We start from the raw sequence: 227,270 nt of genomic DNA, 5'->3' as shown, positions 1-227,270 counted from the left end.
GGCGAGCATGACTTCCTCGTCGTGGTCCAGCGAGCGCCGGTTGAAGTTGGTCGAGCCCACCAGCGAGGCGATCCCGTCGACGGTGATGGTCTTGGCGTGCAGCATCGTCGGCTGGTACTGGTAGATCTTCACACCGCAGGCCGTCAGGTCCTCGTAGTAGCGCTGCCCGGCGAGCTGGCAGACCCGCTTGTCGGTGTGCGGGCCGGGCAGCAGGATCTCCACGGCGACGCCGCGCCGGGCGGCGTCGCAGAGGAGTCCGGTGAAGTAGCTGTCGGGGGCGAAGTAGGCGGTGGTGAGGCGGACTCGCTCCTCAGCGGACTCCAGGACGACGCGGATCAGGGTCTGCATGTCCTGCCAGCCGAAGGAGGCGGAGCCGCGGACGACCTGGACGACGGAGTCGCCGCGGTGCTCGCCGTCGACGAACCTGTCGCGGTCGTCGAAGAGTTCGTCGTGGCACTCGGCCCAGTTCTGGGCGAAGGCGGCGGCCAGGCCGTCCACCGCCGGTCCGGTGACCTGGACGTGGGTGTCGCGCCACTCGTTCTCGTTGCGAGCGTCGCCGCACCATTCCTCGGCTATGCCGACGCCGCCGGTGAACGCGGTGCGCTCGTCGATGACCAGGACCTTGCGGTGGCACCGGTGGTTCTGCTTGAGCGGCGAGAGGAGGAGCGGCTTGCGGAACCAGGACACGTCCACCCCGGCCTCGCTCATCAGGTCCAGCTCCTTCTTCTCGATGAGCCGGCAGCCGAAGCCGTCCAGCATGAGCCGCACCCGTACGCCGGCGCGGGCACGCTCGGCGAGTGCCTCGGCGAACTCGTGCGCGATGTCGCCACGCCAGTAGACGAACGTCATCATGTCGACGGTGTGCTCCGCGCCCCGGATCGCGGCGAGCATCGCGTGGAAGATCTCGTCGCCGTTGCGCAGCGCGGTGAGCGAGTTCCCCTCGGTGGCCGCGATGCCGATGAGCCGCTCCAGCCTGCGTCTCAGCCGCAGGGAACGGGCCTCGTAGAGTTCCGCGGCCGGGCCCTCGGGGCCGTCCGTGACCGTGTGCTCAATTGTCTGGGACATTCTCCACCTGTACGTGTCCGGGGGGGCGACGACTGCCGTCGATCCGGTACGGCGATCGAGCGGCAGGGTCGTTCTGCTGCGCGCGATCGGTTCGCGCGCGCAGCCACGCCTACCCCCGAGTCGGCCGTCCAGACCTGCCTTCGACGTGCAGTGCCTCCACACGGCGACGGCGGGCCGGTGATCCGGCCCGCCGTCGTACGGATCCACGGGATCCGCCGTCGCTCTGATCCTCCGGGCCCGCAGTCCCCCGATCGCTCCGGGCCCGCCGTCGCTCAGGTCCTCCGGGCCCGGCGGAGCGAGGTCAGGGCGTAGCAGGCGAGCAGGACGACGGTGAAGGCGAGGCCGATGCCGGCCGCCTGGCGCATGTCCGGGACCTCGACCGCGGTGGCGGCGACGGCCAGCACGCCCACCCCGGCCACGACGGCGAGCTTGCTGCCCCCGGGGACGCTGAACCCCGTGAACTCCTCGGGATGCGTGTCCCGGTGCCGCCGGAAGGCGATGTACGAGGCGAGGATCAGCAGCCAGACGAGCAGCACGGCGAAGAGGGCGATCGACATCAGGATGCCGAAGATGCCGCCGATGTCGTAGAAGGCGAGCAGGGCGGCGGCCGCGATGCCCAGGGTGGAGGCGGCCAGGGCGTTGGCGGGGACGCCGCGCGAGGTGAGGCGGGCCAGGGGCGCCGGGGCGAGGCCGTCGTCGCCGAGGGAGTGCAGGAGCCGGGAGGCGCCGTACAGATGGGCGTTCGCCGCGGAGACGGCCGCGATGAGCACGACCATGTTGGTGAGGGTCGCGGCGGCAGGGACGCCGATGTCGGAGAAGACCCGCACGAACGGGCTCGCCTCGACACTGCCGTCGCCGGCGGCCAGGCGCCGCCATGGGATCAGGGCCACGACCAGGGTGATCGCCAGGACGTAGAAGACGCTGAGCCGCCAGGCGAGCTGGCGCATCGCGGTGCGGATGGACCGCTGCGGGTCGGTGGCCTCGGCCGCGGCGATGGCGACGACCTCGAACCCGGCGTACGCGAACATGACCACGGACATGGCGATCCAGACGGACTTGGCGCCCTGCGGCATGAAGCCGCCGTCGTCGGTGAGGTGGGCGAAGCCGGTGGCCGGGGTGTCCGGCAGGCCGAAGAAGACGAGGAACGCCGCGCACAGGATGAACGCGCAGAGCGCGGTCACCTTGATGGTGGACAGCCAGAACTCGGTGGTGCCGAAGGACTTCACGTTGATGACGTTGACCGCGAGCACCACCGCGGCGACGGCGAGGATGGCCGCCGACATCGGCACGCCCGGCCACCACCAGCGGATGTAGAGCGCGGAGGCGACGACCTCCGTGCCGATCACGACGACCGCGCTGAACCAGTACGTCCAGCGGGTGACGAAGCCGGCCCACGGGCCGAGGTAGGTGTGGGCGATGGCGCCGAAGGAGCCCTGGACGGGATGCGCGGCGGACATCTCGCCCAGCAGGACCGCGATGACGGCGACCAGGACGGCGCCGATGGCGTACGAGAGGATCACCGCGGGGCCCGCGGCGGATATCGCCGATCCCGAGCCGAGGAACAGGCCGGTGCCGAGCGCGGAGCCCAGGCCGATCATGGTCGTCTGGCGGGGCGTGAGGGAGCGGACGAGGCCCGTGGCCTTCGCCGACTCACCCGTCTCGCCGTGCACAGACGTCGGGGTGGGAGCGGTCGCCGGGTCCTGGGCGGGTCTTTCCGGAGCGGTCATGGCAGGAGTCCTTCGGTACGGGGGTGCGGAGCGGGAGGGTCCCGTGGGGGTGGGAGGGGCCGAGGGGGCCGGCACGGCCGGCCCCGACGGCGAGCCGCGAGTCAGAACTCGCTGGTGCGGAAGGGCTTCTCGGGCCGGTTCAGGTCGGGCCTGCCCAGGACCTTCGGCGAGGAGAGCGCGTAGATGCCGTGGTTGGTCAGCACCCAGGCGATGTTGCGGTCCCACTCCACGTACACCCCGTGGGTCTGGTTGCCGTACGCGTAGTCCGGGGTGCCGCCGCCGTACGCCTTGGGGACGAAGTAGGCGTCGATCTTCGGTGCGGCCGGGTCGGAGACGTCGAAGAACTGCACACCCGCGTTGTAGAAGCCGTAGCCGAGCACGCCCGGGGTGTGCCGGCCCGGGTTGGTGTAGGAGCCGGTGCGCTTGGGGCCGAAGCTGCCGCGGCGCTGGCAGAAGTCGGTGAAGCCGGCCGACGCGGGCGGGGTCGGGCGCGGCAGCACGCCCACGACACGGGGGTTCTTCGGGTCCTTCGCGTCGATCTGGTAGACGTCCTTGTAGGGCTCGTAACAGTCCTCGGTGAGGGGGTAGCCGGAGTAGTAGACGATCCCGGTCCTCTCGTACTGCGAGACGTCGATGTTGTCGCCCTCGGTGCCCGCGACGGACGGCGGCAGGTCCAGGTGGCTGACGGTCCTCAGGTCGGCCGGGTTCGAGATGTCGAGGACGGTCAGGCCGTAGCCGCCCATGGCCGCGAACGCGTAACGGCCGCCCTGCTCGACGGGCTTGGGGATGAAGAGCGGCATGCGCGCGCCCATCCAGCTGGTGCGGTTGCCGCAGCGCGGGTTCTTGCGGTACGCCGCGTCCTCACCGGTGCGCTGGCCCGGCAGGTGCCAGGTGTCGAGCAGTTTCGGGTGGGCCGGGTCGGCCATGTCCCAGGACTGGTAGCCGGCCGAGTGCAGGTTGGTGGGGTACTCGGTGCGGGAGTACGTGTCGTCGGGGGCCGTCGCGATGAACATGTACCGCTGACCGGTCCAGTACGGCGTGTCGAGGGAACCGGAGCCCTGCTGCGCCGTGCTCGGGTCGCTCTTGAGCGGGTCCTTCTGGGTGGCGTCGGTGGAGACGGTGGCGAGGAGTTTCCAGTCCTTCTTGCGGGGGCCGTCCAGCCGGAAGACCTTGAAGCCCTTGAGTCCGGGCTTCTCGCGCAGTTTCCTGACGCCCTCCGGGTTGTTGTACTTGTCGTGCGCGGGGTCGTCCGTGAGCTCCTGGATCTGCCGCTTGTCCTCGAAGCTCTGCACCATGACGTAGGCGTCGAGCTTCTTGTTCCACTGGATGGTGGAGGCGCCCCAGTAGTCGCCGGCCGCCCAGGTGCCGTTGGCCCGCGTCTCGTCGCCGTCCACGTCCTGGCGGCTCATGCGCTCGACGACCTTCACCTTCCTCACGTCGGTGATGTCGTAGACGCGGCCCTCGGAGCGGTCGTACTGGAACATGTAGCGGCGGCCGTCGAAGTCGACGATGTTCTGCCAGGTGTGGAAGTAGTCGGGGGTGAAGTCGGCTCCCTCGTAGGCGGCTTCGACCTTCATGTTCTTGATGTACGAGCGGGTGTCGTAGTCCTTGTTGCGACCCGGGAACGAGTGCTCGTGCTCCTCGTCGACCGGTGTGAGGGCGGGGTGGCGGAAGGTGTCGTCCAGCTGCATGCCGTACGCGCCGGGGTCCGCCGGTTCGGGGCGCCGGTCGGCGCAGACCTCCGGGATGTTCGGGTCGGAGGCGGTCTTCGCGGCGGTGACCGCGGTGGTGGCGCCGGAGCTGCCCGGCACGAGGAGGCTCGCGGCGGTGGCGGCGGCGACGGCCGTGGCCAGGGTCGCTCTGGTGCGGAGTGATCGCATGGTTGTCCTAGGGTCTCGGCGGCGGAGAACGGACGTACGAGGGGTGTCGGCCGTGTCGGTGCACGACGCGGTACGCCGGCACGGCGGGGTGACCGAGCGGCGTGGGCCCGGTCGCGCGGTGGTCGGCTGCGTGCGGTGACCTCGGGGATCGCGCGAGCCGGGTGGGGGGTGCGGAGGGGTCAGGTGACCGTCGGGCGCTGCTGGTACGCGGCGGCCCTGTGCGTGCCCGTGAGCACGATGTCCCGCAGCTCGCGCACGGCGTGCAGCACGTCCGCGTGGCTGAGGTAGAGGGCGTTGAAGCCGAACCGCAGCAGGTCGGGGGCGCGCATGTCGCCGATCACCCCGCGCGCGGTGAGCGCGGCGACCAGCGGGTACGCCTCCGGGTGCCGCAGGGCGACCTGGCTGCCGCGGCGTCCGGGCTCGCGCGGGGTGGCCATGGTGAAGCCGAGGCCGTCGAGGAGGGAGTCGGCGCACTCCTGGAAGAACCCGGTGAGGGAGAGGCTCTTGGCTCGTACGGACGCCATGTCCACGCCGTCGTAGGCCGTCAGCGCGGCTTCCAGGGCGACCAGCGAGAGCAGGGCCGGGGTGCCGATACGGGCCCGGGTGATGCCCTCGGCGGGGGCGTACGCACCGGACATGGCGAACGGCTCGGCGTGCCCGTGCCAGCCGGTGAGGGGATGGTCGAAGGCCCGCTGGTGGCGGGCGGCGACGTAGGCGAAGGCCGGCGCGCCGGGGCCGCCCGAGAGGTACTTGTACCCGCAGCCGACCGCGAAGTCCGCTTCGACCGCGTCGAGTGCGATCGGCAGGGCGCCCGCCGCGTGGCACAGGTCCCAGTGCGCCAGGGCGCCTGCGGCATGCGCAGCCGCGGTGAGTGCGGCCATGTCGTACAGCTCGCCGGTGCGGTAGTCCACCGGGGCGTAGGCGGCGACCGCGACGTCCGCGCCTTCGGCTGCGAGCACCGCGGCGGCCTCGCGCGCGGGTACCCGGCGGACCTCCAGGTCCAGGAGGCGGCCGACCGAGTCGGCGATGTACTGGTCGGTGGGGAAGTGGTCGGGGTCGGTCAGGATCAGGCGTCGGCCCGGGCGCATCCTGGCCGCGGCGAGCAGGGTGTTGAACAGCTGGACGCTGGTGGAGTCCCCGGCCACGACCTGGCCCGGCGCCGCGCCGATCAGCCGGCCGACGGCGTCGCCGGTCCGCACCGGCGCCTCCCACCAGCCGTTGGCGTTCCAGGAGCGGATCAGGTCGGTGCCCCACTGCCGGTGCACGGCGTCCTCGACGGCCGGGGGCACGGCCGCGGGCAGCGCGCCGAGGGAGTTGCCGTCGAGGTAGACGACCCCTTCGGGGAGGAGGAAGCGGTCCCGGACGTGGGCGAGGGGGTCGGTGGCGTCCAGTGCGGCGGCGCGTTCGGTCCGCGCGGCGGTGAGCTTCTCGGTGGTTGCGGCGTCGAGGGTCTCGACGGGCGTCGCGGTGGGGTTCCCGTTCGGTGTTCCGTTCGGTGTTCCGTCAGGCATGAGGTCACTCCGTCGGTACGAGAGGGGTGGCGGGCGGGGCGGCGAGCGCGGGAGCGGGGGCGTCCCGCTCGTGGACGAGGTCCAGCGCGATGTCGGCGAGCAGGTCCTCCTGTCCGCCGACGAGCCGACGCCGGCCGGCCGCCACGAGCAGGTCCCGGGTGTCGAGACCGTGTCGCAGCGCGGTGGCCTCGGCGTGCCGCAGGAAGCTGGAGTACACCCCGGCGTAGCCCAGGGTCAGCGTCTCCCGGTCGACCCGGACGGGCCGGTCCTGCGTCGGCCGTACGAGCTCTTCCGCGGCGTCCATCAGCGGGAACAGGTCGCAGCCGTGCTCCCAGCCCATCAGGTCGAAGACCGCCACCGTCGGCTCCAGCGGCGCGTTCCCGGCTCCGGCGCCCTGGCCGGCGAGCGAGGCGTCCACCCGATGGGCGCCCGCCTCCACCGCGGTGATGCTGTTGGCCACGCCCAGGCCGAGGTTGTGGTGGGCGTGGATGCCGATCTCGGTGGCGGGGTCGAGGACGTCGCGGTAGGCGCGGACCCGGTCCCGTACGCCGTCCATGGTGAGCCGGCCGCCGGAGTCCGTGACGTAGACGCAGTGGGCGCCGAACGACTCCATGAGGCGGGCCTGGGCGGCCAGTTCGGCCGGGGATGCCATGTGGGACATCATGAGGAAGCCCGCCACGTCCATCCCCAGTTCGCGGGCCAGCCCGATGTGCTGGGCGGAGATGTCCGCCTCGGTGCAGTGGGTGGCGACGCGCACGGAGGTGACGCCGAGGGTGTGGGCGCGGCGCAGGTCGTCGGCGGTGCCGACACCGGGCAGCAGCAGGGTGGTGAGCCTGGCCCGGTCGAGGACCTCGGCCGCGGCCTCCAGCCATTCCCAGTCGGTGTGCGCGCCGGGGCCGTAGGTGACGGAGGAGCCGGAGAGGCCGTCGCCGTGGGCGACCTCGACGGCGTCGACGCCTGCGGCCTCCAGGGCTGCCGCGATGCTCCGGACCTGGTCGAGGGTGTAGCGGTGCGACACGGCGTGCATGCCGTCGCGAAGGGTGACGTCCTGGACGTAGACCGAGGTCATCGGGCCGGACTCCGTTCGGCCAGGCGCTCGGCGGTGCGCAGCGCTGCGGAGGTCATGATGTCGAGGTTTCCGGCGTAGGCGGGGAGGTAGTGGGCGGCGCCCTCGACCTCCAGGTAGACGGAGACGAGCAGGCGTCCGCCGCCGGCCAGGCGGGTGAGCGGGTCGTCGGCGGCCAGCCGGCGGAACTGGGGTTCCTGCTTGAGCCGGTAGCCGGGCACGTACGCGGCGACGGAGGCGGCCATCGCGTGGACGGAGGCGGCGACGAGCGCGGTGTCGCAGTCGTCGACGACGCAGTGCACGGTGTCGCGCATCAGGAGGGCCGGCTCGGCCGGGTTGAGGACGATGATGGCCTTGCCCCGGGCCGCGCCGCCCACCTGTTCCAGGGCGCGGGCGGTGGTCACCGTGAACTCGTCGATGTTGGCCCGGGTGCCCGGGCCCGCCGACCGCGAGGCGATCGAGGCGACGATCTCGGCGTAGTGGACCGGTGTCGTGGCCGCGACGGCGGCGACGACGGGGACGGTGGCCTGGCCTCCGCAGGTGACCATGTTGAGGTCGGGGGCGTCGAGGTGTTCGTCGAGGTTCACGGGCGGGACGACGTAGGGTCCGAGGGCCGCAGGGGTGAGGTCGACGATCTTCTTTCCGTACGGGGCGAGGGCGGCCGCGTTGCGGTGGTGGGCGGCTGCCGAGGTGGCGTCGAAGACGAGGTCGATGTCGTCGAAGTCGTCGAGCGCCAGCAGTCCCGCGACACCGTCGGCGCTGGTCCGCACGCCGAGCCTTCGGGCGCGGGCGAGTCCCTCGGACTCCGGGTCGATCCCGATCATCGCCGCGGCGGTGACGTGTCCCGCCCCACGGACAATCTTGATGAGGAGGTCGGTGCCGATGTTGCCCGACCCGATCACGGCTGCCTTCATCGGGCGGTCTCCTTCAGCAGCGGGGTGAGCCCGAAGAAGCGGACGGCGTTGCCGCCGAGGACGGCCTCCGTCTCCTCGGGGGTGAGCGTGCTCTCCCGGACCAGGCGGCCGATGTCCTCCTCACCGAGCGGGAACGGATGGTCGGAGCCGAGCAGCACCCGTTCCGCGCCCATCACGTCCACGAGCAGGCGCAGCGCCCCGGGGTCGAAGACCGCGGAGTCGACGGAGAAGCGCCGGGTGTAGTGCGAGGGCGGGTGGGGGCTGTCGGCGCGGACCAGGTCGCGACGGTGCCAGGCGTTGTCGGCCCGGCCCAGGAGGTACGGGAAGCTGCCGCCGCCGTGGGCGAAGAGCAGGCGCAGCGAGGCCGGCAGTCGCTCGAAGGCGCCGGAGAGGATGAGCGAGAGGATGGTCAGATGCGTCTCGGAGGCCATGCCCGCGAGCCAGGCCAGCATGTACCGGGAGTAGCGCGGGCCGGCCGGCAGGTCCCAGGGGTGGACGAGGACGGCGGCGTCCTCCTCCGCGCAGTGCGTGAGGAACTCCAGGAGCGCGCCGTGGTCGAGGTCACGGTCGCCGAGGTGGTTGCCGATGTGGACGCCGTGGAAACCCTGCCGCATGGCCTCGCTGAGCAGGGCGCAGGCGGCCTCGGTGTCCTGGAGCGGCACCTGGCAGAGCGGGGCCAGCCGGTGCGGGGCGTACGAGCCGTACGCGAGGAGGCCGGAGTTGACCGTGCGGCACCAGTCGGCGGCGCGCTCGGGGTCAAGGCCGTAGCCGAAGAGCAGTGGGGTGCTGGACAGCACCTGGATGTCCACGCCGAGCCGGTCGAGGTCGGCGACGCGCTCGGCCGGGTCCCACAGGGTGCGGCGCACCGGCCGGTACTCGGCGGACCCGGTCATCATCATCCCGGCGCCGGGGCCGTCCGTGGTCCGCAGCCAGGGGCCGTCGTCGGAGCCGGTGAGCCGCCGCGACTCGGCGCGGCCGATCTCCGGGAAGACGTGGGCGTGGATGTCGACGACGGTCATGCGCCGCCCGCCTCGTCGCGGCGCGTGCGCGGACGCAGCTCCTCCGGCCAGTCCTTGCCCGGGTGCGCCGCGCCGCAGTGTCCGCAGGTGCGCGCCGCCTCGTCCCCGTAGAAGGAGTCGAACACGGGCGGGAGGTCGTCGACGATCGAGGTGAGCTGGACCTCGCTGCGGTGCACCAGGTGGTGGCACTCCATGCAGTACCACTCGAAGGCGTCCCGGCTGCCCTGCGGGCGGGCGAACTCGACGACCAGGCCGACGCTGTCCTCCTCGGGCCGCTGGGGCGAGTGCCGTACGTGCGGCGGGAGGAGGAAGACGTCTCCCTCGCGGATGTGGATGTCGCGCGGCGGGCTTCCCTCCTCGTCCATGACGCGGAGCACCATGTCGCCCTTGAGCTGGTAGAAGAACTCCTCGATCGGGTCGTCGTGGAAGTCGGTGCGGCGGTTGGGGCCGCCGACGACCGTGACCATCAGATCGGCGTCCTGCCAGATCTGGACGTTGCCGACCGGCGGCTTGAGGAGGTGGCGGTGTTCCTCGATCCAGGCGTGGAGGTTGAACGGTTTCATGGTCACGACTGCGGTTCCTTGTTCGGGGAGAGGGGAGCTTCGGCGGCGCGCGGGATGTGGGCGACGGCGCTGATCTCGATCAGGAGGTGCGGGTGGGGAAGCTGGTGGACGGCGACGGTGGTGCGGGTGGGACCGGTCTCGTCGAAGTACTCGGCGTAGACCTCGTTGTAGCCGCCGAAGTCGTTCATGCTGACCAGGTACGCGGTGACGGACACCAGGTCGGCCGGGCCGCCGCCGGCCGCGCCCAGCAGTCGTGCGATGTTGTCGAGCACGGCCCGGGTCTGGGCGCGGATGTCGAGGTCCGTCACGCCCATCGCGTCGGCGCTCGCGCCGACGAACGTGCCGTCGGGGCGGCGCGCGCTCGTACCGGAGACGAAGACCAGGTCGCCCGCGCGCCGGAGGTGGGGGAACCGGCCGCGCGGCGGGGCGGCACCGGGCACGATCACGCGTCCTCCCCGGTGGTGAGGTGGACGGTGCCCAGGCCCGCGACCGTGGCCCGCACGTGGCTTCCGGGCGGCAGCGGCACGGCGGCGGTCGCCGCGCCGGCGAGGACCACCGTGCCGGGTTCCAGCGCGCCGGCGAGCCGGGCCGCGGCGGCGAGGGCCCGCAGCGGACTCCCCAGGATCGCCGCGGTGGAACCGGTCTCCGCCAGGCGCCCGTCGACCTCAAGGAGGACACCGAGGTTGTCCAGGTCGCCCGGAGCGCTCCAGGGTCCCACCGCGTACCCGGCGGCGGAGGTGTTGTCGGCGATCACCTCGGGGAGGGAGAACCGGAAGCCGTGGTAGCGCGAGTCGATGACCTCCAGCGCCGGGGCCACCGCGGCGACCGCGGCCAGGGGGTCGCCACCGGGGCGCAGCGTGTCTCCGAGCAGGAAGGCGACCTCGGGCTCGACCCGGGGGTGGATCAGGGCGGTGGTGTCGACGCGCCCGCCGTCGGGAATCGCCATCCGGTCCGTCAACCGCCCGTGGATCAGGTCGGACACGCCCATCTGCCGCATCTTGGCCCGGCTGGTGAAGCCGAGCTTGAAGCCGGTGAGCCGCTCGCCGCGGGCCAGCCGCCGGGCGACCAGCGCCTCCTGGACGGCGTACGCCTCGTCGGTGTCCTTCGGTCCGCTTCCGCCGCCGGCCAGCGGGCGGCCCTCGCGCGCCGCCGTGTCGAGCGCCTCGGCCAGTGCCGTGATGTTCATCGGGTGTCCCCCTCCGGTCCGGTACGGCCGAACGCCGCGCGGACCGAGCCGAGTCCGTCGATGCGGGCTTCGAGCACGTCTCCGGGGTCGACGGTCGTCATGGGGCCGAGCGCGCCGGTGAGCACGGTGTCCCCCGCCCTCAGCGGGTGGCCGAGGCGTACGAGCGTGTCGGCCAGCCACACGGCGGCGTGCAGCGGGTTCCCCAGGCAGGCGGCGCCTGCGCCGGTGGACACGGGCTCGCCGCGCCGTTCGAGGACCATGCCGGCGGTCCGCAGGTCGAGTTCCCGCAGCGGTACGGGGCGGGTGCCCAGGACGTACGCGCCGCTGGAGGCGTTGTCGGCGATGGTGTCGACGGCCGAGATGTCCCAGTCGCGGATCCGGCTGCCCACGATCTCGACGGCCGGGAGCGCGAACGCCGTCGCTCTGATCACGTCGGCCACGGTGTGCCGCTCGTGGGTCAGGTCGTGATCGAGGACCAGGGCGACCTCGGCCTCTGCCCGGGCCTGGAGCACCGCTCCCCAGGGGATCTCCGCGCCGTCGGGCACCGCCATGTCGTCGGTGAGACGGCCGAAGTCGGGGGTGTCGACGCCGAGCTGGGTCTGGACGGCCGCGGACGTCAGCCCGATCTTCCACCCCGTGACCCGGCGCCCCTCGGCGCTGCGGCGCTCGCCGAGGACGGTCTGGACGGCGTAGGCGGCCGCCAGGTCCCCGGGGGGCAGCAGATCGCGGACGGGGGCGCAGGGAACGCCCGTCAGGCGCGCCGTGTCGAGGCGTTCGGCGGCGCTCGCCACCGCTTCGTCCACCGTGCTCACAGTTTCACGCACACATTCATCGGTTCGGAGAAGAAGTCGAGGGAGTGGTCGCCGCCCTCACGGCCGATGCCGGAGGCCTTCACGCCGCCGAAGGGGGTACGGAGGTCGCGCAGGTTCCAGGTGTTGACCCAGGCGATCCCGACGTCGAGGGCGGGTGCGACCCGGTGCGCCCGGCTCACGTCGCCCGTCCAGACCGTGGCGGCCAGCCCGTACGGCCCGGCGTTCGCGCGTGCCAGCGCCTCCTCCTCGGTGTCGAACGGCGCCAGGTGGACGACGGGTCCGAAGATCTCCTCCCGTACCGCCGGGTGGTCCTCCGGAAGCCCGGCCAGCACGGTCGGCTCCACCCAGAAGCCGCCGTCCCGCTCGTCGGAGAAGCGCGGGATCCCGCCTCCCGCGAGCACGTCGCCGTCGGCCGCGGCCTTGTCGAGGTAGCCCAGGACCTTGTCGCGGTGGGCCGCGGAGACCATCGGGCCGTAGCCGCTCAGCGACCGGGCGCCGGCGGCCAGCGCCTCGGCGAACGCGTCGAACACGGGGCGCTCCACGTACACCCGCTCGGTGCACAGGCACACCTGGCCGCTGTGGGTGAACGACGAGCGGAGGGTGCCGGCCACGGCCTGCTCCAGGTCCGCGTCGGCGAAGACGATCCCGGCGTTCTTGCCGCCCAGTTCGAACGAGACCGGGGCCAGTCGCGCGGCGGCGGCCCGCATGATCGTCGATCCGGTGCGCGACTCGCCGGTGAAGGCGATCGCGTCCACCCCCGGGTGCTCGGTGAGCCACTGCCCGGCGGCGTCCGCGCCGCCTCCGTGGACGAGGTTGAAGACGCCGGCGGGCACGTCCGCGTCCGCCATCACCTCGGCCAGCAGGCAGGCCGTGCCCGGTGTCAGCTCGGAGGGCTTGGCGACCACCGTGTTGCCCGCGGCGAGCGCCGGGGCCACCTTCCAGGTGAGCAGCAGCAGCGGCAGGTTCCACGGCGAGATCACCGCGACGACGCCGAGCGGCTTGTGCACGGTGTAGTTCAGCGCGCCGCAGCCGTCCGGGGTGGTCGTGTGCCAGGACCGCTCGCCGCGCCCGGCCAGGAGATCGGCGTACGAGCGGAAGTTGGCGATCGCACGCGGGATGTCGACCGTCGAGGCGAGTTCGCGGGGCTTCCCCGTGTCGGCGCACTCGGCGGAGACGAACTCCTCGACACGCCCCTCGATGCCGTCGGCGATCCGGTGCAACAGCCGCGACCTGTCCGCCGGGTTCCAGGACGCCCACGGGCCGCGCAGTGCGTCCCGGGCCGCGCCCACCGCGCGGTCGACCAGCCCCCGCGGAGCCGAGGGCGCTTCGCCGTCGACGGTCCCGTCGGCCGGGTCGACGAGCGGGAACGGGACACCCGAAGCGTCGAACTCGCCCCCTACGTAATGCCGCACAGGTGAGCGCACCTTGCAGACCTCCGATGCCGGGCCGGGGATTCGGTTCTGGTCCCCGGCGTGTGCCGGTATCGTGCACCCACCGAGCTATACCGAACCAATGCCAAAAGGCACTCCGACCATACCGATTCAGGTATGCGTGACTCCGGCTCGGCCGACCGCTCCCGGAAGGAGCCCCGGCGATGGACCTCCTGGACGGCCGGCTGAAGTTCCGGCACCTCACCCTGCTCGTCGCCATCCACGACCACGGCAGCGTGGGGCGCGCGGCCGAGACCCTCCACCTCACCCAGCCCGCCGCCACCCGCACGCTCCGCGAGCTCGAGGGCATCGCCGACCTGCCGCTGTTCGTCCGCATGCCGCGCGGCATGCGCGCGACGCTCTACGGGGAGGCACTCGCGGAGCACGCCCGCGCCGTGATCGCCGAGATGCGCCGGGCCGGAGAACACCTCACCGCGCTGCGCCAGGGCCAGGAAGGCACCGTGACCGTCGGCGCGCTCCTCGCCGGCACCAACGTGCTGCTCCCCCGGGCCATCGCACAGCTGAAGCGCGAACGCCCCCGGGTCACCGTCGTCGTACGGGAGGGCACACCGGACGCCCTTCACCCCGCACTGCTCGCGGGCGAACTGGACGTCATCGTCGGCCGGGTGGGCCCGGCCCCCAAGGAGGGGGACGGGCTGCGCCAGCGGCGGCTCTACCGGGAGCGCATCCGGCTCGCGGTCCGGTCCGGCCACCCGCTCCTGGAGGCCACCGCCGTCTCACTCACGGACAGCCTCGCCTTCCCGTGGATCCTCCCGGTCGAACAGACCGCCCTTCGGCAGGAGTTGGGCGCTCTCTTCTCCGACCGGGGCCTCGCACTGCCCGCCGACCGGGTCGAGTGCACGTCCATCCTCACGATGCGCGCACTGCTCCTGCAGACGGACATGGTCGCGCTGCTGCCCGAACTGGTGCTGCGCGCCGACGAGCAACTCGCCGCCCTCCCGGTCGAACTCCCCTCGGTGGGGCGCACGGTGGGGACCACCGAGGCCGCACATCGCACCCGCACGCCGGCCCTCCAGGCCCTGCTCCACCACCTCGACCACGAGGCGGCCCTGCTGCGCGAGACGCTCTGACCTCCGGGTCGACGCGGCCGGCGGCGGCCGCCCGCGCCCCTCTCAGGGGGGGGCGGGCGACGGCCGAGCGGCGGAGGCTCGTCACGCCATGGAGGCGAGAAGCCCGATCTCGGGGGCCAGGACCCCCGGCTGCGCGAGCGAGCGGAAGTCGGCCTCGACATCGGCGAAGTCGAGGACGCCCGCGCGGACCGCCCGGTAGCGCACGGCGGACCACACGAACACGTCGAGGTTGTCGAAGTCCGTTCCCTCTTCGAGGACTTCCTCCTCGTGGAACCAGACCGCGACCCGGCCGTCGGTGCGCAGCACGTACAGGTTTCCTCCGCCGTCGGCGCCGAGCGACCACACGTCGTCGTCGCCGAGCTCCGTGGCGTAGTCGCTCTCCAGGACGGCGCAGCCGTTGGCCGCGAAGTCGAAGGCGTACGACCAGTCATGGACGTCGAGGCACTGCCGCATCGCCCCCGAGCGGACCCTGCGGTCGAACGCGGCCAGGGCCGTCGCGGCGTGCCGCGGGAGCCGGGTGAGGAACGGCTCGACCGGGCGGATCGGCTCAGGCATCACGACCGGCGGCGCATCGGGGAACCAGCGCGCCAGGTCCGCGTCCAGACCCCGCTCCACGTACCCGGTCAACTGTTCTACGAGAAGAGGCATGCGGTCAGGTTAGACAGGAGCACCGACATCGCGACGTCCGGCCGGGGCGCCCCGGCCGCAGGTGCTCCCGAGGCGCCCCGGGAACACCTGCGGACGCCTGCCGCTTCCGTGTCGGACCTTGGCCCTCGTCGGACCTGGCCCCTCGTCGGACCTTGCCCCTGGTCAGACCTTGACCCTGCGCACGAGCACCCCCAGCGCGGCCGCCCCGAGCAGCGCGAGCAGGGCGGCGGCCCGCAGCACCGATTCGATGGCGGAGCCGTCCGCCGCCGCGCCCTCCACGGAACCGCTGAGCAGTTCCAGCACGGTGGAGGCGACGGCGACGGCCACGGCTCCGAGCAGCACCAGTGAGGTCAGGACGAGCCCGGAGGCAGCGGCGAGCCGGTTCGCGGGCACGTACGACTGCGTCGCCACGTTGGTCAGGGCCCAGCCGAGCCCGACACCGAGCCCGACCACGGCGAAGATCGCGGTGTAGACGGGGATCGAGTCGGCCCAGGTGAGGCCCAGCAGGCTCACCCCGCAGAGCAGCATCCCGGCAGCCATCAGCGCCTCGGGGCGGGCGTGTTGGGCGAGGTGTCCCGACCAGTAGCTGGCGGCACCCGCGCCGACGGACAAGGACAGGAAGACCAGTCCGGATTCCAACGGGGACAGCCCTCGGGCCTGTTGGAGGTAGAGCGCGGACAGGACGGCGACCAGGCAGTAGACGATGTTGGACAGGGAGCCGGCCAGTGTGACGACGACGAACGGGCGGTTGCGCAGCAACGTCAGGTCGAGCAGCGGTTCGGCGGTCCGCCGCTCCAGGCGGCCGAACACGGCCAGGAGCGCCGCCCCGCCCAGTAGACAGGCCAGGGTGCCGGCCGAACCCCAGCCCCAGTGCTCGCCCTGGTCCACCCCGATCATGACCGCGCTCAGCCCCGCGGCGAGCAGCACCACCCCCGGAATGTCCAGCCCGCGGCCGGCGTCCTCGTCCCGGGTCTCGGCGACGCAGCGCAGCGCGAGGACGGCGGCGGCGACGCAGAAGGGGACGTTGAGCAGAAACACCGCGCGCCAGCTGACGTGTTCGGCGAACGCCCCTCCGATGAAGGGGCCCAGGGCGGTGCCGATGGCGCTGAACGCCAGGACGGTGGCGACGGCCCGGCCTTGGCGATCGTCGCGGAAGTAGGCGGTGACCACCGCGACGGCGACGGGGAAGATCAGGGCGGCCGTGCATCCCTGGACGACGCGGCCCGCAGTGAGCCAGGCGGTGTTCTGAGCGGCGGCGCACACGACGGACACGACGGCGAAGCCGACGAGCCCCGTGACGAGGACGCGCCGCCGACCGAACAGGTCGGCGGCGCGCCCCCCAGTGATCATGAGGGCGCCGAGAGCGAGCATGTAGCCGCTGACCAGCCACTGGAGGTCCGTGGTGGGCGTGCCGAAGTCGTCGGCGATGACGGGGAGCATGAGGTTCAGCGCGAACCAGTCCATCTGGACCAGGAGCATGGAGATGGCGGCGGCCGCGATCACGGCTCGGTCACGGGAGGAGAAGAGCTTCCGGTCCGGATGCGCCTGCGCGGACGCCGTCATGCGACCACCCGCCTTCGGGTCTCACAGCCCATCGTCTCACCGCCGGGTCCACGGCGCCTGATGCCCGACGGCTGATGCCCGTTGCCGGGCGCCTGACGCCCGTCACCCGGTGGCGTCGCCCCCTGGTGTGTAGCTGCCGAAGCTCCACTCGCGGCCCTCGGGGTCGAGCACCCGGGCGCGGCGGCTGCCCCAGGCGGTGTCCTCGGGAGCGATGACCGATGTTCCGCCGGACCGCACGGCGCGGTCGTGGAGTTCGTCCACCGACGGAGTCACGACATAGAGCCCGCTTCCCGTGGAGACGCCCTTCAGAGGCGGAACGGCGTACGACGCGTCGGCACTGGCCAGCATGATGACGGCCTGTCCGAGGCGGAGTTCGGCGTGGACGACACGTCCGGCCTCGTCGTCCTGCCGTACCGCGGTCACGAAGCCGACCGACTCGAGCCAGTCGATCGCCGCCGCGGCATCCGTGTAGCTGAGGTAGGCGTGAAGGCCGATTGCGTCGGATCGCACAGCGTCTCCTAGTGTCGTCCGGAGTGAGCCCCTTGGTGGGCACGCCCGCGGAGCGAACCCCGTGGGGGGACGCGTCCTGCGGGCGTGCCGGGTTGCGGTGCGGAGTTCTCCCTCACGTCGCGGAGTCCTCCCTCACTTCGGCATGAGTACCGTGTCGATGATGTGCACGGTCGCGTTGGAGGTGTGCACGTCGCCGCAGACGATGGCCGCGGTGTCGTTCACCTTGTACGCGTCACCGGATCCCGTGGTGGTCAGCGTGCCGCCCTCCAGGGTCTTGAAGGACCCGTCCGCCAGGTCGGCCTTCTCCACCGGCTGTCCCACCACGTGATAGGTGAGGATCTTGGTGAGGGTCGCCTTGTCGGCGAGCACCTTGTCGAGGTCGGCCTTCGGAATCTTGGCGAAGGCATCGTTGGTCGGTGCGAAGACCGTGATGTCCTTCGCGTTGTTCAGGGTGTCGACAAGGCCTGCCTTCTTCACCGCGGTGACCAGCGTGGACAGGGCGGGGTTGTTCGCCGCCGCCGTCGCGACCGGGTCTTGTGCCATGCCGTCGAACGAGCCGGGGCCTTCCTTCGGGACCGAGGCACAGGCTGGGCCGAACTGGCCGTCGCCGTCGTCGGCGAAGGCCTGGGGCGTCATCGCCCCGAACGAGACGGCGAGGGCCGCTGCGGCAAGGGCGGCGAAGGTTCGGTGCCGGATGAGCAGGGCGTTCATGGAACTCTCCTCCCACTGGGCGGCCGCAGAGCGGACCACACCGTGGATCGGTTGTTCTCTCACCCAGGTATTCGCCTCTGAGTACACCGGCGGATGGGGCGGAAGCGAGAATTTTTCAGGAAGAGCACTCGCGGGCGCGCCGCCGCACCGTGCACCGGCCTCCGTGCATCCCTGCATCCCTGCATCCGACTGTGCCGCGTTTCCGGAAGCATCGATGGAGTGACGCCAGCCAGCCCCACTCCTCGCTGCTGTTCTGAATCGAGACGGTGAAGGCCATGTCCGGTACGACCCACGGGATCACCACGGGTGCCGTCGCGCGTCTGCTGGGGGTATCGCCGGCCACCGTGCGTTCCTGGGAGCAGCGCTACGGAATCGGGCCCGCCGAGCGCGCCGAGGGACGTCACCGGCGGTGGAGCGCGGCCGACGTGTCCATGCTGGAGGAGATGTGCCGCCTGACGGCCACGGGGGTTCCGCCGTCCGAGGCGGCGCACGCCGCCCTGCGGGTGCGCTCCGACGGGCAGACGGCGGACGCGAAGACACCCGGGGGACGGAGTGTGGAGCCCGCCGCTCGCCCCGGGCGGGCGGCGAGCGGGATGCGGCGGGGCGACGTCGGGCAGGAGGTTCGCGCCCTGTCCCGGGCGGCGATGCGCCTGGAGGGTCCGGCCATGGAGGTGCTGCTGCAGCGGGTCCTGACGGAATACGGGCTGGTCGTCGCCTGGGAAGAGGTCATCGCCCCGACGCTGCGCGCGGTGGGGAGCAAGTGGGCTGCCTCCGACGACCGCTTCGTGGAGGTGGAGCACTTGATGTCCTGGCAGGTGTCCGCCGCGCTGCGACGAGCGACCGTACGCAGATCCGAGGTGAGTGGTGCTGCTTCCCCCGTCGTCCTGGCCTGTGTCCCCGGGGAGCGTCACACGCTGTCCCTCGAGGCCCTCGCCGCCGGTCTGACGGAGAGAGGGCAGCTTGTGCGGATGTTCGGAGCGGACGTCCCCGCGGAGACCCTCGACGCGGCGGTGAGGCGGATCGGACCGGCGGCCGTCCTCCTCTGGGCCCAGACCGCCGCTACCGCGGATGCGTCGCTCGCCGGTCGCATCGCCGACACGGCGTTCGGCGTACGGGGGGCGCGGACGGCTCCTCATGTCCTTCTGGCGGGTCCCGGCTGGCTCGGGCAGCCGATCGCGCCGGGCGCTTCGACGGGGCCGCCGGGCCTGAGGGAGGCCCTGGACGTGGTGTGCCGGCTCGGCCAGGGGCACTCCCCCGCCGCCTCGGGCTAGCGGCGGGGACGGGCTGCGGCTAGCGACGGGGCGGGCTGGGCTAGAGACGGGGCGGACTGACAACCGCGCTCCCCCGCTTCCGTCGGGTCACGGCCGTGTAGTGATGCGCCAGAGCCTGCGCCATGGCCGTCGACGAGTAGGTGGAGCGGACGAGGTGCTGGGCGTGGCCGGACATCCTTCCGGCGTCGCTGTCGTCGATCCGGATCAGGCGTCGAAGTCCGTCACCGAGGGTGCTCGCGCTGCTGGTGTCCATGAGGATGCCGTTGTGCCCGTCGACGAGGTAGCCGGGAACACCGCCTCGGATGGGCGCGGCCGCGAGGAGTCCCGCCTCCATCGCTTCGAGGACCGCGAGACCGAACTCCTCCTTGGCGCTCGGGCACACGTACCGGGCGCGGAACCGGTGGGACGTACCGGCGAGAGACCGTTCGAGCGTGCGCACGTCGGCATTGGACAGGGCCGGCAGGAGCAGGAGCCGTCCGCGGGCTTCGTCGCAGGAGGCCACGGCCTGCTCGATGCGTCCGCGCATCGCCCGTTCCAGCGGGTCCGTGGTCGTCGGGCTTCCTCCGACGATCACGAGGATCGACTCCTGATGGCATCCGGATGCGATCCAGGCGCGGACCAGGAGGTCCTGCTGCTTGACGGGGTGCAGCCTGCCGACACTGAGCAGCACGGCCGGCCTGTCCACGGGGTGCGCCGCCGCAAGGGCGCCGATCGTGCCGAGGAGCGGTTCGCTCCGACGGGACCGCGACGCGGGTGGCCGGTAGGGGGCGATGCCTTCCGGGGGTGCGCCGAGAACGCCGGCGCGGCCACGCGCAGCCAGTTGCGGGAAGTGGCGGAGCAGTTCCGCCGCGCCCTGGCCTCGCCCGGCGATTCCGACCACACGGTCGGCCCTTTCGACCAGTCGGTCCGCGATGAACACACGGTGGAGGTCCTGCCTGAGCGCGTCCGTGTCCGGGTGGGCGACGTCGTGACGCTCGGACACCTGGCGGTGCGGATCGGGCGTGGCGGTGAAGACGAGGCCCGGCCCCGCCCTCCGTGCGGCCTGGGCGAGAGCGAGGGAACCGTCGTCGGCGTATCGGACGTGCAGGACGTCGATCGGTCTGCCGATCGACGTGAAGAGTCGCGTCGCCCACCAGGCCATCGCCTCACGGTGGCGTCCCATCTCCTCGGTGCGCACCGGATGGGGGCTGTCGACGGGAATCCTGAGGACCCAGTGGCCGTGGTCGCGCCGGCGCAGGAGCACGGGGTCCGCCTCCAGCTCCGGGACGCAGGCCGTCACCACGGTGAGGACGCCCGCCACGTGGTCGGTGCGCGCGAGGGCGTCCCCGAGGGATCCCAGCAGAACGCTGAGCCCGCCGCTCAGGCCCTCGCCCGGGCGGTCGAGGTGTCCCATCAGCATGGACTGCGCGATGAGCATTCCCGGGCGGAGACCGACGGCATCCGCCCCGGGATGCGGGGAGGCGCTGCGCGAGGCCTCGGCGAGGAGGCGTTCGTACGCGTCCTCGGCATCGTCCGCCGCGACACACGCCGGAAGGGTGGTGCCGTACGTGGAAAGCAGCCGCCAGGCGGCGTGGCGTATCTCTCGCTCCCCCGCCGCGCAGAGGACCAGGAGTTCGTGCGGGTGAAGGGGACGGAGGCCGGTGGCTGCGGCGAGGTCGAGCGCCAGCGTCGTCGTTCGAGGGCTGCACGGCTCTCGGAGGCCATCGCGCAGGGCGCTCGTGGAAGGGCGCGGTCCGTGTCGGCGGACGACATCCGGCCATACGTCGAAGACGGCGGCGGCGGTGTGGTCGCAGCCGGTGAGGAGCCGGACGCATTCCTGCGGTGGCGGAATCCTGCCCGCCCTGAGGCGACGCCTCAGCCGTGCCAGGGCCAGGTCGCCGGGTGTCGCGACCGTGGGACGGCCGCGTCGTGCACTGTCGGCGCCGTACTCGTCGCCGTACTCGGCGCCGTACTCGGCGCGGACGAGATCGGCGAGGAGCTGGGGCTCGGAGGCGCGCCACGCGGCCGGCCCGTCCGCGACCTGCTTCCAGTAGCCGGCCCTGGCTGCCAGGAAAGGGTCGGTCGGCTGCGCCGGGGCACCGGCCGGGAAGCGCTCGGCACCGGCCGGAGCGTAGGGGGATCGTGACATGGGAACTCCTCGACGACGGCGGTCCACCTGGAGTGATTCGTCGAGGCTTCGGTGTACGGATGCACGAGCGGCTCTCCGCACACCCTCTCCGGGGTGCGGGGCGAGCGGTACAGCGCGGTACGCCGCACAGCACCCGGCAGGTGCATCCGCAGCGGCGCGGCGAGCCGAATGGTCCGGCATGAAGCCCTCTCAGGACGGACCCGCGGGCCGCGCGCCGCGGGTCGCGGTGGTGAGCCCCCCGTTCCTCTCGCACGCGCAGCCGCTGTCGGTCCTGGCGCACGCGCTCGCGGGCGCGGGGGCCGAGGTCCTGTTCGTGTCCGCTCCCGCGTTCGCTCCGCTCGCGGAGGCCGCGGGTGCGCGGTTCGAGCCGCTGACCGTGACACGCAACGCGAACACCGGAATCGCGCGGAGCACCCGGCAAGGGGCTCGGGAGGCGGAGCGTCTGGAGGAGTTCCTGAGCTCCACGCGCCAGGGAGCCGTGGCGGCGCTGCTGACGCAGTCGCGGCATCGTGGCGAGGACATGCTGGCGGACCCCGCGCAGGTGGTGTCGGGGATCGGGTCGCTGCAGGAACGCTGTGCGCCGGACTGGTACGTGGTGGATCAGCTGAGCTACCCGGTGACGCTGGCCCTGCACTGTCTCGGCCTGCCGTTCGCCACGTTCTGCCCGGGGCATCCGACGTATCTGCCCCACTCGCCGGAGGCGCTGTTCGGTGTGCCGTACGCCTGGCCGCGCGCGATCCGTCCCACGGAGGACAGCCTTGCCGAACTGCGGCGGGCCGCCCGCGCCAACGACGTGGCGTTCACACGACGGTTCGCGGAGATCGCCCGTACCCATGCCCCGGCCCGGGCGCCCGGGCGCGCCTTCGCTCTCGCGTCACGGCACGCGGTGGTGTTCAACTACCCGAGGTTTCCGTGGCTTCCGGAGCGGCAGGCGGGCGACACCCGCTACCTCTACGGGGGGCACTGCTCACCCGACCGGGAGCCGGGTCCCGGGGCGGAGTGGGAAGGGGTGGTCCGTCGGCTCAGGGCGTCGCACGAGCGATTGCTTCTGATCGCTCTCGGCACCTTCCTCTCGGCGCGCGCCGACGTCCTGTCCCTGCTCGTCAGGGCCGTACGCGCCCACGTCCCGGGATGCGCGGTGGTGCTCGCGGCCGGCGACGGCGCGGCCTCGTTGTCGCATCTGTCGGGACCGGACGTGCATGTCGCGGACGTCGTGCCGCAACGGTGGCTGCTGCGGCAGGTCGACGCGATGGTTCACCACGGTGGGAACAACTCCTTCACCGAGTGCCTCGCCTCGGCGACCCCGGCCCTCGTCCTGCCCTTCTCCAGCGACCAGTTCTCGATCGCGCACGACGCCGAACGGGCCGGGCTCGCGCTCAGCCTCGATCCGTCGCGTCTGGAGCAGCACGCGGTGGGTGCCGCCTTGCGGCAGCTGCTCGCCGAGCCTCCCGGCGGCCTGCCGCGGTGGACGCGGGCAGTGCGGCGCCGAGGACCTGACTGGATGGCCCGGAGGCTCCTGCGGACGATGCACGGCGTCACGGCCCCGGCTCACTCAGGCCCGCTGATCACCTGAGAGAGGGCCTTGAGCGCGCGCCGTGTGTGGCTCTTGACGGTTCCGAGGGGAAGGCCCAGCCTCCGGGCGATCTCGGGCTGGGTGAGATCGAGGTAGTAGGCGAGGAACAGGATCTCGCGCCGCCCGTACGGAAGGCCCGCGGCGGCAGTGGTGACACCGAGCCGCTCGACCACTCCGGCGGACTGGTCCATGGGTGCGGCGAGGTGGCTCCGGGCGAGGCGGCGGTACACGTCGTGCCGCCGCAGGACCGCGGTCGACGCGTCGGACGCCTTGTGGGCGGTGATGCCGTAGATCCAGGAACCGATCTCCCCACGGCGGGGGCAGAATCTGGCCGAGTGCAGCCAGACCTCTGCGAAGACCTGCTGGACGACGTCCTCGGCCTCGTGAGCATCGAGGCAGCGGCGGCCGGCCCAGCGAAGAACCTGGGGGTACCAGTGGGCGTAGATGTCGTCGAAGGCGTCCCGCACGGTGTCGCCGTGCAGGTCGTCCCGGGCATGTTCTCGGCAGTACCCGCAGTCGGGCGCGGGCGGGCGTTCGGACACGAGCCGTCTCCGGAGTGAACCGGGGGAAGGGGACGGGATCGCGATGCCGCCGGCCGTAGTGGGTCCCTCAGGACGAAGCCGCGGCGAAGAGGTGCCCGCCGGCCCAGCGGATCACGGCCGCCCCGCGGGCGCCACACGGGCCGGGCCGTTCGTGGCTCGGTGGCGCCCGCTGTGCCGCAGCCGCAGCCGCTTGGGGCGGGCAGGGTTCGCTCAGTCGCCGTGGCCGGTTCCACCACTGCCGAATCCGCCGCTGGAGATCCCGCGCCACTTGCGCTTCTCCTCGCTCGGCGGGTCGGTGTCGGCCTCGCCCGAGCTCTTCAGGTTGTACGGCATGAGGCGGTGCTCACCGTCGGTCTGCGGCATCTCCGCGGGCTTGCGGTACTCGGAGACCTCGCCCGGCAGCCGGTCCGTGTCAGGACGGTGCGGCTGCGACTCGGGGTCCGGGGGCGGCAGCTCCTTGTTCTTGACCCTGATGCCGAACATGAAGGCGCCGATGAGAACGGCGACCACGATCAGACCTCCGAGAACCTGGGCGAGTCCGGACTGCCAGACACCAGCCGCCAACACCGAGGTGTCGAGGATGTTCGTGTGCATGAAGCTGTCCCATCTCCGTGTGGGCCTGTCCCGGACCCCGTGGGAGGTCCGGGGCGGCGCCGTGCTCGGCACCGACATTCCTTGTTCCGATTTCGGGCCATGGCCGGATGCGGACGGCGATGGCCGGCTGCCGAACCGCCGTCAGTAGGCCTGGTCGAAGCCGTCCGGAGACTCGGCATCGCTCCGCTCGTAGTTGGCCAGGGCGAGCCCGAGGGCGAAGAACGTGGGTGCCCACTCGCCGACGAAGATCCCCCACCGGTCGGCGCGTTCGATGTCCTCGCGCTTGCTCGACGTCAGCCAGGACGCGAGCGAGAGCCCGATCGAGCCCAGGGCCGCCGCGTAGGCGTGCTCGCTGCGCAAGCCTGCTTCGTGAAGCTTCTTGACGATCATCGGTCGTTCCTTCCTACGGTTCGAGCCCTCGTCCCGGGCGGAACACGGGGGCCTGGAGCGGGGGCCTGGGAGCGGGGAGCGGGGAGCGGGCATACACCGAACCCTGCTCGTACCGGACGACCGCTGACGCAGTCGTCGTCGCCCGCCGGTGAACGCGAGGCGCGCAGCGCGTCCTTGACCGCGCTTCTCTCTCTGTTCGGATGGGTCGGCGCGGCCGGATGCACATGCGGCCGCGCCGGACCACATCGGGCCGCGGCGGCCCTGGCGCGAGCGCCCGAGCCCGGGGCGGACCCCGGGGCCGTGTGCATCCAGATCCCTCCGCGACCAGAAGAACTCATGAGGTGGGCAGCGAGCCGCCGGCGACGACTCTGGGAGGAAGGCCGTGAAACTCCAGGACGAACTTCCGGTAGATCACCACCTGGCCACGGTGTACAGGGCGGGCGCCGCCCTGTGCGGTGGCATCCTGCTCGTCTTCGGCGGGCTGGGCTTCGCGAGCGCCCTGAGCGCGTTCGACACGTCGGGCGACCGCATCGCGGGCATGACGAGCAACACGTCGCTCAGCGTGATCTCGGTGGTGGTGGGTCTCGGCCTGCTGGCGGGTGCGGCGGTGGGGGGAAACTTCGCCTCCTCCTTGAACATCCTGGTGGGCGGGCTCTTCCTGCTCAGCGGCTTCTACCACCTGTTCGTCCTCGACCGTCCGGCCAACTTCCTCGGTTTCGGCATGACCAACGTGGTCTTCAGCTTCGTGATGGGACTGCTCATCATCACGTTCGGCATGTACGGACGGGTGTCCAGCAAGCTGTCCCACGACAACCCGTACTGGCGCAGGCGCCATCCGCAGGAGGCGGCCGAGGTTCACGGTCGGCGACCGGAGCTCCCCTCATCACCGAAGTAGGGCGACTTCACGCCCGTACGCAAGGGAGGTAGTCATGACGGGCTCGGGCTCATGGAAACTGGACGAACGGGTCGCCGTGGTGACGGGTGCGGCTCGCGGTCTCGGCGCCGGCCTGGCTCGGCGGCTCTCCGATCGCGGGATGTCCGTCGTCCTTCTCGGCAGAGAGGCGTCGACCCTGGAATCGGTGGCGGAGACGCTCCACACGCCGACCCATGTGGTCGAGGTCGATGTGACCGACGATGTCGCGATGGGTTTCGCCGCGGAGAACGTACAGCGGCGTCTGGGCGCTCCGTCGGTCGTCATCGCCAATGCCGGGGTCGCCGAGGGAGGGCCCTTCGAGACGTCCGATCCCCGGACCTGGCGCCGCGTCGTCGAGGTGAACCTGGTCGGAAGCGCGGTCACCGCGCGTTCCTTCCTGCCCGGCCTGCGCACCACCCGTGGCTACTTCCTCCAGGTGGCCTCGACGGCGGCCTTCGGCTCGGCCCCGATGATGAGCGCCTACTGCGCGTCCAAGGCCGGCGCGGAAGCCTTCGCGCGCTCGCTCCGCGCCGAAGTGGCGCACCTGGGCGTCGGCGTCGGTGTCGCCTACCTGCACTGGACCGATACCGACATGATCCGCGACGTCGACCACCACGCGGTGCTTCGGGAACTGCGCGGTCACATGCCCGCGCCCGCCCGCCGGGTCTATCCGGTCTCCCAGGTGTCCGCCTGGCTCGCCCGCGGGATCGACCGGCGTTCCGCCGCCGTCTACGCCCCGCCCTGGCTGCGACTCGCCCAGCTGGGACGACCGTTCTTCCCGCTGGCCGTCGACCTGCTCTCCCGACGCGAGCTACCGCGCCTCATGGCGGAACACAGCTTCGATCAGACGGGTCTGCTCGGCACGGGCGGCCGACTGGAGGAAGCGTCACTCGCCCACCCCGCCACCGACGACCAGAGCGAACTGCGCAAGCAGCCGGGCACCGCACCGTAGCGCCGGTGCCACCCGTGCACGAGTGGCCGGGGCGGCCGATCAAGGTCGCGTTCCATCGGGCAGAATGCCCTGAGTGGATGCCTCGATGACCATGGCGGAAGCCCTGAACTACAAGAGCCCCTGGACGCCCGCTCACCAAGCGGTGGAGCTGAGCGAGCACGCCACGCTCACGCGCCTCCTCGACGAGGGAGCCGACGCTGACGAGGTCTGCTGCCGGATGACTCTGCTGATGCACGCCATCGACACGGAGGTCGATGTTGCGGACCAGTCGGGGGAGCCGATCGACAGCGCACTGACCGCGGTCCTCCTGGCATACGGTGCTGATCCACATCTCGCGGTCAACGGCCAGGCTGCCTACGACTGGGCCCGTGAGCTCCGCCACGACATGGCGATCAGGCTGATGGATCGGTTCAGCACCCGCACCACCAAGCTGGCAGCCCGATTCAGAAGGGTCCGCCGACGGTAGCTGAACCGATGATCAGCCGGACAGGTCCTAGTCCCGGATCCGCCTCGCGTACTCCCTAAGGAGCAGAAGGGCGGCCGCCGGTGCGGAGGGGCCCGAGGGGCGGGTCGCCAGGGAGGGGCCGGCGCGGCGTACCGCGTCGAGGCGGAGGCGCTGGACTCCGACGAGCGCGCGGACGAAGGGGCGGTACGCGGGGGTCACGAAGGTCGGGAGAGGGGTCGCGGCCGTGAGGTCGGCGGCGGCACGGTCGGCCTGTTCCTCGACGAGCCGGCCGAGTGCGGGATCGGGCCGGGTGAGGTCCGCGCCGTGACGGGCCACGGCGTCGGCGCAGACGCCGTGGCGGCCCGCACGGACGTCCTCGGACAGGTCCTCCAGAAAGTCGATGCGCTGCATGGCGCGGATGAGCAGGTGGCAGCCTTCGGCGAACGCCGTCCGCTGCGAGGCGTCCTCGGGCGACAGGAGGCAGGCCGTGAGCATCAACGCGGGGAGCGAGTACTCCCTGACGTACTGCCGCAGTTCCTCTTCGTCGACGATCGTCCGCCACGCGACCTCCCGCTCGCAGCCCCGCAGGAACTCGTCCACGTGACCGCGCACATCGGGGTGGCACGCGGCGGTCCGCGCCAGGCAGCGCAGGACCGGAAGGTCCGAGTCGCCGTCGGCGAGGGCCTTGCGTACGAGGCCGTCCCACTCGGCGAGCGCGACCGCCCGATCCTCCGGTGTGCCACGGTCGACCCGGTCGTCGGTGTCGTGCATGAACGCGACGGCGGCGACGACGTGCGGGAGCAGCTCGGCGGGGAGCAGGATCCGCGCCGCCGCGTACTCGGCCGCGGCGAACCTGCGTACCGCCGTCCGCTGCTCGGTGTAGTCCCGCCGCAGCCGCGGTTCGCGCACCCCGGCCCGGTCGAGAGCCCTCTTCCACATGCCGTTCCCCCTGTCGTCGCCGGCTGCGAGCCTACGGCTCCCGGGACGCGAACCCGGCAGGTGCCCCCGGCCACCCGCCTCGCCCGTCGGTCGCCCGGGACGGCGCGCGGGGGCTCGGTGAGCGCTGCTTCGACGGGCCGCGGAGGCGGGCCGGGTAGCCGACGGATACCAGCAGGGCGATCGCCAGGTCGTCACGGTCGCCGATGCCGATCACCTTCTTCACCTCCGCCTCGTCCCAGCCGTTCATGGGCGAGGTGGCCAAGCCCATCTCCGTCGCCGCGAGCATCACGAAGGAGGCGGCGATCACGGCGTCCTTGACCGCGTACTCCCGGAGCAGGACCCGTCGGTCGAGGTCCTCCTGGAACGTCCTCGACGCGGCGGAGACAACGAGATCGAGCGGGCCCCAGCCCGTGCCGCGTCAGCGGCCGGCGACGCCTCCTGACCGTCCCCCGGCGGGCACAGCGCGGGCGCCCGTCCGGGCCCCTTTCCGCATCCTTTCCGCTGATGCGACTAGTCTGATGGCGCTCTCCGCACGTCGACGAAGGACGCATATGGCTCGCCCCTACAAGCCCGGCCCGAAGCAGTTCGTCTTCGCCGTCGGTGACGGCAACGACCAGCGGGTCTCCGTGGGCGACGCTCAGGAGGCGTACGTGGCGTTCTCCGCGTTCTTCCGCGAGCGGGAGTCCGACGCCTACACCATCAGCGACGAACCGGCGGGGCAGAGTCTGGTCCTGATGCCCGGACAAGGTGTGATCACCCGGATCAAGGACACGGCCCCACGCCGGTCGGAGCACCTCCAGGTCGACAGGGGCAATCGCTACCTCCCGAGCGCGATGCTGTTCTTCGAGAACGGCTTCTCCGGCCTCGACCGCTTCGGCCAGTGGTTCTCCGACCCCGCCGCTCTCGACGCGTCACCGGAGACGCGTGGTGCGGCCCGCGCCGCCACCTTCACGACGGAAGCGGCGGCGGTCGAGGAAGTCGCCCGCATCTGGGCGGATTCGGGCTGCGTGGACCCCACCGACCAGTACTACGTCTTCTTCGACTCGCACGGTCCCGACGACGACCGGGCCGAGCGGGCCGAACTGCTCGCGCTGATCGAGTTCCTCGGTGTCGAACGCGTCGACGCCCCGGCCGAGGCCGCCGGAGGCGAAGTCTGGGTGCGCGTCGACGCGCGCCTCGACGCCGAGTTCGCACGGTGGTCGTGAACAGAACGCCGCCCGGCGGCGCCGCCACGTCACCGCGCAGCCGGCCGGTGCCGCCCCGGGAAGGACTGGGTCCATGCAGGACATCGTTTTCACGCGCATGAGCGGCTGGATCCCGAACGTGATCCGCGAGGACGGCGAGCTGAAGCTGATGCTCGGCGCCGGGGCCGACGCCAACCACGAGCCGCGCACCTTCACCTTCCCGATCACCGAAGCCCATCTCGCGGTGATCCAGGAGGACCTGGCCAGGCACCTGCTGCTGTGGAGTGCGGTCCTTCCCCTGTGCGACGCCGCCGGCACCCAGGGCCTGCTCGACGAGGACGCCGCCGTCGCGCTCCTGGACCCGATCCTCCTTGCCGAGCCCTGGGACGTCGACGCTCTGTTCCAGCGCGTCGACTGGGACCGGAGCCGGCTCGTCGCCCACGGGGCCGACATCCGTCTGCTGGAGCGCGGTCAGCTGTACGCGGCGATGCGCACGGCCACGGAGACGTCGAACACGAAGCGCGCCCAGGAGTACCTCGCGAACCGCCGTCGCGCCCGGCGCGGAACGGTGCTCGGTCCTCTCGACGCCGCGCTGCTGAGGTACACCGGCCGGTACGTGCACGGCGCGACGGTTCCGAAGCGGCTGCCCGATGCCGTCGACTCCGCGCTGCTGCCCGAGGTCATGCGGGTGATCGCCACGGCGGAGCAGGCGTGCGCCGGGATGCGGATCGGCCGCGACCCGCGACGGGGAAAGCGCGCCACGGACAAGGGCGACTGGAAGCGCATGGAGGCGACGGTCGAAGCGGCCGTCCGCCGTGCACACCCCTCACTCGTCGACGACGCGGTGCGGACGGTGAGCTTCCTGCTCTGCTCGGAGGCCGCGGACCGCTCCAGGGGAATGCCGCTGGAGGACGACGAGGAGGCCGCCGACCGCGGTGCCGACTCCGGCGGGAGTGCGAGCAAGACGGCACTGACCTTCACCGACGACAAGGAAGCCGAGAAGAAGTGGCTGCGGGACGGTCCCCGCACCGCGGCCGCGGAGTTCTGGGAGTTCGTCGCCGACCGCTCCGCCGGGGACAACGAGGTGTTCACCATCGAGGACGAGGCGATGGGCGAAGGCGTCCAGCTCCACTTCTACGCGGACTCCATCGCCCGGATCACGACGCTGCGTGCGGGCCGTGGCGGGTCCGATCCGGAGTACCTGGTCGAGTACGCCCTGGTCGACGGGATCCGCGGGTACCGGACCCTGGTGAGCGCGTTCGTCCGCGGCGGCTGCGCCGCACTCGACCCGCACGGTCCCTGGATGACGGATGTCGCCGAGTTCGAACGCGCACGTCGGCGGCGCAAGACCCGGCAGACCCGGTAGTCCCGGTAGTCCCGGTAGACCTGGTAGACCCGCCGGGAGCACACACTCTGAGCGCTGCCCACCTCAAGGCGGCGCGAGGACCACGGTTCACGGGCGAGGGGCACGGGGCACGGGGCACGAACGAGGCGCCAGGGCTCAGGGAGCGTGCGGCGGTCCGTACACGCCGGCCAGCTCGACCGCCAGACGGGCGAGCCGCTCCCTCGCCTCCGGCGGGTCCAGCACCTCGACGCGGTCCCCCAGCCCGGCGAGCTGGGTCGCGACGACCTCGGGCGTCGGCCCGTCGACCCGTATCTCCGTCCATCCGTCGGGAAGCGTCGGACCGACGTGCAGGCGCCCGTCGAACAGCCGCTCAAGGATCTCCATGGCACCCGGCTCGGCCCGGGCCCGCACCGTCGCCGCGTACAGCCGCTCCTCCAGGCGCGCGGCGAACGAACGCCAGACCGTGGGAAGGTCGAAGCCGTGCGGCCGTACGACGGGCTCGCCGGTCGCCTCGACCGAGGTGACCCGGCTGAGCCGGAAGGTCCGCAAGCCCTGTGCGGTCTCGGCGACGAGATAGTCGCGCCCGGCCTTGGCCACGAGCCCGAGCGGATGGACAGTACGCACGCCGGGGGGCTTGCCGGGGCCCGCGTAGCCGAGCCGGACCTGGATTCCGTCCACCACGGCCCGCCGGAGTGCGTCGAGGTGCGGGCCGGTGGCCGTGACGTCGGCGCGCGACCAGTCCGTGCCGTCGGTGAGGCCGGCCCGCGACGCGGCCTCGGCGCCGGAACGCTGGGGCGCGGGCAGCGCGCGTACCAGCTTGCGCAGGGCCGTGCGCAGTTCGGGGGTGGTGGACGAAGGGCCCGCGAGCAGGAACAGTGCGCGGATCTCCTCGGCGGTCAGCCCGGTGAGGTCCGTACGGGTGCCGCCGACCAGGGACCAGCCGCCGCCGCGGCCCCGCTGCGAGTAGACGGGGATGCCCGCGGTGGACAGGGCCTCCAGGTCGCGGCGTGCGGTCCGCGGCGACACTTCGAGCTCGGCGGCGACCTCGGCCACGGTCACGCGCGTGCGCGTTTGGAGGAACAGCAGGGTGGCCACCAGGCGATCGGCTCTCATGCCGAGGATTCTCTTCCGGAAAGAGGTCAGGAGATGACCTGTTCGGCTTCCAGGATGAAGGCATGACACACACCGAGAACACCCCGCGGTCCACCACCACCCCCGACGCCACCGGCGACCCTCGTCAGCACCTCCTGAAGGCCGTCGAGCTGGCCGGACGTACCGTCGCCGCGGTCCGGCCCGAGCAGCTCGACGGGCCCACGCCCTGCACCGAGTTCACCGTCCGGCGGCTGGCCGGGCACCTCGTCGCCGTGCTGCGCCGGATCGCCCTCGCCGGGCGCGGCGGCGACGTGACGACTCTTCCCACGGTCGCCGACGACCTCGCCGACTTCGCGTGGCAGGGGGCGTGGGACGCCGCGGTGCGTGAGGTCGAGGAGGCGTGGGCGGATCCCGCGATCCTGGGCCGGACGCTGACGCTGCCGTTCGGCAGCCTTCCGGGCGCGGCGGCCGCGGCCGTCTGGACCTCGGAGTTCACCGTGCACACCTGGGACGTGGCCACCTCGACGGGCCAGTTCCCGGAGTGGGACCCCGAGCTCGTGGCGGTCTCGTACGCCGCGATGAGGCGCGGACTGCCGGAGGGACCGCGTGACGGGGCGCCGTTCGGGGCGGCGGTGGACGTCGCCGAGGACGCCCCGGCCATCGACCGCCTCGTGGCGTGGTGCGGTCGCACGCCGTAGCCGGCACGCGAAGCGTCGCACGCCGTAGCCGGCACGCGAAGCGCGGCGAGCCGCCGCGAAGAACCGGCTCCTCCACCTGATCGGCAAGGCCACGCCGACGTCCAGCATCCGGGTCTCCTTGTACGAGATGGAGGACGCGGAGATCGTCGACGCGCTCATCGCCGCTCGCGCCAGGGGCACCGACGTACGGGTCCTCAGCGAGCGCTGTCCCTGGGGTGAGGAGAACCGCTGCGGAACGTCCCTCCCCCAGGCCAGCCGCCTGGCGCAGTCCCTCGGCAAGCTCCCGGACGGTACGCCGCGCGTGGTCCTGTGCGAGATGGGCTGCATGCAGACCAAGGACATCAACCACGATAAGTTCTGGCTGTTCAGCCAGTTGAGCGACGGCGTGACGGAGGTGGCGAACGTCGCCGTCCAGTCCTCGCACAACCTGGGTGCCACCACCGCCGGGCTCGCGGACAACATGGTCGTCAGCGCGCGCGACGCGCAGATATACCAGGGTTACGAGCACACGTGGAACGCCATGCGGGCGAAGGAGCTCGCGGGCGAGACCGCCGGTCTCTGGCCCGAGGTCGACGCCGCCGGGACGGGCGACTTCAGCGGGCACGCGGGGACGGTCGCGGGTTGGCGCTACCCGCGGGCGGCCAAGAGCGGCACCGTGGTCAACGACCCGGTGGCCAGGAGCATCGCCGCTCTCGACTGCGCCACCGGCCCGGAGGTCCACATCGCGATGGCCTCGTGGGGCGGTCGTACCGAGGTCGACAAGGCCCTCCTCGGCAAGGTCGACGAGGTCGGTGCCAACGGGAAGCGCTGCGCGTTCAGGATCCTGACGGCCGGCACTCCCAAGCTCGCGGCGGACCTCGAGCCGAACGCCGCTCACCCGGACCGGGACGTGCAGCTGTGGACGGTCACCCAGAACCAGCTCAACGGGGCATCGGGCGGGCTGCACTCCAAGTACGTGCTCCTGTCCTGGGACGACGCCGCGGGTGCGCACCGCGTGGTGCACACCGGCTCCGACAACTTCAGCAACCCGGCCGTCACGGCAGCCGACGAGTCGTCACTGCGTCTCACCGACGCGCGGATCTACAGCGACTTCCGGGCCAACTGGGACCTGCTGCGTGCGCAGAACGACCTGACCGCGAACAACCTGACGGACATTCCGTTCCTGTACGAGTACGGCAGCAAGGGGACGGCTCAGCCGTTCACGTTCGGGACGACCGAGTTCGGCACGTTCCGCAACCCCAAGCACCCCCCGGTCGAGAGCACGGCCACGGCGCTCGGTCGCAAGTCGGTCAAGGGTGACTTCAACGGTGACGGGGTGCTCGACATCGTCACCCTCGACGACGAGGGCACCTCTGCCTCCACCGGAAAGAAGACGTTCTCCTTCGAGACGTTCCGCGGGAAGCCCGACGGCCGCTACGCCACGGGGGTCACGTCCTGGACCGCGAACTCCGACTGGGGCTGGTACAGCAGCATGCGCCTCACCAGCGGCGACTACAACGGTGACGGGCGCGACGACGTCGCCGCGCTCTACACCCGCGCGGGCGCGGGCGACGTGTGGTCGTTCTACACGTTCCTCGCACAGCCGGACGGCACGTTCACGGGACCGAAGCGAGCCTTCGACAGCGTGGCCGGATGGGGCAAGACCAGCCAGATGAAGATCGTGAGCGGGAAGTTCGACTCCGACCAGCGCGACGACATCGCCGCCCTGTACACCTACGCCGACGGCGGTCTCGGCCTGCACACCTTCACCGCGAAGGACGACGGCACCTTCAACGCCTCCTTCCGCTCCTGGTACGTGACCAACAAGGACGGTCAGTTCTGGGGGTCGGGAGACCGGACGACGATCGTGAGCGGCGACTTCGACGGCAACGGCCGCGACGACATCGGGGCCCTGTACGACTACGAGAGCGGCGCTGTCGGCCTGCACAGCTTCACCTCGAAGGTGGACGGCTCGTTCAACGCTCCCGTCGGCTCGTGGAAGGAGGAGGGCTGGGGTTCCGCGACGAGCATGAAGCTCACCACCGGTGACTTCGACGGCGACGGGCGCGACGACATCGCTTCCCTCTACAGGTACAGCGTCACCGCGCCGAACCCGGTCCCGATGGCCGTGCACATCTTCGGCACGAAGGCGGACGGAACGTTCACCGCGCCGTTCCGCGGCTGGTACGGCACGTCGTTCCCGCCGGACTCGATCCAGCTCCCCTAGGTCCGGCGGGCCGCCCAGGCTGACGACGGAGCCCATCGGGTGCTGAACGCGCCGGGGCGTGCCGGCGCCCGGGCCGTCGCGCCACCGCGCTGTGCCGGTGGTGCGACGGTCTGCCCGCGTGAACTCCGGGAGTCAGGGCCGGGTGGGTGCGTGGGAAGCGGCGGGCTCCCAGGCGAACCCGTCCAGGTCGGTGAAGGCGGCGTCGGCTGTGCCGCCCAGGACGATGCCGTGCGCGCCGGTGCCGTCATCGGTGACGCCGAGGTCCTTGGCGAGGGCACGGCGCTTGTACAGCGCCAGCTTGATCGGGCTGGAGTGGCCGGGGGTGAACTCGGCGTACTTGCCGCCGAAGCTCTTCGCCACGCTCAGCCCTCGGCCGACGTAGAACTCCTTGGTGGCCTTGACGTTCTCGACGCCGATCAGCAGGACGAACTCGTCGATCTCGCGGGTGGCGGGGCCGGTGTCCTTCTTCTCCGAGGTCGCGATCTTCCAGATCGTCCCGTCCGGGGCCCGCACGACACCGCCGTAGCCCCACAGGGACTTCGTCGCGGGCTTCAGCACCGTGGCACCGGCGTCCAGGGCCGCGCCGACGAAGCCGTCGACGGTGGCAGGTCCGGACACCGTCAGTGCCAGGGTGAAGCCGCGGAACCCGGTGGTGGGCGCGTCGGACTCCCGCAGGTGAAGGAAGGTCTCCACGCCGAAGGCTCGGTAGAAGCGGCGAGCGGCCTCGACGTCGGTCACCTCGAGGGTGACGGACCCGAGGGACGCGAGGGACGTGTGGGCTGCGGTGGAAGCGTTGGTTGCCATGCACATCACGCTACGAGCCGGGCGGTGGCCGGGGCTTCTCGATTCCTGACCGTTCAGCTCGCCGTTCAGCTGACCGGTCAGCTGAACGGCGGCAGGGGCGGGAGCCGGTCGGCCAGGAACTTCGGAGCCATCCCGCGATAACTGTCGGTGATCAGTTCGGCGAGCTCGGTCCAGTCGGTGTGGTCACCGAGGACGGCGACGACGACGTTGTGGCCCCAGTCGGCACGGAAGAACGGGAACCCGGCGGCCGTCAGGCCGAGCAGGTCGTCCGCGGCCACCCGAAAGGTCATCACCACCGGTTCCTGGTCCGCGCCGACGTACGTGGCATAGACCGGGGAGCGATCCACGTCCGGCGTGTAGACATGGGCGAACGTGCGCGTACGGATCCGCCAGCGCACACCGATCCAGGCCGGTTCCTCGTACGACTCGGGCAGTTGGCCACAGATCGACCGCAGCCTGTCGAGGATCTCCGGCGGTACGTCTCCAGGGCTGGACATGGGCCGACCCTATCGCCCATGACTCCGACGGCCACGAATGCCAACTGACCAGGGACTGTACAAACGCTGTTGCCCCGTCAATCATCTTGTCATGTACCTGCGACTCGTCAGCGAGCCGCAGCCTCATGGAGGTGTGAGATGCACCAGAGACTTGCCATCGGACTGTCCGCCTCGGCCCTTGCCCTGCTCACCACCGTCGCCACCGCCACCGTGGCCACCGCCGCCCCCGCCGACAAACCCCAGGTGCTCTCCAACTGGACGCAGACCAGCGCGTCGAGCTACAACCAGTGGGCCGCCGCCCGAGCCAACCAAGGCGCCTGGTCGGCGTACGGCTTCAACTGGTCGACCGACTACTGCTCCACCTCGCCGGACAACCCCTTCGGCTTCCCCTTCTCCATGTCGTGCGCCCGACACGACTTCGGCTACCGCAACTACAAGGCCGCCGGTACCTTCAGCGCCAACAAGTCCCGCCTGGACAGCGCCCTGTACGAGGACCTCAAGCGCGTCTGCCTCAACTACGGCGGTGCCACGAAGACGGCGTGCAACAGCACGGCGTGGACCTACTACCAGGCGGTCAAGGCCTTCGGCTGATCGGCCCGCAGGTGGATCAGCGGGCGCGACCCGAGCTGTGGCGGGCGGCGGCAGCCGGGCACTCGGCCGCCCGCCGACCGCCGAACGCCTACCACCGCCCGCCAGGGAAGTGCGTGCTGGACCCCAACAGAACTGACGGGCCGTACGGACCTGACGGACTACACGGATCTCATGGATCTGCGGCTCGACCGGGCGGCCACCGGCCCCAGGTCGCCCGCGACGGGCTCGCCCCCGACGCCCCCGATTCGGAGGCTCTCCCATGTGATCAGATAAGGATCATGAGCACTAGGATCCTGTACCTGTTCAGCAGCGCGGCCACCCCCGTCTTCGATGTCGCCCGGGTCATCGAGGAGGCACAGGCGGACGGCTGGGACGTGTGCCTCGGCCTCACACCGACGGCAGCGCGCTGGCTCAGTGGATCCTTGGACGGCCTGGCCGTGCTCACCGGCCACCCGGTCAGATGGGACTACCGCATGCCGGGTGAACCCGACATCTGGCCCCGGCCCGACGCCATCCTGGTCGCACCGGCGACCTTCGGCACGGTGAACGCCTGGGCCCTCGGGATCACCGAGAAATGGCTCGTCGGCGTCGTCGCCGAGGGCATCGGGAAGGGGATCCCGATCGCCGTCATGCCCTGCGTGAACCGGGCCCACGCGGCGCATCCCCAGTGGGATCGATCGCTCGAGACGCTGAGCGGCGCCGGTGTCCGGGTGGTCTATGGAGAGGGTGGGTTCGTGCCGAACGAACCGGGCCAGGGTGACCCGGCGACGTACCCCTGGCGGGCAGCGCTGCAGGCGGTCGCCGACGTAGTGGACCACGCGTAGTCCCGCGTGCCCACCGAGAGCGCCGGCCCCCGCTCGGGGAAACAAGGGACCGGCGGCCACCGATGCGACGCCCGTCCTGTGCGTCGCCCTCATGACGTTACGGCCCCGGCCTCGCCGACGCAGCTTCTGATACGGCACCAGTGGCGATCCATGCGTCCCCCGTTGCGGCCCCAAGCCCTTCCGGCGTCTCCCCGGCCTCCGCACCGTGGCCCTCCGGAGCGCCGAACCACGCCACCGCGACCGCGCCCACGACCGCGAGGACGAAGCCGAGGACGGCCAGCCAGGCGAACCCCGCGCGTGAGGCATCACCCAGCCACCACACGCCGGTCATGCCGGGGAGCACCGTCTCGCCCACCACCAGCGCCGCCGTCGCCCCGTTCACCGAACCGATCTGGAGTGCGACGGTGTGCAGGTACATGCCGCCGATCCCGGCGACGAGGATCGCGTACAGCGCCGGGTCGGTCAGCAGCGCGCCGAGGTCGAGGGGATCGACGCCGTTCAGGATCCGCACCCCGACTCCCAGCGCACCGAAGCCGAGCCCTGAGAGCAGACCGGCCAGGATCGCCGCCCGCGCGCCCAGGAGGCGTACGACGCAGGTGCCGCCCGCCATCAGGAACAGCGCGATCGCGAGCAGCCACCAGTGCGTGGCGAGCTGCGTGTGTCCGCTGCCCTCCGGGCCCGCGGCGCTCGCCAGGAGGACCAGCGCGGAGCAGACCACGCCGATCGACGTCCACTCCGCGCGGGTGAGCCGGATCCCGAGCAGCCGGACGCTCAGGACGGCCGTGACGACCAGGTTCGCGCTGATCACCGTCTGAGAGAGGAACAGCGGCAGCAGTCGGGCCGCGAGTGCTCCGAGGCCGAAACCGATGAAGTCCAGGATCGTGCCGACGACGAACTCCCAGGTCGTCGCCGCCTTCGCCGTGGAGGACAGACTCGGCCCCCCGTGTTGCGTGAGCCGACCCGCGGCCGCCTCGCGCCGGGCGGACTTGCGCGATCCGACGGCCTGCAGGACGGATCCGGTGCCGTAGCAGATCGAGGCGGCGATGGCGGTCAGCAGTCCTATGAGCACCGGGTGGCTCCGTTCCGGAAGGGTTTGGTACGGACTGCCAGACGTGGGATCGGGTGTCGAAGTTGCCTCCCACGACCACCCGGTGATCCGCTGCCTGCGGGAATCCCTCGGGCAAGCGCTCAGACGCGCGACGAGGGCGCGGGCGATCCGGCATCCCGCCGCTTCATGCACCGGTGCACGGACCGCTTGATGCGCCGGTTCACGCACCGGTCTATGCGCCGGCTCCAGCGGTGTCGTCGGCGTCCCCGGCGTCCGCGGCGTCCGCGGCGTCCGCGGCGTCCGCGGCGTCCGCGGCGTCCGCGGCGTCCGCGGCGTCCAGTCGGACCTGAGTGCCGCCGCTCGGGCCCGCGCCGATCCGCAGCTCGGCGCCGATGAGCAGGGCTCGTTCCCGCATGCCCCGGAAGCCCGCCCCTTCGGGTGCGTCCCTCAGCCCTCGGCCGTCGTCCCGCACCAGCAGTCCGACTCCGCCGTGCGGCAGCCGTCGGAGGTGGACGTCCACATGGGTGGCGCCGGAGTGGCGGGCCGCGTTGGTCAGGCTCTCCTGTGCGACGCGGTAGAGGACGAGCTCGGTGGCCCTGTCGAGGTGGGGCACTCCGGGGGTGATGTGGGTGGTGACACTCAGGTGCGAGGTGGCGAACTCTGCGGCCAGCGAGCGCAGTGCGCTGTGCAGGCCGAGTTCCTCCAGCACACCGGGACGCAGACGCCGTGCGATGCGGCGGATCTCGTCCAGGCTCGCGCGGGTGATCTCCTGGGCTCCCAGCAGGTCGTCCCGCACGGGTTCGGGGGCCCGGTCGGCCGCGTGCTTGATCTGGAGGAGTACCGCGGTGAGGGTCTGGCCGATCTCGTCGTGGAGTTCCTGGGCGATGCGCCGGCGTTCGGCCTCCAGAGCGGTGAGCACCCGGCCGCTGCTGGTCGCCCGTTCGGCTTCGAGGCGGTCGAGCATCGTGTTGAAGGTCCTGGTGAGTTCGGCGATCTCGCCGTATCCGGTGACCGGTGTCCGGGCGCCGGGCTTGAGCAGGTCCGCGGCGGCCATCGCCCGGTTCAGTCTGCCGAGCGGGGCGAGCCCGACCCGCAACAGGACGGCGTTCACGACCAGCATCGCGGCCAGTCCGGCGAGCAGGACGAGCACCTCGCCGACGAGAACGGGGGTGGAGACGGTGACAGGGCCGAGCAGCAGTGCCACCGCGACCGTCAGAACCGCGGCGTTCAGGAGGAAGATCCGCCAGTACAACGACATGTCTCCACGCCCTTCCCGCCTGTCATCCACGGCTGCCCTGACCTGCGGCAAAGCCTACGCACCCCGCCTCCCGCCCCCGGGGTCGTCAGGGCCGTGTCGCCGGCGTCGACGGAGACGGCGCCGTCGGGTGTCCAGCTGGTGCACCGCCCCCGCGGCCGCGACCAGACCGCTCGCAAGCAGCAGTCCGTGGGGCACGAGCACGCCGGCGACGATGGCGGCCAGTGAGAGGACCATGGCCGGCCACGCCCAGCCGCGACGGTACTCGCGGGGCCGTCGCGGGCGGCCCTTGCCCAGGCCACGGGCGAAGCGGGGATCGTCGTGCCACAGTCGGGCCTCGATGTCGGCGATGCTCTCGTCGTCGGCTTCCCTCATGGCGGTCAGCTCCCTTCGGTGGTCAGGCGAGCGCGAAGTAGCGGAGCCAGACGTACAGGCCCGCGACGGTGATCGTGACGGCGGTGACGGGGATGCCGTAGCGGCTGAACTGCCAGAACGAGATGTGGTGTCCGCTGCGGTCGGCGATTCCCACCACGACGACGTTGGCCGAGGACGCGATGATCGTCGCGTTGCCGCCGAGGTCCGCTCCCAGGGCGAACGACCACCAGAGCACGCTCGCCTCCTCCGTTCCGCCGGAGGAGGCGACGATCTCCGAGACGATGGGGCTCACCGAGGCGACGAACGGAATGTTGTCGATGACGGCGGAGGGGACGACGGATCCGAACAGGAGCGCCATCGACGTGCCGAAGAACTGGCCCTCGGTGGCCCGGGCGGCGGCCTCACCGATGTCGGTGATGACCCCGGTCCTGACCATCGCCCCGACCATGACGAACAGGCCGGTGAAGAACGCCAGCGTCTCCCACGCGACGTCGGCCACGACCTCCTTGGTGTTCAGCCGGGAGGCGGCGAGCAGCGCCAGGCCCCCGGAGATCGCCACGACCGAGGGCTCCAGGTGCAGGGCCGTGTGCAGTACGAAGCCCGTCATCACGATCGCGACCACGACTCCGCTCACCACCAGCGTCCTGACGTCGGTGATGGCGTCCCGCTCGCGCATCGCCATGATCGTGGCCGCGCGCTCGGGGTCGTAGGAGAAGGAGGAGCGGAACATCCATCGGCACATGACGGCGAGCACGACGATCAGCAGTGCGGAGACGGGAGCCATGTGGAGCAGGAAGTCGTTGAAGGACAGACCCGCCCGGGCGCCGATCATGATGTTCGGCGGGTCGCCGATCAGGGTGGCCGCGCCGCCGATGTTGCAGGCCATCACCTCGGCGATCAGATAGGGCACCACCGGCAACCTCAGGTCGCGGCAGACCGCGATGGTGACCGGGACGATCAGGAGGACGGTCGTGACGTTGTCGAACCAGGCGGAGAGGAACGCCGTCGCGAGGATCAGCAGCACCATCAGCCGGTAGGGGCGGCCGCGGGCCCGCTTGGCCGCCCAGATCGCGACGAACTCGAACAGTCCTGTCCGCTTGAGGACGGAGACGATCAGCATCATTCCCAGCAGCAGGAAGATGACGTTCCAGTCGATGCCCGTCTCGTCGGAGAAGAACGCGTGCTCGGGGCTCGTCGCCCCGAGCACCAGCATCACCACCGCGCCCCCGAGCGCCGCGGTGACCCGATGCACCCGCTCGGTCGCGATCAGGACGTAGACGGTGGCGAACACCGCCACCGTCAGCCACGACGTGACGCTCACGGCGGAAGCACCCCGCTCGGGTCATCGCTCGGGTCATCCGGTGAGACGGAGGATGTGCTTCGCGTGGAAGGCGGCGGAGTAGTCATCGGCGCGGACTCCGTTCGTGCCGTGGCCATGATCACGAAGCACCGGCCCGACGCGACACTCCTCGCTGCGGCGACCGGAGAAGCCGTGGGGGTGTTCCGTAACTCCACCATCACGCGCACCATCGGTCTCCGGCTATCAGGTCTGACACCCATCTTTCGCACCGGTCGCTACCCGGAGGCGGGCCGGCCAAGCACAGGTCCGCGCCGGACGACCACAGGTCAGGGCCGGCCCCCTCGCCAGATCGCTCAAGCGAGCGAATTACAGCAGAATAGGATAAAGGGCCTCACGCATCGGCGGGGCCCGTCGGGGAGTGACTGGCGTGCTCGAGGTGCCGCTCTGGCTGTGGCTGGCGTTCGCCGCGACGGTGGTCGTGTCGCTCGCGGTGGACCTGCTGGCCCATCGCACCGCGCACGTCATCGGTTTCAAGGAAGCGGCCGCCTGGAGCGGTCTGTGGGTGGGCCTCGCGCTGCTCTTCGGCGGGGTCGTCTTCCTCGTCCTCGGGTCGACCGCCGGCACGGAGTACACCACCGCGTGGCTGCTCGAGAAGAGCCTGTCGGTGGACAACCTGTTCGTCTTCGCCGTGATCTTCGCCTACTTCAAGGTGCCCCGCGAGTACCAGCATCGCGTGCTGTTCTTCGGCGTCATGGGCGCCCTGGTCTTCCGCGGGATCTTCCTCTCGCTCGGCGTCGCCGTGGTCACCCGCTTCACCGCCGTCCTCTTCGGCTTCGCCGCAGTGCTCTTCTACAGCGCCTACAAGCTGCTCAAGGGCGAGGAGGAGAACTTCGACCCGGGCAAGAGCTTCGCCGTGCGGATGCTGCGGAAGATCGTCCCCGTCCGCGACGAGTACGCCGGCATGAAGTTCTTCGTCAAGGAGGCGGGTAAGCGGGTGGCCACGCCGCTGCTGGCGGTGGTGGCGGCGATCGAGGCGGCCGACCTGATCTTCGCCGTGGACAGCGTCCCCGCCGTGCTCGCCGTCAGCGACGACGCCTTCATCGTCTACACGAGCAACGCGTTCGCCATCCTCGGCCTGCGGGCGCTGTACTTCATGCTCGCCGGGCTCCTGGACCGGTTCCACTACCTCAACAAGGGCCTCGCGATCATCCTCGCCTTCATCGGCGTCAAGCTCGCCCTTCAGGCGTGCCACAAGATGATCAGCACCGACATCCCCGAGATCCCCTCACCGGTCAGCCTCGCGGTGATCGTCGTGATCCTGGCCGGCTCCGTGGCCCTGAGCCTCCTCAAACCACCCCCGCCACCGACCGAGGACCGGGACGGGACGGAGGAACAGGACGGGACGGCGACGACGACGCCCGGAGAGGCGGCCCCCGTCAATCCGGGCTCCGACAGAGGTGTCCGTACGGAGCCGGAGGAGGACGGAAAGGACCCGCCCCGCCCCGGAGCCTGACCGACCCCGGAGGCCGCGCGCCCGCTCCCTGTCCCGTTCGGCCGCGACAGCCCGTATTGTTAAAGAATGAGTAAAGCCGAGCACGAGACCGGTCCCCAGGGAGCCCTTGTCTGCCCGGTCTGCAAGCAGCCCGTGACCACGACCGTCAAGAAGCGGCACAAGACACTCGGAGTCTTCGTCCCCGTGTGGCACCCCGGCCCCTGCCACAACTCCGAGTGCCCCGAATACCTGGAAGACCCCGAACACCGGGTCGACTGACCTCGGGGTCGCACACCAGGGGTCCAGACCGCCCCTGGCCCCGGAGCCGCCGGCCGGCCGGCTCTATCCTTCCGTTGTGGCGAACTGGTGGCGATCTGTGGGCAACGTGTTCTGGGCTGTGGATCGGGCCCTCGGTGGGGAGCGGCGGCCGACCTCGGGTCAGAAGTGGGCGGCCCGGCGCCCGGTCGCTGCCGGACTCCTTCTGGCCGTCCCCTTCACGCTCCTCTTTCTGGCGTTGTCATCCGAGGGCGGAGCCGTCGGTGCCGCCCTCGCCGTTCTCGGCGGGCTCGTCATGGGGGTTCTCTTCGCTCTCGCCGCGACCGCGGAGCGACTTCGGCAGCGTCGGCTCAAGCGGCGGGGGCTGTGGGACGGATCCTGAGGGAGCCGGGGGGCGGTTGCAGGGGCGGGGCGAGGCCGACGGCGGCGCGGGCCTGCGGCGCGCCCGGCCGGGTTCCGGCCGGGCGCGCCTCTTCGCCGGATCAGAGTGGCGGTCCGGTCAGGGAAGGGTCCATTTCTGGTTGGGGCCGGTGTGGCAGGTCCACAGGTGGACGGCCGTGCCGTCGTTCCACACCCCGCCGGACGCGTCGAGGCACTTGCCCGACTGCGGATTGCGCAACGTCCCGTTCGGCTGAGGTTCCCACTTCTGGGCGGCGGTGCCGTTGCACGTCCACAACTGCACCTTCGTCCCGTCGGCGCTGCCACCGTTGGACACGTCCAGGCATTTCCCCAGTACCTTCGCGGTCCCGTCGCCGGATACGGTCCACCGCTGGGCGGCCGTGCCATTGCAGGTCCAGAGTTGGATCTTCGTACCGTCCGCGGTCTGTGAGTCGTCGACGTCGAGGCACTTACCGCCCACGCCCTTGACCTCGCCCGTCCGAGCACTGGTGCCGGGCAGCTGGTTGAGCGTGTACCACGCCTCCGTGCTCCACAGCGGCTCGCCGCCGGCCGAGCTGAAGGGGCGCGGCGAGCGGACGTGGACGACCCGGTCGGCCTTCAGACCCGGGATGGCGAGGGTGACGGTGCGGCCGTCGGCCGAGAGGGTGGCCGACTGGGCGGCGAGGGTCTCCTCGTCGACCTTCGGGCCGCCGTAGTCGGCGGTGGGAACGTACCGCCACTGCTTGATCTTGTAGCGCTTGGCCAGGTCGGAGGCGGTCTCCGTGGAGAGCGGCTGCGTGTAGTCGAGTGCGAAGCCGCCGGGCACGGCCCGCATGGCGCGGATGTCGAAGGCGTCGGTGCCGTTCGGTGTGAGCTTCTGGAGGCCGTGGGCGAGCTTGCCCTCCTGGCCCCAGTTGCCGCCCGCGCCGAGCCCGCCGGCGTAGAGCGCACCGTCCGGGCCGATGCTGATCCGCGTGACGCCGGCCTCCAGGCCCTGGGTGAGGCGGAAGACCGCGCCCTGGTACTCGCCGCCGATCTTCTCCAGGTAGGCGCGTTGCACACCGCCGTAGGTGACATCGCCGAAGAGCATCTGGCCTGCGAAGGGGCCCTCGGTCAACTGCAGTGGCGTGCTGGGCGAGTTGGCGATCTCGTTCTGCGGCAGCCAGAGCACCGGCTTGGTGACGGGCTGGTCGTCGAAGGGGCCGTCGGGGTTGGTGAAGTGGTTGAAGAAGCGGCCCTGCTTGATGTGCAGGAGCTTCGACGAGGGCAGCCAGCCGCCCTGGTTGTCGGTGACGAAGATGCCGCCCTCGGGGCCCCATCCGATGCCGTTGGGGGTGCGCAGCCCGCCCGCGACGTAGGAGACCGCGCCGCTCTGGCGGTCGACCTTGATGGTGGTGCCCCGGTTCGGTGCGGGCTGGGGGTCGGTGGTCGCCCCGCCGTAGTTGATGGAGACCGACAGGTTGAGGTAGAAGAACCCGTCCTTGTAGAGGAGTCCGAAGCCGAACTCGTGGAAGTTGCCGCCGAAGGGCCAGGTCGCGACCCTGCGGTACTGATCGGTGACCTCGTCTCCGTCGGTGTCGTTCAGCTCGGTCAGTTCGTGCTTCTGCGACACGTAGAGCTTGCCGTCGACGTGCTTGATCCCCATGGGTTCCTTGAGTCCCGAGGCGATCTTCTTGTACGTCACCCTGCCGGGCCCGGTGCTGCCCGTGACGTTCGACAGCAGGTAGACCTCGCCGGCCGTGTTGTTGCTGCCGCCCCAGGTGGTCACGGCCAGCCGCCCGTCCGGGAGCCAGTCCATGGCGGACACCTGCGGTTCGAAGCCCGGGGGCCTGAGGTCGGTGAGGGTGTAGTTCGGGTGGACGCCGGCGAGCGGGAGGCCGTCGCCGGGCGAGTCCGTGCCGGCCTCGCACTCCTTGCGCCCGGGGGCGGTCACGCGGACGACGTCGGCGTCGGTGCTGAGGGCGGAGTTGGGTACGAGGGTGACGGCGGAGGCGCCGGGCGGCTTCCAGGCCAGCGTCAGCTGTTCTCCGCCGCCGCGCTCGAAGTGCTCGATGCGCAGGGCGTGAGGGCCTGCCGTCAGGTCGACGGTGGCCTCCTTGGGTTCGGGGCCGTGCAGTCCCCCGTGGTCGATCACCAGCTGGTCGTCGATCCAGAGACGGGAGCCGTCGTCGCTGGTGAGGCGGAGGGTGTGGGCGCCGGTGGCCGGGGCGTGCAGCTGGCCGACGACATGGGTGACGAAGTTGGCGTCGAGGCCGAAGTCGGCGGCGGAGGTCCAGTCGACGACGGGCTTGAGCGTGTCGATGTTGGGTGTCTGGCCGGGCTTGAGGTCGCAGAGGTCGTTGAGGGGGACCTGGATGTCGAACACCCGGAGGGTGACGCCCGGTTGCTGGGGTGGCAGGGCGGCGCGGTCGGCCTCGTCGGCGGGGGCCGGGGCGGCCGCCAGGCCGGACAGCCCGAGGGTGAGGAGGGTGACGAGGAGCGTTGCGGCCAGGCTGCGGCCCGGCCGGCGGGGATGCGGCTGTGGATGCACGTGACCTCCTGACGACCCCTCGGAGGAGGGGTTCGATCGGGTGAGTGGGGGGTCCATCGCAGCCGGGGCGCGCCGTCGTCCCGGTCAAGTAGAGCCGGAGGATGGGGAGTTGTGAGTTCCCCAGACTGCCGCGCCGGACAGAGTAGGGACTTCCGCCGACACCGTCCATGCTTTGTCCCGGACCGGGGAAAAGTGGCGGGAAGTTGCGCGGCCCGGGTTACGGACTCCGACAAAGCGCGCTAGCTTCCTTGAATCGAGCCGGTCGTGCCACGGCAGGCCGGTCGCTACGGCGTGACGGCGCGCGCCAGTAGGCACACTCCGGCGGTCCGGTGAGGCCGCCGGCATCCCCCCTCACTTCGGGAGAGCTTCTGTGCGCACGACGACGCCCGGACGCCAGCGCGTCCGTTTCCTGACCGCTCTCGCCTGCACCGCCGGATTCCTGCTCCCGGTCTTTCCGGCCGCCGCCTCACCACCGCTCCACGAGCCGTCCCCGGCCGCGGCGGCACCCGAGTTCCAGCAGGTCACGCTCGCCAAGGGCGTGGCGGAGACGGGTGAACCGATGACGCTGGCCGTGCTGCCGGACCGCTCCGTGCTGCACACGTCCCGCGACGGAACCCTCCGCCTGACGAACGCGGCGGGCACGACGTCGGTGGCGGGCAGGGTCGAGGTCTACAGCCATGACGAGGAGGGCCTCCAGGGCATCGCCGTGGACCCCGGCTTCTCCTCCAACCGGCACGTCTACCTCTACTACGCCCCCAAGCTCGCGACGCCGGGCGGCGACGCCCCCGGCGACGGCACGGCCGCCGACTTCGCCCCGTACGACGGGGTCAACCGGCTCTCCCGCTTCGTCCTCAGGACCGACGGGACCCTGGACAACGCGAGCGAGAAGAAGATCCTCGACGTCCCCGCGTCGCGCGGCATCTGCTGCCACGTGGGCGGCGACATCGACTTCGACGCGGCCGGCAACCTGTACCTGTCGACGGGCGACGACACCAATCCGTTCGCCTCGGACAGCTTCACGCCCATCGACGAGCGTCCCTCCCGCAACCCCGCGTACGACGCCCAGCGCTCCGCGGGCAACACCAATGATCTGCGGGGCAAGGTCCTGCGCATCAAGGTCGCCGCGGACGGGTCGTACACGATTCCCGCCGGGAACCTCTTCGCCCCGGGTACCGCGAAGACGCGCCCGGAGATCTACGCGATGGGCTTCCGGAACCCCTTCCGCATGAGCGTCGACAAGGCCACCGGCATCGTCCACCTCGGGGACTACGGCCCTGATGCGGGAAGTGCCAGCCCGACCCGGGGGCCGGCAGGCCAGGTGGAGTTCAACCGGATCACCAGGGCGGGCAACTACGGCTGGCCGTACTGCACCGGCGCCAACAGCGCATACGTGGACTACGACTTCGCCACCGGCACCTCGGGCTCCTCGTTCGACTGCGCGGCCCCGAAGAACACCTCGCCGCACAACACCGGTCTGACCGACCTGCCTCCCGCACAGCCCGCCTGGATCCCCTACGACGGCGACTCGGTACCGGAGTTCGGAAACGGGTCGGAGTCCCCGATGGGCGGCCCGGTCTACCGCTACGACGCCGCCTCCACGTCGCAGGTGAAGTTCCCGCAGGAGTACGACGGGAACTTCTTCGCCGGGGAGTTCGGCCGCCGTTGGATCAAGCGGATCGCCTCGGACGGCTCCGGCACCGTGCAGTCCATCAACGCCTTCCCCTGGACCGGCACCCAGGTCATGGACATGGCCTTCGGCCCCGACGGCGCCCTGTACGTCCTCGACTACGGCACCGGCTACTTCAGCGGGGACCAGAACTCCGCCCTGTACCGGATCGAGCACGTCACCGACGGCCTCGCCCCGACCGCGCAGGCCACCGCCGACAGGACCTCCGGCACCACTCCCCTGACCGTGGCCTTCTCCTCCGCCGGCAGCACCGACCCCGACGGCGGGACGCTCACCCACGCCTGGGCCTTCGGCGACGGGGGTACGTCCACCGCCGCCTCGCCGTCCCACACGTACACGACCGCCGGACAGTACACCGCGACGCTGAAGGTCACGGACGTCACCGGAAAGTCCGCCACCGCCTCGGTGCGGATCACCGTCGGCAACACGGCCCCCACGGTCCGGCTCGAACTGCCCTCCGACGGCAGCGTCTACGACTTCGGCGCCGCGATCCCGTTCAAGGTGACCGTCACCGACCCGGAGGACGGCACCGTCGACTGCTCCAGGGTCAAGGTCACCTTCGTCGTCGGGCACGACAGCCACGGCCATCCGCAGACGTCCACCACCGGCTGCAGCGGCACCCTGCAGACCCTCGCCGACGGCGAGCACGACCCCAACGCCAACATCTTCGGCGTCGTCGACGCCGAGTACACCGACAAGGGCGCGAACGGCCAGCCCGCGCTGACGACCCACGACCAGCACGTCACCCAGCCCAGCCACCGGCAGGCCGAGCACCACGGTGCCTCCGCCGGCGTCCAGGTGGTCACCCACGCCCCCGCCCACGGCGGCAGGACCGTCGGCTACATCGACAACGGCGACTGGATCTCCTTCACGCCGTACGCCCTCGGCAACGTCACCCGGTTCACCGCACGCGTCTCCTCCGCGGGGGCGGGCGGCACGATCGAGGTCCGCGCCGGCTCCCCCACCGGGACCCTCCTCGGCACCGCGACCGTCCCGGTCACCGGCGACTGGGAGACCTTCCAGGACGTGACCACCCCCCTCACGCGCGGCCCGGCCGCCTCCACCGCCCTGTACCTGGTCTTCAAGGGCGGCAGCGGCTCCCTCTTCGACATCGACGAGTTCTCCTTCGGCACCGCCCTCGCCGGTTCGGGCACGGGCGAGGTCAAGGGAGTCGGCGGCAGGTGCCTCGACGTCGACAACGCCCAGTCCGCCGACGGTACGAAGATCCAGCTCTGGACCTGCAACGGCAGCGCCGCGCAGCGCTGGACCGCCGCGGCCGACGGCACCGTGCGGGCTCTGGGCAAGTGCCTGGACGTGTCCGGCGGGGGCACCGCCGACGGCACGAGGATCCAGCTGTGGACCTGCAACGGGACGGCCGCCCAGACCTGGGCCCCGCAGGCCGACGGTACGGTCCGCAACCCGCAGTCGGGCAAGTGCCTGGACGCCTCGGGCGGTGTGTGGAACGACGGCACCGCGGTCCACCTGTGGACCTGCCACACCGGCCCGAACCAGAAGTGGATCCTTCCGTGACCCGCACCCGCAGAAGAGAGGGCAACCTCATGCGTACCTGTACGCGCACCCCCCTGCGCACGCTCGTCGGTCTCGTCGCCGGCGCCACCCTGGCCCTGGCCCTGGCCCCTCAGGCGGCGGCCTTGCCCGCCGCCCCGCACCCGGCCCCGTACACCGGGAAGACTCCGGCCTCGTACACCGCGGAGACCCCGGCCCCGGCCGCCGCGGCGGCCGACCCCGCCTACAAGATCCTCGTCTTCTCCCGGACCGCCGGCTTCCGGCACTCCTCCATCGACGACGGCATCACCGCCCTGCGCGACCTCGGAGCGGCGAACAACTTCACCGTCGACGCGACCGAGGACGCCCAGAGGTTCACCGTTGACAACCTGGCCCCGTACAAGGCCGTCGTCTTCCTCTCCACGACGGGCGACGTCCTCGACGGCGCACAGCAGACCGCCTTCGAGCACTACATCCGGAGCGGTGGCGGATACGTCGGCATCCACGCCGCCGCCGACACCGAGTACGACTGGGCGTTCTACGGCGGTCTGGCCGGCGCGCTCTTCCACTCGCACCCGGCGGTCCAGTCCGCCAAGGTGAAGGTGGAGGACCGGGCCCACGACGCCACCGCGCACCTGGGCACCGACTGGCAGCGCACGGACGAGTGGTACAACTACCGCACCAACCCCCGTACCAGCGCCCGCGTCCTCGCCTCGCTCGACGAGTCCAGCTACTCCGGCGGGAACATGGCGGGCGACCACCCGATCGCCTGGTGCAAGGACTACCAGGGCGGACGCGCCTTCTACACCGGGGGCGGACACACCGACGAGTCGTACGCGGAACCCGGCTTCCGGCGCCACCTGCTGGGCGGCATCCGCTGGGCGGCGGGCATGACCGAGGCGGACTGCCGCCCCGAGACCGGCTACTCCAGCCTCTTCGACGGCTCGTCCACCACCGGCTGGCGCCAGGCCGGCCCCGGCGGCTTCACCCTCGCGGACGGAACCCTCACCTCCCAGGGCGGTCTGGGGATGCTCTGGTACGCCGGTCGGGAGTTCAGCGGCGACTACTCGGTGAAGCTGGACTGGAGGATGGCGGGAGACGACAACTCCGGTGTGTTCCTCGGCTTTCCCGCCTCCGACGACCCCTGGTCGGCGGTGAACAACGGCTACGAGATCCAGATCGACGCCACCGACAGCCCCGACCGCACCACCGGTTCCGTCTACGGCTACCGGTCCTCCGACATCGCGGCCCGGGACGTGGCACTGAACCCGCCGGGCGAGTGGAACACGTACGAACTCCGTGTCACCGGCGAACGCCTGGAGGTCTTCCTCAACGGCCGGAAGATCAACGACTTCACGAACACCGACCCCGTCCGCAGCCTCCGCCAGGGACACATCGGCATCCAGAACCACGGTGACGGCGACGACGTGTCGTTCCGCAACATCCGCGTCGAACAGCGCGGCGGACAGCAGCCGGAGCCCCGTACGGGCGAGGTGAAAGGCGTCGGGGGCAAGTGCCTCGACATCGACAACTCGCAGTCCGCCGACGGTACGAAGGTCCAGCTGTGGACCTGCAACGGCACGGCCGCCCAGCGCTGGACGGTCTCCGCCGACGCCACGGTGAAGGCCCTGGGCAAGTGCCTGGACGTGTCGGGGGGCGGCAGCGCCGACGGCACGAAGGTGCAGCTGTGGACGTGCAACGGCACCGGCGCCCAGAAGTGGGAACCCCAGGCCGGCGGGACCGTCCGCAACCCCCAATCGGGCAAGTGCCTCGACGCGTCCGGCGGGGTGTGGAACGACGGCACCGCCGTCCACCTGTGGACCTGCCACACCGGCCCCAACCAGAAGTGGACCCTTCCCTGACCGCGCTCGCGCGGCTGCTCGCGGCGGACACAGCGGGACCGTGTCCGCCGCGAGCGGCCGGGAGGGCCGGCCGGTTGTCAGTGGCCCTTCCTATGCTGGCGGCATGGAGATCACTCAGCAGACACTCGCAGAGGCCTGGCAGCGGACGGCCGCCGGACACGCCCTGCTCCACGGGATCGAACTGCCGCCCGTGGCCCTCTCCGAGGACGAACTGGAGGCGCTCGACGAAGCCGCCGAACAGTCGGAGGACGGCGCCCTGTGTCTGCTGCTCGACGAGGACGGCACCGTGCGCGGCCATCACGGCGCCTACCAGGAGGTCTTCGCGACCCGTGATCTGGAGCGGGTGCTCTACCTGATAGCCGAAGCAGCGGTGCGGCGCCGGCACGGCGGCAGCCCCGAGGAGACGGCCGTCACGCTGGACCGGATCGATCCGGCCTGGGGCAGACGGTTCCGCAGTGGCGGCCTGGACGACACGGCGACGGTCGAGGTGTGTGGACGCGACCCGCTGGAGGGCCTTGCCTGGATCGCGAAGTCCTGGCGCGACCAGGCCCCGTACACAGTGCTCGAGTTCTACCGCGCGGCGCCCGGACGGTCCGTCGACGCCGAGGCCCTGGCGCTGCTCTACGGGGCCGACCTCGCGCAGGTGGCGGCCGGGACGCGGCTGAAGGACCTCCAGGCCGTCGACGGTGGCCGGGAGTACCTGGACCGCCAGTGGGAGAGCTGCTGCTTCGGGCAGGCGGGCGGATGGACGTACCTGCTGCACCACGACACACCGCCGGGGGCCTACGCCGACAAGGAGGCGTACGCAGCGCTCGGGATCAAGGAGAACGTCCGGCTGACCGCCACGTCCGCCAAGGCCATCTACTCCCTGGACTACACGAAGGACGACCGCCGCGTCGACGACGACTGGGGCATGCTGGAGCTCATCTGGTACGAGCGCGGCCGTGCCCCCTATCTTCGGGGCGGTGAGCTGGACTTCCTCAACCAGGCACTGCGACGTGCCGAGCTGGACCACCCCGAACTGACCCACACGTTCGAGCTGTACTTCCACGCCCTGGAGACATCCCTCGGTCTCCGTCTGCCGCGCGCGGACTTCGAGGAGGGAGACGTGCGGGTCGCGTACTGGGCCGAGCGATGAGCCCGGGACAGCCGGGACCCGCTCCGGTCTCCTGCCCTCCGTCTAGCCCTCGACGCTGATCGCCCGGACCGGACAGGCCCGCGCGGCCTCGCGCACGAGCGGGCCTCCGCTGCCCCCGTCCCGGTCCGGAACCACCATCCCGAAGCCGTCGTCGTCCTGGGTGAAGACGTCAGGGGAGGTCAGGGCGCACTGCCCGGCGCCGATACAGAGCTCCCCGTCGATGGAGATGCGCATCCGTGCGGTCCTTTCACCATGTGACGGGGAGTGCGAGCATCCCCTGGATCGTGTCGCCCGGCTTGAACGGGATCTCCTCGGTGGGAACGGCCAGACGCAGCCCAGGGAGCCGGCGGAGCAGCGTCCCGAGCGCGATCTCCATCTCCGCGCGGGCCAGGTTCTGCCCCAGGCACTGGTGGATGCCGAAGCCGAAGGCGAGATGGTGCCGTGCCGAGCGCGACCAGTCCAGGGTGTCGGGATCGGCGTAGGCAGAACCGTCCCGGTTGATGACGGAGGTCGAGAAGACCACGCCCTCACCCGCGCGAATGACCGTGCCGTCGACCTCCACGTCCTCGAGGGCGACCCGTAGGAGTCCGTCCGCGATCGACAGGAACCGCAGCAGTTCCTCGACGGCCGCCGGCACGAGACCGGGATCGGCCTGGAGTTCGGCCAGCCGCCCGGGATGGCTCAGCAGTGTGTACGTGCCGAGGGAGATCATGTTCGCGGTGGTCTCGTGCCCGGCGATCAGCAGGATCGTGGCGAGTTGTACGAGCTCCTCGCGGTCGGGCCCGCCGCCCTCCGACTGCCGCGCCACCAGGTCGTCGAGGACGCCCTCGCCTGGCTTGCGCCGTTTCCGCTCGATCAGGTCGCCCAGATAGCCCTCGAGCAGGCCTAGCGCGTCCTCGGTGTCCTCGCCCGTCGGTCCGCGGAGCAGCCGGGCGGACTGCTTCTCGAAGAAGTCGTGGTCCTCGTACGGGACTCCGAGCAGGTCGCAGATCACGATCGAGGGCACCGGCAGCGCGAACGCGCTCACCAGCTCGGCCGGCGGGCCCGCGGCCTCCATCGCGTCGATGAGCCGGTCCACGGTCTCCTGGATGCGCGGGCGCAGCCGCTCGGCGCGCTTGAGCGTGAAGCTCGGGATGAGCATCCGGCGCTGGACGTTGTGCTCGGGATCGTCCCAGCCGAGCAGCGCGGCGCGTCGGCGCCGGCGGACGGCCGAGGCCCGCTCGGTCGTGAGCGGGAAGTCGGGCCGGGTGGAGTCGGTGGACAGACGCGGGTCCGAGAGCAGCGCCCGGCCGGCGGAGTGTCCGCTGACGAGCCACACGGAGCGCCCGTCCCACAGGGTCACCCGCGACAGCGGGCGCTCCTCGCGCAGGGGGTCGTAGGCGGTGGGCGGGTGGTAGGGACAGGTCCGGTTCTGGGGGAACGCCACGGCTTCCGTCATGGGGGCCTCGCAAAGGGCGAATCGGCGGCTTCGAGATTGATGCCGTACCCACTACATGCCTCAGGCACCTATCTGGTCTACGCACAGTTCGGCCAATCCACCGGAACGGGTTCGTCCATTCGGAAGCGGTCGGAGAGGACGTCGTCGGCACCCGCGCCGGGTGGGCCCGACGGCTCGTACTGCCCGCTCCGTACCCGCGCGGAAGCCGTGTACCGCTGGTCGGCGGATCGGGTCCGCGGACCCGATCCGGGTGGCGGCCTGGAACGGCGGGCGCCGTTCCAGGGTTCAGGGGGCCTGCAGGGGCTGGCCTGAATCGGAGGGGGACATCGTGGCCAGGACGAAGGCGTGACCACCGGGGTCCGTGTAGCGGCGCACATCCGTACGCCGGTCGGTCCGGGTTCCGTCGCGCTCGGCGGCGATGGGCCGGGCGCCCAGCGACACGGCCTCGCGCTCCGCCTCGTCGAGGGCGTCGGGGGCCACGAGGATCTGCAGATGCGCCTGCTGGGAGTCCTCGGGGCGCGGCCAGCTCGGCGGCGCCTGCCCGAGGTCACGGCGGATCCCGATCACCGCTCCGGCGTGACCGGTGACGAGGAGCAGGTCGTGGTCGTCTCCGGCGGGTTGGACGGTGGCACCGAGCAGGGACGCGTAGAAACGCGCGAGGGGTTCGGGATCGGTGGAGTCGAGGACGAGGACACTGGTCTTGAGAACGGCCATGCATGCCGTCTGCCCCGGCGGTCGGCGGCCATGCGCCGCCGGACGTGTCCGGGGGGCTTCGGGCAGCCCCGCTCCGGGCGGGCCGGTGCGCGCGAGGCGGTCGGTGCGCGCGACGCGGCCCCGGGAGCGGTGCGGCCCCGCGAACGGTGCAGCCCCACGAGCGGTGCGCGCGGGTCGGCGTGCCGCTCACCGACGGCGGCCCGGTCCCCCGCGTGGGCGTGGGATCGCTGCTCCGGTGCGGTGACGGCGCTGTGGGTTGCGTTGGGCGTGTCGGCGGGACGGGCAGGCACCCGTCCAAAGGATGGTGACGGCCGCGGCCTCGGCCGCTGGACCGGACCACGACCGACCGCCACAGCGAAAGGGACATGGTGTGACCAGAAGACACAGGCGCCACGGCCACCGGAGTGTCGCCGCCGCGGGAGTGGCGGTGGCCCTCATCTGGGGATGTGCGACCGCTGGGAACGCCCGGCCCTCCGACGCGTCACCCGGCGCGTTCGAGCGGGCCGCCGAGCAGGCGGCGGCAGAGTTCGGTGTGCCGAAGGAAGTGCTCCTCGGCGTCAGCTACGAGTCCTCGTGGTGGGAGGCCAACGACGGCCGCCCGAGCACCAAGGGCGGCTACGGTCCGATGCACCTGACGGACACGACGTCCGGCAGCACGTACGACCACCGCCCGGGCGAAGGGCCGGTGGACGCCACGGGCACCGACGACCCGTCCGAGCACACGTTGGAGACCGCCGCCGCGATGATCGGCGTCGCTCCCCAGGCTCTCCAGCGGGACGAGCTGCAGAACCTTCGCGGCGGCGCCGCGCTGCTCGCCTCGTACCAGCGGCAGATCACCCGTCGGATGCCGTCCGACCCGGGCAGCTGGTACGGGGCCGTGGCACAGTACAGCCAGGCCGCCGACACCGCCGCGGCGGAACGGTTCGCCGATGGCGTGTTCGAGGTGATCCGCACCGGCAGGCAGAAGGTGCGCAAGGACGGCCAGAGGGTCTCCCTGGCGCAGTCGCCGTCCGTCCGTCCGACGAGGTCGCAGCTGGCGTCCCTGGGCCTGAGGGCGTCGACATCGGCGGCGACGCCGGAGTGCCCCAGTGAGCTGACCTGCCGGTTCGTTCCCGCCGCCGCCTCCAACTACCAGGTGTCCACGCGGAAATCGAACGGCATGGACGTGAACTTCATCGTCATCCATGACCTCGAAGGGTCCTACGACGGGGGGATCAGCTGGTTCCAGGACCCCGCCAGCGGGGTTTCCGCGCACTACGTGATGAAGGCCGACGGCAGCGCGGCAACGCAGATGGTCGCCACCAAGGACATCGCCTTCCACGCCGGGAACTACTGGACCAACCTGCACGGCATCGGTATCGAGATGGAGGGATACGCCGCCCAGGGGCCCACCTGGTTCACCCCGGCCCAGTACAAGGCGACGGCCGCGCTGGTCGCCTACCTGGCGAAGCGCTTCGACGTCCCGCTGGACCGCAAGCACATCATCGGGCACGACAACGTCCTGCCGCCCAGGCCGGCCCGCGCGCCGGACGCCCACTGGGACCCGGGCCCGTACTGGGACTGGGAGAGCTTCATGGCTCTCCTCGACGCCGACCAGCGCACGCAGCCCCGGAACCGCCAGGAGCGCGAGGCCGAGGGAGGCGGGGCGCGGGCGGACATCGGAGTAGGACAGGCGGTCGCGATCACCCCGGCGTATGACACGAACGTACAGACCGTGTCGGTGTGCGCCCCGACGTGCCGGTCCCAGACCCAGCCCTCGAACTTCCTCTACGTCCGCACGGAGCCCCGCGCCGACGCTCCACTCGTCTCCGACCTCGCCCTCCGCCCGGACGGATCGGCGGGAAGCCGGCGGATCGACGACTGGGGCTCCACCGTGGTGTGGGGGCAGGAGTTCGTGGTCGCCGGCGTCCAAGGGGACTGGACGGCCCTCTGGTTCGGCGGGCAGAAGGGCTGGATCCACAACCCGGCGGGCGTGAACACGCGCCCCGCCCCGGACTCGCGGATCGTCCGTCCGGCGAGCGGGACGACGTCGGTCGGCGTCTACACGACGGCCTACCCCCGAGCGGGCGAGTACCCCCAGGGGCTGCCGCCTTCCGCTCAGACCCGGTTCACCATGTACAAGTTCCCCCAGGGGCAGGCCTACGTGGCCGCTCGCGCGTCGGTGGGCGCCGACGACTTCTTCCCTGCCACCCCCTCGCGCCCGGAGGTCACGGTCACGGGCGACCAGAGGTACGACGTGATCCAGTACAACCGGCGCCTGGCCACGGTGAACACCGCGGAGACGGACTGACCGGCCGCCGGGTCGGCACCGGCAACAGGGCTGATCTGAACCGGCCGTGAACTGACGGTCCCTCCCGGCCCGGGAGGGGCCGTCCCCGGGAGGGGCCGTCCCCGGGAGGGACCGGCCCTCACACGTCCTCTTCTCGACTCACGGAGAAGGCACCCGCTGCCGCCGCGAGGACGGCCGCCGTCGCTGCCCGGTCCGCCCACAGCCGGGTCTGCGCCCGCGCCGCCTGTTCGGAACGGAACGAGGCGGCCATCAGGGCGACGGCGAACGACGGTTGGACGACCAGGGAGTCCTGGATCTCCTGGTTGAGGGCCGTGAGATCGCCGCGCAGCGATCCGGTGTCCGGTGGCTGCCAGTCGATCTCGCCGGCGGCCTCGATGAGGTCGGCGAGCAGGCCGCCGACATCGCGCCACCGCCGGTAGACCGTCGCACGGTGCGCTCCGGACCGTTTCGCGACGCCGTCGATCGAGAGGGACGGGGCTGTGCCAGCATCCTCACGCGACACCTGTCGCTCTAGGCCCGTCAGAGAGGAACCGTCCCCGCGATGCCGCCCGTTCCCGCCGACCCCACCACGCTCCACCCGATGCCCGAGCACCCGCGCGTGGTGCTGCTCAAGCCCTTGGTGACGTCGCCGCTGATCGAGGTCGGCGACTTCTCGTACTACGACGATCCGGAGGAACCGACCGCGTTCGTGACGCGGAACGTCCTCTACCACTACGGTCCCGAGCGGCTCGTCATCGGCAAGTACTGCGCGCTCGGAACGGGCACCCGGTTCATCATGAACGGCGCCAACCACCGTATGGACGGCCCGTCCACCTTCCCGTTCCCCACGATGGGCGGCTCCTGGGCGGAGCACTTCGACCTGATCACCGGCCTCCCCGGCCGGGGCGACACCGTCGTCGGCAACGACGTGTGGTTCGGCCACGGGGCCACGGTCATGCCCGGTGTGCGCATCGGGCACGGCGCGATCATCGCCGCAGGCGCCGTGGTCACGGGTGACGTCCCCGACTACGGCATCGTCGGCGGCAACCCCGCCCGGCTCATCCGCACCCGGTACGACGCCGGGGACGTCGCCCGGCTCCTCGCCGTGGCGTGGTGGGACTGGCCGGTCGAGGACATCACCACGCACGTACGGACGATCATGTCGGGATCCATCGGCGACCTGGAGGAGGCCGCCGCCCGGATCAGCCAGGCCTGGCACCCGTCGGACAGCACGACGGGGCAGCCCGCGGACGCGGCCCCGGTTCCCGACCGGGTCCTTGTCCGCGGGCTGCCCGTCGTGGCTTCCGCCTCGTGCGGCGGGCGGGCCGTCAGCCCGCGCGCGGGATCAGACGTTGCGCCGGTACTGGCCGCCGACCTCGAAGAAGGCGTCCGTGACCTGCTGGAGCGAGCAGACCCGAGCGGCTTCCATGAGCACGGCGAAGACGTTGCGTCCCTCCATCGCGGCGCTCTTGAGTGCGGCCAGAGCCTCGTGCGCGGGCTCCTGGTGGGCGGACTGGTAGCCGTGCACGCGGTCCAGCTGCGACTGCTTCTCCTCCTCCGTGGCCCGCGCCAGCTCGATGGAGACGGGTTCCGCGTCGTCGGCGTGCGGGTTGCGGAAGGTGTTCACGCCGATGAGCGGCAGCGTGCCGTCGTGCTTGCGCTGCTCGTAGAGCATCGACTCGTCCTGGATGCGGCCGCGCTGGTAGCCGGTCTCCATGGCGCCGAGGACACCGCCGCGCTCGCTGATCCGCTCGAACTCGGTGAGGACGGCCTGCTCGACCAGGTCGGTGAGCTCGTCGATGATGTAGGACCCCTGGAGGGGGTTCTCGTTCATCGCCAGGCCCCACTCGCGGTTGATGATGAGCTGGATGGCCAGGGCCCGGCGGACGGACTCCTCCGTCGGGGTGGTGACGGCCTCGTCGTAGGCGTTGGTGTGGAGGCTGTTGCAGTTGTCGTAGATGGCGATGAGCGCCTGCAGCGTGGTGCGGATGTCGTTGAAGTCCATCTCCTGGGCGTGCAGCGAGCGGCCCGAGGTCTGGACGTGGTACTTCAGCTTCTGGGAGCGCTCGTTGGCGCCGTACTTCTCCTTCATGGCGACGGCCCAGATGCGGCGGGCCACGCGGCCGAGTACGGAGTACTCGGGGTCCATGCCGTTGGAGAAGAAGAAGGAGAGGTTCGGGGCGAAGTCGTCGATGTCCATGCCGCGGGCGAGGTACGCCTCGACGTACGTGAAACCGTTGGCGAGGGTGAAGGCCAGCTGGCTGATGGGGTTCGCGCCGGCTTCGGCGATGTGGTAGCCGGAGATGGAGACCGAGTAGAAGTTGCGGACCTGGTTCTGGATGAACCACTCCTGCACGTCGGCCATCATCCGCAGCGAGAACTCGGTGGAGAACAGGCAGGTGTTCTGCCCCTGGTCCTCCTTGAGGATGTCCGCCTGCACGGTGCCGCGCACGTTGGCGAGGGCCTTGGCGCGCAGTCCCGCGGCCTCGTCCTCGGAGGGTTCGCGGCCCTCGGCGGCGCGGAAGGCTTCGAGCTGCTGGTCGATGGCCGTGTTGAGGAAGAACGCCAGGATGGTGGGGGCCGGCCCGTTGATGGTCATGGAGACCGACGTCGTGGGCGCGACCAGGTCGAAGCCGTCGAAGAGGGCCTTCATGTCGTCGAGCGTGCCGACCGAGACGCCGGAGGTGCCGACCTTGCCGTAGATGTCGGGGCGCTCGTCGGGGTCGCGGCCGTAGAGGGTGACGGAGTCGAAGGCCGTGGACAGGCGGGTCGCGGGCTGGCCTTCGGAGAGCAGCTGGAAGCGGCGGTTGGTCCGGAACGGGTCGCCCTCGCCGGCGAACATGCGGGCGGGGTCCTCCCCGTCCCGCTTGAACGGGAAGACTCCCGCGGTGAAGGGGAAGTGCCCGGGGAGGTTCTCCGCCCGCCAGAACCGCACGAGTTCGCCGTGGTCGGCGTAGCGGGGCAGGGCGACGCGGGGGATCTTGTTGCCGGAGAGCGACTCGCGTACGAGCCGGGTGCGGATCTCCCGGTCGCGCACCTTCACGACGAGCTCGTCCTGGGCGTACGAGGCGACGAGGGCGGGCCATCCCTCGATCTGCTCCATGACGTCGTGCGGGAGCTGCTTGCGGGCGCCGGCGAGCAGGGACTGTACGTCGGTGTCGTCGAGGCCGGCTCCGGCGAGTTCCTCCCGGACGGCGGCCAGGCGCTGGACCCGGCGGGCGCTCTCGGCCAGGGCGAGGGTCTCGGAGTGGTACGCGCGGACGGTCTCGGTGATCTCGGCGAGGTAGCGCACCCGGTCCGAGGGCACGACCTGGCGGATGCCCGAGGAGTGCCGGACGTCCACGGCCGGCAGGGTGCCGGGGGTCACGTCCAGGCCCTCGTCGGCCAGCAGGGTCTTCAGGTGCTGGTAGAGAGCGGTGACGCCGTCGTCGTTGAAGGTGGCCGCGGAGGTGCCGTACACGGGCATGTCCTCGGGCCGCTTGGTGAAGGCCTCACGGTTGCGGACGAGCTGGCGGGCGACGTCGCGCATGGCGTCGCGGGCACCGCGCCGCTCGAACTTGTTGATCGCCACGACGTCGGCGAAGTCGAGCATGTCGATCTTCTCGAGCTGGGAGGCGGCTCCGAACTCGGGCGTCATCACGTACAGGGACGTGTCGACGAACGGCACGATCGCCGCGTCGCCCTGGCCGATGCCGGGGGTCTCGACGATGACCAGGTCGAAGCCCGCGGCCTTCACGACGTCGATGACGTCCGACAGGTGCTCCGGCACTTCGCGGCTGCCGCGGGTGGCCAGGCTCCGGAAGTAGACCTGGCTCCCGTCCAGGGAGTTCATCCGGATGCGGTCGCCGAGCAGCGCCCCGCCGCCGCGGCGGCGCGTGGGGTCGACGGCGATCACCGCGATGCGCAGCTTGTCCTCCTGGTCGACGCGGATCCGGCGGACCAGCTCGTCGGTGAGCGAGGACTTGCCCGAGCCGCCCGTGCCGGTGATGCCGAGGACCGGCACGGTGCGGGCCGCGGAGGCGGTCCGGAGCTCCTGGAGGAAGGCGGGCGGAAGCTTGCCCAGCTCGGCGCCGGTGATGGCGCGGGCGATGGCGAAGCGGTCGCCCGCGAGGACCGCGCCGACGTCCGCGTGCTTGGTGTCCCACAGGTCGAAGTCGCATGCCGCGACGACCGAGTTGACCATCCCGACGAGGCCCAGCCGCTGCCCGTCCTCGGGGGAGAAGATGGTGACCCCGCTCCCCCGCAGCCGGGAGATCTCCTCGGGGACGATCACGCCGCCGCCACCGCCGACGACGCGGACGTGATCCGCGCCCTGGGCGCGCAGCGACTCGACGAGGTACTCGAAGTACTCCACGTGTCCGCCCTGGTAGGACGAGACCGCCACGCCGTGGGCGTCCTCCTCCAGGGCCGCGTCGACGACTTCCTTGACCGATCGGTTGTGCCCGAGGTGGATCACCTCGACGCCCTGGGACTGGAAGATCCTCCGCATGATGTTGATCGAGGCATCGTGGCCGTCGAACAGCGCGGAAGCGGTGACCAGACGTACGGGGTTTTCAGGACGGTGCAGATCGCTCATGGGGCCCTCCGGAGCCGGCGCTGGAGCTCATACCTCGAGAGATAGTAGGACGTCCTAGTAAATCACGGGGGGTGACACTCGTGTGGCGGGCAGCACACCAGGGGCGCGAAGGAACAATCGGCGCATCTTGCTGCCCGCGATCAGAGACCCGCACATGATCAAACGATCAGCGCGTTGGAATCTGATGAGTACTGAGCTATTTCGGTGAGGTGCAGCGCCGTGCTACGTTCCGCCCGAGTGGGAGCGCTCCCCGGCTGCTGTCCGGGGACGCACCAGGCTCACGTACCGCCGCATCACCTCGTTGCACTCCCCCGCTGCACTCCCTCTCTGCACGGGCTCCCGCGCGCGTTCCCGGCCATCGGCCGGGTGCCGGGATCCCGCGCGCCGTCCTGCGCACAGGAGGAGATCGATGCGTCGCATCCTGACCTTTGTGGTGGCCCTGCTGATGGGTGCCGGAGGCCTCGCCCTGGCCGGCCTCACCGGCGTCGCGGTCGCCGACGTCACCCCCAAGCCGCCCCGGCTGACCACACCGTGGACCTCCCAGGTGTCCACGACGAATCCGCTGCCCGAGTACCCCAGACCCCAGTTGACCCGCCAGAAGTGGCAGTCGCTGAACGGTGAATGGGAGTTCCTCAATCCCCCCACCGACGGCGCCGGCAACGTCGACCGCCATGCCGCCCCTCCGACCGGGCAGACGCTGCCCGAGCGCATCCTCGTCCCCTACCCCGTCGAGTCGGCGCTCTCCGGCATCATGCGGAGCGACAACCGGGACCTGATGTTCTACCGGCGTTCCTTCACCGTCCCCCAGGACTGGTCCGGCCAGCGGGTGCAGCTGCACTTCGGCGCGGTGGACTACGAGGTCACGGTCTGGGTCAACGGGGTTCAGGTCACCACGCACAAGGGCGGCTACGACCGCTTCGAGGTGGACGTCACCCCGCAGCTGCGGGCGGGGTCCAACGAGCTGATCGTCCGCGTCTACGACCCGACCGACGGGCGCGGCGAGAAGCAGCCGCTGGGCAAGCAGACCGACAACCCGAGCGGCATCTTCTACACACCCGTCTCCGGCATCTGGCAGACCGTCTGGCTGGAGCCGACGCCCGCGTCCTCGATCTCCTCGGTCGACGTCCGCCCCGACCTGGCGAGCGGCACCGCGCGCGTCCGCGTCTTCACGCGGGGCGACGTCACCGGGTACAGCGTCCGCGCCGAGGCACTGTCCGGCTCCCAGGTCGTGGGGACCGCGTCGGGCGGGTTCGCCGAGTTCGCCGTTCCGGTGCCGAACCCCCGGCTCTGGTCCCCCGACGATCCCTTCCTCTACGACCTCAAGGTCACCCTTCGCGACTCCACGGGCGCCGCTGTCGATGCCGTCGGCAGCTACTTCGGCATGCGCGAGATGGGCACCAGGAAGGTGAACGGGGTGCTACGCCCCACGCTGAACGGGCAGTTCGTGTTCCAGGTCGGCACACTGGACCAGGGGTACTGGCCCGACGGCCTCTACACGGCCCCGACCGACGAGGCGCTGCGGTTCGACCTGCAGAAGCACAAGGACCTCGGGTTCAACATGGTGCGCAAGCACATCAAGGTGGAGCCGGCACGCTGGTACTACCACGCCGACCGGCTGGGACTGCTCGTCTGGCAGGACATCCCGTCCACTCCCGCCTTCGACCAGAGCCGGACTCCGGCACAGGTCGCCCAGCTGGAGACGGAAGCGCGCGAGATCATCGACGAGCACCGCTTCTCACCGGCCGTGGTCACCTACGTCCCGTTCAACGAGGGCTGGGGCGAGTGGGACCTCAACGCCACCCGGCGCATCACCACGGACCTGAAGAACTACGACCCGACCAGGCTGATGAACGCGCACAGCGGCTACAACTGCTGCGTCTCCAAGGGCGATCCCGGTACGGGCGACCTCATGGACTGGCACGTCTACACCGGCCCCGACGCACCGCACCCGTCGGACACCCGGGTGTCCGTCCTCGGAGAGTTCGGCGGAATCGGACTGCGCGTCCCCGGCCACGAGTACAGCCCCGGCAGCGGCTCCCCGTACGAGCAGGTCTTCAGCAGCGAGCACCTCAACGACCGCTACACGGGGATGGTCCGCGACGTCCAGCAGCTGATGACCACCAAGGGCGTCTCGGCCGCCGTGTACACCGAGATCACCGACGTCGAGGGCGAGGTCAACGGACTGTTCACCTACGACCGGCGTGTCCAGAAGGTCGACACCGGTCTCGTGCGCGCCGCGCACGCCCAGCTCCTGGCCGCCTCCCTCAATCTCAACAACGGCAGCCACACGCTGGGACACGTCCGGTCCTTCCGAGTGACCACCCCGGGCCACACGGACCGCTACCTGCGCCACGCCGACTCGTTCGCCCGCACCGATGTGCTGAGCAGCGCCTCCCCGGACGGCGCCCGCCAGGACGCCTCCTTCCGGACGGTCACCGGCCGCGCCGACCCGCGCTGCTACTCCTTCGAGTCGGTCAACTACCCGGGCCGCTACCTCCGCCACGCGGCGGGCCGGATCCGGATCGACTCCGACACCGGCGGAACCTTCTCCGCGGACGCCACCTGGTGCGCCCGCCCCGGCCTCGCCGGCTCGGGGACCTCGTACGAGTCGGCCAACTTCCCCGGACACTACCTGCGGCACTACGCCGACACCGTGTACCTCGCCCGCAGCGGCGGCACCAACGCCTGGGACACCGCGGCCGGCTTCACCGCCGACGCCTCCTGGGCGACCGGCGAACCAGCCCTGTGGCGCAGCTCGGTCCTCCTGCCCGTCGACGTGCGCCGGTCCCTCCAGGTGACGACGTGGGGTCACACCACCCGGTATCTGCGGCACATCGACAGCCTCGCCTCGACCGAGGTCGTCGACACCGGTAGCGCCCCGCTGCTCAAGCAGGACGCGACCTTCACGCTGCGCCGCGGCCTGGCCGACTCCTCGTGCTACTCCTTCGAGTCGGTGAACCAGCCCGGCCGGTTCCTCCGGCACGCCGACAGCAGGGTGCGCATCGCCCCCGACGACGGATCGGCTCTCCTCCGCGACGACGCCACCTTCTGCGCACGGCCCGGGGTCGGGGGCACAGGCGTGACCTTCGAGTCGTTCAACCGCCCCGGCTCGTTCCTGCGCCACTACGCGTCCGCGGTGCACATCGCCTCGGGCAGCGGACCGGGCGACGGGTTCGACCGGCCCCAGATGCTCACCGCGGACAGCAGCTGGACACTGGCCGCGCCCTGGGCACCCTGACCGATGATTCGGGCCGTGCCGAGAGCCACGCGCGAGGGTCGGCCGGTCAACCGTGGTCAACCTCGGTCAACCTCGGTCAACTCTGGTCAACCCCGGTCGAGCCTCGGCAGCGAGGCGCAGAGGCGTTCGGGCAACTCGGGCAGGACCTTGCGGATGCCGGCGCACCCCGCGTCGCCGTTCGTGGTGACCGGCCGCCAGCCCGAGGCCTCGGCCCGGTAGAACCAGCGCTGGGAGACGCCCGAGGAGGAGCAGCCGTCGCCGGCGTCGCCGCACGCGGGCCCCGTCCGGGTCGACAGGTCAAGGACCAGCCACGTGTCGTCGCAGCCGCGCTCCTCCCAGCTCGTGTGCTCAGGGATGTCCGTATCGGTGACGGCCTGCCGGTACGAGGACGCCGTGCACCGCGGCGGCGTCGGATCGCAGCCGTTCTCACCGCAGTGCCGCAGGGCCGGCGGGGTGGCCCCGGCGGGGGTGTACACGTCCCCGCTGTTCACCATGACCTTGCGCGAGCCCAGAGGCCCGTCCAGCTTCACCGTCGCCTCGACCCGCCGCGTCCCGGTACAGCCGGAGGCCCTGTCCAGGGAACGGGTCTCGAACGTGACCCTCACGTACACCGTGCCGTGCTCGACGGTGTCGAGTGCGCCGCGCAGGCCGCGCACGCACTCACCCGTACCGTCGGGCACTTCGGCGTCGACCACCAGGGAGCGTCCTCCGCCGGATGTACGGACCGCGTCGATACGGATGGGAGCCGCGAGCGTCCAGGCCGTGCCCGCGCCGGCCGCGTCCTCCCCGGTCGCCGGGGTCCCGAGGGGGTCCGTGGTCTCCACGGTCTCGGAACCGCAGCCGGTCAAGACCGCCAGGATGATGCCGAGGACGACCAACCGTCTGCCCCACTGCCCCATGCCGAACCCCCCGTTTCCCGAAGTTCGGCAGCCTAGCGCGGCCCATGCCGGGCCACGCGCCGGGGGCGAGCGCGCGGCCCCGTGGGACGTCCTCAGTCCGTCTGGGGTCCCATGATCCGTACGAGGAGGTCGTCGAGGCTCACGAGTCCCGTGAGCTCGCCGTGCTCGTCCCGTACGAGGGCTAGGGACGCCCGACGCTGGCGCAGTCGCTCGACGGCGTGGGACACGGTCGTCACGGTGGACAGTTCGGGGACGGGACGTGCGAGATCGCGGGCGGTGAGGGCTCTGCCGCGGGTCCGGGCCACCAGGGCGTCGCGGGCGTGGACCGAACCCAGGACGCGGTCGCCGTCGCTGACCAGGAGGCGGGAGCGGTCGGCGGCGGAGGCCTCGGCCAGGAGCGTGTCCAGGTCGGCGTCGGCGGAGACCGTGACGATGTCCGCGGCCGGGGTCTGCAGCAGCGCCACCGGGGTCTGGGGCTCCGTCAGGGACCTGGTGATCAGCTGCGAGTCCGTCTCGTTGATCAGACCGAGGCGCTCGGACTCCTTGACGAGGTGGGTCAGCTGCTCGCGGTTGTGGACGGCCGTCAGTTCGTCGCGGGGCTGGACGCGGCACATGCGGACGAGTGCGTTGCTGACCTTGTTGAGCACCCAGATCAGCGGGCGGACGGTCTTGACCACCGCGCGGAACGGCGGGGTGAGCAGCATCGCGGAGCGCTCGGGATGGGCGATGGCCCAGGACTTGGGGGCCATCTCCCCCAGGACCATGTGGAGGAACACCACGATGATCATGGCGACGGCGAAGGCGATGCCGTAGCTGAGGGCTGCGGGCAGGCCGAGCTCGACCAGCAGGGGATCGAGTTCGTGGGAGATGGCGGGCTTGGAGATGGAGCCGAGGCCCAGGGTGCAGATGGTGATGCCGAGCTGCGCGCCGGCCAGCATGAGGGACAGCTCGCGCATGCCCGCGAGTGCGGCCTTGGCGCCGCGCTGCCCCTCGGCGACGGCCTTCTCGATGCGGTGGCGCTTGGCGGCGACGAGGGCGAATTCGGCGGCGACGAAGAAGCCGCTGCCGATCAGCAGCAGGACGGTGATGAAGACGGCCATGGGGAAGCTCATGCCTGGTTCTCCTCGGCCTGCTCGGCGCCGGTCTTCTCGACGCCGGTCTTCTCGATGCGGACCCGCTCGGGAACGTGGCGGTCGAGGCTGAGGACCTCGATCAGGACGCCGTCCACCGTGAGCCGGTCCCCGATGGTCGGAAAGCGGCCGAGGCGATCGATGACGAGGCCGGCGACCGTGTCGTAGTCGTCCTCCTCGGGCAGGGCGATCCCGGTGGCCTCCTCGATCTCGTCGAGGCGCCGGCCCGCGTCCACCCGCCAGCCGTCGCCGTCGGCCACCGCGAGGGCCACGACCTTGTCGCTCTCGTCGGCGATGTCCCCGACGAGTTCTTCGGCGATGTCCTCGTAGGTGACGACGCCCCCGACGCCGCCGTGCTCGTCCAGGACGACGGCGAACTCGTCGTCGCGCTCCCGCATCTGCGCCACCGCCTGCGGCAGCCGCAGCGTGTCCGGCAGCAGGAGCGGCCGGCGTGCGGCCTCGCCCGCGGTCGTCGTGTCGAACGCGGTCGCGGGCAGACGCATCAGCTCGTTCACGCCCAGGACTCCGGCGATGTCGTCGGGGTGGTCCCCCAGGACCGGGTAGTTCGAGTGGCCGTACCGCGCGATCAGCTCCACGGCCTCGGTGAGGGTGGCGTCCTTGCGTACGAAGACGGCGTCGGCGCGCGGCACCATGACCTCGTCCATGGTCCGCTCGGAGAACTCCAGTGCGTGGTCGAGCAGCTCGGCGGTGGCGGGCGGCAGCTCGCCCTGCTCGTGAGACTCGCCGATGAGGTGGCTGAGCTCCTCCAGCGTCGCGCCGTGGTGCAGCTCCTCGACCGGCTCGATGCCGACCTTGCGCAGCAGCTTGTTGGCGGCGCCGTCGAAGACGCGGACGACCGGTCCGACGATCTTCAGATAGACGAGGGTGGAGACGGCCAGCGACTTGGCGAGCCGCTCGGGTACGGCGAGGGCCAGGTTCTTCGGCGCGAGCTCGCCGAGGACCATCTGCAGGACGGTCGCCACGACGAAGGCGAGGACGACGGAGATCGCGGAGACGGCTCCGTCGGACAGTCCCGTCCCCTCCAGCGCGGGCTTGAGGAGCGCCGAGACGGACGGCTCGGCCAGGAAGCCGACGACCAGTCCGGTGACGGTGATGCCGAGCTGGGCTCCGGAGAGCATGAACGAGAGCCGTTCGAGGACCGTCAGCGCCCGGGCCGCCCGCCTGTCGCCCGCCTCGGCTTCGCGGGCGAGCGCGAGCCGGTCGGCGGCGACGTAGGCGAACTCCTGGGCGACGAAGTAGCCGGTGCCTGCGGTCAGCACGAGGACGGCCAGCAGGCCGAGAGCGGCGTTCATCGGCTACCGCACCCCGTCATGGAGGGATGCGTCGATCTGGCGGACAAGAAGGTGCTCCTTCGCGGGCGGGCGCTCATGCGAGCGCTCAGGTTCTACACCACTGTAAAGGAACGGCAAACAGCCCTCGTGAGGCGCCACGGGGCAGATCGGGATCACCACGGCCGCGGGACCGGCCGCAGGACCGGCCGCAGCCCGGATTTCGAGCCGATCTTTCGGACTTCCCCTCCGAAGCACCCTTGAGTGCACCCCCGTTGACGCGTTCAGCCCTTAGCATTCTACAGAGCTGTAGAGGAAAGGCCCGGATGACACGCGCATCCGATCGGATCGGCCGGATCGGATCGGATCGGATCGGATCGCGTGGGCCGGGTCCCCTCGCCCCTCCGAAACCTCGGGAGGGCTTCGACAGCATCCGAACCACACATGAAGGAGTGAACGCCACCATGGTGTTCAAGCGACTGCTCGGCTCGCTCGGTGTCGGCGGCCCGTCCGTGGACACGGCCCTCGACCCGGGCGCGGTGACGCCGGGCGGCCATCTCGGCGGGCACGTCCACCTCAAGGGCGGCAGTGTTGACTTCACCGTCGAGCACATCACCCTGGAGCTCGTGGCCCACGTCGAGGCCGAACACGACGGCGGGGAGTCCGAGGGCGCGGTGGTCTTCCACCGGCAGGTGGTGAGCGGGGGCTTCCGCCTCGCGGAGGGCGAACTGCGCAGCGTGCCGTTCTCCTTCCCCCTGCCCTGGGAGACCCCGATCACCGAGCTGTACGGTCAGGGCCTGGGCATCACCCTGGGCGTACGGACCGAGCTCGGCGTCGCCGGCGGGAAGGACAAGGGCGACCTCGACCCGCTGGCGGTACGCCCCCTGCCCGCCCAGGAGGCGATCCTCGAGGCCCTCGGGCAGCTCGGCTTCGGTTTCAGGTCGGCCGACCTCGAACTCGGGCACATCAGCGGAACGGGCCAGCAACTGCCCTTCTACCAGGAGATCGAGATCACCCCTTCGCCCGGGTACGCGCACCAGGTCGACGAGATCGAGGTGACCTTCCTCGCCGGACCGGGCGGAATGGAGGTCGTCCTGGAAGCGGACAAGCGCGGCGGACTCCTCTCCGAGGGTCACGACGTCCTCGGCCGCCACACAGTCAGCCATGACGGCGTCGAACGAGTGGACTGGAACACCGAGGTGGAGTCGTGGATGCGTCAGCTCGTGGAGCACCGCGTCTCGTACGCGGCACCGTCCCCGTACGGGGCCCACGCCGGTGACCACGGCGCTCCGTACGCCGGCAAGGAGCACCAGGGCCACTCCGGTCACGGGGCCGGGCACGGCCACCGCTCCGACACGGGGACGGGCATGGGCATGGGCACCGTGGTCGCGGCGGGTGCTGCCGGTGTCGCCGTCGGGGTCGTCGGCGGCATGGTCGCAGCCGAAGTCGTCGACGAGGTCGGGGACTTCTTCGAGGGAGATGATGAGGACGAGGGAGGCGAGGACGAAGGCGAGGAGGGCTGAGCACGCCAGCCCGCCCGGCCCCCTCAGCCCTCGCATCGCCCGGGAGAGCCCGGCGGAGCCTTGGGAGAGCCCTGGGAGAGCCCGCTAGAGCGGGGTCGCCGCTTTCAGAATCACGAACAGCGTGACGGCCGAGTTCGCCGAGGACAGCGCGGAGGCGGCGGTGCCGGCCGCCGCCCCCCACGCGGCCAGGCCCGCGCCGGTGAACAGGGACGGCCACGAGCGGGCGGCCGGAGCAGGACCCAGCAGAGCCGCGACGCGGCGCGGCACGGGGCCGACCACGGCGAACCCCGCGAGGGTCACGGACGGCGCGCCGCGCGAGATCAGCGCGGCCTTGCCGACCGCCCGGGCCACGACCCGTCGGCTTCCGACGCTCGTGGCCGCCTCCTCGTCCGCCCACCGCTCGGTGGTGTACGTGACGGCTGTACGCAGGGGCCGCAGGAACGGGTTCGCGCGGGCGGCGAGTTGCACGGTCAGCAGGAACCTGTGATGGCGGGCCGCCAGGTGGGCACGTTCGTGGGCGAACAGCGCGCGTCGCTCCGGCCCGGCCAGCGTGGCGAGCATCGCGGTGGTGACCACGACACGATCCCTCGCCCCGCCCGTCGCGCGGCCCTTCGCAAAGACGCCTGCGCGGCTCTTCCGGCCCGGAAGGGCGTACGCGTACGGGCTGGCATCGGGCAGCACCACGACCGAGGTCGCGGGCAGTCCTTCCAACGCGCGGCCGGCCCGTCGGCGTACGCGCCGATGCCGCCACGCGGCCCTGGCACAGGAGGCGAGGACCAGGATCAGGGTGGGAATGGCGATCCTGCCCGCGACCTCGTCGTAGGGGACGGCCTCACGGACCTCGGGGTCGGACCAGCCGTCCGGCAGCGGGTTGCCGGGCAGTTGCGCGGTGCCGACCACCATCAGCAGTGCGAGGGACAGGGTGCTGCACACGGCGAGCACGGCCGAGGCACCCGTCAGCAGCCACGTGGCCATCCGCGGATGAAGGTGGTGCTCGGCAAGGCGCGCCACCGGCCACGCCGTCAAGGGCAGCACCAGCGGCAGGAAGACGAAGACCCCCACGCCGTCAGCTCTCCCCCTCCGAGTGCTCCTGCGCGAGCAGCTCGCGCAGGAGGCTCTCGTCATGCGGTGAGAGGGCCGTCACGAACCTGGCGAGGACCGTCTTCCGGTCCGCCTCGCCGTCCAGGACCTTCCGCATCCGCAGGGCGGCGAGCCCGGCCTCGTCCGCGACCGCCGTCCACTCGAACGACCGGCCCACCCGCCGCCTGCTCACCGCGCCTTTGGCGTGCAGGCGCGTCAGGATCGTGATGACGGTCGTCTGGGCGAGATCGCCACCGAGCCATTCCTGCACCCGCCCCGCGGTGCGGGCACCGGATGCCTGACGCAGCGCGGCCAGCACCTGCGCTTCGAGCTCACCCTGGGCCCGCCGCCGCGGAACAGCGTCATGGCCGTCGCGTTCGCCCATCGCCGTCCCGTCCCCTTCCCGACGCATCGCCTCACCCTTTCCCACTCGCTCTACATCACTGTAGAATCACAGGCTCCAACACGCTACGGCTCCGAAGGAAGACGACATGGGTGTAAGCCTCTCCAAGGGTGGCAACGTCTCGCTGACCAAGGAGGCACCGGGGCTGACCGCCGTCCTGGTGGGCCTGGGCTGGGACGTCCGCACGACCACCGGGAACGACTACGACCTCGACGCGAGCGCCCTGCTCCTGAACGACACGGGGAAGGTCGCCTCCGACCGTCACTTCGTCTTCTACAACAACCTCACCAGCCCGGACGGTTCGGTCGAGCACACCGGCGACAACCTCACCGGCGAGGGCGACGGTGACGACGAGGCCATCAAGGTCGACCTGGCCGCCGTGCCCGCCGACATCACGAAGATCAGCTTCCCGGTGTCCATCCACGACGCCGACAACCGCGGCCAGAGCTTCGGCCAGGTCCGCAACGCCTTCATCCGGGTGGTCAACCAGGCCGGCGGCGTCGAACTCGCCCGCTATGACCTCTCCGAGGACGCCGCCACCGAGACCGCGATGATCTTCGGAGAGCTCTACCGTCACGGCACCGAGTGGAAGTTCCGTGCCGTGGGTCAGGGCTACGCCTCCGGACTCGCCGGCATCGCCGCCGACTTCGGCGTCAACGTCTGAGCCGCCGAGCGAGTCGCCTGAGTCACCGAGCGAGTCAGCCCCTCCAGAGAACGGAAGCCAGTGTTCGGAATCAGCGAGATAGCGATCCTCCTGATCGTCGTCATTCTGCTCCTCGGGGCCAAGAAGCTGCCCGACCTCGCCCGCAGCGCGGGCAAGGCGGCCCGCATCCTCAAGAGCGAGTCCAGGGCGATGAAGGCCGACGGCGGCCCGCCCCCGCAGGCCACCTACCAGGCCACCGACAGCCGCCCGATCCAGGAACCGGCCGTCGAGCACGACAGCCGGCAAGGCGATCGCCGGTGACGTGGACCGCCCGGAAAGCGGGGCAGTACGCCGTGCGAGGACGCCTGGAGGAGCGGCGCAGGACCGACTGAGCTACGGCTGGAGGAGCGGCCTGCCGAGGATCGTCATGGCGACGAGACCGACCACGGCCGCGATCCCACCGAGTCCGGCGAGCAGGAAGCAGGATCCGAGCGCGATGTCGATGAGCCGCGACGACCGATCCTGGAGCACGAGCACGTCCGACGGGTCCCGTGGGTCGTAGCAGGCCTGGAGGGACGGCGCCGGGCTGGGGTGGGAGAAGGCTCGGACGGTGCCACTGCCGTCCGTGTACCGGTACGTCCCCTGCCCGTCCGCCTGTTCAGCGATGACGGTCACCCCGTACCTGCGCCGGCGCGTCTCGTGCAACCACGGCACCACACACACCGCGCCGAGCCCGATGCCCACGACGGCCAGGGCACCCAGCGCCGCGACGAAGAGGGCCCCGGTCACCGTGGTGGGCCCGTCCCCCGCGACGGCGTTGGTCACGGACAGCGCGAGGACTCCACCCAGGCAACCGAGCAGGACCCGCCCCAGCGTGCGCCGGAACCTCTGGAGCCAGGTACGGGTGAAGGTCCGCACCTCGACGAGGGCGCTGCCGTCGACGTCCTCGACAGGGGCGGGCAGCAGGACGTTCACCGCGTCGGCGAAGGCGGCGGCCGCGGCCGCACTCACCTCCTCGATCCGGTGGACGGACGGCTCCGCCCCCGCGGGGGCGCTCAGCTCGACCGTGACCTCGCGCGCCTCGACGTGGACGCGGGCGATGGCCCTGAAGGGGATCATCACCTGCCCGCCGGGGCGTTCCAGAACCAGCCCGCCTCGCACCGCACTCAGAACGGTCGCACCGCGTCCCCGCAGGACGGGCATGGACGATGTGATCGACATGGGTGTGATCGTAGGGCGGGAGCGGCCCTGCCCTCGCGTGCCGCTCTGTGCGGTGGATGCCATCAGGTCGGACCGGTGGTTGTGGTCGTGTCGCTGGTGCCGGTGGTGCCGGTGGAGCCGGTGGAGCCGGTGGAGCCGGTGGGTGAGGCCTGCTGGTAGAGCGCCACCAGCACCCCGTGCAGCGGCTGCCCCTCCGGATCCTCCTCCGCCTCGTCGACGAGTCGGGTGAGGGTCTCACCGAGTTCCTTCGCCTGCGCCGGGCCGAGACGCAGGTGGCGCAGTGTCAGGTGGGGGTCGACGGGAGAGCGGTCGAGCTCCTGGGCGACGGCGGTGAGCATCGCGGCGGTCCCCGCCGCCTGGGGGCGGGCGACGATCATGTGGCGGGCCGTGCGCTGGTAGTACTGCTCGGTGCCGCCGCGGACCTGGCGGGTCTCGGCGATGTGGATCAGTCCGGCTTCGCGCAGGACTTTGAGGTGGTGGGCGACGTTGCCCTTCTTCGCGTCGAGCTGTGTCGCGAGCTGGCTGGTGGTCGCGGGCCGGTGGCCGAGGGCGAAGAGCAGCCGCTGGCGCAACGGGTGGGCCAGTGCCGCGAACTGCTCGGGGGCACCGATCTCCAGGACGTCCTCGGGCGGCGGCTGGTAGGGGAGCTGATCAGGCATGCAAAGAAGTGTCTAAATTCTTTGACGCTTACGCAAGGGTGGTGCTGTACTTCCCGCCGTGACGACTTCAACGAAGCTTCCGACGGCCCCTGTTATCGACGAGACAGCCCGGCTGGTGAGTGAGCAGTACGTGTTCCCCGAGATAGCGGAGCAGGTCGCCGACCTGCTGCGACGGCGCCTCGCCGAGGGCGCCTACGACGTCGACGGCGCCGAGGAGCTGGCCGGTCTGGTCACCGCGGACCTGCAGTCCGTCAACGGCGACCGGCATTTGAGGCTGAAGCACCACGCCGAACCGGTGTCCCCGGAGCAGGGGGCCGCCACGATGGAGGCCATGCGCCGGGACTTCGACACCTCGCTCGGCGGTGCACCGCTGGTGCGCCTGCACGACGGGGGCATCGCCGTGCTGGAGCTTGCGCCCATGCTGTTTCCGCTGGACTGGGCCGCCGAGCCCCTGGCCGCGGCGCTCACGCTGACGTCCCGCGCCCAGGCGCTGATCGTGGACCTCCGCGCCAACCGCGGCGGCGATCCCGACACCGTCGCCTTCGTCTGCAGCTACCTCCTGGACCGGCGCACCCACCTCAACAGCATGCACTGGCGCAAGGGCGACCGCAGGGAGCAGTCCTGGAGCCTGCCGCACGTCCCCGGCGCCCGGTTCGGCGGCAGCAAGCCGCTGTACGTGCTGACCAGCGAGAGCACGTTCTCCGCGGCCGAGGAGCTGGCGTACGACCTCCAGCAGCTCGGCCGTGCCGTGGTCGTCGGCGAACGCACCCGTGGCGGCGCGCACCCCTGCAAGGGCTGGACGGTTCACCCCCACCTGGAGGTCACCGTCCCCATGGGCCGGGCCGTCAATCCCGTCTCGGGCACGAACTGGGAAGGCACCGGGGTCCAGCCGGACGTCCTCTGCCCCGCGGCCGACGCCCTCGACCGGGCGCGCACGCTGGCCGCCGCTCGACTCGCAGACTGAGGCACTCCTGACGCAGGGCGGGTACTCCTCACGCGGGGCGTACCCCGCACGCAGGGCGCCGAGGATCTCGGCGCCCTGCGTGAGGCCTGCCCGCGCGAAGATTCCTGACCCCGTACCACGACAGCACACCCCACCCGGCGGGATCTCCTGAAGCCACAGCCGGCACCCCACCGCGCGGCCCTACCTCCTCGCGCCGCGCTCGCCGCGCGGCGAGCGCGCCGGCCCCGCCTCTCACTTCGCTCCACTCCGCCCCTTTCGGTCGAGTAGTCCCTGCTCAGGGCGCACCGACCCGAGCCGTAGGTGTCCTCGGCCGTGTCTCGGCCTGGCGCTAGAAGTACGGAGAGGGCAAGGCCTGCAGGAGCCTGGGCGCGGGTGGTTGCGCCTTCGCCATGACTCTGTCCGGTGTCCTGCCGTGGAAGGGCGTGCCCCGGCACCCGCGTACCGCCTGGTGCGCCTCCGGACCGCCCAGGCTCCGCCCCCTCCCCACCCCCACTCCCCCTCCCCCTCCACGACCTCCGGGAGACTCCATGCCGCTGTCCCTGCGTCCCGCCCGGCCGCTCGCCCCGCCCGTCACCCTGCTTCTGGCCACCGCGCTGATGACCGCGGGCCTGACCGGCTGCTCCACGCTGTCCCCGTTCCACACCTGTGACGACACCGCGGCGCGGCTGAAGGGCCTGCGCTCCCAGTCGATCCTGACCACCGTCCCCGAAGGGGCGACCGCTCCGAAGGGGCTCGACTCCGTCGACTCGCGCTGCGTCGACGACACGGGCGACGCCTGGCTGTACGCCGCGCGCGTCTACGCCTTCCCGGGCTCCCGGCAGAAGGTCGTGGACTTCTACCGCATCACCGCCGAGGCGGACGGCTGGCACGTGCAGCACGACCCCTTGGACCAGGGCACCCCCGACACGACGGCGGGACTGTGCTTCACCAGGGGCGGTGACGGCGAAGCCCTCCTGCTGACCGTGCAGTTCACTTCGGCCGAGGACCTGAAGTTCGAGCACGACTACGACGCCGGGCCGGAGTTCGACTCGGGCGCCGGGTTCGAGGTCGAGGTCGGCTCCGAGACGGACGGAGCGAAGACCGGCTGCTTCGACTGACGCCCCGGGGCCTCACCCACACGCCACCAGTGGACCGCGGGCGGTCGAACCCCGGGCGGTCCGACGCGGAGGCCGGACGGCAACTGCGCTCACCACGCGACCTGATTGCATGTTCTTGTTCGTAACTCAGGCCTATCGAGCATCTATTGACACACCTGTGCTCGCCCGCCAGAGTCTTGACCGTCAGAGATGCCGATCACGCCGATACGGACGAGGAGCGTTTCCGCATGCCTCAGATCCCCGCAGTATCACGCCGCCTGCTTCTGGGAGGAGCTCTGGCCACCGGCGCAGCCGCAGCCGGTGTCGGCACCGCCCAGGCCTCCCCCGCGGCACAGGCAGATGCCGTGCCGGCCGCCGTCCCGCGGCGCAGGCCCGGCCAGAAGTCCATGATCGATGTCCCGTACGCCTCCTACGGAACCGTCCGCGTCGGCGTCATCGGCCTCGGCAACCGGGGCTCGGGCATGGCCGAGGGATGGTCGGTCGTCCCCGGTTGTACGGTCACCGCCGTCTGCGACATCAGGGCGGACCGCGCCCGGCGCACCGCGGACCAACTCGTCGCGAAGGGCAAGCCCCGCCCCGCGGAGTACGGCGGCTCCGACGCCTCGTTCACGCAGATGCTGGAACGGGACGACATCGACCTCGTCTACATCGCCACCCCCTGGGAGTTCCACTACCAGCAGGGCAGGGCGGCGATGCTGGCGGGCAAGCACGTCATCGTCGAACTGCCCATCGCCACCGGCCTCGACGAGCTGTGGGACCTCGTCGACACCTCGGAGCGCACGCGCCGGCATCTCATGCTCGCCGAGAACTGCAGCTACGGCCGCAACGAGCTCGCGATGCTCAAGATGGCGCACGAGGGCCTCTTCGGCGACATCACCAACGGCCACGGCGGATATCTCCACGACCTGCGCGAACTGCTCTTCTCCGACACGTACTACACCGATGCCTGGCGCCGTCGCTGGCACACCCGCAGCACCGCGTCCTTCTACGCCATGCACGGGCTGGCTCCGGTGGCCGCCGCGATGGACATCAACCGCGGCGACCGGATGACGGTGCTGCGGGCCACCGCCACCGAACCGAAGGGCCTCGCCGACTACCGCGAGCGCTTCGTGCCCAGGTCGCACCCGTCGTGGAAGGAGACGTACGTCAACGGTGACCTCGTCACCTGCCTCATCGACACCGCCAAGGGCCGGGTCATCCGCGCCGAGCACGACGTCAGCTCGCCGCGCCCCTACAGCCGGATCAACAGCCTCGCGGGCAGTCGCGGCATCTTCGAGGACTACGCGGGTGTCATGGCCACGAGCGGCGGACGCATCTACGTCGAGCCCGACCACGGCGGCCATTCCTGGCGGGCCTTCGACTCCTACCGCAAGGAGTTCGACCACTGGCTGTGGAAGAAGATCGGCGACGACGCCGCCAACAACGGCGGTCACGGCGGCATGGACTACGTGCTGCAGTGGCGCACCGTCCAGCTGATGCGCGCCGGACTCGTGCCCGACATCGACGTCTACGACTCGGCCGCCTGGTGCTCCCCCGTGCCGCTGAGCGTCAAGTCCCTGGCTGCGGGCGGCCGTCCGGTCGAGATCCCCGACTTCACCCGGGGCGCCTGGGTCAACCTGCGGATGGGCCTGGACTCACGTGCCTCCGAGATGCCCCCGGTCGCCTGACCATCCCCCACCACCGCGAAGGAGACCGACCGTGCGATCAGCCCGAGTGATCACCCTGTTCAGAGCCGCGGCCGTGGCGGGGGCCATGCTTCTCGTCCCCGCGCAGGCGGTCGCGGCCGGACCGCAACCGGCATCCGCCCCGGCGAAGACGGAGGTGGTCATCACGCCGGTCGACCTCCAGGGGCCGGCCATCTCGACGGTGAAGGTGACCGTCAGGAACGCGGGACCCGACCGCATGCGGTCGTTGAAGGTGTCGTTCGGCGGACCGGTGGGCTGGGCGGTCCAGCCGGCCGAACGGGTGGTGAGCGGCGCCCTGGCCACCGGCCAGTCCGCCGAGACCGAGTTCAGGATCCAGGTGCCGGAGCAGCGCCCGGGCTTCACCATCCGGACGTTCACCGCTGCCGTGACCTACAAGGGCGGTGACGGCGCCGGGTCCGCCACCGGCACGCTGTCCCAGCGCAGCGGCGAGCCCCTGGCGAGCCTGAAGGCCGCCTACAACGGTGTCGCGATCACGGACGAGAGCAACACGGCCCCCGGTGACTACGACGGCGAGGGCAACAGCTTCTCCGCACAGAAGCTCGCCGCGGTCGGCCTGACCCGCGGCGCGCCCGTGAGCGCGCTGGGTGCGAAGCTGACCTGGCCGGACGTGCCGAGCGGCACGAAGGACAACGTGTCGAGCGCCGGACAGGCCGTCGCTCTGAGCGGCCAGGGCAGCCGGCTCGTCCTCCTGGGTTCGGGCGTCGGGAGCAGCGCGACGGGCAGTGCCACCGTGTACTACAAGGACGGCACCTCCACCAAGGGGTCGTTCGGCTTCCCCAACTGGTCGTTCGCCGCGGCCGACGCCCACGGCGCGACGCTCGTGGCGTCGTCCGACGGCCGCAACCGCCCGAGCGGATACGGAAACGCGGGCATCGCCTACCGCGTGTTCGCCCACTCGATCCCGCTCGACGCGGGCAAGCAGGTCGACTTCGTCGTCCTGCCGGACAACGCCGGCATCCACGTCTTCGACATGGCCGTCGCCTCCTGATCCCGTACGCATGACGTGATCCCCGGCAGCCGCCCCCGAACCCCTCCGGTCCGGGGGCGGCTGCCGTTCCGGCCCCGGCTACCGCGTCGCGTAGTCCTCGCGCAGGGAGTCCAGGATCTCGGCGGCCTGCGTGAGGTCCGCCTCGCGGCAGCGGGACGCGGCCACCGTGAGGCGGGCGACCGCCTCCTGGAAGCGGCCCAGGCAGTTGCCCTCGATGAGGGCCGCGATCCTGACCGCCTCGGCGCGCGCCAACTCACCCTGAGGCCCGCCCTCTTCGTGCGCCGCGACAGCCGCCTCCGCCTCGGTCAGGGCCTCCGGGAAGCGTTCCGCCTGGGCGAGGACACGGGCTCGGCGGTAATGGATCTCGCCGGTCTCGTACCAGCGCTGGAAGTCCCCGGTGCCGTCCGGAACGGCCGCGACGACCGCGTCGGCCTCCACCAGGTGCCGCAGTGCCTCGTCGACGCCGTCCTCTTCCCGCGCGGCCATGGTGAGGCGGGCGAACTCGCGCATCATATGGACGATCAGCGGGGGGTGCGGCGCCTCGGCGTGCGCGGCGACCGCCCGCTCGTACGCCGTGCCCGCCGCCTCCCAGCGGTCGGCCATGGCGAGCGTCGTCGCCGCCTCGGCAGCCACCAGAGTGTGGGTCGTGCGGTCGTCCTCCCAGGCCGCGACGGTGTCCGCGAGACGCAGGAACTCCTCGGCCGAGGCGAGGAACTCCTCCAGCTCCCGCATCCCGCGTGCCAGGGTGAGCCGGGCCTGGGCGACGAGGCGTTCGTCGAGCGACGCGGCCGCCTCGTCGGTGAGGACGGACTCCAGCACGGCGACGGCGTCCGCCTGCTGCCCCGTACCGGCGAGGACGTCGGCCAGATGCAGACGCGCCTGGGCGGCGTCGTCGTGGGTCCCGTCCTGGTCGAACCGCGCGGCCGCCTCGGAGAGGTGGCGCACGGCGCCGGCGGAGTCCCCGAGGTGCGAGGACGCGTGGCCGAGCAGTGCGTACGTCGGGGCCAGCGGGAAGTCCGTGTCGTCGTACCGCACCGCGTCGGAGATCGCCCGGTGCAGCAGCTCCGCAGCCTCCGCCGGCGCCTGCCCCGCCAGGAGGATCTGCGCGAGCAGCGCGCGCGGCCGCGAACCCCGCCAGGGCCGCCCGGACGCCTCGACGTCCTCCAGGGCCGCGCGCAGCTCCGACTCCGCCAGGGCGGTGTCACCGCGCTGGACGGCGATGTCGGCAATGAACTGGCGGGTGTTGGCCACGTGGTGGCGCACGGAGAGGCGCTCCGCCTCTGTCCGCAGCCGCCCTGCCGCCTCCTCGAACCGCTCGCACACCGCGTCAGGGGCCTCCGGCAGGTGCCGCTGGAGGTCCTGATAGGCGGCGAACAGCGCCGAGTACAGGACGGTCAGGTACTCCAGCGCGCGATCCGACGCCAGGTCGGGGCAGGCGACGGCCTCGGCCTCGCCGAGCGGCTGCGGCTCGCCGGTGAAGGGAGCCTCGGTGCTGAGCCGCTCGGCCTCGCGCAGGCAGGCGTCGAGGGAGGCCCGGACGGCATCCGCCCTCGTGGACGCCGGCCCATCGTCGCCGTCCCTGTCCGTATCCGCGTCCGTGTCGCCGTTCTTGTCCGTGTCCGTGTCCACCCGCGGATCGTCGCCGTCCCCCGCCGCGCGGACCAGGTCCGCGGCGGCCTCGGACGTGGTCCCCCAGGCAAGGGCACGCGCCCGCGTGGAGAGCGCCTGCCACGGCATCGCGAGCCGCTCGAACAGGTCGGCGGCCAGCTCCAGCTCGGCGACGCTCTCCGCGTGGCGGTCGTCCTGCAGGAGTCGGTACGCGCGCTGCTCGGCCAGCTCAGCGCGGAGCAGTTCCTCCGGGCCGAGCCGGTCATCGTGCGCGGTGCCGTCTTCCGCGACGCGTTCGGCTACGCGGGTCCAGAGGCGGGTGTCCCCGGGATGTCCGAGCGCGGCCATCCGCCGTGCCTCGGTCACCAGGGAGAAGAAGTCGTCGGGAACCTCCGGCCCGGCCGTGGCCGCGAGGGCGGGTACGGCCGCACCTGCCCCCGCCGCCGCGCCCGCCCGTGCGGGAGAGCGGGTCGCGGACGACCTGAGCCCGAGCGGCAGCGGCTCGTCGAGCAGCGGACGCCGCTCGAGACGTGAGCGGCGGCGGTCCCCGACGGCCGGTGTGCCGTTGCGCGCGTCGAAGGCGGCGGAGAGCCGGTCCGCCTCGGAGCGCACGTGGGCGGAGAGTCCGGCCGCCGTCCAGGTCCGGCCGGGCGGGCCGGCCACGGGGGTGTCGCCGTGGCCGTCGCCGACGAGCCGGGCGAGCAGCACCTCGACACCGGTGAGAAGCTCCAGATGGGCCAGCGGTGCGCCCGTCGCCTCGAAGAGGGGGCGGTTCTCCGCCAGGATCTCCAGGCCCCGGCCCTCGTTGCGCGAGAGGGCGCAGAACTCCAGGTGCAGACCGACCTCCTCCTGCATGCCGGTGTGGCCACGGACCCGTCGGTAGCCGGTGAGGTGGTGGGAGCGGGCCTCGTCCGTCCGCCCCAGACGCAGCAGCGGCAGCAACGCGCGCGCCTGACTGACCTGCGGTTCCTCGGTGCAGGACTGGGCGCCGTCGAAGACCGGCCGCCAGGTGTCCAGCGCGCCCGCGTCGTCTCCCGCCACCACCTGGTGCCAGGCGAAGTGGCGGGTCTCGCAGGCCTCGCAGTCGCTCAGCTCGGTCCGGGGCCGGGTGGCCCAGAGGTCGTACGCGTCGTCGAGACCGCTGCCGGTGTGGAGCGCCACATGGTAGCGCATCGCGGCCACCGGCTGCATGCCGTGCTCGGCCGCCTCGTACCGGCCGCGCATCTGCTCGATCCAGCTCCGGACGGATGCCAGCGGCATCTCGGGGACCTGGAGCAGGGACGTCGTCACCCACTTGAACCGCCAGAAGACCTGGTGGGCCTCCCACTGGCTGAACGCCTCGGGAGCGGTGTCCCACAGCTTGAGCAGCCGGGCGAAGACCACCGGCGACTTGCGGTGCTCGCCGGTGAACTCGTACGCCGACATCAGCTCCAGCAGGGCCGTGACCAGGACGTCGGGCTTGTCGAAGGGCTCGGCGGCCTCGACGAGCTCCTCCGCGGTCACGGTACGGGGCAGGCCGTGGGGACGTTCGTTGTTCTCGCGGAGCGCCTCGACGACGGCCTCGGGCGTGTCCAGCATCTACAGTTCCTTCCGGGGCTCGGAGCCGGGCGTGGCCGTGCCGGGTTGGTGCATGGCGTGGGTGAGCAGGCCGATGAAGGCCCGGTTGAGCAGGGCGCTCTCGCTCGCCCGGAGCGGGCGGCGGCTGAGCAGCAGCGCCTGGCCGTAGAGGGCCTCGGCGGCCGTGACGGCCAGCCCCCGCTCGCTGATCGTGATCGCCTGGCGGACCAGCGGGTTGAGGTGGTTCAGGACGAGCTGGGCGCGCGGGGTCTCGTGCCGGAGGGAGCCGAGGATGTCGGCCCAGAGGCCGTCGCTCTCGGCGGCGAGGCTGGAGCGGGTCCGCTCGTGGCGCGCGTCCCTGTTGTCGAGGAGGAGCGCCGGGGCGGTGACCGGCTGGAAGTCCCGCAGGACCACGTCGCAGTCGTGGACGCCGATCGTCTCCCGGGCGATGGACAGGAACGCGGCGGACCGGAGTTCGGCGGTCGGGTCGACGGCGTCGAGGTGGGCGGTGACGGTGGCGGGATCGAGGTCCGTGACGGCCGTGCCCGGACGGATCTCGGGGAGCCGGTGCACGAGGTCGCGGTCGTAGGTGTAGCCGCCGTTGACCACGCCCAGGCCCGCAGCCGCGGCGATCGGGGCGACCTGACGGAACTCCTCGACGCTGCGGGTGACGAGCAGGGTGCGGTGCGTGCGGGCGAACTCCTCCAGCGTGACGTTGCCGTCGGTGGTCTCGAACGGCAGCCAGGGCAGCACGATCCGCAGCAGCTCGTCGTCGTGCCGGGCGAGTGCCTTCACCGCGAGGTGGTGGGTGTCGATGAAGCGGTGAAGCAGCGACGGGTCGCTGGCGGCGAGCCCGGTGAGCCAGTCGCGGATCCGCTCTCCCAGGGCGTCCCGTACGGCGGACAGGGTGCCGTCCTCGTACAGCGCCTCCCGGGAGGCCGTCGGCCGCAGACTGGTGGTGTCGACCACGCAGCGCACGAAGAAGGCCCACTCCGGCAGCAGTTCGGGCGCCTGGTCGGTGAGCAGCATTCCCTTGAGGTGTACCCGGTGCCCCGCGCGCTGCGCCGGGCTCACGGCTGTCGGGAGGACGTACGCGACACCTCGCAGCCCCGCCGCCGGGAGGTCCAGCTCGATCGTGTCGAGCGGGGTGAAGTCGAAGAGGCCGCGGCAGTACGCGGTGAAGGCCTCGCGCCGCGCCAGCGGGGAGCGGTGGTCCCGGTCCCACGGGGGCGCCTCGTTGACCTGGTGCTTCTCGCCCCGCGGTCCGACGACCGCGACCTCGTGCCGCAGGAGGCCGCCGTAGTGCCGGGCCAGGGAGACGACCCGCTCCGGGCTCGTCCACTCGGCGTTGTCGGCGCGCGGGGTGAGTCGCACCGTCGTCCCCGGCTCGGGCACGGCCGAGGCGGGCAGCGTCTGGATCGTGTAACGCCCGTCGGAGTGACCGCGCCATTCGACGGCGGGGGCCGAAGGGTCGTTGGCGGACCGGCTGACCACCGTGATCTCGTCGGCGACGACGAAGCAGGCGAGCAGGCCGATGCCGAACTGGCCGATGAAGTCGCCGCGGGCGGCGTCGAGTCCGGCCCCGTCGAGGGCTCCGTCGGCGGTCCGCTTCGAGCTGCGTCCGATGGTGGCGAGGAAGCGGTGGACGTCCGCCTCGGTCAGACCGATGCCGGTGTCCGTGACCGTGAGGGTGTCACCGGTGCGCACGGTGATGGTCGCGGGCGCGCCGGGGTCGACCGCCTGGCGGGCGGTGATGGCGTCCACGGCGTTCTGCAGGAGCTCGCGCAGGTAGACGCGGGGGCTCGAGTAGAGGTGGTGGGAGAGCAGGTCGACGAGGCCGCGCAGGTCGACCTGGAAGGTGTGGGCGGATGAGGAGTGGGACACCTGGCGGAGTCTTTCCGTGGACGCGCCGACGCCACGAGGGCGGAGCGGCGACGGTGCGGGCGGGAGTGGGCGGGCTCGGGTCGCGTGGCGACGGAGGCGGCGGAGGGGGTACGGGTGCGGGTGCCGGCGCCCGGACGCGTGGGCGTCCGGCTGCGGCATCGGAGGCAGGGGTACGGATTCGGCGTCCCGCTGCGGAGCCGAACGAACGGTTACGGGCTGGGCGTCCGTGTCCCGGGCGCGTCAGCGTCCGGTCGCCGAGCGCCGCTTCCGGTACGCCGCCGCGGGGTCGGATCCGTTGAGGTAGTACCAGGGGAACTCGGTGACACGGCCCTCGGTCGCCCGGAAGCACTCCCGCGCCGCGTCCCGTTCCCCGGCGACGGAGAAGGCCATCGCGAAGGTGTTGAGCACCTGGATCCCGCTGCCCTCGTGGACGAAGTCCGGGTGCCGGAAGGAATGGTCGGCGGCCTCGTGGAGGGAGGCCCGCACCTCGTAGCCGCCCATGTACGCCGCGTCCTCGCCCGCGTCGAGGGAGAGCCACTGCTCGATGTGGGCGATGGCGACGAGCTGGCCGAGCGGAGTGCCCCCGGGGGCTCCGAACGCGGACGCGCACGCGAAGGCGTGCATCTCCTCGTGCGAGCCGCCCCACTTGTCGCAGACCTGCTGCAACTGCTGCTGGTGCGCCTGAAGGTGGCGCGGGTCCCTTCGTACGGTCGCCTCGAACCGGCGCCGCGCCGTGGCCTGACCCACCTGGAGGCCTCGTCCGGTCACCTGGAGGCCGTACCAGGGGGACACCCACAGCGGCTCGCGCTCGGCGGCCTCGTACAGCCACGTCTCGGCCGCGCGCAGGCGCGCGTGGAAGATGTCGAACTGCTCGCGCGAGACCTGGGAGGCGAAAGCGCTGGTGCGGGCCTCCCAACCCCAGCTGATGTGACGGATCCCCGCCACGAGCCTGGGAAGGGCCGCCTCCGGTTCCGCTTCGAGGACCGGGGCGATCCACCGCTCGACTCCGGCGGTGTCGCCGACGGCCCACAGGAGTTCGACCCGGTCCTCGCTCTCGGGACGCGCCTCGAGCACCTCGCGCACGGCGGTCCAGTTCCCGGCCTTGGCGGCCTCCCGTACGCGGCCGACCGCGGGATCGCCGGAGTCCTTCTGCACCCGAGCGCTGGGCCGACCGGCCCATCTCCCCAGCGTGAGCCCCCAGTCGCCGAGCAACGCCATATCCCCACCCCTTGCATGTCCGAACAGGGAGGTCGGTGATCACTCTCCTGTGGAGGTAGTGACTATCACGCGTGACCGACAATCGCACATCTGTTTCTCCGGGCAGCTCGCCCCATCCGACGAGCGCTTCCCACCCCGTCGAATCCCCCGCCGCCACACGCCGGGCCCGCGGGATCGGGAGTCAGATCGTTCCGCACATGCTTGTAGAGGCTTTCCGCGGCCGCGGTGACGGCGGCCCTTGTCGCCCGGTGCCCTGGTTCGACCCAGTGGGGCACCACCCGGACTTCTCCGTGGTGCCTCAGGGGAGTACGGAGGTGTCGGCCGGCCTGACAGGGTGCTCCTGGGGCTGGTGGGTTCCGGCCGTGGTGACGACGATCAGAGTGTCGTCGTGCGCCCAACGGCGCGTTCCCGCTTTCGGCGGGTTGAGCAGCGGGATCCGGGAGTCTCCGGGGCGGTAGCCGAGGGCGGTGTCGCCGTGCCGTCCGGCGGCCTCGACGAGTGCGGCGAAGGACGCCTCGGTCCCGGCGGGGACGTAGTCGGTGGCGGGACGGAGGCGGACCGCGTTGCCCTCCGGAGAGAACAGCTCGTCGAAGGCCGCCGCGAGTTCGACGGTCTGCGAGACCTGGGCCATGAGCAGGCCGACGAGCCGTCCGCCGACCACGAGGTCTGTGTGCGGGCCGACCGGGGCGAGGGGGCTGTGCCGGGCGTCCGTCAGCTCGGCGACCGTGGGGCTCCGGCGGCCCGACTCCCACTCGGCGGCGCGGAGCCGGAGGAGGGTGACAAGGGTGTGCTCGTCGGGGTCGGGGTGGCCGTCCGGGCCGCCGAGGACGAGGACGCGGTCGGCCGGGTCAGCGATGGGAGGGGTCTCCCCGCGGACCGCCTCCCAGCCGTTGCGGGCGAGCCCGTCGACGACCTCGGGGCCTCGCCGGTTCCAGCCGAGGACGAGCACGCGGCGGGGGACGGCGTGGATGGCGGAGGCGGTCGCGGCCTGCCCGGGCGAAGGCGGCGGGGGCGGCGGGGACTCTGACACCGGGGTTCCGTTCCACGTCGGCGGGGTCTCGTTCGTCGCCAGGACGACGACGGCGTCGCCGGGGCCGAGGACCGTCTGCGGCGGGGGGTTCAGGAGCGGGGAACCGTCGGGCCGTACGAGGCCCACCACGCACGCGTCCGCGCAGGCCGCCCGCAGCGCGGCGAAGGTCCTGCCGCCGAGCCCGGGGACACGGTGGACGTGCAGCTCGGCGCCGGCGAAGTCGAGCAGGTCCTCCAGGACCAGCGACAGGCCGGGTTCGATGACGCACTGGACGAGGGTCCGGGCCGCGATGCCGTCGACGTCGAGGACGACCGCGCCGGGCCCGGCGGCGAGCCGCGCGGTGGCGACGTGCTGGGTCTGCCGGACCGCCGCCACGACCCGTACCGGCCTCGTGTCGCCGACCACGGCCCGTAGCGCGAGCAGCGTCTTGACGACCTGGGTGTCGGCCTCGGGGGTGTCCGGCGGCAGCACCACGACCGCTCCTGCGGCGGCCGGGCTGACGCGGGCGAGAGCCGCCGGGTCGGCGGGGCGGCCGCGTCGGCAGAGGAGCCGGACGCGTCGGACGCCGGCGGCGGCGAGAACCGCCCGCAACTCCCGCTCCATGTCGAGCTTGTCGCGGTCGGCGAGGACCACGACCGCGCTGTTCCGCCGCTGGGCATGCGCGGCGAGCAGCTCGGCGACGAGCGTCGGGGTCTGCTCGGACCAGCCGAGGACCAGTGAGTGGCCGCGCTCCACGACCGTCGACTGGCCGCGCTGGAGCTCGGTCAGCCGGTCGGTGATCGCGGTGGTGACGAGGCCGACGAGAGTCGAGACGTAGAGGAGGGAGACGAGGGCCAGCAGGACGGAGAGGACCATCCGCAGCGGCGGGCCGACCTCGCCGCCGATCCGGAGTGTCTGGCCGACGGTCCGCCAGACGGTCGCGACCTTGCCCTGGAGGGTGTCGGGCGAGCGGTTGTCGGTCCAGACGAGGAGGGCGCTCGCCGGTGCCACCACAGCCAGGCAGACCAGCGCGAGCCAGCCCGCCGCCGCGGTCATGCCCTTCACCACGGTGCGGTCCACCCAGTACTGCGTCCGGTCCCGCAGCGATGCCACGTGCCGGTGGTGGGGCGGGCCGGGGGGAGGCGGGCCCGGGACGGCGGCGGGACGGGACGGCCGCTGGGGCGGGACCCTGTTCTCGAACTCCTTGCGCACGTCAGCAGGGTGACGGCGGCACCGGGGCGAAACGCCGGTGACGGGCTCCGTTCATCCTTTCGGGCAGGCGGCCGGGCGTCAGGTGTTCGACCCGGAAGCGCTCTCGCGCTCCCGCATGCCTCCTCGCGCTCCTCCCCACTCCGCCGTGCGCCCGGGCGCCGTGTCCGGCCGCGTTTCCCCGGGTACGGGGTTCACCGCGTCAGGGCAAGCGCTGTTCGGTCCAGATGATCTTCCCGGCCTCGGTGTACCGCGTCCCCCAGCGCTGGGCGATCTGGCCGACCAGGAAGAGGCCGCGTCCGCCCTCGTCCGTGTCCGCCGCCAGCCGTACGCGCGGCGAGGTGTTGCTGCCGTCGGCGACCTGGCAGATCAGCGTCCGCCCGTACACCAGGCGGACGCCGATCGGGCTGCCGCCGTGCCGCATGGCGTTGGTGACCAGTTCGCTCAGGATCAGCTCCGTACCGAGGACGAGGTCGTCGAGTCCCCAGCGGCGCAGCTGGGCCGTGGCGGCGGCCCGGCTGGCGGACACCGCCGAGGGGTCGGGCGGGACGTTCCACTCGGCGATCCTGTCGCCGGGCAACGCGCGGGTACGCGCGACCAGCAGGGCGATGTCGTCGGCCGAGTCCGCGGGAAGCATCCCCCTGAGCACGGCCCGGCAGGTCTCCTCCGGGCTGCGCCCCGGGTGGGACAGGACCGTGCGCAGGCGCTCCAGGCCCACGTCGATGTCGTGGGTCCGCGACTCCACCAGCCCGTCGGTGTAGAAGACCAGCTGACTGCCCTCGGGGACGTCGAACTCGACCGTGGTGAAAGGCAGCCCGCGCAACCCCAGTGGCGGGCCGACCGGCGTATCGGGGATGTCCGTGGTGCCGTCGGGGCTCAGCAGCATGGCCGGCAGATGCCCGGCGCGGGCGAGCTGGCAGCGGCAGGTGACCGGGTCGTAGACGGCGTAGAGGCAGGTGGCGCCGATGACGGCGTCCTCGCGGCCGCCGGCGGTCTGCTCGTCGTCGATGCGGGCGACGACCTCGTCGAGGTGGGTGAGGAGTTCGTCGGGGGGCAGATCGAGCATGGCGAGGTTGTTCACGGCGGTACGGAGCCGCCCCATGGTGGCGGCGGCGTGCAGGCCGTGTCCGACGACGTCGCCGACCACGAGTGCGACGCGGGCGCCGGACAGCGGGATCACGTCGAACCAGTCTCCGCCCACGCCCGCCTGTGCGGGAAGGTACCGGTGGGCGGCCTCGACGGCGTCCTGCGCCGGCAGCCCGCGTGGCAGGAGGCTCTGCTGGAGCGTCACCGCGAGTGGATGGCCGCCGCTGATGGCGGCCGCGAGCTGTTCCTGGCTGGTGTACCGGGATTCGAACTCACCCCCGTTGCAGCCCAGGCGGAGCACGGCGATGCGGTCGGCGACGGCCTGCACGTCGTCGAGGTTGTGGCTGACCATGATCACCGCGTGGCCCTGGTCCCGCAGCAGGCGGATCAGGTCGAGCATCCGCGAGGTCTGTCCCACCGTGAGCGTGGCGGTCGGCTCGTCCAGGACGACCAGTTCGGGCCTGTCCAGCAGCGCACGTGCGATGGCCACGGTCTGACGCTGGCCCAGGGTGAGCGACTTCACGGGGGTGCGGATGCCGGGGAGGCTGATGGCGAGGCGTTCGAGCAGGGCGATGGTCCGCTTCTCCATCTCGATCTGCCGCAGGACCCCGAACCTGCGCAGTTCGCGGCCGAGGTAGAGATTGGCGACCACGTCCAGGCGGTCGACGAGCGACGGGTCCTGGTAGACGGTGGCGATGCCGAGGCGTCGGGCGTCGACGGGTCGGCGCAGCTCGACCGGGACGCCCTGCCACTCGATGGTCCCCGCATCCGGCGGGACGACACCGGAAACCGCCTTCACCAGAGTGCTCTTGCCCGCTCCGCTGTCACCCACCAGACCGAGCACCTGTCCCCGGTCCACCCGGAGGTCGACCGCGTCGAGAGCGACGACGCCACCGAAGTGCTTGGTGATCCCGCGCAGGGACAGGAGCGGCCCCCTGGGCACTCGCCCACCTCCACCCTCTCCGCGGCCCGTCGGACGGCACCCGGTCCGCCGCCCGACCGGGCGGGCCTTCCGAGGAACCTTCGGCAAGGGTTGTCCACTCCGGTGCCCGCCCGGTGAACGGTGGAGACGGGACACGCGAGAACGCCCCGTTCGGCGGCACGTTCCCGCGGACTCGTCCCACCGTCCAGGAACGCCCCCGCTCTTCGGCGCGCCCGGGCCGCCGCCGACGAGGGCGGGACCTTCCGGCGGCGTCAGGAGGCGTCAGGACCGTCTCGCAGCCGACGCGCCGGGCCGGAAAGCGGGCTCGGCCCGCAGGCGTGCTCACGGGTGGTGATCGAAGGGATTCACGAGGTGAGAAATTAGATGAATCCTTCACTGAATTCGCGTCAATAACCATCAGGAATTATTTCAATCGCATAACGGGAGCACCTGAAAGGCCTGGACCAAGGCGTCAGCTTTTCCTCAACTAGCTTTATTCTAAAGCCAGTTGAGTGTTCATCAGATACGGAGGCGTAGGTAACGGAATGGATTATTTGAACACTCTCCCCTTTGTCCCAATTCTCCACGGGAAGGTTCTGACAGGCTTCCGCGCACCCAGTCTTCTGACCAAAGAGTTGAGGTGTGCATGCCTAGACATAGGAAGCCGAAGGACAGTCGTACCCGCCGGGCACGGCCCCGCAGACCCTTCATCGGCGTGACCGCCGCGATGGCCGTCGCGGCCGTCATAGCCGGCGGGATCGCCTACGGGGCGGGACGGGCGGACTCGGAGAGGACTCCGCTCGCCCGCCTCGAGACCCCCGTCACCACCGTCGCCGACACCGCCGTTCCCGCCGCCGCGCCGGCCAGGAGCGTGGAGCCCGAGCCCATCGAGAAGAAGCCGGACAACCAGCCGGCCAAGGGCATGGTGTACGACGGGCTCAAGGTGGCCCCTGAGGGAGACCGCTGCGCGGGCGTCTACGCCACGGCCACCGGGCTGTGCACCCACGGCCCCGACGCGCCGCCCAAGGGCGTCGACATCAAGAAGGACACTCCCCCGGCCGTCAAGTCCGTGGCACCCGCGAGCGATCCCGCGAAACCGGCGGCACCGCGGCCCGCGCCCCGTACCGGCCAGGGCCCTTCGCAGGACGCGCCCGCCGTCGACGCGAAGGCACCGCGTACGCCGGCCGCCGCGTCACCGAGTCCCTCCACCGCCGCTCCGGCAGCCACCGGGACCACCACGGCCGCCGCCGGGCCCGCCGGGCAGACCGTCCAGTGCGACGGCGACGGCAGCACCGGCAACCGGGTCCAGGTCGTGTACGTCCACGGCCCGGGACGCGACCGGTACTCCCAGTACCTCGCCTCCTTCCGCAAGTGGGCCGCCGACGCCGACCTCATCTACTCGGCCAGCGCCGAGGAGACCGGCGGCGTCCGCCACATCCGGTACGTGACGGCAGCGGACTGCACACCCACGGTCCTCAACATCGAACTGCCCGACTCCGCGCTGTCGGAGTTCAGCGCCACCAACCGCGCGCTCGCCGCCAAGGGCCTCGACCGACGCGACCGCAAGTACATGATCTTCGCCGACGCGCAGGTGTACTGCGGCATCGGCACCTTCGCGGGGGACGAACGGCCGGCCCAGTCCAACCTGAGCAACTTCGGCCCCTCGTACGGGCGTACCGACAGCGGCTGCTGGGGCGGACACACCGCGGCCCACGAACTGGGTCACAACCTCGGTGCGGTCAACAACAGCGCGCCCAACACCAGCCGGGGCGCGCACTGTACGGACGAGTGGGACGTGATGTGCTACTCGGACACCCCGTACTACCCGCAGATGCGCAACGTCTGCACCAACCGGGCCTCCGAGAACATCCTCGACTGCAACCACGACGACTACTTCCACACCAGTCCACGGCCGGGCAGCTACCTCGCCACGCACTGGAACATCGCCGACAACCAGTTCCTCATGCGGACCAAGGGCGGCGGCACCGGACCGGACCCGACGCCGAACCCCACACCCAGCCCGACATCCACTCCTACCCGGACGCCGACGCCCACGCCGACGCCCACGCCGACACCGACGCCGACCCCCACGCAGACCGGGCCGCGGCCAGGCGCCGGGCCTGACGTGACCGTCGGCCAGATCCAGGCGGACTCCGTCGTGGTGAGCTGGCCCCGGGTCGGCGGAGCGTCCTGGTACCAGGTGCTCCTCGACGGCAGGCACCTGACCTGGGTGCAGGGCACCGCGCTGCGGATCTACAACCTACGGCCTGGCACCTCGCACACCGCCGCCGTCTCCGTCCGCGACGGCCAGGGCCGTGACAGCGGACCGGGCCGGGCGACGAGCTTCCGTACCGCCGGAGCGGGCGGCACCACCACCCCCGGCACCCGCTATCTGCTCTCCAACGGCAGCACCGGACTGAGCGCCCAGCTGTGGGGCGGCCGGAGCGCCGACGGCACGGTACTGGTCGGTGCTCAGAGCAACGGTTACGAGCAGCAGCAGTGGTACTTCGACGACGCGGGCAGCGGTCTCGTACGCGTCCGGTCGGCGGCCTCAGCCAAGTGCCTGCAGCCCGGCGGCACGCCCGCCCCGGGCATGTGGGTGGCCCAGCAGCCCTGCGCGGCCGGCTCCTCCGCCCAGCAGTGGCGGATGACGGTCGCGGACGGCGCCGTGACCCTCACCGACCGGAGCGGCTCCTACGCACTGACCGTCAGCACCCGCCCGTACTACGGGTCCTGGTTGCTCGACCTCCAGCGCGTGGACGGCCGGCCGGCGCAGATCTGGACGGCCCGCCGGGCCGGCTGAACCGGCCCGCGGGTCCCGTCCGCGTCGCACCTGGGGCGGGCCGCCGAACGGCGGCCCGCCCTCGCGAACCCTCGCCCTTGCGTACCACCACCGCCACGAAAGCCCGCCCCCGCGCACCATCACCCGCGCGAACCCTCGCCGCTAGGAACACCCTCCCCCTGGCGTACCACCACCGGCTCGAACCCTCGCCCTCGCGAACCGCCATCCCCGCGAACCGCGCGCACCGCTCGGGACACGACTCGTCAGCCCCAGCCGGGAAGGCCCACGCCATCCCTCCCGTACCGGACCGGAGCACCGCCATGCACACCGCCACCCGCCCCGCACTCGTCCTCACCACAGCGCTCGTCCTCGGCCTCGGCCTGCCGCAGCCCGCCGCCGCACACGGCGACAACCTCGACGTCGTCATCACCGGTCACCGGGACGGCCACGTCCTGACCGAGGTGACCTGGGAGAACGACGGCGATCCCGTCGACGAGCAGGTCGCCGCGCTGGTCAGTGCCGTCAGCGCGGACGGCCTCCGCACGGCCGGCCCCTGGAAGCTCGTCCGCGGCACCCGACCCACCGCCTGGACCACCGCCGAAGCCCTGCCGACCGGCGTCTGGAAGGTCACGGTCGCGGCCGGACAGCCCGCACTCGGGCACTCCGAACGGCAGTTGACGGTGGCGGCGGCCCCCTCGTCACCCAGTACCGCGTCGACTCCGGGCGGCACCGCGGCCACGCCGGCCCGCACTCCTCACAGCGCGCGGGTGACGTCGCCGGCTCCGAAGGCGTCCCCGTCCCCGTCGAAGACCGCCAGCGCGGCCGAGAGCGAGGACGAGCAGACCTGGGGTCCCTGGCTGACCACGATCGGGCTCGCGGTCGCCTCACTGGCCGGAGCCGCCGCGGGAATCTGGATCCGGCGCAGGAGGGGAGGCCGACGCTGACGGCGACAGCACGCGCCCCGGCTCGCACCGGTCCGCCGCAAGTCCGCGACCGGGCCCCGGGCGACGGACCCCCGGTCGGGCCCTGGGGCGACGGGCCCCCGGTCGGACCCCGGATCGACGCGGGGGCCGTCGAAGGGCCCCAGCCGACACCGCCGCGGACGACCGCCGCGCTACACCGCTGGGTCCTCGACCGCCAAGGCGCGTCGCAAGCAGTCGGTCAGACGGCCCGCGACCGTCCCGGAGGGGTCGAGCCGCGGGTTGAAGATCGTGACGTCGAACCCGGCGGCCCGCTCGTGGCCCAGCACCGTCCTCAGGACGTCCTCCAACTCGGCCCAGCTCAGCCCGCCGGGCTGCCGGTAGTCCACGGCGGGCATGATCGCGTCGTCCAGGACGTCGACGTCGAGGTGGACCCAGTACCCCTCCCGCTCGGCAAGGCGGGCTACGGCGCCGCGCGCGGCCTCCCGCGCGCCGGCCGCGCGCACGTCGTCGAGCGCGAGGGCGTACAGCCGCGGCGGAAGCGGCAGGCTCCCCGCGGCGGCGGACTCGTCGGCGTCCCGGAAACCGAAGGCGACGACGTCCTCGTCCCGCACCAGCGGCCCCAGCCCCTCCAGATCGGCGAGCCGCCGGGGGCCGCGCCCCGTGGCCAGGGCGAGTTCCATGGACGCGACCTCGCCGGTGGGCTCGGCGGACGGCCGGTAGAAGTCCGTGTGGCCGTCGAGGAACAGCAGCCCGTACCGGCCCCTGCGCCGCAGGGCGAGCAGGTTCCCGAGCAGGATGCTGCAGTCGCCGCCCAGGACGACGGGAAAGCTCCCGGAGTCGAGCACCTCGCCGACGACATCCGCCAGCCGCACGGAGTACCGCGCGATCCCACCTGGGTTGAGCACCCCTGTCCCGGCGTCCCGCACCGGGTCGTACGCGGGCGGTTCGACCCGCGCGACCCGCGCCACTCCGCCGAGCACGGCGTCCGGCAGCTCCTGCACCCCGGACGGCCGCAGTCCGAGTACGGACGGCGCATCGACGACGGCAAGGCCACGCTCGCCGGGCAGCGTCATACGTCCATGGTGTCCCCGTCGGGCAGACCGCGCGCGCCGGTGGAACAGGCCTGCTCAGGGCCTTGCCCGGGCAGTAGCATCCCCGGATGCGAAGCATCGAGGACCTGATACCGCGGGCCGGATCCGACGACACCGCAGGCCTGCGGGAGGTCGACGCGCAGGAACTCGCCCGGTACGTGGTGGACCGCGGGCACCCGTGGTGGCGCCGCCGGCCGTGCGTGATCGCGCTGACCCGCCGCGTCCCCGAGCGGTACGTCCCCGAGCTGATCGCGTGCGTCCAGGACCCCCGGGACACCTCCGAGGTGCGCAGGTCCCTCCTCGACCTGCTCGCCGACCGGACCGAGCTGCTGCCCTGGCTGCGGCACGAGGATCGCGCGGCCGACACCTCGTACGGCATGGGCGAGGCCTTCCTGAAGGCGCGTGGCCTGCTCGGCGACCGCACGGCCGCGCGCGGACTGGCGACGCTCGCCGCCTCGCCGCAGCGGAGCGCGCGCGACGCGGGTGATGCCGGTCTGGACGGCCTCGTGGACCGGTACGGAGCGGACGCGATCCTGGCCGAACTCGGCGAGGGGCGCCCCGAGGACCGGGAGTTCCACGTCTGGATGCGGTACCGCGCCGACGAGGACGTGACCGACGCGCTCGCGGACCCGGACCGGCGGGTCGCGTACGTCGCCCACTCGCTCGCGACCGACACGGACCGTCTGCGCGCCTACCTCGACGAGGCGCCGACCACCGAGGCGAAGGTCTGGGCGGCGTACGCGCTGTACGGCCTCACCGAGGACCGGGCCGAGGCCAGGGCGGTCTACGACCGGCTGGGGCGCCCCCGGGTCGAGGTCGAGGGCCTGGACGAGGAGCTCCGGCGGGTGATCGTCCACGCGTACGGTCCCGGCTGCGAGCGCCCGAGCGACCCGCGGTGGCGGCTCGAGGCCGTCTGCGCCGATCCGCCCGCCCGGCCTGACGTGGACGACCAGCTCCGCCGGGCGACGGCCGCCCTCGCGGCGGCCGGACTGGCGCCGAAACCGCCGGTCTCATGCGGCGAGGACAACCAGCAGGGGGACGGGACGTACCACGTGATCGAGGTCGGCGGGGACCGGCTGCTGATCAGCACCCTCGGGCCGTTCGCGACCGCCGAGGAGGACGCTCCGGACGCTGCCCGGTGTGCGCTCGCATCGGCGGGCTTCCGCTGGATCGACGGGGAGACGGGGGCGATCCGGGTGACGGACCTCTGCGTCTACTCCTTCGGTCGACGCGACTCCCTCACGGTCGACGCGCTGCTGTTCTTCTGGCAGGACTAGAGGGTGGTCTTCCCCTGGCAGGACCAGGGGTGGTCTTCACCGGCAGGAGAAGACCACGGGGTGGGCCCGGGGTTGTCCGGCGGCCGGTGCCGCCGGACAACCCCTTCATCCGTGGACGGCTCAGGGCTTGTGCAGGAAGGTGAAGTCGCCCGAGAGCCGGCCGTTCAGCCGGTCCGCCGAGACGATCCTGCCCTCCGCGATCAGTCTCCCGACCTCGGCCCGCGACAGACCGAAGCCGTCGGCGATCAGCCGGACCGGCCGTACGGGAATCCGGGCGGCGAAGCGGACCGAGACGTCGACCGCCTCGCCGTCCGGGTGAGCGGTTCCGCCGGTGTCCAGGCGCCAGGCGCCGTCCCAGTCGAGGGCGACGCGGTTGCGGCGCCGTAGCACCGGATCCTGGAGCAACTCTGCTGCCAGACCGGGGTCGTTGTCGTGCATCCGGTCGAGCAGCGCGGGCGGTACGGAGCGGACGTGGGCCCGCTCCAGGACCGTGAGTTTCGCCGTCTCCCCGCAGGAGGTGCAGAGCACGAGGAGCCAGGCGTCGAGCAGTTTGTGGTTGGCGTTGACGCGGAACTTGCCGTTCGCCCGGCAGCGTTCGGCTCCGCAGGTGTGGCAACGGCGAAGGACCGCAGGAAGGCAGGTGGGCATGACCACCCAGGTGGTGAGCACAGGAGTACACCGGTTTCAGTGAGAAATCCGCAGCAAGAAGGAGCACGGCGCGCAGGGCGCGACGCGCGACGGTTCAGCGCTCGGGGAATCTCAAACGGTGTACAACGGCCTGCCCTTGGTTCGACGACGGGACTCGGCAGCACCGTACGGGCGCACGGTGCCGCCGTTCCACAGGTTTTCGCGCGGGACCGGTACGGGGGGCGGGCTGCCCGCCCCCGTACCGGCGGAGGGAGACGAGGCGGCGGGCTACCGGCCTCGTACGCGGAGTGCGAGGCGGCGGGCTACCGGCCTCGTACCCGGAGGGAGACGAGAATCAGGTCGCGGAGTTCGTCGGGGGCCTGGGGATGGCGCCCGGCGGCGATCTCGGCGAGGGTGCTGAACTGCCCTGGGTAGACCATGACCGGCAGGTCTCGGCGGGTGAGGCAGCAGAAGACGGCGAACTCCTCCAGGAAATAGGCGCTGGAGGTGTCGATGCGTCGCCGGAGTTCCGCGTCGTCGACCGTGGCGGACCGCTTGGCGTGATAGGCGCGGCCGAAGGCCTCCACCGAGGCGCGGAAGTCCTCGTCCTTGGCGAACAGCGTGGACAGCTCGTGGTGGAACTCGGCGTACTCCGGGGTCTCCTGGACCTCGCCGCAGGTGACGAAGGTGAACTCGGTCCGCGCCCGGTGGGCGTCCAGGGCGGGCTGCCGGTCGCGCATGAACTGCTGCCCCAGGTCGAGGGCGTGCGCGAGGGCCCGGTCCGGGTCCATGCCGCGGGTCGAGGCCAGGGTGAGGCGGTGGATGCTGTCGCCGATCAGCACGGTGCAGCGGCTGTAACGGTGCGAGACCCAGGTGAGCATGGCGTCGAACCTGGCGGGGCTGAAGCTGCTGTTGTCCAGGCTGACGCCGAGGAAGCACGCTGCGTGCGCGTCGGAGGTGTCGCGGTGGGCTAAGGGGGAGACGGATTCGACGGTGGCCCGGTAGCTGGTCCGGCGCCTTCTCTCCGGGGGTGCGGAGGAGAGGGAGGGAGCAGGGAGAAGGGAGGGGGAGGGTGAGGGGGAGGGATTGTCCACGGTGGTCTTCCGCCTGAAGGGATCGCTGGGCACGGATGGTCGCCCTGTCTGATGCCACCGACTGCAGAAACGTTGCCTCAGCCTTCGGAACGGCAGGCGGCCCGTCGGCCATCCGCAGCTTCGCGTGCTGTCTGGCCTGATTGGCCGTTGTGCGGCCATCGGCCCGCACACAAGACTGATGTGTGCGAACGGGAACGCGGAAACGGAATGCTCGGTGAAGCGGATTCACTTCACGGGCCAGGATCTGATGCGGATCCGAGTGGCCGGGACGATCGGCACGGCAGCCGAGACGCTCGACAGTCTGAAGCTGCTGCACGCCGCCGGCGTCGGCCTCGGATTCCGGCGCTGGCAGGTATCGGTCCGAGGACGCCTGGACGAACAAGTGGGCCCGCTCCTGGTCCTGTTGCCGCCCCAGGGCCCCGCTGTCGACCTATGGAGCCTGGCCGGCGACTCGGTGTGCATCGAGGAGGCGGTGGACCGGCTCCTCGGCGCGTCCCGGGAACTGCTGCGCATCGAGTTCGAGAACATCCGCTTCCCTCCCGCGCACCGCGCCTGGGCACGCAACCTGGTGGACGGGGACCGCGAAGCGTGGCTCCAGGTCGCCGCGGCCTTACGGGCCTGCCACGGCGTGGCGGTCGCTCCGTACTGGGGCAGGGTGCGCTCGCATCTGGGCGAGGTCCGCGCGACGTATGCGAACGCGATGGCCGAAGGCGGAGTCGACCACCTGTTGAACACGCTCTCCGGCCCGATGCTGCGCTGGCGGCCACCGGTCCTCGAACTGGACCATCCGCACGAGGCGGACGTCCACTTGAACGGGCGCGGTCTCGTCATCGCCCCCACGTTGTTCTCCGTCGGGCACGCCGAGCTGATGCACCCCATGCTGGATCCGGCCGCTGCCCCCGTCCTCGCCGTCCCGACCGTCACCGATGTCCTGGTGGGCAGCACGCTGTGGGACGGCGGCGCCGCGTCCACCGGTCAAGCGCTGGTGGAGCTGCTGGGACGTACACGCGCCGCGATCCTGGAGGCGCTGGCCGTCGGCCGCAGCACCGCGGCTCCGGGCCGCAGCACCACGGATCTGGCGCGTCGGCTCAGCATCGCGCCGGCGACGGTGAGCCACCACACGTCCGTGCTCCGTAACTCCGGCCTGGTCACGACCCGTAGGGACGGCAAGGCGGTCCTCCACACCGTGACCTCGATGGGCATGGCTCTGCTGGATCCGGGCTCGCACGCGCTGTGACCGAGCGCCCGCGGACGAACTACGGACCGATTGCGGACGACCTATAGACAAACTCTCGGCGGGCTCCACGGGACTCTTCCCATGGTTTCGACGGAGCTCGAATGCTTGGCCCCGCCACCGATCTCGAACCTACGGTGAGCGCGAGTCAACCGGCCACGCCAGGAGTCGACCGGCGTGCTGCAGAGCCTGGTTGACGAAGGGCCGCCGACGCCGTTCGCTCGTCGCTCGTTCGACGTTCGTTCGTTCGCGGTGGCATTGATGAAAGGACGAAAGAGATGCGTACGCATTCCTCACCGCGCCCCCTCCCGCGCTCCTCCCCTCATTCCTTCTCACGTTCCTTCCGCAGGGGGACACTCGCGCTTCTGACCGCGGCAGGACTCCTGGCCGTCGGGTCCACGGCGGTGTCGGCGCAGCCGCGAACCCAGCCGTCCGCCCACACCGGAAAGGTCGCCACCGCCTCTGCCCAGCAAACGACAGGGACTGCTGTCGGCGCCCTGCGCGCAGCCGACGTGGTGCAGACGTTCGCGAACATGGCCACCGGGTCGTGCCTCGACGACAGTCAGCAGTTCGGCCTGCGCGGCTACGGCTGCAACGGGGGCGTCTACCAGAAGTGGAACGTGCACGTGTGGGGTGACGGCACCCGTCAGCTCCGGAACCTCGCGACCAACGAGTGCCTCTTCGACGACGGCTTCACGCTCGCGACCCACGCCTGCAACTCGACGCGCGAGCAGAGCTGGTTCGCGCACAAGAGCGGCGACCGGGTGACCTTCCAGAGCCAGGCCACAGGCGAGTGCCTGGACGACAGCCAGTACGGGCTGCGGACGATCCCGTGCTTGTACAACCGCAACCAGACCTGGCGCTGATGCGGTGACCCGCCCGGCCGGGAATCCTGTCCCCACGGGGGTCGGGGACAGGACCTGGCCGGGCGGGGTCGGGTGTGCGGCAGGTGCGGCCGGTTCGCCAGGCCGGGCCGCGTCGGTCGCACCCGGTCGGGCCCGGTCGGCCCCGGTCGGCCCCGGTCGGCCCCGGTCGGCCCCGGTCGGCCCCGGTCGGCCCCGGTCGGCCCCGGTCGGCCCCGGTCGGCCCCGGTCGGCCCCGGTCGGCCCCGGTCGGCCCCGGCGAACGGTCGCGCCGCGGCCGTACGTGTCAAGCGATCAGTTCGTAGACGCTCCTGGCCGTCACCCACAGGCCGACGGCCAGGGACAAACCGACGATCAGCTGCTGCTGGTGCTGCTCCAGCCAGCTCCGCAGGGCGTTGAGCCGGGCGGTCGCCGCTTCGGGCGCCCGGACCGCGTACATCTCCATCACGACAAGGCTGAGCGTGGCCAGGAGGCAGTAGGCGCTCAGGGCCAGCCAGTCGTTGAGGGTGGAGAGGTCGGCGTCGACGGCGGTCGCGGCCCCCACGCCGACCAGCCCCCACGGCTGGAGCAGCCAGGCAAGGGCGGCCGCGGTGCCCAGGGAGGCGTCGTCGATCCGGGCGGCCCAGCGCGGCGGGCCGTGCGGAGCGGGCGGTCGGCGGTGCCGGCGCAGGCCGTACAGCACGAGTGCCACGCCGATGACGAGTTTCGCGACGATCGCGACGGTCGAGGGCGCGCTGTTGTGCGCGGGAGGCTTGCCACCGGTCAGCAGCACCACACAGGCGATCACCGCGACGAGGTTGGCCAACCACGACAACAGGAAGGCCAGGCCCTTGCGAAAGCCGCGCCGCGAGGAGAGCAGGAGAATGAAGGCGCTGTTGTGCAGGGGCCCCAGGCTGATGGCCGTACCGATCACAATCAGGTCGAGGAACATCGAATCAGCCGCTCCCGGACGTGAGGGTGGTGTGCCGGCGGACCGCAGGACGTACGGACCGGCCGGCAGAGGGGGCGGCGCTGGTACGGGTGCCGCATCCCGACTCTGCAGGTGGCGGAGGGACCGGTCAAGGAGGCCACGCCCGCACGTCACCCACCTTCGCCCGAGCCCCGGGCACGCCGCGGTCGCCGAGGCGACGCAGCACCTTCACCCACGCCCCGGCCGAGCGCCGTACCTCAGCCCTGGGTCAGCCGGGGGTCAGTCGGCCGTCAGTCGGGCGTCAGTCGGGCGTCAGCCCGTACGTCGGCCGTACGTCGGGCCGGCCAGAGACGCACCGAAACGCACGGAGACATGCACAGACGTGCGCAGATGTCCGGAGACGCACGCCACAACGATCACTTCGGCAGCCACGTTTCGAGGCCTCGCGCGCGGACAGACGGTCGGTCGACACGTGAGGGTGGGAGGGGTTGGGATGAGGGCGACCGATGTCGACAGGGTTGCGGTCAGAAGGGACTCCAGGGTCTGGCGCGATCTGGTGCTGGCTGTGGGGCTCGTGGGGATAGGTGTCTCCGGTCTGACGCTCTTCCTCAAAGCCGCCCAGACGGCGGGAAGCCGCGGCTCGGGGGTCGTCGCGGCGGTCCTCGTGGTGCTCGGCGCACTCGGCGTACTGTCCGTCGGACTGTCGACCTTCAAAAGGGACATGCCGTCCCTTCGCCTGCGCGGGCGCGGGCGCAGGCAGGACATCCGGCGGGAGTACCTGATCCCTGCCCCCGCCGCCCCCGCCGCTCACACCGTTCCCGACATCCGCAGCGAGGCCTTGGACCACACAGCGGTGGACCCTGACGGCTTCGAGCACACGGTGGCCGCGCTGTGCGCGAGGGACGGCTGTACCCCCGTGGAAGTGGTGGGCGGGGCGGGGGATCTGGGCGCCGATGTCATCGCGGTCACCGTCGACGGCCGGCGGGTCGTCATCCAGTGCAAGCAGTACGCACCGGACAACCACGTCGGATCCCAGGACCTGCAGCGGTTCGGCGGCACCTGCTTCACCATCCACGAGGCGGACGTGGCCGTCGTCGTGACCACGAGCTCCTTCACCGGGCCTGCCGCCGAGTACGCCGCCACGTGCGGGATCATCTGCGTGGACGGCGAGGCGCTGGACGCATGGACGAACCACACCACGCCCGCCCCGTGGGACGCGTCCGACACGGAGCCGACGGTCCCCCTCCCCCTGGGCGCCCAGGGGTGAGGGGAAACTGGCGGATCGCTTCCGTCCACTCACTTCACTCAGTCCACCGGTTCATCGACGTCGGGGGCCTCGCTGCCTGACTCGGTGCTCGACTCTGGCTCCCTTGGTTCTGCGTCGCCTCGGCCTCCGGTTCCGGCCGGGGCGGATGCCGGCGCCACGGAGTCCGGCCAGTCCGGTACGGGTATCGCCAGAGGATCCTCCCCCTGCTCCGCCTGCTGGTTCTGCGGGTCGCGGGTGAGCACCTCGCCCGCTTCCGCCGCCTCGTCCGGCCCGTAACGCCTGTCGGTCGGATGGCGCCGGTCCGTCCGGTCGGGCCCCTGCTGAGTACTCATACGAGCTCACTCCTCGGGTGGATTCTGGTGGCGGCTCCCTGCCTGACGAAGCCGCCATGGTCTCTGGGACGTGTGCACTCACCGTCCCGGAGGCCCAGGCAGCCGGAAGCCCGGAGGCCCCATTGGTCCGTAGACCCCGGAGGGAGCAGCGTCCGCTTACGCGACTACCCCGTCACCAGCAGACCACCCGTTCACCACCCGGCTCGCGATCCGGCTCGTAGATCAGACTCGTAGTCCGGGTCGTCATCCAGCTCGCGATCTTCGTGCCGCAGCGTCCTTCTCCACCGACGACCGGGTGGACTCGCGGCGGAGGCTCTACGAACACCATGACCTCGGCCGATGGTCCTCCATGATCGGGGCAGGAGCGCTGTGAAGAGTTCCGGTCCTGGTGAAGGGGCGGGCCTGCAGCTGAGGACACGGCGATGAGGTGAATGGTGTGACAGGAATCAGCGGCGCCGGTGACCGGAACGAGGGTCACGGCGAGAGCCAGGACAGAGACAGGGCCCCGAACCGTGCCCCGGACCGAGATCGGGACCGAGACCCGGACCCGGACCGAGACCCAGACCGAGACCGAGACCGAGACCCGGACCCGGACCGAACGGATCTGCTCAGCGGCCTGAGCGTGGACGAGACCAACCCCGAGCAGCCCGTTCTCCTCAGTGCCGAGGGCGCCCCGATCCGTACCTGGCGGGAGAACTACCCCTACGACCGCAAGCTGCGGCGAGGCGAGTACGAGCGGGACAAGCGGATCCTGCAGATCGAGCTGCTGAAGCTGCAGCGGTGGGCCAAGGACACCGGCGCGCGGGTGGTCGTCGTGTGCGAGGGCCGCGACGCCGCCGGCAAGGGCGGCACCATCCGGCGGTTCACCGAGCGGCTGAACCCCCGGGGCGCCCGGATCGTCGCTCTGGACAAGCCGACGGAGCGGGAAGCCGGGCAGTGGTACTTCCAGCGTTACGTCACCCACCTTCCCGGCCCCGGCGAGATCGTCTTCTTCGATCGCTCCTGGTACAACCGGGCAGGTGTCGAGCGGGTGATGGGGTTCTGCTCGGACGACGAGTACGCGCTGTTCCTCCGCCAGTGCCCGGTGTTCGAGCGCATGCTGGTCGACGACGGCATCCACCTGGTGAAGTTCTGGTTCTCGGTGTCGCGGTCGGAGCAGCGCACCCGGTTCGCGATCCGGCAGGTCGACCCGGTGCGGCAGTGGAAGCTCTCCCCCACCGATCTGGCGTCCCTGGACCGCTGGGACGACTACACCACCGCCAAGGTCGACATGTTCAGGGCGACGGACACGGCGCACGCCCCCTGGACGGTCGTCAAGACCAACGACAAGCGGCGCGGACGTCTGGAGGCCATGCGCAGCCTCCTCTGGCGCATGGACTACGTGAGCAAGGATCCCGAGGCCGTGGGGGATCCCGACCCTCTCGTCGTCGGTGCGGCGGACACCCTCCTCGAGGCCGGTGAGGAGACCTCCACCCTCTCCCCCACGCCCCTGACCTCGCACCATCACGGCCCGGGGGCCCATCCGGAGAGGAACCCGGACACGTAGGAGGCGTATTTCTCCCATGTCTCCCACGAGCGGACCTGAGACCTCCCGCGTGGGCTGTCCGACCGGCGGCTTCCGGCAGCCCACGCCGGAGGCCTCAGGGCCTCAGGGCCTCAGGGCCTCAGGTCCGCTCAGGTGGCGACGCCGCCGCCGGCTTCGAGCTGGCGTTCGGCGCTCTCCAGCAGCATGTCCAGCGCGACCGGGTACGCACTGTGCGGCATGCGCTCGGCCAGCAGCCCTGCCGTGGCCGCGATGTTCGGATACGCGTCGGCCGGCAGTCGGGCGTACGTCGACTCCCACATCTCCTCGTCCGCCGCGCGCACCTTCGCCGTGAGCGCGAGGGCTCCCGCGTCGAGCGCCGCGAAGGCCAGGCACTGATCGATGTAGGCGTGGTAGATCCACACCGCGTCCCCGTCCGCGAACCCCGCGCCGCGCAGGCTCCCGAGGATCGCCTCGTCGGCGGTGATCTCCCGCGGCCGCCCGGTCACCCGGCTCGCGGTCAGCAGCGCCGCCTGCGGATGGGCGAGGTAGGCGCCGTGGATGCGCAGTCCCAGTGAGCGCAGGTCCTCACGCCACTGCCCCGTCGCCGCCCAGCCGGCCAGCGCCCGGCCGATCAGCTCCTCGCCGATGGCGCGGGTGAGCCCGTCCATGCCGTCGAAATACCGGTACAGGGTGCTGGGGTCCGCACCCAGTGCGGCGCCGAGCCGCCGTGCGGACAGGCCGGCGCTCCCGTGCTCACGCACCATCCGCAGTGCCGTCTCGACTATGAGCCGCTCGGAGAGCACCGTGCCCTGCCGAGTGGGGCGCCGTCGTCTGCGGGCCTCCTCGGGGACCACTTCCTTCGCCATCGCCACGCTCTTCCGTGTCGCCGTCCGGGTCTGCCGCCTTATGCCAACATCATTGACCTTAACTCGGAGCACCGGGTTCCATCAGCCCCCAGAGGCACCCGCCTCACCGAGAAAGGACTGTGCCATGCGTGTTCTGCTTGTGGGCGCCGGCGGTGTCGGGAGCGCGATCACCAAGATCGCCGCCCGCCGCGGCTTCTTCGACCAGTTCGTCGTCGCCGACTACGACCTCGCAAGGGCCGAGGCCGCGGTCGCGGCCCTGGGCAGCGAGGAGACCCGGTTCAGCGCCTGCCGCGTCGACGCCTCCGACGAGGCGGCGGTCACCCGGCTGCTCACCGAGCGCGGATGCGACGTCCTCATGAACGCCACCGATCCGCGTTTCGTGATGCCCCTGTTCAACGCCGCGCTGGCGGCGGGCAGCCACTACCTCGACATGGCCATGTCCCTCTCGCACCCGCACCCCGACGAACCGCACAGCGTCTGCGGGGTGAAGCTCGGCGACGAGCAGTTCGCACGGGCCGCCGAGTGGGAGAAGTCGGGCCGCATCGCACTCGTCGGCATGGGTGTCGAGCCCGGTCTCTCGGACGTCTTCGCCCGCTACGCTGCCGACGAGCTCTTCGACGAGATCGAGGAGATCGGCATCCGCGACGGCGCCGACCTCTCCGTCGAGGGCTACGACTTCGCACCGTCCTTCAACATCTGGACGACGATCGAGGAGTGCCTGAACCCTCCCGTGGTGTACGAGCGCGAGCGCGGCTGGTTCACCACCGCCCCGTTCAGCGAGCCTGAGGTCTTCGACTTCCCCGAGGGCATCGGCCCGGTCGAGTGCGTCAACGTCGAGCACGAGGAGGTCCTCCTGATCCCGCGCTGGGTCGGCGCGCGCCGGGTCACCTTCAAGTACGGCCTCGGCGAGGACTTCATCGACAAGCTCAAGACGCTGCACGCCCTGGGCCTCGACTCGACCACGCCCGTCGCCGTCCGCGGCGAGGACGGAAACCCGGTCCGTGTCTCGCCCCGCGACGTGGTCGCCGCCTGCCTGCCCGACCCTGCGGCACTCGGGGACCGGATGACCGGAAAGACCTGCGCCGGGACCTGGGTCAAGGGCACGAAGGACGGCGCGCCGCGCGAGGTGTACTTGTACCACGTGGTCGACAACCAGTGGTCGATGCGCGAGTACGGCTCCCAGGCCGTCGTCTGGCAGACCGCCGTCAACCCGGTGGTGGCCCTCGAACTCCTCGCCACCGGCGCCTGGTCGGGGCCGGGTGTCCTGGGCCCGGAAGCCCTCCCGCCGCGCCCCTTCCTCGACCTCCTCACCGCGTACGGCTCCCCCTGGGCCGTGCGCGAACAGGACCCGACCACACCTGGCAGCACCCAGGCACCCGCCTGACACGCCCCCTGACCCGGGCGCCTGCCCGCGCGCCGATCAGCAAGCGGGCAGCCGGCCTCACGTCGCGGGTCGGCTGGTCCGGGGGACGCCGGGGTGAGCCCCCGGCCCGGCCACGCAACCCCGACGACCACGCCCATCCCGTACGCAGGCGAGCGGCACAACCGACAGCGGTGCGACCGACGGCGGCGCAAGCGGCAGCGGCGCAATTGGCAGACCCCCTCCAAGAACGTGTCGGGAAAGTTCAAGACCGACGCGGACGGGGTCCCTAGCGTGGACGTCATGAACGAGATCCACGCACACCTCACCAGCAGCGCCGCCGAAGCCGCCCGGGTCACCCGCGGCGTCACCCCCGAGCAGCTCGCCGACCCCTCCGGCTGCACCGACTGGACCGTCCGCGAGCTGGCCAACCACCTGGTCCTCTACACCGCCCACGGCCTCGAACACCGCGCCCTGCGTACGCAGCTCCCCGACGACCTGGTCGCACGCGACTTCACAGCGGACGCCGACTGGCCCGAGCAGTACGCAGCCCAGCTCGACCGGGCCCTCGCCGCCTGGGCGAAGCCCGAGGCATGGGACGGTGACATCGACCTCGGTGGCGGGAACACCGTGCCCGCCGGCGAGATCGCCGCCATGCTCCTCGCCGAACTCGCCCTGCACGGCTGGGACCTGGCCCGTGCGACGGGCCAGGACTTCAGCCTGCCGGACGACACCGGCACGTACCTCCTCGACGTCGTGGAACGCTACGCCGAGATGTACCGCGAGTACGAGGGCTTCGCCTCCCCCACCCCGGTGGACCCCACCGCCCCCGCCTTCACTCGCGCCGTCGCGACCAGCGGCCGCACCATCTGACCTCCGCCACACCGGGCACAAACCGTGCCCAGGGTCTCGGATCTCGGATCTCGGATCGTACGGAGTGGGGTCACGGCCGGAGGGGGCTCAGGCGCCCGCTGCGGACGTGGTCGACAGCCGGGCCTCCGGCCCAACGCTGAAGGCGCCGAATGTCCCCTTCGCCGCAAAGAACAGCCCGCCGTCGTCGGCGGCGGCCAGCGCGTCCAGCCGTCGGCCGGGCAGGGAGCACCCTTCCACGGTCCGGCCGTCGAGCCCCAACAGCCGGATGCCGCCGTTGGCATCCCCCACCAGGACACCGTCGCCGCACGGAAGGGGGTCGGCCACGATCCGCCGGTCCTCCTCGACCGACCATGTCGACGTCCCGTCTGCGGGATCCACGGCGAGGAGCCCATTGCCGGACCGCAGCATCCAGACCGAGCCGCGGATGCGACCCACTGCCCTGAACGGATCGTAGGACCCGAGCGGTGTGGGCTCGTCGGCGTCGAGCCCGAGCGTCACCAGGGACGAGCCCTCGCAGATCGCCACCACCCGCTCCGCGTCCACCGGGACGAACGCCTTCGCGTCGGGCCCCGCGAGCGGGTCCGGCAGCCGCCACCGAGCCAGGTCGCTCCCGTCGGCCGGATCGAGGAGAACGGCCTCGCGGCCGCTCCCGGTCAGCACCCCACCGGCCCATGCGAGGGTTTGTACGGAGGTCACGGCCGACGGTGTCGTCCACCGGACGCTCCCGTCGGCGAGGTCCAGGCCAGACATCGGGGTGTAGCCGCGCCAACCGCCTGTCACCACGGTGTTCGAGTGGACCGCGAGGTTGCCCGTCCACCTCGGTGTCGGGACGCTCCACAGTGACGCGCCCGTCCGCACGTCGAAGCAGGACAACACGTACGGCGTTTGTGGCAGGACCAGCACGCGGTCCCCCGCGAGGACGATCCCGCGCGGCCAGGTACCGAGCGGGACGTCCCAGCGCACAGCGCCGTCGACGCGCTCCAGGCACACCAACCGGGTGCGCCGCTCGTGCAGGACGACGCAGTCCGGCCCCACAGCGAAGGCGGATGCACCGCCCCTCTGGTGGAGTTCGCGCTCCCAGAGCACCGTGGCGATCATGAAGCCATCCCACCACAGGCGGCCCGCCCGCGGCGACGGCGCTCAGGACAGAGACGGCCACCCAGGGTCTGGGAACGTGGTCTCGGGGAGAGCGGTTCGAGGAGCGCGGATACTACCCAAGGCGTCACCAGACCTCGCCAGTAGACTCCGAGGCCATGATGGCCGCCACTCCCGTATCACCCATCCCGGTCGCACCGGCGGGTTTGACCCGCAGGGCCGAGAGGTTCGTCGCATGCGAGGGCATCCGTGTCGCCCCGCATGATATCGAGTGTCACCGCGAGGCCTGGATCGAGCACGGGGTCCCGGCCGCGGAGATCGATCGCGCAGTGGCCTTCGAGGACCGCTGGGGCGGCCTCGCGCTGCCGCCGGCACCGTTCTACGAGAGCGGCCCGCGCATCCTGGGCGCGGACGTTCCCGAGGGCTCGGCCTCGGAGGGCTGGTGGATCCCGGCCGGGGACGGCCGATACTCCATGGCCTACGGATTCATGATCGGCCCCGAGGGCGAGTTCGGTATCAGCGGCTACCACTGGACACCCCTGCATGCCAGTACCGAAGGCTGGGTGGAATCGCTGGCACTGGCCAACCACGCGAGGCGCTGGGCCAAGACCATCACGAGGATCACCGGCAAGGCCGTCGACTCGCTGGACCTCGACGGGTACGAGCCGGTACCGGAAGTGCAGGGCTTGACCGACTCCTGGTGGCGGGGCAAGGACTCACTCATCGCCGTGTACCGAGGCGAGGCCGTCGGCATGGACGCGCCGGGATGTCTCGCAGCCCATGTCTACGCCGGCCTCGACGAGAGGGCTCTTCGCGCCGACTAGGGCATGCCTCCTTGACCGTCTACAGGCTGGGGCGTTGGCGGGTGGTTCATGGTGGTGCCGTCAGGATTCCGCCCGAAGGCGGCCTCTAGAACGGCGGGGAGGTCTTCCTCGGGGACGGTGGTGCGCACGTCCGCCAGAACCTGGGGAAAGTCGTCATCGTCGATGGCGCCCATGTGCTCCTGACGGAGTTGGTAGATGATCTCGACGAGCTCCGGTCTCAGCTGCATCCAGGCACGAGAGCTACGGATCTCTTCGTCGACCTGGTGCATGAACCACCGCATGGCCTCGTACGGGACTTCAGTGCGTGCTGCGTTCGGGTAGAAGCACACCGTCGGTTCCCGTGCCGGTTCCTCGTCTGGGACGATTGCGGTCATAAGAGTCCGTTCCCCGGCCACGAGATTCAGTTCCAGATACCAGGCGTCATCGGGCACGGAGTACATCGCGGTGATTGCGTAGTCGCCGTCGGGGTGTCGAAAGACCATTGCCGCATGCTGCCACGCTGGACGGAGGACGTGCCTCTCCCATTCAAGCGGCCCGACGCCCCTGCGCCGGAGCCCGGATGAGCATGGTTACAGAGATGACGCCCCCTGGATCCACCGAGTTGAACACGTTCAACCAGTCTGGCAAGGTACGCCTCCACGGCCGTTCCCACTCGATCGGCCGGTACGCGCTGAGGGCGGGAGGTACTGGTGGCGGGCAGAGGCCGGCTGCACGCGCGGGGGACGTCCCTCGGTGTCTTGATAGTGATTCTGGCTGCTCTGACGGGGTGCGCCGGCCCCTATCAGTACGACGAGGGAACAGGGCTCCACGACGCCATGACGGCCGAAGTCGCCGGGGTCTGGGAGAACCCCGAGGGGACCCACGTGGCACTTCTCAGAGATGGAACGGCCCTTCTTGAGAACCTTGACGGGCAGGACTTCGACTTCGAGGACGGCTGGCGTCTCTCTGGGACGGGGACCTGGCAACTGACCGACGACGACGGCGGACAGGTCGTCCGACTCTCGCTGACGACCCGGACACGAGTCGAGAAGCGCTCTCCTGCACCTGTGGCTGCCCCCTCGGCTGCGGAACCCCCGTCTACATACTCGTGGTTCTTCAACGTCGACCGCGATCAGCGCGATGGGCTGGTGATGTTCTTCATGTACGGCGATCCGGACATCGGGAACATGTACGTGATGACGCGTGAGTCAGGGTGATAGCCATTCGTCGATTGCTGCGATCAGCGCAGTCGCCTCGACTCGGACCGCGAGCATGCCTGGTCGACCTTGTCCGGGATCTCCACGCCCCGTGCAGCGTGATCACTCACAGTCCAAGGTCCACTGTCCATGCACTGCCTCACTACTCGCGGACCTAAGGCCGTTTCTTGTGGATCACGATATGCGTCAGTGAAGGAGTCACACCGTCCGTCAGACCCTTTCTCGACCGAGGCGTTGTGGAATGATCGACAGATGTGGGGAACCAGCAGTGAGGATGAGCGAGCGCTTCGGCGTGAAGCCGAGCGAGTCGTCAATGAGGTCGTCCAAGGGCTTCGCACCTTGGACGAGGGGACATCCTGGTTCTCCGCCCTTTCCCCGGAAGGACGTCAGGCTGTACTGCAGGAAGTCACCGGCTACGCCATGCAGGCCCACATCACAGCGGCAGACGGGCGGGAGGGAGTTGCCCGGTCGGGCGTGAAGCCCAGGGCCAACCCTTCGGTGATGATGTGCATGGACCCGCCTCGCTACGGGTTCGCAGACCTCCCGGCCGACGAACACGTCAAGGCATTCCGTGTCATGGTCTCGGTCTTCTCCGTCGCCGACACCCGTCGCAGGGAGACGTACTGCAAGGGAACTTGCGGACACGCATGGCACAACTTGGCTCCGCGGTGAGACGCCGCCGCAGCGCACCACGAACTGAACGTGCTGTCCTGGTCGTTCGGTCCGTCGGGGCCGCAGGCCGCCAGGCCCGGCTCGCCGGACACCGCCGGCTCCGCCGACGCTACGAACGCAGGGCCGACCACTTCCTCCCCTTCACCACCATCGCCGGCGTCCTCGTCTGCTACCGCCGGCTCGCTTGCTGATGTGGGTGCGCAACAGCTCTACAGCCAGGTCATGATCGTAGGAAGTGGCACGTTCCAAGGGAGTGTGACCACCTGGATCAACCAGTTCAGGATCCGCGCCGAACGCCAGCAGCACGGCAGTGGTGTGCACCGTCAACGGCTGACCGCTCTGCAGGGCGCCATCCCCCTCGGTGTCGATCGCGTGCGTCAGCAGTGTCATATTGCTGAAGAACTCATCAGGGTCGGCGCCATTGGCGAGCAGGCGTGCCAGGGTTTCCGTATCCTCGTGCTCGACTGCGAAGTGGGTAGGTGTCCAGTAGTCGCTCATCGAGGCATTCAACTGCGATCGAAGCGTTCCTACCAGCGAAATTCTCCACCGTCAGCGGCCACATGAGATGACCTCTCAACGGGATCGAGCGAGCCGCCAGGCGGCCCTGCTCACTTACTCCCATCTGCGGATGGGACACACCTATGCCCAGTTCGCCGCCGAATTCGGCATCGACGTCGGCACCGGCCTGATCACGGACGGATGACCGGCATCACGAATTCAAGTGCACTACCGCCGGTTGGCGTCCCTGCTCACGGCCTGAGCCGGTCTTGTTGCACATCAAAACAGACCAGCCCCATGTACTCCGCCACGGCTGCCGCGTACGCCGATGCCTCCTCGGCCATGCTCCACCGCATGGGGAAGTAGATCAGCGGACCACTGGCCTCGCCGATCAACGGACCGGTCGACCAGGGCGAGGTGTCCTCCTCGTCCTCGGTGATGTCACACCACCGCTCAAGCAATGCGGCCACGTAAGCCGCGATCCGTTCGGAGGGGGCTCTTCCACCTCGCTGTCCATGTAGCGGTCGTACAGGTCGCTGAAGGCCCGACCGGCAGTCTTGTCATCCGCCGGCCTCTCGCCCTCCCAGACAGCCAAGTCGTAACTCATGCCCCGGAGGCTCCCACACCGCACTGACACCCACCTAGCCGGTCAACGGCACGAAGCTCAGCCAAAGGAAACGATGTCTGGTCGTCTGAAAACCCCTTGCTCCCCGGTCCGCCTCCTGGTGGGATGCATGGGCTTCGACGGCGGGAGGGGACGGCTTGACGGTGTTCGGGTGTGCGGGCTGCGGTGCGACCCTGACGGCGGCGGTGTCGGAAGTGGCATTGCCGATCCATCTGGCCGATACCCACTGGGAGAAGCTGCACCCGCCACTGCTGGAGGCCGGGTCCTACGCTGTCGATCCCGCACCGTACGGTCCGCCGTGGCGGCAGTGGGACGAGGTCGGGGCACGCGAGGCGGCGAAGCGGGGGCGCTTCGTGCCGTTCGGCGCGCTGTCCAACGGACCGTCGGACACCATCCTCCTCGCGCCCGGCGACATACGCGGCACCAGGCTGATCCTCGAGCGGGCCGGGGGCTACTGCATGGGGAGGGACGGGCCGAACCTTGCCTGCCTGGGCTGCGATCTGCCGGTCGGAACGAGGATGGACGACTGCGGATGCTGGCAGGTCGTCCGGCTCGTCCCGCAGGCGGTAGTGCAGTTGCCCGGCCCGCCGGAACAGCCGGTCATGGACTGGACGGAGCTGCTGGCGACCGGCGCGCTGTGGCATCGGCTGAGCGAGTACCGGGACATCCCGGCGGGCGTGGCTCTCGCCCAAGTGGTGGTGGCCGCCGGGGGCGCGCCGGTCGAGGTGGTGCCCGGGCCGGTCGCGGAGCTCCTCGGCCGGGCACTCGGCGCGCTGCTGCCCGCCGGGGAAGGTGCGAACCGGCTGGACCTGGCGGGGCCGGGGTTCGGCGAGCCGGCCACTGATCTGGTGCTGGTGCCGGTCCATCCGCAGACCGGAGACATGTGGCGGCCGCGTGCCGGGGCGGTGCCGGTACCTATGGATGCCACGCTCTGGGCCGAGCTCGCCTTCCCGCCACACCGGACCCGGCTGCCGGTGGTCGGCGGGCTGCCGGCAGGCGTGGAGCGGGACGATCCGCTACCGCCGCACTCGTGGTATCCGTTCCAGCCGTCCAGGAAGGCGTTCCGGTACACGCTCGCGCGGACGCCCGCAGTCAGGGAACCGTGGCTGCGGGCGATCTACGACCGAGGCTGCTGACCCGTCAGAGGCGGTGCGGACCCAGACGTTGAGTTCGACGTAGCGGATGTAGTCATGGACCGAGTGGCAGCTGGGACCAGGACACCCCCTGATCACACATAGCTGACCGACATCACGCATTCAACTTCAGTAGCTACGTCACCGAGGCGGTCGGCTTCCTGCCCGCTCTCGCCCCGAGCCTTGCCGATGCAGCGCGGACCGCGTCGGCAACACCTATCAGATCCACGACGGCATGCTCCCACCGATCGACCGCATCGCTGCGGCCGGCCGCTCTACTCCGGAAACACCTCGCTCTGCACCTGAACTGCACCGGCTGAGGCGGGCGGTCATCCTCCTTCACAACGCCGCGTCCTGAGCATGGCAAAGACTCACTGACAGCGTCGTCGTAGGACAGGGAGCCGAGGTCCGCGTGAGTACACCGATCGGCCACTGATCAGCCGGACGTTCAACGGCAAGGACCGCTCCCGCTTACCGTAGGTGCGTGAACGACATCGACACCGAAACCGAAAACCTTGGTTGGGAACTCATCGGCTGGGACGACAACGAGCTGGCCGCTCACGTCGTTGGGCTCACCCGATTCGAGATCCTGCGCATCAGAGACCTGTTCCCCGAACGGAACGACGAGCTCCTTGAGACCGCTGCCTACGAGGTAAAGCCCGCCCTGTACTCGGCATTGCGGAGCGCCATCCCTCACCTGAAGTTCAGCGACGGTCTGGAGTACCAGATCGGCGGATTCCTCCTCTCCCCATGAGCCTGCCGAACCGCCGCATTACCGCCGCGCCTGTCGAGAACGTGGTCACCATCGGCCCCCGATTCTTTGCTGGTTCACCTTCGCGGCCGCGTCTCGGTCGGCTGGCCCATACAGGCCTTCTCCGATAGTTCACGTTCGGCAGCGAACTCGTCCAGGAGCTGGAAGAGCACAGCGATCGCTTGATGCTCGTCCGCGTCCGAGAGTTCCGCCACGCTGTCCCAGCCGTCGGGGAGCGCCATGTGCAAGACCTGACCGGGCCACGCATGGTTGCAGTCCCTGCCACGTCGGGCAACCAGCCACTCGCGCCATCCGGAAAGTCCAGGGCCTCCGTGGCGGATCGCATGTTGGTCGTAGCCGATCAGGAATGCCGTCAGCGCGTGGAAGGACGTCCGTCCGACGAACACGCCAGGCCTCTGACCGACACCAGCGAAGTACTCGCGCTCGCTCATCTCCGAAGGCTGCTTCATCAGATCCTCCTCTTCCTCCGGCTCGGATCAGGCCTTGTCGGCGGTGGCGTGGAGAAAGGTTTCCGCTATCTCTCGGACCCGGGCCAGGGTGATATGGGTGCGCTGTTCGACCGCGAGAGGGTGCTCCGTGGGTTCCAGTTCGATGCGAGGACGGTGGCCGACCGGCCGGGTGTGTACGTGGGTCTTGAGGTTGATGGTGCTCGGGGAGTAGAGGGAGAGTTCGGTGCTCAGCCAGCCGAAGTACGGCGCTTCAGCCTCACGGCCGGGGGTGTTCCATTTATCGGCGGCGCGGGCGAAGTTCTCGCGGCTCAGGGAGACCCAGACCGCCCACGAGAACACGTCGTCGCTATCGATGACCGGTATCTCGATCAGACCCTTGACGAAGTAGTGCTGGGCCTGAATGACGCACTGATCAGAGGAGAGCAGGCTGTCCGAGCGATCGGAGAAACTCTCGTCCCACACGTCGGGTGCGATGGTCGAGTAGTTCATCGGGAGCTCTGGGTGGTGGGCCCCGCAGCACGAGCAGGTGAAGCCGAGATCTCTGGTCACGGCCGGGAGCCTAATCGGGCCCGCTCGGCCGCCGAGAACGGGCCGTCGGTGGGTGGCCTTGCCTCAGTGGGGACGAGCCGCTTAGCGCCCTGACCAGCAGCGGCTCCGGTCAGCTTGCAGGATCGCTGTCACTGGCTCCACGTACGATCAGCGCATGGTTACGCAGCAGTGGAATGGGGTCCGTCAGCGTGTGGCCGCTGTGGGGGCAGAGCCGTCGAGCGGCGCGGTGTTCGGATCACTTGGGCACGGTTGGGTCCTGGACGACCCTCTGACAGAAGACGCTCTTGCCGAACTCGAATCGCAGATAGGCGTGAGACTGCCCGACGACTACCGCAGCTTCCTCACCTGCGTCGGAGCCGGTGGCGCCGGGCCCGCGTACGGCCTCTTTCCCGTTCGCCGCGTGCAAGGCCGATGGCGTTGGGAAGGAGACGGTGCCGAGCTGGCCGACCTCGCGCTGCTCGCTCAGCCCTTTCCTGACCGCGGCCCGGATTCCGAAGACCTCGACGCACTCCTCGCTGTTCGTCCCGAGGAAGAGGATTTCGAGGAGATCGAGGATTTCGACGACGCCGTCGAAGCTTGGGACGAACGCTGGGAAGCCCTGATGTTCGCCCCCGAGCGCACCGCCGGCGCCATCGTGGTCTCCCACCTCGGCTGCGCTCAGCGGGAGTGGCTGGTCATCAGCGGCACTCACCGCGGCACCATCTGGTCGGATTGCCGGGCCGACGACACCGACCTCGCCCCGCTCCTCGACCAGGCCGGCCATCCGGTCACCTTCACCCACTGGTACATCGACTGGCTGCAGAAGGCGGAGCTCGCCGCACGCCGGCAGCCTTCGCATCCCTGACGCTGAGCCACGTAGCTCCACGGAGATCCAGGGAGCTCCGGCGGGGCCTCTTCCGAGCGCCGGCGTCCCGCCCCGGCTCTGTCGGCAGAGAGTCAGGCACAGGACTGGTTTCCGGTGCAAGCTGACAGCATGGCCGCATGGATACGGTGAATCCGGGCGACTTCGTTGTGCGCCGCGCGAGTGGGGCGGAGGCGGACGGGCTGATCGCGATCGACACCGTCGCGGCCGAAGGTGACGACAACAGGCAGGCCAGCATCCGGAGATGGTGCGAGCAGGGCCTGGCCGTCGTGGCGGAGGGTGCGTCTGGACCGCTCGGTTATTACGTGGTTGAGTACACGTTCTTCGAACAGGGATTCGTCACGATGCTGATGGTGGCTCCCTCCGCCCGCGGACGAGGCGTCGGCCATCGGCTACTGGACGCCGCGGCGGCCTTGTGCACGACCCCGAAGCTCTTCACGTCGACTAACGTCTCCAACCAGCCCATGCAGCGGCTTCTCCAACGAGCCGGGTGGAGTCCCGTCGGTCTTCTCCACCGCCTGGATGAGGGCGACCCCGAGCTGTTCTACCTCTGCCTGCCGCAGACCGGGACGATGCACCCGTGACCGAACAGAACTGGTCCGGGCCAGCACATGCGCCAGCCGCAGACGCGTCAACCACCCACTGAATTCGCGTAGATGATGAGGTGACGCCGTCTCGGATGCAAGTTACATCCATAGTGCTAGCCTCACCCCCCAACTACAAGGGGGACCAAGTGAAGAAGCTACTGAGTTTCGTGTCCGCATTGGCGGTCATTTCCGGAATCGCCATTACTTCGACGACGCCGGCCTACGCCGCCACGGACAGGAGCGGCGAGGAACGGCTCAGCATCCCGACCAGCAGCGCGTGCAGGGCGGGACGCACCGTCATGCAGGGCATGGTCGCAGGTCAGGGCGGCCAGCTCTACATCGTTTTCACCAAGGCGGGTGGGGAGGAGCCGGTCCTCTCCAGGTGGTTGCGCGACGGCTCGACCTGGGACGGGAGCAGCTGGACCTGTGCCGGGGCGCCGACCTCCATCCCTGCACTCGGCCACGGCAACGATCTCGCCTACCATCCGAACTACCAAGGTCAGGGCCCTGCCGTGATCGCGACCCAAGGAAGCCAGTCGGCGTTTCCGAGCGACGATGTGGCGATCGTCCATCTGGATTCGTCGGGAGCCATAGGCGCCAGCGAGGTCGTCCATCTGCCCATCGGCAACATCAGCGGCCTGTGCTACAGCGCGACGGCGGCCGGAGGGGCCGGTAAGTACGCCGCCCGCCGCGAGGGCAACCTGTGGACCCATCCCGGCACCGGTTCGCTGACGAGCGGATGGACGCTGGTGAAGAGCAACCTGACAAGCCACGACAATCGTTCCGACCAGGGCATTGACTGCTCTGAGAACTACATCTGGAACACGAGGTCCATCAACACCTCGACGCCCGTGACCGGGTGGAACTGGGTGTACCAGTACAACTGGTCCGGAAATGACGTGGAGAGCGATATCGGAATTCCGGGGAACGACCTGGTCGACGAGATCGAAGACATCACCCACGTCGGGAGCGACTTCTTCATCGGCATCAACCGCAACGCCGGGGCCGACGACTCCGTCAAGGTCTTCATCCCGTGAGGTCCGCCCCTCCGCGCACCTGAGGGCGTGGTTCTCGCTGATCGGGACGGCCCGCGCCCATGCTTGAGCCTGTTGAGGCCGGGAGAACTCCGGGAGAGTGCCGGGAGACTGGCTTTGGGGGACGTCGGGGCCCGACGTTCCCCAAAGCCGGAGACGGCTCCCCCGCCTCGCCGTCTCGGTGGAGAGATCAGGTGAGGCAGAACTCGTTGCCCTCGATGTCCTGCATCGTGATGCACGACTCGTTGACGCCATCGGCGCGCTGCGTCAGCACGTGCTTCCCGCCGAGTGCCATCAGGCGGGCGCATTCGGCCTCGAGTGTGGCCAGGCGCTCCTCGCCCACCAGCCCGGCGCCGGCCGGCACATCGAGATGCACCCGGTTCTTGACGACCTTGCCTTCGGGAACTCGCTGGAAGAGCAGGCGCGGGCTCGCACCCGAGGGATCCGTGCACGCGAAATAGATCTCATCCTCGGGCGGCAGCGTGCGGTGGTACTCCTCCCACGTGGCATAGCCCTCCGGGACCGCCGGTACGACGTACCCCAGTACCTCGCACCAGAACGCGGCGAGGCGCGCCGGCTCCGCGCAGTCGAAGGTCACTTGGAACTGCTTGATCGTTGACATCGGCGCACGATAACAGGGGATCCGCTCATCCTCCCAGGTCGGGAGGCTGCCTGTGGGTGGGAGGGGTGCCTGCTCCCCGCCGCCGCTGCGTCGCGCGGTCACAACGAAGGTCGGTTAACGAAGGTCGGTTACGAGGCAACCCTCAGCTCGGCAGCCCGCGAGCCCCTTCCGTCTTCGCGCCGTCGAACGTCGCGCCGGTGAGCCGGGCGCCCCGTAGGTCCGCGTCGGTCAGGTCGGCGCCGTTCAGGGTCGCCCCGGTCAGGTCGGCCTTGCGCAGGTCGGCACCTCTCAGGTCCGCTCCCGACAGATCCGCGTCGGTGAGGTTCGCGCTCTCCGTCACGGTGCCGGAGACGATCCTCGCCTGGAGAGAGGTGTCCATGGCACTGAACTTCGCGCCGCGCAGCCGGGCGGTCACCAGGGACGCGCCCGTCAGATCCGCATCGACCAGGACCGCCTCCGTCAGGTTCGCCCCCGTGAGGTTCGCGCCGGTGAGGTCGGCGTCCCAGAGCAGAGCGCGGGACAGGTCGTTGGGATTCAGGCGTACGAGTACGTCCGGGCGCGCCAGCGACGTCCCCCGCAGAAGGGCGCCGCTGAGGTCCGCGCCGGTCAGGTTCGTGTCCACGACGTTCGCGTCGGACAGGTCCACGCCGGTCAGGTCGGCGTCCCGGAGGTCGGATCGCAGGAGTTGCGCTCCGCTCAGATTGGCCTCGCCGACGAAGGCGCTTCTCAGGTCCACCCCCGACAGCGTGGCGTGGCGCAGGTCCGCCCCTTCGACGTTCACGTACCCGAAGGGGGCTCGTTCGTCGGGGAGGGCGCCGCCCTCCGGGACCTTCGCGATGTCCTTGAAGCTCCACGTGGAGAGGGACAGCCCGCGCAGGTCCGCCCGGTTCCAGTCGATCTGGGTGTCCCCGTCGTGGCCGGGAGAGCGACGGGCCAGTACGTTCACCACGGCCATGACGTCCGTGGGCGGGCGGCGGTCGGCGGGCGCCGCCTGCCCCGGCTGCGGTTCCGTCGGTTCCTTCACGAAGCCGGTCGCGGGAACGCTCGCGTGACGTCGTACGTACGCCGAGAGCACGAGGACGATCCTGGGCTGGTCGCGCGGTGAGTCCTGCATGATGCGCTCCAGGGCATAGATCCCGCCGAAGCGGACGTCCAGCGACTCGGAACCGAGGTTGGTGATCGCGTCGTTGAACCGGGCGGTGAGCTGTCCCTGCTCGGCTACGCGTACCTCACGCCAGGTGAAGAGCAGCGCCACCAGGGCCGCCAGACCGGGCAGGACGGCCACCGCGAGCACGGGCCATTGCGACCGGCGACGGCCGTCGGCGTCGGGGGCGCCCGTACCTCGGCGGCGACGCCCGCGCCGCAGTTCGCGCAGGTACGCGCTCCGAGCCGGTTCCTCGCCGCGCCTTCGTCCCGTCACCCGTCCATCGGAGTCGACGGAGCCCGGAACAGGCCGACGCCACACCGCCGGTGCACCCGATCGACGTAGACGCCGCGTCCCGGGCCTCACCGGAACACCTCTGACCAGGTCATCCATCGTCCACGGGTGCTGGCCGGGCGCCGGGCCCCGGCCACGGGCCCCGGCCACGGGCCCCGGGCACATCGGCCGTCACCCCCGGGGTGATGATCAAACGGGTGGGGCGGTTCCCCCGCGCCGCGATACCGTCCCGCCATGTCCCCCTCAGGCAAGATCTCGCCCTCTCAGACCTCACAGCCGCCCCCGACTTCCCAGCCCTCCCGCCCCTCCGTCACCGCCGACGACCTCGACCATGCCGTACAGCTCGCCGTGGCAGTCCTGCGCGAGGCGCCGCCGGCCTCGTGGGACGACAAGGCCGGTTCGCTGGAATGGGACTGCTGGGAGACCGTCGAGCACCTCAGCGACGATCTCTTCGCGTACGCCGCGCAACTGGGCCCGAAGACACCACCCTTGGACGGCGAAGTGCCGTTCGTGTACGAGCGGCGACGTCCTGGCGGCCCGGCGAACACCATTCACGCGAACCGCGAGGCAGGGCCGGCCGGCCTGCTCCAGGTCCTGGAGGCGAGCGGCGCGCTCCTGGTCGCCATGGTGCGCACGACGCCGCCGCAGACCCGCGCCCACCATGTCTTCGGCGCTTCGGATCCCGAGGGTTTCGCGGCGATGGGGATCGTGGAGACCCTGGTGCACACGCATGACCTGGCACAGGGGCTCGGCCTCGCATGGAACCCGCCCGCCGATCTGTGCTCGCGCGTACTCGTTCGGCTGTTCCCGGACGCACCGTCGTCCACCGATCCCTGGCTCACCCTCTTGTGGGCCACCGGGCGAGGCGAACTGCCCGGACGGCCCCGTCTCACCACCTGGCGGTGGCACGGCACGCCGCGGTCATAGGCGCAGGCGTCAGCGCGCCGTTCCGCGCGCCGTGTTCTCCTGCCACTCCCTGCCGATCGACCGGATCAGAGCCGGGTAGACCCCCAGGTACCGGAAGGGCTTGATGCCGAGCATGTACAGGGAGCCCAGGCGGCCGTTGGGCTTCACCAGGACGGCCATCTGGCCGCGATAGCCGCCGTGTCCGTCGGCGACCCAGCCGATGTGCAACACGCCGTGCATGGTCTTGTTGGCGTATTCGGCGGCCCACTCGTCGTGTGCCTGGAAGACGGACGTGAAGGGCGCCGCGTCGAGGTCGGGTCCCTGCGGTCCCTCGCGGAGGTCCTCCGGCAGCCGGTCGCGCAGCGTCGCCACGCGGCCTCCGACGCCCGCATCGGGCTTGTCCCATCCGAGGAGCGCGCCGAGCTTCCAGCGCACCGCGAAGAGGAAGCGGCCCACGGGGTGGCCGCCGTCCGGACCGCCCTTGCCGTGGGCCATCTGCTGGACCAGGAGGTGCAGGTCGTCCGGGCCGCCCGGCGTCGGCAGCGCCCACAGGTCCTCGAGCCGGAAGTCCGAGGCGATCTCGTGGATCCGCCAGGGGCGTGACGTGTGGTCGGTTGCGGGAAGGCGCAGGTCGCTCATCTCGGATCCCCGTCTCGATCTATACGGTGGCGTATAGATCGAGCATAGACCTATCTATACGGCACCGTATACTTGGCAGGACAGGTCGAAGGCAAGGCGAAGGCAAGGCGAGGACAGGCGAGGAGACGCAGGGATGGGAGCGATCCGCACACCGCGGGACAAGTGGATCGAGGAAGGGCTGCGCGCGCTTGCCGCCGGCGGCCCCGAAGCCGTCCGCGTCGAGGTCCTCGCCCAGACGCTCGGCGTCAGCAAGGGCGGTTTCTACGGCTACTTCCGCAACCGCGCGGGCCTGCTGGAGGAGATGCTCGACACCTGGGAGCAGGGGGTCACCGAGGACGTCATCGAGCGGATCGAACGCGGCGGCAGCGACCCCCGTGAGCGGCTCGGGCGCCTCTTCGACTTCGTGGGATCGAGCGATACGCCGGTGACCGGTGCCGGGGTCGAGCTCGCGATCCGCGACTGGGCCCGGCGCGACGAAGGAGTCGCTCTCCGCCTCCGCCGGGCCGACAACCGGCGCATGGACTATCTGCGCGAGCTCTACGGGGCTTTCTGCCCCGACGAGGGCGATGTCGAGGCCCGCTGCCTGATCACGTTCTCCCTGCGCATCGGCGACCATCTCATCGCCGCCGACAACGGCCCGCGCAGCCGCCGAGAGGTTCTCGCAGCGGTCAGGGCACGGTTGTTGGGCTGACCGGTGTTGGGCTGACCGGTGTTGGACCGGTGTTGGGCTGACCGGTCGCCCGAAGAGTTCGCCCAGGTCTCAGGAGCAGCTCGCGCCGTTCAAGGTGAAGCGCGCGGGTGCCGCGTTCGCACCCGAGTGCGTCGCCTGGAACCCGATGGAAGCACTCGCTCCGGCCGCCAGCGCACCGTTCCACCCGGCGTCCCTTGCGGTCACGGCGCTGCCCGACTGGGCCACCGTGGCGTTCCAGGCGCCGCTGATCCTCTGGTCGCCAGGGAAGGTCCACCCCAGGGTCCAGCCCGAGATCGCGGAGGTGCCGGTGTTCTTCACCGCCACCGTGGCGGTGAAGCCGTTGCTCCACGAACTGTCGACCCGGTACGTCACCGCGCAGGACGCCGCGGGTGTCGCGGCGTCGTCGTCGATCTCCGTCGCGGTGAAGGCCGCCGCGGAGACGCCGGTGCCGCCCGCGGTGAACGTCGCGCTGCCCGCGACCGTGTCGCCGTCCTGCGCGGCGGACACCGGAACCGGCTGCGGGACAGCCCAGTCGGCGGGTGTGAAGACCAGTGTCGAGGCCGCGGTCAGGTCCTGGTCCCCCGCGGTGCGGGACACCGTCACCGTGACGCTCCGCGCGGGCGCGGAGGACAGCCGTACGTTCACCGAGGCGGTGCCGCCTTCGGCCACGGACACCGCGGCGGGCGTCACCTGCACCGCGGGCGCCGCCGGACCACCGCGGCGCTCCGCGGCGAAGGCCGCCAGCCACGCCAGCGAGGAGTTCCAGTTGATCGCCACCTCGTTGGTGGCGTACGAGCCGATGTCGTCCACGTAGCAGGCCGCCGGGGCGCAGCCGTTCAGCCGCTCCTTCGCCACCGGGTCGTCAAGCCCCGCGTTCGGCCCGCCGGCGAAGGATCCGGCCGGCGGGTGCGGCAGTGAGGCGTCGCTCTGATGGGCCCAGAAGCGGTGGTGCTGGTTCTCGGAGGCGCGCTCGCCGTAGCCGGTGACGTACGACTGGTCCAGGGCGTTGCGACCCAGCAGATAGTCCAGCGACTCAAGGGCGCCCGCGCGGTAGCGCTGCGCGCCGGTGATCTCGTACGCGACGGCGAGCGTCATCGCGTTGTTGGCGACCGCGCTGTTGGATCCCCAGGCGTAGCCCGTGGCGGGGATCGGTACCGCGTAGCCCCCCGCGGCCATGGCGGACAGGTGTCCGTCGGCGGCCGCGGTCAGCAGGCCCCGCACCCGGACCAGGTCGTCGGCGGGCAGAGCCGTCCCGGAGACGGTGGCGAGGGTGATCCGCCCGAGGGTGGCCGTACCGCCCCACCAGAACGCGTCCGCGGGCTTCGCGTGGTGCGGATGGGAGGTCACGGCGTCCCGGTAGCGCGCCTCGCCGGTGGTGGCGAGCAGTTCGGCCGCGGCCCAGTAGAACTCATCCGAGACGTCCGCGTCCTCGTAGGCCCCGCCGCCGGCGTTGTCGGTCGCCGGGGCGAGGACGTTCGGATTGGCCTCGGCCGCCGTCCAGGCGCGGCGGGCGGCGTCGAGGCAGCGGGCCGCGAACGCGGAGTCGTAGGGCGCGTACACCCGGGCGCACTGGGCTGCCGTGGCGGCCAGGTTGAGCGTGGCGGCCGTGGACGGGCGGTGCAACTCGCGCGCTTTGTCGTCGAGTTCGGGACGTGTCGGGAGACCGGTCCACTCGGTGTCGTGCACCTTGTGGAAGGCCATGCCGGCGTACGGCTTGGCAGCCGGGACCTGCATCCGCAGCAGGAACTCCAGCTCCCACCGGGCCTCGTCCAGTACGTCCGGCACCCCGTTCCCACGCTCGGGCACCCGCAGGCTCGAGTCGCCCAGCGCGGCGTCTCCGCCCGAGCGGCGGGCCCGCTCGTACGAGTTGACCAGCTGCCAGGTCGCGATCCCGCCGTTGACCACGTACTTGCCGTGGTCGCCCGCGTCGTACCAGCCGCCCCGGACGTCCTGCCGGTAGTCGCACACGCCGGCCTGGCACGGCACGCTGGTGTCGCCCTTGTTCGGAGCCACGCCCAGGTGACCGGCGGAACGGGCGTACTGACTGCCAGTCAGTTCCGCGTCGATCGGCGTGCCGCTGCGCTGCTGGTAGAAGAACGACATGCTGTCGGCGCGCAGGCCGTCGTAGAGGGAGGCGGAGATGTCGAACGGATGGCTGGACCGTCCGTCGACGACCAGCGTGAAGCCTGATCCGGTGCCCGGGTAGCCGCCGAAGTCGACCAGGTGCGTCGACTGCCGGGACGCCTGGTCGACGCCTCTGACCGTCGTCGCGCCCGACGCGACCTCCGCACCGGAGGCGTCGCGCAGCCGCCAGGTGAGCGGAGCGGTGGCCGAGCTGACCAGGGTGGCCCGCTTCGGCCCGTCCGGCAGATAGCCGAGCTGGTTGACCCGCAGGAGAAAGTCGGCGGGCGCCGCGAGGGCCGTACCGCCGTCCGAGCCCGCGAAGTCCGCCGAGAACGCGGTGGCGGTCAACGTACCGGCGGTGAGGGCGAGTCCGGAGAGCACGACGGCGGCACGGCGTAAGGCGCCGCGGAGAGTCACAGGAAGCACGGTGGGGGGCCTTCCAGGAGAGGGACATGCGCAGGGGATCAATCGCACGGGAGCAGTGGGATGGGAGCGCTCCCATAGCTTCCATTCCATGAAGCCAGTTTTTCTGGAGCGTCGTCAAGAGACGTGCAGACAAACCCTGCCGTCCGGAGCGGACACCGGGCCTGCCGACCCGCCGACCCGTTGGCACGGAAGGCCTTCGTCAGGGGCTCCCGGGATCCGAGGCCCCCTCCCGGCGTGGAGCCCCCTCCCGGCGTGGAGCCGTCGCCCGCCTGATCGCCGTCTCCACGGCCGAGACGCGGTCGGCGAGCAGCCCCAGGGCTGCGACCGCACGCGTCAGCGGGTCCTCTCCGGAGCCCCCCAGGGCCCGGGCGCGCGTGTACCCGGCGGTCACCTCGGTCCAGCGGGCGGCCTGCGCCGCCGTGAGCGGGCCCCGGAGGGCCGCGAGCTTGAGGAGGTTCGCCTCCGCCTCGGTGGTCAGGGTCTGTGCCTCCGCGGTGTAGTGGTCGTCGATGACGGCGGTCAGCTCGGTCTCGTTCATGGCGGGCGAGATGCGGGCCGCGATCCTGTTCATGTTGCGGTACGAGCCCTGGAGCCGGAAGGGCGGTTCGGTGCGGGCTTCGTCGGACTGCGCGGCGGACGCGATGTAGGCCTCGTTCACGGCGAGGACGGTCGCCCGGGCGGTGAGCAGATGGCGCAGCACCGCGAGGACACGGTCGAGTTCGGCGGGGGCGTAGGCGTGGACGAGGTGCTCTCGGCGCGCGGTGAGGTCGCCGCCGGCCAGCCGGATCAGCAGTTCCAGGTCGGCCCGGTCGCGGCCGCCGAGCGGTGCGAGGACGGGGTGGGAGGTGAGGGCGTTCTCGACGAAGCTCAGGGCGAAAGCGTCCTCCTTGCCGGTGAGCACGTCTCCGAGGTTCCACACGTCCGCCCGGTTGGCGAGCATGTCCGGTACGCGGAAGAGGCGTCCTGACTCGGTGTAGGGGTTTCCGGCCATGCAGACGGCGAAGCGTTTGCCTCGCAGGTCGTGCCCGTTGAGGGACCTGGTGGCGTCGCAGAGGGGGATGAACTTCTGCAGGAACTCGGGCGCGGTGTGCTGGATGTCGTCGACGTACAGCAGGACGTTGTTTCCCGCGGACAGGGCGAAGGCGATCTTCTCCAGTTCCCGGCGGGCGGCGCTGTCGGGCGCTTCGGAGGGGTCGAGTGAGGTCGTGCGCTGCCCGAGGGCTGGGCCGTCGATCTTGACGAGGAGCAGCCCGAGGCGGTCGGCGACGTACTCGACCAGGGTGGTCTTGCCGTAGCCGGGCGGGGAGAGGAGCAGGAGCAGGCTGTGGGAGTCGCTCCGCCTGGCGTCGCCCTGCGCGCCGATCTGCCGTGCGAGGTTGTCGCCGATCAGGGGCAGGTAGACCTCGTCGACGAGTCGGTTGCGGACGAAGGACGACATGACCCGCGGTCGGTACTCGTCGACGCGCAGCCGTGCGCGCTCGGCCGTGACGAGTTCGGTCCGCTGCCGCTGGTAGGCGCGGAAGGCGGGCGCGTCCAGGTCCGCGAAGGTGCGTGTCCTGGAGAGGAATTCGTCGAGGCGCAGCCTCAATGTGCCGCGTTGGAGCCGGGGGTGGGTCCCGAGGAGCCCGGTGACCGTCGCTGTGGTCGGGGTGCCCGTCTCGTAGCGGTCGAGTTGCGGGGTGAGTTCGACGGCGACCGCTTCGGCGAGTACGCCCTCGTCGAGTGATTCTCCGGACGCCGACAGGTAGGAGGTGAGCCATGATTCGGCGAGTTGGCGCCGTGCGTCCGGCTCCGTGACGGCGGCGAGTGCGTCGTCGTAGGCGGGGCTGCCGACCGCGTGGCGGAACGTGTCCAGGAGGGTGCGGGCGGCGTCCGAGACGGCGAAGCCCTTCGGTCCGGACGCCAGTTCGTCGACGAGGTAGGCGGCGGCGGTCGCGTCGCCAATCTTTCGGGCCAGCTCGCGCCGGAGTCCTTCGACGGCCGACGGACTGCCGAAGAGGTCGCGGGCCCTGGCCAGGGAGATCGCGCGGTGGGTCCACTGCTCGCGGGCCTCGGGGGTGGTGGCGTGGGCCCAGAAGGTCTGGGCGGCGGCGCGGGCCGTGGCCGGGTACCGCAGCAGGCCGGCGCTCTCGTACAGCGGGAGCAGCGCCTTCAGGATGGCCGCCGCGTCGTGGTCGTGGACGCCGTGCTGATGGCCCTCGTCGTAGGCGGCCTCCGCGGCTCGGCGTGCCAGGGCGTCGAGGTCGGCGCCCGCCAGGCCGTCGGCGCCGTGCTCGGCGAGCAGGCGGGCGGCGAGGTGCTCGGAGCGGTACACCTCGGGGGACTCCGAGGGCAGTGTCCGGTTCCAGTACGGCCGGGTCGCGGCGAAGTCCGGGTCGGTCACGGGTGTGCGGTGGTCGGTTCCGGTCAGGGCGTACGCGAGCGTGTCCTCGTACGGGACCAGCGTCAGTTCCGGTGCCTGCCGGTTGACGGCGAAGCGGTGGGCGCCCAGGCGCATCGTGTCGCCGCCGTCGGAGAACAGGTCGGTGCGGTCCCGCAGCGCGCGGGCGGCTTCCTGGCGGGCGGCCGTGAGGCGGCCCTCCAGTTCTTCCGCCCGTACCTGGTCGCCGAGTGCGCGCAGGTCGTCGGCGGTGCGGCGGGCCTTGACGACCATGGGGTCGGAGGCGAAGTACGTGTGCACCTCGTCGAGGTCGGCCAGGGTGCGGGCGCGGCGGGCGAGCGTCTCCAGTACCCGGCCGGCCGATTCGGCGAGGCGCTCGGCCCGTTGGGCCCGAGCGTCCTGGAGGGACTGCTTGCGGGCGGTGAAGGCGTCGTGGATCCCGGTGCGCTGCTCGGCGACGTCCTCAAGAGAGCCGTCGTGGTCGGCGAAGCGGGACTCCAGGTTCTCGAGCTGGATCAGCAGGCGGCCGAGCTGGTCGTCACAGTGTTCCGGTGTGTCCGATGCCGCGAGAGCGCCGGTGACGGCCTGTCCCAGCAGGGCGAGTTCGGCGGCGAACTCCGCCCGCCCCTCCTGGTCCAGGAGTTCGGAACGGCGGGAGGCGAGGACGACCCGGGCGCGGTTCAGCGCGGCCAGCACGTCGGCGATGCGTACGAGGATCGAGGTGCGTACGGTGGTGTCGCCGATGTCGAGGCCGGCGACGATCTCGCTGAGGGTCCTGAGGTCGAGCGTGAGCTCGTCGAGCCGGTCGCCCACGGGGCCGGCCTGTGCCACGGTGGTCAGCTTCCCGGCCTCGGCGGCGAGCCGTTCGGCGTCGGCGTGGTGGCCGGTGAAGGCGTCGGGGCGCTGGAGGAACGCCACGGCCCGCTGCGCGGCGGAGGCGATGTCCGCCTCGGTGTCGCCCGCGAGGGAGTCGATGGTGTGCGTGTCGGCGTGGCGCATCTCCTTGAGGGTCAGCAAGTGCCCTTGTGCCTGGCGGAGTTCGGTGATGCGTGAGATCCACTCCGCGGCCGTGGCGGGCGCCTCGCCGCGGAGGCGACGGACGAGCCGGGTGATGCGCCCGGCGGCCTCGTCGAGCGCCTCGGCCGCCTGCCGGGTGAGGGTCGTCACCGCCTCGAACTCGTCGAGGATCTGAGCGGCGGTGGTCCGCAGCTCCGCCAGTGGGCCCCGCAGGTCGCCCGTCTCCGGGGCGCCGAGCCAGTGGTGGACGTCCTGCGCTCGTCCGCAGGCGGCGACGAGTGCCTCGTACACCTCGCCCGCGGGTGTGAGTTCGGTGGCCTGCCGGGCGATCGACAGGCAGTCGGAGATGCCGCGGACCAGGTCCGCGTTGCCGATGCGGCCCAGTGGCCCGTCGCCCGGCGGCACCACGTGGGTGGCGGCGACGAACGGGGTCCGCCAGCTCTGCACCGGGTGCACCCGACCCGGCTCCCCGTCCTCGGCGCGCAGGACGATCATCGTCCCGTCGGCGAGGAGCGCGTATCCGCGGCAGGAGACCGGGGGCGCGATCTCCTTGCGGATCAGGTTGTACGGCAGGAGAAGGCTGCGGCCGGCGTCCTGGCCGTGGAAGGCGAAGAGGATGTCCTCGCCGTCGGGTGAGCGGATCGCCCGCTCGAACGTCAGCTCCGCCGTGTCGGTGTCGAAGGTCTTCACCGGGCCGGAGGCGAGGCAGTAGCCGCCGGGAAAGACGATGCCCTCGTCCTCGGGCAGCCTCAGGCACGCCTGGCCGATGCCGTCGATTCTGACCACGGTCCCTGTCAGCGTGTTGTGGACGAGATACCGGCGGGCCTCCTCCTTGTACGGGCGGACGCGCACCAGGATCAGGGCGCCCACGGTCGCGTAGGCGACCTCGGCGTCGGCCAGGGCCTGCAGGGGCTCCTCGACCGGCTCGGTGTGGACTCCGTCGGCGGTCTCGGTGTCGTCCTCCGTCTTCACGGTCAGCGTGCCGCCGACCGTGGAGACGAAGACGCGGTCGTCGAGCGAGATGTGCGGGTGCCGGCCCAGCCTGTGGTCGTCGCGGGTCGTCTCCACCCAGTCGACGTCGTGCGAGGGAGGGAGGACGTGGTCGCGCTCGCCCTGGGCGTCGAGGAACGTCGTCTCGCCGGACGGCCGGACCGCCCAGCGCAGCACACGCAGGTCGTGCGCCTGCTCACCCGTCTGGAAGACCGCGAGCAGCCGGTCCTCCGCTCGGCGCAGCCGTAGCAGTCGGGCGCCCCGGTAGTAGCGGTGCAGCGCGGTGAACTCCCGGATGAAGCGGGGGTCGTCCAGCAGTCCGGGCACGGCGCTCGCGGGGAGCGGGTTCAGGTGGCGGTCGTACAGGGCGAAGACGTCGAGGACGGACCGCTCCGCGTCGGCGGCCTGCGCCGCCGCGCTGCCGAGGAGCAGGACGTCGTCACCGACGGCGACGATGTCCCGGGGCAGGCAGTTCTGGTCGGTGCGGATGCGGTCCGTGCCGGTCAGGGCGAGCTCTCCGGAGCCGAACTCGGTGGTGCGGGCCGTGTTGAGGGCCGTGGCGCGCCGCGCGAGCTCGGTGGCCTGCGCGGTGAGACGGTCACGCAGCACGGTGTACGTGTCCTGGTCGATCCGGGTGCTCATGCCGTTCCACTCCCTAGTGCCGTTCCCTCACGGGTCCGGTGCCGGCACCCCCGTGCCCGGCACCGGACCCCTCCGACCGCTCCCCCGGAGCGGTCAGCTCTTGGCCGCGCCGTTCAGCGCGCTCGGCCCGGCGGGTACCGATGTCCCACCCTGTGCTCCCCCGTCGAGCACGCCGGACTTCATGACCTTCGCGAGCAGCGCGGACACACTGAGGTTCTGCACGTCGGCACTGCTCAGGGAGCCGAGCACCTTCGTCAGGTCCTCGGTGAAGGAGCCGTCACCGCTGAGCCAGGGGCCGGCGAGGGCCTGCGCGGTCTGCGAGTGGTCCATGAATCCGTCCACGGACCTGCCCAGCGCGATCGACTGGACCAGGCGGTCGAGGAACACCGACTCGCCGCCGACGATGTTGATGTCGGCGTTCTCCAGCCCCGTTGCGAGGACCGTGGCCTGCGCCTCAGCGACATGCCGCTGCACTTCGAGCCCGGCGAGCCGGATGTCCTTCTCGGCCTCCAGACGCAGCCGGTACTCCTCGTGGGTACGGGACGCCTCGTCGAGCGCGGCCATCGCGGCCGCCTTCTCGGTCAGGCCGGCCGCTTCTGCCTTGAGCTTCTCGCCGATCGCGGTCGCCTCCGCCAGCGCCTTCTCGCGGGTGCCGACGGCCTCCGCGCGCAGCCGCGCCTCGGTGGCCTCCGCCTCGGCCCGGCCGGTCTTCTCGATCGCACCGGCCTCCCTCTCCCGTACCTGCACCGCCGCGAGACCCTCGGCCGCGGCCTCCGCCTGGATGCCCTCGGCCAGGCGGATCTTGGCTCGGGCCTCCATGTCGGCTGCCTTGTTGCGGGCCTCGGCGAGAGTCAGCTCCTCGGCCGCGCGGTGGACGGCGGCCTGTTCCGCCGCCTCGGCCGCCTTGATGTCCTTGACCAGCTTCTCCTGGGCCTGCGCCTCCGCCGCGATGACGACCGTCTGGCGCTCGCGCTCGGCCTCCTCGACCGCGCGCAGCCGCTTGATGGACTCCTCCTGTTCGGCGACCGTACGGTCCACCGCGACCCGCTCACGGATCACGTCGGCGATCTCGCGGCGCTCCGCCTCGACCTCCTTCTCGGCGGAGATGCGGGTGAGTTCGGTCTCCCGGTCGCGGGCGATGACCTCGAGCATCCGGTCCTTCTCGATCCGCTCGTTCTCGACGGCGATGACCCGCTCGCGGTTCTTCTGCGCGACGGCGACCTCGCGGGCCTGGTTCTCACGCTGGATGCCGAGCTGCTCCTCGGTCCTGAGGAAGGCGCTCTGGGCCCGCAGCCGCTCCTCCTCCACGACCCGGGCGGTCTCGGCCTCTTCACGTGCCCGTACGGTGTCGATCTCGCGCTTCTGCTTGATCTCGGCATCCGCCTGGCGGCGCTCCAGCTCCAGGATGGCCTCGCGCGCGTCGACGTTCTGCCGGGTGATCTCCTTCTGCTCGTGCTGGCGGAACTCGTTGGTACGGACGTTCTCGACGGCCGTCAGCTCGGTGATCTTCCGGATGCCCTGGGCGTCCAGGATGTTGCCGGGGTCGAGCTGGGCGAGCGGGGTCTGCTCGACGTAGTCGATGGCCGCGTCCTCCAGGCTGTAGCCGTTGAGGTCGATGCCGATGATCTCGATGATCCGGAAGCGGAGTTCCTCGCGCTTGGTGTACAGGTCGGTGAAGTCGAGCTGCTTGCCGACGGTCTTGAGCGCCTCGGAGAACTTGGCGTTGAACAGCTCCTGCAGGGTCTCCTTGTCGCTGGCCCGCGCGGTGCCGATCGCCTGCGCGACCTTGATGACGTCGTCGACGGTCTTGTTGACCCGTACGAAGAACGAGATCCGGATGTCGGCCCGGATGTTGTCCCGGCAGATCAGCCCGTCGCGGCCGGTGCGGGAGATCTCGATCGTCTTCACCGAGATGTCCATGACCTCGGCCTTGTGGAGCACGGGCAGGACGACCTGCCCGGTGAAAGTGACGTCGACCTTGCGCATCTTGGAGACGATGAGCGCTTTGCCCTGCTCCACCTTGCGGAACAGCCGGCTGAGCACGAAGACGAGAACGAGGGCGGTGAGCAGGGCGACGGCGACGAGCACGCCGATGCCCAGGGTGATGGCATCCATGAGAATCCCCGAGTCGGTCGAGAGTGAGGGCACGCGGGATCAGGCGGCGCTGCGGGAGGAGCGGGCGCGGTGTCGTGGGACCGCGCCCCAGGACCCCGCCGGTGCTGTCCGACGTGGTGTGGCGCGGTGCGGCGCGGTGCGGCGCGGTGCGGCGTGGTGCCGCCGAGCGCCGGGCGACCAGTGGCGTACGTGCCGGATGTGCGTGGACGACGACGGTGTGGCCGTCCCGTGCCGGGTCCTACGCCTGGCCAGGGTCCGTGTCGGTCCGCACGCTGCGGAAGGTACTCCTGCGGCCGGCGAAGTCCTGCCGGGACGGCGCGGGTTCGTCGGGGAAGAGCTTCGGCAGCGCGTTCACCGCACGGCGTCGGATCGTCCGCCCGGAGAGGGTGAACGTCCGGGGCGTGGCCGTCGAGGCCGACGACGGGAAGGAGGGCGGCCGAGCGGACGACGCCGGGCTTGCGGCCGACGCGAAGGCCGTCACCGAGGCGTCCTCGGAACCGGGGCAGCGGGTGTCCGTCGAGTCGACCATCACACTCCCCCTCCCCCGCGCGGCACACCCACGCGTGTTCCGGCACCCGGCATCGAAGCCGCGGCGCACTCCCTGGCAACCGCATGGTGTCAGGGCCTCACGGTTGCCCGCATTGCCGTCGCCCGGCAGTCTTGACGCGTTCTTGATGCCGGTGTCCGCCCCTGGGGCGGCACGGCCGACCGGGCGCCGGGCCGATCACGACGGCCGGGGTCACCATGCGAGGGGCAGGGGAGACATGACGGAGCAGGACGTGCCGGAGGAGTATCTGGACGGGTACACCCGGATACTGGCCGATGCCTGCGCCTCCGGAAGGCGCCTGAAGCGCGAGGAAGTGGACGCGCTGCGCCTGCGGGGCGAGCGGGCCGCCGAGGCCGGCCTGGGCATGCGCGCGCTCGTCCGGGCCCATCTCTCCGCCGCTCAGGTGCTGTGGGAGGAACTGCCGCCGAACGCCGCGGGACATCTTCTCGCCGTGATCGAGTGGGCCGTGGACGCGTTCGCCGAGGGGCACGAACGGGCGCAGAGACTGGCGATACGTCAGGAGGAGGCCTTCAGGCGGGAGTTCATCGACGATCTGCTGCACGGACGGAGCGACCTGGGCCGTCTGGCCGAGCGGGCGGAGCGCTTCGGTCTGCTTCTCGCGCAGGCCCACGCCGTGGCCGTGGCGCAGGGCCGGGAGCCGTACGACGACGGATACCCCGTGACCCGACACGTCGAGTCGTCCCTGGTGGCCCGATTCGGGCACCGCCGCATCCTGCTCACCACGAAGGACGGGCGGCTGATCTGTGTCGCGCCGTCCGACGAGCTCGACGTCCTGACGTTCTTCGCGAAGCTGGCGCACGCCGCGACCGACGGCGGCCAGGTCGCCATCGGCCGGCCCCACTCCGGCCCCGGCGGCGTCGTCCACTCCTACGAGGAAGCACTCAACGCCCTCGACCTGGCCGCCCGCCTGGAACTCGAAGAGCCGGTCCTGCACGCCGCCGACCTGCTCGTCTACCCGGTGCTCACCCGTGACCGGCAGGCCATGGCAGATCTGGTGCACAGCGTCCTGGGCCCGCTCCGGGGAGCGCGGGGCGGCGCCGCTCCGCTCATCGACACCCTCGCCGCGTACTTCGACACCGGCTGTGTGGCGGCCGAGGCCGCCCGGCGGCTGAACCTGAGCGTCCGGGCCGTCACCTACCGCCTCGACCGCATCCACCGTCTGACCGGGTCGGACCCCGGAGACCCCGTCCACCGCTACACCCTCCAGACGGCGGTGATCGGCGCCCGGCTGCTGGGCTGGCCCGAGCAAGGAGTCTGAGCTCCCCCTCCGACCGGGAGGTCCGAGAGTTCCCCTCCGACCGGCAGGTCCGCCGCACAGCCCAACGGGTCTCCCTCGTGAGAAGGCGAACGAACGATTCTCCCGTTCCCCTTCTCTTCCGGATGTGGAGATGCTCGGCGCACACACCGGGGCCGTCGACGGTTCCCGGCTCCCCCGTGAAAGGTGTCCGTCCGTGCTGCTCGTCATCGCCGTCGCCATCGCCGCCCTGCTCGCCGGACTGGCCGCCAACCGATGGCTGCGCCCCAGACTCCTCAACGAGGACGACGACACCGGCATGGCCGTCAAGGACCTCGTCGGCCCCCTGCTGACCCTCACCGTCCTGCTCCTCGCGTTCGTCCTGGTCACGGCCAACGGCTCGTACGGCAAGGCCGAGGTCGCGTCGCGCGGTGAAGCCCGTGCGCTGGACCAGCTCGTCGAGACCGCCGAGTACGCGCCCGAGGTCCAGCGGGCACGCATCCAGGCCGACGCCGTCTGCTACGCCCGTGCGGTCCGCACCCAGGAGTGGCCGGCCATGGCCGACGGCGACGGCTCACCCGCCCCCAGCGTCTGGTCGACCGACTTCCGCGCCGCCTTCCGCGATCTCGCGGGCCAGCCCGTGTTCGGCATGCTGGTCGCCGCCGACAACAAGCGCTCCGACGAACGCGAGGAACGCCTGACCCAGGCCACCGCCAGCATCCCCAGCGCCATCCTCTGGTTCCTGCTCGCCACCCTGACCATCACCGTCATCGGCCTCGGCATCTGCCTGCCCCGCAGGAACAACCGCGGTCAGGTGGTCACCTTGGTGGTGATCACCGCGCTCCTCACCACGACCCTGTGCATCATCCGCGACGTCGACCGCCCCTTCGGCGGCATCATCCAGGTGGAACCCACCGCGATCTCCGAAGCCGAGCGCCAGGCCACCCGCGACTTCACCGCCAACCACCCGGCCGCCGAGCTGCCCTGCGACGACCGGGGCAACCGCCGTACCGTCTGAGCGCCCGAGGCGAACCGCGCAGGCCGCGCGTCGTACAGGCCGACCACGCAGGCCGCGCGTCGTACGGGCGGACCACGCAGGCCGCGAGTCGTACGGGGCGGAGGCCGGCGCCCGCCCCGTACGACTCCGCACCTCCTCAGACGGAGCTGCGAGCCTCCTCGGGGTCCGGTTCCCGTGTCCGTACCGTCTTCTTCTCGACAGCGGGCAGGGCGAGCAGCAGCACGGCCGCCCCGAGGAGCACGACCACGGCGATCCAGCCCGCGCCGACACGCATGGCATGGATGAACGCATCATCCGCGGCCTCGGCAAGAGCGGGGCGGTGGACAGCCGCGGCGACGTGGCGGGCCTGCTCGGCGGAGACTCGCGCCTGGTCCCGCACCGGACCTGGCGCACCCTCCAGAGCGGGCTCGATCGCCCGTCGGTACACGATGGACATGATCGTGCCGCCGACGGCGATCCCGAGCACGCTGCCGGTCTGTCGCACGGTGTTGGTGACGGCGGATCCCGCACCGGCCTGGTCCAGCGGCAGGTCGCTGACCAACGCGGCCGTGACGGGGCCGATCACCATGCCGATCGAGAGACCCTGCACCAACAGCAGGGCCTCGATCCACACGAGTGGAGTGTGGAGGCCGAGGAACCCGTACCCGCCCATGCTCATCGCGGCCACGGCCAGCGCCGGCACCGCGACGGTGCGCAGCGACAGTCGGCGCACCAGGCGTGAGGCGAGGGGCGCCCCGACGAGCGCGCCGATCGCGGTCGGGACCGTCGCCAGACCCGCCCTCATCGGTGAGAAGGCCAGCGCGCCCTGCAGATAGAACGCGTTGTAGAAGGTGATCGCGGCCACGCCGAAGAGCAGCAGTCCGAGCGCCGCGTTGCCCCCACCGAACGCGCGTCGCGCGAGCAGCCTCGGATCGAAGCCGGGCGCCTTCGCGCGCAGTTCGACGAGGACGAAGGCGACCAGCAGAACCAGGCCGACGACGATCGGCGCCCAGACGTCGATACGGCTCCACACCGGCGCCTGTCCCGCCCGGATCAGCCCGTAGGCCAAGGCCACGAGTCCGCAGATCGACAGCAGCATTCCGGCGGGGTCCAGTGGGCGCGGTGCGGGGCTGCGGACATTCGGAACCAGCACGACGAGCCCGACCAGTGCGAGTACCGCGACCGGGACATTGATCAGAAAGACCGAGCCCCACCAGAAATGGTGAAGCAGGAATCCCGCGAGCACCGGGCCGGCGGCCATTCCGACACCGGCCGATGTCGAGAAGATGCCGATCGCGGCAGCCCGCGCGGGGCCGGTGAACGTCAGCACGAGGATGGCCAGCATGGCGGGTGTGATGAGTGCGCTGCCCACCCCCATCGCAGCTCGGGCGGCGATCAGCAGGCCCGCATCGCTTGCGAGCGCCGCCCACAGCGAGGACCCGGCAAAGATCACCAACCCGCTGGCGAACACCGTCCGGTGACCGAACCGATCACCCAACGCGCCCGCGGTGAACATCAATGTGGCGAAGGCCAGGGTGTACGAGCCGGTCGCCCACTGGAGCTGTCCGGGGTCGGCCCCCAGACCGCGGACCGGGTCCGCGAGGGTCTCCAGTGTCGTACTCAGGACGGTGTTCTCCAGCCAGATGAGAAGCGAGCACAGCATGAGAACGGCGAGAATTAATTGCTGCCTGGACTTCGGCAGCGCTGGAGTCACGGTCATGAACACCTTCGGATATCGATCGGCGGGAAACTGATCGACTGGACCATAGGTAAACCCGACGACGCAGTCAAGCTCGGATTTCCTCGCCAATACCGTTGCGCCGGAACGGAATTCATGCCCACTGCGGGTTTTGCGGTCCGAGCAATTCTGTGCCCTCCGGGCCGCATTGCGCGTGGGGGAATTCTCATGAATTCCGGATGGGCTCAGCAAGGCGGCGGGACACATCGGCGCGCGTGCGTCCCCCGCTGGCCGCCGCCCCGCCGCGTCACCGGCTGCGAGCGCGCATCCGGGCCCGCCCGCATCTGGCCGCGTCCCCCGCATCCGGCGGCGCCCCCGCATCTGGCCACGCCCCCGCGTCCGGCGGCGAGCGACGCAACGTTCGCGTCCCACCTCGGATTCACCTACATAACGGTAACTACCGTTGCCATCTCGTTAAACGTTTACTTCTTGACGGCAATGTGACGGACAAGTTGACTTCGAGCCACCTCGGCCGCAACGTCGCGGCCTCGTCAGGGAGGCAACCCTCATGAACGCAGTGACGCGTCGCACCGTCATCGCCACGACCGCGGTGTCGATGGCGCTCTCGCTCGCCGCCTGCGGCCAGGCCGGCGACGACAGCGCCGGCAGCAGCGACAAGGGCAGCTCGACCAAGATCGGCCTGCTCCTTCCGGAGAACAAGACCGCGCGGTACGAGGCGCTGGACAGACCCCAGTTCGAGCAGGCCGTCAAGGGCGCCTGTCTCACCTGCGAGATCGTGTACAACAACGCGGTCTCCGACGTGGTCAAGCAGAAGCAGCAGTTCGACCAGCTGATCGCCGGAGGCGTGAGGGTCATCGCGCTCGACGCGGTCGACGCGACCAAGGCCGTCGACTGGGTCAAGGAGGCGCAGGCCAAGGGGGTCAAGGTCCTCGCGTACGACCGCTTCATCGCGGGCGCCGACGCCTACGTCAGCCACGACAACAACAAGGTCGGCGAGCTCCAGGGCGAGGCCCTGCTGGCCGCCCTCGGCGCCGAGGCGGCCTCCGCCAACGTCGTGATGATCAACGGTGACGAGAAGGACGCGAACGCGGGTCTCTTCAAGAAGGGCGCCCACACCGCCCTCGACGGCAAGGTCGGCAGGATCGCCTACGAGGCCTCGGGCGAGTGGGACCCCAAGGTCGCCGGCGAGAAGATGTCCGCCGCGATCGCCTCGGTCGGCAAGGACAAGATCGACGCGGTCTACTCGGGCAACGACGGCATGGCCGGCGGCATCGTCACCGCTCTCGAGAACGCCGGCATCAAGGACATCCCGGTGGGTGGCCAGGACGCCGAGATCGCCGGCATCCAGCGCATCATCGCCGGCACCCAGACCTTCACCATCTACAAGAGCCCGCTCGAGCTCGCGCCCAAGGCCGCCGAGCTCGCGGTCGACCTGCTGATGGACGTGCCGCTCCGCGCCAAGACCGAGACCGACGGCGTCCCGTCGATCCTGCTCGACCCGGTGGTCGTCGACGAGAAGAACATCAAGTCCACGGTCATCGAGGAAGGCATCTACACGGCGGCCGACATCTGCTCCTCCGAGCTCGCCGAGAAGTGCACCAAGCTCGGCCTCAAGTAGTCGAACCGGGCCGTCCCCTCCCGCCGGCGACCCCCGCTCCATGGGTCGGCCACCGGTCGCCCCATGTACAAGAGATGAAGGTACCAACTGGCCCCGCAGCAGCGGCAGTAGCCCGCTTCCCCTGCCCGTCCCACCGACCGTGTCGCCGGAAGGGCGCCCGGCGAGGCCGAACCGCCTCGCCGGGCGCCACCCCGTGTTTCGCCCATGTGCCCGTGCCCAGGTGCGTGTACGTCGGATCACGGCGGAGCGCACCAGAGCACCCCTCGCCCGACCGGGACTCCAGAGGCGGCGGGTTCGGGGAGGAGCCGGAGCACCGCACGACTCAGGGCCGGGCACGGCAATCGGGTGTCTGTGGATCCGCGCGGGCTCAGCGTCCTGTCGCGGAGCCCCGCGCTGCTCCGGTCACTCGGAATGCCGAGGGACGTCGTCGTCCGGGCTCGGCACGTGCGGCAAGGTGTGGCCGTCCGGCGTCCTGCCGGTCCGTCACGGCGAGGTGGTCGTGTACTGCGGGGACGCCTTGCGGTGGGCGGCTTCCAGGACGGCGAGGAGGACTTCCTTGCTGGACTCGCGGGTGCGGACGTCGCACAGGACCACCGGGACGACAGGGTCGAGGTCGAGGGCGGAGCGCACCTGTTCCGTGGTCCAGGCCCGTTCTCCGTTGAAGCAGTTCACACCGACCGCGAAGGGGATGCCGCGTTCCTCGAAGAAGTCGATCGAGCCGAACGAGGCTTCCAGACGGCGGGTGTCCGCGAGGACGAGCGCGCCGAGCGTGCCGTGGGCGATCTCGTCCCACATGAACCAGAAGCGTTCCTGGCCCGGTGTGCCGAAGAGGTACAGCACGAGTTCCGGGCTGATCGTGATGCGGCCGAAGTCCATGGCGACCGTGGTGGACGTCTTGCCCTCCACCCCGTCGAGACTGTCGATGTTCTGGCCGGCCTGGGTGAGTCGCTCCTCCGTCTCCAACGGCGCGATCTCACTCACCGATCCCACCATCGTCGTCTTGCCGACACCGAATCCACCCGCGACGAGGATCTTCACGGCCGTGGGGAGATGGATCTGTTCAGAGCTGGCGGATGCCATCGATAACCCTTTCGATGAGTTCCACGCTCGGTCTGTCGGACTGTGAGGGTGGCGCCTGCACGATGATCTTCTCGTCCGCGAGGAGATCACCGCAGAGGACTTTGACGACGCTTACGGGGAGATCCAGATGGGCGGCGATCTCCGCGATCGCTATGGCCCTGTGGCGGCACAGCTCCAGGATCTGCGCCGCCTCCGGCGTCAGGTGGGGATGGTCGACGTCGGGCGATCGTGTGACCACCAGAGTGATCAGCGTGAAGTGGTAGTGGTTGTGTCGGGTACGACCACCAGTGATGGTGTAGGGCCGGAGGTGGCGTCCGGCAATCGCCCCGTCGAGCTCGCGCGGCTCAGGCATCCTGGCTGTGTGCGACGGTGTGGTGGCCTGGGATGCGCGGCGCGGCACTCAGGTACGCTCCGACCTGCTTGACGAGCGTTCCCATCTCGTAGGCCATCATGCCCGCGTCAACCTCCTGCGAGGCGAGGGCCGCCAGACGCGCGCCCTGCCCGGCAGCGGTGATGAACAGGAACGCGTGCTCCATCTGGATGACGGTCTGCTGGACCGCGCCGCCGCGGAAGTACTGCGCCGTGCCCCGGGCGAGGCTGTGCATGCCGGACGCCAGGGCCGAGAGGCGCTCGCCGTCGTCGCGGCCCAGGTCGTGCGACTTCCCGATGAGGAGACCGTCTCCCGACAGCACGATGGCGCAGCGGATCTCCGGTATACGGCCCACGAGATCGTCCAGGACCCAGTCCAGCTGCCTGCTGGTGGCCACTTCAGTCATTGCATTCCTTCGCAGTTCGTTGGGTCCCATGGTCAGTACGCCCGTCCACCGTCGTGGGGTGGAGCGCTGTGGGTTCCGGTGGCCTGGTCCATCCCGCGTCGGATGGCGGCGATGATGCGGGCCGACGCTTCGGGCGAGGTCGGCCCGGCGCCCTCGTTCTCGAGACGGGTGCCGGCCTCCGCCGCCTCACGGCGCAGCTGTACGGCAAGGCTGGACCCGCGCGTGCGCTGGGGCAGTGTGGCGGGTTGCCCGAGGTTCGGCCTGTCACCGCCCGGCGTTCCGTACGGACTCTCAGCGCCCGGCGTTCCGTACGGGCTCTCGGCGCCCGGCATTCTGTACGGGTTCTCGGCGGCGCGGGGCGCCGGCGGGAGGGACGCGTCGGCCATGGGGCGGCCGGTGGGGGCCGAAGGGGCCGGTGCGTTCGCCATGGGTCGGCCTGCGGGCATGGGCGGGACCGGTGCGTCCGGCAGGGGGCGGCCGGTGGGCATCGGTGGGACGGGGCCGGCGGCCGGGGGGCCGGCGGCGGGCGCCTGGCGGGGAACGGGTGCGGCCCGAGGGGGTTCGGGGCTCACCGGCCGCTGGCGCGTGTCGAGGGACTCGGCGCCGTCCTGGTGGTGCGGGGAGACGAGTCCGGCGCCGCCGTACGTGGGGAATCCGCTGTAGTCCGGGACGCGGCTGTGCGTCTCCTGCGGAGGGGCGACGGGGGCTCCGCCGATGTCCTGGGCGTCCGCGGCGAGGTCGTGCTCGTCCCGCCTGCCGGGAACGCCGACCAGGCCGGGCGGCCCGTCCGACGGCCGGGTGAGCGGCGTCGGTTCGGGGAGCGCGGAGGTCGCGGATCCGAAGGAGGGGGCGTCCCCGGGCTGCGGGACCGTGCCGGCGTCGATCGCGTTGACGGAGACCTGGGCGGCGGCCCTGAGCTGGTCCATGACCGGGGAGCCGAGCTCCTCCAGCATGTGGACCGGCAGGAACACGATGGCGAGGGTGCCGCCGTAGACCGAGGGACGCAGTTCGACCCGGATCCGGTGCCGCTGGGCCAGCCGGGAGACCACGAAGTGCCCGAGGCGCGGGTCGGCGCCGAGGGCCGCCATGTCGGGCTTCTGCGGATGGGCCAGGATGTGGTTGGCGTGGGCGAGCTGGTCCGCCGGGATGCCGAGGCCGTGGTCCTCGACGTGCAGGGCGACGCCGTCGGCGACGTGCAGCGCGCTGACGACGACCTGGGTGTAGGGCGGGGAGAAGTTGGTGGCGTTCTCCACGAGTTCGGCGAGCAGGTGGGTGACGTCGGCGACGGCCCGCCCGGCCAGCGCTATCCGCTTCGTCGCCGGGAGGTTCTCGACCTTGACGCGCGTGTAGTGCTCGGTCTCGGCGACGGCGCTGCGCATCACGTCGGTGATGGTCACCGGCTCGGTCATACGGCGGCTGGGGGGCGTGTCGCCGAGGATCACCAGGTTCTCGGCGTGCCGTCGCACGCGCGTGGCGAGGTGGTCCACCTTGAAGATGTCTTTGAGGAGGTCGGAGTCGCCGTGCTTGCGCTCCAGGTCGTCCAGGAGCGCGATGAGGCGGTGGATCAGGGTCTGGGTGCGTCGCGTCAGCTGGCCGAGCACCTTCTCGGCGCCCGCGTGCCCTCGGGACTGGCTGAGCAGGGTGTCGATGGCCGTGTGGCGGAGTCCCTCGATCGCGGATCCCAGGAGCTGGAGTTCACCGGAGGCAAGCAGCGGCGACGTCGGGACGACGGGGGCGAGCGGTTCGCCGCGCTCGGACTGGGCGACTGCCTGGGGCCACTGGCGGGCCATCTCCTCGGTCCGGCGCTGGAGTTCGACCACCGCGTCGAGGGTGGAGCGGCGGGCCCTGAGACCCAGGACGGCGCCGGCCGTGAGGAGGGCCGCGGTGAGGGTCGTTCCGGCGATGAGGCCGATGAGCAGACCGGTCGCGCGGTCGGAGGCCGCGTCGGCCAGCTCGTCCAGCGAGGCGGCGGTGACCTTCTGCAGGTCGGTGACGAGGGTCTCGGCGTCGTCGCTCCAGGCCTTCGTCGAGGAGGGCAGCTGTGCCGCCGGTGCCGCGATGACCGCGTCCTCGACGGAGGCGATGGAGGTGGCCTGCGGGCCGGCGGCGATCTGCGCGTATCGGGTGCGGGCGTCGGCGGGCAGCTGGTCCCCCGCCAGCGAGGCCCGTATCTCCCGCTGGGCGGCGACGGATTGGCCGAATCGCTGGTGGTCGGCCGCGGAGATGCCGCCCTGAGGGAGGCCGGCGGACAGCAGGGCGTCCTCGCGCGAGAGCATCTCGACGAGTCGGACCAGGGTGGCGGTGGCGTTGCCTCCCTGGGCGAGCGGCCCGTCCTCGCTGCGCACCGCGGCGCCGATCAGGTCGGTACCGCTCTGGATGACGTCGGTGAGGTGGCCGAAGGCGTCGGCGGAGGACATGGTGCGGGTGTCGACGGCCTCGCGTCGGCCGGTGAGCGTGTCCAGGGAGCTTCCGAGGCGCCTCGCCGCCGCGCCGAGCGAGCCGTCCGTGGAGGACAGGCCGGCCCGGAACTCCACGACCGCGGCGTCGGTCTTCGTGCGGGCCTGGTCCAGGGCGCCGCGCGCGGCGGCCGAGCGGCTCGTCTGCCACAGGGCGGTGAGGCGCCGCTCCTGCTGCAGCGCGGTCACCACGTTCAGAGTCCTGCCGCCGGTCGTGGCGGTGCGTTCCGCGTCGTCCTGCAGCTGGATCTGCTCGCCGGCCAGACCGGCGGCCGTGTAGCCCCAGAGGCCGGTGAGCGCGATGGCGGGGGCGACGATCGGCATGATCAGCTGCGTGCGGAGAGACCTGCGCGGGACAAGCCGGTGCCGCGCCTTCGGGTCGCTAGTGCCTGACATCTGAATGGAATCCTCGCAGCGAGCTGACGACAGTGAAGATGATGCTCAGCGGTCCTGACCGCCTGCGGCGTGGCGCCTTGACGCAGGAGCACCACGGCAGTGATCAAGGCGCACCGTATCAGGAGTCCGTGGTACCGGTACGCCTCGCCCGGCGCCATCGGACCCGGTCAACGGACTCATGGACAGGGCGAGTTGGTGGGCGTCGGCACCGATTGAATCCGGTCACAGCAACGCGAGCAACTTCGGCGTGTAGAGGTCGCTGATGGTGGCGGTGCCGGCGACCATGTCGAAGTAGACCGAGGTGAGTTCGGGATCCTGTCGGATCGCACGGAGCAACGCCAGTCGCTGCGGGTGCTGTTCGGCGAGACGTCCCACCGCCAGGGTCGCCTCGTAGCCGGGGAGGAGCGCGGCGTCCCTCTCCTTTCCGTACTGGGCGAGGCCCTCGTCGAGAATGGCCGGATCGCCGTCGAGCCGTCCGCCGACGTGCCGGGCCAGCAGCTCGGCCTGGAGGAAGGCGTCGCTGATGCCGCGCGCGGTGATGGAGTCCTTGTGGTGTCCCGCGTCGCCGACCAGGGCCCACCCGGGCCCCGCCGCCTGCCGGAAGTAGTTCTGCTGGTCGCCGGTGCCGCGCAGGCGCTCCACCTGGGTGGCGCCCTGCAGCCGTTCGTACAGGGCGGGAGCGGTGGCCCGTACCTGCTGGAGGTGGTGATGCTCCGCGTCGGCGCGGACCTCCTCGAAGCGGGACTGGGGGAAGTACGTCAGGACCAGGGTGGCCTGGTGGGTGGCGACGGCGGCGACCCAGCGGTCGGGGGCCTCGTACAGTTCGAGGTCGGCCGGCACGCCCTGCCAGTACGAGTAGTACGCACAGGTCAGCCGGGGGTGCTCGACGACGGTCGGGGCTCCGGTGAGGCCGGCGACGGTGGACCGCATGCCGTCCGCGCCGATGACCAGGCGCGCGTGTTCGCGGAAGGCCTTCCCGTCGTGGGTGCCCTCCACACCGACGACCCGGCCCGTGGTGTCGTGCAGCAGCCCCGTCACACGGCAGCCCAGTCGTATCTCTGCGCCGGCCTTGGCCGCGGCTTCGGCGAGCAGGGGGTCCAGGACGTGCCGGCGGGGAGCGTAGGCGGCCCGTTGGCCGTCCACGCCTCGGCCGCAGCCCTCCAGGCGGATGCCGGCGACCTCGTACGCGACGCGCTCCAGAGGCGGGCATCCGGTGGCCTTCAGCTCGTCGAGCAGGCCCCACCGGGCCAGTGCCGCCACTCCCGGCTGGTGGATGAGGTGCGTGGAGAGGGTGTCGGAGGGGAACGTGGCGCGGTCGAGGACCAGGACGCGGTGGCCCGCCCGGGCGAGCTGGAGGGCGGTGGCGGAGCCGGCGACGCGTGCGCCGACGACGATGACGTCGAGCATGTGGGTGCTGCCTCATAGGGATGGTGGGTTGAACCGCGTCGGGCAGGCCCCTCCCCCGGGAGGCCGGGCCCTGCGCGGTGCCGGTCAGCGTGTGAGGGACAGCTCTGTCAACAGCGCACGGTGGTCGATCTTTCCGTTGGCGTTCAGGGGAAGGCTTTCGAGGACCGAGATGCGGCGGGGTCGCATGTAGGGCGGGAGGCGGTCGGTGAGCTCCGCGAACAGCTTCTGCGGATCGCACGCGCCGCCGGTCACGACCGCGTGGAGTTCGGGCGAGCCCTGGGCGTCCGGCACGGCGAGCACGTACGCGTCGCGGACGCCGTCCAGTTCCCGCAGTACGGCCTCGACCTCGCCCGGCTCGATGCGGTGCCCGCGTACCTTGATCTGGTGGTCGGTCCTGCCGAGGTGCACGAGGGCACCGTCCCGGAGGGTGACGCGGTCTCCGGTGCGGTACCAGTGGTCGGCGGTCACCTCTTCCGCGGAGGCGTCGGCGCCGTCGCCGGGAGGGTGGAAGCGGCCCGCGTCGTGCGTCGGGTCCAGGTACCCGGGGAACCGCTGCGGCCCGCGGACCAGCAGCTCGCCGGTGTCTGCGGGAAGCCCGTCCTCGTCCAGGACCAGGTGCTCCAGGCCCGGATGGCAGTGCCCGATCGGCGCGGTCCCGTTGGGTGTGGTGGGCCATGCGGAGGGATCGTCCGGAAGCCGGTGGGCCGTGCAGGAGATGGTGAGCTCGGTCGGCCCGTAGAGCACCTCGATCGCGCTCCGCGGCGCCGCGGTCCGCCAGGCGCGGGCCGCGGTGAGCGGGAGGGCCTCACCGCCGAAGACGCTCCACCGGAGGGTGGGCATGCTGTCGGGCTTGAGCGTGCCGAGGCGCTCCGCGAAGGAGATCAGCGAGGGCACCGAGAACCAGTGGGTCAGCCGCAGGTTGTTGACCGTCGCCACCGGCGACAGGAGTTGGGCCGCGCTCGGCACGACCAGCGTCCCGCCGGCCGCCCAGGCGACGAAGAGGTCGTGCACGGAACCGTCGAAGGTCAGGTCGAAGGCCGCCGACATCCGGCTGTCCGCCCCGATCCCGTAGCGGCCGGCCATCACGGCGAGATAGGCGCAGAGATTCCGGTGGAGGACCGGAACGCCCTTGGGGCTGCCGGTCGATCCTGAGGTGAAGATGATGTACGCGATGTCGTCCGGGCCCGGTTCGGGGAGGTCCGACGGGGCGGGCGGCGGCGGGCCGGGCGCGGTTGTGGGCTGGAGGAGCAGCTCGGTCACGCCCAGGACGACGGCGGCGCCCGGGGTGTCGGTGAGCACGAGGTCGAGGCCTGCCGCTTCGATGATGGAGGCGGTGCGGGACGGCGGGTGCTCGGGGTTGAGGGGGACGACCGTCGCGCCGGCGCGCAGTGCGCCGAGATAGCCGGCGTAGGCGCTGACGGTGCGGCCGGCCAGCAGCCCGACGCGCCGGGGGCCCGATCCGGTGCGTGCGAGGATCTGCGCGGCGTGGCCCGCGGCCAGGTCGTCCAGTTGGCGGTACGTCAGGGACTGCCCGCCCACTTCGAGTGCGACGCGCTCGTCGCCGTACCGCTCGACGGAGCGCGCGAACCAGCCGTACACGTGCTGCGGGTCGGTCATCGCGCACCGACCACGAGCGCGTCGGTCCAGAGGCGCAACTCCCCCACGGTGCCGAGCCGTCCGACTTCCTCCGGGTCGATCTCCTGTCCCGTCTGCTGGCTCAGTTCGACGATGAGCTGGAGTCGGGCGAGGGAGTCGATCCCTATGTCGGAGAGGCGCGAGGCGTCGTCGAAGTCGGTACGGGCGTGCTCACGCAGCAGCCAGTCCGCGGCGCTCTCCGCGCCGGTGCCCCGGTCCTCGCCGGGCCAGTATCTGCGGGTCTGCCAGGGGTACCGGGGCAGCGGCACGACCGCCCCGGGTTCGTCGAACAGGGCCTCCCAGTCCACCTCTTCGCCGGCCAGGTACTGCTCGGTGGCGGCGGCCAGCGGCGCGGGGACCCCGGTGCGCCCGCCTCCCGGCGCCCTTCCGGTGGCCAGGGCGAGCGCCAGTTCCTCGTGGCCGGCTCCGACGACCGCAAGCCGGTGGACGTGGTGGGTGCGGCGGGCGGTCGCGCTGTAGCAGATGTCGCGCAGACCGTACGCGGCTCCCCGGCCGCCCGCCCCCAGGTAGGTGACGTAGGCGGCGGCGAGGTCGGCCAGGGCCTCGGGGGAACGGGCGGAGAGCGCCAGGACGTACGGAGTGCCCGGGGCGGCTTCCTTCGCGCGGCCGGGTGCGTGGTCCGCCTGGCGCAGCACCACATGGGCGTTGAGTGCGGACACGCCCTGGCTGGACACACCGGCGAGTGCCGGGCGGTCCGATGACGGGAGGTCGTGGAGGTCGACCGGTATCCGCAACGGCAGCTTCTTCCAGTCCACTTCGGGGGTCGGCTCGTCGACGTGGAGACTGGCCGGTATCTGCCCGTTCCGCAGGCAGAGCACGGTCTTGATCAGGCCGGCCATGCCGCCGGCGGCCTCCGCGTGGCCGATGTTCGACTTCGCCGATCCCACGAGGAGCGGCCTGTGGTCCGGGCGGCCCTCCCCCAGCACCTCTCCGAGGGCTCGCAGTTCCAGCGGGTCGAGCAGGGGGCTGCCGGTGCCGTGGGCCTCGACGTAGTCGACCTCGCTCGGGTCGACGTCCGCGTCCTCGTACGCCCAGCGCAGTACGTCAAGTTGGCCCGTGAGGGAGGGGTTCAGGAGCTGGTCGGTGGTGCGGCCGTCCGTGCCCACCGCGCTCCCGGCGATGACGGCGTGCACCCGGTCCCCGTCGGCGAGGGCGTCCGCCAGTCGCTTGAGGACCACGACGCCGACCCCGTCGCTCGGGGCGTGGCCGTCCGCCCGGGCGTCGCCGAAGCGGCTGCGGCCGTCGGGTGACAGCGTTCCGGCGTGGCCCATCATGATGCCCTCGTCGGGGCGCAGCACCAGGTTCACACCCGCGGCGAGCGCGAGGGAGCTCTCCCGCACGCGCAGGCTCTGCACGGCACTGTGCACGGCGTAGAGGGAGGAGGCGCACGCCGTGTCGATGAGCATGCTCGGGCCGCGGAAGTCGAAGGCGTACGACACCTGGGCGGGAATGACCGAGCGGAAGTTGAGGTACTGCACGGCCGTCATGGCCTGCGGGCCGTGGCGGAAGGCGCGTTCGACGAAGTCCGCTCGCGTGGCTCCCACGAACACGCCCGTCCTGGTTCCCGCCAGGCGATCGGGCCGCAAGCCGGCCTCTTCGAGGGCGTCCCAGGCGGTCATCAGCAGCAGTCGCTGCTGGGGGTCGAGTTCGGCCGCGTCGCTGCTGGACATGCCGAAGAACTCGGCGTCGAAGTCCGCCAGGCCGTCCACGTATCCGGCACGGCGGCTGCCCAGGGTGCCGGGTTCGGGTTTCAGTGAGTCGAGGAAGTCGGCGTCGTAGCGATCGGGCGAGGAATCCGCGGTGGCATCCGTCCGATTGCACAGCAACTGCCAGAACTCGTCGATGTTTCCGGCTCCCGGAAGTCGGCAGGCCATTCCGACCACCGCCACTGAGCGCGCATCCGCGTTCGCTCCGTTCATTCAGAAAACTCCCTCAATGCCTCACCGCAGCACGTACAGTGCGAAGCAGCTTCAATTCAACGGACCGCGCCTGGGCAGTACAGTAGGCGTTGGCCTGCGGTTCTGGGAGTGGGCCAGTCCGGGGACCGAACCGCACGTCGCCAGAGCGGCGTTCGCGGGTGGCGGGTGGAGCCCGGTCGGGGCTCCGTCTCCTGCGGGCACCACGAGTTGTGCCCCCCACGGGGTCGAGCGGCCCCCACCAGGCCGGCTGCCCCCGGTCAGTGCGCTCACATGCCTGTCTCCTCGGCCCACGTGCTCCCGCGTCCTAGATCAACCCCGCATGATTGTCATATGCCTTGCCGCCATTCCCCGCCTTTCGGCGATCAGTTGGCGTGAATTGATCGCTACTCGTTGAAACATCTTCTTTCTCCAGATATACTGCCAGTTTTCATGCCTCACGCTGTCAAATCCACCCACTTCGACATCCACGGATGGCGAATCACCCTCTGGCCTCCCCCAACCGGGCCCGAAATCCAGGGAGGTGACGGACCACCAGTTCCGTGGATCTGATTTCATGTGATCTCATGGATCCCCAGACAAGTGGCGAGGCCCGGCGGCAGCGCCTGCAGGCCCTTGGCCTCAACTCGGCAGACGCGGAAGCCACCTTCGATCGCGTGGCCAAGGTGGCGGCGACCGTGACCGGAGCGCCGCTGGCCATGGTCAACTTCATCAACGACCAGACGCAGATGTTCCGGGGCATGTACGTCCCTCGGGCCCCCGACACCTCCCCCGACGAGGTGACGAGCGCCGATGCGGGCATCACCTTCGACCTGAGCAACTCCGTCGCGCGGGAGGCGCCCGGCGACTACGGGTTCTGCCCCCACGTCGTCGCGCAGGGAGCCCAGCTGGCTCTCGACGACGTGCTCGACTATCCGCGCTTCGCCGGCAATCCGCTGGTCAACGACATGGGCGTACGCTCCTACCTCGGCACTCCCCTGCGTGACAACACCGGCATGATCCTCGGCACCCTGTGTGTGGCCGACACGTCACCGCGTACCTGGGACCCGCAGACCAAGGAGCTGATGCACGACCTCGCGCAGACGCTGGTGTCGGAGTTCCGGCTCCGGGACAGTCTCCTCGCGCAGCAGCAGGAGCTGTTCGCCGTCTTCGACGGGGCTCCGTTCCCCATCATGCTCACCGAGGGCCCCCGCCATCTGATGCGCTACGCCAACGGCCGCCAGGCCGTCGTCTTCGGCATGGGCCGCCAGTACCTGCCCGGTCCTTCGGAACTGCCCGGCCTGCGGAGCGCCGGCGTCTTCGACGCCATGGACACCGCCTTCCACAGCGGCCAGCCGATCACGCACCGGGCTTCGCTCCCGACCGCCGACCACGTCGGGTACCAGGAGTTCGACTTCCTCTGCACTCCTGTCCGCACGTCCCCCGGGGCCCCGATCAGCGGCATCCTGACGGTCGCCATGAACGCCTCGACGGTCTCCGACCCGCACGCGTTCTCCGTCAACGTGCAGCAGCAGTTCGAGCGCCTGGGCGCCGGCGGCGGCCCCGCGCCCTTCCCCGGCCAGCACGGGTGAGTCCCGACGCTCAGCCGGGAGCCGTTCGAGGCAGCCGCACAGGAACGTTCCGCTAGCGGTTCCGGGTGCGGGGCTCCTCGCACCCGGAACGGGCCTTTCAGCGGCTAGATCAAGCCAATGTTCTGCGGGGCCGTCGCTTGCCCGGGGGCGAGGCCGCTTGCTGCCCCGGTATGTGGCCGCATGCTGCCCGGGTGCGAGGTCGCCCGCTCCGCCGCTGCGCGGTCCTTCCAGGCTCGCTCGGCGTTCCGGAGCGGTCGGAGGCACCCTGGACGTATGGGTACCGCTCCGATAGTCGTCCACGCGCCCTCCCCGACCGGGGGCCGGCGGGTCACCGTGCGTGGCGAGATCCTAGGACTGGCCCACCGCGACGAGGACGTCGTCGAGTTCCTCCGTCGCGCCGGGCTTCCCGAGGCACAGGACCTGCTCGACGATCCCGCCTGGGTCACCTGGCGAGGCAGCCGCCCCCACCGGTACGAGGCGGCTTGACGGCGCCGGGGACGGGGACGGCCGGTAGTGGGGGGAGGTCGTAGGCGCCCACCCCCAGCCCGGCTGTGGGGGAGACGCAGGCGCCACCCCCACCCCTACCGGTGTCCCGTCCTAGCCGTGTGACCGCCTACCGCGCGACCCCGAGCCCCCGGTGAACCGGGACAGGAGACCGCGACGACGACGTCCCGCCCTCAGCCCGAGCGCGTACGCCCCGGTGAGAGCCGCCGCCGTACCTGCTGTGGCGCCGCCTGCGAGGACCAGGCGGGCATGCGGGTCGCTCCACATCCAGCCGCCCCGGCCGACGGTGCCCCGTACGGCCTGCATGGCCGCCAGGGTCTTCTCCGCCATCGGGGCGGGGAGCGCGGTGAGCGTTCCGCTCACCGTCGTCGACTCGGGGTCCGCCCCCTTCGGGCCGGCGGCGTGCGAGCCGCCGTGACGGGACGGGTCTTCCTTGCTCGATTCGCTGGCACTCATGCTGTCCGTCTGCCCGGCTCAGACGGGGCAAACACGGTTCGCGGCACGACCTCCGACGGTTCTCGCGGTTCACAGAACTTTCACTGACCGTTCCGAGGCCGCGTGAAGGCGCGTAGGGACACGTCACCGGGGTATCCCGGGCGGGCATGGCCGAATCGAATCGCTCCGCGCAGGACAGCCGCGCCGAGAGAGCCTCAGCACGCCGGGCTCCGGCCGGTGAGGCCCCGGCGCACGGGACACCGGACCCCGAGGACGTCGGCCCCGGGCCCGAAGTGGAGCGACGGGCACCGGACGATCCGCGGGACCTTCCCCGTCGGTCCTGGCTCGCCGTGCTCAAGGGCTCGGTGCGGGAGTTCGGGGACGACGAGCTGGCCGACCGCGCGGCGGCCCTCACGTACTACGGCGTTCTGTCCTTCTTCCCCGCGCTGCTCGTCCTCGTGTCCCTGCTCGGTCTCGGCGGGACGTCGACCACCGAGAAGGTCCTGGCCCCCGTCCGCGAGCTGACTCCCGGCCCCGCACGCGACGTCCTGGGCCGTGCGGTGGAGCAGTTGCAGGGCCACGCCGCCACGGGCTCGGTCATGGCCGTCGTCGGGTTGGTGGTCGCGCTGTGGTCGGCATCCGGATACGTCGGAGCGTTCATGCGCGCGGCCAACCAGGTCTACGACATGCCCGAGGGCCGCCCGATGTGGAAACTGCTCCCCCTGTGGATCACTCCCGGCAGCGTCCTCGCCCTGTTGGTGTGGGCCGCGGCGTCCGCCGGGTTCGCGCTCTACGTGGGCGCCTTCGCCTCGTACAACAGGACCTACGGCACCATGGCCGGCGTCATCGTCTTCCTCGTGTGGCTGTGGATCGGCAACCTCGCCCTGCTCCTCGGCCTGGAGTTCGACGCAGAGGCGGTGCGGCAGCGGGCCGTGCTCGGCGGAATGCCGTCGGACGAGGAGCCGTACACCGAGCCGCGCGACACCCGCGCCTGGGACGCCCGCGACCTGCGCCGGGTCGAAGGGCCCGGCCCGAACGCCCGAGGCCCCCGTTTCGGGCCACGTGGCGGGGGCAGCCGCGTCGTACGAGCACGTCGAGCGAGGAGAGCGGCATGAGCACCGACAGCAAGGTGGACCAGGACGTCGTCGCGGTGATTCTCAAGGACCACCGCACCATGGAGGACCTCTTCCGCCGGATGCGGAGCATCGAGGCCGACCGCGCCGCCGCGTTGAAGGAGTTCTCGGCCCTGCTGATCGCGCACGGCGAGGCCGAGGAGGCCGAGGTCTACGGCGCGCTCAAGCGGTTCCGGGGCGTCGACGACGAGGAGGTGGAGCACGGGACGGAGGAGCACACCGAGGGGAACAAGGCGCTCCTGGCCCTTCTCGAGGTCGAGGACGTGGGCTCCGACGCGTGGGACGAACGGCTGGAGGAGCTGGTGAAGGCGGTCTCCCATCACCTCGACGAGGAGGAGCGGACGATCCTCAACGGGGCGAGGGAGAACGTCCCCGACGAGCGCAGGGCGGAGCTGGCCGCCGCGTTCCTGAAGGAGCGCGCGAAGCTGCTGGCGTCGGACTGCGGGAGCCCGGAGAACGTACGCAAGATCATCGACGGATGAGGCGAGGCCGTCCCGCCTGACGGTGAGGGCGGCGCGGGCTCTAACCACGCCCGGACCGTCAGGCGGGACGGCGGAGCTGCTCCCGTACCCAGGCGGGATCCGGGTTGACGTGGGGCCGACCCTCGATGAGGACGGTCGGCACCGTCTCGTTGCCGTCGTTGGCCGCACGCACCACCGCCGCGCCCTCCTCGTCACGCCAGATGTCCACCCAGTACATCCGTCGGGCTCTGCGCCCCAGCCGGACGCGCAGACGCAGGCAGAAGACGCACCCCGGCCGCCAGAAGACGATCGGCCGCCCGTCCTCCGCGCTGCGGCGCTGCGCCTCCAGGGCGCCGATCGACCTCGGGAAGATCAGAGGCGAGTTCGTCACGGCGAGCAGCAGGAACAACACGAGGAGTGCCATCGCCTCGCCGGGGCGCCCGTTGCGGAGGAGTCCGGTCGCGACGGCCGAGCCGCAGAGCACGAGCAGAATCGGCACTGCCCACAAACGCATCATGAAGTGCAGGCTATCGACCCGCCTGACGTGCCCGGGCAACGCCCGTTGTCAGCGCCGTGCGAGCTGGCGCTCGCCGTTGGCGCCGGGCTGGTAGGCCAGACCGTAGTGGTGGAACACCGCGGGCTCCTCCTCCGCGGGAAGGATGTCGTCCGTGCCCATCGAGGGGCAGTCCTTCACGAGCGCCTTCCCGTAGGCGACCCGGACGTAGCCGGGCCCCACGACCGCGTCGTCGAGCGGGACGAAGACCAGACGGCGGCGGGTCGGCAGCCCCACCTCCACGGTCGCCATGGCGGGCTCGTCCGTACTCGTGTCCACGTAGATCGCCTCGAGAGTGCCGATCTTGTGGCCGTCGGGATCGACCACGTCCTGGGTCCGCCACTCACGGATGTCGGCTGACTGAATCATCGGGGGCGTCCTCCGTCGTCCGAGCCCGTGGCCGGACCTCCGCGGCCGTGGATACCTCCCACACTGCTCCCGGCCACCCGCGCCCACCACCTGGCGGGGCGATTGCCGCGTCGATTGCGGCACCGCTGCCGACGGGGCTCCACGGCATCCGGTGCATGCTGCCCGGTACCCCCGACGGCCGCCCTCCTCCCCGAATCTTCCACCTCGCACGGCTCGGAGGGGGCCGTCCACCGCCGACCGGCCGGAGCGGGCCGTCCACCGCGGACGGCCCCCCTCCGAGGAGGATGCGATCACGACCGGCCTCTGCCTAGCCTGAAGGCACCCGAGGCAGGTCCGGAGGCGTAGGGAGATCGCGTGGCGGCCTTCGAGGGTGTTCTTGCCGATCTGCTGGCCCGGTCCCCCCTGCTGTCCGGGCGCGAACTCGCGACCGCGGTGTACGACGCGGGACGGAGCATGGGGCTGACGGACAGCGCCATGTACGTGGCCGATCTGCAGCAGATCCGCCTCATCGCCCTGCCGCTGCCCCTGGCCGAGAACCAGCGGACCCTGGACATCGACACCTCGCTGGCAGGCCTGGCGTACCGGACGGAGACGGTGCAGCAGTCGCGGGACGGTGCCACCGCCTGGCTGCCGATGATCGACGGAGCCGAGCGTCTCGGCGTACTGAAGGTCACCGCGCCCGCCCTCGACTCCGCCCTGCTGGAGGGCTGCGCGGCCCTCGCGGGCATGGCCGCCCTTCTCCTGGTGTCGCAGGCCTCCCACAGCGATCTGCTGGTACAGGCCGAGCGGTGGCGGGCGATGACGGTGCAGGCCGAGCTCTTGTGGGCGTTCCTGCCGCCTCGGACGATCGGCACCACGGAGGCGACCTCCTCGGCGGTGCTCGAGCCCGCGTACGACATCGGCGGTGACACCTTCGACCACTCCCTGGACGGCAACGGACTCCATCTGACCGTCCTCGACTCCATGGGGCACGATCTCGCCTCCGGCGGGGCCAGCGCCGCCGGGCTCGCCGCCTGTCGCGCGACCCGCCGCTCGGGCGGCTCCCTGTCCGACATCGTCACCTCGATCGACCGGATCATGGCCGACTGGTTCACCGACCGGCTGATGACGGCCGTCGTCGCCCATCTGGACACCGCAGGCGGGGTCCTCACCTGGATCAATTGCGGGCACCCCGCACCGCTGCTGATCCGCGCCGGCCGGGTCGTACGCAACGCCCTGGAACGCGAGCCGGACCTCCCGCTCGGCTGGGGCTTTCTCCTCGCGTCGCCGCCCACCGAGCACCGGCAGCGCCTCCAGCCCGGCGACCGGATCCTCATGTACAGCGACGGCGTCACCGAAGCGCGCTCCCCCGACGGTGACCTCTACGGCGAACAGCGGCTGGCCGACACGGTCATCCGCGCCACCGCCGCGGGCGACCCGGCCCCCGAGGCCCTGCGCCGACTGGTCCAGAGCCTGCGGCACCACCAGGACCACAAGCTGCGCGACGACGCCACGATCCTGTTGATCGAGTGGCACCCCACGACGTCGGGAGAACCGGCTCACCGCGGATGAGGGAGGTGGGGGAGGTGGGGGATTCGGGGGAGGGCCGCGGAGACGGGCGGGGGGTCCGGCAGAAAGTGGACGTCGTAGCGTTCCTGGTGCTGCAGGAGGTCGTCGAAGGCCTCCTGCCCGTACTGGATGCGCCCCAGGGTGCGGAAGTACTCGAAGCGGTCGACGCCGGGGGCCAGGACGGACAGCAGTTCCGCCGTCGTGTCGGGGACCGCCCCGAACGAGTGCGGCATCCCGGGCGGGACCGAGACGAGCCCGCCGGCAGTGACGGTCGTCGTGCGGCCGTCGACGTCGAACCACATGACTCCCTCCAGCACGTGGAACAGCTCGGTCGAGCGGGTGTGGATGTGGGGGCGGGCGCCGGTGGCGCCCGGGCCGAGCGTGAGGCGGTTCGCCCCCAGCGCGCCGCCGGTGTCCCGCGCGTCCGCCAGCAGGACGAAGCCTCCGCCATGCGGAAGGGGGATCCGCTCGGCCTCTTCCGCCTGCACGATCAGAGCTTCTCGGTCCTCGCCCATGCCCGTCTCTCCTCGTCTCACGGTCGGTCGGTTCGCTGCATCCCATTCGAGCCCGGGAAGCAGCCGTGAACCACCGGCGGTTACCGAAGGGAGAATTCATGGTTCGTGACGAATGATCACGGCGGGGCGAGGGCCACAGGGCGCGAGGTACGGGAGGGGGGTGGCATGGAGCTGAGGCAGTTGCGCTACTTCGTGACCGTCGCGGAGGAGGGCGGCTTCGGCCGGGCCGCCGAGCGGCTCAGCATCGTGCCGTCGGCGGTCAGTCAGCAGATCGCCAGGCTGGAGCGCGCCTGGGGCATGGTGCTCTTCGACCGCACGACCCGGCGGGTACGGCTCTCCGCGGCGGGCGAACGCATGCTGCCGGAGGCACGCGCCGTGCTTGCCGCCGCCGACCGCACGGCCCGGGTGGCCGCCGACATCGCGGCCGGCGACGACGGCATCCTGCGTCTGGGCATCGTCCACGGCCCTGAGGATCGGCTCCACCGCATCCTGGCCGCGCTCGCCGCCGGGGCACCCCTGCTTCAGGTACGGCTGCGGAGCCTGCCCGTGGCCGAACGGCTGGCCGCGGTGCGCTCGGGGGAACTGGAAGCGGCGTTGGTACGGGCGGTGGGGTCGGCCCCCGGACTGACGCTGCTGCCTCTGTGGCGGGATCCGCTCCACGTGGCCCTGCCCGCGAACCATCCTCTCGCCACGGAACCCGCGCTCCGACTGGACCAGTTGACTTCCCTGCCGCTGCGGCTCGCCCCGCGCGAGGACAACGCGCCCTTCCATGACCTGATCCTCGGTGCGTGCCGAGCGGCCGGGGCGGTGCCGCCTCCTGGACCGCCCTTCACCGGGCTGCAAGCGACGCTCACCGCGATCGGTACGGCCCCGACAGCGTCATGGACCGTCTTCTACGAGGTCCGGGGACTGCCACCGGTCCCCCGGGTGGCGCTGCGTCCCCTCGCCGGGCTGGACGTCACGACGTACCTGGCAGCGCGTCCGGGTCCACCAGGCCCTGCCCTGCGCCATCTGCTGCGGTCGCTCCATGACGCCTGATGGACCGCTTCAGGTCCGGCGGGCTCAGGCATTGGTTCGGCGGGTGCCCGCGGTCGCTCCGGAGTCGGGTCGGCGGGTGCCCTCAGCCGCTCCGGAGCCGGGTCGGCCGGCACCCGCGGTCGCTCCGGGGCCGTGCCGCCACGCACCGACGTCAGTGGGACGAGTCACTGAGACGAGTCACTGAGACGAGTCACTGAGACGCCGCCGCTGCCACCAGTGGGGTTGGGTGCGAGGGCGGACGATGCGCCCCAGCCGCCGGCCGAGGAACACGTATCCGAGGAGCGCTCCCGTGGTGTTGAGGAGGACGTCGTCGACGTCGAAGGCCCGTCCCGTGACGAGCGCGCCCTGCACCAGTTCCACCAGCAGCATGGTGGCCGCGGTGATCAGCGCGACTCGAAGGAATCCGCGCGCCTTGAGGGACAGGAGCGGCAGCAGGATCCCGAAGGGAACACCGAGGGCGATGTTTCCCCCGAGCTGCTTGACGGTGTCCACGAAGCCGGGCTGATTGAGGTAGTTCTCGATCGATCGACCCGGTGTCAGATTGCTGTGGGTGAGGGATACGGACGCGGGCGAGGCCTCCAGGGTGAGCCGGGCCAGGACCACGGCGAACCCCACCATGCCCGCGAGGGCGACAAGGGTCACCAGCACCCGGACGAACCGCCCCGGACCTCGGCGGACGGGGGGTGCCGCCTTCGCCTCAGGCTCTGAGGGCTTCGTCTTGGCCTCGGGCTCTGCTCCGGCACCGGCACCGGCACCAGTCCCTAGCCCTGCCTTCGCCTTCACCTTCGCTTTGGTCTTCGACGCTCGGGACCCCGACTCGGCCTCACCCACGCTCGTACCGGCCGGCTCGGCACCTCCCCCGGCGCTCCGACCCGCCCCGGTCCCGGCCGGCTTCTTCTCGACGGGCGCAGCCGTCCTGCCTGTCACCGCTCCGGCCCGGCTCAACGACGCTCTCCAATCGATCATGTGCCTCTTCCTCCCCTGAACAACCACGTGCGAACAGACACCCGCGTACCCCGTCCAGGTGGCGGCATGCCGTGCGGTTGTATCGATGCCATCCCGCCGGGAACACCTGCCTCAGGAGCGTCAACCCGTAGCACTGTGAGCCCAGTTGGGAATGAGAGGCGTCGACGCGGGCACCAGGCGAGCATGGGAGAAGACACCGAGAACAGACCTTCGCCGCCCCAACGGACGTCGAGACGACCCCGAGGACGGTGGCGTCTCGTCATCGGCGCACTGCTCGTGCTCGCCGTCGCCCTCATGCTGATCGGCCAGTTCTTCAAGCTCCCCGGTCTCGACGTCTTCGGGACGGAGGTGAAGGACCGCTCCGGTCCCGCCGTCCTGCAGTCCGTCCAGGACCTGAGCCGGTACGAGGGCGCAGCCGGGACCTACCAGGTCGTGGTCGACCTGGAGCACGACGCGCGGTTCCTGCCGGACTCGATCCGCGGAACCCGCACCCTCTACGTGGCGAACGGCAGCGTCGGCGCGTACGTCGAGCTGGGCGGCCTCGGGAACGACGCCGTGACCGTCGACGCCGGCCGGACCGAGGCCACCCTGCGCCTGCCGCACGCCCAGCTGGCCGCTCCCTCGCTCGATCCCGAGCGCTCGTACGCCGTGTCGAAGCAGCGTGGTCTGCTGGACCGGCTGGGCGATCTCTTCTCGGACAACCCCGCGAACGAGCAGGCCGTCAACGTCCTCGCCGCCCAGCGCATCAGCGACGCGGCTCGCGAGTCCGGCCTGACGTCGCGTGCGGAGCGGAACACCACCGAGATGCTGCAGAAGCTCCTGGGCGGCCTCGGCTTCGAACGGGTGACGGTCACCTACGTATGAGCCGCATCGGCACGGACCACACTCCGCGGCCTGTGCCGATCGGCACAGGCCGCGGAGTGGACCACACCCTCACCACCAGATGGTGGCCAGCCAGGCATCCACTCCCGCAGTGGCGATGAGCCCGACGTTGAGTGCGATCCGACGGTCTTCGCCGGTCAGATGCACCGCGATCGCACCGACCTGCAGCAGTACGAAACCGATGGCCGCGGCCATCGCCAGCCAGGGCGCGATGCCGGTCAGAGGCGGCAGGATCAGCCCGACCGCGCCGAGTATCTCGACCACGCCCAGTGCTCTGACGGCAGGCAGGGGAATGCGATCGACCCAGGCCATCATCGGGCGGAGTCGATCTCTGCTCCGAAAGGCCTTCACCGCGCCTGCGTAGAGGTAGAAGAGGGCGAGCAGTCCGGCGGTGATCCAGTACGCGATGTGCATGATGTTCCTTCCGCGGTCACCTGCGGCAGGTGCCCGTCGATGCGCAGGCCGGCCATGGGAGTGGGCCGGCCCGGACTGCGAGTGCACCGCCCGGTCCCTGCGGCTGTCCAAGACCCTTTGCGCACGGTCGATACCGCTTGGGTATCGTCGCAGCGTGGAGCTACGTACCCTGCGCTACTTCGTGGCGGTCGCCGAGGAACTTCACTTCGGCAGGGCCGCCACCCGACTGCACATGAGCCAGCCGCCGCTGAGCCGCGCGATCAAGCAGCTGGAGGCCGAGCTCGGGGCGCTTCTGTTCACCCGCTCGCCCGCCGGCGTCTCGCTCACCCCGGCGGGCGCGGTGCTGCTCGACGAGGCGCGGGCCCTCCTCGATCAGGCCGACCACGTCCGCGTGCGGGTGAGCGCGGCGGCCGGCCTCGCGGCGCTCACTGTCGGCATCCTGGGCGACAGCACCGACCCGGGAGCGACCAGGCTGGCCGCCGCCTACCGTCGTACCCACCCCACCGTCGACATCCGCATCCGCGACACCGACCTGACCGACCCGACCTGCGGGCTGCGCGCCGGACTGGTCGACGTCGCCCTGACGCGGGCTCCCTTCGACGAGACCGCGTTGACGGTGGTGGAGCTGCGTACCGATCCGGTGGGCGTGGTCCTGCGCGCCGATGATCCGCTCGCCGACCGCGGGCGACTACGACTGGCCGACCTGGGCGACCGCCGCTGGTTCCAGTTCCCGGACGGAACCGACCCGCTCTGGCAGGCGTACTGGAACGGGGGCGAGCGGCGCGAGGGCCCGGTGGTACGCGTCGTCCATGAGTGCCTGCAGGCCGTGCTGTGGAACGGCACGGTCGGCCTGGCCCCGCTCGGGCACGACTTGCCCGCGGAGCTGGCCGTGGTGCCGCTGATCGACATGCCGCCGAGCCGCGTCGTCGCGGTGTGGAACGAGGGAGACAGCAACCCGTTGATCCGCTCGTTCATCGAGATGGCGACAGCCGCGTACAGCGACCGCCACTGAATACTTCTGACATCGGTCAGGCAATACCCCGTCCACACGTAGCAGACCGCAGGCAGGCTACGCGCTATCTCCCCCTATTTGCCGCGCCATTGCAAAGACTCGGGAAGACTCCTTGCTCCAACGGGTTGTGATGAGACGTCTCAGCATCTGCACGCCGCTGAAGGACGTACCCTGCACAGCAAGCGATCCTGGCCCTGTTTGCCCAGCCCACATCACATAGGAGCCATTCATGCCCTCGACAAGTACCGGCATTCCCAGCTTCGATGCGACAACTGCCGCGCTGGAAGCGGAACTTCCTCAGCTGGAGCAACTCCAGCAGGATCTCGAGAAGGAACTGGCGGCGGTTTCCGACCGCGTGCTCTCGGTCCGCGCCGCGCTGACGGCTTTGCTGGCGCTGGCAGATACGCCGGCACCCCGCGCCGTTCAGGAACAGGTACAAGTACAGGTACAGGAAGCGGATCCGGAGCCGAAGTCGGAGCCGGAGCAGCCGCAGGCCCCCGCTCAGGCTCAGGCTCAGGCTCAGACGGAAAGCGAAGCCGCAGTTGAGGCGGCTCCCGAAACGGTGACGTCCGAGGAATCCGGGTCGGTGCCCGCGCCTCGAAAGGCCACCGCATCGCGCTCGACGCGTGAGCGGAAGGCGCCGCCCCGCGCTCGCCGGGGCAAGGAACGTCCCTCGGCGAAGAAGCCGCGCGTCGCTCCCACACCGCAGCAGACTCCTTCTGCGACGCAGGGATCCACGGGCCTCACCGAGCAGGTGGCGGCCGTCCTGACGCAGTCGCCGGACAGCCCGATGCGTGCGCGGGACGTCGCGAAGGCACTTGGTCGCGATTCCTCCACCGGCGCGATCAATACCGTCCGCAGCACCCTCGACCGACTCGTCGCCACCTCTCGGGCCGACCGCGCCGGCCGCGGCCTGTACCAGGCGCCTGCCTGCTGACACCAGGTCTTGTCGCACGGGACCGCGCTCGGCCGCTGCCAGGTCCACACCTCCGTACCCCTGACGTACCCCTGACACGCAGATTCGGGCTGACGGACGGCCATGCGCACCACCCCCTTCCCGGCCTAGGCTCCCTCTCATGGGACTCCCCGTGCGCACCGACGACGGCCGCCTGCTGGTGGCCGAGGAATGGGGCAACCCCTCGGGGACCCCGGTGCTCCTCTTCCACGGGACGCCCGGTACCCGGCTCGGCACCCTGCTGCCCGGACTCGCCGAGCAGCACCCCGGCTTCCGGTTCCTCGCCTACGACCGTCCCGGCTACGGGGAGTCCCGGCGCTCCCCGGGCCGCCGGGTCGCCGATGCGGCCCGCGACGCGGGGGCCGTCGCCGATGCCTTCGGCGTCGAGCGGTTCGCGGTGGTCGGCCGGTCCGGCGGGGGTCCGCACGCGCTGGCGTGCGCGGCGCTGCTACCGGATCGGGTCCGGGCCGCCGTCGTACTGGTCGGGCTCGCTCCGCCGGACGCGGCCGGTCTGGACTGGTACGCGGGCATGACCCCGTTCAACGTACGCGAGTACGGTCTGGCCCGCGCCCATCTGGACGGGCGGGACCCCGGCGGACTCGAACGGGACCTGGCCGCCCGGGCAGACGCCATCCGACGGGACCCGGTGCGTCTCCTCGACGACCTGCGGGCCGAACTCTCCCCCCATGACCTGCCGGTCGTGGAGGACCCTCGGGTACGGGCGGTACTGCTGCGCACCTACCAGGAGGCGCTGCGGGTCTCGCACCACGGCTGGCTCGACGACTGCCTGGCCTTCGTCCGCCCGTGGGGCTTCGACGTCGCCTCCGTAGCCGCGCCCGTGCTGCTGTGGCACGGCCTCGACGACGCCTTCTCGCCCGTGTCGCACACCCGTTGGCTGGCGGGACGGATCCCCGGTGCCGAGCCCGTCCTCGTACCGGACGCCGGGCATTTCGCCGCTCAGTGGGCGCTGCCCGACGTGCTGCGGTGGCTGGACGGTCAGGGCGCGGGGCGCTGATACGCGGTGGAGCGCGCGCCGCGCAGGGCGTCGAGAGTCCGCTCGTGGCTGTCCCCGACGACATCGCTGACGCGGACCCGGATGTGGAGCGCCTCGACCTCGTCGACGAAGCGTTGGGAGAAGGCTCCGAGCATCGTCGTCTCGTAGGAGCCGGTGCCCACCAGGGGGAATCTCCCGACGGTGACCAGCTGGAAGTCCTCCCCGACGGTGAGCCCGGCGCCGGTGAGCACCTCGGCGACGCCCTGGACGTCGGTCCACGGAGCGGCGTGCTGCGGGTCTTCACCCCGCAGCAGGGCCCGGCACTCGTAGGCCTCGATCACGACGGTGTGGGAGCCGCCGTTGAGCAGTCCGACCTGCCATTCGGGTACGCCGCCCCGTAGGTGCCCGGTCGTCCAGTCGGCGCGCCAGCCGAGCGCAGGCCGTACGGTGCGGGCGTACTGAGCCCTCGCGAGGACCGCACCGGCCGCGACCGCGAGCAGGCTGCCGAGCGGCTCCATGTCGAGCAACTGCAGGCGCCACGGCCACTCGGCCCGGGCTGCCGCCGACATGTTGGCCCGGACGGCTTCCCAGCCGAGCACCGCCGTCAGCAGGACGAGCAGCACGATCGGCACGGTGAAGAGCAACGGACTGCGCCTCACGCGCCGTTGAGCGTCCATGTCGTGCGTCGACCCACCGCGCCTGAACCTTCCCACGGCCACTCCCCCGGTTCCCGAACACCGTTCCCCGACGACGCATGCGCCGCCAGGGACCCCCAACCGGGTCATGGTGCCTGAGAGCAGGGCTCGCCGACTAGGTCGAGTCGGTGGGGGGCGTGTGGACCGATCGCTCAGAGCTGTGGCCCGGGCTTCGCCGAACGGAGAGGGCACATGGCGCGCGGCACGCGATACAGCCGGAGCGGGGCGGACGAGCGCGTACTCGGCGAACTCCGCCCCAGCTAGCGCTACCGCTGCCGCTACCCGGGTGCCACGGCCCTCTGAGCGGAGCCGTTCACTCCAGCCGGGCCCAGTCCCCCCTCACTCCGTCTCCCTCAGTCCGTGACGAACGGGGTGTAGCCGGTGGGGACTTCGGTCACCTGAAGGTCGGAGAAGACCAGGGTGAGCCGGTGGGCGTTGGACTCGATGAGTACGTCGTGGAAGTCGATGCCGACGGCTCGCGACCAGCGTCTGGCCACCTCTGACTCGGGCAGAAGCTTGGCCCCCGGATAGAGGAGGTGCCACTTCACGCCCCACACATATCCGTCGAGGTCAGCGCCGGTCTCGTAGTCGACAAGACGGTCGTCCAGGGAGACCCGCCACGTCGCGGCCGGAACGGATGTCTCACAGCGGGCCTCGACGCAGTACCGGAAGAGGTAACGCAGGTAGGCCGGCTGGATACCCGTGTCGGGAGCCGCAGTCGCGTAGACGATGACCTCGTAGTCGCGCATGTAGTTGGTGTATCCGTGGTGCACGACGGCGTGATCGAAGGCCTCGTCCAGCATCTGTTGCAAAACGGCGGAATCCATGTCGCCGTTCTACCTCAAGCCGAAGAATGCTCTCCCGCAACAGACGGCGACAGCAGACAACCGACGGCGTGCCGCAACCACGGAGAGCTCGGCCGGACGATTCCTCGATCATTCCCGTGCCGGCAGACGGCCCGGGTGTTCGGCGCAGAGCGGTGCAGTGGTTCTGCGGCCTCCCGCCCCCGGGAAATCCGAAGGCGGCCGGGAGGGAGTGGGCCTAGCCTGGCGGCTTTGTACGAAGCGAAGGAGGATGGCCGTGCTGGTGATGCCTGGGCGGTGGACGTCGACGATGGAGCTGCTCGCCGCCGAGGCGGCGGGGCGGGGAATGGATGTCCTCGCCGCGGAGGAGGCATCCGCGGCGACGGGACCCGCGTACTGGTACGGAGGGCCGGTGGCAGGCGCACGGCTGGCCGGACTGCTCGGGTTCGCGTTGCTCGAGCCGGCGGATGAGTGGCTTGCCGAACTGCCGGAGGAGTTCACCGGGCGTGAGGTCCGTACCGCCACGGTCCTGGACGCGTGGGCGATCGAGCGTCCGACGTTCGTGAAGCCGCCGCGGGACAAGTCCTTCGAGGCAGACGTCTACGCGGACGGCTCCCGGCTGCCCGGCGACCTGGACCCCGCGACGCCGGTGCTGCTCTCCGATGTGGTGACCTTCGCTGCCGAGTACCGGCTGTTCCTGCTCGACGGACAGATCGCCACGGGCAGTCGGTACGCGGTGTTCGGCCGGCTCGCCCCTCTGCCGCTCGACAAGCACGGGCCGATCGCCGCGGAGCTGGCGGCGTTCGTCGACCGCTTGGTCGCCGCGGCCGAGCCCGCTCTGCCGAGTGCCGTGGTCGTGGACGTCGGACAGCTGCTCGACACCTACCGTCCTGGCTACCGGTGGGCCGTGGTGGAAGCCAACATGGCGTGGTTCTCCCACGCGTACGCGGCCGCCCCGGCGCGCGTGCTGGACGTCGTGCTGCGAGCAGCGGGGCCGCGCGAGAACGTGCAGCCGGCGGATCTGCCGTTCGTGCGGCACTGAAGCACGTGTGCTCCTGCCAGACCCCGCTAGCTCGGCGGACGGCGCGGCCGTCGCGAGCGGGTCCGCCGTGGTTCGTGCAGGGCGCAGGGCAGCCGGCCGGCCCGGATGAACGTGCCTCACGACGGGGATTCGGGAACGATCCCACGTCACGATCCCGAACTGTGCAGCAGCGACATCCCCTGAGAGGATCACTTCTCACCCCGTAGCCGCCAAGGAGTCCGTCCCCAGATGAGCAGCTGGTCAGCAGAGGTGGAAGACGTGTTGGAAGCGTCGGGATGGACGCCTGGGCGGAAGGTGGACACGGCGCGTTGGCGATCCATGTTCGCCTCAGTCGGCCTCGACATGCATGCCGCTGCGGAAACCTTCCTGGAGGAGTTCGGCGGTTTGACGGTGCACGTCAGCGGCCCCGGGATCACTTGTGCGCGCACGCCGTTCGAGCTGGACCCCGAACTCGCCTGGGGCGACGAGGAACGGTTCATGGAGTGGGGCGAAGCGATCGGGCGCCATCTCTACCCGCTCGGCGAGGTCGACCAGGGCCGGTTCTTCCTAGGCATCGACGAAGTGGGCGTGATCTACCTCGTCGAGGGCTGGATCGCCGAATTCGGACCGATGCCGCAGGCCATGGAGAACCTGGTACTCGGCGTGAATCCTCGCACCATCGATGACTGGTACGAGCCGGGGGGTCAGCCGTCCTGAGCGCCGGGGGCTGCCACTGGAGGGGTCCCTTCCTGGGACGGAGGAGCAGGTTGCCGGTCTGGCCCGGCGGGCTCCTTGTGCTCACGAGCTCTGGACGTCTCCATCGGGGAGTGCTGCGGCGCTTGCCGAGCCAGTGCGGAAGGACTGGCTTCGGTCTGGGATCAGAGGCTGCGCGAAGAATGGATGCGCCCGCCCGGTGCAACGTGCGACGGCTTCCCGGGCGGGCTCTGGTCTCATCGTCCGTCAAAGAGGCCAGCAGCGCACGCTGAACGTCGCGTCAGCCATGCTGCTGCGTCGCGCACGTCCACCGTGCGGGGAGGAACGGCCCGTACGCGGGGACACCGCAGCACCCAGACTTCGTCGATCAGCCGGGCTGACCGAGTTCGTCCAGCCCCACCGTTGAGGCACAGGCAGTGGAACTAGGCCCTGTCCGGCCGATCATGGTTCCGGATACTGGGGCACGATGGGGCTTCAGTCTGTCGAGGTCATGGTCGGCCCTCGATGTCGTATGCCAGGGTGAAGGTATGGATTGGCAGTCTGAGAGCCCGGGACTCTGGGCGTTCCTGGCGTCCCTGCACAGCGGCGACATCCTGTCCGGCACCGTTGCGGCGATCGAGCGATTCGGCGTGTTCGTGGCCCTGGACGACGGGCCTGCCCACCCGCTCTTCCCCGGTGTCGGGTTCATCGTCATCCCCGAACTGTCCTGGCGGCACATCGACGCCCCTACCGACGTCGTTCACGTAGGCCAGCGCGTCTCGTGCGAGTTCCTCCAATTCGACACCTACAACGCGGAGGCCAGACTCTCCTTGAGGGCATGGGAGCCCGACCCCCTCCAGGCATTCGCCGACCGCACAGCGGTGGGCCAGGAACTCCGCGGGACGGTGGATAAGGTGCTTCCCTTCGGCATCATCGTCGGCCTCGGGGACGGGATCGCCGGGCTGGTCCCCTTCAGGGAAGCCCCCGGCCGGCCTGCGGTGAGTCTGGTGGAAGACTTCGAGGCCGGCGAGAAGGTCACCGTCGTCGTCACGGAAATCGACCTGCCGACTCGCCGGGTTCTCCTCTCCAGGCCGAAGGTCGCCCGGCGCGAGGGTGTCGTGCCGGTCACGTGACGGCCGGTATGCCCCAGCCGTGGGATGGAGCATGGGGCGGGGTGATCTGAGTGATGCCGAGTGGGAACCGCTGCGGCCATTCCTGCCGGCCAGCAACGGGCGTTGTGGGTGGCGGGAGCACCGGCAGATGATCGACGGGGTCCTGCACCGGGTGCGGACCCGGGTTCAGTGGCGTGACGTGCCCGAACGGTTCGGTCCATGGAAGACCGTCTATAAACGCCACCGCCTCTGGTCGGCCGACGGTACCTGGGAACGTCTCCTCAAGCAGGTCCAGGCCGCGGCCGATGCCGAAGGGAGCGATCGACTAGGACATCTCGGTCATCACCCGCGACGGCAGGTCCGTGGCGAGCACCGCCGGGGCCACAGCGGGCCCGGAGGCCCGGCCCGCCAGGCTCAGCCCGGCCACCTCCCGCGCGAAGCGCGTGCTCGCGTCGGCACCCGTGTCCCCCTCGTCGGTGACCTGCTTGACGATCACCAGCCGCCCGTCGGCCAGCCCCTCACCGGCCCCCGATCGAGCAGGCTTCCCTCTGCCGCCTTCCAGAGGCCGGCGGCTATCGGCCAACGCCCTGCGCTCAGTCGCCCAGTTGCCGGCTGCTTCTACTTCCTCTTCGCCTTGCGCTTCTGGACCTCGTACGAGGACCACTCACCACGGTGGCGGTCACACCTCGATGCTCCGATCATGGCAAGGCGCTGACACCGAGTCCCCTTCTGCGTGAGCGCTCCACACTTGGACTGCGTTCGAGCCACTGCTTCCCCCTGGTGCCATCAGACGGACAGACCAGCCGAGTGTGTCGAGTGCGCCTCATTCTGCGGAAGGCGCATGCGGGCACATGCGGGCGCATCCCACCTGCCGGTGGACGCACCGGGGCGCACGAAGCCGGGACGCCCTCATGACTGATCCGATCCCGTGCGCCGGGCGGTCGACGGCCGACGAGACCACTCGGTTGTGCTGAAGCATGCCCCTAGCCACATGGCCTCAGCGATGTCGAGGATCACGTCACCGATCGACGGGGCACCGGCCAGGCCCCGGAGAGACTCGGGCAGCTCTTCTCCATCGAACTCGGATGCCAGGGCCCCGAAGCGGAGCATGTCGGGTGTGATGCGTCGGGGCTCCCAGTCGAGGTCGCTGCGGAGCAGCGTGGCAAACTCCTCGCCTCTTCGCTGCCAGAAGATCAGATCCTCGAAGCAGTCGTTGACGAAGTGCAGGACATCGTCAGCAGGGCCGAACTCGACGTCCGCCATCTCGCCCAGCTGCGTACGAATCGCATGATTGCCCCTGTAGCGCCCGAGATAGCTGCGAGCAGACGCCACGAAGTCGTTCGGCCGCTCTCGCTGAAGGTGACATGCAGGTCCTCGCCGAAGTCGTTCTGCCCATCGATCTCCTGCACGATGTGATCGTGCCGCTCCAGAAGCGATCGAAGCGCGTTCACAGCGGCGCGTCCGGTCCGTCGACTCTCAGGTACCCGTGTCACATGTCCCTCCCCCACCTCTTGGACCTGGCTGACTCTAGGAGGGACCACCGACAAGGAGGCGCATGCTGATCCGTAGGGACTGGCGATGACGAGGCGCCCGTCCGTTCTTCGCCCCGCCCACGCCGCCTCCGGCGAGGTTTCGCCCGGGCGAACCGGCTCCCTAGGATGATCGCCGCCGAGGAACGCGGGAGGTCCTGTGGACCGTCGAGGCGACACGCACGGGGGAGGCAGACATGGCCGCACTGGTGCACGAGATGCCGTCCGGCAGGCGGAGCAGGCGCGCCCTGTCCATGACGGTGGCGCTCCTGTTCTCCCTGTGCGCACTCACCGCCGGATGCTCCTCCGACGCCGAGGAATGGAGTGTCGCCTGGGACACTCCCGCGGAGCGCGAGGCCGAGCAGCACGGCAACGGGGCCTGGTTGTCCGGCGACACTCTGGTCCACAGCCGGTTCGACGCGGTGCGCGGGTACGACGTCCGTACCGGCAAGCGGAGTTGGGGGCACGTACCGCCCGGCCGCTCGGCGGTCTGCCACGCCGCCGACGACGCCGACAACTCGGTCCTGGTCCTCACCCGTGACGGGGACGGCACTTCCGCCCCGGCCAAGGGCACGGCATGCGCCGATGTCGTCGCCATCGACATGAGCAGCGGCCGCGAGATCTGGCAGACCCGCCTTCCCGCCCTCGACACCTGGGCGTCGCGTCTCCAGTCCTTCACCGTGTCCGCCGGCAGCGGCATCGCCGTGCTCCTTCGAGGGGACGACCTGCAGGCCGTGGACGTGCGCACGGGGAGGCCCCGCTGGAAGGCGGCTCTGCCCAAGGGCTGCGTGCCGGGTACGACTGCCATGGCCGAGCGCCAGGTCACCGCCCTCCTCGCGTGCGGCGGCACCGAGTACCTCCTGGGTGACAAGGTGCCGAGCGACGCCGAGCTCTTCGTCGCGACCTTCGCTCCCGCCAGCGGCGCGCTCCTGTGGTCAGCCCCGCTCGGGAACCGGAGCGCTGTCCCCTGGGACGCCCGTGCGGACTTCATCTCGGCCGACCCGGTGGTCGTGGCCGCCTCGGCCTCGGGCGACTCCGACTCCGGGGCCTACTTCTCCTTCAGCAGGAACGGGCGCCCGAACCCGCCGATCGGTTTCAGCGGTCCGTACGGCGAGATCGCGTTCTCCGCACGGCTCACGGCGGCGGCCGACGACAGCAGGCTCTACGCCCTGCCCCTTCACCGGGTGAGGAACAGCCGTGTCGACCCTCACCGCCTCACGGCGTTCGACCTGGCCACCGGAGATCCGGTCTGGGGCGGCACCGTGGACGACGACCGCCTCGACGGCGACACCGGATACCGCGTCATTCCCCAGGACGGGAAGATCAAGGTCCTCACCTTTCGCCGCGAGACGCCCTTCTTCGGTGACCCCAGTTCCACGTATGGCCTGCGGGTGCTCGACGGCGCCACGGGCCGGCAGCGCGAAGTCCACCGCTTCCCCGAGGGAGACGACGAGGTGGACACACTCTTCGAGCACGAGGGCCGGCTTATCGGCGCCCGCTACGCGTCGTACGAGTCGCGGAACAAGCCCTTCACGTCCTACGAACACCGCTGATCGTCGACGGCACCGCCGTGGCCGTCACCCCGTCACCCTCACGTCACTACTCCCCGACCTGACACCAGATCGTTCTGTTCGCTTATGCACCTTTCACCCCCTTCACATGCCCGTCCCGTCGGGCCCCTCGGGGCGCAGTCAGTCTTCGCCGTGGCCCGGTGCCGTGAGATCCACCCACACCCAGGGCTCGTGGTGCCACGCGCGTACTTCCCCTACGACGAGGTCGACGGTCGCCCCCACCGGCGGCAGTTCCTGGGCGAGGCGCCGCACCCCGGCTTCCCCTCCTCGGCGGATGACGTCCAACGAGGCGCCCACGGGCTCGTACCCGTTCAGCCGCGCCGTGAGCCCCCACGGCTGATGGCTGGTGATCGTCGCCTCGACCGTCTCACCTTCGTGAAGCTCGCTGAGAGGGCGCCTCGATTCGTCTGTCATGGCGGCATCATGCCTTCTCGATCCGTACGTTTCCCCACCCATCGGTCAGCCCCTGCCGAGCAACCGTGATCAGCGCTCCTGACCAGGGACAACACACGTGGCGGCTTCCACTACGATTCCAGTGCTTGAATGGAAGCGTCATTGATCTAACAAGGAGAAGCGCCGTGCCTTTGGTGTCCGTCGTCATGCCCGTGTACAACTCGGCGGCGACGCTCGGCGCATCGGTTCGCTCGGTGCTCTCGCAGACCCACAGCGACCTGGAGCTGCTGGTCACCGACGACAAGTCCTCGGACGACTCCTTCGACCTGCTCATGGAGTTCGCGCGCCAGGACGAGCGCGTGAAGCCGGAGACGGCGGCGGTCCAGGGCGGCGCCGGCCGGGCGCGCAACCTCGCCATCGAGCGGGCCCGGGGCGACTACATCGCCTTCCTCGACAGCGACGACCTGTGGCTTCCGGAGAAGGCGGAGCGGCAGATCGCGTTCGCCGCGGCGGGCGACGCGCCCCTGACGTTCACCTCGTACTACAAGATGGATGCCGACTACGCCGGCGAGAGCGTCGACTTCACCCCGAACGGCCGGGTGGTCCGGGCGCGCGAGCACGTGGACTACCGCGCCATGCTGGTACGCGACTACATCGGCGCGCTGACCGCCATGTACGACCGCAACGCCCTCGGCACACGGCTGATGCCGGAGATGCGGAAGCGGCAGGACTACGCCCTGTGGCTGTCGATCATGCGGGACGGTGCTGACGCCCGCGGCCTGACCGAGCCGCTCGCGGTGTACAGGGCCCACCAGGCGGGTTCGCTGTCCTCCAACAAGCTGTCGCTCGTCCCGTACAACTGGGAGCTCTACCGCCAGCACGAGGGGCTGTCGGTCCCCCGTGCGACGCGGGCCCTGGCCGGCGCCGTGTGGCAGTCGCTGCGCAACTCGCGGATCTGAGGGCCTCGCCCTTCTCCGCGTAACGCCCCCTTCTCCGCGTACCGCCTCCTCTCCCACTTCTTCGCCGCCTCCCTCGCCCGGCAAGGGCGCCATCGTCGGCATGCGACCGATCCCGCCCGATACCGGTCACATGCCGACCGTGAACCGTTTCCATACCCTCCCGCCCTAGCGTCTGGCGCAGCCGTCATGGCCGCCCTTCACCACGCTGCGAGGAGATTCCGTGCTCGAAGGCTTCGGCGAAGCGCTCGCGGACCGGGAGTACTACCTGCCGCTGCCCAGCGTGGCCGACCCCGGGCCGCGCTTCGCTCCCCGCGAGGTGCCGCAGGGCCTGCACGGCGTCGGGCAGGGCATCTGGACGGTCTGGGGCGGTCCGCGGGCCGCTCTCGCCGAGCAGGGCTGGAAGATCCACGTGTCGGCCCGGCTGGACCGGGCGCAGCATGTGCTCGACACGGTCGCCGGGATCTGCTTCTCCGAAGGCGTGCCGTTCAAGCACCTGAGCGCCCGGCTCTTCTTCCTCTTCCTCCATCACAAGCACGCCTCACGGGCCCAGGCGGGCAAGTTCTGCGCCGTCTACCCGCCGGACACGGCGACCGCCCGTCGGCTGTTGGCGCGCTTGCGCGACGCGCTCGACGGCGAGGAAGGGCCGTACGTCCTCACCGACCGGCGCTTTCGCGACTCGCAGACGGTCCACTACCGCTACGGCTCGTTCGGCGCCCGCAGCCGGCTGCGCCCCGACGGCACCCGCGAGGGGCTGGTCCTCGACGGATCCGGTCGTGAGGTCGTGGATCTGCGGCTGCCCGCCTTCCACCTGCCCGCGGGCATCGCGGACCCCTTCGCCGAGGACGAGGAGAAGCCGCACGAGGGCCCGATCCTGATCCGCGACTACGAGGTGACCCGCGCGGTACGCCTCAGCAACGCCGGCGGTACGTACCAGGCCCGGGACCGGCGTACCGGCCGCACCGTCTTCCTCAAGGAGGCCCGTGCCCACAACGGCCTGGTCTTCGACGGGACCGACGCCCAGCAGCGGCTGCGGCACGAGTACGGCGTGCTGCGCGAGCTGCATGCGGCGGCCCCCGGGGTGGGCCCGGAGCCGCTGGACCACTTCACGGAGTGGGAGCACGACTTCCTCGTCACCGAGTACGTCGCCGGGCAGCCGCTGGTGAGCTGGCTGAGCCGGTCCTCCCCCCTGGCTCGCGCCGACCGCACGACCGAGTCCGTCGCCGTGTACTACGAGGTGTGCCGGCGCCTGCTGGCCGCGTTGGACGCCTCGCTGAAGCGGCTGCACGCCGCCGGCTACCGGTTCGGCGACCTCAGCCTCGGCAATGTCATGGTCACGCCGTCGGGCGGGGTCCGGCTGGTGGACTTCGAGGCGGCCTCGGCCCTGTCCTCCGCACCGTCCGGTATCGGCACCCCGGGGTTCACTCCGCCGCCCGGCCTGCTCCGGGCCGCGTTCGATCCGCTGATCCAGGACCGGTACGGCCTGTCGGCGGTCGCGTTCGCACTCCTGGCACCGTTCAACGAAACAGCCGAGCACGCCCCCGCCAACCTCGCGCTCCTGCGCCGCGACCTGGCGGACGCGGCGCCGCCGCCGGACCTGTGGCAGCGGGCCACGGCCTTCCTCCTGGCGGAGGAGCGGGCCCAGGAGCCGTTCCTTCCACAGGGCCGGCCGCAACACAGGGCACGGGGCCGGGGCCGTACGCATGGCCCGCCGCAGGGCCGAGCCCAGGGCCACGGCGTTTCCGACTTCGCCCCCTCCCCCGCCGAGCTGGACAGCGATCCGCGCGGCTGCCTCACCCGGCTGTCCGAGAAGGTGGCCGCAGGGCTGCTGGAGATGGCTGACGCCGACCGGCCCGAGTGGGCCTTCCCGCCGTCGCCCGAGGCGTTCCGTACCAACAACGTGTGCGTCGCGTACGGCACGGCCGGAGTGGTGCACGCCCTGCACCGTGCCGGAGCCGCGGTGCCGGAGGAGATCCGCGAACGGCTGCGCCGGGACACGCTGGCGCAGCGCGACGCGCTGCCCCCAGGACTGCTCGTCGGCTCGGCCGGCATCGCCCGGGTACTGGCCGACCTCGGCCTGCTGGACGAGGCCGCCGACCTGCTCCGGGGCGCCGACGACCACGCGCTGACCACCTCGTGCAGCACGCTGGCCGGCGGGCGGGCCGGGGTCGGCCTGGGCTGGCTCGCCCTGCACCGGCTGACCGGGGACGGTGGCCACCTGGAGCGGGCCGCCGCGGCCGGGGAGCGCCTGCTGCGCATCCCCGACCTGCGGCCCACCCTCGGCGAGCACGACGCCCGTGGCCTGCTGCACGGTCGTTCGGGCCTCGCTCTGTTCCTGCACCGCCTGGCATGCGACACCGGCGAGGCCCGCTATCGGGAGGCGGGCCGCCGGCTGCTCCACGAGGAGCTGGACCGCACGTTCCCGCTGGACGACGGCTCCCTGTCCGTCTCCGACAACGCGCAGCTCACGCGCGCCATGCCGTACCTGGCCACGGGCGCGGCGGGCGTCGCGGCCGTGCTCACCCGTTACGTGGCCACCCGCTACGTGGACACCGCACCGGACGAACGCTGCGCCGCGGCGCTGCCGAAGCTGGTGGCCGGCGTCCGGGTCTCCTGCGCGACGAAGGAGGCCGGCCTGTACCGGGGCCTGGCCGGACTGAGCTGGTTCCTGACCGGGCACGCCGAGCTCACCGGCACGGACGCCGCCCGCGAGGACGCGCTGCGCGCCGCGACCGGTCTGGTGAAGTACGCCGTCCCGTACCGGCACGGTGTCCGCTTCCTCGGCGCGGGTTCGCAGCGGTTCACCGCCGATGTGTCCAGTGGCGGAGCCGGAGTCCTGCTGGCCCTTCACCGTCTGCTGGCCGGACCGCTCCTGACGGAGCCCCACCACGCGCGTCCCCGGATCCCCGCGGTCCCCTGACGGCGCCGTGCAGGCGCCCCACGAGCACCTGGGCACGGCGGCGGACGACTCCGCTCGTGCCGAGGTACGCAGTCACCGACCGACACACCCCGAGAGAAGTGGAGAGCATCATGAGCCAGATCCTCGCGCTCCAGGCCCTGGACACCGAGCCGGAGGAGTCCTACCTCCCGCCCTGCTTCAGCGTCGCCTGGAGCATCAGCGACATCTTCCCCGAGCCGATGTAGCCGGCCGGAACCCGCGAACGGCCGGGGCAGGCGGCGCTGCCGCCTGCCCCGGCAACTCGCCTCCGCCCTCAGCGACATCACCCCAGGCGTCACACATCCAGCGGTGGATAGCCTGCCTCCATGGGGTGGAGTGACGGAATCGAGGGCATCGGCGCGGATCGTGACAGTCGGAGTTGGGGTGCGACGCGCTCCTGGGTCGAGAAGGGACTGTCCGAGGCAGAGCACATCGAGAGGGTCGTACGGCTGCGCGGCGGCTGGACGTCGGAGATGCGCCGTCTGGATCTCCACGGTCCGGGCGGTCGGCGCTCCCTCGTCCTGCGATCCTTCGTCAAGCCCTTCTTCGTCCGGCACGCGGAGGGTCTGCTGACCAGAGAGGCGACCATCCTGCGCCTGCAGGGTGCCACGGACGTGCCCGCGGCCACCCTGGCGGCGGTGGACGCGACGGCGCAGCACTGCGATCACCCCTCCTTGCCGATGTCCCTCTTGCCGGGGACCGTACGCCTGGACGACGAGGGCGCTGATGACCGCGCCGAACTGCTGCCGCGACAGCTCGTACGCATTCACCGGCTGCCGGTGACAGCTGAGCAACGGCCTCGCGCCTACCAGGCCTGGGCCTCTCCCGAACGGGTGACCATCCCCGCGGCCACCGAGCGGCCCGCTCTCTGGGAGCGGGCTGTCGACGTCATCCGCCAGGAGCCCCCGGACCATCAAGGCTGTTTCCTGCACCGGGACTTCCATCCCGGCAACGTCCTCTTCACGGACACCGGTGGCGATCTTCGGATCAGCGGGGTCGTCGACTGGGTGGAGACCTCGTGGGGGCCGGCCGACCTGGACGTGGCTCATTGCTCGACGGCTCTCGCCCTGCTGCACGGGGTTCCCGCAGGCATGCGGTTCGCGGATCGCTACGTGGCTGCCGGAGGCGTCCTGTCCGAGGATCGCTCGGCCCATCTCTAGTGGCGGCTGCTGGACGTACTGGGTTTCGCTCCCGACGCGGAGAAGGTCGCGGTCCCGTGGCGTGAGCTGGGCCGCGTCGATCTGACAGCCGGTGTCCTGACGCAAAGGCTGGAGGGATACATCGAATCCCTCTTCCATCGCTATGCCTGACGCTTCGTAGCCGTAGTTCGTGCGGCGAGTGCTGGGGGAGCTCCGGTCACGTCACGTGACGTCACCCCACGCGAGACGACCTCTGTGCGGCCGACCTGGCGGCCTGCTCGATCTTCGCGCGATGGGCCGCGCGCGCTTCCTCGTCGATCGGCTGCTCGAACTCGGGGCGCATCCCGGTCCGGCCGTCGAGGCTCTCGCGCAGGATGTCGGCGTGCCCGGCATGCCGGACCGTCTCACCGAGGACGTGGACCAGGACGGCGAACAGGTTCGTGTCGGCATGGGGCTCCGGCCACCAGGGCACGTGGCCGGGGGCGTCGAGGGAAAGCTCGTCGATGGTCGCGTCCGAGTGTTCCCACGTGCGCCGGTAGTACCCGACGATCTGGTCGCGGGTCTCGTCCTCGGTCGCCCACAGGTCGCTGCCGTCGGAGTCCTGCCACCGGGGCAGCGGTTCCGGGGAGGGGCGGGCGAAGACCTCGCCGAAGTACCTGGCTTCGACGGTGGCCAGATGCTTGACCAGGCCGAGGAGATTGGTTCCGGTCGCCGTCACCGGCCGCCGGACGTCGTACTCGGACAGGCCGTCGAGTTTCCAGAGCAGCGACGTGCGGTCCCGCCGCAGTCTCCCGTGCAGGTTGTCCTTCGCGAAGTCGTCGATCATGCGACATGACCCTGCCACGGGCTGCCCGCGCTCTCAAGATCCTGTACGTGCTCCCCCTCCACCGCAGGCGACAAATCCGGCGACGTCGGCGATCACCTCCGGAATACTGGTCGCCCATGGATGAGGTCACCGTGGTCGTCGCCCATTCCGCGCGCGCGACCCTGCGTGTCGGCGACGTGTTCCTGAAGGTGGACGCCGATCAGGCCCGTATCGACGTCGAGGTCGAGGCGATGTCCCTCGCGCCGGTCCCGACCCCGGAGGTGCTGTGGCGCAAGCCGTCCGTGCTCGCGATCGCCGCGGTCCCGGGGACCACGCTCGGGCGCCTCGGCGGGCCGTCGACCGGATCGTCGGCGGGATGGGCCGCGGCGGGCGCCGCGATCCGGAAACTGCACGACGCACCGCTGCCGCCCCGCCCCGGTCGTGCCGGCCGGAGCCTCGTCGCGTTGGCGGCGGAACTCGACGACGAGTGCACGCTGCTCGTGTCGAACGGCCTCCTGCCCACCGACCTGGTCACCCGCAACCGCCAGGTCGCCGAGGCCGCGCTCCGGCCGTGGACGCCCGCGTTCACGCACGGAGACCTGCAGATCGCGCACGTCTTCGTCGACGGCGACGAGGTGACGGGCATCATCGACTGGTCGGAGGCAGGCCGGGGCGACGCTCTGTACGACCTCGCCACCTTCACGCTCGGACACGAGGAGCACCTCGACGACGTCCTCGCCGGATACGGCGCCGATGTCGACATCGACATCGACCTCGACGTGATCCACGGGTGGTGGTCGTTGCGAAGCCTGCTGGCAGTCCGCTGGCTGGCCGAGCACGGCTTCGACCCGTTCGCTCCGGGCTGCGAGGTCGACGTCCTGCGATCCCGGATGTGAGGCCGCGCGGGTACGACTTCGACCCGCTGCGGCGTCGGCCTGCTCTGAGCGTCTCACCAGCCGCTTACCGAGACGATCAGGTCGGCACAGATGTGGAGAAGTTCTGGTCACCGCGTGAGTTTTCAGTCGGCGAATTCCTCGAACATGGCTCACCTGAAACACTTTCAGGCCCTTCCAACTCAATAGTAACCAGCCCCTGACCAGCCAAAATGGCTTCTCCGACGGGGTTCTGGAGGGAATCCCCGGAATTCCTGCGGGCGGGGTATGGTCGGGCCCGCTCACCTGTCCGAGTAATCGTCGTACGCCGTGGGCGGCAAGAAATCGGGGCACATGCAGACCCCGGGGACGAAGACCGACCAAAGACGTTCGAGGCGAGGCAGACCGATGGAAGCTCCGACCACCCCGTCGGCCGACGGCTACGGCTCCGGTGCCGCTGCTGCCGGCGGTCAGGGCGGAGGCTGGTTCGGGCACGGCACGGCGGGAGCGCGCGGGCCCCAGACGCCCTCGCATCCGACGGCCGGCCGGTCGGCCCCGCAGCCCGCGCGCCCGGCGGCGCCCCGACCAGCCCCGACGCCGCCCCCGACAACGGCGGCAGCGGCAGCGGCAGCGGCAGCGGCAGCGGCAAGGACAGGGGCAGGAGCAGGGGCCTCGGTTCCGTCCGCCACAGAGCTGCTGCAGCGCACGATGGCCGAGATCGAGCCGATCGCCGACCGGGTCACCTCGTACTTCTACGCGCTGCTCTTCCTCCGCCACCCCGCCCTGCGGGACCTCTTCCCCGCCGCGATGGACGCCCAGCGCGACCGGCTGTTCAAAGCGCTGCTCACCGCCGCGACCCACGCGGACGACCCCGTCACCCTCACCACCTATCTGACCCATCTCGGCCGCGGGCACCGGAAGTACGGCACCCTCCCCGAGCACTATCCGGCCGTCGGCGAAGCCCTGATCGGGGCGCTCGCCCGCCACGCCCCGGAGACCTGGGGGCCGCGGACCGAGGCCGCCTGGGTGGGCGCGTACACCACGATCTCCCAGATCATGATCGACGCGGCGACCGAGGACGAGCTCCGGGCGCCGGCCTGGTGGCAGGCGGAGGTCGTCGCCCATGTCATGCGCACGAAGGACGTCGCGATCGTCACGGTCCGGCCCGACGGGCCGTATCCCTTCCTCGCCGGGCAGTACACGACCCTGGAGACGCCCTGGTGGCCGCGGGTCTGGCGGCACTACTCCTTCGCGTCCGCTCCCCGTTCCGACGGGCTCCTCTCCTTCCACGTCAAGGCCGTACCGGCGGGCTGGGTGTCCAACGCCCTCGTCCACCGTGCCCGTACCGGGGACGTCATCCGGCTCGGTCCTCCCGCCGGTTCCATGACCGTGGACCACACCAGTGACAGCGGGTTGCTGTGTCTCGGCGGCGGGACCGGCATCGCGCCGATCAAGGCGCTGGTGGAGGACGTCGCTCAGCACGGCCGTCGGCGCTCCGTCGACGTGTTCTACGGCGCTCGCCGGAACAACGGCCTCTACGACATCGACACGATGCTCCGCCTGCAGCAGTCGCACCCCTGGCTCTCGGTGCGCCCGGTCGTCGACGACGGTCCTGTCGGCCTGCTGTCCGGCGGCATCCCGCAGGCCGTACGCGAGTTCGGCCCGTGGCACACGCACGACGCCTATCTGTCCGGGCCGCCCGGAATGGTCCGGAGCAGCCTCGACACCCTCGTGGGCATCGGCATCCCCACCCACCGCATACGGCACGACTCCATCGAGGAACTGGTCGGGGCAACGACGTGAGTACTTTCGAACACGCCGGGCAGCAGGGGACGACGACCCTGCGCACCACCCGCCCGGGCAGTGACGGCGAACACCTGGTCCAGCAGCGCATGGGCACCACGGAGCGCGCGGATCGTTTCTACGGCGACCAGGTCCTCGACCGGCTGAACTCCCGGATGCGGGAGTTCGTGAACCGGCAGGAGATGTTCTTCCTGGCCACCGCCGACCGGCACGGCGGCTGCGACAACACCTTCCGCGCGGGCCCGCCCGGCTTCCTCCACGTCCTGGACGACGAGACGCTCGCCTACCCCGAGTACCGGGGCAACGGCGTCCACGCCAGCCTCGGCAACATCGAGGAGAACCCGCAGGTCGGCATTCTCATGGTCGACTTCCTCCAGGACCGCATCGGGCTCCACGTCAACGGCCGGGCCAGGAGCGTGGCCGACGACGCGATGCGTCGCGCCCACCCCTGGCTCCCGGCCGACCAGGTGCCCGGCCGAAGGGCGCTGGTGTGGGTGGTGATCACCGTCGAGGAGGCGTACATCCACTGCGCCAAGCACATCCCCCACCTGCAGAAGGTCCCGGCGCGCGGCCACGGCCGCTCGTGGGGAACGGACGACGTCAAGCGCAAGGGCGGCGACTTCTTCGGAGCGGCCGACGAGGCACCGGAGCGCGGTCCGTTCCTGCCGCCGCCCCGCCCGGACGCGGATGCGGCGACGTGGCGGGCGGAGGCGGAGAGGGTACTGGAGAGGGCAGAGCGGTACTCCTTGGGCGAAGGCTCCGGCAACGGCTCCGGGGTGGAATCCACCGTGGGGGCGCAGCCGTTCAGCGGCTGGTTCCGCAGAAGCACCTCGGTCTGAGGCCAAGTCCCAGTCCGATTTCGAAGCCGAGTCCGACTCCGACCCCCGAGTCCGAGTCCGAGTCCGTGCCGGAGGCACTGCCCAGTCCCTCTCCCAACTCCCGCCTGAGACGTCGCCTGAGCCCCTCACGCTGCACGTTTCCGTTCTTGGGACCCGATCGGGTGAAACCTTCCGGCCGTGTCTACCGTCCCCTTATCCGGGAGAGCGTAGAGAACGGGCGAGGAGTGGCAGGACATGGGGCTGAAGGGCAAGTACACCGCACACATAGCCGTGGCGGCTTCGGCGGTCGCGATCAGCCTGGCGGCGTGGGGCGCCACCGCGCTGACCAACACCGAGGCCGCCGCGCGGACGGGAGCGGGCTCGCAGGGGGCCGGGCCTGAGGAACGGACCAAGGGGCCGGAGTCCGGTCCGCCGCCGGTGTCGAAGGTGAGGATGCCCCAGGGGATCGCCCATGCCGCCGAGGCGGGTGGGAAGGCCGTGAACATCACCATCGACGACGGGCCCGACCCGCAGTGGACGCCCCAGGTGCTCGACGTCCTCAAGCAGCACAACGTCAAGGCGGTGTTCTGCATGGTCGGACCGCGGGCGAAGGAGTTCCCCGAGCTGGTCAAGAGGGTGGTCGCGGACGGGCACCGCCTGTGCGACCACACCACGTCGCACGACACGGCGATGGACAAGAAGTCCGTCGCGTATCAGAAGCAGCAGATCCTCGACGCGAAGCGGATGATCGAGGACGCCGCCGGGGGCGCCAAGGTGGAGTACTACCGGGCGCCGGGCGGCGCGTTCACCCCCGACAGCCGGCGTATCGCCGCCGAGGCGGGGATGCGGCCGCTGGGGTGGAACGTGGACACCAAGGACTTCGAGAAGCCCGGTACGGGGGCCATCGTCGGCACGGTCAAGCACGAGCTGTCCAACGGGCCGACGATCCTGTTCCACGACGGAGGCGGCGATCGCGCCCAGACCGTCGAGGCCCTCAAGCAGGTTCTGCCGTGGCTGAAGGAACAGGGACGCCCCTTCAGCTTCCCCGTGCGAACGGCTCCCTGAGGTCGGGCGGCTCGCGCTGGAGATCTCCTTCGACCTGGCCGTGTCCGGTATGAGAGCCGGTCCGGAGATCTCCATCGCTCCAAGATCCTCACGGGGGCCAGACCTCTTCGGCGAGGGCGGCTAGATCCTTCCCCGCACGAACCGCGTCCGGTGCCCGATCACCCGGCCCAGCTGCGCAACGAACTCCGGCAGCAGCGCGGGCCCGTTCCGGAACTCGAACCCCAGGTACGCGAAAGCGAGCCCGTCGCCGGCCCATTCCCATGCGGCCAGCGGCACCACCCGTCCGCACCCTGGGCACGGCACTTCGGCGCAGCCGGTGTTCCACCATGCGTCCATGGCCGGCGAGAACGCCTCACGGTGCTCATCACCGAATGCCACCGCGCAGTACGGACAGACCGGCGGCCCGGTGTGCTGCGGCGAGAAGAACACCGTACGCCCCGTGACAACGGCCAGCCCCTCGCTCCCGAGCGCCTCCTGAAACCCGGTCGCGCGGTCCCACCGCGGCCCCGGATCGTGATCCGGCAGCCTCACGATTCCCTCGCCCACCAGCCACGCCGCCACCCGCGCCCCGTGCGCGACGGCGTCCTCGGCGGTCGCGTCCAGGTCGACGATCGTCTGAAAAGAGCTGCTCACAGCCGAACGGTAAGCGGCCTACTCGGCTCCACAAAACCCGTACAACCCGATCCGTACCGCCCGGACGCGACGCACACCGTGAAGAGCACGCGTCGTCAGAGCTCGTAGTCCTGGGCCAGTTCCTCCCAGTGGATGCTGCGCAGCGCACCATCGGCTTCCTCGCCCGACGGGACGTCCGGGGTGGGCTGGAACCAGGCCACGGTGAGAGCGGAACGGTGCAACACCGGGTCGAGGTCGGGAGCGATCGCTGTCGAGCCGAAGACACCGATGCACGCCACGGAGGGCAGGACCTCCACAGGGCCGAAGGCGCCGCCGGACTGGTCCGGGTAGGCGCGGACGGGCGGAACCAGGTGGACCGGCAGGGAGGGGAACGCGCGTTCCGCCTGCAGCTGGAGGCCGCTGACCTGGAGGTCGTTGACGCGCTTGCACGGGTAGCCCTCCAGCATCCCCCCGTAGACCGAGGACATCCGCAGCTCGGTGAGCTCGATCGAACGACCGGACGAGAGGACTATGTGACTCAGCGGCATCCCGACACCCTAAGCGCACGCCGGCCGGCGCGGCTCAGAGGAAGGCGTCGGCGTGCTCCAGGGCCCACTGCCGGTACGGGCGGGCCGGCGTTCCGGTGAGTCGCGGAACCGTGTCACGGACCCTCAGCAGCTCGTCGTTCACGTCTCCTCCGGTGACGTCGAGGACGGCGTCCGCGGATTCGGGGCCGAAGACCGCGGCCATCTGGCTGCGGGCCTCCGCGCGGCTGATCTCCGCGCAGAGGATCCGGCGTCCGAGTGCTGCCGCGACGGCCTCGATCTGCCCCCGTGGGGAGACCCGCTCCGGCCCGGTCAGGGCGTAGGTGCATCCACGGTGGCCGGGCTCGGTCAGGGCCACCCGCGCCACGGAGGCGATGTCGGCCGGGTGGATGGTCGGCAGCGCGGTGTCCGCGTACGGTGCGTGGACCGTCTCGTGCGCGCGGATCGAGGGCGCCCACATCAGGGTGTTGGAGGCGAACTGGGTCGGCCGCAGGATCGTCCACGCCATGCCGCTCGCCTTGAGCAGCTCCTCCACCGCCGCCTTCTCGGCGGCGGGGCCGAGGTGGGGGTGGGTCTGGACGGTGATGGAGGAGACCAGTACGACGTGCTCCACGCCCGCCCGCCGCGCGGCGGCGAGGATGTCGGCGTCCGGGCCCAGGTGCGGCAGGAGGAAGAGCGCGCGCACACCGTCCAGGGCGGGCTTCAGCGACGCCGGGTCCGACAGGTCGGCCTCGGCGGCTTCGACTCCTTCGGGGAAGCCGGCCCGCGCGGCATCACGGGTGAGCCCACGCAGCGGCCCGGCGTCGTGTGCACGCAGTTCGTCGAGGAGTGAGCTGCCTATGTTTCCGGTGGCTCCGGTCACGAGGATCATGCGGTGGTGTCCCGTCGTCGGTCAGGTGATCGCGTAGACAGGACGGTAGAACCTCACTCTTGCTTGAGGTCAAGCGTGCGTCGCCTCCTGCTCCGGCCGGGTGGGATGCATGTGCGTACGTGGGCGGAGTCCTGGGCGTCAGGAGCGGGCCATCAAGGCGGCGAGACTCGCCCTCGTCGCGACCTCCGTCTTGCGGAACACCCGTGAGAGGTGGGTCTCCACGGTGCGCGGACTGAGGTAGAGCCTGGTGGCTATCGCCCGGTTCGTGAGGCCCTCCGCCGCCAGTTCGGCGATCTCCCGTTCGCGTGCCGTCAAGGAGGCCAGCCGCGGCGGGACGGTGGAGGACGAGGACGTACGGGGGTGGGGCTGTGGTGCGGGTCGCCTCGTCAGCTCGGCCAGTCCGAGCAGCAGACCCGCGCCTCCGGCCGTGGCCAGCCGGTGCCCCTGCTTCCACATGGCCTCACCGCGCGCCCCGAACCCGGCGGCCGTCATCGCGGGAGCCGCGAGCAGCAGTGAGCGCGCCTCCCAGAACACCGCACCCGACCGGGCGCACTCCGCCGCCGCCTCGGAGAGCAGCGTCGCCGCCCTTCCGGCGTCGCCGTGGTGCAGGGCGAGCTGTGCCGCGCTCCGCATCGCGGAGGCGCGTTGCACGGGGAGGCCGAGCTGTTCCGCTTCCCTTCCGGCCTGCTCGGCCCACGCGGACGCGGCCGGCACGTCACCTGTGAAGAGGGCCGCCGTGACGAGGAGTTCCATCAGGAGAGGGCGCATCGAGGGTTGCAGTCCCCGCAGGTCGTCTCCCCCGGCCTTGAGGAGCGCGTCCCGGGCTCGGTGCGGATCGCCGCCGGTGAGTGCCGCGTATCCGAGCATGCACCAGGCCATGGAGGCCCGCCAGTTGTCGCTCGGCCCCATGGCCGCGACGGCCTCCTCCGCGGCCGCCAGTGCCTCCGGGTCGCCGGGTGCGGAGGCCGCGACACACACCTGGGCCTTGTTGGCCAGGACGAAGGCGAGCAGCTCAGTGCTGCCGATGCCGCGGGCGATGTCCTCGGCCTCGTCCGCCAGTTCCCGGGCCGACGGCAGCCGGCAGGTCTGGATGCGTACGTGTGCCTTGCACAGCAGCAGGAGCGGCAGGAGGTAGATCTGTCCGCTGCGCCGGGCGATGCCGAGGCCGCGGTCGGCATGGCGTTCCGCGTCCGTGTAGCGGCCCAGGAAGGCCTCCGCCCATGCCAGTCTGCCCAGCGGTTCGCACAGTGCGGTGAGGTCGCCGTCGGGCAGGCCGTCCAGGACTCCGGCGGCCTGCGCCGCGTACGCGCTCGCCGCGGTCACGTCGCCCTCGTAGGCCTCGCCGAACGCGGCGACCGCCAGCGCCCCCGCCTCGCCGAGTTCGTTGCCGAGCTCGCGGGCGTCCGCGAGGGTCCGTGCGACCTCGCTCCGCATCTCCGCGTAGGAGGCGCTGTGCGGTGCGGACGCGCTCAGTTCGAGCCCGATGGCCACGCGGTCGGACGGTGACGGCTCCGGCCGTCTGCGCGACTCCCGGCGCAGCAGCGCGATCGCCTCGGGGTACCTTCCGAGGTGCCGTTCCGTCAGGGCGCAGAGCACGACCGCCGAGGTCCTGACGTCGGTCTCGTCGGGACCGACCGTGCCGATCACCTCGTGCAGCAGGTCGCGGCACTCCCGCAGTCCACCGGAGACGCCGAGTGCGCGGGCGCGCCGCAGCATCAGATCCCGTCGCTCGGGCGCGTGCTCAGGTGTGTCGGGCAGCAGGCGGAGTGCGGCCCGGAGCCAGTGCGCACTGCTCGTCGGCGCCGTCGACGCCGTCTCCTCGGCCGCCTGCTTGAGTACGGCGTACGCCTGCGGGTCCCACGTGGTCACCGACCGTTCGACGTGCCGGGCCTGCTCGACGGCGGGTGCGGCCGTGCGGGCCAGCTCGGCTGCCGCGGCACGATGGATCTCGACGCGTCGCCGGCCCGCCGTGGACTCGTGGACCAGGCTCCGGAGCACCGGGTGGCGCAGCACCGTGCGGCCGCCCGGGCCAGGCCGTACGAGGTCGCGTCGTCCCAGCGTGTGCAGGTCGTCGTCGAGTTCGGCATCGGTGCGGCCGGCCACCCTCCGGATCATCGGGGGTACGGCGTGATCGCCGAGCACGGCGATCACCTCCAGGGTCCGATGCTGGGACGGGGTGAGCGGGGCCAGTTCGCTCCGGAGCAGTGCCCCGAGTCCGGTGGGGAGTTCGTCGAGGTCGGTCTCGGCGGAGGCCGCGGGGGTCGTACGGCGACGGGCGGCGTCCTCGCGGTACGCGTGCAGGAGGGAGAGGAAGTACAGCGGGTTGCCCTCCCCTGCCGCGTACAGTCGTGCGGCCCGGTCGCGCGGCAGGTCGGGGGCGAGCCCTTCGACGCAGTCCCGTTCCGCGAGGGGCGTCAGACCGATCCGGAGGACCGTCCCGGTGGCGGCTTCGCGGCTGAGCGCCGCAGTGAGCGCGGTGGGCGTCTGCCGGTCGCGGCGGGCGACGACGAGGACGACGGGGCCGGGTACGGGATGCCGGACGAGATGGTCCAGGAGTTCGAGGGAGGCCGGGTCCGCCCAGTGGACGTCGTCCAGGGCCACCATCAGGCCTCCGGCGCGGCCGAGTTGTGCCATCAGCCGGGCCACCGACCGGTGGAGGCCGAAGCGGTCGGCGGTGGCGGGCACGGGCCCCGCTGCCGGCCCGGCGGCACGGCCGCCGATGACGCGGGACATCGCGTCGAGGAGGTCGTGGGCGGGCGGCGGAAGGTGGTCCAGTTCGGCGAACGCGTCGGCGAACGGGTGGAACGGGAGATACCGCTCGTACTCCGCCGCTCGGCCCCGCAGCACGGTCAGCCCTCGTCTCCGTGCGCGCAGGCAGAACTCCGTCATCAGGCGGCTCTTGNCCCGCCGCGCCGGTGATGTCGACGAAGGACGGGGCGCCGTGGCCCAGCCCGCCGATCACGGTGTCGAGCAGCTCCAGTTCGGCCGAGCGGCCGACGAGGGGGCTCCCGCCGTCGTGCTGTGCGGCCGCGCCGTCCGACGCGCCGATGGGGGTGACTTCTCTGCCGAACTCCACGGCAATGTCTACCACGTTGGGTGGAAGCCCACCGCTCGGGAGTCGCCCACGCGCGCGCGTACGGCACCCTCGCTCGTGGCGCGGGACCGCGCGGCCCGTCTCCTCGGTCGAATCGGCCGCGCGCCCCCGTCTCCTCGATCGAGTGGGCCGCGCGGCGCCGTCACCTCAGTCAAACAGGCCGATCACGGCGAGGGCGATCGAGACGACGGCGCCCACCAGGAACCCGAGGACGAGCGCGGCGACCTCGGCCACGATCAGGACCAGCACGTAGTCGCCGTTGTGGCTCCACGTGCCGTCCCGGGCGCTGGCGCGGAACGACAGCGACAGGGCCAGGAACGGCCCGAGGATGAGCCCGGTGACGGTGATCCACGTACCCAGCGCATAGCCCGACAGCTCATGGGCCCGGCCCCTCGCCATCCGCACGTCGACGGTGCTGCCGGGCTCGTGCGACGTGGCGGCCTTGTCCAGCGTGACCTGCCGTGAGGGTTCGCCCGGCACACGGGGGGTGTAGGTGCCCGTGCAGTGGGTGCCGTCCGCATAGCCCTGCGCGTCGGTGGCCTCGTAGCAGGAGGCGATCCTCAGCTCCCCGTCCACGGGGCCGAACCCGAGGACGGCTGCCAGGTGGGGTCCCGGAAGCACCCAGATCAGCCATCCGGCGATCGCGAGGCTGACCACCGCTCCGGTCAGGCCCACCCGCCGCGCCCACGTTCCTGCCGCTCGTGCCACACCGTCCGCCCCCCTGCGAGGCCGTCTCGTGCGGACCGCCTTGACCGCCTTGACCGCCTGTGATGTGTACGGCTGCCGTCAGCGAGACGACCGCGACTCATGACGTACGACGCGCGACTCTCCCACGCGTCTCGTCGCCGCGCGTCCGTGGTTTCCCTGACATGCCCTACGTAGTTCAGGGTGCGTGCCGTCGGCCCCGCAGCCAATACGTGGAGACCTACGTGGTTCCACCGACGTCCTCGGGCAGCGGATCCTGCCAGCATCGGCTCCCGTGCCCCAGCGCGGCCACGTCAGGCACCGCACCCCGGCCACGAGCCGCGGCACGGCCGCGTGCCCGTCGCCGCCGGCACGCCGATGCTTCCCCCACCGAACAAGAGGTGCTTCCGTGTCCCACCGCGCTCTCGTCTCCCCCGTCCTCGGAGTGCTCCTGGCGTTGTCCCTGGCCGCCTGCGGTTCCACGGCGGACAAGGGGCCTGCCGCCCCCGGCCCCACGGCCGCGGGCAGTGCGGCCGACGGGCGCACCGCTGACGGGAGCGCGACCGACGGCGGCGCGGCCGACGAGGGCGCCTCGCGGGACTGCCCCGACAAGCACGCGGTGACCGTGCAGGACGACAAGTTCGGAGGGACGGCGGACATCGACCTGTGCGCCCGTCCCGAAGTGCACCGGACGGCCGTCAGCGCGGCCTGGGCCAGTGTCTACAGAAACCCCACCGTGAGCCCGCCCCTCAACATCATGCCGGTCGCCTGCGCGGGCGAGTCCGAGGACAGCTGCAAGGTGATCAAGGTGGCCGACACCGAACTGTGCAATCAGGCGAAGCCCGACTGCCACCCGCAGCGCGGCGAGGAGGTGCCCGTGCTCTGCTCCGCCGTGGACAAGCTGAACTCCGACAGGCTGTACTACGGCGTCCTCCTCGACAGCAAGCGGCTGCTGGCGATGGGGACGGACAACGACCGTCGCTACACGCAGGACTTCACCGACAAGGGCGACATCCCGGTGGGCTATGTGGATGCCAGGCGCCTGGAGAAGGTGCGGGCCGAGCTGCCCGCCTGTGACGGCAGCCTGCTCCATGGCTCGGGAGCACGCACCTTCGCGCAGATGGAGGGTCTTCCGCTGGACTGAACGGCCGGACCCCGGCGGGTCAGTCCGCGTACACGAGGATCAGCCACAGGGCCGCGAACGGCACGACGGACCCCGCGAGCAGCGTCAGTGCCGCGGGGGTCGCCGCCGTCAGGCGCGCCCTGCCGCTGCGCCGCCCCGAGCGGAACACCCACCGGGCCAGGAAGAGCGGCGACAGCGTGAGCGCGAGGAGGATCACCGGCACCACGGCCCGGCCGAAAGCGGTCGTCCCGGTGTCCGTCACCAGATGCCAGGTCGTCGTGCCGAAGACCAGGGCCGGGCCGGCGAGCAGGGCCGACGCGAGGGCCGACGCCACGGCGACGGTCACCCCTTCGGTCAGCCGCTCGCCGCGCGTCCGTCCGCGCGGGGCCTCCGTGGTCCCGCTGTTCCCCATGGCACTCCCTCGGCCGTCGGCTGGTACACCTCACGCGTCGCCGCTGGGGCCAGGAGATCAACTTATCCACTCGTCGAACGCGTGGACAAGCGCCCCCTGGAGTGCCGTCGCCCTGATCTCCCGGCGTCCTCGGCGGCCTTCCCGAGGCGCCTGCACCGGCATCCCTGCGTCGGCTCAGCGGAGCAGCGGGGTGGCGCCGGTCGCGGCGACGGAGAGGTCCCAGAGGCGTGCGGCCTCGTCGGGGTCGATGGCGTACGCGCGCACGCCGCCGTCGTCCATGGGCTGGTCGGGGGTGGAGACGCGGGCGATGTCGCAGTCCTCCAGGTAGAGCCCGCCGCGCCCGTCGAGGAGCGGGGACGTGGCGGCCCACAGGCCGGTGGCGGCGCCCTGGGAAGGGGTCTTGAAGCCGGCACCGATCACGTTTCCGTGCTCGTCCACCCAACCGCGGTCGATCTGTTCCTGGAGGGCCATCTCGCGCTGCAGACCGGTGATGATCTTCCCCGGGTGCAGGGCGAACGCACGGACCCCTTCATCGCGCCCGAGCGCGTCCAGGTGCACCGCGAACAGGGCGTTCGCGGTCTTCGACTGGCCGTAGGCCAGCCACTTGTCGTAACCGGTACGGAAGTGGGGGTCGTGCCTGCGGATCCCGGTCAGGGTGTGCCCGGCGGAGCTGTTGACGACGACCCGCGCGCCGCCGGCGGCCCGCAGGAGCGGGTAGAGCTCGCAGGCGAGCACGAAGTGGCCGAAGTGGTTGGCGGCGAACTGCCCTTCCCAGCCGGGTCCCACGCGCCGCTCCGGGGTGGCCATGACCCCGGCGACGGCCATCAGGAGGTCGAGCCGGTCCGCGATGTCGCCGATGCGCGCGGCGGCCGAGCGGACGCCGGCGAGGTCGGCCAGGTCCATCGCGAGGACCTCGCAACCCTTGACTCCCTGGAGCGCGGCACGAGCGACCTGGGGTCGGCGGGCCGGGACGACGACCCGGGCTCCGGCTGCCGTCAGGGCGAGGGTGGTCTCCAGACCGAGCCCGGAGTAGCCGCCGGTCACCACGGCGGTCATGCCGGAGAGGTCGCGGTCGGCCACGATGGCGGTGGCGGTGGTGGCAGCCGAGTGGGGCGAGCCGAGCGGCTGCTGATCAGTCATCGTCATGCCGCCGACGCTACGATCTAGAGCGAGGTCTAGATCAAGTCCGGGAGGGAGCAGGATGACGAGCGAGGCCGGCGTGCGGTGGCTGGGCATCGGCGAGGTGGCCGAGCGGACCGGACTCAGCGTGCACGCGCTGCGCTTCTACGAGCGCGAGGGCCTGCTCGTCGGACCGGTCCAGCGCACGTCGGGCGGCAGGCGGCGCTACACGTCGTCGGACGTCGAGTGGCTGCAGATCTGCGTCCGGCTCCGCGAGTCGGGGATGCCGCTCGCCGACCTCGAGCGCTTCGCCGAGCTCGTACGGCACGGCCCGGGCAACGAGGCGGAACGACTGCGCCTGCTCGACGCCCATCGGCGACGGGTCGACGCGCAGATCCAGGCGCTGGAGGAGTGCCGGTCCGTCATCGCCTGGAAGGTCGACGTCTACGCCGAGCACCTCGCTCGCGACGAGGCCGGCGGGCTCTGGGACCCGACGGCATGAAGGAGGGCCCGAACACCAGGTGTTCGGGCCCTCCTCCACGTGCTGTGCTGTCAGGCGTGGCGACTCCGGTTGCCCGTGACGAGGCGGTAGAGGACGAGAAGGATCACCGAGCCGACGACGGCGGCGATCCAGGTCGACAGGTCGAAGAATCCGTCGATGGCGTCGACACCGAGGACCACCTTGCCGAGCCAGCCGCCGAGCAGGCCGCCGGCGATGCCGATGAGCATGGTGATGATGATGCCGCCCGGGTCCTTGCCCGGCATGAGAGCCTTCGCGATCGCGCCGGCCAGCAGGCCGATGAGAATCCACGCGATGATGCCCATGATGCGCCTCCAGTTGGTGCCTGAGAAGTTCGTACGCTCCGTCTGTACCGAATCGGCACAACCAAACATGCTTCTTTCGAACAGATGCGCCGCAACTGCACAGAACAGACGGAACAGGGCGTCTGCCCGAGGCTTTCCTCGGGCAGACGCCCTGTGCGTACGCCGGCCGGAGGCCGCCGTCAGCCGGATCAGGCGGTTTCGAGCAGGCCCTGACGCAGGCGCTTCACGGTGCGGGAGAGCAGACGGGAGACATGCATCTGGGAGCACCCCAGGTGTTCCCCGATCTGCGACTGGGTGAGTTCCTCGACGAACCGCATGTGCAGGATCTGCCGGTCGCGCTCGTCGAGCTCGGCGATCAGCGGGGCCAGGGCGTGGAAGTCCTCCACCAGCTCCATCGCGGGGTCCTCGCTGCCGATGAAGTCGGCCAGGGAGGACTCGCTGTCCTCGTTCTCGCCGCTCAGCGCGGCGTCGAGCGAAGAGGAGTTGTAGCCGTTGGAGGCCAGCCGGGCCTCGGTGACCTCCTCCTCCGTGAGGCTCATCAGCTCGGCGAGTTCCTTGACCGTGGGGGTCCGGCCCAGGCGCGTGCTCAGCTCCTCGGTCGCCTTGGCCAGCTCCACCCGGGCCTCCTGCAGGCGGCGGGGTACGTGCACCGCCCAGGAGGTGTCACGGAAGAACCGCTTGATCTCCCCGACGATGTACGGCACGGCGAAGGTGGTGAACTCGACCTCCCGCGAGAGCTCGAAGCGGTCGATCGCCTTGATCAGTCCGATCATGCCGACCTGGACGATGTCCTCCATCTCGTCGCCGCGATGACGGAACCGCCCGGCCGCGTAGCGGACCAGACTCATGTTCATCTCGATGAGGGTGTTGCGCGCGTACTGGTACTCGTGCGTCCCCTCCTCCAGCACGGTGAGCTCCTGGAAGAAGACCTTCGACAGGGCGCGTGCGTCCTTCGGCGCGACTGCCAGCGCGTCCGGGATCACCGGCAGCGTTCCCGTTCCGGTCTCGATCCCCTTGGCCGACATCATGGTGAGCGTCACGCCGTTTCCCCTTTCACGTGTGTCCCGAAGACGGGACGTGGCCCCGTGTCAGCTCGCCTACCCTGAGCCTCGAAGTCCACACCGACGAATTCTCGAAAGTTTACCGAGGCGCGAAACCCCAGGTGGATCGGCGGGTCGCGCTCCTCATGTGAGGGGGTCTCAGCAGCCCGCCCCGCGCTGCCCGCCGGAGCCCTCGCGTGCCGGGGGCCCGCTTCTTCCACAGGTCGCTGGGCAGAAGGAAGGCGTAAGACAGAGACCCAGGACCCGGTCGACCTAAGGAGAGACATGGAACGCGATCCCTCGTTGAGAGCCGTCGGTTGGGCACGATCGCTGCCCCTCGGCAGCGGCGTGAAGACGGCACGCGACTGGACACGAGAGCATCTGGCGACCCTCGGCTGGGACCGTACCGCGCCGGACCTGGTGGACTCCGTGGTGCTCGCCGTGTCCGAACTGGTCACCAACGCCCACGTCCACGCCCGCAGCGACGCGCAGCTGATCCTCACCTGGGACGAGGAGTGCCTGCACGTGACCGCGCACGACGCGTCGCCCCGTGTCCCCGAGCCACGCCACCCCGACGACGAGGCCCTGGGCGGGCGCGGCATGCTGCTGATCGGTGCGGTCGCCGACGACGTACGGATCCGCTCCTGCCCGCGGGGCAAGGACGTCATCGTCTGCTTCGGTCCGCCCTGGCCGACCGCCCGGCCGGAATGAGGAGCACCGCCCGCTTCACGTGTCCGCGTACGGGGGCTCTCGGCATGCCGCACGTCAGCGCCTGAGCGAGGCGAGCAGGGGCTGCCAGTCGATGTGCTTCTCCTCCGTGCCCTGCGGCACCAGGGCGAACGTGTCGCGTACGAGGCGGGCGAGGCCTTCCTGGTCGCACCTGACCATGGCGCAGTGCCCGGCCGGGCCGAGCCGCAGGAGGAGCCGCCCGTCGGGAGCGGGTCGCAGGTGGACCTCTCCCGCGCCCGTGGCGGTCAGCGATCCGGCGAGGACCATCTCACGGTCGACGCGCCACACGACGGGATCCTCTCCCAGGAGGTGGAAGACGATGGTCAGTGCGTGGGGGTCGCGCGAGGTGTAGCTGACGGTGGTGTCGATCGCGACCGCCGCGTCCGGGGTCAGCAGCTCCATGGGTATGGGCTGCGTGAGGACGCGCGGCGAGGGAAGGGGCGCGACGGGGGGCTGGGGCATGAGGTCCTCCGACCGAGGGGACGTGGGGAAGGGGTGCGGTGTCCGCTTGACCCGTCCCATCCCCGCTACACCTCTTGCTCACGAGACGGATGCGCCGATGGCGTCGCGGTTTCGTGAAGGTCGCGGAAGCAGGCCCCCCGGACGGTGCCGGAGCACGGTCCGCCAGGGGCCGGGGGCAGTCGCCCGCGAGGGACCGGCGAGAGCCGGGGTCCGTCCGCCGTGTCGTTCGGCGTGTCGTTCGGCGGTGTATCAGCCCGGGTGCCGGTCCAGCGGGGTCGTCGTGTCGGCGTACCCCGCCAGGAGGGAGAGGCAGGCCCGCACCCGCTTCCCCTCCGGGTGCGGCTCCACGCTCAGGCTCTCGCAGACGGCGACGACGATCTCGACCCCGTGCTGTCCGATCCGGCGGGGGTCGTGTCCGCGGGGTACGGGAGCGGCGGGCTCGCGGTCGAACACCGAGATCTCCAGCATGTCCTCGCGCAGCTCCAGGAGCAGTCGACAGGGGCCGGCCGTGTGCCGGACGGCGTTGGTCACGAGCTCGCTGACCACCAACTGCGCCAGCTCGACGCGCTCGCCGGTCACCGGCACGCGCCGCACGGAGGGGGCGGCGGCGAGGAAGTCGGCCGTGAAGGCACGGGCGGCGGCGATCGCGCCGCCGGCGGCGGTCTCGTAGACGACACTCGCGGACAGCAAGGGATCCCGTGCCGCGGGCTCCGCGGTCATCGCGTCCGTCATGGCGCTGGTACTCCCCTCGTTCGGTGGGTGCGCTGGGGCACCTCGTACCCCGCCTTTCCCCTCTTCATGGTTTCCACACCGGTCTCGACGCGGATCACACACCGGTAACGCTTCACGGAGGGGGCTGCGCGGGCCTGGGACCGTGACGCGCGGGTAGACGGCCGCCGTGGGCCCTCCACCACGGGAAAGATATGGTTGACAGGTGCGGACGACGCGACCGGCGGGGGTCGCGTCCACGGATACGTACGCGTCTCGGCCGGTGCCCACACCGGCGCCGCGGGGACCCGGCAGCGCCGGGAAGCCTCAGCCGATGAGCAGCAGGTCCGCGGAGGACGCGGGGTACAGCTGCGCGGGACGGGTACGGAGGGGGGCCGGAAAGAGGTGTGGTGCCGCCTCGCGGAGTGTTCCTTCCGCTGTCGCGTGCCGATCCACCGGATCCGTACCGCCTTCTGGAGAGGTGTGGAGATGACCGGTCCGTTCCAAGGCCCGCGTCCTCGGCCCCGGGCGCCCGAGGAGTGTCGGCAGACATGAACAGCGACGCCGCCCCGTCCGCGCCGGAACCGCAGCGGGCCGCCGAGGCCGCCCGGGAGCTCATCGAGCTGCTGGAGGTGTTGTGGGAACGCGGCCGGGACATGGTGTCGGCGACACCGGTCTCGGCGAGTCAGCTGCGCGTGCTGTACAGCCTGGACCGCGAGGAGGGCATCAGCCTGCGCACCCTCGGCGATCTGCTCGGTTCCGCGCCGCCCTCGGTGAGCCGCATGTGCGACCGGCTGGAGGCGCTGGGCTTCGTCCAGCGCCTGCCGAGTCCCGTGAGCCGGAGGCAGCTGGAGCTGCATCTGACCGTGCAGGGGAAGGCGTACCTGCTGGAGCTCCGGGCGCAGCGCGAGCAGGCCCTGCTCGCCGTCATCGCCGCCATGTCGCCGCGGAGCCGCAAGGCATTGCTGCGCGGGCTCACGGGGTTCCACGAGGCGCTGGAGCAGCGCGGGCCGACCGGCGCGGCACGCCCGCGCACGCCGTTGAAGGACGTCAGCTCGGCCTGATCCGCGCGCGACGCGGAGGCGTATGCCCGACCCGAGACGTATGCCCGGGCCGAGGTGTGCGCCCGGGCCAAGGCTTATGCCCGAGCCGAGGTGTGCGCCCGGGCCGAGCCGGAGCGGGCGCCGGAGCCGAGCGGACGCCGGAGCGGGACGCGGGGCCGGAGCGGACGCCCGGGCCCGCGGACGAGCAGGGGCCGGGCCGGAACCGGCGTGGGCGGGCACGGGCGTCACTCGGCCTCCGGTGACGCGGCGCCGTGCCAGTCGAGGCAGACGACGAGGGCGTCGTCCTCCAGCGGGCCGCCGCCGTGGTGGGTGGTCAGCTCCCGGAGCACCGCCTGAGGGACCTGCGTGGGCGGCAGCAGCCTCGTTCCCTTGAGCGCGCGGGCCAGCGCGCGGTCTCCGTAGCTCTCCCCGGCCGGCGAGACGGCGGCGTACACGCCGTCGCTGCCGAAGAGCAGCCGGTCCCCCGGCCGGACGGTGAACCGCTGGGGGGCGTACACCGTGTCCTCGAACATGCCGAGGGGCAGCTGTGCCTCGAAGACGATGGGATCGACGGAGGGGCCCCGCAGCCGCCAGAGGCGGGGCGAACCTGCGTCCACGGCCTCCACCTCGCCCGTGGCCAGGTCGAAGCAGAGGAGGAGGACCGACACGAAGGCGGCACCCCGGTACTGGGCGTACACGGCCTGGTCGGCCAGCGCGGCCTGGTCCGCGAGGGAGAGGCCGGCCCTGCGGGCGTTGCGGAGCGCGTTGATCGCGAGGTTCGTCAGCAGGGCCGCCTCGATGCCCTCGCCCATGCCGTTGGTGACGGTGAGGGTGAGACGGCCGTCGGAGACCGACCAGTCGTAGTTGTCTCCGAAGATGGCGTAGGCGGGTTCGAGATGGGCGGCGAGGGAGAACTCGGGGCGGGCGCACGACAGGCCGGGCAGCAGCTGCCACTGCATCTCCGCCGCGAGCGTGAGCCGCTTCGCCCGCCGGGCCAGGACGTACAGGTCCGTGTCCCGCTCGGCGACCAGGATCTCGTGGCCGAGCGCGGCGCAGACCCGGTCGAGTCCGGTGAGCAGCGGTCGGATGTCGGTCTCCGGGGGAAGTTCGGCGGTGAGGACGCCCAGCCGGTCTCCGCGGACGGTGACGGGCAGGTGGAGCAGGACCGACGAGGGGCCCTTGTCGGAGTACGGCTCCTGGGCACCGAACGCGCGTCCCTGCGGGCTGTCGTGGATCGGGACCGACGCTTCCGCGCCGGGGGCGTGTCCCACGAGCTGGAGCGACCGCATGCCGTAGTCGGCCAGGCGGAGTTCCACCCGCAGGGCGCCGCAGTGCTTCCGCAGGACTTCCTCGACGACGTCCACCAACTGGTGCGGAGCCGCTCGGCGGAGCTCCTGCTCGACGTCGGAGATCTCGTGCACGGTCTGTCTCATCCTTCCTCTCCGGTCCCCGGTGCCGTGCCCGGGGACTCGGGCCCCTTCCTTTATCTTCCGGCGCCGGCCGCGGCCAGCGCCTCCGCCACACGGTCGTGCGGCGGGAGCGTCGTCGCCAGCCCGGTGATCTCCAGGATGCGTCGCACCGCAGGGTTCGGCGCGGCAAGGTACAGGTCTCCGCCGTCCTCCCGTGCCCGGTGGACCGACCTGATGAGAACGTTCAGGCCCGAGGAGTCCATGAAGTCGAGCCCGGACAGGTCGAGGACCAGGTGGTGCCGTCCTTGCCCGAGCTGTTCCACCAGGTGCTCGTTGAGCCGGCCGGCCGTCTCCATGTCCAGCTCACCCGCCACGGACAGCACGGCGGTACGGGCGTCGCGGATCTCGACGTCGATGTCCAGGTTCGGTTCTCGCTCGGGCATGTTCCCTGCTTTCGGGGTGGGGGAAGGTCGTGGGGCGGACGGTCTGCGCACGGTCGTCGGCGGGGCGGCCCGGGGTCGGGCGCCGGGGCGGTCAGGACACCTGGACACCCACCACGCACGTGTCGTCGTCCGTGTCCGACTTGCTGCGTGCCAGCAGCTGGTCCAGCCGCTGTTCGAGGCTGTCGGCGGGCAACTGGGCGACGGCGAGCAGCTGGGCGACGGAGTCCTGGACGGGGGTGTCCCGCCGTTCGACGAGACCGTCGGTGTACATCAGCACGATGTCGTCGGATTCGAGCCGGAGCTCCGACTCCTCGTACTCGGCTTCGGCGAGCGCACCCAGCAGCAGCCCGCCCAGGAGCGGCAGGTCGACCGCCTTGCCCCTTCGGACGAGGGCCGGCGGCAGGTGCCCCGCCCTGGCCCATCGCAGCGTGCGGGTGTCGGGGTCGAAGATCCCGCAGACCGCGGTGGCCGTGACGTGGGCGGTGAGGTGGTGGGCGACGCTGTTGAGCCAGGACAGGAGCTGCCCCGGCCCCGCGCCCGTGACGGCGAGGCCGCGGAGGGCGTTGCGGAGGACCACCATCGCGGTGGCGGCCTCCACTCCGTGGCCCGCGACGTCCCCGACGCACAGGAGCACCTTCTTGGAAGGCAGCACGACGGCGTCGTACCAGTCGCCGCCGACCAGGGACTCGGACTCGGCCGGGCGGTAGCGCACGGCGACGTCGAGGTCCGGTGCGTCGAGCGGGGGTTTGACCGGCGGCATGATGGCGTGCTGGAGCTGGAGGGTGAGCCGGTTGCGTTCCTCGGCGGCCTCCTCCGTGGCGACCAGCCGGTCGTGGGTGGCCGTGAGGGCGACCTCGGTCCAGTGCTGCGCCGAGATGTCCTGGTAGGCGCCGCGTACGGTCTCGAGGCCGCCGTCGACTCCCTGGGCGGGCTCGGCGGTGACCCGGATGTGCCGCGTGACTCCGTCGCGTCGCAGCATGCGGAAGGAGGCGGAGCCCACCTGCCTCTGCTGCAGCACCGTCTGGAGGAACTGCCGGATGACGCCGGAGTCGTCGGGGTGGGCGTGGCCGGCCAGGTCGCGCAGGGCGACCGGCGCCTCGGTCGGGCGACGGCCGAAGAGCTCGAAGAGCTGGCCGTGCCAGGTGATGTCCCCGGTGAGGGCGTCCTCCTCGAAGGCGCCGACCCGGCCGAGACGCTGGGCGTGCTGCAGCAGGCTGGCCAGGCGCGCCGACTCGTCCTCGACGCGCCAGATGAGGAGGACGCTCCCTCCGTGCCGGCTGATGCTGATGTCGGCGAGCGAGGTGAGCGGCACCTGGTCGACGAGGGCGGTGAGCCGGGTGCGGCGGGCACGGAAGGGCTCGCCGGTGGCGTGGACCCGCTCGATCTGTCCGAAGAGTTCGCTCTCGTCGCCCGCCGCGGGGTACGCCTCGAGGAGCAGCGCTCCGTCGACGGCGCTGCGCGGGCGGCCCGCCGGGTCCTGGAAGTGCGCGTTGGCGTGCCGGATGCGGAAGTCGGCGAGCCTTCCCGCCTCGTCCAGGTGCGGGGTCAGGACGAGGGCGGGGTCGTAGAGCCCGTCGGACAGTTCGGCCAGCTCCCGTGATCCGTCCCCGGCGGGGACGAGGGAGCGCGCCGGGGCCGTCTGCTCGGGCAGCGACTCCAGTGTGTGGGCGCAGAGTTCCGCGAGCGCCTCGATCTGACGTTCCACGGCCTGCGGCTGGGGGTCCAGCGGGCGGGCCCAGCAGATCTCCAGGACGCCGTGGATACGGCCGCCGGTCCCGGCGGGGACGACGACCCGGCCTCCGTCGGGGTGGCGCGTGCGGCCGATCGAGGGGATGCCGGCGGCGGCCAGGGAGGGGTACCAGACGGTGCGGCGGCCGGTCAGCGCCTGCCGGGCCGCGGTCGTCACCCCGGGGGGTACGTAGTGCCAGCGGGCCGCCTCGTCGGCGCCGAACCCGGCGTGGCCGCGCAGGCTCAGCGACGTGTCGGGGCCGGTGGTCCAGATCGCCACGGCGGCGGCGCCGAGGGGTTCGAGGGCGTGCGCGAGCAGGGAATCGGCGACGGCCTGGGTGTCGCCCGCGCTGAGCGCCGCGCTCTCCGCCGTGCGCAGGCGCACGGCGACCGAGGGGGCGGGCCCGGTGGCGCCGGGATCACTGGACTCGCCGGGATCGCCGATGGTCGTCCTGACGAAGTCGCCGGCGACCTCGGCGACCTGGTCCCTGGCCGCCTGGTTGATGATGTCCGCGGCCAGCTCCAGTCGGGAGAGGCCGGCCCGGTCGGCGAGTTCGGCGAGCTGCCGGGCCGCCTGGGCGGGGCCGCAGCCCAGGCGCTCGATGAGGACTCCCTTGGCGAGTTCGATCAGGGCGCGTCCCTCGGTCGCCGCGTGCGCCGCGCGCACCTCGCCGCGCAGCCGCTCCACCGTGGCGGACAGCCTGCCGTCGGTGCAGTCGCCGCGGGTCGACGGGCGTTCGCCGTCGGAGGGAGGGAGGACGTCGGCAGGTGTCTCCGGGGCCTCTGAGGCTTCCGGGCCGTCCGTGGCGGCCGGGGTCGCGGGCACCTCGTCGGTCGCGGGGGGCACGACGGTCACGAGGGCCGCGGCGGTCACGAGGTTCGCGGGCACCTCAAGGGCCACGGGGACCTCAGGGACCTCAGAGACCTCAGAGACCCGAGCAACCTCAGGCACCTCAAGGGCCACGGGCGCCTGAGCCGCCTCAGACACCCCAGCCGCCTCAAGAGCCATGGGCACCTCAGGCGCCTCGAAAGACTCAGAGGCCGGGACGCCCTCCTCATGACGCCCGGCAGACGGGTCTCCGTCCCGGAAGCGGGGGTCACTCACCACGGCGACTCCTCGGTCAGGACGGCCTCGCGGCCGTCACGCGGAAACGGAAACGGAAGGGGACACGGTGCGCCGGAGCGGCGCGGGGCGCGCCGCGGCATGCGGGTCGGCCCGACGGGGTCGGTCGCGGGGCTAGGCATCGTTCAGCCAGCGGCCGACGCAGGCGATGAGCTCGTCGGCGTCGACGGGCTTGGTCACGTAGTCGCTGGCGCCCGACGCGAGGCTCTTCTCGCGGTCGCCCGGCATGGCCTTGGCGGTGACCGCGATCACGGGCAGTGCCGCGTACTGCGGCAGCTCCCTGATCCGTGCCGTCGCGGTGTAGCCGTCCATCTCCGGCATCATCACGTCCATCAGGACGAGGGACACGGCCGGGTTGGCCAGGAGCGCCTCGATGCCCTTCCGGCCGTTCTCCGCGTGCAGGACCGTGACGCCGTGCAGCTCCAGGATGCCGGTGAGGGCGTAGAGGTTGCGGGCGTCGTCGTCGACCACGAGGACGGTCCTGCCGTGCAGGGTGGTGTCGATGGCCTGGGGTGCCGGGGCCCAGTGGTCCCCGCGAACCAGGGGCACGACGTCACCGGGCTGCTCGGCCGACAGGTGCAGGGCGATCCGCTCGCGCAGCTCGTCGAGGCTGGAGAGGAGTTCGAGCGGACGACGGCGGGCCAGCTCCTGCAGGGCGCCCTCCTCGTCGGCGGGGAGCCGGCGGTTGTTGTGCGCGAGGACCGGGACGGTACGCAGCGCCTCGTCGCCGTCCATGGCACCGAGGAAGCGCAGGGCGTCACCGTCCGCCATGTCGACGTCGAGCACGACGCAGTGGAACGGCTGGGTGGCGAGCGCGGTGGCGGCCTCCTGGGGGCCGACGACCGCGATCAGTTCGATGTCCGTCCGCTCGGCGTGCCGCCCGTCGGCGGAGAGCTGGGTGACCGCGTTCTCGGCGACGACGGCGAGGAGCCCGCGCGGGCGCTCCTCGATCACGAGGAGGCGGCGTGTCGGCCGGGCCGCCGCCGCGCCGGGTCCGGCGGGCAGCGCGGGCGAGGCGCCCGGGGCCGGTGCGGGGAGTTCGGCGGCCTCCGCCGGGCGGGCGGCGGGGACGGGCTTCTCCGTGAAGTCGGTACGGGTGACCGGCAGGTAGAACGTGAAGGTGCTGCCCTCGCCCGCCACGCTGGTGACCGTGAGGGCACCGCCGAGCAGATAGGCGATCTCGCGGCTGATGGAGAGGCCGAGACCGGTGCCGCCGTACTTCCGGTTGGTCGTCCCGTCGGCCTGCTGGAAGGCGCCGAAGATGGCCTCCAGGTTCTCGGTGGCGATGCCGATGCCGGTGTCCGTCACGCGGAAGGCGACGACGGGGCCGCCCCGGTGGACCGACACGGGGAGCTCGTTGTCCGCGGCCGGTTCGATGCGGAGTTCGACGCTGCCGTGCTCGGTGAACTTGACGGCGTTCGAGAGCAGGTTCCGCAGCACCTGCCGGAGCCGGGAGTCGTCGGTGACCAGGTCGACGGGGACACCGGCGGCGGTGGCGACCGAGAAGGCGAGGCTCTTCTGCGAGGTGAGGGGGCGGAAGGTGGCCTCGACGTAGTCGAGGAGCCTGCGCAGGGGCACGCGCTCCGGGTTGAGGTCCATCTTCCCGGCCTCCACCTTGGACAGGTCGAGGATGTCGTTGATCAGCTGCAGCAGGTCGGATCCCGCCGAGTGGATGATGCCGGCGTACTCGACCTGCTTGGCCGTGAGGTTGCGGGTCGGGTTCTGGGCCAGCAGCTGGGCCAGGATCAGGAGGCTGTTGAGCGGGGTGCGCAGTTCGTGGCTCATGTTGGCCAGGAACTCGGACTTGTACTTCGAGGCCAGCGCGAGCTGCTGGGCGCGGTCCTCGAGCTCCTGCCGGGCCTGCTCGATCTGCAGGTTCTTGGCCTCGATGTCGCGGTTCTGGGTGACGAGCAGGGCCGCCTTCTCCTCCAGTTCGGCGTTGGAGCGCTGCAGCTCCTCCTGCCGCACCTGGAGTTCCTCGGTGCGCGAGCGCAGTTCGCCGGCCAGGCGCTGGGACTCGTCGAGCAGTTCGTCGGTACGGGCGTTGGCGATGATGGTGCTGATGTTGACGCCGACCGTCTCCAGGAGCTGCTCCAGGAAGTCCCGGTGCACGGAGGTGAAGGGGCTGAAGGACATGAGCTCGATCACCCCGAGCACCTGGTCCTCGACGACGACCGGCAGCACCACGAGGCTGCCCCGGTCCGTGCTGCCGAGTCCGGAGGAGATCGTGACGTAGTCGGCGGGGACGTTCTCGGCGGCGATGGTGCGGCGGCCGCGGGCGGCCTGGCCCACGAGCGACTCCCCCAGCCGGAAGCGGTCCCGGCTCCGGTCGCCGGCGGGTCGGCCGTAGGAGCCGACGAGACCGAGCTCGACGCCGCCCTCTCCCTCTTCGGCCAGGTAGAAGGCGCCGTACTGGGCGGCGACCAGCGGGGTCAGCGCGTCCATGACGAGATCGGCGACGACGGACAGGTCCCGGTGGCCCTGCATCAGGGCGGAGATCCGGGCCAGGCTGGACTTCAGCCAGTCCTGCTCCTGGTTGGCCCGCGTCGTCTCGCGCAGCGAGCCGACCATCGCGTTGATGTTGTCCTTGAGCTCGGCGACCTCGCCCGATGCCTCGACGGTGATCGAGCGGGTCAGGTCGCCCTCGGCGACGGCGCTCGCGACCTCGGCGATGGCGCGGACCTGGCGGGTGAGGTTGCCGGCCAGCTCGTTGACGTTCTCGGTCAGCCGCTTCCAGGTCCCGGAGACGCCCTCGACCTCGGCCTGTCCCCCGAGCCGGCCCTCGCTGCCGACCTCGCGGGCGACGCGGGTGACCTCGGCGGCGAAGGAGGACAGCTGGTCGACCATGGTGTTGATGGTCGTCTTGAGTTCGAGGATCTCGCCGCGGGCGTCGACGTCGATCTTCTTGGAGAGGTCGCCGTTGGCGACCGCGGTGGTGACCTGGGCGATGTTCCGGACCTGACCGGTCAGGTTGTTCGCCATGGAGTTGACGTTGTCGGTGAGGTCCTTCCAGGTGCCGGCCACGTTCGGCACCCGGGCCTGGCCGCCGAGCTGTCCCTCGGTGCCCACCTCGCGGGCGACGCGGGTCACCTCGTCGGCGAACGCCGACAGCGTGTCCACCATGGTGTTGATGGTGTCGGCGAGCGCGGCGACCTCGCCCTTGGCCTCCACGGTGATCCGGCGGGAGAGGTCACCGCGGGCCACGGAGGTGGCGACCTGGGCGATCGAACGCACCTGCCCGGTGAGGTTGGACGCCATCACGTTGACGTTGTCCGTCAGGTCCTTCCAGGTGCCCGAGGCGCCCCGGACGGTGGCCTGGCCGCCGAGGTTGCCCTCGGTCCCCACCTCGCGGGCCACGCGGGTCACCTCGGCGGCGAAGGCCGAGAGCTGGTCGACCATCGTGTTGATGGTCGTCTTCAGCTCCAGGATCTCGCCGCGGGCGTCCACGTCGACCTTCTTGGACAGGTCGCCGGTGGCGACCGCGGTGGCGACATGGGCGATCGCCCTCACCTGAGCGGTGAGGTTGCCCGCCATGGAGTTGACGGAGTCGGTCAGGTCGCGCCAGGTGCCGGAGGCGCCCTTCACGTCGGCCTGCCCGCCGAGGATGCCCTCGGTGCCCACGTCGCGGGCCATGCGCGTGACCTCGTCGGCGAAGGAGGAGAGCTGGTCGACCATCGTGTTGATGGTGTTCTTGAGCTCCAGGATCTCGCCGCGGGCGTCCACGTCGATCTTCTGGGAGAGGTCTCCCCTGGCGACCGCCGTGGCCACCTGGGCGATGTCCCGGACCTGGGTGGTGAGGTTGCCGGCCATCGCGTTGACCGAGTCGGTGAGGTCGGCCCAGGTCCCGGAGACTCCGGGCACCGCGGCCTGCCCGCCCAGGGTCCCCTCCGTGCCGACCTCGCGGGCGACCCGGGTCACCTCGGAGGTGAACAGGGAGAGCTGGTCGAGCATCCCGTTGAACACGGTGGAGATCTCGCCCATCAGGCCCTCGGCCTCGTCGGGCAGCCGGGTACCGAAGTCACCGTCCCGCACCGCGGTGAGCCCGGCCAGGAGCTGTCGCAGCTCGGGCTCGCCCACCGCGGCCGGTCCAGGCACCACCCAGGTCGAGGAGCCTTCGGTCGTCGTGTCAGACATGCCCCATCCTCGTTCAGCAACAAGCCCGCAGTTACGGTCCGTTCGGTTTCGGTCACAGATTCGGACGCCCGCTCTCCCAGGACGACTCCGGCCGTGATCGTTGCCGTACGGCAATGATGAAGACACTACCGGTCCGTGATCGACAAGAGGAGGGCGGTGCCGAGTCATCCGGCCGGAACGCGCCGTCGGCCCGGGTTCCGGCGCCTCCCCGGGCCCCTCGGAAAGGGGCTCGGGCGGAGCCAGAGGACGGCGGGGAGGACGGGGACGCCCCCGGCGCTGCCCGCCCGAACACGCGGGCGAGCCCGGCACGCTCCGAACGGGGAGTGCCGGGCTCGTTCACGCCGGGGACCGGGGTACGGGTCACGGTGGGGGGATGGGGATACGCGGTATGGATCGCGGCGGGGAGATGGGGACTCGCGGTACGAGTCGCGGTGGGGGATGGGAACACGCGGTACGGCGCGCACGCGCCCGCCGAGAAGCCGAGAAGGAGACGGGAGCCGAGTCCCTCAGACTCGGATACGGCCTTCGAGGAGCTTGGCCACCGGTCCTCGGCGACGCCGCCGCGCCCGCCGCCCCAGCACGTACGCCAGGGTGAGCGCGGCCGCCGTGCCGGCTGCGGCACCCGCCGCCGCGGCCTGGTGCGCGCGCACGGCGGTCCAGAGCGTGTTCCCGGCGCCGCGGGCCGCCTGCGCGGCCGTACGGACCTCCTCGGGCAACGGGTCCGGAAGAACGGGCGGCTCCCCCAGGTCCGCGTAGGCCTCCACCGCGTCGGGGCCGTACGCCTCAGCCGTATCCGGGTCGTACGCCTCCGCCGCGTCGGTGTAGTCCGGCACGAGGTACGGCCCGGTCCAGGCTATCTGGTTCTGTCCGCTCTTCTCCGAAGCACTCATGGAGGCCGTCTCTCCGGATGCGCCCGGGGTAAACCTCGCGCGCCGTACCGGACCGGCTCCCCGTGCCGCTGCCGTGTGCCCCGGGACGGACCCGGGCCACGTCCGCTCAGATGGCGCCGGTGCCGCCCGAGAAGGGTCCGCCGGTGCGGTAGTGCTGGCCGATCTCCTCGCGGTACTGCCGGTCCGCGAGGTGCTTGTCGGAGACGAACTCGGGGGCGTCCTTCACCTGTTCCTTGGTCAGGGCGAGGTGGATCGTGTAGTCCTCCAGGTCGATGCGGGTCACCGCACTCGCCGGGATCAGCGCCTCCTTGCCGAAGATCCAGACGCCGGTGTCCACGACCAGGTACGAGTCGTCCACCTCGTCGGAGTGCTTGTCCACCTTGCCGATGTGCCCGTCGGTCGCCTCGACCCGCCATCCGATGAGGTCGATGCCTGCCAGGTGGCCGGATTCCGTGCTGTAGGACCAGGTGCGGTCGGTCATCAATCTCACTCCTCTGTCGCTGTACGTGGTGTCCGTCGCGGCGCCGAACGAGCGGGCCGCCTCAGAGCAGGTCGCGCCGGCTGTCTTCGGTGACCGTGGGCGCGACGGGCGGGACCACCATCCGGCGGCGGCGCAGCACGCTCGTGTACACGGCGGTTCCGAGGAAGCCGACGGCCATGAGGATCAGGCCGACCAGGTCGAGGTCGACGGCTTCGAGCTCCCAGTCGGACGCGAAGGTCAGGATCGCGCCGACGGCAATCATGATGATGAAGAGTCCCAGACCCATGGTTGCTCCCTCCCGAGGGGGTTGGACAGCGTCCGCGTACCCGGCTCTCCGGGGATCATTCACCCCCGCGGCGCACGGCGGGTTCGGGGTTCCGCGAATCCGGTGGGTGTGGGACGGCCGCGACGGGCAACACGGAGTGACAGCACACGAAGCCCGGTGGCACTCGCCCTCGACGGAAGGAAGACAGCCATGGCGTACGACATCTGGACCTACGGGGAGCGCGCGGCCCATGCGGCGCTTCTCGACCTGACCGGGTACAGGGTCGAGGCCACGGACGGGTTCGCGGGAACGGTCGACAAGCACGAGCCCACGGCCGGCCGCGCCCATGTCGTGGTGGACACGGCTCCCTGGATCCCCGGCAGACGCGTCATCGTGCCGGCGGGTGTCGTGACCTCGGTCGACCCCGACGGGGAGCGGCTCGACATCGGCTGCTCCAAGCAGCAGATCGAGGACGCGCCGCAGTTCGAGCCCGGCCCCGACCGCGACCAGGACGACGAGGAGCCGCACCGGATGGGGCTCGTCGACTACTACCTGGCGTTCTTCCGCTAGGCGATCCCCCGCAGGAACGTCCCGCCCTTGCGACCCAAGGAGACTCCCATGAGCGCCATACTCACCCGGATCAAACGATTCGCCGCCAGCCCGCAGGGCCGCAGCGCGGCGGCGTCCGTCCGCCGGGCCGCCGCCGACCCCCGCCGCCGCTCCCAGGTACAGCGCCTCCTCACCAAGCTGCGCGGCCGCCGCTGACGCCCGCTCATCCGGCCGGGCGGCCCCGGTGGAACGACGCCCCGCGCGGCACGACTGCGCGGGGCGTCGCCCTGTGCGCCGACACAGGGGCAGCGCCCCGCGGGCGTCACTGCGGTGTCGGCGCGAACGGGATGTGGTCGGGGGCCGAGCCCGCGGGGATGACCGCGTAACTCGCCTCGGGCAGTTCGTTCCACACCCCGGGCAGATCGCCCAGGGGCTCGGAGACCACGATGCGGGTCTCGTCGGAGATCTCCCCCAGGTACTCCAGTTCGGGGTGGAGGCGCCGGACGGTCTCGGCCCTGCTGCTGTAGAAGAGCGAGCGGGTCTTTCCCTGACTTGAGTAGCGGAAGGCCCAGACGCGCTCTCCGTCGCTCACGGCCACCGTCATCTGCAGGGGTTCCGGAACGCCGTGCTGCTCCCCCAGCCGCTCGACCAGGCCGGCCATCCGGGCGACCGCTCCCGGGACGTCCTGGTCGAGGCCGAAGGTGACCGCCAGGTAGAACATGACCTCGGAGTCCGTCGAGCCTTCCATGAACGGGAAGAGCACCGGGTCGACGGCCATGCACAGGTCCCGCTGCAGCCGGGGGAAGTCCGCGATGGCCCCGTTGTGCATCCACAGCCAGCGACCGTGGCGAAAGGGATGGCAGTTCGTCTGCTGGACCGCGGAGCCCGTGGAGGCGCGGACGTGGGCGAAGAACAGGGACGAGTGGACGTGCGCGGCGAGCTCTCGCAGGTTCCGGTTGTTCCATGCGGGCCCGACGTCGCGGAAGACCGCCGGTGTCCCGTCCCCGTCCGAGCCGTACCAGCCGATACCGAAACCGTCGCCGTTGGTCGACTCGACCCCCATCCGCGCATGGAGGCTCTGGTTGATCAGTGAGTGCTCCGGGCGGTAGAGCACGGCGTCGAGCAGGAGCGGAGAACCCGAGTACGCGAGCCACCGGCACATAAGGACCACATCTCCTTCAGGCCTGCTTCGAGCCGACGCAGGTCACCGCTGCCACGGATCACAGCTCCCGCAGGGCCGGCAGGAGCGTGGTCTCGGCCCAGTCCAGGAAGGCCTCCTGCCGGTCGCCGCCCACCTGGACCAGGGCGACCTCGGTGAACCCGGCGTCGCTGTAGGGGCGCACCGCCTCGACGAAGGCGTCGACGTCGTCACCGCAGGGCACGGCATCCGCGACGTCCTCGGGCCTGGTGCGCGACGATGCCTGCTCGAAGCTCGCGGGGCCGGGGAGTTCGGCGTTGACCTTCCAGCCCCCGAGCGCCCAGCGGAACTGGTCGTGCGCCCGGGCCACCGCCGCCGCGCGGTCGGGGTCGTAGGAGACCGGGAGCTGGCCCACGCACGGTTTGCCGGCGCCTCCGTACGCACCGAACGCGGTCAGCAGCTCCCTCTTCGGCTCGGTGGCGATGAGCAGGTCGCCGTGGCGGCCGGCGAGCTCGCAGGAGCGGTCTCCGGAGACGGCGATCCCGATCGGGGGCGGATCGTCGGGGAGGTCCCAGATCCTGGCGTTCTCGACGTCGAAGTGGGGGCCGTGGTGACTGACGTACCCGCCGTCGAGGAGGGAACGGATGATCTCCACGGCCTCTTCGAGCATGTCCAGGCGGACGGGAGCGGCAGGCCAGCCCGCGCCGACGATGTGTTCGTTGAGGTTCTCACCCGATCCGAGACCCAGCCGGAAGCGCCCCTGGGACAGCAGCTGCATCGTGGCCGCCTTCTGGGCGACCACCGCGGGGTGGTAGCGGAGGGTCGGGCAGGTCACGTACGTCATGAGCGGTATCCGGGAGGTCGCCTGCGCGGCGGCGCCCAGCACGCTCCACGCGTAGGGCGCGTGCCCTTGGGCCTCCAGCCAGGGGAAGGAGTGGTCGGAGATGACGGAGAAGTCGAATCCCGCCCGCTCCGCTCGCACCACGTGGTCGACGAGGTCCCGGGGGCCGGCCTGCTCGGTCATCATCGTGTACCCGATACGCACCATAAGGGGCGACTTTCCGCTTCGCGCCCCCTGAAACGTGCCGTCCGCGACCTCAGGCCGGGTGGCCGGGGGCGAGGTTCCGCACCTCTCGGTGGCGGAGCAGAGCGGGCGCCGGGCCCTCTGCCGACGGGCACACCGCCACGGGCGCCAGGAGGAATCCCACGTGGTCGCCGCCCTCGATGCGCCCCTCGATCCGGCCGGTGAACCAGGTGGTCAGCTGGTCGACGATCGGGCTGCCGCCTTCTCCGGGACGCCAGTGGACCGATGCGAACTTGTCGACCCGGTCGCCCGTCTCCTCCCCGAAGAGCTCCGCCAGTGCCCGCTGGTCCTGGTGGAGCAGGTGCACGGTGAGGTACTCGGCCTCGCGCGCGACGCGGTACGTGTGATTGGCGACCGACAGCCACACGGCGAACCTGGGCGGGTCGATGGAGCACTGCGAGGCGAACCCCACCAGGCAGCCCGCCCGCTCGCCGCCGGACGCGGCCGTGACGACGTACATCGGGCCGTCGAGTACGTCGGTGAAGGGGTCCGGGTCCGTCACGGTGCCTCCTGCGGTTCGCGCGGGTCGTGGGCCGGTGGGGCGCCGGGGCCTCGCCCGGCGCGGGCCTCACCGACCGAGGTCGAGCAGGGCGTTCTCCACGACCTCGGTGAGCGCGGGATGGATCCAGTACGGGGACTCGGCGAGCGTGGTGGCGTCGATGCCGAGGGTCGCCGCCACGACCAGGGGCTGGATGAGCGTGGAGGCCTCGGCCCCCATCAGGTGCGCGCCGAGGAGCCGCCCGGTGCCGGGCTCGGCGAGCACCTTGCAGAATCCGGTGGTGTCCTCCATCGCCCAGCCGTAGGCGACGTCGGCGTATCCGGCCGTGCCCACGACGTAGTCCAGGCCGCGGTCGCGGCACTCCTGCTCGGTGACACCGACCGAGGCGATCTGGGGCTGGGTGAAGACCGCCGCGGGTACCAGGTCGTGGTCGGCGGAGACGAGGTCGTCCGGGTGGCGGAGGTTGTGGGCGACGACCTTCGCCTCACGGTTGGCGACGTGCTTGAGGGGCACCGGTGAGCAGATGTCCCCCAGCGCGAAGACGCCTTCGGCCGTGGTGCGCTGATACCGGTCGACGCGTACCCGGCCGTCGTCGTGGGTGGCGACGCCGGCCGCTTCCAGGTTCAGCCGGTCGCTGTTCGGCGTCCGGCCCACGGCGACGAGCAGCATGTCCGCGTCGATCGTCGATCCGTCGTCCAGGCTCAGCCGCAGCGCGCCCGGCCGTCCGCCGACCCCGGTGAGCTCCCGGCCGAGCCTGAGGTCGTAGCGGGGGCGGACCAGTTCCGTGAAGCGCTCCGCGACGGTCTCGTCCTGCGGGCCGAGCAGGCGCTTCTCCTTCTCCACGAGGGTGACGGCGCAGCCCGTCTGCGCGAACACCTCGGCCAGCTCCGCGGCGATGTACCCGCCGCCGAGGACGGCCAGGCGCCGGGGAGGAGCGTCGATCCGCATGATCGTGTCGGAGGTCTCGTACGGCAGGCCCGCCTCCGCGACCGGCCCGGGGATCGAGGGCCGGCTGCCCGCCGCGACGACGATCTGCCCGGCGCTGATGTCGACGGTGCCCTGCTCGCGCTCGATCCGCAGGGTCCTGGGCCCGATGAACCGGGCGCTGCCCTCGTACACGGTGACCGAGTCCTGGTCCACGCGCCCCTGCCGGCCGCTGTCCCGTTCTGCGTCCAGCCGCCCGAAGACCCGGTCGCGCATCCGGCGCCAGCGCACGGCCCGCAGCTCGGCGTCCACGTCGTACGCCCCGGCCTCCCGTACGGTCCGGGCGACCCGCGCGGTGTACGCGAGCATCTTGCTCGGGATGCATCCGGAGTTGAGGCACGTACCGCCGAACCAGCGCTCCTCGACGATCGCCACGTCCAGGTCGGCGAACGAGTCGTCGACCACCGCGTTGCCGGATCCCGCACCGATGACGACAAGATCGTGGCGCCTCATTCGGCCCGCTCCCGGGTCCGTGTGCTCAAGGGCGTACGCAACGCGCTGCGCCCCTCGGCCCAGGCCGCGCCGATATGCTCCGCGAGGCGGTCCTCCAGATGGACGGTGGCTGCGCAGCCGAAGGCGATGTCGGCCTCCAGGGCCGGCTCGTCCGCGAGCAGTCCGTCGATGACCTCCCGGCGTACGACCTGCTCGTGCACGGCGTCCGCCTCGACGTGCTCGTCGTAGAAGCGCTCGGCGGCCCGTCCCGCCCCGCAGCGCCGCATCGCCCGGGCGAGTCGCCGGGAGCCGGGTGAGGAGGTCACCTCGACGCAGGCGAAGTGACCCACGAGGAAGCCCCGGTGGGACCGGTGGAGCCCGAAGAGGGACATGAGGTTGACGGTGGCGAGCAGTGGGGCGGGAGCCTGGTCGAGGTAGTGGCCGTACGCGGGGTCGAGGCCGAGGTCCACCATGAGGTCGGCGAAGAGCCGGGCGTGGATCCGGTCGGGGTGGCCGGCACCGAACTCGTCGAACTCGATGGCGGCCATCGCGGCCTTGGCCCGGCCCCGCAGCCGGGGGATCACCCAGACGTGCGGGTCGGCCTCCTTGAGGTGGTAGAGCGAGCGGAGAGCCGCGTACTCCCTCAATTGCCACAGCTCGCCGTTCCGTTCCAGGAAGCGGCTGAGGCTGGGGGCGGAGGCCGGCGGTTCGACGAGGAGCGGGGCGAAGGCGTCCGCGACCGACCGGGGGGCGTCGGACAGCTCGGTGCTCAGGGCGTGCAGGAAGCGGGCTTCCATGGCCTGGCGCAGTCGCAGGAGCTCCGGGTCCCATTCTCGGTCGTCGTCCACGCCGTCGAAGCCGCGGTAGTGGAGCTCGTAGAGGAGGTAGAGGGCGAGCTGGAGGTCCTCGCCCCAGGGGTCGGCCGTCAGCACGGCGCCCGGAGGGTACGTCGGGGCGCCGTTCGACCGGAGGGCCCCGGTGACGGCCGCGGACAGCGTGCCGCGCGGTTCCACCAGGCGGGGGCCGAGGGTGGCGGTGACGGCTGCGGCGCCTGTGGCGTCTACCGTGCGCCTGGTGTGTGCGGTGCTCGTGATCGAGGGCGTCATGAAGGGTTCCTGTCCTCGGGCTGCGTTACGGCGCGCTCGCGGGGGCGGTGGCTGGTGTCGCACCACGGATAGATACGGCTGCGGCGGCAGGTGCAGAGGGCGACCAGGAAGCGCTCGGAACGGGCGACCGTTCCGTCGTCGAGGACGATCTCGACCGGCCCCTCGACGAGGTCGGGTCCCTTCGGGTCCTTGGCCGTCCGGTGGGCCCTGTGGGTGGTCCCGGCGTCGCCGGGAGTGTTCCGGGGTTCAGCGTGCACGGATGACCACCAGCTCTTCCCGTTCCTCGGCCCCGGTCGCCAGGCCCGCCCGCTCCAGCCAGGACCGGCGCGAGCGCAGGACGGGCCCCCAGGGCACCGCGGCCCTGGCCGTGACGTCCGCGGCCATGCCCGCCTCGGTCAGTCGGTCGACGGTCTCCTGGGCGCCGCACATCTGGGAATGGACCAGGAGCAGGACCCCTCCGGGACGCAACAGCGCCGGAGCGTTGTCGCAGATGCGGTCGATGACGGCTCGCCCGTCCGGTCCGGCGTCCCAGGCCCGCTCCGGGCCGCGCGAGGGCGGCAGGACGTCCGGGGCCGGCACGTACGGCGGATTCGACACGACGAGGTCGAAGCGGCGACCCGCGCTGCGCGCCGCGAAGTCGCCGTGGAGGACGCGCAGGGGCAGTCGCTGGCGCAGGGCGTTCAGGCGGGCGGTGACGACGGCGGGCCAGGAGACGTCGACCGCCGTGACCCGTGCCCGCCGCCGAGCCGCGTCGAGGGCGAGTGCGCCGGTGCCCGTGCCGATCTCCAGGACCTCGCTGCCGGGCCCGAGGTCCTCCTGGGCCAGGGCGTGGGCGAGCAGACGGGTGTCCGCCTGCGGCCGGTAGACGCCGGGCAGGGCGATCAGGGCTGAGCGGCCTCCTGGCTGTGCGTCCAGGGTCAGGGCCGTACCGGACACGGGTCACCTCCATGATCGACGGAACCGATCGCCGGCGGGACGGCGCCGATCGGCTGCTCCCTGCGACTGCCCCGTGCGGAGCGGCTCATCCGCGCCGGGCCGATCTGTCGACGCGATCGGGGCGGACGGACACGAGGAGTGACGCCGAGCCGCGGCGGCGGGGTCACGGGCCACGCTCCTGGGCACGAGAGAGCCGCTCGGGTACGAGGATGTCGCCGCAGTCCAAAAACGGACCGAGCGGCTCGTACAGGTGCAGGTCGGAGCCGCAGATGCCGGTCGAGGTGACGCGGCTGCCCGGTACCGGCGGTCCCACGCGCTGCGAGCGGTCAGACCTCGCGCCACTTGGACTGGCCGAAGGAGAACGCCCCGAAGAGCGCGAGGCCGACGGCGACGGCGACCAGCAGCCACGGGCCCGCCGGGGTCTGCGCGAACGAGCGGATCGCGTCGTCCATGCCCTTCGCCTCGCCCGGGTCGGACTCGCTCGCCGCCTTCAGCGCGAAGAGGCCGACGGCGGCGAACACGAGGCCCCGTGCGACCCCGCCCGCCGTGCCCGTCACGTCCATGAAGCGGCGCTGCACCGTGGACATCCGCTGCCGTTCCAGGTGCTCGCGGTACTTGCGCAGGACGGCCCGGCCGGCGATCCACACCCCCGCGCCCAGGATGCCCGCGGCCGCCGCCCCCACCCACCACGGGCCGCCGGGGAGTGCCAGCAGGCGGCTCGTGAGGTCATGGCTCTGCCGGTCGGTCGATCCCGCGCCGCTGCCCCTGTCCCCCGTCGCGAAGGACAGGACGAGGAAGGCGGAGAACGCGTAGAAGACGAACCTGCCGGCGGACAGCGCCCGCTTGCCCGGGCGGTCGCCCTTGGGTCCGGCGGCCCCGAAGACCGCCTCCGAGAGCCGCCACAGCGCCATGCCGGCGAGGCCGACGCCGAGGGCCCAGAGCAGGACGACCCCGAACGGCGTCGAGACGACCTCCGCGAGGGCTCCGCCCCGGTCGGCCTGCTCGCTCGTGCCTGTCAGTCCGATGCGTACGGCCAGGGTTCCTATGAGGAGGTAGAGAACCCCTCGCGCTATGAAGCCCGCTCTCGCACCTGCCTGGACGACCCCGCCGCGGGCCACGTTTCTCGCTGCGGCCTTGGACGACTCTCCTGCGCTCATGACCTGTCACTCCCCTCGGGTTGGAACCTTCGGGTGCCCCGTCTTCCCGATCCCAACCAGGGCGGCCCGCTCCATGTCGTCGCGCCGGAAAAAGGGGCGTACTCGCGAGGCTGACAGTGTTTCAAGTGCCTTCGACCGGTCAGCCGAATGGAATGACCCCCATACCCGTAGACAGGAGGAATGACATGGACAGCTGGCGTGCATCCGCTGCCTGCCAGGACGTCGACCCCGATCTCTTCTTCCCGGTGGGGACCGGTGCTCCCGCTCTGGTCCAGGTGGAAGAGGCCAAGGACATCTGCCGGGGCTGCCCCGTTCGGGAGGCCTGCCTCGACTGGGCCATGGACGACTCCCGCCAGGTGACGGGGGTGTGGGGCGGTCTCGACGAGAACGAACGCCGTGCCCTGAAGCGGCGGTTGCGCAACCGGGCGGTCAAGGCGCGCTGAGGAACCGGCCGACCGGTTCCCGGCCCCGGCGCGACGTCCGGTGGCCGGGCCTCATCCCCTGGCCGATGGTGGAGCTGTGGCGCGTCGGCCTCTCCTCCCTCGGCGTATGACCTGGTCGGCGGTTGCGGGCGCACGGATGTCGAGAACGTGCCGCCTGATCCGTCCCCGGGACATCAGCGGCCACCGACGGCCGCACGAGGATGAAGGAGAGACCGGCATGGCGATTCAGCGGATGGACAACGTCGGCATCGTCGTCGACGACATGGATGCCGCCCTCGCGTTCTTCGTGGAGCTCGGGATGGAGCTGGAGGGCCGGGGGGAGGTCGAGGGCCGCTTCGCCGACCAGTGCACCGGGCTCGACGGCGTCCACTGCGAGATCGCGATGGTCCGGACCCCCGACGGCCACAGCCGGCTCGAGCTGGCGAGGTACCGCAGCCCGGCGGCGACCAGCGGCGGGCCGCACGACCGGCCGCACAACGTCCTGGGCACGCACCGCGTCATGTTCGCCGTCGACGACATCGAGGACACCGTCGCCCGCCTCCGCCCGCACGGCGCCACCCTCCTCGGCGAGATCGCGCGGTTCGAGGACAGCTATCTGCTCTGCTACGTCCGCGGCCCGGAGGGCATCATCGTCGGACTGGCCGAGCAGCTGGGCTGAGCAGGCGTCGACGGAGGATCGCCGGCCCCGCGAGGCGCAGCCCGTGCGCTGCGGCCGGTCGTCCGCCGTCAGGGACGCGGTGCCGCGGGGTCCCCTTCCGCGAGGTGGCTGGTCATGGTGGCGTTCAGGTCCACGATGAACGCTTCGAACTGCTCCAGGAGCCGGGGCGGGTAGTGCGACATCGCGGCGTCGAGACGATGGGCGAGCGGGCCGAAGAACTCGTCCGCCCGTTCCTGGATGTGCCCGCCGCTGCGGAGCGTGACGATGCGCCGGTCGGGGTGTTCGCGGGCGCGGGTGATGTGCCCGGCCGCTTCGAGGCGGTTCAGGAGCGCGGTGGTGGCGCCCGTGGACAGGGAGATCCGCTCGCTCAGCCGTGCCGGTGACAGCGGGGTGCCGCGTTCCTCCGCGGCGGCGATCTCCAGTACCGCGGTCGCGTCGGTGGAGTGCAGCCCCAGCCAGGCGGCGAAGCGGCGACTGAGCTCGGCGTAGTGGCCGCCGTAGATCCTCAGCGACTCCATCAGCCGTTCCCGCTGCTCCGCGACACCGTCGCGCACGGCTTCCTCCATGCCGACCCTCCGCCCTTCTCTTCTGTTGTGCGGTCTGTGCGGTCACCCGCTTTGACAACCTACCTCCCCCACTTTACCTTCATCGTGGAATTACTTCACGATGGAGGTATCTGGCGTGCGTGACCCTTACCCCACCCCTGACGAGGCGGCCGAGCCCTACCGGTGGCGGTGGATGATCCTGGCGGTGATGATCGTCGCGGAGATCATGGACCTCCTGGACGCGTCGATCGTCAACGTCGCGGGGCCGGACCTCGAGCGATCGCTCGGTGCCGGTTCCGTCGGGCTGCAGTGGGTGATCGGCGGCTATGCCCTCACCCTGGGTGCCGGTCTGGTCCTGGGCGGCCGGCTCGGGGACCGCTACGGCCGGCGCCGGATGTTCCTGATCGGCCTGGCGGCCTTCACCGCGAGCTCGCTGCTGTGCGCGGTCGCGCCGAACATCGAGTCGCTGATCGCCTTCCGCCTGCTGCAGGGCACCGCGGGGGCGATGCTGCTGCCCCAGGGCCTCGGCCTGCTGCGGGAGAACTTCTCGGGCCCCGAACTGACCAAGGTCTTCGCGGTCTTCGGCCCCGTCCTCGGCCTGGGCGGCATCATCGGCCCGGTCCTGGGCGGCTTCCTCATCGAGGGCGACTTCTTCGGCCTGGGGTGGCGGTCGGTGTTCCTGATCAACCTGCCCATCGGAGTCGCGACGCTGATCATCGCCGCGACGTTCGTGCCGAAGAAGGCGGGCGACCGCGCGGTACGGGTCGATGCGGCGGGCGCCGCCCTCGTCGCGGTGTCCTGCGCGCTGCTGGTGCTGCCGCTCAACCAGGGGCAGGAGGACGGATGGCCGCTGTGGACGTGGCTGTGCATGGCCGGGTCGGTGCTGGGTTTCTCCTTCTTCGCCCTCCAGCAGCGCCGGGCCGCGGCCGCGGGCCGGGGCCCGCTGGTGACCCCGGGGCTGCTGCGCAAGCCGGCCTTCACCGTCGGACTCGGCGGCATCGCCCTGTTCTTCGGCGGCCTGATCGGCACCCAGCTCGTCCTGACCCTGTTCCTCCAGGTCGGCATGCGCTTCACCGCCGGTGACGCGGGGCTCGGCAATCTGCCCCTCGCGGTGGGCACGGCGATCGGCGGAGCGGTCAGCGGTGCGTTCCTCGCCGACCGGATCGGCCGCAAGGTGCTGCAGATCGGACCGCTCGTCCAGCTGGCCGGTGCGGTGGTGCTGTGGTTCGAGCTCGAAGGCCTCGACCCCGCCGCGTTCTCCGTCTGGGACATCGTTCCCGGCACAGCCGTGGCGGGCATCGGCGCCGGCATGGTGATCGCCGCCCTGTTCAGCTTCCTCCTGGCCGCGGTCGACGACGACGAGATCGGCTCCGCCTCCGGTGTCCTGACGGCGGTTCAGGCGGTCGGCGGCTCCATCGGCGTCGCGGTCTTCGGCTCGGTGTTCTTCGCCCGGGCGAAGACCGGGGACTTCACCACCGGTTTCCACCACGCACTGATCGTCCAGGGATGCCTGCTGGTGGCCTTCCTCGCGATCACGTTCCTGCTGCCGAAGAAGGGCCGCCCCGAGGAGGAACAGCACGGCATCGCACCCGAGTCGGCTCCCGACGGCTCCGCCACCCGGGAGCACCTCGCCGTGTGAGCCACGGCCCCGGCACCTCCTGAGCGGGCTTCGCCGTCGCAGCGGCGGGATCGGGTGAACAGACGCTCGCCGCTGACCCGTACGGGTGGGATCTTTCGCTCGTGCTGGGTATCGATGCTGCTCAGATGGGGTGAAAGAGCCGCGTGCCTCGAATCCCGGGCCCCTGTGCGAGGCGTTGATGGGTCTGTGAGTACCTCAAGCACAGCCCCGATACTGCCCGCCTCGCTCACGGCCCCCGCCCTTCCCGCCGTGCACGACTCGGGCGCGGACACCGCGCCCGGCGTCATAGTCGTCGACTCCTGCACCACGCTCGGCACCACCCTCGTCATCCGCCTCGTCGGGGAGATCGACTGCTACAGCGTCGCTCCGCTGCGGGCGTTGCTGGCGTCGGCGGCGGCCGACGGATACACCGGGCTCGTCCTGGACACCGCGAGGGTCGCGTTCTGCGACTCCAGCCTCCTCGGCGTCCTCGACTGGTGGCCCCGGCGCGGACGCCGCCTCAGCCTCGCGAACCGCTCCCGGGCCGTTCGACGCCTCCTGACCGCGGCGGCCGCCGACGTCCCAGGACGGCCGGCAAACCGGGCCGACGCACTGGCCGCGGCGGCCACGTCATGACCTTCATACTCATGACCTGCGGCCCGATGCTGGCGGCGGTCCTCATGGTCCATTGGGAACCCCGCGCCCCTCGCCACGGCCGTCGCGCCGGATCCCCCGTGCCCACGCCCCGCAGAACCCTGCTGTACTGCCGCGGCGCACTCTCGCTCTCCTGCTGCTCCACTCCGTAGACGGGAAAGGCCGTGGGGGCCCGCACCGAAGTGCGGGCCCCCACGGCCCCTCGGATCTCAGCCGGGTGTGGGAGCGGTCTTGTCCAGCGTCGTGCCGTCCTCGTCCTGGGCCTCCGGCTCAGCCGGCCGGGGTGGAGCGGGCGGCGTGCGGACCAGCAGCGCGATCAGCACCGCCACGGCGCCGAGTACGGCCCCGACGCCGAACCCCCAGCGGACGCCGGTCGCCAGGGCGCCGGTGGCGCCGGCGCCCTCGGCCGCCGCCGTGGCGGCGTGTCCCGTCATGATGCTGATCACCAGGGCGGTGCCGGCAGCGGCGGCGACCTGCTGGAGCGAACCGAGAATGGCGGAGCCGTGAGGGTAGAGGTGCGGCGGCAGCACGGACAGGCCCGAGGTGAAGACAGGCGTGAAGACGAACGCCATCCCCGCGCTCAGGACCACGTGCAGGGCGAGCACCACCCACGGCGAGGTCTGTTCGCCCGTGAGCGCGAACAGCGCCAGGCACAGCGCGGTGAGTACGGCGCCGGGTACGACGAGGCGCGGTGCGCCGAACCGGTCGTAGAGCTTGCCGACCTGCGGTCCGAGCAGACCCATGGTCAGGCCGCCCGGGATGAGGAGCAGCCCGGTCTGGAGCGAGGTCAGGCCCCGCACCTCCTGCAGATAGATCGGCAGCAGCACGAACGCCCCCATGAGGGCCATGAAGGACAGGCACATCAGGGCGAGTGCCACGGAGAAGTGGCGGAACGTCAGGGCGCGCAGGTCGAGGAGCGGCGTGGACGAGCGCTGGAGCGCCAGCTGTCGCCACACGAACAGGCCCACCAGCACGGCGCCGGCCAGGGTCATGACCGGCGGGGACAGGGGGGCGTGCGCCGCGTCCCCGGCGCCGAGGCCGCTCAGCCCGTAGACCAGGGAGCCGAACCCCGCCGCCGCCAGGGGCACGGAGACCCAGTCGATCGGGACGGCCTGCGGTTCGCCGATGTTGACCAGTCTGCTCCGGCCGAAGACGGCCATGGCTCCGGCGATGGGCAGCACGGCCAGGAACAGCAGGCGCCACGACCCCAGCTGCAGCAGCACACCGGAGACCGCCGGGCCGAGTGCCGGTGCGACGGAGATGACGAGGGTGATGTTGCCCATGACCCGACCGCGGTCGTGCGGGGGCACCAGGGTCATCAGCGTCGTCATGAGCAGCGGCATCATGACGGCGGTGCCGGCGGCCTGGACGACCCGGGCGGCCAGCAGCACCGGGAAGACGGGCGCGGCCGCGGCCAGCGCCGTCCCGGCGAGGAACAGCGCCATGGCCAGGCTGAAGGCGGTGCGGGTCGTCACGCGCTGCAGGAACCACCCGGTCACCGGGATGACGACGGCCATCGTGAGCATGAAGGACGTGGACAGCCATCCTGCGGCTGCCGCGGTGACGTCGAACTCGCGCATGAGCCGCGGGATCGCGTTGACCATGATCGTCTCGTTCAGGAGGACGACGAACGTGGACAGCACGAGGATCCGCAGGACGGCGGTGACGTGGGCGGGCGAGAGGGTGGGCGTCGCGGGGAGTGCGGACATGGGGCCTTCCGTCGTGTGAGCGTCCTCCGCACGTGGCAGCTCACATCGATGGACCGTGGCGCCGGGAAGAACTCATGGGTGATGCCGATCCTGTCGGTGGCACCGCCAGAGCACAATCCAATTTTCCCGAACCCGGCGTGCGCGGCCGGCGTGCGCACCCGGCTTACGCAGCCCGACATGCGCACCCGGCGGCCCGGCGTCGGACGCCAGGAGTGGCCCGGCGTCGGACGTCAGGTGGCGGGCTTGGAGCCGAAGACCCGTTCGAGCAGGGTGTACAGGGAGTCCCTGTCCTGGTCACTGAGCCGCTCCAGGCCCTCCTGCGTGCTGCGCATCTTCGCGCGGATCGCGTCGGTGACACGCTCGCCGTCGGCCGTGAGGACGACGTTCTTCACGCGGCGGTCGGAGGCGTCGGCCTCCCGGCGCACCAGGCCGCGCTTCTCCAGCCGGTCGATGATGCCGGTCATGTTGGAGGCGTCGCAGGTCATGGTCTCGGCCAGGGAGCGCATCGCGGCGGGGCCCCGGCGCAGCACGGTCAGGGCCTTGCCCTGGCTCGCCGTGAGGTTCTCGCTCGCCGCAGCGACGGTGAAATCGCCGTAGTAGACGCCGAGCGACACGGAGAGCAGCTCCATGAGCCCGGCCGTGTCGGTGCGGAGAGCTTCTGTCATGGGGCTCACTCTAGCCCGAGATACTTGACTGTCTCAAGCATCGACCTCTACCGTCACCTCATTGCATGAAGTTATCAAGCATCAAGGTTGTCAAGTAAGTGCCACGAGGAGCGTCCCTGTGACCGTCACCGCGTCCCCCACCTCCCGCGCCGCCGAGATCCTCTCCCGGCCCGTCTCGCTGAACGGCCTCACCGTCCCGAACCGCATCGCGATGGCGCCCATGACGCGCATGTTCTCCCCCGGCGGAGTCCCCGGTGAGGACGTGCTCTCGTACTACGCCCGCCGCGCCGCCGCCGGAGTGGGCCTGATCGTCACCGAGGGAACCTACGTCGGCCACGCGTCCGCCGGGCAGAGCGACCGCGTGCCGCGGTTCCACGGCGAGGAGCAGCTGGCGGGATGGGCGAAGGTCGCCGAGGCCGTGCACGCGGCGGGCGGCACGATCGTCCCGCAGCTGTGGCACATCGGCATGGTCCGCGAGCAGGGCCAGGCCCCCTACCCCGACGCCCCTGCCATGGGCCCCTCCGGCATCCGCACCGACGGCACCGAGGGCACGGGCCAGGCGATGACCCAGAGCGATCTGGACGACGTCATCGGCTCCTTCGCCGAGGCCGCCGCGGCCGCCGAGCGCATCGGCTTCGACGGCGTCGAACTCCACGGCGCCCACGGCTACCTCCTCGACCAGTTCCTGTGGGCGGGGACGAACCGCCGTACCGACGCCTACGGCGGCGACCCCGTGGCCCGTACGAAGTTCGCGGCCGAGGTCGTGGCCGCGGTCCGCGCGAGCGTCTCGCCCGAGTTCCCGGTGATCTTCCGCTACTCGCAGTGGAAGCAGGACGCCTACGACGCGCGGCTCGCCGAGACCCCGCAGGAGCTGGAGGCGATCCTGGCCCCGCTCGCCGCGGCCGGCGTCGACGCGTTCCACGCCTCCACCCGCCGCCACTGGATTCCCGAGTTCGAGGACTCGGACCTGAACCTGGCGGGCTGGACCAAGAAGCTCACCGGCAGGCCCACCATCACCGTCGGATCGGTCGGCCTCGACGGCGACTTCATCCACGCCTTCGCGGGCGAGGGCGCCCCGGTGCAGGGCATCGACGACCTCCTCGACCGCCTGGAGCGGGACGAGTTCGACATGGTCGCCATCGGCCGCGCGCTGCTCCAGGACCCGGAGTGGGCGGCGAAGGTCCTGGCGGGTCGGACCGACGAGCTCAAGCCGTACGACGCCGCCGCCGTGAGGACGCTCAGCTGACCCCCGGACCCGTCTGACGGTTCACCGCCACAGCCGATCACCGACTGAGCCGACCGCCCCGTGCCACCTCCGGCCCGGGGCGGTCGGCTGTTGACGGCAGGCGACCGGTGACAGGTGAGCGGTGACAGGCAGCAGGCACCAGACGCCCTCCGCGCGGATCGGGGTCCGACGGCTCCCTCTGTTGCGCAGGGACTGCGGGAACATGAACGGGATGAACAAGCTGTGACCGGCGGTCACAGAAAGATCCGGATCGCCCGGGCAGCGGCTAGCGTCCGTGCCAGAGCCGTTCCGAGGAGCCACCGCCACACGGAACCAGGGGCCGGGCCGCACCATCGGCCGGCACCGCAACGGCTGGTCCCCCGCGTCGGCCGATCCCACCCCTTCGGCTGCTTCCGCGTCGACGCCGGTTGCGCGTCGTCGGCCGGTCCCATCCGGCCGGCAGGACCCGCGTCGCCCACCGGTCACACCCGGTCGGCAGGACCCACAGCGCCCGGACCCCGCGCCGCGCCCGCCGCCCTCGTGGTGCTCACCGGCAGCGCGCGGCGCGTCCCACGGTCCGCCGCGTTCCGCAGCCGTCTCCGCCTCCGCCCTCCCCGTCCCGAGGACTTCCGATGCCGTTCTCCCTGCCCGCCGGCGGGCGCCGCCTCGCCGTGCTCGCCTCCGCCCTGGCCGTGGCCCTCAGCGCCGCCGGCCTCACGGGCGCCTCCGCCGCCGACCCGGCCGCCTCCTTCGGTCCCCCGCCGCCGCAGAACCCGGTCACCGCGGCCAACGGCGCCGCGACGATGCACGGCGACAGCGCCTCCAGCGGCACCACGCCCTACCCGGGGCCCGGCACGGCCGCCGTCACGTACTCCCGTACGGCCCTCGCCTCGGCCTGCCCCACCGTGGTCGTGGGAAGCGACGGCTACGTGGTCGCCCTCTGCACCACGATCTTCGGCCAGACGCCCACCGTCCACCTGCTCGACCCCGCGACCGGCGCCGACCTCGCGTCGCTCGCCCTGCCCAAGGGCAGTCTGTTCGGCGGGGTCTACGCCTACCTCGACCACGCGGACCGTCTGGTCGTCGTCGACGGCGACAACGATCTCGTCCGCATCGGCCACCAGCGCACCGGATCCTCGTGGACCCTCCGGATCGACCAGAGGACACCCCTGGGCAACGCCGTCCCCGCCGGGGACAACATCGTCGGACTCACCCCCGCCTGGGACGGCAGGGTCTGGTTCGCCACCAGCGGCGGTGTGATCGGGACCGTCGACACCGGCACCGGCGCCGTACGCAGCATCAGCACCGGCGAAGGCGTCCAGAACAGCATCTCCACGGTTCCGGGCCGTACCGCCGTCGCCACCGACCACGCCCTCTACCTCCTGTCGGCCGCCCCCGACGGAACACCCGTCGTGGACTGGCGGGCGCCCTACGACCGCGGCCCGGCCCGCAAGCCCGGCCAGCTCAGCTGGGGCACCGGGACCACCCCGAGCTTCTTCGGGCCGGGCAACGGCACCGAGTACGTCACCATCGTCGACAACGCCGCCCCTCACGGGAACCTGCTCGTCTACCGCGCGGCCGGCGGGCCCGAGCCGATCTGCCGCGTCCCCGTGCTCACCCAGTACGCCCGCAGCGGCACCGAGGACGCCGTGATCGCCTCCGGCCGCAGCGTCTTCGTCACCAACACCTACGGCTACCCCTACCCGGCCCTGCCCGAGGGCGCTCCTGCGAGCGAGCCCTCCTCCGCGAACTTCGACGGTGGTCTGAGCCGGATCGACGTCAACGCCCAGGGAACGGGCTGCGAGGTGGTGTGGAACAGCAAGGTGAAGTCCGCCGCCCTGCCCCGGCTCTCGCTCGCCGACGGAAAGATCTACACCGTCTCCGTGACCGGACCGACCGGCAGCGCCGGCCTCAACACCTTCGCCCAGTACCACCACGCCGTCCTCGACCCGGCCACCGGTGCCCAGCTCGGCAGCTCCTACCTGGGCATCGGGCTGGTCTACAACCCGCTCCAGATGCGCGGGACGGCCGCCCCCGACGGCACCCTCTACCAGGGCACCGAGACCGGCGTCGTCCGCATCTCCAAGCGCTGAGCGGGAGACGTACCGGACGGTGGTGCACAGCAGTACGGTTTTCCACCCCGCCTCACTCCGCCTCACCCCGCCCGGCGACGCCCGGAATCGCCCGGCAACGCCCGTTCGGGCAGCCGACGTTCACATCGGCCGGGGTGGGGCGGGGCGGGCGGGCGAGGGGGCGCATTCACCCGATGTGACCGGAAGGCCTGGTGCGCCTCGACCCGCTGTGGTTATCTGGGGCCATGACCGTACTCGTGACCCGTCGCCACGTCGACTACGTGCGTGTCACGACCACGGGCTGTCCCGTCACCGGCTGACGCGACGCCGCGCGGCATCGCCCCGCGCCCCCTCTGCGCACGCTTCCCGCGCGCCCCTCGCACGCCACCACGTCGCGCCCGACCACATCGGCTCGCGCGCCTGCTGGTCGCTGCTGTCATCACCGTCACCCATGTCGTCGCCGTCTTCGTCGTCGCCGTCGTCGCCGTCGTCACTGTCGGGCGAAGCGCAGAACACTCTCGTGCCGGAACTCCGATCTCCCGGCCGATCTCCCGGCGGATCCCCCGCCCGCCTCCCCCATCAACTCCCCTCGACCCACCCGGAGGAGACCCATGAGCCAGCCCATCGACGCCCCCACCGCAGGCCACACCCCCGAGAGCGAGCCCGCCGGAGCCGAGACGCCCGCCTGGTCCTTCGAGACCAAGCAGCTCCACGCCGGCACCGCCCCCGATCCGGCGACGGGCGCCCGCGCGGTGCCGATCTACCAGACCACCTCCTTCGTCTTCCGCGACACCCAGCACGCCTCCGACCTCTTCTCCCTCGCCGAGCCCGGGAACATCTACACCCGCATCCACAACCCCACCCAGGACGCCTTCGAACAGCGGATCGCCGCCCTGGAAGGCGGCGTCGCCGCCGTCGCCGTCGCGTCCGGGCAGGCCGCGGAGACCCTCGCGATCCTGAACCTTGCCTCGGCCGGTGACCACATCGTCTCCAGCGCCTCCCTCTACGGCGGCACGTACAACCTGTTCCACCACACGCTGCCGAAGTTCGGCATCGAGGTGTCGTTCGTGGAGGACCCCGACGACCTCGACGCCTGGCGGGCCGCCGTACGGCCGCACACCAAGGCCCTGTTCGCCGAGACCCTCGGCAACCCGCGCGGCAACGTCCTCGACGTCCGGGGTGTGGCCGACATCGCGCACGCCGCGGGTCTGCCGCTCATCGTCGACAACACCGTGCCCACTCCGTACCTGCTGCGCCCCATCGAGCACGGGGCGGACGTCGTCGTGCACTCGGCCACCAAGTTCCTCGGCGGACACGGCACCACGCTCGGCGGTGTGGTCGTCGACGCGGGCACCTTCGACTTCGGCGCTCACCCCGAGCGCTTCCCCGACTTCAACGAGCCCGACCCCAGCTACCACGGGCTTCGCTACTGGCCCGACCTCGGCGCGGCGGCGTACGCGGTCAAGCTGCGGGTGCAGCTGCTGCGCGACCTCGGGCCCGCCATCGCACCGCACTCGGCGTTCCTGCTCCTGCAGGGCGTGGAGACGCTGAGCCTGCGTCTCGAGCGGCACTCGGAGAACGCCCAGGCACTGGCCGAGTGGCTCGAACAGCGTGACGAGGTCTCCGCGGTGCACTACCCCGGTCTGGCGTCCAACCGCTGGTACGAGGCGGGGCGCCGCTACCTGCCGCGCGGCGCCGGTGCGGTGCTCGCGTTCGAGCTGCGGGGCGGCATCGAGGCGGGCCGGCGGTTCGTGGACGGTCTGGAGCTGTTCAGCCACCTCGCGAACATCGGTGACGTACGCAGCCTCGTCATCCACCCCGCCTCCACGACGCACAGTCAGCTCGACGCGGCGCAGCTCGCCGCGACCGGCACCACTCCGGGGCTGGTGCGGCTGTCGGTGGGCATCGAGAACCCGGCCGATCTGAAGGCCGACCTGGAGGCAGGTTTCCGCGCCGCGAAGGAAGCGTCCTGAACCCCGCCTCAGCCGCCTCGGCCGCCCTGTCCGCCTCGGCCACGCCGGCCACCGCGGTCCCCCTGCCCGCCACCGGGGCGTGGCGGGAGGGGGACCCGCCCGGTCGGCGCCAGTGGCACCAGCGAGGCCGGCCACTGGCGTTGGAGGCCGGCGGCGAGCTTCCCCGGGTGCGGCTGGCGTACGAGACGTGGGGGCGCCTCGCGCCCGACCGGTCGAACGCGGTGCTCGTCCTGCACGCGCTGACCGGTGACAGCCACGTCGCGGGCGAGGCCGGCCCCGGGCACCAGGCCACCGGCTGGTGGGACGCGATGGTCGGCCCGGGCCGGGCACTCGACACCGACCGGTGGTTCGTGGTGGCGCCGAACGTACTGGGCGGCTGCCAGGGAAGCAGCGGGCCCGCCTCCACGGGGCCCGGGGGCCGTCCCTGGGGCGGCGCCTTTCCCCGTCTGACCCAACGTGACCAGGTGCGGGCCGAGTCCGGGCTCGCCGACGCGCTCGGCATCGGGCGCTGGGCGCTGGTGGTCGGGGGTTCCATGGGCGGGATGCGCGCGTTGGAGTGGGCGGTCGGCGAACCGCAGCGGGTGGCCTCGCTGTTGCTGCTTGCCTGCCCGGCGGCGGCGAGCGCGGACCAGATCGCCTGGGCCGCCGCGCAGCTCCACGCCATCCGTGCCGATCCCCACTGGCGGGGCGGCGACTACCACGACGCCGGGCCCGGGCGAGGACCGCACGCGGGGCTGGGCATCGCCCGCCGCATCGCACACATCACCTACCGGTCGGCCGAGGAGCTGGAGAGCCGCTTCGGCCACGAGGCCCAGGAGGGGGAGCGGCCCTGGGGCGGTGGCCGGTACCGCGTCGAGTCCTACCTCGACCACCAGGCCGTGAAGCTCATCCGGCGCTTCGACGCGGCCAGCTACGTCACGCTGGTCGAGGCCATGAACACCCACGACATCGGACGGGGCCGCGGCGGTCGGGGCGCGGCCCTCGCCCGGGTGCGGGCCCGGACGGTGGTGGCGGGGGTGGACTCCGACCGCCTCTACCCCCTCGCCCAGCAGGAGGAGCTGGCGGCCGGGATTCCGTCCGCGGACACGGTCCGCGTCATCCGGTCCCCCTACGGACACGACGGGTTCCTGCTGGAGACGGACCAGGTCGGCGCACTGGTTCGGGAACTCCTCGACGGCGTACCGGGCGAGGGCGGCGCGGGTGGACCGGCGTGATCGGTGTGTCCCGGTGCCCGCGGACCGTGCGCTGCTCGGAGCCCGTTCCGAACCGCGCGCTGCTCCCAGCCCGGTCCGGACCGCCGGTGTGACGCGGGATCGGACCGGCCGCCTGGCGGCCGGTCCGATCCCCTCGTGGGCCTCGTGGGCCTCGTGGGCCTCGTGGGCCTCGTGGGCGGTGGGACGGGTCAGACGGCCGAGCGGAAGGCGGGCAGGTAGCCGCCCGACTGGCCGGCGGCCTTCGGGTGGTACGAGTTGTACACGGGGACGGACAGGCTGTGCAGCCAGGAGTCCGCGGAGCAGATCTCGTGGCCCGTGAACTCGTCGACGACGCTGGAGAACGTGAAGCCCGCGTTCGCCGCCTGCTTCGCCAGCACGCCGTTGAGGGTGTCGGAACCGCGGTTGATGGCCGCCCGCTCGGTCTCGCTGAGTCCGGCGATGCAGCTTCCGGCCAGCTTGTAGAACCGGGGGTAGCCGAGCACCACCACGTGCGCCTGCGGTGCGCGGCTGTGGATGTCCCCGTAGAGGGCGGAGAGGCCGCCGGGCAGCGTGCTGTTCATCTTCACGACGGCGGCGTCGACGGCCGCGACGCAGGTGGCCTCGCTGTTGAGCACGCAGGTCTGCATGACGTCGGCGAACCCGACGTCGTTGCCGCCCGCCGTGACGCTGACGAGGGTCGTGGACGCGTCGAGAGGGCCGAGCTGCCCGCTGCGGACGGAACCGGTGGTCGCGCCGGAGCACGCGGTGAAGGAGAAGGAGGAGGGGGAGTTGGCCGCTGCCCACAGGCGGGGGTAGGCGTTGGTGCTGCGACGGCAGTCGCCACTGTCCGAGAGGTAGTTTCCGGCCCCCACGCCGGAGGAGTACGAGTCTCCGACGGCCACGTAGCGGTGGCCTGCGGCGGTGGCCGGCGGGGCGGCTCCGAGGGCCGCGGCGGCCATGGCGAGGACGGTGGACGCGGACAGCGCGATTCTTCGCCAGAGCATGGCGATCAGCCTCAAATCCGAAGCGGGGGAGGTGGGTTGGTTGAACGCGACACTTCTAGCAGGCGGCGATACCGGCTGGTAGCCCTCGGGACGGATGTCGTCCGCTTTGGACTGATGTTTAATTCTCCGCGCGTAGACTCGTCCCGTTTGCGCCACGGGCGCGGCGCGGCGCGACCCAGGGGGTGCGCTCCGGCCGCAGGGTCAACCGGCGGCACGCCGAGGGGGATTCCACGCGGGCGGGTTCCTGACGGGCCGCCCCCTCCCCCGCCGGACCGCCTCGCGGTAAACCATGGGAGAGAGCGCTCCCACTCTGCACCTCGGCCGCCCGACGGCCCTGGCCGCGCCGCCCCGGCAGACGGCAGTTGTAGGGCCGGACCGCATCCGCGAGCCGGAGCGGGGGCGAATGGTCGAACAAGAGCAGCGCCACGGGAAGGAAGCTCCATGAGCGAGGTGCCAGGCCGTGCGATGGAGTCCGTGTGGGACTACCCGCGGCCCCCCTCGGTGGTGCCGGACGGCCGCCGGGTGACCGTCACCCTGGGTTCCGAGGTGGTGGCGGACACGCGCGCGAGCCTCCGGGTCCTCGAAACGACCCATCCCCCGGTCTTCTACCTGCCCCGCCAGGATGTCCGCATGGAACTCCTCCGCCCCGGGGCGGGCAAGAGCCACTGCGAGTGGAAGGGCGCGGCGTCCTACTGGGACCTCGTCGTCGACGGGGGCGTAGTCCCGAGGGCGGCCTGGAGCTACGAACGGCCGCTCGGCCCGTACGAAGCCATCCGGGGGTGCCTCGCCTTCTACCCGTCCCTGGTCCGCTGCACCGTCGACGGGGAGTCGGTGACCGCCCAGGAGGGCGACTTCTACGGCGGGTGGATCACGCGCGAGATCGAGGGCCCGTTCAAGGGCGGCCCGGGCACCTGGGGCTGGTGAGGGACGATCCGGAGCAGGGTGTCGGGCGGCTCCTCCCCCGCCGCCGCCAGGGCGTCGTGCGCCTCTCAGCGCTCGCTCAGGCGTACGGCGAGGGCGGCGATGTCGTCGTCGAGGCTCCCCTGGGTGTACCGGAGAAGATCGCGGTGCAGCGCCTTGAGGAGCTCGCGGGGCGGCGTCAGCGACTGGCGGCGCGTCCAGGCCGCCAGGGGGAAGAACTCGCCGCGCCGGTCGCGGGCCTCGGCGATGCCGTCGGTGTAGAGGAGCAGCAGGTCGCCGGGGGCGAAGGCGCAGGTGTCCACGTTGTAGTGGTCGCCCAGCAGGTCGGCGAGGCTGAGCAGGGGTGACGGGGTCCGCGACTCGACGACGCGCAGGTTCGCGCGGTTCAGGATCAGCGGCGGCGGGTGTCCGCAGTTGAGGACGTCGATCCGCCCGCCGGCGTCCGGGATCTCGACGAGCAGCGCGGTGGCGAAGCGCTCCATCGTCCCCTCGGGGGGAAAGGCTCCGTTGTACCGGGTGCAGGTGGCGTCGAGCCTGCGGGCGATGTCGACCATGTCCGCCTCGCTGTAGGCGGCTTCCCGGAAGGCGTTGACGATCGCCGCGGCCGCCCCGACCGCCGGCAGGCCCTTGCCGCGGACGTCACCGATGAGCAGCCTGACGCCGTACGGGGTGTCGACGGCCTCATAGAAGTCTCCACCGATACGTGCCTCGGCCGCGGCCGCGAGGTACAGCGACTCGATCTCGACGTTCCTGAAGCGGCGCGGCATCGGGCTGAGCACCACCTGCTGTGCCGCGTCGGCGACGAGCCGTACCTGCAGGAGGGTGCGTTCCCGCTGGAGCCGGACATGGCTTCCGTACGCGGCGGCGACGGTGACGGCGATGATCCCCGCGGCCGTCCACCATGTTCCGAGGTCGGGGAAGACGAGGCTGAGGCCGATCATCAGCACCAGGCAGACCGTGCCGAGCAGGACAGTGGGGAGCACCGGCCACATGGCGGCGGCCAGGGCCGGTGCGGCCGGCAGGAGTCGGCTGAAGGCCATCTCCGGCGGAGTGTTGTAGGCCAGTGCGGCGATCACGACGGTCAGGAAGACCGGCGAGAGCCGTACGAACATCCCTGGGCCATAGCGCCGGCGAAAACGAAGCCGTAGCTGTCCAGACTCGATCACACCGGACAGAATATCCACATAAGAGGGACAAAGCGCCCAGAGAGTAGAGTCGGTCACCGAGGGTAGCGAGGCCCGAGGGCGGGCCCGGTGCGTAGCGGGCACCGGGCCCGGGCGGCATCACCGCAGGTCACGCGCTTCGACGGAGCGAGACGGGCGAGCCGCGCCCGGATGCCTGCCCGGACCACCTTGCTCGCTACGCGTCAGCGGATTCCTTTCCGACAGCGCCGCCGGCTTCCTCGGCGCTGTCGGCCCCACCGGCCCCGTCGACCTCCCCGGCCTACTCGACCCCGCCGACGCCTTCGGCCTCCTCGGCCTCCCAGCGCAGCAGGTCGCCCGGCTGGCATGCGAGCACCTCGCAGAGCGCGGCGAGCGTCGCGAACCGCACGGCCTTGGCACGGCCGTTCTTGAGCACCGCGAGGTTGGCGGGCGTGATCCCCACCCGGCCGGCGAGCTCACCCACGGACATCTTCCGCCGGGCCAGCATCACGTCGATGTCGACGACGATCGGCATCAGATGACCTCGTCCAGCTCGGCCTGCATCCGCGCCGCCTCGACGTCGCGGTCGACGGTCTGGACGAGCAGCATGCGCAGCACGAGCACGATGAGCGCGATCCCCAGGATGGCCACGCCGATCCCGCCCATGATGACGGTGACGCCCGGGTCGTCCCGTTGGCCCGGCGCGTTGATGGCCGTCACCGCGAACCACAGGACGGCGGCCGCGACGATCGCGCCGATCACGCCGTCCACGTAGCGGAAGGCGGCGAGGGAGAACACCGTCCCGCGGCGCACCATGGCCACCAACCGCCACACGCAGACCAGGGCGACCTGCGCCACCACCATCCCCAGGGCCACGATCACCCGCAGCGGGGTCAGCGGGAGCGAGCCGTCCTCCGGGTCACTCCCACTGATCAGCACCCACACCATCAGCACCTGCACCAGCACGGTGCCGGCGAACACCACCGCGAGTACGGCGCGCAATGCGCCCACCGCCAGCTTGCCCATGACCCCTCCTTGCATCGACTTACGACCGAAAGCTATCGAATCTCGATAGGTCGAGCAAGGCGGGGATCCGGGAGGCATGCGTACGTCGACAGCAGCGGCTAACGTCTATGGCGACATCGCGTGCCGGTCACCGACCGGGTGAGGCATGGAGGTGTCGGGAGATGCCCTCGGAGGCATTCCTTGTCAGTCGAGTTGAACCACACGATCGTCCACGCCCGGGACAACCGGGAATCCGCGGAGTTCTTCGCGGACCTGCTGGGTCTTGAGATCACCAGCGAGTGGGGGCCGTTCATCGCGGTCGATCTGAGCAACCGCGTCACCCTGGACTTCGCCACGATCCCCGCGGATCGGATCACCCCCCAGCACTACGCCTTCCTGGTCTCCGAGGAGGAGTTCGAGGCGGCGTACACGCGGCTCAGGGAGCGCGGTGTCGAGCACTACGCCGACCCGCACCGGAAGCAGCCCGACGCGATCAACCACCAGGACGGCGGCCGCGGCGTGTACTTCGTCGACCCCGCGGGTCATTTCATGGAGCTGATCACCGTGCCGTACGGCGGGCTGCCCGCGTAGAGCGCCGCGCCCCGCGCGGCCCTCGGCCACACCCGCGTCCGCGATTCACCCGGTGACAGCGGCGGGCGCGTCGTCCCAGGCCAGCGAGGACATCCTCCAGCCCGCCGGAGTCAGGAGGTACTGGGTGGTCTTGTGGCCGGAGGCCTCGAACCACTCGCCCTCGCGGTAGCCGGAGCTGCGGTACGCACTGAAGCGGTGGGCGATCGATCCGAAGATCTCGGTACGCGCGGAGACCTCCTCCTCGGAGAACTCCGTCAGGGTGCCGTCGGTCAGCATCCTCTGACGAGGCTCGATGAACGCGTCGAGATCGTAGATCACCGGCTCGTCCCCGACGTTGGCGATGATCCTCCCCTGCGGGATGAACACCTCGCGGATCACGTCGAGGTCGGGGCGCCTGCCTCCGGTGTTGGTGAAGGCGCCCATGAACACGCCCATCAGCCGGTCGAGTTCGGCCTGGACGCCGGACGCGGACCCCTCTCCGGCAGCCGGCCACTCCTCGGCCAGGACCGACCAGACCTCGATGTCGTGCCTCACCCCCCGGTACGGCGAATGCCGCCGCAGCACACCGTCGCGCGTCATGCCGAGCCTGCGGGCGGCCCCGATGCTGCGGGCGTTGTGCGCCGCGACCCACCACTCGACCCGGCTCATCCCCCGCTCGGTGAACGCCCAGTCGATCAGGATCCGGCAGGCCCGGTTCACCAGGCCCCGCCCCTCCCCCGCCTTCTCCAGCCAGCAGCCGATCTCGCAGACGCCGGAGGCGCTGTCGAAGCGGGTGAACATGACGCCGCCGACCAGCGTGCCGTCCAGCCAGATGCCGAAGATCCCGCCGTTGTCGGCGGCCAGCCGGTCGGCGTACCGCTGGAGGGTCGCCCTGGCGGACGGCAGGTCCGTGCTGAACGTCGCCCACGGGATCCACGGGTCCACGGCGTCCCGCGCCCGGTCGATGTGGGCAAGGAACTCCGGAGCCTGCCAGGGCTCAAGAGGGCGCAGCCGGGCCTGGTCGCCGATGGCCAGAGTGAACATGTGAGCCTCGCTCCCTCGGTACGTGACAAGCGTTCGGTACGTTACCGTTCGGCCGGTCCGCCGCTCCTGGCCCAGCGGGAGCGGACGTGGCCCAGGTGACGGGTCATGCACGTCTCCGCGCCCCCGGCGTCCCCGGTGGAGGTGGTGATCCCTTCGGTTCGCTCCGCGTCACCTCCGTACGACGTCACGTCGCCGCGCCGGCGGGTGCCAGGGTGTACGTGCGGGAGGACGTGTAGAACGCGAGGGCCGCCCTGCCCTGTTCGCGGGGGCCGTGACCCGACTGCTTGGCCCCGCCGAACGGCAGGTGGAAGTCGACGCCCGTGGAAGGGGCGTTGATCCGGATCATGCCGGTGTCGACGAGGTCGAGTCCGTAGAGGGCCGCGTCGAGGTCGGCCGTGTGGACCGAGGTGACGAGGCCGTACGGCACGGAGTTGGTGATCCGTACCGCGTGGGCGAGGTCGTCGGCGGGGAGCAGCGCGGCGACGGGTCCGAAGACCTCCTCGTCGAGCAGTCGGTGCCCCGGCGGGACCTTCTCGACCAGGGTCGGGGCCGCGTACCAGCCGGGTGTCGTGGGCACGGTGGCGCCGGCGAGGACGGGGAGTCCCTGCCAGGCCTCGACCACGCGCGCGCGTGCGCTCTCGTGGACGAGCGGCCCGCACACGGTCTC

The 227,270-nt window shown here is 71.2% G+C and carries 202 protein-coding genes and 10 pseudogenes (2 of these 212 only partly in view); 89 read left to right on the top strand and 123 right to left on the bottom strand.

The features are described from left to right. The 12 genes from AMK27_RS05850 to AMK27_RS05795 all read right to left on the bottom strand — a co-directional run. Positions 1–1,065: the 5' portion of a phospholipase D-like domain-containing protein gene (locus AMK27_RS05850; protein WP_073903107.1), read on the bottom strand. It extends 153 nt beyond the left edge of the window; only the first 1,065 of its 1,218 coding nucleotides appear in the window; its start codon is at positions 1,063–1,065; its stop codon lies beyond the left edge, outside the window. A 272-nt stretch (positions 1,066–1,337) separates the two neighbouring features. After that, on the bottom strand, positions 1,338–2,792 hold the full coding sequence (locus AMK27_RS05845; RefSeq protein WP_079188215.1) for an amino acid permease: 1,455 nt from the start codon (positions 2,790–2,792) through the stop codon (positions 1,338–1,340). Positions 2,793–2,893: 101 nt separating this feature from the next. Next, entirely contained in the window at positions 2,894–4,672 is a 1,779-nt protein-coding gene (locus AMK27_RS05840; protein ID WP_073903102.1) for a hypothetical protein, read from the bottom strand. A 179-nt stretch (positions 4,673–4,851) separates the two neighbouring features. Further along, positions 4,852–6,183, bottom strand: a complete 1,332-nt coding sequence (kynU, locus tag AMK27_RS05835) for a kynureninase (RefSeq protein ID WP_079188214.1) — start codon at positions 6,181–6,183, stop codon at positions 4,852–4,854. Positions 6,184–6,187: 4 nt separating this feature from the next. Further along, positions 6,188–7,252 carry a 4-hydroxy-2-oxovalerate aldolase gene (gene dmpG / locus AMK27_RS05830; protein WP_073903099.1) on the bottom strand — a complete coding sequence of 355 codons (1,065 nt, stop codon included), beginning with the start codon at positions 7,250–7,252 and terminating at the stop codon, positions 6,188–6,190. Next, entirely contained in the window at positions 7,249–8,163 is a 915-nt protein-coding gene (locus AMK27_RS05825) for an acetaldehyde dehydrogenase (acetylating) (protein ID WP_073903096.1), read from the bottom strand. Before AMK27_RS05825 ends, dmpG begins: the two co-directional genes overlap by 4 nt. Then, positions 8,160–9,182 (bottom strand): amidohydrolase family protein, encoded by a 1,023-nt coding sequence (locus AMK27_RS05820; RefSeq protein ID WP_073903093.1) that lies wholly within the window; start codon positions 9,180–9,182, stop codon positions 8,160–8,162. Before AMK27_RS05820 ends, AMK27_RS05825 begins: the two co-directional genes overlap by 4 nt. Then, complete coding sequence (locus tag AMK27_RS05815; RefSeq protein WP_079188213.1) at positions 9,179–9,751, bottom strand: 3-hydroxyanthranilate 3,4-dioxygenase; 573 nt, start codon at positions 9,749–9,751, stop codon at positions 9,179–9,181. The genes AMK27_RS05820 and AMK27_RS05815 overlap by 4 nt, the downstream gene beginning before the upstream one ends. After that, positions 9,748–10,191: a RidA family protein gene (locus AMK27_RS05810; RefSeq protein WP_073903090.1), complete on the bottom strand. Its 444-nt coding sequence runs from the start codon at positions 10,189–10,191 to the stop codon at positions 9,748–9,750. Before AMK27_RS05810 ends, AMK27_RS05815 begins: the two co-directional genes overlap by 4 nt. Beyond that, entirely contained in the window at positions 10,188–10,931 is a 744-nt protein-coding gene (locus AMK27_RS05805; RefSeq protein WP_073903087.1) for a 2-keto-4-pentenoate hydratase, read from the bottom strand. The genes AMK27_RS05810 and AMK27_RS05805 overlap by 4 nt, the downstream gene beginning before the upstream one ends. Further along, complete coding sequence (locus AMK27_RS05800) at positions 10,928–11,743, bottom strand: 2-keto-4-pentenoate hydratase (RefSeq protein ID WP_241847319.1); 816 nt, start codon at positions 11,741–11,743, stop codon at positions 10,928–10,930. The genes AMK27_RS05805 and AMK27_RS05800 overlap by 4 nt, the downstream gene beginning before the upstream one ends. Further along, positions 11,740–13,155, bottom strand: a complete 1,416-nt coding sequence (locus AMK27_RS05795; protein ID WP_241847318.1) for a 2-hydroxymuconic semialdehyde dehydrogenase — start codon at positions 13,153–13,155, stop codon at positions 11,740–11,742. Before AMK27_RS05795 ends, AMK27_RS05800 begins: the two co-directional genes overlap by 4 nt. Before the next feature lie 182 nt (positions 13,156–13,337). Between AMK27_RS05795 and AMK27_RS05790 the strand changes: the two genes are divergently transcribed. Continuing rightward, positions 13,338–14,264: a LysR substrate-binding domain-containing protein gene (locus AMK27_RS05790; protein WP_073903079.1), complete on the top strand. Its 927-nt coding sequence runs from the start codon at positions 13,338–13,340 to the stop codon at positions 14,262–14,264. An 81-nt stretch (positions 14,265–14,345) separates the two neighbouring features. Here AMK27_RS05790 and AMK27_RS05785 read toward each other — a convergent pair whose 3' ends face one another. The 4 genes from AMK27_RS05785 to AMK27_RS05770 all read right to left on the bottom strand — a co-directional run bounded on the left by AMK27_RS05785 (position 14,346) and on the right by AMK27_RS05770 (position 17,696). After that, complete coding sequence (locus tag AMK27_RS05785) at positions 14,346–14,912, bottom strand: hypothetical protein (protein WP_073903076.1); 567 nt, start codon at positions 14,910–14,912, stop codon at positions 14,346–14,348. A 162-nt stretch (positions 14,913–15,074) separates the two neighbouring features. Continuing rightward, entirely contained in the window at positions 15,075–16,475 is a 1,401-nt protein-coding gene (locus AMK27_RS05780; protein ID WP_079188212.1) for an MFS transporter, read from the bottom strand. A gap of 102 nt (positions 16,476–16,577) precedes the next feature. After that, positions 16,578–16,985 (bottom strand): VOC family protein, encoded by a 408-nt coding sequence (locus AMK27_RS05775; protein WP_198955796.1) that lies wholly within the window; start codon positions 16,983–16,985, stop codon positions 16,578–16,580. A gap of 132 nt (positions 16,986–17,117) precedes the next feature. Continuing rightward, positions 17,118–17,696: a fasciclin domain-containing protein gene (locus tag AMK27_RS05770; RefSeq protein WP_073903074.1), complete on the bottom strand. Its 579-nt coding sequence runs from the start codon at positions 17,694–17,696 to the stop codon at positions 17,118–17,120. Between the two features lie 275 nt (positions 17,697–17,971). Between AMK27_RS05770 and AMK27_RS05765 the strand changes: the two genes are divergently transcribed. Beyond that, entirely contained in the window at positions 17,972–18,967 is a 996-nt protein-coding gene (locus AMK27_RS05765; RefSeq protein WP_073903072.1) for a MerR family transcriptional regulator, read from the top strand. 40 nt (positions 18,968–19,007) lie between these two features. Here AMK27_RS05765 and AMK27_RS05760 read toward each other — a convergent pair whose 3' ends face one another. Continuing rightward, the gene (locus AMK27_RS05760; RefSeq protein ID WP_073903070.1) at positions 19,008–21,095 is read right to left on the bottom strand and encodes a glycosyltransferase family 4 protein; all 2,088 of its coding nucleotides are present in this window, start codon (positions 21,093–21,095) and stop codon (positions 19,008–19,010) included. A 178-nt stretch (positions 21,096–21,273) separates the two neighbouring features. Between AMK27_RS05760 and AMK27_RS05755 the strand changes: the two genes are divergently transcribed. Next, positions 21,274–22,668 (top strand): nucleotide disphospho-sugar-binding domain-containing protein, encoded by a 1,395-nt coding sequence (locus AMK27_RS05755; protein WP_073903067.1) that lies wholly within the window; start codon positions 21,274–21,276, stop codon positions 22,666–22,668. On the opposite strand, the gene AMK27_RS05750 is transcribed toward AMK27_RS05755, so the two are convergent. The 3 genes from AMK27_RS05750 to AMK27_RS05740 all read right to left on the bottom strand — a co-directional run bounded on the left by AMK27_RS05750 (position 22,644) and on the right by AMK27_RS05740 (position 24,194). Beyond that, on the bottom strand, positions 22,644–23,210 hold the full coding sequence (locus AMK27_RS05750; RefSeq protein WP_158076901.1) for an RNA polymerase sigma factor: 567 nt from the start codon (positions 23,208–23,210) through the stop codon (positions 22,644–22,646). The genes AMK27_RS05755 and AMK27_RS05750 overlap by 25 nt on opposite strands. Positions 23,211–23,420: 210 nt before the next feature. Beyond that, complete coding sequence (locus AMK27_RS05745; RefSeq protein WP_073903062.1) at positions 23,421–23,804, bottom strand: DUF6479 family protein; 384 nt, start codon at positions 23,802–23,804, stop codon at positions 23,421–23,423. Between the two features lie 141 nt (positions 23,805–23,945). Further along, positions 23,946–24,194: a hypothetical protein gene (locus tag AMK27_RS05740; RefSeq protein WP_073903059.1), complete on the bottom strand. Its 249-nt coding sequence runs from the start codon at positions 24,192–24,194 to the stop codon at positions 23,946–23,948. Positions 24,195–24,576: 382 nt separating this feature from the next. Between AMK27_RS05740 and AMK27_RS05735 the strand changes: the two genes are divergently transcribed. The 3 genes from AMK27_RS05735 to AMK27_RS05725 all read left to right on the top strand — a co-directional run bounded on the left by AMK27_RS05735 (position 24,577) and on the right by AMK27_RS05725 (position 26,525). Next, positions 24,577–25,089, top strand: coding sequence for a DUF4383 domain-containing protein (locus AMK27_RS05735; protein ID WP_073903056.1), 513 nt, complete (start codon positions 24,577–24,579; stop codon positions 25,087–25,089). Between the two features lie 34 nt (positions 25,090–25,123). After that, positions 25,124–26,059 carry an SDR family oxidoreductase gene (locus AMK27_RS05730; protein ID WP_073903053.1) on the top strand — a complete coding sequence of 312 codons (936 nt, stop codon included), beginning with the start codon at positions 25,124–25,126 and terminating at the stop codon, positions 26,057–26,059. Between the two features lie 73 nt (positions 26,060–26,132). Further along, positions 26,133–26,525: an ankyrin repeat domain-containing protein gene (locus tag AMK27_RS05725; protein ID WP_241847317.1), complete on the top strand. Its 393-nt coding sequence runs from the start codon at positions 26,133–26,135 to the stop codon at positions 26,523–26,525. A gap of 27 nt (positions 26,526–26,552) precedes the next feature. Here AMK27_RS05725 and AMK27_RS05720 read toward each other — a convergent pair whose 3' ends face one another. Beyond that, positions 26,553–27,443 (bottom strand): squalene/phytoene synthase family protein, encoded by an 891-nt coding sequence (locus tag AMK27_RS05720; RefSeq protein ID WP_073903051.1) that lies wholly within the window; start codon positions 27,441–27,443, stop codon positions 26,553–26,555. A 31-nt stretch (positions 27,444–27,474) separates the two neighbouring features. Then, complete coding sequence (locus tag AMK27_RS41105) at positions 27,475–27,780, bottom strand: nitroreductase family protein (protein WP_079188209.1); 306 nt, start codon at positions 27,778–27,780, stop codon at positions 27,475–27,477. A gap of 214 nt (positions 27,781–27,994) precedes the next feature. Here AMK27_RS41105 and AMK27_RS05710 point away from each other — a divergent pair, with 214 nt between their 5' ends. Then, positions 27,995–28,648: a hypothetical protein gene (locus AMK27_RS05710; RefSeq protein ID WP_073903048.1), complete on the top strand. Its 654-nt coding sequence runs from the start codon at positions 27,995–27,997 to the stop codon at positions 28,646–28,648. A gap of 73 nt (positions 28,649–28,721) precedes the next feature. After that, positions 28,722–29,993 carry a DUF6357 family protein gene (locus AMK27_RS05705; protein WP_073903046.1) on the top strand — a complete coding sequence of 424 codons (1,272 nt, stop codon included), beginning with the start codon at positions 28,722–28,724 and terminating at the stop codon, positions 29,991–29,993. 135 nt (positions 29,994–30,128) lie between these two features. On the opposite strand, the gene AMK27_RS05700 is transcribed toward AMK27_RS05705, so the two are convergent. Beyond that, complete coding sequence (locus AMK27_RS05700) at positions 30,129–31,085, bottom strand: helix-turn-helix transcriptional regulator (RefSeq protein ID WP_073903043.1); 957 nt, start codon at positions 31,083–31,085, stop codon at positions 30,129–30,131. Positions 31,086–31,147: 62 nt separating this feature from the next. On the opposite strand from AMK27_RS05700, the gene AMK27_RS05695 reads away from it, so the two are divergent. Then, on the top strand, positions 31,148–31,762 hold the full coding sequence (locus AMK27_RS05695; protein ID WP_073903041.1) for a TIGR03086 family metal-binding protein: 615 nt from the start codon (positions 31,148–31,150) through the stop codon (positions 31,760–31,762). A gap of 76 nt (positions 31,763–31,838) precedes the next feature. Further along, entirely contained in the window at positions 31,839–33,968 is a 2,130-nt protein-coding gene (locus tag AMK27_RS05690; protein ID WP_338014291.1) for a phospholipase D-like domain-containing protein, read from the top strand. 132 nt (positions 33,969–34,100) lie between these two features. Here the strand turns inward: AMK27_RS05690 and AMK27_RS05685 are convergent, their stop codons facing one another. Both AMK27_RS05685 and AMK27_RS05680 read right to left on the bottom strand, forming a co-directional pair. Next, the gene (locus AMK27_RS05685; protein ID WP_073903993.1) at positions 34,101–34,772 is read right to left on the bottom strand and encodes a glyoxalase; all 672 of its coding nucleotides are present in this window, start codon (positions 34,770–34,772) and stop codon (positions 34,101–34,103) included. 77 nt (positions 34,773–34,849) lie between these two features. Then, a complete protein-coding gene (locus AMK27_RS05680; RefSeq protein WP_073903035.1) occupies positions 34,850–35,269 on the bottom strand; it encodes an MmcQ/YjbR family DNA-binding protein in 420 nt (139 codons plus the stop codon). A gap of 138 nt (positions 35,270–35,407) precedes the next feature. On the opposite strand from AMK27_RS05680, the gene AMK27_RS05675 reads away from it, so the two are divergent. Together AMK27_RS05675 and AMK27_RS05670 are read left to right on the top strand one after the other, a co-directional pair. Further along, positions 35,408–35,860, top strand: a complete 453-nt coding sequence (locus AMK27_RS05675; RefSeq protein ID WP_073903033.1) for a phospholipase — start codon at positions 35,408–35,410, stop codon at positions 35,858–35,860. A gap of 278 nt (positions 35,861–36,138) precedes the next feature. Then, positions 36,139–36,684, top strand: coding sequence for a flavoprotein (locus AMK27_RS05670; protein WP_073903030.1), 546 nt, complete (start codon positions 36,139–36,141; stop codon positions 36,682–36,684). Positions 36,685–36,781: 97 nt separating this feature from the next. Here the strand turns inward: AMK27_RS05670 and AMK27_RS05665 are convergent, their stop codons facing one another. From AMK27_RS05665 to AMK27_RS05650, 4 genes are all read right to left on the bottom strand, one after another. Next, complete coding sequence (locus AMK27_RS05665; RefSeq protein WP_079188208.1) at positions 36,782–37,753, bottom strand: hypothetical protein; 972 nt, start codon at positions 37,751–37,753, stop codon at positions 36,782–36,784. Positions 37,754–37,964: 211 nt separating this feature from the next. Then, the gene (locus AMK27_RS05660) at positions 37,965–38,990 is read right to left on the bottom strand and encodes a sensor histidine kinase (RefSeq protein ID WP_079188207.1); all 1,026 of its coding nucleotides are present in this window, start codon (positions 38,988–38,990) and stop codon (positions 37,965–37,967) included. Between the two features lie 54 nt (positions 38,991–39,044). Beyond that, a complete protein-coding gene (locus AMK27_RS05655; RefSeq protein ID WP_073903027.1) occupies positions 39,045–39,362 on the bottom strand; it encodes a DUF3040 domain-containing protein in 318 nt (105 codons plus the stop codon). A gap of 22 nt (positions 39,363–39,384) precedes the next feature. After that, entirely contained in the window at positions 39,385–40,683 is a 1,299-nt protein-coding gene (locus AMK27_RS05650; protein WP_073903025.1) for an ArsB/NhaD family transporter, read from the bottom strand. 406 nt (positions 40,684–41,089) lie between these two features. On the opposite strand from AMK27_RS05650, the gene AMK27_RS05645 reads away from it, so the two are divergent. Next, the gene (locus AMK27_RS05645) at positions 41,090–42,175 is read left to right on the top strand and encodes a TerC family protein (protein WP_073903022.1); all 1,086 of its coding nucleotides are present in this window, start codon (positions 41,090–41,092) and stop codon (positions 42,173–42,175) included. 66 nt (positions 42,176–42,241) lie between these two features. Next, positions 42,242–42,433, top strand: a complete 192-nt coding sequence (locus tag AMK27_RS05640) for a hypothetical protein (RefSeq protein WP_073903019.1) — start codon at positions 42,242–42,244, stop codon at positions 42,431–42,433. A gap of 496 nt (positions 42,434–42,929) precedes the next feature. Here the strand turns inward: AMK27_RS05640 and AMK27_RS05630 are convergent, their stop codons facing one another. Next, complete coding sequence (locus AMK27_RS05630) at positions 42,930–45,338, bottom strand: ricin-type beta-trefoil lectin domain protein (protein WP_073903014.1); 2,409 nt, start codon at positions 45,336–45,338, stop codon at positions 42,930–42,932. A 370-nt stretch (positions 45,339–45,708) separates the two neighbouring features. Between AMK27_RS05630 and AMK27_RS05625 the strand changes: the two genes are divergently transcribed. The 3 genes from AMK27_RS05625 to AMK27_RS05615 all read left to right on the top strand — a co-directional run bounded on the left by AMK27_RS05625 (position 45,709) and on the right by AMK27_RS05615 (position 51,531). Next, positions 45,709–48,555 carry a PQQ-dependent sugar dehydrogenase gene (locus AMK27_RS05625; RefSeq protein WP_073903011.1) on the top strand — a complete coding sequence of 949 codons (2,847 nt, stop codon included), beginning with the start codon at positions 45,709–45,711 and terminating at the stop codon, positions 48,553–48,555. A 29-nt stretch (positions 48,556–48,584) separates the two neighbouring features. Continuing rightward, positions 48,585–50,393 (top strand): ThuA domain-containing protein, encoded by a 1,809-nt coding sequence (locus tag AMK27_RS05620; protein WP_073903008.1) that lies wholly within the window; start codon positions 48,585–48,587, stop codon positions 50,391–50,393. A gap of 103 nt (positions 50,394–50,496) precedes the next feature. Then, a complete protein-coding gene (locus tag AMK27_RS05615) occupies positions 50,497–51,531 on the top strand; it encodes a hypothetical protein (protein ID WP_073903005.1) in 1,035 nt (344 codons plus the stop codon). Between the two features lie 42 nt (positions 51,532–51,573). Here AMK27_RS05615 and AMK27_RS05610 read toward each other — a convergent pair whose 3' ends face one another. From AMK27_RS05610 to AMK27_RS05600, 3 genes are all read right to left on the bottom strand, one after another. Then, complete coding sequence (locus AMK27_RS05610; protein WP_073903002.1) at positions 51,574–51,765, bottom strand: ferredoxin; 192 nt, start codon at positions 51,763–51,765, stop codon at positions 51,574–51,576. Positions 51,766–51,778: 13 nt separating this feature from the next. Beyond that, entirely contained in the window at positions 51,779–52,969 is a 1,191-nt protein-coding gene (locus AMK27_RS05605; RefSeq protein WP_073902999.1) for a cytochrome P450, read from the bottom strand. Positions 52,970–53,254: 285 nt separating this feature from the next. Then, a complete protein-coding gene (locus AMK27_RS05600; RefSeq protein ID WP_073902996.1) occupies positions 53,255–53,683 on the bottom strand; it encodes a VOC family protein in 429 nt (142 codons plus the stop codon). 370 nt (positions 53,684–54,053) lie between these two features. Here AMK27_RS05600 and AMK27_RS05595 point away from each other — a divergent pair, with 370 nt between their 5' ends. Further along, positions 54,054–55,973: an N-acetylmuramoyl-L-alanine amidase gene (locus tag AMK27_RS05595; RefSeq protein ID WP_073902993.1), complete on the top strand. Its 1,920-nt coding sequence runs from the start codon at positions 54,054–54,056 to the stop codon at positions 55,971–55,973. A gap of 154 nt (positions 55,974–56,127) precedes the next feature. On the opposite strand, the pseudogene AMK27_RS05590 reads toward AMK27_RS05595, so the two are convergent. After that, a pseudogene (locus AMK27_RS05590) lies at positions 56,128–56,475 on the bottom strand (TetR/AcrR family transcriptional regulator C-terminal ligand-binding domain-containing protein); the annotation flags it as partial. Between the two features lie 39 nt (positions 56,476–56,514). Here AMK27_RS05590 and AMK27_RS05585 point away from each other — a divergent pair. Then, a pseudogene (locus tag AMK27_RS05585) lies at positions 56,515–57,147 on the top strand (CatB-related O-acetyltransferase); the annotation flags it as partial. A 150-nt stretch (positions 57,148–57,297) separates the two neighbouring features. On the opposite strand, the gene icmF reads toward AMK27_RS05585, so the two are convergent. Next, on the bottom strand, positions 57,298–60,528 hold the full coding sequence (gene icmF, locus AMK27_RS05580; RefSeq protein WP_073902990.1) for a fused isobutyryl-CoA mutase/GTPase IcmF: 3,231 nt from the start codon (positions 60,526–60,528) through the stop codon (positions 57,298–57,300). A gap of 409 nt (positions 60,529–60,937) precedes the next feature. Between icmF and AMK27_RS05575 the strand changes: the two are divergent. Next, positions 60,938–63,268 (top strand): annotated as a pseudogene (locus tag AMK27_RS05575) (AbfB domain-containing protein); the annotation flags it as partial. Between the two features lie 36 nt (positions 63,269–63,304). Continuing rightward, positions 63,305–63,766 (top strand): AbfB domain-containing protein, encoded by a 462-nt coding sequence (locus AMK27_RS44465; protein ID WP_382508661.1) that lies wholly within the window; start codon positions 63,305–63,307, stop codon positions 63,764–63,766. A gap of 86 nt (positions 63,767–63,852) precedes the next feature. Here AMK27_RS44465 and AMK27_RS05570 read toward each other — a convergent pair whose 3' ends face one another. The 3 genes from AMK27_RS05570 to AMK27_RS05560 all read right to left on the bottom strand — a co-directional run bounded on the left by AMK27_RS05570 (position 63,853) and on the right by AMK27_RS05560 (position 67,108). Continuing rightward, positions 63,853–64,665, bottom strand: coding sequence for a hypothetical protein (locus AMK27_RS05570; RefSeq protein WP_241847314.1), 813 nt, complete (start codon positions 64,663–64,665; stop codon positions 63,853–63,855). 92 nt (positions 64,666–64,757) lie between these two features. Continuing rightward, positions 64,758–65,777 (bottom strand): hemolysin family protein, encoded by a 1,020-nt coding sequence (locus AMK27_RS05565; protein WP_073902982.1) that lies wholly within the window; start codon positions 65,775–65,777, stop codon positions 64,758–64,760. Continuing rightward, complete coding sequence (locus AMK27_RS05560; RefSeq protein WP_073902979.1) at positions 65,774–67,108, bottom strand: hemolysin family protein; 1,335 nt, start codon at positions 67,106–67,108, stop codon at positions 65,774–65,776. Before AMK27_RS05560 ends, AMK27_RS05565 begins: the two co-directional genes overlap by 4 nt. A gap of 440 nt (positions 67,109–67,548) precedes the next feature. Here AMK27_RS05560 and AMK27_RS05555 point away from each other — a divergent pair, with 440 nt between their 5' ends. Beyond that, complete coding sequence (locus AMK27_RS05555) at positions 67,549–68,607, top strand: sporulation protein (RefSeq protein WP_073902976.1); 1,059 nt, start codon at positions 67,549–67,551, stop codon at positions 68,605–68,607. 84 nt (positions 68,608–68,691) lie between these two features. Here AMK27_RS05555 and AMK27_RS05550 read toward each other — a convergent pair whose 3' ends face one another. Next, positions 68,692–69,669: a M56 family metallopeptidase gene (locus tag AMK27_RS05550; RefSeq protein WP_073902974.1), complete on the bottom strand. Its 978-nt coding sequence runs from the start codon at positions 69,667–69,669 to the stop codon at positions 68,692–68,694. Between the two features lie 4 nt (positions 69,670–69,673). Continuing rightward, on the bottom strand, positions 69,674–70,099 hold the full coding sequence (locus AMK27_RS05545) for a BlaI/MecI/CopY family transcriptional regulator (RefSeq protein WP_241847313.1): 426 nt from the start codon (positions 70,097–70,099) through the stop codon (positions 69,674–69,676). A 79-nt stretch (positions 70,100–70,178) separates the two neighbouring features. On the opposite strand from AMK27_RS05545, the gene AMK27_RS05540 reads away from it, so the two are divergent. Together AMK27_RS05540 and tatA are read left to right on the top strand one after the other, a co-directional pair. Beyond that, positions 70,179–70,754, top strand: a complete 576-nt coding sequence (locus AMK27_RS05540) for a TerD family protein (RefSeq protein WP_073902968.1) — start codon at positions 70,179–70,181, stop codon at positions 70,752–70,754. A 60-nt stretch (positions 70,755–70,814) separates the two neighbouring features. Further along, positions 70,815–71,054, top strand: a complete 240-nt coding sequence (tatA, locus tag AMK27_RS05535) for a Sec-independent protein translocase subunit TatA (RefSeq protein WP_073902965.1) — start codon at positions 70,815–70,817, stop codon at positions 71,052–71,054. Positions 71,055–71,126: 72 nt separating this feature from the next. Here tatA and AMK27_RS05530 read toward each other — a convergent pair whose 3' ends face one another. Both AMK27_RS05530 and AMK27_RS44135 read right to left on the bottom strand, forming a co-directional pair. Then, positions 71,127–71,954, bottom strand: coding sequence for a hypothetical protein (locus tag AMK27_RS05530; protein ID WP_143204811.1), 828 nt, complete (start codon positions 71,952–71,954; stop codon positions 71,127–71,129). 62 nt (positions 71,955–72,016) lie between these two features. Then, entirely contained in the window at positions 72,017–72,613 is a 597-nt protein-coding gene (locus AMK27_RS44135; protein ID WP_073902960.1) for an ArsR/SmtB family transcription factor, read from the bottom strand. Positions 72,614–72,671: 58 nt separating this feature from the next. On the opposite strand from AMK27_RS44135, the gene AMK27_RS05520 reads away from it, so the two are divergent. The 4 genes from AMK27_RS05520 (at position 72,672) to AMK27_RS05505 (ending at position 77,368) form a co-directional block, all read left to right on the top strand. Next, on the top strand, positions 72,672–73,577 hold the full coding sequence (locus AMK27_RS05520; RefSeq protein ID WP_073902957.1) for a S41 family peptidase: 906 nt from the start codon (positions 72,672–72,674) through the stop codon (positions 73,575–73,577). Positions 73,578–74,104: 527 nt separating this feature from the next. Then, positions 74,105–74,674 carry a hypothetical protein gene (locus tag AMK27_RS05515; RefSeq protein WP_073902954.1) on the top strand — a complete coding sequence of 190 codons (570 nt, stop codon included), beginning with the start codon at positions 74,105–74,107 and terminating at the stop codon, positions 74,672–74,674. Positions 74,675–74,901: 227 nt separating this feature from the next. Beyond that, on the top strand, positions 74,902–76,341 hold the full coding sequence (locus tag AMK27_RS05510) for a Gfo/Idh/MocA family protein (protein ID WP_073902951.1): 1,440 nt from the start codon (positions 74,902–74,904) through the stop codon (positions 76,339–76,341). A gap of 31 nt (positions 76,342–76,372) precedes the next feature. Next, entirely contained in the window at positions 76,373–77,368 is a 996-nt protein-coding gene (locus AMK27_RS05505) for an NEW3 domain-containing protein (RefSeq protein ID WP_241847311.1), read from the top strand. A gap of 78 nt (positions 77,369–77,446) precedes the next feature. On the opposite strand, the gene AMK27_RS05500 is transcribed toward AMK27_RS05505, so the two are convergent. The 6 genes and pseudogenes from AMK27_RS05500 to AMK27_RS43450 all read right to left on the bottom strand — a co-directional run. After that, on the bottom strand, positions 77,447–80,554 hold the full coding sequence (locus AMK27_RS05500) for a hypothetical protein (RefSeq protein ID WP_073902948.1): 3,108 nt from the start codon (positions 80,552–80,554) through the stop codon (positions 77,447–77,449). After that, positions 80,555–82,417 (bottom strand): HSP90 family protein, encoded by a 1,863-nt coding sequence (locus AMK27_RS05495; protein WP_073902945.1) that lies wholly within the window; start codon positions 82,415–82,417, stop codon positions 80,555–80,557. 240 nt (positions 82,418–82,657) lie between these two features. Then, on the bottom strand, positions 82,658–83,635 hold the full coding sequence (locus AMK27_RS05490; protein WP_073902942.1) for a hypothetical protein: 978 nt from the start codon (positions 83,633–83,635) through the stop codon (positions 82,658–82,660). Between the two features lie 298 nt (positions 83,636–83,933). Beyond that, positions 83,934–85,856 carry a CASTOR/POLLUX-related putative ion channel gene (locus AMK27_RS05485; RefSeq protein WP_073902939.1) on the bottom strand — a complete coding sequence of 641 codons (1,923 nt, stop codon included), beginning with the start codon at positions 85,854–85,856 and terminating at the stop codon, positions 83,934–83,936. 199 nt (positions 85,857–86,055) lie between these two features. Continuing rightward, positions 86,056–87,156 (bottom strand): annotated as a pseudogene (locus tag AMK27_RS43455) (SpoIIE family protein phosphatase); the annotation flags it as partial. A gap of 222 nt (positions 87,157–87,378) precedes the next feature. Next, positions 87,379–87,882, bottom strand: a pseudogene (locus AMK27_RS43450) (ATP-binding cassette domain-containing protein); the annotation flags it as partial. Positions 87,883–88,576: 694 nt separating this feature from the next. On the opposite strand from AMK27_RS43450, the gene AMK27_RS05475 reads away from it, so the two are divergent. Together AMK27_RS05475 and AMK27_RS05470 are read left to right on the top strand one after the other, a co-directional pair. Then, positions 88,577–90,664: an RICIN domain-containing protein gene (locus AMK27_RS05475; RefSeq protein ID WP_241847310.1), complete on the top strand. Its 2,088-nt coding sequence runs from the start codon at positions 88,577–88,579 to the stop codon at positions 90,662–90,664. Between the two features lie 299 nt (positions 90,665–90,963). Next, the gene (locus tag AMK27_RS05470; RefSeq protein WP_073902934.1) at positions 90,964–91,587 is read left to right on the top strand and encodes a hypothetical protein; all 624 of its coding nucleotides are present in this window, start codon (positions 90,964–90,966) and stop codon (positions 91,585–91,587) included. A gap of 170 nt (positions 91,588–91,757) precedes the next feature. Here AMK27_RS05470 and AMK27_RS05465 read toward each other — a convergent pair whose 3' ends face one another. After that, positions 91,758–92,639: an arginase family protein gene (locus AMK27_RS05465; protein WP_073902931.1), complete on the bottom strand. Its 882-nt coding sequence runs from the start codon at positions 92,637–92,639 to the stop codon at positions 91,758–91,760. Between the two features lie 86 nt (positions 92,640–92,725). On the opposite strand from AMK27_RS05465, the gene AMK27_RS05460 reads away from it, so the two are divergent. Next, positions 92,726–93,934: a hypothetical protein gene (locus tag AMK27_RS05460; RefSeq protein ID WP_073902928.1), complete on the top strand. Its 1,209-nt coding sequence runs from the start codon at positions 92,726–92,728 to the stop codon at positions 93,932–93,934. 120 nt (positions 93,935–94,054) lie between these two features. Here the strand turns inward: AMK27_RS05460 and AMK27_RS05455 are convergent, their stop codons facing one another. Both AMK27_RS05455 and AMK27_RS05450 read right to left on the bottom strand, forming a co-directional pair. Further along, positions 94,055–94,603, bottom strand: coding sequence for a DUF1062 domain-containing protein (locus AMK27_RS05455; RefSeq protein WP_073902925.1), 549 nt, complete (start codon positions 94,601–94,603; stop codon positions 94,055–94,057). A 281-nt stretch (positions 94,604–94,884) separates the two neighbouring features. Continuing rightward, positions 94,885–95,655 (bottom strand): tRNA-dependent cyclodipeptide synthase, encoded by a 771-nt coding sequence (locus AMK27_RS05450; protein WP_158076900.1) that lies wholly within the window; start codon positions 95,653–95,655, stop codon positions 94,885–94,887. A 214-nt stretch (positions 95,656–95,869) separates the two neighbouring features. Here AMK27_RS05450 and AMK27_RS05445 point away from each other — a divergent pair, with 214 nt between their 5' ends. Beyond that, positions 95,870–96,892, top strand: a complete 1,023-nt coding sequence (locus AMK27_RS05445; protein WP_241847309.1) for an ArsR/SmtB family transcription factor — start codon at positions 95,870–95,872, stop codon at positions 96,890–96,892. Between the two features lie 530 nt (positions 96,893–97,422). After that, positions 97,423–97,755, top strand: a complete 333-nt coding sequence (locus tag AMK27_RS42645) for an RICIN domain-containing protein (protein WP_158076899.1) — start codon at positions 97,423–97,425, stop codon at positions 97,753–97,755. A 283-nt stretch (positions 97,756–98,038) separates the two neighbouring features. Here AMK27_RS42645 and AMK27_RS05435 read toward each other — a convergent pair whose 3' ends face one another. After that, a complete protein-coding gene (locus AMK27_RS05435) occupies positions 98,039–98,683 on the bottom strand; it encodes a GAP family protein (RefSeq protein WP_073902916.1) in 645 nt (214 codons plus the stop codon). A gap of 472 nt (positions 98,684–99,155) precedes the next feature. On the opposite strand from AMK27_RS05435, the gene AMK27_RS05430 reads away from it, so the two are divergent. Further along, positions 99,156–99,929, top strand: a complete 774-nt coding sequence (locus AMK27_RS05430; protein ID WP_079188201.1) for a restriction endonuclease — start codon at positions 99,156–99,158, stop codon at positions 99,927–99,929. Positions 99,930–99,967: 38 nt separating this feature from the next. Here AMK27_RS05430 and AMK27_RS05425 read toward each other — a convergent pair whose 3' ends face one another. Next, positions 99,968–100,261 (bottom strand): hypothetical protein, encoded by a 294-nt coding sequence (locus AMK27_RS05425; RefSeq protein ID WP_073902913.1) that lies wholly within the window; start codon positions 100,259–100,261, stop codon positions 99,968–99,970. A gap of 622 nt (positions 100,262–100,883) precedes the next feature. Between AMK27_RS05425 and ppk2 the strand changes: the two genes are divergently transcribed. Further along, positions 100,884–101,807: a polyphosphate kinase 2 gene (ppk2, locus tag AMK27_RS05420; RefSeq protein ID WP_445194833.1), complete on the top strand. Its 924-nt coding sequence runs from the start codon at positions 100,884–100,886 to the stop codon at positions 101,805–101,807. A 128-nt stretch (positions 101,808–101,935) separates the two neighbouring features. Here the strand turns inward: ppk2 and AMK27_RS05415 are convergent, their stop codons facing one another. Next, entirely contained in the window at positions 101,936–102,652 is a 717-nt protein-coding gene (locus tag AMK27_RS05415; protein ID WP_073902911.1) for a TetR/AcrR family transcriptional regulator, read from the bottom strand. Between the two features lie 124 nt (positions 102,653–102,776). On the opposite strand from AMK27_RS05415, the gene AMK27_RS05410 reads away from it, so the two are divergent. Then, positions 102,777–104,036 (top strand): saccharopine dehydrogenase family protein, encoded by a 1,260-nt coding sequence (locus AMK27_RS05410; protein ID WP_073902908.1) that lies wholly within the window; start codon positions 102,777–102,779, stop codon positions 104,034–104,036. A gap of 279 nt (positions 104,037–104,315) precedes the next feature. Beyond that, positions 104,316–104,885, top strand: a complete 570-nt coding sequence (locus AMK27_RS05405; protein WP_073903982.1) for a TIGR03086 family metal-binding protein — start codon at positions 104,316–104,318, stop codon at positions 104,883–104,885. Positions 104,886–104,972: 87 nt separating this feature from the next. On the opposite strand, the gene AMK27_RS05400 is transcribed toward AMK27_RS05405, so the two are convergent. Continuing rightward, a complete protein-coding gene (locus AMK27_RS05400; protein WP_073902905.1) occupies positions 104,973–105,983 on the bottom strand; it encodes an outer membrane protein assembly factor BamB family protein in 1,011 nt (336 codons plus the stop codon). A 158-nt stretch (positions 105,984–106,141) separates the two neighbouring features. Here AMK27_RS05400 and AMK27_RS05395 point away from each other — a divergent pair, with 158 nt between their 5' ends. Continuing rightward, positions 106,142–106,804: a hypothetical protein gene (locus tag AMK27_RS05395; protein WP_073903980.1), complete on the top strand. Its 663-nt coding sequence runs from the start codon at positions 106,142–106,144 to the stop codon at positions 106,802–106,804. Here the strand turns inward: AMK27_RS05395 and AMK27_RS05390 are convergent. Beyond that, entirely contained in the window at positions 106,801–107,286 is a 486-nt protein-coding gene (locus AMK27_RS05390; RefSeq protein WP_073902903.1) for a hypothetical protein, read from the bottom strand. The genes AMK27_RS05395 and AMK27_RS05390 overlap by 4 nt on opposite strands. 261 nt (positions 107,287–107,547) lie before the next feature. Here AMK27_RS05390 and AMK27_RS05385 point away from each other — a divergent pair, with 261 nt between their 5' ends. After that, complete coding sequence (locus tag AMK27_RS05385; protein ID WP_241847372.1) at positions 107,548–108,000, top strand: hypothetical protein; 453 nt, start codon at positions 107,548–107,550, stop codon at positions 107,998–108,000. 252 nt (positions 108,001–108,252) lie between these two features. Further along, positions 108,253–108,672, top strand: coding sequence for a DUF5958 family protein (locus AMK27_RS42640; RefSeq protein WP_073902897.1), 420 nt, complete (start codon positions 108,253–108,255; stop codon positions 108,670–108,672). 141 nt (positions 108,673–108,813) lie between these two features. On the opposite strand, the gene AMK27_RS05370 is transcribed toward AMK27_RS42640, so the two are convergent. Further along, positions 108,814–109,170, bottom strand: a complete 357-nt coding sequence (locus tag AMK27_RS05370; RefSeq protein WP_073902895.1) for an ankyrin repeat domain-containing protein — start codon at positions 109,168–109,170, stop codon at positions 108,814–108,816. Positions 109,171–109,237: 67 nt separating this feature from the next. Between AMK27_RS05370 and AMK27_RS42635 the strand changes: the two genes are divergently transcribed. Then, complete coding sequence (locus tag AMK27_RS42635) at positions 109,238–109,375, top strand: hypothetical protein (RefSeq protein ID WP_158076898.1); 138 nt, start codon at positions 109,238–109,240, stop codon at positions 109,373–109,375. A gap of 46 nt (positions 109,376–109,421) precedes the next feature. Here AMK27_RS42635 and AMK27_RS41100 read toward each other — a convergent pair. Beyond that, positions 109,422–109,777: pseudogene (locus AMK27_RS41100) on the bottom strand (hypothetical protein). Between the two features lie 161 nt (positions 109,778–109,938). Between AMK27_RS41100 and AMK27_RS05360 the strand changes: the two are divergent. Together AMK27_RS05360 and AMK27_RS05355 are read left to right on the top strand one after the other, a co-directional pair. Then, positions 109,939–110,931, top strand: a complete 993-nt coding sequence (locus tag AMK27_RS05360; protein ID WP_241847371.1) for a hypothetical protein — start codon at positions 109,939–109,941, stop codon at positions 110,929–110,931. Positions 110,932–111,412: 481 nt separating this feature from the next. After that, complete coding sequence (locus AMK27_RS05355) at positions 111,413–111,682, top strand: hypothetical protein (protein WP_073902886.1); 270 nt, start codon at positions 111,413–111,415, stop codon at positions 111,680–111,682. A gap of 74 nt (positions 111,683–111,756) precedes the next feature. Here AMK27_RS05355 and AMK27_RS05350 read toward each other — a convergent pair whose 3' ends face one another. Beyond that, entirely contained in the window at positions 111,757–112,149 is a 393-nt protein-coding gene (locus tag AMK27_RS05350; RefSeq protein ID WP_073902883.1) for a hypothetical protein, read from the bottom strand. Positions 112,150–112,176: 27 nt separating this feature from the next. After that, positions 112,177–112,638 carry a DUF2199 domain-containing protein gene (locus tag AMK27_RS05345; protein ID WP_241847370.1) on the bottom strand — a complete coding sequence of 154 codons (462 nt, stop codon included), beginning with the start codon at positions 112,636–112,638 and terminating at the stop codon, positions 112,177–112,179. A gap of 214 nt (positions 112,639–112,852) precedes the next feature. Here AMK27_RS05345 and AMK27_RS05340 point away from each other — a divergent pair, with 214 nt between their 5' ends. The 3 genes from AMK27_RS05340 (at position 112,853) to AMK27_RS05330 (ending at position 115,184) form a co-directional block, all read left to right on the top strand. Continuing rightward, positions 112,853–113,542, top strand: coding sequence for an SMI1/KNR4 family protein (locus AMK27_RS05340; RefSeq protein ID WP_073902878.1), 690 nt, complete (start codon positions 112,853–112,855; stop codon positions 113,540–113,542). Positions 113,543–113,679: 137 nt separating this feature from the next. Beyond that, the gene (locus AMK27_RS05335; RefSeq protein ID WP_073902875.1) at positions 113,680–114,144 is read left to right on the top strand and encodes a GNAT family N-acetyltransferase; all 465 of its coding nucleotides are present in this window, start codon (positions 113,680–113,682) and stop codon (positions 114,142–114,144) included. 149 nt (positions 114,145–114,293) lie between these two features. Beyond that, positions 114,294–115,184, top strand: a complete 891-nt coding sequence (locus tag AMK27_RS05330; RefSeq protein ID WP_073902873.1) for a hypothetical protein — start codon at positions 114,294–114,296, stop codon at positions 115,182–115,184. 187 nt (positions 115,185–115,371) lie between these two features. On the opposite strand, the gene AMK27_RS05325 is transcribed toward AMK27_RS05330, so the two are convergent. Both AMK27_RS05325 and AMK27_RS05320 read right to left on the bottom strand, forming a co-directional pair. Next, positions 115,372–115,803, bottom strand: coding sequence for a VOC family protein (locus tag AMK27_RS05325; RefSeq protein ID WP_073902870.1), 432 nt, complete (start codon positions 115,801–115,803; stop codon positions 115,372–115,374). Positions 115,804–115,945: 142 nt separating this feature from the next. Further along, positions 115,946–117,223, bottom strand: coding sequence for a pentapeptide repeat-containing protein (locus AMK27_RS05320; RefSeq protein ID WP_158076897.1), 1,278 nt, complete (start codon positions 117,221–117,223; stop codon positions 115,946–115,948). Between the two features lie 252 nt (positions 117,224–117,475). On the opposite strand from AMK27_RS05320, the gene AMK27_RS05315 reads away from it, so the two are divergent. Next, a complete protein-coding gene (locus AMK27_RS05315) occupies positions 117,476–118,168 on the top strand; it encodes a maleylpyruvate isomerase N-terminal domain-containing protein (protein ID WP_073902864.1) in 693 nt (230 codons plus the stop codon). 9 nt (positions 118,169–118,177) lie between these two features. Here AMK27_RS05315 and AMK27_RS05310 read toward each other — a convergent pair whose 3' ends face one another. Further along, positions 118,178–118,786, bottom strand: coding sequence for a DUF2867 domain-containing protein (locus tag AMK27_RS05310; RefSeq protein WP_073902861.1), 609 nt, complete (start codon positions 118,784–118,786; stop codon positions 118,178–118,180). 133 nt (positions 118,787–118,919) lie between these two features. Here AMK27_RS05310 and AMK27_RS05305 point away from each other — a divergent pair, with 133 nt between their 5' ends. Beyond that, complete coding sequence (locus tag AMK27_RS05305) at positions 118,920–119,477, top strand: TetR/AcrR family transcriptional regulator (protein WP_073902858.1); 558 nt, start codon at positions 118,920–118,922, stop codon at positions 119,475–119,477. Positions 119,478–119,546: 69 nt separating this feature from the next. On the opposite strand, the gene AMK27_RS05300 is transcribed toward AMK27_RS05305, so the two are convergent. From AMK27_RS05300 to AMK27_RS05285, 4 genes are all read right to left on the bottom strand, one after another. Next, entirely contained in the window at positions 119,547–122,027 is a 2,481-nt protein-coding gene (locus tag AMK27_RS05300) for a glycoside hydrolase family 9 protein (RefSeq protein WP_073902855.1), read from the bottom strand. Between the two features lie 199 nt (positions 122,028–122,226). Further along, a complete protein-coding gene (locus tag AMK27_RS05295) occupies positions 122,227–127,056 on the bottom strand; it encodes a DNA repair ATPase (RefSeq protein ID WP_073902853.1) in 4,830 nt (1,609 codons plus the stop codon). Between the two features lie 93 nt (positions 127,057–127,149). Next, complete coding sequence (locus AMK27_RS05290) at positions 127,150–129,171, bottom strand: hypothetical protein (RefSeq protein WP_073902850.1); 2,022 nt, start codon at positions 129,169–129,171, stop codon at positions 127,150–127,152. A gap of 238 nt (positions 129,172–129,409) precedes the next feature. Then, positions 129,410–129,700 (bottom strand): hypothetical protein, encoded by a 291-nt coding sequence (locus AMK27_RS05285; RefSeq protein WP_073902847.1) that lies wholly within the window; start codon positions 129,698–129,700, stop codon positions 129,410–129,412. Between the two features lie 235 nt (positions 129,701–129,935). On the opposite strand from AMK27_RS05285, the gene AMK27_RS05280 reads away from it, so the two are divergent. Together AMK27_RS05280 and AMK27_RS05275 are read left to right on the top strand one after the other, a co-directional pair. Beyond that, positions 129,936–130,997, top strand: coding sequence for a PucR family transcriptional regulator (locus AMK27_RS05280; protein WP_073902845.1), 1,062 nt, complete (start codon positions 129,936–129,938; stop codon positions 130,995–130,997). A gap of 193 nt (positions 130,998–131,190) precedes the next feature. Continuing rightward, positions 131,191–131,991, top strand: coding sequence for a bestrophin-like domain (locus tag AMK27_RS05275; protein ID WP_073902842.1), 801 nt, complete (start codon positions 131,191–131,193; stop codon positions 131,989–131,991). Between the two features lie 136 nt (positions 131,992–132,127). Here the strand turns inward: AMK27_RS05275 and AMK27_RS05270 are convergent, their stop codons facing one another. Beyond that, positions 132,128–133,690 (bottom strand): MFS transporter, encoded by a 1,563-nt coding sequence (locus AMK27_RS05270; protein WP_073902839.1) that lies wholly within the window; start codon positions 133,688–133,690, stop codon positions 132,128–132,130. 526 nt (positions 133,691–134,216) lie between these two features. Between AMK27_RS05270 and AMK27_RS05265 the strand changes: the two genes are divergently transcribed. Beyond that, the gene (locus AMK27_RS05265; protein ID WP_073902836.1) at positions 134,217–135,287 is read left to right on the top strand and encodes a sugar ABC transporter substrate-binding protein; all 1,071 of its coding nucleotides are present in this window, start codon (positions 134,217–134,219) and stop codon (positions 135,285–135,287) included. A 483-nt stretch (positions 135,288–135,770) separates the two neighbouring features. On the opposite strand, the gene AMK27_RS05260 is transcribed toward AMK27_RS05265, so the two are convergent. The 7 genes from AMK27_RS05260 to AMK27_RS05230 all read right to left on the bottom strand — a co-directional run bounded on the left by AMK27_RS05260 (position 135,771) and on the right by AMK27_RS05230 (position 144,977). Continuing rightward, a complete protein-coding gene (locus AMK27_RS05260; protein ID WP_073902833.1) occupies positions 135,771–136,367 on the bottom strand; it encodes a GTP-binding protein in 597 nt (198 codons plus the stop codon). Continuing rightward, positions 136,348–136,719, bottom strand: coding sequence for a DUF742 domain-containing protein (locus AMK27_RS05255; RefSeq protein WP_073902830.1), 372 nt, complete (start codon positions 136,717–136,719; stop codon positions 136,348–136,350). The genes AMK27_RS05260 and AMK27_RS05255 overlap by 20 nt, the downstream gene beginning before the upstream one ends. Then, complete coding sequence (locus AMK27_RS05250; RefSeq protein WP_079188197.1) at positions 136,712–137,143, bottom strand: roadblock/LC7 domain-containing protein; 432 nt, start codon at positions 137,141–137,143, stop codon at positions 136,712–136,714. Before AMK27_RS05250 ends, AMK27_RS05255 begins: the two co-directional genes overlap by 8 nt. A gap of 32 nt (positions 137,144–137,175) precedes the next feature. Next, positions 137,176–139,995, bottom strand: a complete 2,820-nt coding sequence (locus tag AMK27_RS05245; RefSeq protein ID WP_079188196.1) for a sensor histidine kinase — start codon at positions 139,993–139,995, stop codon at positions 137,176–137,178. Between the two features lie 222 nt (positions 139,996–140,217). Beyond that, positions 140,218–141,402: an FAD-dependent oxidoreductase gene (locus AMK27_RS05240; protein ID WP_073902825.1), complete on the bottom strand. Its 1,185-nt coding sequence runs from the start codon at positions 141,400–141,402 to the stop codon at positions 140,218–140,220. An 84-nt stretch (positions 141,403–141,486) separates the two neighbouring features. Then, entirely contained in the window at positions 141,487–143,019 is a 1,533-nt protein-coding gene (locus tag AMK27_RS05235; protein ID WP_073902822.1) for an amino acid adenylation domain-containing protein, read from the bottom strand. Beyond that, a complete protein-coding gene (locus AMK27_RS05230) occupies positions 143,016–144,977 on the bottom strand; it encodes a beta-ketoacyl synthase N-terminal-like domain-containing protein (protein WP_073902820.1) in 1,962 nt (653 codons plus the stop codon). Before AMK27_RS05230 ends, AMK27_RS05235 begins: the two co-directional genes overlap by 4 nt. Positions 144,978–145,540: 563 nt before the next feature. Between AMK27_RS05230 and AMK27_RS05225 the strand changes: the two genes are divergently transcribed. Next, a complete protein-coding gene (locus tag AMK27_RS05225; RefSeq protein ID WP_073902817.1) occupies positions 145,541–146,545 on the top strand; it encodes a GAF domain-containing protein in 1,005 nt (334 codons plus the stop codon). 273 nt (positions 146,546–146,818) lie between these two features. Then, a complete protein-coding gene (locus AMK27_RS05220) occupies positions 146,819–147,031 on the top strand; it encodes a hypothetical protein (protein ID WP_073902815.1) in 213 nt (70 codons plus the stop codon). Positions 147,032–147,142: 111 nt separating this feature from the next. Here the strand turns inward: AMK27_RS05220 and AMK27_RS42280 are convergent, their stop codons facing one another. Further along, positions 147,143–147,505, bottom strand: coding sequence for a hypothetical protein (locus tag AMK27_RS42280; protein WP_143204810.1), 363 nt, complete (start codon positions 147,503–147,505; stop codon positions 147,143–147,145). A 146-nt stretch (positions 147,506–147,651) separates the two neighbouring features. Here AMK27_RS42280 and AMK27_RS05215 point away from each other — a divergent pair, with 146 nt between their 5' ends. Next, positions 147,652–148,599 (top strand): YihY/virulence factor BrkB family protein, encoded by a 948-nt coding sequence (locus AMK27_RS05215; protein WP_079188195.1) that lies wholly within the window; start codon positions 147,652–147,654, stop codon positions 148,597–148,599. After that, positions 148,596–149,099 carry a hemerythrin domain-containing protein gene (locus AMK27_RS05210; RefSeq protein WP_073902810.1) on the top strand — a complete coding sequence of 168 codons (504 nt, stop codon included), beginning with the start codon at positions 148,596–148,598 and terminating at the stop codon, positions 149,097–149,099. Before AMK27_RS05215 ends, AMK27_RS05210 begins: the two co-directional genes overlap by 4 nt. 58 nt (positions 149,100–149,157) lie before the next feature. On the opposite strand, the gene AMK27_RS05205 is transcribed toward AMK27_RS05210, so the two are convergent. Next, on the bottom strand, positions 149,158–149,595 hold the full coding sequence (locus tag AMK27_RS05205; RefSeq protein ID WP_073902807.1) for a glutaredoxin domain-containing protein: 438 nt from the start codon (positions 149,593–149,595) through the stop codon (positions 149,158–149,160). 48 nt (positions 149,596–149,643) lie between these two features. Next, positions 149,644–150,000: a PRC-barrel domain-containing protein gene (locus AMK27_RS05200; protein WP_073902805.1), complete on the bottom strand. Its 357-nt coding sequence runs from the start codon at positions 149,998–150,000 to the stop codon at positions 149,644–149,646. A 354-nt stretch (positions 150,001–150,354) separates the two neighbouring features. Here AMK27_RS05200 and AMK27_RS05195 point away from each other — a divergent pair, with 354 nt between their 5' ends. Then, positions 150,355–151,551 (top strand): PP2C family protein-serine/threonine phosphatase, encoded by a 1,197-nt coding sequence (locus tag AMK27_RS05195; protein WP_073902802.1) that lies wholly within the window; start codon positions 150,355–150,357, stop codon positions 151,549–151,551. Here the strand turns inward: AMK27_RS05195 and AMK27_RS05190 are convergent. Then, on the bottom strand, positions 151,539–152,063 hold the full coding sequence (locus tag AMK27_RS05190; RefSeq protein ID WP_073902799.1) for a cupin domain-containing protein: 525 nt from the start codon (positions 152,061–152,063) through the stop codon (positions 151,539–151,541). The genes AMK27_RS05195 and AMK27_RS05190 overlap by 13 nt on opposite strands. A gap of 165 nt (positions 152,064–152,228) precedes the next feature. On the opposite strand from AMK27_RS05190, the gene AMK27_RS05185 reads away from it, so the two are divergent. Next, positions 152,229–153,101 (top strand): LysR family transcriptional regulator, encoded by an 873-nt coding sequence (locus tag AMK27_RS05185; protein WP_073902796.1) that lies wholly within the window; start codon positions 152,229–152,231, stop codon positions 153,099–153,101. 177 nt (positions 153,102–153,278) lie between these two features. On the opposite strand, the gene AMK27_RS41650 is transcribed toward AMK27_RS05185, so the two are convergent. Next, positions 153,279–153,749, bottom strand: a complete 471-nt coding sequence (locus AMK27_RS41650; RefSeq protein WP_445194832.1) for a VanZ family protein — start codon at positions 153,747–153,749, stop codon at positions 153,279–153,281. A gap of 501 nt (positions 153,750–154,250) precedes the next feature. Here AMK27_RS41650 and AMK27_RS05175 point away from each other — a divergent pair. Then, positions 154,251–154,931 (top strand): DUF4230 domain-containing protein, encoded by a 681-nt coding sequence (locus tag AMK27_RS05175; protein WP_073902793.1) that lies wholly within the window; start codon positions 154,251–154,253, stop codon positions 154,929–154,931. Between the two features lie 69 nt (positions 154,932–155,000). On the opposite strand, the gene AMK27_RS05170 is transcribed toward AMK27_RS05175, so the two are convergent. Further along, complete coding sequence (locus AMK27_RS05170) at positions 155,001–155,363, bottom strand: DoxX family protein (RefSeq protein WP_073902792.1); 363 nt, start codon at positions 155,361–155,363, stop codon at positions 155,001–155,003. Between the two features lie 154 nt (positions 155,364–155,517). On the opposite strand from AMK27_RS05170, the gene AMK27_RS05165 reads away from it, so the two are divergent. The 3 genes from AMK27_RS05165 to AMK27_RS05155 all read left to right on the top strand — a co-directional run bounded on the left by AMK27_RS05165 (position 155,518) and on the right by AMK27_RS05155 (position 158,345). Next, positions 155,518–156,375: a LysR family transcriptional regulator gene (locus AMK27_RS05165; RefSeq protein WP_241847307.1), complete on the top strand. Its 858-nt coding sequence runs from the start codon at positions 155,518–155,520 to the stop codon at positions 156,373–156,375. 229 nt (positions 156,376–156,604) lie between these two features. Continuing rightward, positions 156,605–157,312, top strand: coding sequence for a hypothetical protein (locus AMK27_RS05160; RefSeq protein ID WP_073902791.1), 708 nt, complete (start codon positions 156,605–156,607; stop codon positions 157,310–157,312). 139 nt (positions 157,313–157,451) lie between these two features. Next, a complete protein-coding gene (locus AMK27_RS05155) occupies positions 157,452–158,345 on the top strand; it encodes an alpha/beta fold hydrolase (RefSeq protein WP_073902790.1) in 894 nt (297 codons plus the stop codon). Here the strand turns inward: AMK27_RS05155 and AMK27_RS05150 are convergent. Continuing rightward, on the bottom strand, positions 158,327–158,983 hold the full coding sequence (locus AMK27_RS05150; RefSeq protein WP_241847306.1) for a hypothetical protein: 657 nt from the start codon (positions 158,981–158,983) through the stop codon (positions 158,327–158,329). The genes AMK27_RS05155 and AMK27_RS05150 overlap by 19 nt on opposite strands. Positions 158,984–159,372: 389 nt before the next feature. Beyond that, on the bottom strand, positions 159,373–159,846 hold the full coding sequence (locus tag AMK27_RS05145) for a YxiG-like protein (RefSeq protein WP_073902788.1): 474 nt from the start codon (positions 159,844–159,846) through the stop codon (positions 159,373–159,375). 286 nt (positions 159,847–160,132) lie between these two features. Between AMK27_RS05145 and AMK27_RS05140 the strand changes: the two genes are divergently transcribed. The 4 genes and pseudogenes from AMK27_RS05140 to AMK27_RS05125 all read left to right on the top strand — a co-directional run. Next, the gene (locus AMK27_RS05140; protein WP_073903972.1) at positions 160,133–160,864 is read left to right on the top strand and encodes an ATP-grasp domain-containing protein; all 732 of its coding nucleotides are present in this window, start codon (positions 160,133–160,135) and stop codon (positions 160,862–160,864) included. Between the two features lie 228 nt (positions 160,865–161,092). Further along, the gene (locus AMK27_RS05135) at positions 161,093–161,560 is read left to right on the top strand and encodes an SUKH-3 domain-containing protein (protein ID WP_073902787.1); all 468 of its coding nucleotides are present in this window, start codon (positions 161,093–161,095) and stop codon (positions 161,558–161,560) included. A 524-nt stretch (positions 161,561–162,084) separates the two neighbouring features. Then, positions 162,085–162,669, top strand: coding sequence for a S1 RNA-binding domain-containing protein (locus AMK27_RS05130; protein WP_073902786.1), 585 nt, complete (start codon positions 162,085–162,087; stop codon positions 162,667–162,669). Between the two features lie 31 nt (positions 162,670–162,700). Next, positions 162,701–162,916 (top strand): annotated as a pseudogene (locus AMK27_RS05125) (transposase); the annotation flags it as partial. A gap of 57 nt (positions 162,917–162,973) precedes the next feature. Here AMK27_RS05125 and AMK27_RS05120 read toward each other — a convergent pair. Both AMK27_RS05120 and AMK27_RS43440 read right to left on the bottom strand, forming a co-directional pair. Next, positions 162,974–163,144: a hypothetical protein gene (locus AMK27_RS05120; protein ID WP_274535737.1), complete on the bottom strand. Its 171-nt coding sequence runs from the start codon at positions 163,142–163,144 to the stop codon at positions 162,974–162,976. A 413-nt stretch (positions 163,145–163,557) separates the two neighbouring features. Next, a complete protein-coding gene (locus tag AMK27_RS43440) occupies positions 163,558–163,911 on the bottom strand; it encodes a hypothetical protein (RefSeq protein ID WP_073902785.1) in 354 nt (117 codons plus the stop codon). 463 nt (positions 163,912–164,374) lie between these two features. Between AMK27_RS43440 and AMK27_RS05105 the strand changes: the two genes are divergently transcribed. Then, on the top strand, positions 164,375–165,730 hold the full coding sequence (locus AMK27_RS05105; protein WP_073902783.1) for an outer membrane protein assembly factor BamB family protein: 1,356 nt from the start codon (positions 164,375–164,377) through the stop codon (positions 165,728–165,730). Between the two features lie 138 nt (positions 165,731–165,868). Here the strand turns inward: AMK27_RS05105 and AMK27_RS05100 are convergent, their stop codons facing one another. Further along, a complete protein-coding gene (locus AMK27_RS05100; RefSeq protein WP_073902782.1) occupies positions 165,869–166,162 on the bottom strand; it encodes a hypothetical protein in 294 nt (97 codons plus the stop codon). A gap of 164 nt (positions 166,163–166,326) precedes the next feature. Between AMK27_RS05100 and AMK27_RS05095 the strand changes: the two genes are divergently transcribed. The 3 genes and pseudogenes from AMK27_RS05095 (at position 166,327) to AMK27_RS05085 (ending at position 171,345) form a co-directional block, all read left to right on the top strand. Further along, the gene (locus AMK27_RS05095) at positions 166,327–167,100 is read left to right on the top strand and encodes a glycosyltransferase family 2 protein (protein ID WP_073902781.1); all 774 of its coding nucleotides are present in this window, start codon (positions 166,327–166,329) and stop codon (positions 167,098–167,100) included. Between the two features lie 220 nt (positions 167,101–167,320). Beyond that, positions 167,321–170,017 (top strand): class III lanthionine synthetase LanKC, encoded by a 2,697-nt coding sequence (lanKC, locus tag AMK27_RS05090; protein WP_073902780.1) that lies wholly within the window; start codon positions 167,321–167,323, stop codon positions 170,015–170,017. A gap of 344 nt (positions 170,018–170,361) precedes the next feature. Beyond that, positions 170,362–171,345, top strand: a pseudogene (locus AMK27_RS05085) (phosphotransferase family protein). A 61-nt stretch (positions 171,346–171,406) separates the two neighbouring features. On the opposite strand, the gene AMK27_RS05080 reads toward AMK27_RS05085, so the two are convergent. Beyond that, positions 171,407–172,000 carry a DinB family protein gene (locus tag AMK27_RS05080; RefSeq protein WP_073902779.1) on the bottom strand — a complete coding sequence of 198 codons (594 nt, stop codon included), beginning with the start codon at positions 171,998–172,000 and terminating at the stop codon, positions 171,407–171,409. Between the two features lie 116 nt (positions 172,001–172,116). Between AMK27_RS05080 and AMK27_RS05075 the strand changes: the two genes are divergently transcribed. From AMK27_RS05075 to AMK27_RS05060, 4 genes are all read left to right on the top strand, one after another. Next, complete coding sequence (locus AMK27_RS05075; RefSeq protein ID WP_073902778.1) at positions 172,117–172,875, top strand: phosphotransferase family protein; 759 nt, start codon at positions 172,117–172,119, stop codon at positions 172,873–172,875. Positions 172,876–173,559: 684 nt separating this feature from the next. Further along, on the top strand, positions 173,560–174,654 hold the full coding sequence (locus tag AMK27_RS05070) for a globin domain-containing protein (RefSeq protein ID WP_376308621.1): 1,095 nt from the start codon (positions 173,560–173,562) through the stop codon (positions 174,652–174,654). Further along, positions 174,651–175,493 carry a pyridoxamine 5'-phosphate oxidase family protein gene (locus tag AMK27_RS05065; RefSeq protein WP_073902776.1) on the top strand — a complete coding sequence of 281 codons (843 nt, stop codon included), beginning with the start codon at positions 174,651–174,653 and terminating at the stop codon, positions 175,491–175,493. The genes AMK27_RS05070 and AMK27_RS05065 overlap by 4 nt, the downstream gene beginning before the upstream one ends. 234 nt (positions 175,494–175,727) lie before the next feature. Then, a complete protein-coding gene (locus AMK27_RS05060; RefSeq protein WP_073902775.1) occupies positions 175,728–176,537 on the top strand; it encodes a polysaccharide deacetylase family protein in 810 nt (269 codons plus the stop codon). A 120-nt stretch (positions 176,538–176,657) separates the two neighbouring features. On the opposite strand, the gene AMK27_RS05055 is transcribed toward AMK27_RS05060, so the two are convergent. From AMK27_RS05055 to AMK27_RS05035, 5 genes and pseudogenes are all read right to left on the bottom strand, one after another. Beyond that, positions 176,658–177,170, bottom strand: a complete 513-nt coding sequence (locus tag AMK27_RS05055; protein WP_073902774.1) for a hypothetical protein — start codon at positions 177,168–177,170, stop codon at positions 176,658–176,660. A gap of 95 nt (positions 177,171–177,265) precedes the next feature. Then, positions 177,266–177,697 carry a hypothetical protein gene (locus AMK27_RS05050; RefSeq protein ID WP_073902773.1) on the bottom strand — a complete coding sequence of 144 codons (432 nt, stop codon included), beginning with the start codon at positions 177,695–177,697 and terminating at the stop codon, positions 177,266–177,268. Positions 177,698–177,731: 34 nt separating this feature from the next. Continuing rightward, complete coding sequence (locus AMK27_RS05045; RefSeq protein ID WP_073902772.1) at positions 177,732–178,565, bottom strand: SDR family oxidoreductase; 834 nt, start codon at positions 178,563–178,565, stop codon at positions 177,732–177,734. Positions 178,566–178,703: 138 nt separating this feature from the next. Beyond that, positions 178,704–181,467, bottom strand: a pseudogene (locus AMK27_RS05040) (helix-turn-helix transcriptional regulator); the annotation flags it as partial. Positions 181,468–181,806: 339 nt separating this feature from the next. After that, a complete protein-coding gene (locus AMK27_RS05035) occupies positions 181,807–182,367 on the bottom strand; it encodes a hypothetical protein (protein ID WP_241847304.1) in 561 nt (186 codons plus the stop codon). Between the two features lie 385 nt (positions 182,368–182,752). Between AMK27_RS05035 and AMK27_RS05030 the strand changes: the two genes are divergently transcribed. After that, positions 182,753–183,487, top strand: coding sequence for a hypothetical protein (locus AMK27_RS05030; RefSeq protein ID WP_073902770.1), 735 nt, complete (start codon positions 182,753–182,755; stop codon positions 183,485–183,487). A gap of 19 nt (positions 183,488–183,506) precedes the next feature. Here the strand turns inward: AMK27_RS05030 and AMK27_RS05025 are convergent, their stop codons facing one another. Together AMK27_RS05025 and AMK27_RS05020 are read right to left on the bottom strand one after the other, a co-directional pair. Then, the gene (locus AMK27_RS05025; RefSeq protein WP_073902769.1) at positions 183,507–183,878 is read right to left on the bottom strand and encodes a hypothetical protein; all 372 of its coding nucleotides are present in this window, start codon (positions 183,876–183,878) and stop codon (positions 183,507–183,509) included. 174 nt (positions 183,879–184,052) lie between these two features. Further along, the gene (locus AMK27_RS05020) at positions 184,053–185,024 is read right to left on the bottom strand and encodes an SDR family NAD(P)-dependent oxidoreductase (RefSeq protein WP_073902768.1); all 972 of its coding nucleotides are present in this window, start codon (positions 185,022–185,024) and stop codon (positions 184,053–184,055) included. Positions 185,025–185,079: 55 nt separating this feature from the next. On the opposite strand from AMK27_RS05020, the gene AMK27_RS05015 reads away from it, so the two are divergent. Then, positions 185,080–185,499, top strand: a complete 420-nt coding sequence (locus AMK27_RS05015; RefSeq protein WP_073902767.1) for a MerR family transcriptional regulator — start codon at positions 185,080–185,082, stop codon at positions 185,497–185,499. A gap of 50 nt (positions 185,500–185,549) precedes the next feature. Here AMK27_RS05015 and AMK27_RS05010 read toward each other — a convergent pair whose 3' ends face one another. Both AMK27_RS05010 and AMK27_RS05005 read right to left on the bottom strand, forming a co-directional pair. After that, positions 185,550–185,822 (bottom strand): GlsB/YeaQ/YmgE family stress response membrane protein, encoded by a 273-nt coding sequence (locus AMK27_RS05010; RefSeq protein WP_073902766.1) that lies wholly within the window; start codon positions 185,820–185,822, stop codon positions 185,550–185,552. A gap of 188 nt (positions 185,823–186,010) precedes the next feature. Continuing rightward, positions 186,011–186,850, bottom strand: coding sequence for an RNA polymerase sigma factor SigF (locus AMK27_RS05005; protein WP_073903970.1), 840 nt, complete (start codon positions 186,848–186,850; stop codon positions 186,011–186,013). Positions 186,851–187,147: 297 nt separating this feature from the next. On the opposite strand from AMK27_RS05005, the gene AMK27_RS05000 reads away from it, so the two are divergent. Further along, on the top strand, positions 187,148–187,573 hold the full coding sequence (locus tag AMK27_RS05000) for an ATP-binding protein (protein WP_073902765.1): 426 nt from the start codon (positions 187,148–187,150) through the stop codon (positions 187,571–187,573). Positions 187,574–187,627: 54 nt separating this feature from the next. On the opposite strand, the gene AMK27_RS04995 is transcribed toward AMK27_RS05000, so the two are convergent. Together AMK27_RS04995 and AMK27_RS04990 are read right to left on the bottom strand one after the other, a co-directional pair. Then, positions 187,628–188,053 carry an SsgA family sporulation/cell division regulator gene (locus tag AMK27_RS04995; protein WP_073903968.1) on the bottom strand — a complete coding sequence of 142 codons (426 nt, stop codon included), beginning with the start codon at positions 188,051–188,053 and terminating at the stop codon, positions 187,628–187,630. Positions 188,054–188,302: 249 nt separating this feature from the next. After that, positions 188,303–188,785, bottom strand: coding sequence for an ATP-binding protein (locus AMK27_RS04990; protein ID WP_073902764.1), 483 nt, complete (start codon positions 188,783–188,785; stop codon positions 188,303–188,305). Between the two features lie 527 nt (positions 188,786–189,312). On the opposite strand from AMK27_RS04990, the gene AMK27_RS04985 reads away from it, so the two are divergent. Next, positions 189,313–189,825: a MarR family winged helix-turn-helix transcriptional regulator gene (locus AMK27_RS04985; RefSeq protein ID WP_073902763.1), complete on the top strand. Its 513-nt coding sequence runs from the start codon at positions 189,313–189,315 to the stop codon at positions 189,823–189,825. Between the two features lie 224 nt (positions 189,826–190,049). Here the strand turns inward: AMK27_RS04985 and AMK27_RS04980 are convergent, their stop codons facing one another. The 7 genes from AMK27_RS04980 to AMK27_RS04950 all read right to left on the bottom strand — a co-directional run bounded on the left by AMK27_RS04980 (position 190,050) and on the right by AMK27_RS04950 (position 200,298). Then, positions 190,050–191,237, bottom strand: coding sequence for a PP2C family protein-serine/threonine phosphatase (locus tag AMK27_RS04980; RefSeq protein ID WP_073902762.1), 1,188 nt, complete (start codon positions 191,235–191,237; stop codon positions 190,050–190,052). Positions 191,238–191,287: 50 nt separating this feature from the next. Further along, positions 191,288–191,656, bottom strand: coding sequence for an STAS domain-containing protein (locus AMK27_RS04975; RefSeq protein WP_073902761.1), 369 nt, complete (start codon positions 191,654–191,656; stop codon positions 191,288–191,290). Between the two features lie 91 nt (positions 191,657–191,747). After that, a complete protein-coding gene (locus AMK27_RS04970) occupies positions 191,748–194,231 on the bottom strand; it encodes a SpoIIE family protein phosphatase (RefSeq protein ID WP_445194838.1) in 2,484 nt (827 codons plus the stop codon). Between the two features lie 390 nt (positions 194,232–194,621). After that, positions 194,622–198,641 (bottom strand): HAMP domain-containing protein, encoded by a 4,020-nt coding sequence (locus tag AMK27_RS04965; RefSeq protein ID WP_073902760.1) that lies wholly within the window; start codon positions 198,639–198,641, stop codon positions 194,622–194,624. Between the two features lie 506 nt (positions 198,642–199,147). Continuing rightward, positions 199,148–199,531 carry a hypothetical protein gene (locus AMK27_RS04960; protein WP_073902759.1) on the bottom strand — a complete coding sequence of 128 codons (384 nt, stop codon included), beginning with the start codon at positions 199,529–199,531 and terminating at the stop codon, positions 199,148–199,150. 106 nt (positions 199,532–199,637) lie between these two features. Then, complete coding sequence (locus tag AMK27_RS04955; RefSeq protein ID WP_073902758.1) at positions 199,638–200,012, bottom strand: hypothetical protein; 375 nt, start codon at positions 200,010–200,012, stop codon at positions 199,638–199,640. Between the two features lie 61 nt (positions 200,013–200,073). Further along, a complete protein-coding gene (locus AMK27_RS04950) occupies positions 200,074–200,298 on the bottom strand; it encodes a DUF6458 family protein (RefSeq protein ID WP_073902757.1) in 225 nt (74 codons plus the stop codon). Positions 200,299–200,487: 189 nt separating this feature from the next. On the opposite strand from AMK27_RS04950, the gene AMK27_RS04945 reads away from it, so the two are divergent. Beyond that, positions 200,488–200,847, top strand: coding sequence for a hypothetical protein (locus AMK27_RS04945; protein ID WP_073902756.1), 360 nt, complete (start codon positions 200,488–200,490; stop codon positions 200,845–200,847). 48 nt (positions 200,848–200,895) lie between these two features. Then, positions 200,896–201,042: a hypothetical protein gene (locus AMK27_RS42940; protein WP_198955795.1), complete on the top strand. Its 147-nt coding sequence runs from the start codon at positions 200,896–200,898 to the stop codon at positions 201,040–201,042. A gap of 106 nt (positions 201,043–201,148) precedes the next feature. Here AMK27_RS42940 and AMK27_RS04940 read toward each other — a convergent pair whose 3' ends face one another. From AMK27_RS04940 to AMK27_RS04905, 9 genes and pseudogenes are all read right to left on the bottom strand, one after another. Next, positions 201,149–201,988, bottom strand: a complete 840-nt coding sequence (locus AMK27_RS04940) for a class II glutamine amidotransferase (RefSeq protein WP_073902755.1) — start codon at positions 201,986–201,988, stop codon at positions 201,149–201,151. A 58-nt stretch (positions 201,989–202,046) separates the two neighbouring features. Continuing rightward, positions 202,047–203,012 (bottom strand): LLM class F420-dependent oxidoreductase, encoded by a 966-nt coding sequence (locus tag AMK27_RS04935; RefSeq protein ID WP_073902754.1) that lies wholly within the window; start codon positions 203,010–203,012, stop codon positions 202,047–202,049. Between the two features lie 49 nt (positions 203,013–203,061). After that, the gene (locus AMK27_RS04930; RefSeq protein WP_198955794.1) at positions 203,062–203,550 is read right to left on the bottom strand and encodes a flavin reductase family protein; all 489 of its coding nucleotides are present in this window, start codon (positions 203,548–203,550) and stop codon (positions 203,062–203,064) included. Between the two features lie 66 nt (positions 203,551–203,616). Then, positions 203,617–204,984: a mycothione reductase gene (locus AMK27_RS04925; RefSeq protein WP_073902753.1), complete on the bottom strand. Its 1,368-nt coding sequence runs from the start codon at positions 204,982–204,984 to the stop codon at positions 203,617–203,619. Next, positions 204,981–206,069, bottom strand: a complete 1,089-nt coding sequence (locus tag AMK27_RS04920; RefSeq protein ID WP_079188193.1) for an iron-containing redox enzyme family protein — start codon at positions 206,067–206,069, stop codon at positions 204,981–204,983. The genes AMK27_RS04925 and AMK27_RS04920 overlap by 4 nt, the downstream gene beginning before the upstream one ends. After that, positions 206,066–206,326, bottom strand: coding sequence for a CDGSH iron-sulfur domain-containing protein (locus tag AMK27_RS04915; protein WP_073902752.1), 261 nt, complete (start codon positions 206,324–206,326; stop codon positions 206,066–206,068). Before AMK27_RS04915 ends, AMK27_RS04920 begins: the two co-directional genes overlap by 4 nt. Further along, entirely contained in the window at positions 206,316–207,005 is a 690-nt protein-coding gene (locus AMK27_RS04910; protein WP_241847302.1) for a HemK2/MTQ2 family protein methyltransferase, read from the bottom strand. The genes AMK27_RS04915 and AMK27_RS04910 overlap by 11 nt, the downstream gene beginning before the upstream one ends. Positions 207,006–207,171: 166 nt before the next feature. After that, positions 207,172–207,294: pseudogene (locus tag AMK27_RS44460) on the bottom strand (glutathione-dependent formaldehyde dehydrogenase); the annotation flags it as partial. 37 nt (positions 207,295–207,331) lie between these two features. Further along, complete coding sequence (locus AMK27_RS04905; protein WP_073902751.1) at positions 207,332–208,162, bottom strand: DUF1206 domain-containing protein; 831 nt, start codon at positions 208,160–208,162, stop codon at positions 207,332–207,334. Between the two features lie 185 nt (positions 208,163–208,347). On the opposite strand from AMK27_RS04905, the gene AMK27_RS04900 reads away from it, so the two are divergent. Further along, the gene (locus AMK27_RS04900; RefSeq protein WP_073902750.1) at positions 208,348–208,605 is read left to right on the top strand and encodes a WhiB family transcriptional regulator; all 258 of its coding nucleotides are present in this window, start codon (positions 208,348–208,350) and stop codon (positions 208,603–208,605) included. Positions 208,606–208,822: 217 nt separating this feature from the next. Beyond that, positions 208,823–209,263 carry a VOC family protein gene (locus AMK27_RS04895; protein ID WP_073902749.1) on the top strand — a complete coding sequence of 147 codons (441 nt, stop codon included), beginning with the start codon at positions 208,823–208,825 and terminating at the stop codon, positions 209,261–209,263. Between the two features lie 68 nt (positions 209,264–209,331). On the opposite strand, the gene AMK27_RS04890 is transcribed toward AMK27_RS04895, so the two are convergent. Then, positions 209,332–209,829, bottom strand: a complete 498-nt coding sequence (locus AMK27_RS04890) for a MarR family winged helix-turn-helix transcriptional regulator (protein ID WP_073902748.1) — start codon at positions 209,827–209,829, stop codon at positions 209,332–209,334. A gap of 115 nt (positions 209,830–209,944) precedes the next feature. Between AMK27_RS04890 and AMK27_RS04885 the strand changes: the two genes are divergently transcribed. Then, positions 209,945–211,447, top strand: a complete 1,503-nt coding sequence (locus AMK27_RS04885) for an MFS transporter (protein ID WP_073902747.1) — start codon at positions 209,945–209,947, stop codon at positions 211,445–211,447. A 186-nt stretch (positions 211,448–211,633) separates the two neighbouring features. Continuing rightward, complete coding sequence (locus tag AMK27_RS04880) at positions 211,634–212,062, top strand: STAS domain-containing protein (RefSeq protein WP_073902746.1); 429 nt, start codon at positions 211,634–211,636, stop codon at positions 212,060–212,062. A 227-nt stretch (positions 212,063–212,289) separates the two neighbouring features. Here the strand turns inward: AMK27_RS04880 and AMK27_RS04875 are convergent, their stop codons facing one another. Together AMK27_RS04875 and AMK27_RS04870 are read right to left on the bottom strand one after the other, a co-directional pair. Further along, on the bottom strand, positions 212,290–213,789 hold the full coding sequence (locus AMK27_RS04875) for a DHA2 family efflux MFS transporter permease subunit (RefSeq protein ID WP_073902745.1): 1,500 nt from the start codon (positions 213,787–213,789) through the stop codon (positions 212,290–212,292). Positions 213,790–214,019: 230 nt separating this feature from the next. Continuing rightward, positions 214,020–214,454: a MarR family winged helix-turn-helix transcriptional regulator gene (locus tag AMK27_RS04870; protein ID WP_241847301.1), complete on the bottom strand. Its 435-nt coding sequence runs from the start codon at positions 214,452–214,454 to the stop codon at positions 214,020–214,022. A gap of 118 nt (positions 214,455–214,572) precedes the next feature. On the opposite strand from AMK27_RS04870, the gene AMK27_RS04865 reads away from it, so the two are divergent. The 4 genes from AMK27_RS04865 to metX all read left to right on the top strand — a co-directional run bounded on the left by AMK27_RS04865 (position 214,573) and on the right by metX (position 220,938). Then, positions 214,573–215,700 (top strand): NADH:flavin oxidoreductase, encoded by a 1,128-nt coding sequence (locus AMK27_RS04865; protein WP_073902744.1) that lies wholly within the window; start codon positions 214,573–214,575, stop codon positions 215,698–215,700. Positions 215,701–216,311: 611 nt separating this feature from the next. Continuing rightward, complete coding sequence (locus AMK27_RS04860) at positions 216,312–217,772, top strand: hypothetical protein (RefSeq protein ID WP_073902743.1); 1,461 nt, start codon at positions 216,312–216,314, stop codon at positions 217,770–217,772. A 590-nt stretch (positions 217,773–218,362) separates the two neighbouring features. Continuing rightward, positions 218,363–219,724: a bifunctional o-acetylhomoserine/o-acetylserine sulfhydrylase gene (locus AMK27_RS04850; RefSeq protein WP_073902741.1), complete on the top strand. Its 1,362-nt coding sequence runs from the start codon at positions 218,363–218,365 to the stop codon at positions 219,722–219,724. 26 nt (positions 219,725–219,750) lie between these two features. Continuing rightward, the gene (metX, locus tag AMK27_RS04845) at positions 219,751–220,938 is read left to right on the top strand and encodes a homoserine O-acetyltransferase MetX (protein WP_073902740.1); all 1,188 of its coding nucleotides are present in this window, start codon (positions 219,751–219,753) and stop codon (positions 220,936–220,938) included. 188 nt (positions 220,939–221,126) lie between these two features. On the opposite strand, the gene AMK27_RS04840 is transcribed toward metX, so the two are convergent. Continuing rightward, positions 221,127–221,921: an SGNH/GDSL hydrolase family protein gene (locus AMK27_RS04840; protein WP_073902739.1), complete on the bottom strand. Its 795-nt coding sequence runs from the start codon at positions 221,919–221,921 to the stop codon at positions 221,127–221,129. 441 nt (positions 221,922–222,362) lie between these two features. Between AMK27_RS04840 and AMK27_RS04835 the strand changes: the two genes are divergently transcribed. Beyond that, entirely contained in the window at positions 222,363–222,845 is a 483-nt protein-coding gene (locus tag AMK27_RS04835) for a DUF427 domain-containing protein (RefSeq protein ID WP_198955793.1), read from the top strand. A gap of 65 nt (positions 222,846–222,910) precedes the next feature. Here the strand turns inward: AMK27_RS04835 and AMK27_RS04830 are convergent, their stop codons facing one another. The 3 genes from AMK27_RS04830 to AMK27_RS04820 all read right to left on the bottom strand — a co-directional run bounded on the left by AMK27_RS04830 (position 222,911) and on the right by AMK27_RS04820 (position 225,010). Further along, entirely contained in the window at positions 222,911–223,954 is a 1,044-nt protein-coding gene (locus tag AMK27_RS04830; protein WP_073902737.1) for a PP2C family protein-serine/threonine phosphatase, read from the bottom strand. 331 nt (positions 223,955–224,285) lie between these two features. After that, positions 224,286–224,519 carry a helix-turn-helix domain-containing protein gene (locus tag AMK27_RS04825; RefSeq protein WP_073902736.1) on the bottom strand — a complete coding sequence of 78 codons (234 nt, stop codon included), beginning with the start codon at positions 224,517–224,519 and terminating at the stop codon, positions 224,286–224,288. Next, positions 224,519–225,010, bottom strand: a complete 492-nt coding sequence (locus tag AMK27_RS04820) for a DUF2975 domain-containing protein (RefSeq protein ID WP_073902735.1) — start codon at positions 225,008–225,010, stop codon at positions 224,519–224,521. Before AMK27_RS04820 ends, AMK27_RS04825 begins: the two co-directional genes overlap by 1 nt. Positions 225,011–225,190: 180 nt before the next feature. On the opposite strand from AMK27_RS04820, the gene AMK27_RS04815 reads away from it, so the two are divergent. Next, positions 225,191–225,580 carry a VOC family protein gene (locus AMK27_RS04815; protein WP_073902734.1) on the top strand — a complete coding sequence of 130 codons (390 nt, stop codon included), beginning with the start codon at positions 225,191–225,193 and terminating at the stop codon, positions 225,578–225,580. 45 nt (positions 225,581–225,625) lie between these two features. Here AMK27_RS04815 and AMK27_RS04810 read toward each other — a convergent pair whose 3' ends face one another. Further along, a complete protein-coding gene (locus AMK27_RS04810) occupies positions 225,626–226,603 on the bottom strand; it encodes a GNAT family N-acetyltransferase (protein WP_073902733.1) in 978 nt (325 codons plus the stop codon). Positions 226,604–226,787: 184 nt separating this feature from the next. Further along, a protein-coding gene (locus tag AMK27_RS04805; protein WP_107425472.1) for an aldehyde dehydrogenase family protein crosses the window boundary here: on the bottom strand, positions 226,788–227,270 show its 3' end. The gene runs 903 nt beyond the window's last position; the window shows 483 of its 1,386 coding nt (coding positions 904–1,386); its start codon lies beyond the right edge, outside the window — the gene reads right to left on this strand; its stop codon occupies positions 226,788–226,790.

The sequence above is a fragment of the Streptomyces sp. CB02009 genome (assembly GCF_001905825.1).
Taxonomy (GTDB): domain Bacteria; phylum Actinomycetota; class Actinomycetes; order Streptomycetales; family Streptomycetaceae; genus Streptomyces.
The sequence above is the reverse complement of the archived record's forward strand: the minus strand, read 5'-3'. Positions and strand labels throughout refer to the sequence as shown.

Coding starts and splice junctions, on each gene's coding strand:
- AMK27_RS05555 (WP_073902976.1), top strand. CDS start 67,549: ATGGTGTTCAAGCGACTGCTCGGCTCGCTCGGTGTCGGCGGCCCGTCC.
- AMK27_RS05680 (WP_073903035.1), bottom strand. CDS start 35,269: ATGTCCAGCCCTGGAGACGTACCGCCGGAGATCCTCGACAGGCTGCGG.
- AMK27_RS04875 (WP_073902745.1), bottom strand. CDS start 213,789: ATGTCCGCACTCCCCGCGACGCCCACCCTCTCGCCCGCCCACGTCACC.
- AMK27_RS43440 (WP_073902785.1), bottom strand. CDS start 163,911: ATGGCGGACGTCGAGTTCGGCCCTGCTGACGATGTCCTGCACTTCGTC.
- AMK27_RS04955 (WP_073902758.1), bottom strand. CDS start 200,012: ATGACCGACCGCACCTGGTCCTACAGCACGGAATCCGGCCACCTGGCA.
- AMK27_RS05335 (WP_073902875.1), top strand. CDS start 113,680: ATGGATACGGTGAATCCGGGCGACTTCGTTGTGCGCCGCGCGAGTGGG.
- AMK27_RS05340 (WP_073902878.1), top strand. CDS start 112,853: ATGGTTACGCAGCAGTGGAATGGGGTCCGTCAGCGTGTGGCCGCTGTG.
- AMK27_RS05470 (WP_073902934.1), top strand. CDS start 90,964: ATGCACACCGCCACCCGCCCCGCACTCGTCCTCACCACAGCGCTCGTC.
- AMK27_RS05400 (WP_073902905.1), bottom strand. CDS start 105,983: ATGATCGCCACGGTGCTCTGGGAGCGCGAACTCCACCAGAGGGGCGGT.
- AMK27_RS05205 (WP_073902807.1), bottom strand. CDS start 149,595: ATGATGCGTTTGTGGGCAGTGCCGATTCTGCTCGTGCTCTGCGGCTCG.
- AMK27_RS05560 (WP_073902979.1), bottom strand. CDS start 67,108: ATGAACGCCGCTCTCGGCCTGCTGGCCGTCCTCGTGCTGACCGCAGGC.
- AMK27_RS04950 (WP_073902757.1), bottom strand. CDS start 200,298: ATGGGTCTGGGACTCTTCATCATCATGATTGCCGTCGGCGCGATCCTG.
- AMK27_RS05370 (WP_073902895.1), bottom strand. CDS start 109,170: ATGAGCGACTACTGGACACCTACCCACTTCGCAGTCGAGCACGAGGAT.
- AMK27_RS05315 (WP_073902864.1), top strand. CDS start 117,476: ATGTCCCCCTCAGGCAAGATCTCGCCCTCTCAGACCTCACAGCCGCCC.
- AMK27_RS05210 (WP_073902810.1), top strand. CDS start 148,596: ATGAGCACCGACAGCAAGGTGGACCAGGACGTCGTCGCGGTGATTCTC.
- AMK27_RS05685 (WP_073903993.1), bottom strand. CDS start 34,772: ATGGCAACCAACGCTTCCACCGCAGCCCACACGTCCCTCGCGTCCCTC.
- AMK27_RS05660 (WP_079188207.1), bottom strand. CDS start 38,990: ATGTCGTTGTACTGGCGGATCTTCCTCCTGAACGCCGCGGTTCTGACG.
- AMK27_RS04860 (WP_073902743.1), top strand. CDS start 216,312: ATGCCGTTCTCCCTGCCCGCCGGCGGGCGCCGCCTCGCCGTGCTCGCC.
- AMK27_RS42940 (WP_198955795.1), top strand. CDS start 200,896: ATGAGCGCCATACTCACCCGGATCAAACGATTCGCCGCCAGCCCGCAG.
- AMK27_RS42280 (WP_143204810.1), bottom strand. CDS start 147,505: ATGAGTGCCAGCGAATCGAGCAAGGAAGACCCGTCCCGTCACGGCGGC.
- AMK27_RS04945 (WP_073902756.1), top strand. CDS start 200,488: ATGGCGTACGACATCTGGACCTACGGGGAGCGCGCGGCCCATGCGGCG.
- kynU (WP_079188214.1), bottom strand. CDS start 6,183: ATGCCTGACGGAACACCGAACGGAACACCGAACGGGAACCCCACCGCG.
- AMK27_RS05460 (WP_073902928.1), top strand. CDS start 92,726: ATGCGAAGCATCGAGGACCTGATACCGCGGGCCGGATCCGACGACACC.
- AMK27_RS04935 (WP_073902754.1), bottom strand. CDS start 203,012: ATGGTGCGTATCGGGTACACGATGATGACCGAGCAGGCCGGCCCCCGG.
- AMK27_RS04940 (WP_073902755.1), bottom strand. CDS start 201,988: ATGTGCCGGTGGCTCGCGTACTCGGGTTCTCCGCTCCTGCTCGACGCC.
- AMK27_RS04960 (WP_073902759.1), bottom strand. CDS start 199,531: ATGAGTGCTTCGGAGAAGAGCGGACAGAACCAGATAGCCTGGACCGGG.
- AMK27_RS04980 (WP_073902762.1), bottom strand. CDS start 191,237: ATGAGACAGACCGTGCACGAGATCTCCGACGTCGAGCAGGAGCTCCGC.
- AMK27_RS05305 (WP_073902858.1), top strand. CDS start 118,920: ATGGGAGCGATCCGCACACCGCGGGACAAGTGGATCGAGGAAGGGCTG.
- AMK27_RS05710 (WP_073903048.1), top strand. CDS start 27,995: ATGGCTCGCCCCTACAAGCCCGGCCCGAAGCAGTTCGTCTTCGCCGTC.
- AMK27_RS05605 (WP_073902999.1), bottom strand. CDS start 52,969: ATGACGGAAGCCGTGGCGTTCCCCCAGAACCGGACCTGTCCCTACCAC.
- AMK27_RS04830 (WP_073902737.1), bottom strand. CDS start 223,954: ATGTTCGTACGGCTCTCGCCGGTCTTCCTGACCGTCGTGATCGCCGCA.
- AMK27_RS04990 (WP_073902764.1), bottom strand. CDS start 188,785: ATGACGGACGCGATGACCGCGGAGCCCGCGGCACGGGATCCCTTGCTG.
- AMK27_RS05510 (WP_073902951.1), top strand. CDS start 74,902: ATGCCTCAGATCCCCGCAGTATCACGCCGCCTGCTTCTGGGAGGAGCT.
- AMK27_RS05415 (WP_073902911.1), bottom strand. CDS start 102,652: ATGGCGAAGGAAGTGGTCCCCGAGGAGGCCCGCAGACGACGGCGCCCC.
- AMK27_RS04985 (WP_073902763.1), top strand. CDS start 189,313: ATGAACAGCGACGCCGCCCCGTCCGCGCCGGAACCGCAGCGGGCCGCC.
- AMK27_RS05515 (WP_073902954.1), top strand. CDS start 74,105: ATGCCGCTGTCCCTGCGTCCCGCCCGGCCGCTCGCCCCGCCCGTCACC.
- AMK27_RS44135 (WP_073902960.1), bottom strand. CDS start 72,613: ATGCCTGATCAGCTCCCCTACCAGCCGCCGCCCGAGGACGTCCTGGAG.
- AMK27_RS04975 (WP_073902761.1), bottom strand. CDS start 191,656: ATGCCCGAGCGAGAACCGAACCTGGACATCGACGTCGAGATCCGCGAC.
- AMK27_RS05225 (WP_073902817.1), top strand. CDS start 145,541: ATGGATCCCCAGACAAGTGGCGAGGCCCGGCGGCAGCGCCTGCAGGCC.
- AMK27_RS05350 (WP_073902883.1), bottom strand. CDS start 112,149: ATGAAGCAGCCTTCGGAGATGAGCGAGCGCGAGTACTTCGCTGGTGTC.
- AMK27_RS05270 (WP_073902839.1), bottom strand. CDS start 133,690: ATGACCGTGACTCCAGCGCTGCCGAAGTCCAGGCAGCAATTAATTCTC.
- AMK27_RS05610 (WP_073903002.1), bottom strand. CDS start 51,765: ATGCGCATCTCCATCGACGGGGAGCTCTGTATCGGCGCCGGGCAGTGC.
- AMK27_RS04840 (WP_073902739.1), bottom strand. CDS start 221,921: ATGCTCTGGCGAAGAATCGCGCTGTCCGCGTCCACCGTCCTCGCCATG.
- AMK27_RS05435 (WP_073902916.1), bottom strand. CDS start 98,683: ATGTTCCTCGACCTGATTGTGATCGGTACGGCCATCAGCCTGGGGCCC.
- AMK27_RS05105 (WP_073902783.1), top strand. CDS start 164,375: ATGGCCGCACTGGTGCACGAGATGCCGTCCGGCAGGCGGAGCAGGCGC.
- AMK27_RS05230 (WP_073902820.1), bottom strand. CDS start 144,977: ATGAACGGAGCGAACGCGGATGCGCGCTCAGTGGCGGTGGTCGGAATG.
- AMK27_RS05760 (WP_073903070.1), bottom strand. CDS start 21,095: ATGTCACGATCCCCCTACGCTCCGGCCGGTGCCGAGCGCTTCCCGGCC.
- AMK27_RS05215 (WP_079188195.1), top strand. CDS start 147,652: ATGGCCGAATCGAATCGCTCCGCGCAGGACAGCCGCGCCGAGAGAGCC.
- AMK27_RS04895 (WP_073902749.1), top strand. CDS start 208,823: ATGGCGATTCAGCGGATGGACAACGTCGGCATCGTCGTCGACGACATG.
- AMK27_RS05260 (WP_073902833.1), bottom strand. CDS start 136,367: ATGGCATCCGCCAGCTCTGAACAGATCCATCTCCCCACGGCCGTGAAG.
- AMK27_RS05240 (WP_073902825.1), bottom strand. CDS start 141,402: ATGCTCGACGTCATCGTCGTCGGCGCACGCGTCGCCGGCTCCGCCACC.
- AMK27_RS04820 (WP_073902735.1), bottom strand. CDS start 225,010: ATGGGCAAGCTGGCGGTGGGCGCATTGCGCGCCGTACTCGCGGTGGTG.
- AMK27_RS04905 (WP_073902751.1), bottom strand. CDS start 208,162: ATGAGCGCAGGAGAGTCGTCCAAGGCCGCAGCGAGAAACGTGGCCCGC.
- AMK27_RS05770 (WP_073903074.1), bottom strand. CDS start 17,696: ATGAACGCCCTGCTCATCCGGCACCGAACCTTCGCCGCCCTTGCCGCA.
- AMK27_RS05465 (WP_073902931.1), bottom strand. CDS start 92,639: ATGACGCTGCCCGGCGAGCGTGGCCTTGCCGTCGTCGATGCGCCGTCC.
- AMK27_RS05600 (WP_073902996.1), bottom strand. CDS start 53,683: ATGGCCGTTCTCAAGACCAGTGTCCTCGTCCTCGACTCCACCGATCCC.
- AMK27_RS05160 (WP_073902791.1), top strand. CDS start 156,605: ATGCCCTCGACAAGTACCGGCATTCCCAGCTTCGATGCGACAACTGCC.
- AMK27_RS05145 (WP_073902788.1), bottom strand. CDS start 159,846: ATGGATTCCGCCGTTTTGCAACAGATGCTGGACGAGGCCTTCGATCAC.
- AMK27_RS05500 (WP_073902948.1), bottom strand. CDS start 80,554: ATGCTGGACACGCCCGAGGCCGTCGTCGAGGCGCTCCGCGAGAACAAC.
- AMK27_RS04995 (WP_073903968.1), bottom strand. CDS start 188,053: ATGCCCCAGCCCCCCGTCGCGCCCCTTCCCTCGCCGCGCGTCCTCACG.
- AMK27_RS05390 (WP_073902903.1), bottom strand. CDS start 107,286: ATGGTCTTTCGACACCCCGACGGCGACTACGCAATCACCGCGATGTAC.
- AMK27_RS05785 (WP_073903076.1), bottom strand. CDS start 14,912: ATGCCTCTTCTCGTAGAACAGTTGACCGGGTACGTGGAGCGGGGTCTG.
- AMK27_RS05530 (WP_143204811.1), bottom strand. CDS start 71,954: ATGTCGATCACATCGTCCATGCCCGTCCTGCGGGGACGCGGTGCGACC.
- AMK27_RS04850 (WP_073902741.1), top strand. CDS start 218,363: ATGAGCCAGCCCATCGACGCCCCCACCGCAGGCCACACCCCCGAGAGC.
- AMK27_RS05730 (WP_073903053.1), top strand. CDS start 25,124: ATGACGGGCTCGGGCTCATGGAAACTGGACGAACGGGTCGCCGTGGTG.
- AMK27_RS05410 (WP_073902908.1), top strand. CDS start 102,777: ATGCGTGTTCTGCTTGTGGGCGCCGGCGGTGTCGGGAGCGCGATCACC.
- AMK27_RS04925 (WP_073902753.1), bottom strand. CDS start 204,984: ATGAGGCGCCACGATCTTGTCGTCATCGGTGCGGGATCCGGCAACGCG.
- AMK27_RS05620 (WP_073903008.1), top strand. CDS start 48,585: ATGCGTACCTGTACGCGCACCCCCCTGCGCACGCTCGTCGGTCTCGTC.
- AMK27_RS05280 (WP_073902845.1), top strand. CDS start 129,936: ATGACGGAGCAGGACGTGCCGGAGGAGTATCTGGACGGGTACACCCGG.
- AMK27_RS05060 (WP_073902775.1), top strand. CDS start 175,728: ATGGGGCTGAAGGGCAAGTACACCGCACACATAGCCGTGGCGGCTTCG.
- AMK27_RS05345 (WP_241847370.1), bottom strand. CDS start 112,638: ATGAACTACTCGACCATCGCACCCGACGTGTGGGACGAGAGTTTCTCC.
- AMK27_RS05285 (WP_073902847.1), bottom strand. CDS start 129,700: ATGGTCGACTCGACGGACACCCGCTGCCCCGGTTCCGAGGACGCCTCG.
- AMK27_RS05655 (WP_073903027.1), bottom strand. CDS start 39,362: ATGAGGGAAGCCGACGACGAGAGCATCGCCGACATCGAGGCCCGACTG.
- AMK27_RS05675 (WP_073903033.1), top strand. CDS start 35,408: ATGCACCAGAGACTTGCCATCGGACTGTCCGCCTCGGCCCTTGCCCTG.
- AMK27_RS05805 (WP_073903087.1), bottom strand. CDS start 10,931: ATGAACATCACGGCACTGGCCGAGGCGCTCGACACGGCGGCGCGCGAG.
- AMK27_RS04870 (WP_241847301.1), bottom strand. CDS start 214,454: ATGACAGAAGCTCTCCGCACCGACACGGCCGGGCTCATGGAGCTGCTC.
- AMK27_RS05755 (WP_073903067.1), top strand. CDS start 21,274: ATGAAGCCCTCTCAGGACGGACCCGCGGGCCGCGCGCCGCGGGTCGCG.
- AMK27_RS05200 (WP_073902805.1), bottom strand. CDS start 150,000: ATGATTCAGTCAGCCGACATCCGTGAGTGGCGGACCCAGGACGTGGTC.
- AMK27_RS05405 (WP_073903982.1), top strand. CDS start 104,316: ATGAACGAGATCCACGCACACCTCACCAGCAGCGCCGCCGAAGCCGCC.
- AMK27_RS05825 (WP_073903096.1), bottom strand. CDS start 8,163: ATGAAGGCAGCCGTGATCGGGTCGGGCAACATCGGCACCGACCTCCTC.
- AMK27_RS04825 (WP_073902736.1), bottom strand. CDS start 224,519: ATGCCGATCGTCGTCGACATCGACGTGATGCTGGCCCGGCGGAAGATG.
- AMK27_RS05130 (WP_073902786.1), top strand. CDS start 162,085: ATGGATTGGCAGTCTGAGAGCCCGGGACTCTGGGCGTTCCTGGCGTCC.
- AMK27_RS05780 (WP_079188212.1), bottom strand. CDS start 16,475: ATGACGGCGTCCGCGCAGGCGCATCCGGACCGGAAGCTCTTCTCCTCC.
- AMK27_RS04810 (WP_073902733.1), bottom strand. CDS start 226,603: ATGTTCACTCTGGCCATCGGCGACCAGGCCCGGCTGCGCCCTCTTGAG.
- AMK27_RS05025 (WP_073902769.1), bottom strand. CDS start 183,878: ATGGGGAACAGCGGGACCACGGAGGCCCCGCGCGGACGGACGCGCGGC.
- AMK27_RS05700 (WP_073903043.1), bottom strand. CDS start 31,085: ATGAGAGCCGATCGCCTGGTGGCCACCCTGCTGTTCCTCCAAACGCGC.
- AMK27_RS05220 (WP_073902815.1), top strand. CDS start 146,819: ATGGGTACCGCTCCGATAGTCGTCCACGCGCCCTCCCCGACCGGGGGC.
- AMK27_RS05540 (WP_073902968.1), top strand. CDS start 70,179: ATGGGTGTAAGCCTCTCCAAGGGTGGCAACGTCTCGCTGACCAAGGAG.
- icmF (WP_073902990.1), bottom strand. CDS start 60,528: ATGAGCGATCTGCACCGTCCTGAAAACCCCGTACGTCTGGTCACCGCT.
- AMK27_RS05175 (WP_073902793.1), top strand. CDS start 154,251: ATGGGAGAAGACACCGAGAACAGACCTTCGCCGCCCCAACGGACGTCG.
- dmpG (WP_073903099.1), bottom strand. CDS start 7,252: ATGACCTCGGTCTACGTCCAGGACGTCACCCTTCGCGACGGCATGCAC.
- AMK27_RS04920 (WP_079188193.1), bottom strand. CDS start 206,069: ATGACGCCCTCGATCACGAGCACCGCACACACCAGGCGCACGGTAGAC.
- AMK27_RS05255 (WP_073902830.1), bottom strand. CDS start 136,719: ATGCCTGAGCCGCGCGAGCTCGACGGGGCGATTGCCGGACGCCACCTC.
- AMK27_RS05170 (WP_073902792.1), bottom strand. CDS start 155,363: ATGCACATCGCGTACTGGATCACCGCCGGACTGCTCGCCCTCTTCTAC.
- AMK27_RS05185 (WP_073902796.1), top strand. CDS start 152,229: ATGGAGCTGAGGCAGTTGCGCTACTTCGTGACCGTCGCGGAGGAGGGC.
- AMK27_RS05005 (WP_073903970.1), bottom strand. CDS start 186,850: ATGATGTCGGCCAAGGGGATCGAGACCGGAACGGGAACGCTGCCGGTG.
- AMK27_RS42635 (WP_158076898.1), top strand. CDS start 109,238: ATGACCTCTCAACGGGATCGAGCGAGCCGCCAGGCGGCCCTGCTCACT.
- AMK27_RS05490 (WP_073902942.1), bottom strand. CDS start 83,635: ATGGCGTTGCTCGGCGACTGGGGGCTCACGCTGGGGAGATGGGCCGGT.
- AMK27_RS05845 (WP_079188215.1), bottom strand. CDS start 2,792: ATGACCGCTCCGGAAAGACCCGCCCAGGACCCGGCGACCGCTCCCACC.
- AMK27_RS05705 (WP_073903046.1), top strand. CDS start 28,722: ATGCAGGACATCGTTTTCACGCGCATGAGCGGCTGGATCCCGAACGTG.
- AMK27_RS05765 (WP_073903072.1), top strand. CDS start 17,972: ATGTCCGGTACGACCCACGGGATCACCACGGGTGCCGTCGCGCGTCTG.
- AMK27_RS05045 (WP_073902772.1), bottom strand. CDS start 178,565: ATGATCCTCGTGACCGGAGCCACCGGAAACATAGGCAGCTCACTCCTC.
- AMK27_RS05015 (WP_073902767.1), top strand. CDS start 185,080: ATGACGAGCGAGGCCGGCGTGCGGTGGCTGGGCATCGGCGAGGTGGCC.
- AMK27_RS42645 (WP_158076899.1), top strand. CDS start 97,423: ATGGCCACCGGGTCGTGCCTCGACGACAGTCAGCAGTTCGGCCTGCGC.
- AMK27_RS05235 (WP_073902822.1), bottom strand. CDS start 143,019: ATGACCGACCCGCAGCACGTGTACGGCTGGTTCGCGCGCTCCGTCGAG.
- AMK27_RS05720 (WP_073903051.1), bottom strand. CDS start 27,443: ATGTGGAAGAGGGCTCTCGACCGGGCCGGGGTGCGCGAACCGCGGCTG.
- AMK27_RS04965 (WP_073902760.1), bottom strand. CDS start 198,641: ATGTCTGACACGACGACCGAAGGCTCCTCGACCTGGGTGGTGCCTGGA.
- AMK27_RS05245 (WP_079188196.1), bottom strand. CDS start 139,995: ATGTCAGGCACTAGCGACCCGAAGGCGCGGCACCGGCTTGTCCCGCGC.
- AMK27_RS05075 (WP_073902778.1), top strand. CDS start 172,117: ATGGATGAGGTCACCGTGGTCGTCGCCCATTCCGCGCGCGCGACCCTG.
- AMK27_RS05250 (WP_079188197.1), bottom strand. CDS start 137,143: ATGACTGAAGTGGCCACCAGCAGGCAGCTGGACTGGGTCCTGGACGAT.
- AMK27_RS05050 (WP_073902773.1), bottom strand. CDS start 177,697: ATGCCGCTGAGTCACATAGTCCTCTCGTCCGGTCGTTCGATCGAGCTC.
- AMK27_RS04900 (WP_073902750.1), top strand. CDS start 208,348: ATGGACAGCTGGCGTGCATCCGCTGCCTGCCAGGACGTCGACCCCGAT.
- AMK27_RS05395 (WP_073903980.1), top strand. CDS start 106,142: ATGGCCGCCACTCCCGTATCACCCATCCCGGTCGCACCGGCGGGTTTG.
- AMK27_RS05565 (WP_073902982.1), bottom strand. CDS start 65,777: ATGAGCTTCCCCATGGCCGTCTTCATCACCGTCCTGCTGCTGATCGGC.
- AMK27_RS05080 (WP_073902779.1), bottom strand. CDS start 172,000: ATGATCGACGACTTCGCGAAGGACAACCTGCACGGGAGACTGCGGCGG.
- AMK27_RS05425 (WP_073902913.1), bottom strand. CDS start 100,261: ATGAGTACTCAGCAGGGGCCCGACCGGACGGACCGGCGCCATCCGACC.
- AMK27_RS05615 (WP_073903005.1), top strand. CDS start 50,497: ATGGAGATCACTCAGCAGACACTCGCAGAGGCCTGGCAGCGGACGGCC.
- AMK27_RS05840 (WP_073903102.1), bottom strand. CDS start 4,672: ATGCGATCACTCCGCACCAGAGCGACCCTGGCCACGGCCGTCGCCGCC.
- AMK27_RS05310 (WP_073902861.1), bottom strand. CDS start 118,786: ATGAGCGACCTGCGCCTTCCCGCAACCGACCACACGTCACGCCCCTGG.
- AMK27_RS05290 (WP_073902850.1), bottom strand. CDS start 129,171: ATGGATGCCATCACCCTGGGCATCGGCGTGCTCGTCGCCGTCGCCCTG.
- AMK27_RS05545 (WP_241847313.1), bottom strand. CDS start 70,099: ATGCGTCGGGAAGGGGACGGGACGGCGATGGGCGAACGCGACGGCCAT.
- AMK27_RS05135 (WP_073902787.1), top strand. CDS start 161,093: ATGAGCAGCTGGTCAGCAGAGGTGGAAGACGTGTTGGAAGCGTCGGGA.
- AMK27_RS05295 (WP_073902853.1), bottom strand. CDS start 127,056: ATGAGCACCCGGATCGACCAGGACACGTACACCGTGCTGCGTGACCGT.
- AMK27_RS05325 (WP_073902870.1), bottom strand. CDS start 115,803: ATGTCAACGATCAAGCAGTTCCAAGTGACCTTCGACTGCGCGGAGCCG.
- AMK27_RS05265 (WP_073902836.1), top strand. CDS start 134,217: ATGAACGCAGTGACGCGTCGCACCGTCATCGCCACGACCGCGGTGTCG.
- AMK27_RS05100 (WP_073902782.1), bottom strand. CDS start 166,162: ATGACAGACGAATCGAGGCGCCCTCTCAGCGAGCTTCACGAAGGTGAG.
- AMK27_RS04835 (WP_198955793.1), top strand. CDS start 222,363: ATGAGCGAGGTGCCAGGCCGTGCGATGGAGTCCGTGTGGGACTACCCG.
- AMK27_RS05190 (WP_073902799.1), bottom strand. CDS start 152,063: ATGGGCGAGGACCGAGAAGCTCTGATCGTGCAGGCGGAAGAGGCCGAG.
- AMK27_RS42640 (WP_073902897.1), top strand. CDS start 108,253: ATGTGGGGAACCAGCAGTGAGGATGAGCGAGCGCTTCGGCGTGAAGCC.
- AMK27_RS05790 (WP_073903079.1), top strand. CDS start 13,338: ATGGACCTCCTGGACGGCCGGCTGAAGTTCCGGCACCTCACCCTGCTC.
- AMK27_RS05640 (WP_073903019.1), top strand. CDS start 42,242: ATGAGTAAAGCCGAGCACGAGACCGGTCCCCAGGGAGCCCTTGTCTGC.
- AMK27_RS05020 (WP_073902768.1), bottom strand. CDS start 185,024: ATGACGATGACTGATCAGCAGCCGCTCGGCTCGCCCCACTCGGCTGCC.
- AMK27_RS05140 (WP_073903972.1), top strand. CDS start 160,133: ATGGAGCTGCTCGCCGCCGAGGCGGCGGGGCGGGGAATGGATGTCCTC.
- AMK27_RS04890 (WP_073902748.1), bottom strand. CDS start 209,829: ATGGAGGAAGCCGTGCGCGACGGTGTCGCGGAGCAGCGGGAACGGCTG.
- AMK27_RS05745 (WP_073903062.1), bottom strand. CDS start 23,804: ATGCACACGAACATCCTCGACACCTCGGTGTTGGCGGCTGGTGTCTGG.
- AMK27_RS05820 (WP_073903093.1), bottom strand. CDS start 9,182: ATGACCGTCGTCGACATCCACGCCCACGTCTTCCCGGAGATCGGCCGC.
- AMK27_RS05155 (WP_073902790.1), top strand. CDS start 157,452: ATGGGACTCCCCGTGCGCACCGACGACGGCCGCCTGCTGGTGGCCGAG.
- AMK27_RS05670 (WP_073903030.1), top strand. CDS start 36,139: ATGAGCACTAGGATCCTGTACCTGTTCAGCAGCGCGGCCACCCCCGTC.
- AMK27_RS05695 (WP_073903041.1), top strand. CDS start 31,148: ATGACACACACCGAGAACACCCCGCGGTCCACCACCACCCCCGACGCC.
- AMK27_RS05570 (WP_241847314.1), bottom strand. CDS start 64,665: ATGGGGCAGTGGGGCAGACGGTTGGTCGTCCTCGGCATCATCCTGGCG.
- AMK27_RS05070 (WP_376308621.1), top strand. CDS start 173,560: ATGGCCGAGATCGAGCCGATCGCCGACCGGGTCACCTCGTACTTCTAC.
- AMK27_RS05430 (WP_079188201.1), top strand. CDS start 99,156: ATGAGGGCGACCGATGTCGACAGGGTTGCGGTCAGAAGGGACTCCAGG.
- AMK27_RS05010 (WP_073902766.1), bottom strand. CDS start 185,822: ATGGGCATCATCGCGTGGATTCTCATCGGCCTGCTGGCCGGCGCGATC.
- AMK27_RS05740 (WP_073903059.1), bottom strand. CDS start 24,194: ATGATCGTCAAGAAGCTTCACGAAGCAGGCTTGCGCAGCGAGCACGCC.
- AMK27_RS05000 (WP_073902765.1), top strand. CDS start 187,148: ATGGAACGCGATCCCTCGTTGAGAGCCGTCGGTTGGGCACGATCGCTG.